This is a genomic window from Ochrobactrum sp. AP1BH01-1 (genome assembly GCF_018066705.1).
Lineage (GTDB): Bacteria > Pseudomonadota > Alphaproteobacteria > Rhizobiales > Rhizobiaceae > Brucella.
The window spans coordinates 571,693-802,378 of sequence record NZ_JAGPOU010000001.1 but is presented as its reverse complement, the minus strand read 5'-3'; the positions used below and the strand labels follow the sequence as shown (position 1 = coordinate 802,378).

Genomic DNA, 230,686 nt, shown 5'->3' with positions numbered 1-230,686 from the left:
GGATGCGGTTTTCCACGCGGCGCCCGCTGGGGTCGGAGCGCGGCACGCGGAAAGCGGTGGTGCGGTTGTCATAGCCCCATTTGACATTGACCGGCGCGGAGGCATCCGGCGTGAGGCGGCGGTAGGAATTCACGTAGGGCGCGAACATGACGAGCGCATTCGGCACATGGCGCTGCATGCCGCCGATGAAATTGCGGAAAGCCTCGCTTTCGCTGCCATCCTCATTGGTGAAGATGTTGCGCCCGGTCTTCTTGTCCACGATGGACTGGTGGATATGCATTGCCGATCCGGGCTGGCCCTGGATGGGCTTGGCCATGAAGGTGGCGTACATGTCGTGTTTCAGCGCCGCCTCGCGGATCGTGCGCTTGAACATGAACACCTGATCGGCGAGTTCCACCGGGTCGCCGTGGCGCAGGTTGATTTCAAGCTGACCGGCGCCTTCCTCGTGGATCAGCGTGTCGATCTCCAGCCCCTGGCCTTCGGAGAAATGATAGATGTCGTCGATCAGTTCGTCGAATTCGTTGACGCCCGCGATCGAATAGCCCTGACCGCCGCCAATGGCACGGCCCGAACGGCCGACGGGCGGCGTCAGCGGGTAATCGGGATCGGGGTTCTTGCGCACCAGATAGAACTCGATTTCCGGCGCCACGACCGGCTTCAATCCGCGCTTGTTATAGGCGGCAACCACGTTGCGCAGCACGTTGCGCGGGGTAAATTCCACCGCACGCCCGTCCTGATAGACGAGATCGCAGATAACCTGCGCCGTCGGGTCGGATTCCCACGGCACAGCCGAAAGGGTCGAGAGATCCGGCATCAGCTTCAGGTCGCCGTCATCTTCCGGATAGTGGAATCCGTAGCCGTCTTCCGGGTAATCCCCGGAAATCGTCGTCATGAAGACGGCAGAGGGCAATGCCAGCGAGGTATTGGAGGTGAATTTCTTCGACGGCATCATCTTGCCGCGGGCGACCCCCGCCTGATCGGGGGTGATGCATTCGATGTCTTCGATGTCGCGCCAGGCAAGCCATTCGGTCGCCTGCTTCCAGTTCTTCACACCGCGAAGAGATTTGACATAGGCAGGCGTACGGCGACGCGGCGCGCGCGTAGCCTTCTTTTCCGTCGTATCAGCAGACATCCATCACCAGAAAATGATTTCGATATCGGCATGATAGCCGTGACCGGCCTTAATGACAAATGGGTTGGCCAAGCTTTTGTGTGCGCCATCGCAGAAAGCGCACACAAAAGAAAAACCGCGTATCAGAGGCCGAAATGGCCCTTGAGAGCAGGCACATTTGCCACCAGCTGGTCGATCAGTTGCGGGTCATGATCGCGCACATAATTGATGACCTGTCCGCCTGCCTCGGTGATCTGGTCGCTGGAGAGGCCGCTGGAGCGAAGCGTGGCGGCGGCCTTCAGAAGCGCGCTCATCTTTTCGCCCGCAACATTATCCATCAGGCCCGACAGTGCACCCATGATGCCGCCGGCGCTGTTGGCAAGCACGTCATGGGCGCTGGCGTGTTGCTGCGCATCCGGCAGGAGCGCGAAAATCTTGTTGCCGATTTCCGGCGCGCTGTGCTGCAGCACGGAAAACACCGAACCTGCAAGTTTCTCGGCAAGTTGCGGATCGATGTTGATTTGCGCCGCGATACTGTCGATGAGAGATTGAATTGACATGGATGCGTCTCGTGTTTCTTGCCCCCGCAGGGGCCGCTTACAGATGCCCCCGGAAAGAATGCGGTCCTTCCGGGGCCATAGGGCAGGATCATGATGGAGGTGCCTGCGTCAATGCACAAAGCGCGGCTTTGTCAGGATTGAATGAATTTTCTGTCAAGAATCGCAGTTAAGGCGAAGAGAGGCGTGATTGCCCAGAGAAGCTCGCGTCCGGACAAAAAAACCCCGACTGGCGGGGCCAGCCGGGGAGGTCAGTTGAGGAAATCCGACCATAAAGCGAGTGGTATTTCAAGTCCGTTTCATCGAATTTTGCCGACAATTGCGCGTTTGGACATTCTGTCGCTGCCAAAAGCAATGTGCGTTAACATGGCGGCGACGGCGGTTGTCAGGATCGTCATCATTTTTCGTGGGTGACGATGACGGGGATGAGCAAGTCTCCCCAGTTGCCGTCGCCGCCATGATGCCGGGCCGAGCGGACCAGTTCCACGGAAACGCCTGCCTCGACCGCCTTCATGACGGTGTAGTTGAGGCGATGCAGATCGTTGGCGAGCATACGGATAACGGTCTGCTGATCCGTGGTCATGCTTGAAGATTGTTCTTCTGCTCTTTCCTTGACGCGTGCTGGCGAATTCATGGAACTGTTCCTCCTGTTTGATAACTGACTGCTATTCAGCAGCCGGTCTGAACTGCGCTGTTTCGGTTGATTCCTTCATGGCGGTGGTCGAAGACTGGCCACCGGTGATTGCGAGCGATACGGCATCGAAATAGCCGGTGCCGACTTCGCGCTGGTGCTTGGTCGCGGTGTAGCCATTGGCTTCGGCTGCAAATTCCGCCTGTTGCAGCTCGGAATAGGCCGCCATCTGCCGGTCCTTGTAACCGCGCGCCAGTTCGAACATGCCGAAGTTGAGCTGGTGGAAACCGGCCAGCGTGATGAACTGGAACTTGTAGCCCATCGCGCCCAGCTCACGCTGGAACTTGGCAATCGTGGCGTCGTCGAGGTTCTTCTTCCAGTTGAACGACGGCGAGCAGTTATAGGCGAGCTTCTTGCCCGGATGCGCCTTGTGCACGGCTTCCGCGAAGCGGCGAGCCTGTTCGAGATCTGGCTTGGATGTTTCCATCCAGATCAGATCGCAGTAAGGCGCATAGGCAATCGCACGGGCGATGCATGGCTCGATGCCGTTCTTCACCTGATAGAAGCCTTCCGCCGTGCGGCCCGCGTCGTAATCGACGAAAGGCTGGTCGCGCTCGTCGATATCCGAGGTCAGAAGCTTGGCGGCTTCCGCATCCGTGCGGGCGATGACCAGCGTGGCCGTTCCCATCACGTCGGCCGCGAGGCGCGCCGCGTTGAGATTGCGGATGTGTGCCGCCGTCGGGATCAGGACCTTGCCGCCAAGATGGCCGCACTTCTTTTCCGAAGCGAGCTGGTCTTCATAATGCACACCCGCAGCACCCGCCTCGATGAAGGCCTTCATGATTTCGAAAGCGTTCAGCGGTCCGCCGAAGCCTGCTTCCGCATCGGCAACGATGGGGGCAAACCAGGTGTCGACCGAAAGCCCCTTGCCTTCGGCGGTTTCGATCTGGTCGGCGCGCTGCAAGGTCTTGTTGATGCGCTTGGCGAGTTCCGGAGCGGCATTTGCCGGATAAAGCGACTGGTCCGGATACATGGCCGATGCCGTATTTGCATCTGCTGCAACCTGCCAGCCGGAGAGGTAGATCGCCTTCAAACCGGCGCGAACCATCTGCATGGCCTGATTGCCGGACAGCGCGCCCAGCGCATTGACGAAATCTTCCTCGTGGATCAGCTTCCAGAGGCGGTTCGCTCCCATTTCAGCCAGCGAATACTTGATCTCCACCGAGCCGCGCAGCCTTTTTACATCTTCGGCCGTATGCGCACGCTGGATGCCGTCGAAGCGACCCTTTGGTGCCGAAGGAATAAGGCTGTAAAAATCTGTCATTTCGGTGTCTCCTCACACTTTGAACTGGTCGGGAAGAGCTAATTGCCTGTGCTCTTTCTGTGACCAGATTTACAATCGCGATTATTGGAGTGCCAGAGAAACCGGAGAAATGGGCATATAATTGAGGTAATGCTGTCGGAGTTGTGACTGGGTGGCGATGTAAATTTGTAAATCTTGTCAAAGACTGGTTTTGCAGCTATTTTGTCATGAATTGTAAAGTTTACGGGTACGGGGTCGGGAGGAGCAGGTGAGCGAACGCAAGATTTTTGCCGGGCCGCGCATCCGGCGCATTCGGAACGAACGCGGTTTGACCCAGACGGCGATGGCCGAGGCGCTGGGCATTTCGCCGTCCTATCTGAACCTGATAGAGCGCAACCAGCGGCCCCTGACGGTACAGCTGTTGTTGAGGCTTGCGAGCGTTTACAAGCTCGACCTCGATAGTCTGCAATCCGAAAGCGGTACGACGATCACCGGCCTGAAGGAAGTGTTTTCCGATCCGCTCCTGACTGGCGAATTGCCGGGCGATCAGGAACTGGTGGAGATCGGGGAGGCGGCCCCCAACGCTGCCGTCGGCATTATGAAACTTTACCGTGCCTATCGCGAGCAGCAGCAGCGCCTGTCCGATCTGTCGCAATTGCTCTCGCATGAGGGCAGCGGGGCGGAGCTATCCGCGACACGCCTGCCGCTGGATGAAGTGCGCGACGTGATGGCGCGGCGGTCCAATCATTATCCGCGCATCGAGGAGGAGGCGGAGAGCTTTTTCGCGTTATTGAAACCAGATGGCGACTTGTCCGCAGCCTTGAAGGATTGGCTGCGCCGTGAGCACGGCATCACCGTGCGCACACTGCCCGTCGCGACCATGCCGAACTGGCGCAGGCGCTATGACCGGCATTCGCAGCGCCTGTTCATTTCCGAACGGCTTTCACCGTTTGACCAGTTGCAGGAAATCGCCATGGAAGCGGCGCTGATCCGTATGCTGGTGGTGATCGGCGCGGAAACCGAAGGGCTGAAACTATCGTCTGGGGAAGCAAAGCGTATCGCGCGATTTGAACTGGCGCGCTATGCGGCGCAGGCGCTGATGATGCCTTACCGTCAGTTTCGCGATGCGGCGGTGCGGGCACGCTATGATGTTGATGTGTTGCGCACACGCTTCGGCGTTTCGTTTCAGCAGGCCGCGAACAGGCTCACCACCTTGCAGCGGCAAGGGGCGAGCGCATTGCCTTTCTTTGTGATGGAAATCGATCATGCGGGCAACCGGCTGCGTGTTGCAGGTGCCGAAGGCTTTCCGGTTCGTTTCGGCGGGCAATGTCCCAAGCTGCCGGTCTATGCGGCTTTCGCGCAAGCCGGGCAGGTGCTGGTCGAGCCGGTGGAACTGCCGGACGGTTCGACCTTTCTGACGGTCGCCCGCACGCTGGAAGGGCCGCAGGGCGCATTCAGCGAGCGTCCGCGCCGAACGGCGATCCTGCTCGGTTGCGCGCTGGAAGCAGGCGTCGAAACCGTTTATGGCGCATCGCTGTCGAAGGCCGGCAATACGGAGATCGGCTCTGCCTGCCGCCTGTGTGAAAGACAGGGCTGCATCACCCGCGCCGAGCCGCCGCTGACCCGCCCGCTCGGGCTGGACGAGATGGTGGCGGGGATATCGGCCTTCGACTTCCAGTAGGGGCGCGATATTTCGGTTTTTCTGGCCTGCACATGGCGTGGCTCATCGCCCCTCTGGGAGCCTCCGAGAAGCAATTTTTATGTTCGTCCTGTCACGACCCTGTTGACGAACGCAGCGCAATCTAAAAAAGTGCAATAAAGAAACAGTATATCCACCTTGAACCTGCACCGGAATTTATCGTGCAGATTGGAGCAAATGATGGGGATCAAATCCTTCCTTCTGGCAACGACCGTCGTGACGGGCTTTGTCGCGGCTGCCACGTTTTCCGCGAGTGCGCAGGAGCGGGTGGTCAATATCTATAACTGGTCGGATTATATCGACGACTCCATCCTCAAGGACTTCACCAAGGAAACCGGGATCAAGGTCGTCTACGACGTTTACGACTCCAACGAAATTTTGGAAACGAAGCTTCTGGCTGGCGGTAGCGGCTATGACCTCGTGGTGCCATCGGGCGAATTTCTTGGCCGTCAGATTCCCGCAGGCGTATTCCTGAAGCTCGACAAGGACAAGCTCCCGAACCTCAAGAACATGTGGGACGAGATTTCGACCCGCGCGGCAACCTACGATCCGGGCAACGAATATTCCGTGAACTACATGTGGGGCACGACCGGCATCGGCTACAACAAGGCCAAGATCAAGGAAGCGCTCGGCACTGACACAATCGATTCATGGGCCGTGCTTTTCGATCCGGAACAGTCGGCCAAGCTGAAGGATTGCGGCATCTATCTGCTTGATTCCGCCAGCGAAATGCTGCGCCCTGCGCTGAATTATCTGGGACTGGACCCGAATTCCCCGTCGCCGGATGATTTGCAGAAGGCGCAGGATCTTTACCTCAAGATCCGTCCGAATATCCGCAAGTTCCACTCGTCGGAATATATCAACGCGCTGGCCAATGGCGATATCTGCATGGCTGTTGGCTATTCCGGCGACATCTTCCAGGCACGTGACCGCGCTGAAAAGGCAAAGCAGGGCGTCGAGATCGGCTATTCCATCCCGAAGGAAGGCGCGCTGATGTGGTTCGACCAGATGGCGATCCCGGCAGACGCCAAGCATGTGCCGGAAGCGCTTGAATTCATGAACTACATGATGCGCCCGGAAGTGGCTGCCAAGGCTTCGAACTATGTGTTCTATGCCAATGGCAACAAGGCGTCGCAGGAGTTCATCGACAAGGAAATCCTCGACGATCCGGAAATCTATCCGACGGAAGAGGTGATGAAGAAGCTGTTCGTGCCGACGCCGTATGACACCAAGACCCAGCGCGTGGTGACGCGCGCCTGGACCAAGATCGTCACCGGTCAGTAATAACCGAACGGTATGCCTGGGGTGCGACCCGGCATGACATCGTAAAGAGCGGCCCACTGTGCAGACGGAGGGCCGCTCTGCGTCTTGTAACAGTGGGTTTTGCCCGCAGGATCAGGTTCCGGTTAAAGCATTTCCAGCAAAAGTGCGGAGCGGTTTTGCGTCGGGTAATGCGTAAGCCAAGGAAATAGAGCGGTTCCACGGTTCCGTTTAACTGGAACCGCTCTGGTTTATAGGGGAACGGAATGGAATCTTTTGGCAGTTTTCGCCGCAAGTTTGCGCCTTGGAACGATCCGGCAGCCAAGCCCTTCATTTCTTTTGAGAATGTGACGAAAATATTCGGCGACTTCACCGCCGTCGACGACCTGTCGCTCAATGTTTTCAATCGCGAGTTCTTCGCGCTGCTCGGCGCTTCGGGCTGTGGCAAGACCACGCTGATGCGGATGCTGGCAGGCTTTGAAGAGCCGACCTCCGGTCGCATAACGCTCGACGGTCAGGACATGCGCGGCATCCCGCCCTACAAGCGCCCGGTCAACATGATGTTCCAGTCCTATGCGCTGTTTCCGCATATGACGGTCGAAAACAATATCGCTTTTGGTCTCAAGCAGGACGGTATGGCGAAATCGGAAATCGATGCGCGCGTCGCCGAAATGCTCAAGCTCGTGAAGCTGGAGCAATATGGCAAGCGCAAGCCGCATCAACTCTCGGGCGGTCAGCGCCAGCGCGTGGCGCTTGCCCGCTCGGTTGCCAAGCGTCCCAAGGTGCTGCTGCTCGATGAACCGCTTGGCGCGCTCGACAAGAAGCTGCGCGAGGAAACGCAGTTCGAACTGATGGACTTGCAGGTCAAGCTCGGCATGACCTTCATGGTCGTCACCCACGATCAGGAAGAGGCCATGACCATGGCCGACCGGATCGCGGTGATGGACAAGGGCCGCATCAAGCAGGTGGCGACGCCTGCGGAGGTCTATGAAGCGCCGCGTTCCAAATTCGTGGCCGACTTCATCGGCAATGTGAACATCATTGAAGGCGAGGTGGTTAAGGCCGCCAATGGCGAAGCCGAGATCGCCACGGAAAAATTCGGCTTTCACATCCAGACTGAAACGCGGGAAGAACTCAATCCCGGCCAGAAGGTCTGGTATGCGGTGCGCCCCGAAAAGACGCGCATCACGCGCGAAAAGCCGGACGATGCTTCGGTGAACGCGGTTGATGGCGAACTTTGGGATATCGCCTATTTCGGCGACATGACGGTGTTCCATGTTCGGCTCGACAACGGCCGCACCATCAAGGCCGCCAGCCTCAATGCCGTGCGCAGAACCGAAAATCCGCTGACCTATGACGAGCGCGTCTGGGTTTCCTTCGATACCGATGCCGGTCTGGTGCTCACAGCGTGAGGATTGCCCCATGCAGAAGCTGATTGCTTCCATTGCCAGCCGTCTCGTCATCGCGGTGCCTTATCTCTGGCTGCTGGTATTCTTTCTCGTCCCGTTCTTCATCGTCTTCAAGATTTCGCTGTCGCAAGTCGCGATGTCGATCCCGCCTTATGTTCCCACCTTTGGCATCGCCGAGGGGCTTGCCGCGAACTGGGCGAAGATCAAACAGCTGTCGTTTGATAATTATCTCTGGCTGCTCGACGATCCGCTTTATTACAAGGCCTATCTGTCGAGCGTCCGCATCGCGGCGATTTCGACTTTCCTGACATTGCTGGTGGCCTATCCGATGGCCTATGGCATTGCGCGCGCGCCAACGACAATCCGCCCGACGCTTCTGATGATGGTGATCCTGCCGTTCTGGACATCGTTTCTGATCCGCGTCTATGCCTGGATAGGCATCCTGAAGCCGGAAGGACTGCTCAACCAGTTTCTGATGTGGCTCAACGTCATCGACAGTCCGCTCACCATCCTCAATACGGATACGGCGGTGTATATCGGTATCGTCTATTCCTATCTGCCTTTCATGGTGCTGCCGATCTATTCGTCGCTGGAAAAGATGGACTACTCGCTCATCGAAGCGGCACAGGACCTTGGCTGCACACCGTTTACCGCCTTCTGGAAAATCACTTTCCCGCTGTCGCTGGCGGGCGTGCTGGCTGGCTGCTTCCTCGTATTTATCCCTGCCATCGGCGAATTTGTGATCCCGGATGTGCTTGGCGGCTCGGAAACACTCATGATCGGCAAGACGATCTGGAACGAGTTTTTCTCCAACCGTGACTGGGCCGTGGCTTCCGCAGTAGCGGTTGTCCTTCTGGTCATCCTGATCATCCCGATCGTCATATTCCAGCAAGTTCAGGCACGTGCGCAGGAAAAGGGGAAATAGACCATGAATAGCAATTGGTCGCGTTTCAATATTGCGTCTGTCGTGCTCGGCTTTGCATTCCTGTATCTGCCGATCGTTATCCTTGTGATTTTCTCGTTTAATGAATCGCAATTGGTGACCGTCTGGGCCGGGTTTTCAACCAAATGGTACCGGGGGCTTCTGAATAATGAATCCCTGATGGCGGCAGCGTGGATAACGCTGCGCATCGCGTTTCTTTCAGCCACGGTGGCTACTGTGCTTGGCACGCTCGCCGCACTGGCGCTGACGCGCTATACCCGGTTTCGCGGGCGTATCCTGTTTTCAGGCATGGTTTACGCGCCGCTGGTCATGCCGGACGTCATCACCGGCCTTTCGCTTCTGCTGCTTTTCGTGGCGATGAATTTCGACCGCGGCTTCTGGACGATTGTTCTGGCCCATATCACTTTTGCCATGTGTTTCGTGGCGGTTGTCGTGCAGTCCCGCCTGGTGAGCTTTGACCGCTCGCTGGAGGAAGCGGCGATGGACCTCGGTGCACCGCCGGTCACGACTTTCATGAAGGTGACATTGCCGGTCATTTTGCCAGCCGTAGTGTCGGGCTGGATGCTGGCCTTCACCCTCTCGCTCGACGATCTGGTGATTGCAAGCTTCGCATCGGGTCCGAGTGCAAGCACATTGCCCATGAAGATCTACAGCCAGATGCGGCGTGGCGTAACGCCGGAGATCAATGCGATCTGTACGATCCTGATCGCGCTGGTCACCACAGGCGTCATTATCGCATCCATCGTCAACAAGCGCCGCGAAGTGCAGCGCCGCCGCGACGAACAGGCAGCATTCCGCCTGGGGTAGATCGGAATGTTTGCCTGCTGGCCGTCTGCGGTCAGTAGGCAAACCGCGCCGCGAGAAGTTTGCCCCGTGCCATGGTCGGCAACTCGACATAGCGATGCATCAGCGTAGCAATGCCCACGCTCAGGACAATATAGGCCGGTAGCAGCGCGATCAGGGCGATATGCTCGTAAAACAGGTGCACGAGCGCAAAAAGCACCGTCGCATGGACCAGATAGAGGCTGTAGGAAATACGGCCCAGAAATTGCGGCAGGGGCAGCAGCAGGAAGCGGCGCAGCGTATCGCTGGAAACCGCAAGCACGATGATCCACACAAGTCCCGTAATCGTGGCCCAGTCGGTGAGGTCTCCAAGCCAGCTTTTCAGCATGGGTGGTCCGGCGCCATAGGTGACGAGCACCAGAGCCACGATATTGATCGCGATCAGCATCCGGTTTGAGAGCTGCCGGTAGAAGCTTTGAATGGCCGGCAGGTTCTGCGCCATCAGGCTGCCCAGCAGGAAAAAGCTCGCAAAATGTACGGTTATCCACCAGCCGCCCGTATAGGGATCGGACCGAAGACCGTTTGCGAGAATGGAAAGCCCGAACGCGACGACAATCGCCGCTGTCGGCCGCAATGCGACGGTGAGGGCAAAGAGCAGCGGAAATATGATCGATATACGCATCTCGTAAACCAGGGACCAGAAAGCCGTATTCACTTCGCCGTTGGGATAAGCGCCGATGAACAGCAGATGCTGTGCGATCGTTTGCGACGTCACCGGCGTGGTCCATGTAAGATTGAACCAGTTGCTGAGCTGAGGGATAGGGCCGTTCAGAAACAGGGCGCCGGCAAGCGCCACTGAAAGCGCAACGAGATAGGGCAGGTAAATCCGGCAGGTGCGCCGGATAAGATAGGCCGGATAAGAGGGGGCGTGGTGCATGAAAGGCAGCGTGAGAACGAAGCCGCTCAACAGGAAAAAGAGCAGGACCGCTTCATGGGCAGCAAAGAAGAACCGAAGCGGGGATCGCAGCAGAATGAAAAAGTATGGCCCCATGGCGTCATAGGGCCAGATATTCACGAAATGCCGCATCAACACGACGGTCGCCGCCAGTCCGCGTAACGCATCGAGTTCGGGATAGCGTCCTGGCAGGGTGTGTATCGGCACGACCGGGGCCCCTTGCTCCTTTGAGGAAGCCAACTTTGCGGACCACGCGCCTTTCGGTCAATTCGGGCCTTTGGCTGGCGCCCATCGCCGAAAGGCGTAGGACGCTCCCGCCTTGCAGGGGACTGGACTACTGCCCGGTTCCCATTGAAGACGGCGAAATGAATGGTCGGTCCCACGAACCGCCGACGAAGAAATTGAGCGGCGGCTTGGCGGACGGGGCTTCGGCAGGCGGCTGGCCGTTCTGGCCATCGGTGCCGCCTTCCTGCTGCTGTTGCGGTTGCGGCTGGCTGTTCGGGAAGACGACTTCGCCGCTCAACGCCAGACTGCGATCAATGAAAGGCACGATGCCTGCCAGTGTCAGCGTCCCGTCGGACGTGTCTATGCGCGCATTTTCAAGTGTCGCCACGCCGTCGGAAAGATTGGCTTTCACATCGAGACGATTGAAGGCGAGGGCGACATTCTCCTTGCGTTCAAGCGCGAAAAAACGCTGGCTTTGCGCCTTGGAGAGAAAATCCTGCACGGCGAAGCCCTGCATCTGTCCATTGTTGAGCTGGATGGATACGTTGCCCTGCGCATTGGTCAGAAGACCGGACCAGCGATTGGCGGGGCCTTTCACGAACAGGGAAACATTGCCCTTGCCGCTCACGAAGGGCTTCTCGAAACCCAGTGCAGTGAAGAACTGCGTGCTGTCTATATCCGAAGCGTTGAAGCGCAACTCGCCGCTCGCACTTTTCAGGTCGCGTACGATCTGCACATTGGCCTGCATGATGCCGTTGAAGGCCTTTGCATCGCCAATATCGAATATGGCGCGGCCACCACGTATTTGCACGGCGGCGGCGACGCCCGTCATGTTGACAGGGCCTGCCGTGGCGCTCTGCGCGGAAAGACGAAGATCGACTTCCGCGCGATCAATGAAGCTCGTGTCGACCAGTTCCCGGTCGGGATTGTCGCGCTCGCTTGGCGAGCGCGCCCCGCTGTCGGGAAGCGGGATGAAGGCGGAAAACAGGCGGCGAAGGTCGAGTTTGTCAAAAGCCAGCGTCCCCGTCACCGCTGGTTGAGCCTGCTCCAGACCGATTTCGATCACGCCCTTGGCCGGGCTGTCGTTGGAAGTCATCTCCACGTCAGCAAATTTGAGCCGTTTCGGTGTCGCGGTGATGGTGGATTCCAGCGAAAATGCGCCGATCTCGGCACTGCCCGCGACGGGCGGAAGGCTGAGCCAGCGCACTGCGCCGCTGAGCGACGGCGTTTTTGCCGTCAGCGCGCCTTCGAAAAAGCGATCCTTGGAAATATTCGCCTTGCCCTGAAAGGTCAGGCTCAACGGATTAGCGGTCAAGCTTGCAGTTACGTCGGACGTGCCGCCTGCCAGAAGCGGCAGCGCTTGCGCAGCGGTCAGGCTGAACTGCGAATTCTCGTCACGCCATTTGGCGCTGCCCTTAAGCGTCGCCGCGCTGGATGTGCGCGGCCATTCCAACGTGGCGTTGACGTTGGTTATCTGCTCGTCATTGGTGATTTCCGGTTCGCTGCCCGGCCTGTTGAATGCAACCGTCCCGTCGCGAACCACGACGCGTCCAAAGGGCTGCGAGGCCTGTTGCGCGGCCAGTGCATTGTCGTTGGAACCGCTTTGCTGCAAAGCACGCTGTGCCCGGATCGCGGTGCCGAGCCGTCCGTTGGAATTGGCGATGGCATCGAGGAGTTGCGAGAAATTCGAAACCGGCCCGTCGAGGTTTACATGCGGCCGGACGATCTGCGTTTCCGAAAACGAGATATGTCCCATGATGGCATCAAGCGGCGAAAGCTCCACATCGATGCGGTCTGCGCTCATGAGCGGTTTCTGGCCCTGATCGGTGAGCTTGCTGAGCGTCACGCCGTTCAGGGATGCGCGCAGGACAGGGAATACTTTCAGGCGGGGAGCCTGCCTGAGTTCGACGCTATAGCCGGTCCAGGCGCTGATTTCCTGTGCAACGCGGATGCGGATGGCATCGGTGGAGACGATGAAGGGCACCACAGCCAGCAAGGTTGCTGCAGCCGCGGCGCAGAGAATGACGAGCGCAATTATGAGGCGCGTAAATCGGGGCCAGCGCATCAACCATCCAATCAGTGAAACAAGGCTATGGTGTAAACTAGAGTATTTTTCAGTCAAATGGAAAGATGGGATGCTGCATAAATGCGGCCAAAACAAAGGGATAGAACGCACTTCTGTTCATTTTTCCCGAGCGAAGCGGACGGGAAACGCCGAATGGTTAATCAATTGCTGAGCGGAAATTAACCCTGATTTTACAGAGACTACCAAGACGTAAACCCGAAACGAAGAATTTAAGGCATCATTAACCGGCTTCACGCGATAAGGGATGCAACACTGAGTGATGATCGAGCTGCCGTTTCCGGTGCTCCGTTGCGAATTGCTTTTGTGTCCTTTGTCTCTGAGATTGTGATGGCGCCGGTTTGTCCCGGCGCTTTTTTTTGCCCGCGCAAGGGCATCGGAATCCCGGAGAAGGTTCAGTCAGCCAGTACGCGGGTTGGCGGAAAGGCGATCTCGACCACCGTTCCATGTCCCGGAGTGGAATCGATGGCAAATTGCGCACGATTGGCTTCCACCATGGCTTTTGTCAGCGGCAGGCCCAGCCCGGTGCCTTCGCTGCGCCAGTCCTTGGCGCTTTCGGCCTTGCGGCGCTCAAGCGCGTTGACCTGCCGGAATGGCTTCAGTGCCTGTTCGACCTCGGATTTGGTCATGCCGATACCGGTATCGCGCACCCGCATCACGACATCGCCGCTCAATTCGTAGCTTGTCGAGACAATCACCTGCCCCCCCGGCGCGGTGAAGCGCACCGCGTTGGACAGAAGGTTCAGAGCGACCTGCTTGATCGACCGCGCATCGGCAACAATGTCGGGGAGGTTGGACTGGAAGCTGGAGCGGATGATGACGCGCTCGCGGTTGGCCTGCGGCTGCATCAGCGCGATGGCTTCAGCAATGGCATCGTTGAGCGAGACCGCCTCAAACTGCATGTCGAGGGCGCCGGCTTCGATCTTGGAGATATCAAGCAGGTCGTTGACCAACGCCAGCACGTGATTGCCGGAACGATTGATGTCGCGCAGATAGTCCCGATAACGGTCGTTGCCGATGGGGCCGAATTTCTCATCGGCCATCAGCTCGGAAAAGCCGATGATGGCGTTGAGCGGCGTACGGATTTCGTGGCTGATACGCGCCAGAAACTCGGTCTTCTGGCTTGAGGCGCGTTCGGCCTCCTTGCGCGCATTGGTCAGTTCTTCCTCGGTGCGCTTCCACTGCGTGATGTCGCGCAGCACGGCGCAGAAACCGCGCGTGTGCGGCAGTTTGCCGATGGTCATGAACAGCGGAATGAACCCGCCCTTGGCTTCGCGGCCAATGACTTCGCGCCCGTCATTGAGGACACTCAGAACCCCGTTGCCGGAAAGACCGTGCAGATAGTCCATCGCAGCGCGCTGGCTTTCAATGGCGAACAGCATCGAGAAGAACTTGCCTTCCGTCTCGTCGCGTTCATAGCCGAACAGGGCCGAGGCCGAATGGTTCATGGAACGGATGCGGCCTTCCGGGTCGATGAGGACAACGCCGTCCGTTGCCGTGTCGAGAATGGTCTTCAGTTCCTCGACGTGATCGGCAAGCGCCTGCTTCTCGTCGTCCGTATCCATCGCGACCGGCGCTTCTGCCGCGACGGTTTCAACCTTCGCCGGTGCTGCCGCGACGGGCATCAGGCTCAGCATGAGTGCGCGGCCCTCACGCCAGGAAATGGCGTTCAGGTGCGCATCGACCGGCTCTTCGCTGCCGTCCGCGCGGCGCAGCACCATGCCCTGCCGCGTCTCACCGTCGTCGCTTTCGCTGTTGAACAGCACGTCAACGCCACCCGCGCCGCGAATATCATCGAGCGATTCATAACCGGTCAGATCGAGCAGGGCCTGATTGACGTAATGAATAGTGTCGCCCGAATGGATGATGACCGGTACAGGCAGATTGGCCAGGAGGGCGGTTTCATCGCCAAGGGCGGGGCTGGAGGTAATAGGTGCCGCTTCTTCAACGGCGACCGGTTGCGGGCTGTCTGCGACAACCTCTTCCGATATTGCGCTCGCTTCGCTTGTCGTGCGTGAACTGGCGAGACCCTGCTTGCGCAGGCGGTCGGCGATTTCGCGAAAGGCGTTGCGTTCGGTTTTGGTCAGCCCGCCTTCGGGACGCTCTTCGCGCTCCCGTTCCTTCAGAATGCGCGCCTGATCCGCCGCCACTTTTTCCTGTGCGCAGGCGTTTAGCAGACTGATGACCTTGTCGGATTCGCGACGGCCAGGCGTCGGCGCAATATCGAGCGGCGGCTTGGGCAGCGTGGCGACAGGCCGGTCGTCGTTGGCAACTTCCTCGCTGAGCGCCAGCACATCGTCGTCTTCGACAGGCGCCGCCGTTTCAACGGTCTCGCTGACGGGCTTGCGCATCTGCGGAATGCCGCCCGCAAGCACCAGACCGATTTGTTCAGGGTCTTTTTCGGCATCTGCCGGGCGTACCACCCCAAAGCCGCGAAAGCCGGTAAACTCCCGGTCACGGGAATAGACGGGCAGGGCGGCAAGCTCCACCGGCACGCGAAGGTCCGTGCCTTCGACCGGCCACATCAACCGTTTTCCCGACCATGTATCGCGCTTGTCGAGGAGGGCCGCAATGCTGCCATCCGGATCGAAGCCAAAGACATTGGCGACGTCGGCAAAGCGGCGTCCGACGACATCGGCTGCATTCGGCCCGATCGTCGCGGCAAGATCGGGAGATACTTCGCTGAATGCGCCATCCGGTCCGACCTTCCAGATGAAGCGCGCGGGCGGCGCATCCTGATCGAACACAAAATCGCGGGGCTTCGGCTGATCGGCGGAAGCTTCTTCGAGCGTCCCGGTCGTTGCGTTCTCCGCAGGCTCGGGGAGCATCTCTTCCAGTATTTCCTCAGCCTCGCCCGGCAGAGCTGCGGGTGCTGCCTGTGCGGTCACGGGCGCATCGCCGACGATACAGAGAAGATGCATGGGAGGCGTGTCGGTCAACCGCGCGATCGCCCCCGGCACGGAGTGTTTCCCGGCGCGAATGCGGCGCTTGACGATACGGTCCGTCGCATCTGCGGCCTCGACAACGAGGTCTTCCAATGTCGCGGAAGAAATTTCAAGCGCGTTAAAATGCGGGCTTGCAGCAACTACCCTGCTGTCTGCGTCGATCAATGCAATATGCGTGCTGTCATCGCTGAGGCCGGAAATAATTGCTTCCGCTTCGGCGTTCTTGCCATCGGCAGTCAGCAGCAGCCCCGACACGCCGTCGGGTAGCGTGATATGCGAAACGCTGAAACGGGTAAGGTCGGATCGCAGTCCGCCGCCGAGGCGAATGGAAATGGTTCGGGTTTCACCGTCCGCATTGCTGGTCGATGAGGCAATCTGCCGACGGGTCGCGACAGGTAGATCGAGGCTGCGGCCGATCAGATCTTCCACGCGATCGAAGCCGAAAAGCTTCGCACCGGGGCCATTGACCCAAAGCACTGCCGACAGGTCGTGCGTCAGCACGAGCTGCGCATCGCCCTTTGCAAAGCCCTCGCGGATAGAATCCAGCGCGGCAATATCGATGAAGGGGTATGATCCTGACATACCAGTCCTTACCTGTTCTTTCGACCGCCCGCAGTGCTTGTTAACGCCCTGTTAATAAGCCTCTTGTGGGCGCGGGTCCACATTGCCATTGGGTATGGTCCGCATTTTCTGTTTCATTAGTTAATACGGGAAAGGCAATTTTACAGGCCCGGGCCAATATCCCGGTTGTGCACAGCCGGTCACCTATAATGGTTACCAGCCCGTGACCTTTATCAGCAGGATTTGATATAGAATCCCGCAATTGGGAATTTCTCAAAAAATAGAGTTATAATCACTTGCAATATGGATCGATTCTCCGTATGTGACCCCCTGTCGGCGACGCCAGAGCGTCACGCAGTCGGCACAAAGGTACGCGGTCGTAGCTCAGTTGGTTAGAGCGCAGGATTGTGGCTCCTGAGGTCGTTGGTTCAACTCCAACCGACCGTACCAATTTCACTTTCAGGCCATTACTATAAGATATTGAATTTACAGCGAGAAATGACAATCGCGCTGTAGGGCTATTGTTGCTTGCGGAAAATTTGGCTACATATGCGGACACAAACGGGAGCACTTATGGGTGCACAAATCTCCGGATTGCCTATGTGGAGCTGCTTATGGGGCGCAGAATTGACGATAGCAGTGCAGACCGCCATCTGACCAAAATCAGGGGCATTTACTATTACCGCCGTCGCGTTCCCGGAAACATAGGGACGCTCGATTCACGCTCTCCCATCATCAAACAGTCTCTGCAAACGACCGATCTGGTTGTTGCGCGCTCCAAACGAGATCTGCTGGAAAAGGCGGATGGTGAGCTGTGGGCCTCGCTCATCATGGGCGGCGACAAGGATGAAGCCAGAGCGAAATATGACGCTGCTGTTAAGCGCGTCGAGGCGCTCGGTTTCACCTTTCACACAGCAAAGGAAATCGCTTCCGAGCCGCTGGATAAGATCCTCAAGCGCATTGAAACCATCCTTGCGCCAAGTGCACCGGTTATGCAGGCTGCTGCTATTCTGGGAACCGTCGATGCGCCAAAGGTCACAATCAATCAGGCGTTCAAAATCTATCGCACTCAGATTGCAGCCGACCAGCTACGCGACAAGAGCGAGGCGCAGCGCCGCAAATGGGTGCAGCAGAAGCAGTCGGCGGTGAATTATTTTGTCGAGTTGAATGAAGATAAGCACATTGATGAGATAACTCGTGCTGATGCGTTGAAGGTCTATAATTTCTGGTTGAAGCGGATCGCCCCTGATAAGGGTGAAGCCACGCACACAGCGACGGCTGGCAACCGGATCCTGTCGGATCTGAAAATTATCTACGGTCGCTACTTCACGCACATAGGTGACAAAAACCGCGAAAACCCTTTCGCGGATCTCGGTTTTATCGAGAAGAAGAGATCCCGACCGCCGTTTAGTGCCACATGGATCAAAGATAGCATTCTCAAAAAGGGTGCCTTGGCTGGCCTGAATGATGAAGCGAGAGGCGTTGTTCTCGCTATGATAGAGACAGGCGCGCGCCCCAGCGAGATCTGCAACCTTCTTCCTGAGCATATCCACGCGAACGATAAGCTGCCTTACATAGAGGTAACAGCTATCGAAGATGGCGAGGGTAAGCGGGAAATCAAAACAGAATCATCCAAGCGAATTATTCCGCTCGTTGGTATCGCTGTTGAAGTGTTTAAAAAGCACGGTGGGGGATTTCCCCGTTACCGGCATAAAGAAACCCATATGTCGAACACACTGAACAAGTTCTTCAAAAACAACGGGCTGTTTCCAACCGACAAGCACAAGATCTATTCGTTTCGTCATGCGTTCGAAGATCGGATGAAAGAAGCTGGTCTGGATGCAGAACTGCGCCGGTCGTTGATGGGGCACACCATCGACCGGCCTAATTATGGGGAGGGCGGTTCTCTGGAGTGGCGACATACTGAGCTGCTGAAGATTGCCCTGCCGTTTGATGCTTCGATCATTTAAGTGTGTCATTTTCACACTCGATATAAAAAATGACACTTTTAATGACTATATGACTTGGCAGGTGTCGGGCAAAGCAATTACTCTTCATCTGTGATTGCGCTTTGACGTATGGCGTTGTATGGCACCGCCAATCGTAAAAAGGCGGATTCTCTTGTTCACAGTAAGAGAGTGTTAACTGCTTTGTGCGTTCACTAAAATCAGACGGGAGATAGAATATGGCTGTGCGTAAATCAGTTATTACACCGGCTCCTCAGAGACCGGAACTGGATAGACTCTTAGAGCATGCGCGTCAGCACGGTGTTACAGACGAACAGCTGATGGAGCAACGAGCTAGCTTTGCTTATGGCAATGCGCCAGTCGGATCCAGAATTACTAAAGAGTCGGCGCGGATTGCGTCTAAGAGTGTACGTCTCGTACACGCTTAAATAAGGCGCTTTATTGAAGCCTGCCCTCACGGGCAGGCTTTGGCATGTTCGGAGGGGCCATGTTAGTTACTGAAAACCAAAATCCCGACCTGTACGAAGCGTTGCTTGAGAAGAATCTGCTTCGCCAATATGATCTCCTAACAAATTTCATTGAAATAGGCATTGCGCAGGGTCCGCAGGCTTTCGATAAGTATATGCTTTGGGCGCTTAATCATGCTGCAGTGGCCGGTATTTCTCAGTTCGGCGGCAGATTCAGAGAAGAGCCAATATACGTTGGCAACCATATTCCTCCGCATTTTGACAATGTTCCTGAACTGATGGATAGGTTTGTTTCATTTATTCATGAGAACTGGCACAATCTTACACCTACACAGCTTGCTGGTTACGGATTGTGGCGCCTCAATTGGATTCATCCATTCATTGAAGGCAACGGACGTACTGCGCGAGCTGTTTGTTATTATCTTCTATGTGCGAGATCTGGGGTATTATTGCCGGGCAAAAAAATAGTGCCGGAACGTATTCGAGAGAATCGACAGCCATATTACGAGGCCCTACGCGAAACGGACCGCGTCTGGCATGCAGGCAACCTCGATCTCAATCCTATGGAAGCATATCTCGCTGATCTACTCCAAGCCCAGTTGAGCGAGCCGGATAATGGCAACGGCGCCACGCTAATTGGATAACATCGCTGCTTGTTTCGATCGTTTAGCGCGAGCGAAGATCTCCGCCATTTTGCTTTCCGTGGATGAAAGCGCCTCCAGCTCCCGCTCAAGGCGTTCATATATAGGGAGGCATTTCACGCCATCTGGCCCGAGCCGCACCATCCACCGAGCAAGCGCGTCCATGGCCCGTTCAATGCGCTCTCGCGTGATGGGTAACGATTGACCAGAAAACTCATCAGCCATAATCGGCCCCGTTTGGGTTGGGCGCTACCACAGCTGCTGCCATAGCGCGCCACAATCGACTAACGAGATCGTCATGTGTCTCGCTTTCCTCCCAAACAAGATCGAGCGCGGCTTTGACCATTTCTGGTGTTGCTTCGAAAGGAAGTGTCGTCGCGGGTGCGGGAATCGAAAGGCGAGTCGCCAGTCCGTTCTTCTCGCTCGTGGCGTTGAACTTGGCGGCAATTGCAACGTCCAGATCAATGCCGGCATCCATCGCGACAAGGTCTGTGCAGATGACAATATCTGCCAGTTCCTCGGCAAGATGCTCTTTCGTGTCGCGGGATCCTACAAGCCCGATGCGCTCACGTTCCAGCTTCTTGATGACGTTGCAGGCCTCACCGACTTCACCGGCAAGCTCAGTAGCGCGAAATGTCATCGACACACGTTCGCTGCCGGTATTCCATTCCTGATCGCGGGCGACGTTGGCGGCGCGCAATTCGGCCATGCTCATGCTGCTTCTCCAAATTGATGATTTCGCCATTGTCGCCGTGAGCTTCCAGAATGTGCGGAACGCGGCGCACCTCGGCCTCGGCTTCGGCACGGGTGTATTTTCCAGCACCCGATTTCGAGCTGGAGTAGCCGCTGTAGTTTGTGCGGTAATACGCGCCGTTCTTCCGCGACCAGATCAGGTAGATGGGCTGCCCATCGAACAGCATGTGATCAAGTGTCTCTGCCCGCCGATAGTTGCGATTGACGATGGCCTTTCGCAATTCAGCTTCCAAGCGTTCGCGTCGGGTGCGGCGCTGAACTTTAGAGCGCAGGTCAGCAGGTTGGCTGGCATAGAGATCGATAGAGGATTTGTTGCGCAGAGATCCGCCTGCGGTCACCCACCACATACTGTTGATGTTGAAATACGCTGCTCCGCGCAAATAGCGCCCGCAATCACCTCGAAACCAGACAGTCTGGCCTTGGTCGAGCAAGTGACCATCGGCGGATTTGCGGTTGTAGTCGCCGCTCCACGTAGGGCGTCCGAGTTCTTTGACTGTATGCCAGCTTTCCGCGTAGTCCTTCTGGATTCTCTCCATGGGGGAAAGACCAGTCTTGTCCCGGTAGGAAACCGAAACTGGGGCCAGATTTTCAAGCCAAGCTAGCAGGCGACGAAATTCCAGTCGCGTGCGCTGACGGTCGAGATACGGCATACGCTCCAACTTATCGAACTCGTAACGCGGGCCGTTTCTGTTCGTGCCGGGTGTCGCGGCCTCAGACCAAAATTCGAGTTCAATGCAGCGTCCGCAGATCTTGATTTCAGCGCGCAACTGACCTTTCGCGGCAATCCGATAGCTTTTGGAAATGCGCCGATGATGCTTGCAGACCTGCGGATCTGCCGTTACTCGCCATCCTCGTTTCTGAAAGCTTTTCAGGATCGGCTGAAAAACTTCCTCATTAAATGTCGGGTCCTGGGCGTTATCCTGCCAGATGCCAAAATGACTATCGTAGATGTTGATGTTGATCGGAGCGCGAGTCATTGCCGCTCTCCCGGCGCATCGTGTACGCGCTTTGTTGCCCAATCTGGTATTTTGGCGAGGGCAGACGGGCCGCGCATTGGCATGCAAACGCCAAAGAAGTCCGGCGTCTCGTCGATTTCCAGCAAGAGGCCGTCGCAGCGATTTTCATCATCGCCAAGTATCGTGACGTGAAAAAGTGTTCCTTTCTGCCTCTGCTCGGTGGTGCGACCGTGAATCCTTTCATACAGGCTCAACACAGAGGGGTTGATGCTGATCAACTCAACTTTTATGGGGCGCTGCTGTTCGAGCCGTGAAAGTGGCTTGCGCCAGTTCAGCCCGATTTCGCTTTCGACAAAGTAGTCGTGATCGAGGTCTCGAATCCCCTCCGGCATGGCCGTGCGTTGAAACAGTACCGGCTGAAATTCGTGATCCTGATCGGCCCAGTCAGGGTGCCGCATTTTGGTCATGACGAACATGCCGGAATCGTGAACCCATACTTCATCCGGTTGCGCCCAGGACGGCAGAGGAACATCGTATGAATTGTTACAGTACTTGAGATTTATGCCGCGATTGGGTTCGCAAGCCGGAAAGGCATCGCACGGAATGTTGATTGCTGCTGATGTTGAGCAGCTACCTTCTGGATCGCGGAATAACGCCATCCCGTGGCTATTGACGGCGATAATCATGCACCCGCCTACGGCGCAAGGTTCTACAATGAGCTTGCTCTTTCGGGTGTCCTCAAGTGTCCGGCCATAATGGACAAATGGCTCCAGCATCCAAAGGATGTCGGCTCGAAACCTTGCGATAAATGGCTTGTCTTTAAGCTGGGTCGTGCTGGTCATGGTGGCTAAATTCCCTCTCGCGGGCGATTTTGAACTGATGAATCAATCGGTTTGCCGCCAATCGCGGCATTGCCTCGCGCCTCTCCGGTACGGTTACTGTGGTGATGAGCGATGCGACCGCTGCCAGTAGGCCTTCCGTCAGGCCGTCCAAGGCGTCCTCGGCGGACACACCGGATGTGCGGATCTCGCGCCACTGGTTGAAGATCGTATCGAGAACGGCATCGCGGGTTTCGTCCGCTATGGCCTGCCGTTCTCCCTGATCTGACCAACGGGCCATAAAATTCGGTCGATCAGCCGAAAATTCGCGATGCCAGAATGGCTGCGCAGGCGACGCACGCAATCAGAGTAGACAGAACGATCATGTATTTCAGGTCGCTGTCATTGGTCTGGTATGCCGTGGGCAAGTGAAAGCCGCCTGTCTCGGTTTTAAACTCGTGATTATCCTGCATGGTTACGCATCCTTACCGGTGAGAATAGGCATCGGGTTCTCGCTCGGCTCGAAAAATCGGCACGACAACGCGCGATGCGGGATGGCTCGCTTTGCTTTGTTGAGGATGGGTTTGAGGCAGTAAGCGTCTTTCGGCTCGCCCGGAAATAACTTGTGCTTTTTGCCATTCCGCTTGGGGGGGGCAAACTTTTCGACATAGTTGCCGTGTTCATCTTTGATGAACTTTGTCTTTCCCCAGTGCTTGCACTGGCGGCAGGTCGTCCCTTCCGGTCCCGTTCCGGCGATATGCGCCTGTCCGAGATAAGTGTTTCGGATCGGGCAATCGAAATCCGCTGCCGTCATGTGCGGGCTGATATTGAAGTGCTCTGCCATGTCACAATCCTTTCCGTGTGGCGTTGGTCCTTACGGAAGCTGTTTCGAGCGCGACCAAGACCACTGTGCAGCCTCGCTGAGTTGCGCCCATGATGGTCGCGGGTCGCCGTTCTGATATTGGGGGCAGGCTGCGAGCGATGCTTCATAGGCCATCTGGCCGATCAGCGTAGGGTCGTTCCGGATAGCGGAATCTTTCGGGTAATCGTTCATGATGACGCCTCGTCGTTACCTGAACACGTCTCCACCACTACCCATCCAGGCGGCAGGATCGCCTCTTGCCAAAACGATCCATCTGACTGCAAATGAAACCGGACTTGGATTTCTGCAAAGGCGGGCTGTTGTTTATGGATGCCAAAGAACTGCGCGATCATGCGCAATGGGCTATAGCGCTTGTCGTGGCTGGGGTTGCGATGGGCGTTCCATCCATTGTCGCAAGCGATAAGAACGCCTTTTTGATTGCCCTTGGCATGATCCTGTATGGCGTAGGACAAATGCGGAATCGTCAGATACAGCAGTCGATCTACTCCGATGACTTTGGAAGGCCAGTCGGCACCATCACGGGCAACCCGCACAGGTTCACGATTGTCGGAACGACACTTAGCCTTGTCGGCATCGGCCTGTTTTGCTTCGGGCTTTACCGTCTCGTTTTTAGCTGAGCTGTTTTTTACCATGCCACCCTCCACGATCTGGAAGGACCGGCGCTACTTAGATGTAGCGTTCGATCCTGCGGATTGAGCGGCGGCGGGCGAGGGCGGTGGCGCGGGCGCCATAGCGCTCTACAACCTCACGGGTAAACCCGTGGCTTTCCAGCGTTTCAGGTGTGACGTTCTGGCCGGAAAAAGCCATTTCCCGCATCGCATCGGCAAGTTTGCCGATGATGTTCTGGGTGCAGCTAGGAGCTGCAGTGGTAATTGGTGCTGATTGATACTGGATCATGGTTTCCATCCTTTCGACGTCTGAGCTGGTTCAGATCGGATGGCAAAAATAAAGCACCGCTTTTAACAAAATGCAAGCAATACTTTAAAATTATAAAAGTGAGAATCGATTCGACAAGGCGGAAAAAAGAATCAATAGTGAGAACAAAATTAGAACAGGGTGGTTTGTGGAATGTCTTGTGTGCAGGAGCCAACCGTAGGATCTACGTCGGTAATTGAGATCGAGTGTGCAGATTGCGGGCGTATCAGATGGCGTAAGCCTCACGATTTGTATCGTGTTGGCATAGGTCCCAAAACGACGATTCGTCAGTTGGGACTAAAGTTATTTTGTGCTGGTTGCCGGGATGAAGGGTTGCCAGGGCGCAACATTAGCCTGAACCCAACGTACGTCAGTTCAACTGCTCGAATTTATGCAGAAGCTTATGCAATCAATAGCCGAGAAGCTCGCGCGTAGGTATCACGCGCCACATATTCTTGATGGCGTATGGATCGAAGATAAGTTCTTTTGCAGGGTTGTACTGCTTGCAGACAATTTCGGTTTTCGAGCGTTTCACTAGTCTTTTGATGTATGCTTTGCCGACGGTTTCGCCTTGCTCTGGAAACATTTCGATGACTACATCGTCTCCAGAAACGGCGTCACGTCCGCCGCAATATAGCAGTTCTCCGGGTTCATACCGGGGAACCATGCTGTCGCTAAGAACATGAAGTGCAAATACTTTTCTAAGGTGCGCGATCCCTGCTGGGCGACGTGCGTATCCAGAGACTTCTCCATTAAGAGTGAAGTCACCGTCGTCGCCGCCGACTGCAACGCCAAGGATCTCTACATCAAGTGGGCCGGTGTCAATGTGGCCAGCATCCGAGATTATTTCAGCATCCGAGACCGGCTGCGTCTCGGATAAGAATTTCACATCGCCTTTGCTAAGTGCGATGGGGTCAATCTCAAGATAGCTCGCCACGGCCTGCAAGTTTTCCATCGACATGACATTTGCGCCGCGTTCCCAGTTGCCCACGGCACCTGTGCTCACGCCCGCAGCCTGTGCGATGTCGCGCATGACAAGGCCGCGCTGCTTTCTAGCAGTCCGCAAAGCCGTTCCGATTTTCAGAGCGAGTTGTGTCTCATCCATATTGGGATGTGACTCAATGTGGATAATTTCGTCCATTTAAGAATTCCTTGCATTGCAATGAAAGCTATGCTTTAAAAATCAGCATGGCTGACAAAAACGAAATGCATCAGGCCCTAGAGGCCGCTAAAGAACGGGCAGAAGGTGCCAGCTCATTGGCACGTGCGCTTCGCATTACACCTCAAGCGGTAAACCAGTGGTTTGTCGTGCCGCCGGAGCGCGTATTGGAAGTAGAGCGCCTGACGGGTATCTCCCGTCACCTTTTACGCCCTGATGTTTTTGGTCCGCCTCTCGTATCGCCCGCATGTTCCTCTGCGGGCGATGCTGGAGCGTCCCTGCCGCCCTCGGACGCTCCAGCTTCTTTGTCGCAGGATAGAGCAGCGGTAGCTCAGTTGGTTCATACCCAACAGGTCGCGGGTTCGAATCCCGCTCCTGCAACCAGTTTCCAATCGCCCGACTTCTCCGGCTCGGGCGGTGAGGGGGGTGCAGCATTTCATACTTCTGCTGTGCTCCCCGATGTTTCGAAATCGCCTGATATCCTCCCATCGGGCGTAAATGTCGGGGCGCGCCGTAAGGACGACGCCGGACGCGCCCCGGCATCCTCTGTTCTGGGGAGTGCGGTGTAATGACTTCATCGGTCGTTTCCTCAGCCTGTGGGCCACCTGGTTAATCTGATTTCTCAGTCGTACCGGCTGGGCTGACCAACTTCATCGAATCCTTTGACGAACTTTTTTCCTTGAAATTTTCAGGGGTGTTTCCGTGCGCACAATTTCCGAGCAAGAACAGCGTTCCCTCAAGTCTGCTACCGATGGCGCATACATGCTGTCGGGCGGCATTTCCTGCATCGTGCCCTTTACCCGTGTCGGCGTGTCGACGCTTTCCAAGTACGCATCGTTTGGCGAAGAACATGCCGACAGCTTCATGCCGATTGATGTCGCGGTCGAGGTCGACCGGCGTGCGAAAACACCGACGATCATAAAGGCCGCAGCCGGATTGCTCGGATATGAACTTGTCCCGGCAACATCCGGGGCTATGAAAGCCCCCGACAATGTGCCCCTCACGGAAATGGATGCACACCGCGTCATGTCCGAGACGATGGACGTTTCGAAATCCATCGTTACGGCGCTGGAAGATGGACGCATTGACGCGGGTGAAAAGCGGGAAATCACCAAGGAAGTACGCGAGGCGATCCGAGCGCTGGAGGACGTATTGCTGCGTCTGGAGGCAGGAAAATGACCGCTGTTTCCTCACTCGTAGAGCAATGGTTGGCTGCAAATGGCGGGCCTCGTCGCTTCGAATCCGGTGCCAGATCCAGTTTTGATGCCACGCAATATGAACTGCTTGGGTTTGGCGTCGAGGTTCGGCGCAAGGGCAATCGCTTTGCCATCAAGCGGTTTGATGGACGCTGGCAGGTCACCGGCTGGGAAAAGCTGGCCGAGCTGCGCGACGATTTTCGCAAGATGCATGGCAGGGAGCCGCTTCGGCGGATCGGTCCATGACCGCTCGTTTCCAGCCGCGCGAGGTCGCGCTGATCGTTTGTGCCGCGTTGGTTGCTGAGTCACCAGTCGCGGCTTTTCTCATCTTCTTTCTGTTTCTTGCGGGGCGGTGACATGGACGCGCTATTACCTGAAATGATCCGGATAGCCGATATCGATACGGGCAAGCGCCTGCGCGATGTGGATCCGGCGAAGGTTGAGGCGTTGAAGCCCTCCTTCGCTGAGCTGGGTTTGCGGACGCCGATCACGGTCCGGGCAAACGACAGCAAACGCAAGGGCGCATCGCCTTACATTTTGTCGGCGGGTGCCCACCGGGTGGCTGCTGCGCTTGCCATAGGCTGGGAGGAAATCTCGGCATTTGTGCGAAAAGAAAGCGCGCTCGATGCCGAGCTTTGGGAGATCGACGAGAATCTTGCCCGTGCCGAACTGACGCCAGCTGATCGCGCCATGTTTGTTTTCCGGCGCAAGGAACTTTACCTCCTGAAATACCCGGAAACGGGACACGGTGGCGACCGCAAATCAAGCGGCCAAGTTGGCCACTTGGTCGACCGGTCGGAACGCAAGAGCTTTGTAGCCGCCACAGCAGAGCTGACGGGAAAGCCGGAACGAAGCATTCGACGTGATGCCGAGCGCGGCGAGAAGATCTGCAAGGCGGCGCTCGACAAGCTGCGGGGCACCCGGCTCGATAATGGAGTTACGCTGGATCGCCTCAAGGCTCTGCCGTCGGATGTTGCGCAAATTGCGTGGGTCGAGGGTGCGCTGGCGGAAGAAAAGCGCATCAAAGTCGAGAACAAGAGCATTCGCGCCCAGCAACAGAAGGTGCGCCACGCTGTCAGACTTACGGAAATGGCACTGACCGCCGAGCGCGGTAAGGCGACGGCACCGGCAAAGCTGGATCGGCTCTATCCGGTGTATTATGCAGATCCGGCATGGAAATTTCAGGTTCATTCGGAAGTGACAGGGCGCGAAAAGAGTGCCGAGAATCACTATCCGACGATGACCACCGACGAAATTGTCGCCCAGATGGTGGAGCTGATCGGTGGTAGTCATCCTGCTGTACTGTTCCTTTGGGCTACAAATCCGATGTTGCTGGATTCGCTTCGGGTTATGCAGGCTTGCGGCTTCACCTATGTGCATCACTGGGTTTGGGACAAGGTCGATATCGGCACCGGCTATTGGGGCAGGGACCGGCATGAACTACTGCTGATCGGACGGCGCGGCGAGGTCGCGTGTCCGTTGCCGGAAATGCTGCCGCCGACGGTCTATGTCGAAAAGAAGGGCGAACACTCCGCCAAGCCGGAGTATTTCGCCGAGCAGATCGAGAAATTTTATCCGGATCTCCCAAAGCTGGAATTGAACGCGCGCCGCAAGCGCCCCGGCTGGGATGTATGGGGATATGAAGTCGATGGGAGGGCTGAATAATGCCCGCTTATCGATCCTCTGCAGAGGGTGAAATTCGTGACGCTGTTGTGGCCTTTTTGCGCCAGCATCGACCAGACGCGCGCATCATCCACGAAATTAATGCCTCTTTTGGCGGAAACCGCATTGATGTGATGGCAGTAGACCGTGCTGAAATCATCGCGGTTGAAATCAAGTCGGCCAAAGACAAGCTTGATCGGCTCGATAGCCAGATGAACGCTATGCAGCGCGTCTCGCATCATGCGCTCGCCGTGTTGCACGAGAAATTCCTCGTTGAATATCCGACCAATATGCATGCAGCCCATTTCGAGCGGGACGGCGCATATTTTCGGTACGATTGGCCAGAACATTATAAACATGCCAGCAATATTTGGTGCTACCCGCAAAAATCGCGGGCTATGAACAGGGGCTATGACTGGCTTGATAAATGGAAAACCCCTCAGCAAGCGCATTTTGCTCCACTGCCTGACACCGCGCTTCAAATTCTCTGGCACGAGGAATTGCGCGATCTGTGCAATTTGTTGGCCATTCCGGTCGGAAAGCGCCCCACAAACGCGAGCATGATTAATGCCTTGCGATGGCTTGCCAATGGGAGAGATTTAACGCGCGGCATTTGCTGGACTTTGCGCGCTCGTGCTTGCATCGAAGCTGATCCAGCAATCATTGTACCGTTGGGCGAGGCAGCATGAGTGACACGATGCTACCCATTCTGCGCGCAATGCACGATGCTGGCACAGACGCCGAGCGCGCTGAGATCCTTTTGCTCTGCCCGATAGCCATCATGTTGAAATACAGATCGGTTCTGGAAAGTTCGTGTGAACGGCACGGCTTCTCGGCAGGGGCCGAATATCTCGCTTGTTTCTATGCTGCCATGCATCAGACGCGCCACAGGGGAAGCCTGAAAGGTGCAGCGCTCAAGCATGCCGAGGGGCAGTTGCTGCTCATCGCGGGTCAGGCGACGCCATGAGTGCAGAGGCTGTAGAACTCCGAAAAATTCGGGACCGGTTTAGAGCGCTTGATGGTGCCCGCTGGCAGCTTTGCTGTGTCGACAACAGGACGTTTGTCGAAGCTAAAACTCGTAATGGCGAGTTGATCGAAATTGCGGGTTTTCATCCCGTAGCAACGCCGGATGAAATCGATTTTCTGGTCAACGCGCCGGATATGGTCGGGTTTTTGCTGGGGCTTGTCGACCGCGCAATTGCGGCATCACGTAAGTCCGCGCCGATCCAGCAAAAGCAGCGTGTTTCGAAGGACTTCGCGGCGGAAGCTGCCATGAAATGCGATCAGGCTTCCTTCCGGATCTATCTGGAAGAACGGCACGGCGCTGAGGGGCCTCTGACGGCAGATGCTGCCGCAGATGCATTGCGCGCCGTCCTGCGGATCAAATCAAGAAAAGAACTGAATAGCGATGCCGCTGCAGCAGATCGGTGGGGCGATTTGCGCGCCGATTTTGAGGCGTGGCTGAGGGTGGGGTAATGACGACAAATTCTGGCACGATAAAACCGTTGCGCGTTCTCGTGGCTTGTGAGTTTTCCGGCACCGTACGCAATGCGTTCCTCGACGCGGGACATGATGCATGGTCGTGCGATCTTCTACCTGCTGAGGACAGGACAAACCGGCATATTGTCGGTGATGCGCGGGATCTGCTCCATGATGGCTGGGATCTGTTGATTGTTGCGCATCCTCCATGCACGCGGCTTTGCAATTCCGGCGTTCGCTGGCTGACGGTGCCCCCGCGTGGCAAGACGGTCGAGCAGATCTGGCGCGAGCTGGATGAGGCGGCAGAGCTGTTTTCAACGTTCTGGAACGCTCCCATTCACCGCGTTTGCGTCGAAAATCCTGTCATGCACAAGCATGCAAAATCGCGCATCACAAACTATGCGCCGCCTGCCCAAAGCGTCCATCCTTGGCAATTTGGCCATGGTGAGGTCAAGCGCACCTGCTTCTGGCTGCGTAACCTTCCGCCGTTGACAGCGACCGACATCGTCGAGGGCAGGGAGGCGCGCGTGCATCGTATGGCGCCAGGTCCTGACCGTTGGCGCGAGCGCAGCCGGTTTTTCACAGGCATTGCAGCCGCTATGGCTGACCAGTGGGGGCGTTTGCCTGCCGCTGAGTATCTGGAGGCAGCACAATGAGCATCGCTGTCATGTCGCGCCTGTTCAAGGCGCAACTTGGATCTCCCAGCCGCAAGATGCTCGCGATCCGTCTGGCAGATTTCGCGGACGATGACGGGCGCGGGATCTGGCCTACAGTTGGACGGCTTGCGCTTGAAACGGAGCTATCCGAGCGCACGGTGCAGCGTCTTCTGCGCGACTTCGTCGATGAAGGGTTGCTGATCGTCGTGGCCGAGGGCGGCGGGCGACCGGGGCAGGCCACGCGGTACGATTTCGATATGCGGGCATTGGACAATTTGCAGGCGGGAAAACCTGCTGTCGACGGGTGTCATGGTGTCACGGGTGTCACGGTGTCACCCGTGACAACGGAAGCACCGACGGGTGACATTGACGACGCCGACGGGTGTCACGGTGTCACCCAAACCGTAATAGAACCATTAGATAAACCATTAGGTGAGAGAGCGCGCGAGAATGAGGACGATGGAAGGGAAAGCCGGAAATCTGTCGAGCGTTCGTTCAAGCGTGGTTTCCATGGTTGGCCTACGGCGATTTCCGATAGCGAGCCTGAGGCTTTCCGCGTCTGGCTGTCTCTGACGCCAGAGGAACGTCAAGCCGCAGTCGACGAGGCTGCGCGCTACGTCGAGGCTGCAAAGGCGACGGGCCGGAAGCTGGTTTGCTCCTATGCGGTTTATCTTCGCGAAAGACGCTGGGAGAAGCTGCCAGCCAAGGCGACGGTAGAGCAGACCGGATCTGCGCAGGCAGCGCCTTTGGGCAAGATGTGGGGTGCAAGGGTCTATGAGCTTTTGCTGAACGGCCCCACCCGTGTTGTTGGCCTGACCCAGATCGAACGTGGCTTGGTGGAGAGTGGGCGCTATTCCGAGGAATATCTGCTGCACGACAAGCAGGCCAAGCAGGGCTTTCCAGCAGTGAATGAGCTTTTCGAGCGCGCAGCCGGTGGGCGCGGTGCGCTTGTTCCAGCTCGCCTGCAGGCGATTAAGGATTTGCTCGTGCAGGTTCGCGTTGGCGGCGACGAATGGAAGGCGTGGGCCGATTTTCACAGCCAGCAGGGTTGGCCATGGTTCCCGGATCCCGGAAACGCCGAGTGGGCATATTTCCCGGCTGGTGGGCCGGAGGGTTTGAACGGTTTCGAAATCGCACTGAGGGGATTGGGTGAAAATGATGGCAATTGACGCAAAGCAGATTGCAGATGCTATCACCAGACAGCCGACATTCGAGCAGGCTTGCGCTATCGACAAGGTGCTGGCTGAGCGTCGCAGGGTCGCTCGAATGAGGGCGGCGGCTGCGAATCGCGTGGGCGATGATTCTCCTTGGCTGGTGCTACAGGTGGTGTCAGGACGCGAACTTTCGGTGCGGGAAGCGCTCGAAAAAGAAAATATCGAAGTACTTGTCCCCATGAAAATGGGGCCGGTGCTTCGTCGACAGCATCGAGTCATTCCGGCCAAGCAGCAGCCCGTCATGAATGGTTACGTGCTTGTACGCTGTGCAGTTTTGAACGAATGCCTTGCCGGTCTGTTGAGTTTCGATCACGTCGTTTCGATCCTTGGTGGATATGAAGCGCCATTTCTGGTCAGTGCCGAAAAGGTATATCTTTTCAAAGCGAAAGCCGAAGATGGTAAATATGATTACGAGCATTTTCACCGGAAGTTTATCGGGGTGAAATGGGCACGTGTGGCCGACGGTCCTTTTGCCGGTTGCCGTGCAGAACTGGTTTCGGGTGGAACAAAAGGCAACGGTCTGGTTGTGATTGAGGTTTCGATTATGGGCAGGCCAGTGGCTATGACCGTGCCTATTGCAATTCTCGAACCTTTGTGAGCGTAATCTGCTCACGGGATGATCCGGTATGAATAGTGAACCTCGATACACGGTAAAACGTGGGGACTAGTTCCTGAGGTGGTCGCGCTCGGACCCCGCCCTGACCGCCAGAATGGCAGGCATCGATTCAGGGCCAGTGCGTAAGCTATGTCCAGACTTCACCGAACGATGAGCGCCGCAAGGCGCTCTTTTCGTTTGTACTAAGGATAAACGGTTTTGTTGAAAGGCCGCGCCAATGATCAGAACTATCGACAATCGACTGTTTGTCCTGATCGCAGTGCTGCTGGTGGCTTTCGCGCTGAGTGGATGCGCAAAGCATTTCTGCACGATGGATGACTATCTCAGCAGCAGTGCTTGCAAGTGACGTGGATTTGCTACCATGGCAACGATTACGGCCAAGTGGGCTGACGAACACCTCTCGTTATTCGGATCGAGGATAGCGGTTCTCAATTCGCGCTTTCCGACGGTGCTGCCACGTATCGTCAATCAGGTGGGCAACCGGGCAAAGACGCAGGTTATTCGAAATCTGACCAGGCAAACGGGACTGGCTCGCAAGACTATCGTCAAAGCGGTCGGGGATCCGGGCGTTGCTCGACCGGGCAAGCTTTCCTACGAAATGGTGACGCGAGGCGGCGATATTCGTCTGAAATATCTTTCGCCTCGCGAGTTACGCGCAGGCGTTTCCGCAAAGCCATTCGGGCAGCGGAAGTTGTTCGCGGGATCATTTCTGAAAGGCGGACGCTTTCCCGGTCGCGTCAACGTTCCAAAGTTTTACGGTCATGCTTTCCATAGGCTGAACAAGTCTGGAACCAAGATCACCTACACCCGGTCGGGCGTTTTCATCCCGATGGAAATGACCAAGGGTGCAACCAGATCGGCGTTTGAGAGAACAGCAGCACCTTTGCTGCAACAGCGTGTCGACGCTGCGCTCAAGAAGCTGGTGCCTTAGGAGATCGGACGAGTGAACGCTTCGACCGGTGAGCGGGTCGAGGGGGCGGGCGCACCCGACCGACCGACCCTGACCCCATCCCCCCTCCATTGGGTCCTTTTCCGGGCCTATCACCGGAGCGGGTGAGCGCGACTGCGGGATTTCGGTCTCTGCGAATTTTTACAGGGGGATTCCACCGCCCTTTGAATGGAATCGGAATCACATGGCCAAAGGGTATTCAGACGAGCTGCGCCAGCAGGTCATAGCCTTCATTGAGGAAGGCCATACCGTCCGGCAGGCAGCGGAAAAGTTCAGTGTCAGCCCCAGCTTTGCTGCCAAATCGCACAAGAAGCACGTCGATCAGGCCGCGCAGCCGCTTTTGCCGGAGCAAGAGCCGCTTGAGGATGACGAACAGCCTGAAAACGATGCCGAGATAACAGCGGCGGATCTCGCAGAGATCCTGGGCGTTTCGAAGCGGGCAATATCCGATTACGTCGAGCGTGGAATCATCGTGAAGACAGGTCGGAATCGCTTCGACCTGCGCAAGTCCGTCCAGCTCTATTGCGAGCACCTGCGCGGGATCGCGGCAGGTCGAGGCGGTGACAATGTTGATACGCTCGCAACAGAACGCGCGAGACTGGCGCGAGAGCAGGCAGACCAGGCAGCATTGCGCAATGCTGCAATGCGCAAGGAACTGGTCCCGATTGCCGAGGTTCGCAATGAATGGGTTTCGATAGCCCGACGGGTCCGAAACGTGATGATGGCGGTTCCATCCAGATGCCGCCAGATGCTGCCCCACCTAACCACTTTCGATGTCGACCTGATCGACGAGGAAATTCGCACGGCACTTACAGAGCTTGGTGAAAAGGACGATGACGACGGCTCTGGCGATCTTGCGGCGGGCGGTGTGGGAAGCCCTGACGCCGCCACCGAAACTGAAGCTCTCGGATTGGATTGAGCAGACAGTTTATCTCCCAGAGGGTGTGTCGTCCCTCACTGGTCGTGTCAGGCTCTGGCCACCGCAGCGCGAGATTGCAGACGCTATCGGCGACAGTGCGATTGAGCGTGTCACACTGGTGAAGCCGGTGCGCGTCGGCTTCACGACGCTTCTGACAAGCGCGATGGCCAGTTTCTGTTCGAACGATCCGTCGCCGATCCTTTCGCTCCTGCCGACTGAGGCCGACTGCCGCGACTATATGGTTTCGGATGTCGAGCCGATCTTTGATGCCTCGCCAGCGCTCAACGGATTGTTGACCGGCGATGTCGATGAAGGCGGCAGAAACACTCTGCTTTCCCGGCGCTTTCCAGGCGGCTTTCTGAAAGTCATTGCGGCAAAGGCACCGCGCAACTTGCGCCGCCATAATGTGCGCATCCTGTTTATCGATGAGGCAGACGGCATGTCGGCGACCAAGGAAGGGTCGCCGATCCTGCTCGCAGAGCGCCGCACCCTGTCGTTTGCGGATCGCAAGATCGTAATGGGGTCGACGCCGGTTTATGAGGAAACCAGCCATGTGCTGCAATCCTATGAACAGTCTGACAAGCGAATTTATGAGGTGCCTTGCCCTGAGTGCGGGCACTTCCACGAGATCCAGTGGTCCGACATTCAATGGCCGGAAGGTGAGCCGGAGAAAGCTTACTATGTCTGCCGGGAATGCGGCTCGGTTATCGATGAGCGCCATAAACCCGGCATGGTTGCGAATGGTCGCTGGCGGGCACTGAAACCGGAAGTAAAGGACCATGCAGGGTTTCGGATGAACGCCCTGATTTCCCTACTACCGAATGCGTCATGGGGGCGATTGGCGAAAGAGTTTGTCGGCGCGAAGAATGATCCGTCGAAGCTTCAAACGTTCATCAACACGATCCTCGCGCAAGGCTGGAAGGAAAACACCGACGAGCTGGATGATATCGAGCTTGCAAGCCGCGCCGAAGATTTCAGCCTGGTTGCGGAAACTCCAGACGATGACGATGCGACGGCCACGACCGGCATTCCTGTTCAGGTTCTCATCATCACCGCAGGCGTTGACGTGCAGGATGATCGGTTGGAAATCACCTTCATAGGTTGGGACAAAGAGGGGATTCCTTACGCCCTCGGACATGAGGTGATTTGGGGTCGATACGACGATCACGCGACCTGGTCTGAATTGGATGTTGCGCTCGGCACGCAATGGGATCATCCGCTCGGCGGCAAGATCAAGGTCGATGCCACCTGCATCGATAGCTCGGACGGCGAAACGATGGAAACTGTCTATCGTTATGCTTTCCCACGGTTCCGCAGGCGCGTGTTTGCGATCAAGGGTGTGGGCGGCAACCGGCCCTGGATTGAGAAATCCAAATCGACTGTAAAGGGTGGCAAGCTGTTCATCGTCGGTGTCGACGGCATCAAGAGCCACATTTTCGGTCGGCTGGCGCGTGCGAGTTCCATGCGTTTTTCGAAATCTCTGCCTGATGTCTGGTTTGAGCAGCTCGTGGGCGAGCAACTGGTAGTCAAATATTCGCGCGGACAAACGGTCCGGCAATTCGTTCCGGTGCCAGGGCGACGACACGAGGCTCTCGACTGCACGGTTTATGCCTTCGCCGCTCGCCAGATGGTGAATGCGAACTGGGCTCACCGCGAGGGTGAGTTGTCGACGCCGCCGGAAATCAAACCAGCTTCGAAGTTACCAGAAATTGCATCTTCGGATTGGCTTTAACCAGAATGCAACGGCTCGACGTATGGGCCACCTGTTTGGAGAACGACAATGTTCGGCAAATTATTGCGTGCTGCATACGACACGGCAACTCTACCGGTCGCAGTTGCTGCTGATTTCGCGACGATGGGCGGCGCTCTCACTGATCGAGATGAGCCATACACAGTCGAGAAAGCAAAGCGGATCGTCGATGACGTGCTGACCGCTGGCGATGATCTTGCGGAGTGATAGGCGCGATGGCTTCGATAGACGACCAGATCGCAGCGCTTGAGGAAGCAATTCTTGCCGGCGCAAAAAAAGTCATATTCCACTCAGGCGGCACCCGCCGTGAGGTGGAATATCATTCCTTGAAAGACATGCGGGAAGCGCTTGCGGATCTTCGGGCCCGTAAATCACGCGGCCCTCGCACTATTCTGGCGGCGTTAGACTAATGGGCATTGGGAACATTCTTGATAAGGCCATCGGCTACGTGTCGCCGGAGGCGGGGCTGCGTCGTGTCCGTCACCGCGCTGCAATGGAAATTGTCCAGCGCAGCTATTCCGGTGCGGAAACCAATCGCCTGAAATCAGGCCGTCGCGCAAAGTCGACATCGGCAGATGCCGAGATCGCTCGCGCCGGTCGCAAGCTTCGCGACCGTATGCGGGATCTGGTCCGCAACAATCCCTATGCGGCGAAAGCTGTCTCCGAGCTGGTCAGCCATGCCATCGGCGACGGCATTATCCCGCGCTCGAAGAACAAGGAAGCAATCAAACTGTTCCAGGAATGGAGCAAGGTTTGCGATGCTGATGGCGATCTCGACTTCAACGGCATCGTTGCCCTGACGGTTCGAGAGATGTTTGAAAGCGGTGACGGTATTGTACGTCGCCGCCGCCGCAGGTTGGAAGATGGATTGCCGGTTCCGCTGCAGCTGCAGGTGATTGAATCGGATCTGCTCGATAGTACCAAGGAAGGGGTGTTATCTGGCGGCGGCAAGGCAATTCAGGGGATCGAGTTCGATGCGATAGGCCGCAAGCGCGCCTATTGGATGTTCGGGTCTCACCCCGGAAACAGCTTTTTTGACCCGCAATCGACCATCGTTTCGAAGCCCGTTCCGGCAGCTGATATTGCGCATGTCTTCGAAAAACAGCGCACGCAAGTCAGGGGCGTTCCATGGGGGACGCCAGCAATGGACGATACATTCGACCTTGCCGAGTATGAGCAGTCAGAGCTTGTCAGAAAGCGCCTCGAGTCCTGCATTGTCGGAGTAATGACCGGCGGTGACATTGACGACACGATAGGGTTGCCGCTGACCGGCAAGGATGGCGAAGCCACAACACCGGGCATTTACAACGTGCACGGGCAGCGTGTCGAAAAGTTCACGCCGGGAATGTTCTACAATGCGGTCGGCGGTCGAGATATGAAATTCTCTCAGCCTGCCGTAACCGACAGCTACGATCCTTATAAAGTTTCGATGCTGCATACGATCTCAGCTGGTTGGCGCGTTCCCTATGCCCTGATGACGGGTCGCCTCGACAAGGTCAATTACTCGTCGAGCAAGATCGGTCTGGAAGGCTTTCGGCGCATGATCTCAATGCTGCAATGGCAGGTCATCATACCGATGCTGTTGCAGCCGATGTGGGACTGGTTCTGTGAAGCTGCCTATCTCGCCGGGAAGATCAGTACTCCGACAGTGGCGGTTGAATGGTCGCCGCCGCGTTTCTACTCGGCGGACCCGCTGAAAGATGTGAACGCCAGGATCAAGGAAGTTCGCGCCGGTTTCCGCTCACTCTCATCGGCAATCGCCGAGACCGGTGAAAACACTGATGACGTTCTGGACGAAATCCAGTCGGACAATGCCAAGCTCGACAAGCGCGGTATTATCCTTGACAGCGACCCGCGCCGCATATCGCAGGCCGGTCAGGTTCAACAACCTGTTGATACCGACGATCCTCCTGAGAAGGACGAAAACGATGACGAAACTTAACCTGCGCAAGATGCCGGACAGTCTGCCGATGCAGATGCAGGAGGTCCGGTTGCTTCCTTCCGGTGTCGATGCTGAAACGCGCACGCTGGATCTGGTATGGACTACCGGCGCACCGGTTCGCCGTCGCCGTTATGTCGGTTGGGATACGGTTCCTTTCGATGAGATTCTGCTTGTCAGCGACAAGGCAATCGACCTGTCGCGGATGAATGCAGGTGCGCCGGTTCTGGATAGTCATTCTGTCTGGTCGACCTTTTCGCAGGTCGCGGTTGTCGAACGGGCGTGGGTTGATGGCGGTGAAGGTAAAGCGAAGATCCGGTTCCCAAAAGCCGGGATCGACGAGCGCGCCGACCGCATGTTCGGCTTGGTCTCCGATGGCATTATCAAGAACGTGTCTGTCGGCTATTCCATTGACAAGATCCGTATTGAGGAAGCCCAGAAAAAGGGCGATGTCGAAAAGGTGTTCGTCGAGCGTTGGACGCCGAATGAAATTTCGTTCGTGACGGTTCCGGCAGATCCCGGCGCTCAGGTTCGCAATCACGCAGATACGTTCCCGCTCATGATCGACCGAAAATCGGTCTCGACGTTTGCGGCCTCAGCGCGAATGAGAATGGCCGAAGCCGTCCGCCGCCTCGCCTAATCCAGCAATCATCAAATTCCAGTTTGCCGCCTGCAATTCTCCGGGGTTGCAGGGCGACGGCGCTTGTTTTGCCCGGTACATAGAAGGAAACGCACACCATGAAAAAGGGTGCTTACATTTTCGCGACCGTCGCCGCATTTTTCTGCGTCGGTCTGGCTATGGCGTTGTTCGCCGCAGATCCATCGCATGCAGCATCCCTCGATTATCGTGCTTTCGTACAGCCTGACGGAATGCACCTGATCGGTGCCAACGTTGCCTTGCTGGGCCTGCGTTCGAAGCTGAAAGAAATTACTGGCCGTGCGGAAGCTACTCGCGCCCGTATTACCGATGATCTCGATGAAGATGCGGTTCGGGCAATCGAGCAGGAACATGCGGACATCTTGGCTGAAGCCGATCAGGTCCGAGCTGAACTTACCCGGATGGAAAACGAACAGCGCAACGCGCCGACTGTTGATCCGTCCGTTCGAGCCGCAGTCGACGAGGCGGTGAGTGCCGAGCGTGAGAGATCCAGCACTATTGAGGATCTGGCTACGCGTTCCGGTTTTCCGGATCTCGGTCGAGAGCATGTTCGCTCCGGTACGCCGGTCGAGCAGTTCCGCAGCCTGCTTCTCGATCACATGGTCTCGAATGAGCGCCAGAGCCCGACTGACAGCCGTGTGCGTGTCGATGTGGTTCACGATGAGGCGGTCACTCGTCGCTCAGCCCAGATCGAGGCGCTGGCATACGGCCTTGGTGCACCGACGCCGCAGGCTGGTCCGTCCGCTGCCGCTCGCCAATATATGGGCATGGGCCTCGTCGATCTGGCTGCAGAGAGTGTCAACTATCGCGGTCGTCGCATGATGAATGCCCGCGACATCGACGATGTGTTTACGCGCGCGTCGCATTCGACCTCGGATTTCCCGGCGATATTCGAAGGTGCCGTCAACCGGACGCTCGAACAGCGCTATGCGCTTGCCCAGCCGACATTCAAGCGATTCGCACGCAAGCGAAATTTCCGTGATTTCCGTCCCGATACCACCGTCAAGGTCGGTGATTTCCCGCTTCTGAAAAAGGTGCTGGAAAACGGCGAGATCAAATACGGCTCGTTCGGTGAAGGCAAGGAACAAGTGCAGGCGTATAGCTATGCCATCGCGCTCAATATCAGCCGCCAGATGTTGATCAACGACGATCTGGGTGCGATCTCCGAGCTTCTGACCAGTTATGGTGCGTCGGTGGCGCTGTTCGAGGAAGTCACTTTCTATGCGGGTGCCTTCAATGGAAACCTTGCTGACGGAAAGCCGGTCTTCCATGCAGAGCATAAGAACCTTGCCACCACGGCTGCTGCCATCACCGTCGACAGTGTCGGACTTGGTCGCACGGCCATGGGTAAGCAGGAAAGCAAGGATGGAAATCCGTTGCTGTCCAACTCGCCGCGCATCATGCTTGTCGGGCCGGATAAGCTGACCGAAGCTGAAAAGCTTCTGACCTCGATCACGCCTGCGACAGTTGCGAATGTCAACATTTTCTCTGGCAGGCTTGAGCTGATCGAAAGCACCCAGATCAAGGGTAATGCCTGGCATCTGTTCTCTGACCCGGCAGCAGGCTCGAACTATCGCTGGGGCTATCTGGAAGGCTACGAGGCACCGCGCGTGCGCATGGATGAGCCGTTCGGGCGTCAAGGTTTCAGCATGTCGGTTGAACATGACTTCGGCTGTGGCGCGACCGACTATCGCTTTGGCTACAAGAACGCCGGGGCCTGATCAACTGCTGGCGGGTCGATTGACCCGCCATCCTTTCCGTTCTGATCCTTCATAAGGAAAAACTCCCATGAAAAACTATATTCAGCCCGGTGACAGCGTCACCGTTCCGGCTCCAGCTGACGTGAAGTCTGGCGACCTGGTTGTTGTCGGCGATCTGTTCGGCGTTGCCCAGTTCTCTGCCAAAGCTGGCGAAGATGTGGAAATCGCTACCAAGGGCGTCTTCGCCTTGCCGAAGGTTTCCGCGCAAGCGTGGGCCGTTGGTGCCAAGGTCTATTACGTTGCCGCTGACAAGAATATCTCGACGGCAGCATCCGGCAATACCTTCATCGGTCACGCCACCGAAGCGGCAGCAAACTCGTCCGAGTTCGGCGCGGTGCGTCTTTCGGTGTAAGCGACATGGCGAACTGGCGAAAACTGGAAGCTATGGTCGATCAAAAGATGACGCGTAGCTACGGCGAGTCGGTTCGCCTGTCCTTCCTGAAAGGGCAGGTCGCCGATCCTGACCGACAGATGATCGAGATCAATGCTCTCCTGCATGTCGGCGGTGACGACTCGCGCGCTCCCGGTCCTACCGGGACTTATCGATCTCGCCTATCGCTTGGCGAGGCGGAACTGTTTCTGGATCGTTCATCGTATTTCGGTCCTGATCCGAAAGTTGGCGACAAGGTCCGCGCGAATGATCGGGCGGGAAAACCCTGGTTTGAAGTCGCCGCAGTATCGGATCGATATAGCAATCTCATCGTCGTGAAACTGGGGCAGATCTGATGTCAATAGGTCGAATTGCACTGCGTATCGCGACAATTGGGGCGCTTAACGGTGCGACCTCGGTCGGTTCCAATGTTCTCGACAGTGAAATTGGTTCGATTGACGTCGGCGCGGACGGAAGCCTCCGCACCGATCAGGAGAAGCCCTTTATATCGGTCTATACCGACGGATCGAAGGCGGAAGATCTGAGCGGCGCGCGACGGCTCTGGCAGAACGGACTTACTGAACTTTTGATTGAAACCGGCGTCGCAGCGTCGATGGTCGAAACCAATCAGGAAACAGGTGAAAGCACGATCATTCCGGGAATACCCGCAACTGACTCAGCCTTCGAATTGTTTCTCGATGTTGTCGATAGGCAATCAATCGCCGCATTGATGGATCCCGAGAATCCATGGGCCGAGATTTGGCGCACACTTGTTCGCGATGTCGTGAAAGTCGAGCGCAGGCGAACAGCTGATGCCGAAACTGGCACCCGTATGGCAGCGCATCAGCAAAGCATCACCTGTGATTTGTTGCCGGATCCGGTTTTCGGCGAGCCGATTGCAGCGACCTCTGTATGGCAGAAACTGCTCGATCAGATGGAAGCGGTCCAGCATCCGTATTTGCAGAAACTGCAAGAACTGATGGGCCTGACCGTCACCCAGCTGAATTCCATCGATCAGCGCCGACGGTTCGGTTTCACGCTGGATGAGGCGAGGGCGCTTTGCGATGTGCCGCCGCTGGCAGCGGAAGCGACCGAACCTGACATTACGCGGGTCGATTTCGAGAAAATCTGATGGCTGACAATCTCCCTGATATTCTGGTCGAGCTGCACCGTCGACTGTTCGAGGTCGAGCGCCGTCTGGCCAATCATCGTCGAACCGGCGTGATTGATGAGATCGACCATGGGAAGGGTGTTGCCCGCGTTAAAATCGAGGGCGGCGAGCAACCGTTCCGAACCGGCTGGATCCCGTGGAAGGAAATCGCAGCGGGCGGGATATCGACCCATATCCCGCCAACGGTCGGACAGCAGGTTGATGTCATGTCGGAAAGCGGTGACCTGACTGACGCCGTCATCGATTTCTCGACGCACTCGAATGCAAATCCGCGCCCGCACGACGGGCCGGACGCGGTGATCGTCAAGGGCGGTGTCCGCTTTTTCATCAGCGACGACACTGTCACGATTGATGCGGCGAATATCACTTTTACAGCCTCCAACGGAAACCTTGCCTGATGCCACTGATCGTTCGTCTCGGTGATACCTCCAGTCATGGCGGCACCGTAATTTCGTCAGCCGACAAGTGGATCTGCGAGGGAAAGCTCATCGCCAGAAAAGGCGATTTGCATTCCTGCCCCATTCCCGGTCACGGCGTCACGCCGATTGTATCGGGATCATCAAAATTCATTTGCGAAGGCGATCCCGTGGCGCGAACCGGCGACACAACCGGTTGCGGCGCAAGTCTCATTTCTGGCGCGACCAAGTGGTCGTGCGACTGACCAAAGGAGAAAAGGCGATGAAAGTCATCGTGAAGGAAAGCGGCTTTTACGGCGGCACCTATTACATAGCCAAAGCTGCCGAGCAGGAAATGCCGGATGCCGTCGCCAAACAATTTATGGCTCCCTACGGTCATCAGCTGGAAAAGCCGTCTGAACGGCAAAAGGCTGTGCGCCCGGTCAAGGAATAGGCCATGTCGTCGCTCGGCTTTTCGAATGTGGACGGTTCACTGCTGGCGGGCTTTGACCATGTTCGGCAGTCGATTGAGGTTATCCTGACAACGCCGGTTGGATCTCGCGTGATGCGTCGGGACTTCGGTTCCGAGCTGATGGGCCTGATCGATAGACCGATGAATGACCGCGTCATTCTCGGCATCTATTCAGCCTGCGCCATGGCGATTGCGAAATGGGAGCCACGCTTTGCGGTAACCGGCATAAACATTGGCGATCTGAACGAACAGGGCGTCATCGAACTCCAGATACGCGGTGTCTATTACCCGAACGGTCACAAGGGTGATTTTTCAGTGACCGAAGGTGAGGCCTCCATGAACATCACAATAGCAAGGACTATGTCATGAGCCGCTTTGTTGCGCCGAACCTGGCTGACCTTGGCGATGTTCCAAGTGTCGTCGCAGTGGATTTCGAGGAAATCAAAAGCTCACGCGACGAATACCTGATTGCCGCGCTGGAGCGGTTCGGCGTTTCTTACGATGTTGAGAAGCTGGAAACCGATCCCATGGTGATCGCTTTTTCGGAAGGCGGTGGCTATCAGGAAATGAAGTTTCGCCAGCGGGTCAATGAAGCTATCCGCGCCTTGTCTCTGGCAACCGCCATCGGCGGCGACCTTGACCATATCGCAGCGACCTATGCCGGTATCTCGCGTCTTGTCTACGACAATGCTGAGGATGATCAGCCGGAAAATTCGCAATGGGATCCGGTTCTGGGGAAGTGGGTCGAACTGGATGATATATTCCGCGCCCGCATCCTGCTCGCCTTTGAAGCGTTTTCGACCGCAGGGCCGGAAGGTGCATATGCCTTTCATGCTCTGGAGCTGGATGGAAAGCGGGATATCGCCGATGTCGCGGTCTATTCCGAGGAAGATGCTGCGACCTATACGAATGGACTTCATGCAGATGCCTATTCAATGGGGCTGATCCCGAACCCGTTTGCCGGTCGGGCTACCGGCGATCCGGTGCTGGCACCTGAAATTCTCGTCGTAATTCTTCCGACGGTTACCTACGGCCCTACAGATCAAACGTTGTTGAACCGGGCGTTCGAGGCGGTGACGCCGAAGGACGTTCGGCCAATTGGTGACAATGTCCGCATTGAGCCTGCGACGGTTACGGCCTACGATATCGAGGTTACGCTTTATTATGCTCCCGGTGTCGACGTGTCGGCGATGGCGGCGGAAGCGAAAAAGCGACTGACTGCATATGCCGCGTCTCGCCGTCGTATCGGTTTGGCCGTGCAGCGCGAGGTTATCGGCGGTCGTGCAGCGGTCGACGACAACGTCACTGTTGAGGTGGTTTCGCCTGTGGCTGATATCGAGCCGGGTTCGAAAGGTGTCGGACAAGTCGGCACAATCACGGTCAATACGGTTCAAACGCAAGGATCGTGGCAATGACGCCAGGTGAAGCAATTGACGCCGTTGCAGATCTCGCACGTTCCATTCTTCCTGCGCGTTCTTCGTCACTCACTGTCGCATTGCTCGCTGCTGAACTGGCGCGAATTGCGACGGTTGATCCCACCGTCATTGCGACGATCTGGAATCCTGCCACGTGCCCGAAGGTTCTGTTGCCATATCTGGCCATGGGGGTGTCGGTTGATGTCTGGTCGGCTGATTGGCCTGAGGCGCAACAGCGCCGGGTCATTGCGGCTTCACCTATGGTGCATCGTCTCAAGGGTACGCGTGGTGCGGTTGAGCGGGCGCTGGCAGCGTTTGAGTTGGAAACCCGCATTGTCGAGTGGTGGGAGGATAGTTCAAGGCGCGGGACGTTCCGGGTCGAGATCCTTTATCGCAATGGTAGTCCGGTTTTTGACCTGGAAGCGCAGGCAGCGGCAATTGCATCGGTTGATGCTGCCAAGCCGAAATCGCGTGTGTTTGGAACACGTGCAGTCATTCAGGCTCGTGGCACGATCTACATCGGTGCATTTCCCCGAACTAATCTGACCGCAATTGCCCATCCGTTCGCGTTCGACCCGCCCGTATTAAGGGCATCCAGTTATATTGCCGGTGCACCTTGCGCCTTCATATCGGCAACTGCTCATTACAAGGTTTAAGACTATGGCTCAAAACACGTTCGCTTTGATGACGAACCTTGGTCGCGCGAAGGAAGCGGCGGCGCTTGCCAACGGTACTTCCGTTGTCATTACCCACATCGCAATTGGTGACGGCACAACCGTTCCGTCGGGCGGCGAAACTGCGCTTTACCATGAAGTTGCACGCAAGGCGATTTCGGGACATGGCACTGTGGTGGGTGCATCGAATGTGGCGTACTTCGATATTTTTCTGGAGGCTGCGGAAGGTCCTTACACAATTCGGGAAGCGGGCCTGATTGATCAGGATGGCGATCTAATTGCCATCGCTCGCTACGATCCTCCAATCAGTAAACCAATCCCGTCGAGCGGGCAGACGGTCGAGGGTACTATTCGTCTGGAGGTGGCATTCTCGAATATTTCTGCAATCACTATTGTTGTCGACCCTGCATTCAAGGTGGCGATGCAACGTTTAAACCGGTTGCCTTGGCTTCCGGTCATTGCGATGACGCAGCCTACCCCCCCAGCTACTCCCGCTATCGGGGATGTTTATCTGGTGCCAGACGGTGCCACAGGTGCATGGGCGGGACAGGCGGGGAAAATAGCGGAATATACTGCAGCGGGCTGGGGGCTAGCAAGCCCCGCAGATGGTCATGGTATCAGTCTACCAGACGGTCGAATTTTCGAGCGTATTGCCGGGACTTATATTGAAAAAGTTGCAATCGACGCGCAGTCAGGCAAATGGAATTCGGCCCCTGCTAGCGGAACTGCAAATGCCCTCACTGCGGTGTTAGCGCCCGCTATCTCATCCTATAAGAACGGTCTGCTGGCGCGCCTTGCAATTCAGGTAACGAACACTGGGCCTGCAACCCTTGATGCTGGAGCGGGTGCAAAGCCCATCGTCCGGTTTGGTGGTTCACCGCTGAAAAAGGGTGACTTGCCTGCGGGCAGTGTTGCCGATTTCATTTTCAATGCAGCATCCAATGCGTGGCAATTGGTGACTATTCCCAGCGCAATCGGCGGTGTCGCCGCCTATGCGACCGCAGGCACCTACACGTTCGTTGTCCCAGCGGGCGTTTATAATATCAAAAGAGTGCGCGTGTGGGGTGCTGGCGGCGGCGGTGGTGGCTGCTCGTCCACGACACAAACCGGGGCTGGCGGCGGTGGTGGCAGCGGCGCTTACGGTGAAAAGATCGATATTCCAGTCACTCCGGGTGCGAGCATAATTGTTACTGTTGGTGCCGGTGGCGCACCTGGACCGGCAGGTAATACCGGAGGGAACGGCGGCACTTCGTCATTCGGTACATATCTGGCCGTCTTGGGCGGTGGCGGCGCGGGAGGAAGCTATGGCGGAATGGGTCCGTTTGGAGCAGGTGCAAATACCCCAACGAATGCCGATGTTGGCATAGCGGGGAATAACGGCACAGAAGGTGTTCAGGCGGGGGGCACATATTTTGCGGGTGTCGGCGCGGGCGCGCCTTTGGGCAGCGGAGGGACATCACAACGAATTTTGACCACGGGAAGGCCCGGACTGTTCCCCGGCGGTGGCGGCGGCGGCGCTGCTGGCTCGACTGCGATTGGCGGTGAAGGTGCGCCTGGCTTTATCATTGTGGAGTATTGAAATGCCAAATTTCGCAAGAATTGAAAATGGTGTTGTCGCGGAAATAATCGAGCCGGTTGAAGGGATTGATCTTGACCGGCGCTTTCCGCCCGACTTTGTTGCCGCACTGGTTCAATGCGACGATGATGTGCAATGTGGATGGGTTTATGGCGAAGGCGATTTCCTAATGCCACAACCTACCCCGGAAGACTTGTCATCCTTAAAGAGCGCATTGAAACAGGGGGTCGACGCGTGGGCTGAAACAGAGCGCCTGAAATACATCACGCCCGGTGAAGGTCAGGCGATGACCTATCAGCAGAAGGTTGTCGAAGCACGGGCGTTCAAAATTGCGAGCAGCCCAAAAGCTGCCGACTATCCGGTGCTGTCGTCAGAAGTGGGGATTACTGCAGAAACGCTTTCCGAGGTAGCCGATGTTGTCCTTGCTGCCTTTTCACTTTGGCAGCAGATTGGTGCTGCAATTGAAGCCGTGCGCCTCGGTGCCAAACGCGATATTGACGCCGCCGCTAATGAAGCGGCTGCGCGAGCCATTGTTGATGCGATTGAGTGGCCGCAACCGGCGCTCTGATTTTTCCTGAAAACCTGACCCGCTGAGGTCTTAATCCAAGGAGTGCCGCTATGGCATCTGTGTCCTTTCACCACGGCACGCGTGTATTCGAAAGTGCCGAAACCCCGCTTCTGGTACGCATGGCGCGCACTGCCGTCATCGGGCTTATTGGCACTGCGCCGAATGCGGACGTACTTGCGTTCCCGCTGAATAAGCCGGTGCAGATCCTGCGCCCGCAGGATGCAGCAACTCTCGGCGATGCCGGTACGCTGAAAAACGCTATCGACAGCATTTTCGACCAGGTCGGCTGTCCGATCATCGTGGTTCGGGTTGAGGAAGGCGAAACGACCGCCGAAACCTGGTCGAACCTGATCGGCGACCAGACTGCCTTTACCGGCGTCCATGCATTCCGGCGCGCATCGTCGGACGGTCTCTATAAGCCTAAGTTGCTTATTGCGCCCGGCTTCACCCAGACCTCGCCAGCCGACGGCATTGCCTCGATCAATGTGACCGCAGGCGGCACCGGCTACGATGCTGACACGACAACTGTTGCGGTTACGGGCACTGGATCGGGTGCAGTCGCAGAAGCTGTTGTTGCCGAAGGCGCGATCACTGCGATTATCGTCCGCAAGGCTGGCTACGGCTATACCGGAACACCGGGGGTTACGATCACTGGCAAGGCTGGATCCAAGGACGCAACCGCAACCGCCAATATCGGTTCTGTTATGAACCCGGTTGTTGCCGAACTGATGGGTGTGGCGGAAAAGCTGAAAGCCGTTGCTTATGTCGACGGGCCGGACACGACCGATCAGGCTGCAGTGCAGTATCGTGGGCTGATCAATTCGGGGCGGATCGCGATCTGCGATCCGAAAGTCTTGAAATACGACACGGAACTTGATGCCAATGTTCCGGCTCCATCCTCGCCGATCTTCGCCGCCAAGCAGGCGAAAATGGACCTGGAGCAAGGCTTCTGGTGGTCCGGTTCGAATGTCGGTATCTCCGGCATTGTCGGCGTCAACCGTCCTATCGAATATGGCGACCAGTCGAACTACCTCAATGAAAACCGGGTCAATACTATCGTCAATATCGATAATACCGGCTTCCGGCTCTGGGGTGTCTGGACATGCGCGGCAGAACTTCTCTGGCAATTCATTTCTGTGCGGCGCACTGCTGACGCGATCAATGAAGCGCTGGAAAAGGCATATCTCGAATTTGTCGACAAGCCGTTCTCCCGCGCCAATCTGAAATTCATGGTCGAGGGCGGGCGCGCTTTCCTCCGACAGATGGAAGCCGAAGGCGCAATCCTGCCTGGTCATGATTGTTGGTTGCTGGACACGAACACTGACAACGATATGGCGCAAGGCATCATCAAGCTTGGTGTGAAGTTCGAACCGCCTGCACCGATGGTTGATATCCGTATTACGGCATATCGCAATATCGCCAGCTATACGCTGCTGCTCAATCAGGTTGCGCAGGAAATCACTTCCGGATCGGCTGGCTAACGGCCAGCCCATCCCGCTCCAATTCTCCCACTTCAACGTCATTAAGGGGTTAGGCTCATGTCTGACATGCCGCGTTATATCCTGCGGAACTGCACCATTTTTGCAGACCGCGTTTCGAAGATCGGGCAGGCAAGCGAGATCACGCTGCCAGTGCCGACGGAAAAGGTCGAGGAACTGCGCAACGCCGGTATGGTGCTGCCGATTGATATCCCGATGGGTTATGAAAAACTGGAGGCAAGTTTCAAGCTCTCCGGCTTTGATCCTCAGGTTATCACGTTGTTCGGCCTGGAAGTCGGTTCCGAGCGCGAGTTCATGGTGACCGGTGCGCTCGTGCACGAGGATGGCAGCGTCGTCAACGCAACTGCCTATATTCGCGGTCGCCTCATTAAGAACGATCATGGTGCCTGGAAGCCGGGTGACATGGCCGAAAACGATTTCTCGATCACGCTTCGCTACTACAAGCTGGAAGTCGAAGGGGCGACCCTGATCGAAATGACGCCGTTTGATGTGTCCATCGGAGGCACGTCGCGCACGCAATCCATCCGCAGCGCGCTGCTGGCATAATCAGCGTAGTTTCAAGGACACGACAACATGACCGATAAAAACACAGTCTTGCTTTCCAAGTCTTATAAGCTTGGTGGCACGAATACCAACCAGATTGAGTTTCGCGAGCCTAAGCTGGCAGACCTAATCGCCGTCGAAAACGTGGCCAAAGGCGGAGGCAACAATCAGGTTATGGCGCTGATGATTGCCCAGCTATCCGGATCCACCTATCCGGAGGTGGCCGAATTCAGCGTGACCGACTACGAGCGTTGCACAAAGGTGGTGTCGCCTTTTTTGCGGCAGGGCACCTCGGATGGCGACGCCTGACAATCTGGCTTAGCCAGAACCTTTACACCCCGATATCGACGTTTCTGGAAATGACGCCGCAGGAAGTCTTGTTGTGGCGTGATGAGGCCGTCGATCTGATGAAAGCAAAGAGATAATAATGGCTGTTCTGAGTTCAAAGCTGGTTGTTTCACTTGTCGATCAGATCACCGGTCCCGCTCGCGGTGTTGCTGCTGCGCTCGACGGTCTCAACCGTCGTGCCAGCAGAACCACGTCCGCGATCATGGGGGCGGGCGGCGGCTTTTCCGTCGGGGCGTTGGCTCGTAATCTCGTCGCCATCGGGGCCGGTTATGTCGGTGTTCGTGAAGGTATCGGCGGAACGGTCGGCGCAGCTATGAAATTCGAGGAAGCTTTCGCCGATGTCCGCAAGGTCGTCGACGGCACACCTGCGCAATTGTCCGTCGTTCGATCCGAGATCCTCGGACTATCGAAGGAACTCCCGGTAACTGCCGATGGGCTTGCCTCGATCTATGCTGCTGCCGGTCAGTCTGGTGTCGCCTTGCAGGAACTGACAAAGTTCTCTGAAATGGCGGCAAAAGTCAGTGTTGCATGGGACACGTCGCAGGGGGAAACCGGTGATGCGCTAGCAAAGATCAAGACCCAGCTTGGCTTTAACGTCGACCAGATCGGTTTACACGCTGACGCCATCAATCACCTCGCAAACAATACCGCCTCGGCTGCTCGCGACCTCGTGGAGTTTGACAAGCGCGTTGCTGCGACCGGCAAGATGTTTGGCTTCTCCGATACCCAGACGCTCGCTTTCGGTGCCTCAATGATTTCGGCGGGTGCTGAGGCGGAAGTTGCGGCAACTTCGTTCCGCAATATGGGGCGAGCGCTGACGAAAGGCGAGCAGGCTACAAAGTCGCAGCGTTTGGCATTTGCAAAGCTTGGCCTCGATTCCGTAAAGGTATCGAAGAACATGCAGAAAGATGCGCTCAAGACCACGTTGAACGTGATCGAGCGGATCCAGCAGCTTCCGAAAGATCAGCATATCAGCATCGCTTCTGCCTTGTTCGGCGATGAGGCGCGGGCGCTCATGCCGATCATTGCCGATACGAAAGAGCTGCGCCGCGAGCTTGCGATGATCGGCACTGAGTCGAACTACAGCGGATCTGCGTTTCAGGAATACATGGTTCGCGCCGAAACGACTGCGAACGCTTTGCAGCTGCTTGGGAACAAGATCAAGGCTTATGGCATTGGCGTTGGTGACAGCTGGTTGCCTACGATCAAGGATATGAGCCTTGGTATCGGCGATGTACTGGACACGCTGGATAAGCGTGTGGGCGTCATCGACAAGATCGAAATGGCCGTCAAGGGTCTGATGAGCGGTTTCGGTTATGGGGGCGAGGGCGGAACGCGCCAGCTGATCAACGATCTCGGTGACCTCCTGTTCGGCAAGGCATTTGAGGGCGACGGCACACAGGTCGATCAGCGCATGATTGATCTGGCCAGGCTTTCGAATAATTTCCGCAAGATCGGGCTCGATCTTAAAGCCTTCGCAAAGGATATCAGTGAGGGCAATATTCTGGGTGCTGCCGGTAATATTTCGGAAGCTCTCAGCAAGATGTCTGGCTCTGCTACCGTTATAAGCGCACTCGGCATTGCTGCCACGGGCGCAGCCATGCTGACCATGGGGCGAGGCATCACACGACTTGCGTTCTCTCCATTTGGCCGGATTGGGTTGGCCGCTGCTACCGCAATCACACTGATTGATGCTGTAAAAGGTGCAAACAGCATTGGCGAGTTTGCAGATAACCTGACGAAGTTGTCGCTTGTGGATTGGGTGACAATTGGCGCAGGCCTTTTGGCCGTTGCAGGGCCATTGCTCGAATTGAGGAACTTGATTGCAGGAACAGCTGCTGCAGGTGCGGCTTCTACTGTCGCTGGCGGTGGAACTGCAGCAGCGGGTGGAGCGAGTGCGGGATGGCTTAGCCGTATTTTGGGATCTGGCGGCGGGACGGGTGGTATGGTCGCTCGCGGCGGCTTATGGGGGCTTGTCGCCTACGGGGTCTATAAGGGCTTGGAAGCAAAGGGACCGTCGGATCCGCGATACATTGACCCGGAGTTTTTTGTAGAGAAATCGAATGAACAAAAGGTCAAAGCTGGATCTGGTGTCGGACAGATAGTGCCCGCAGCGCCGTTGCCTAATCAGCCTGCGCAAACTGCGCCACAGCCTTTTAGCCTCGGAGCTATTTGGGATGCTCTGACAGCACCGTCGCCGACTGCCGGTATTGGCAAAGGTCCGACGGACGTTTCCATTGTCGACACTCCATCTGTATCGATCTCAAATCCGGTCCAGACAATGCCGAGCGGAACGCAAGATGTGCGGGTTACCAATCCGCAACCTCCGCAAATCAACAATTATATCACTCTCAATGCCCAGACTGGAGCCACCGCAGCCGAGCTGCGCGGCGAAATGGAGCGATTGCTGGTGGGTAAGATTACGTCAGCTTCGAACGGTGCGTTTTCGGATGGGGGAATGTAATGGCAATTCCAATGTGTCTAGGGCCGTTTATGTTTCATTCCTTACGTTTTGGCTACAAAGGGTTGAGGCGTGATCTATCGACCCGATGGGCTGATGTTAGCACTGTCGGCGGTTTGAACCGCCTGCAGTGGACTGGCGGCGATGATGATCGCACGACAATTGAAGGAGTGTTGTTCCCCCATGAGTTCGGCGGATTGGCTGCGCTTGAAGGCCTTCGCGGGGCGGCTGTTGCCGGAACTGTATTGCCGCTTATTACACTAGCCGGGAATGTCTACGGTATGCATGTGATCGAAGGTATTAGTGAAGATCAATCGTATCATACTGCGCTAGGACAGCCGCGAATGGATGTTTTTCGCATCCAGCTTAAGCGCTACAGCGGTGGCAGCTTCTCGCCGATTTCAGTTATTCAGTCACTATTCGGGTGATGCCATGGGCCGTATTTACACAACCATACAAGGGGAAATGGTCGACGCCATCTGCCGGAAAATTTATGGCGACGAAAGTGGCTATGTCGAGCAGGTGTTCGAAGCGAACCCCGGTCTGGCTACACTCCCTCATCGATTGCCGATGGGAACGAAAATTCACCTGCCAGAATTGAGTAAGGCAGACGATAGACAGACGGTCGTTTCGCTCTGGGATTAATCAGCCGGCATCAACCTGAAACATGGTTTTGTAGAATGATGTCCAACTTCTGTCGACCTTGCCTTTGCAGGTGAATTTGTCGCCCTTATGGAGCTTTTTCACGATATCGCTCCATTGACTCGACATGCCGCAGCGCACCAACACATTGCGACCCAGATCGAGGTCGACCCAGTAGCCGGATAGCATGCCTTCTTCCACTTCGGTAACCGCGCCCGTTAATTCATAAATCTGGCCTGACATATTCTTGTCCCACCAAGCTTGCTGTTCGAGTTCTGTCTTGTTTCTATTGATGCCAGACAGAATTTCGGCGGCGGTAATGCTGTGGGCTTGTGGCTCCAGTTTTGTTTCTCGCTTTGGTTCCTCTTGGGTAGCCTGTGAGTTGTAAGTAGCTGGTGTGGCTGCCATAATTGCAGCATCAACGGCAAGTTCATCCGGGTTTCTCTGGCAGAACCGATACATGCTAACGAAGGCGGTCGTTTGATCTGCACTTGTGGCGCGTGAAAACCTCATGCCCTTGTTTGCCAGAAAGGCACCCATCGCCAACATTGTGACTTGGTTCAACCCGTGATTGGTCGCGCTCATCAATTCACCGCCGTGCAGGTAGGCGGCTTCGGTGTCTCGAATGTAATCTGCGCAAGTAAACTTTTCCTCGGCTAGAGCGGATGTCGCGCAAAGTGCGGCGGCTCCAGCGTAACAAAATCTCAGAAACTTCATGTCCCCTCCGGCTCAACAGGCTGGATGCTCCCCAATAGGCTAATTGTATGAAGACTCCAGCCTTTGAAATAAAAGTCAACGGCAAAGCCGTCGCGTCCATTGTGAATGAACGGCTTATATCGCTGACTGTCACTGACAAAGAGGGTGTCGGCTCGGACTCGGTTGATGTCGACCTGAATGATGGCAACCCGTTCGCCGCCATCCCGAAGAAGGGTGACAAGATCGAGGTGTCGCTTGGCTATGCAGAGACCGGCATACTCCCTTTCGGGGCGTTCACTGTAGATGACCCAGAGATCCGCTGCCTTCCTTACGGCATGAACATTCGCGGGCGAGGGGCGAATATCCGCGACAAATTCAAGCAAAGCCGCTCCCGCCACTGGGATGAAAAGACTGTTGCTGAGATCCTTCAGCAGATCGCCTCCGAAAACGGTTTACAGCCCGTCATCGACGATGAAGTCGCTTCGCACAAGTACGACTGGTTCGGACAGCAGGATGAGAGCGACATGCATGTCTGCGAGCGTCTGGCACGCATTCACGGTGCTTTGTTCTCGGTCAAGGATGGCAAGCTGATATTTGCGAAGCGTGGTAGCGGGAAGTCTGCGAGCGGAAAGGATTTGACGCCTATCATTGTAGGGCCATTCGAGATTGTGCAGGGCACATGTCGCATCAACTTCGCCTATCGCAAGAAAGTCAAAACAGTGCGCGCAAAGGTTCGCGACCGCGCCAAGGCTGAGACGGTCGAGGTCGAGGAAGACAGCGATGAGGAAGGCACTGCCGATTTTACGGTGAAGGAAAATTTCAGCACGGAAGCCGAAGCGAAAAAAGCTGCGAAGTCCAAGGCCGAAAGCCTCAAGGCGGAAACTGTCAAAACCTTTGTCACAGTGTTTGGCGATCCGACCATTCGGGCAGGCGCGCCGTTTTCCTACCAGAATGTGCGGCCGGAAATTGACGGCATAGAATTCATTATCGAGACAGCAACCCACCGCATCAGCAAGTCGGGATATATGACCGATATCGAAGCGAAGCTAAAGCCGGTCGCCAGCAAGGCATCCAAGGATAAGAAAAAGTCGACTGCTGCCAGCACGTCGAAAACAAACGAGAACAGTCCTAAAACGCCTACGGTGCCGGATCCTAAACCGCAAGCGCCCGCAATCTCGACGACGGGCGGGTCACCTATGGGCATGGGTATAGGTCGCGCCTAGCGCGCTCGAATTTCCAACGGGGCAATCATGAAATACATCATCCGGAATTATCCGGTCGTCTTCATCAAGTGGGCGATCTACGGGATCTTGCTGCTTATTGCCAAGCTGGTGGCGATCCTGATCGCACCGATATTGGCGCTCTGGTCAGTGTTGGCGGGGATTTCGGTTCTGCCATATCCATTCTCGCTTTTTCACACACATGATGACGACCTGGACGGCGGGCAACATCAGCTAGGTTGGCCGCAAGCCAAGGGCTTCAAATTGTGGTGGCAGCGAACGCGATGGATTATGCGAAACCCGGCCTACGGATTTGCTGCCAATGTTTTCGGTTTCAGGTTCGAAGGCGTTACCACTGTTTATCAGATCGATAGCGGCGGCTTTGACTGGTCGAAACCCGGCACATTCTATGAGGGTGTGTATCGAGACGCGAATGGCCGATTGTTTTTCTCGTATCGCGCCCGCTTCAATATCTTCGGCAGGATCTGTGGTTGCTGGATCGGCTGGAGCTATGTCGCCTACGACAATATCAGCCTGCAGCTGAAGATTTCCCTCATATCCATCGTCAAATAGAGGCTGTCATGCAGCTTGTGCCCGATTGGCGGCACGTCTTGCGAAAGGCGTGGTCTGTCCGCCTGATCCTGCTTGCCGGTGTTCTAACCGGCATTGAAGCCGTGTTGCCGCTCCTTGGTGACACTTTTCCCATCCCCTCCGGCGTGTTCGCGTTGCTGACCTTTGTTGTGGTGGTCGCAGCCTTTGTGATGCGCCTTGTTTCTCAGAAGGTATTTCGAAATGGCGAGTAAACGCGCAAAGGCTGCTCTGGCGTCTGGGTTGGGGCTCGTCGCTTTGACGGCGACTTATCTGACCGCACCGTGGGAAGGCATGGAAAACCATGCCTATTATGACAAGCTCGGCAGGGTCTGGACTGTGTGCCTGGGTGAAACCAAAGGCGTGCAGAAAGGCGACTATTACACCGACAAGCAGTGCCGCGAAAAGCTTATCACCCGACTGGAGAATGATTTCCGGCAACCGCTTCGCAAGTGCATCCGCACTTTCGATCAGGCACCCATCAGCGTGCAGGCATCTATGCTGGATCTCTCCTATAATATCGGGACTGGTGCGGCCTGCAAATCAACTGCCGCCCGCCGCATGAGTGAACGGCAATGGCGTGCAGCTTGCAACGCGATGACTGCATTCAACCGCGCCGGGGGCAAGGTCGTGGATGGTCTGAAAAAGCGCCGCGAACTGGGTGACGCTCAGCGCATCGGTGAGATGGAACTCTGTCTGGCAGGTCTGTGATGTTCGGCCTGCTGGACTATATCAAGATCGGCGCTGGCTGCGCCGTCGGGATCGTGCTGACTGCGATCTATTTTAACGGCGTGCCGGTTCTCAAAGATATTCCCTATGTCGGCGTTGTTTTCGAGGGGCAGGCAAAGAAAGGCCTCGTTCCCGAATTTCAGGCGGCGGCGCTGCGGGCGGAAATCGACCAGATGCGACGGCAGGGCAAAGCCAACGCGCTTGTGATTGAAGCCTACCAGGTGCAGTTGCGGAACGCTCGCGCAGCTGAGGCCGCACAGATCGAAAAATCTGAACAGGAGATAGCGGATTATGAGAAACAGCTGGCGGTGGCGGGCCGTGCCTGTCTGCTTGATTTCGATGATTTGCAGTTCCTGCGCCAGTGATCGACTGTTGCAAGAGGCTGCTGAACAGCAGGGCAAGGCGCAGGCGCGCATTGTCCCAGCTGAATATCCCGATGATTGTCGCAAGAAAGAGTCGCATGCGCCGTTGATCGAGGGGGCGGAAGTCCGCTCCACCTTAAAGAGGGAGCGAGCGGCGCTGGACAGGCAGAATGCGCGAACGGATCGATGTGCTGAATTCTATGACAGCTGGGCAAGGGGGCTACGGTGAGGGAAGGTGCGATGCGGTTACCAAGCAAAGGAAAGTTTGAGTGGAACTTCAACACGCTGCTGCAGCTCGGGCAGATCGCCGTCCTCATCCTCGGCGGCGTGACGATTTGGGTCAACAGATCTCGCGATATTGAGGATCTCACTAAGTGGAAGCTCTCGCACGAGGCTTATCATAAAGAGCGCTTAGCCGAAGTGCGCGAGGATAAGGGGAAAAACGATCAGCGGTTCCAAACCATAGAGGCCGATATTCGCAAGCTTTCCAGTAATCAGGAAAGCATGAGCTATCAGATTGCTTCAAACTCTCAGGCGATCAAAAGCGCAGCTGATAATTCGAAGGAAATACAGGAAACACTGACGACAGTGCGCGGGGATGTCCGTGTCGTGATGGAGATCTTGCAACGCCTGGAGGCGGGGCAGCGTCGCCCCTGATAATATTACCAATACGAAGTAAGCCCGCCCGTCGATGACGCGGCGGGCTTTTTGCTTTGGAGGTGTTATGCCAGCCCTCCGGCAAAGCCGCTCATTTCCTGCAGCGGCTGCCGTCTCAACAGCTCGGGGGGACGGAAGTGTTCTCTGAATTTTCGCGCTCTCTCTCGTTCTTCTTTGCGATCATGAAGCCCATGCCGATAGGCACAACCTCACCTCGAACGATAGTCCGACCGGTCAGGTCCAGAGCAGTTGAGCAAGGCTGACCGAATTGTACAGAGGGCGAGTGCGGCGCAGGAAAGGGCCGGATGGAATATGTTGAACCGGCGTCTTCTACCGGAATCAACGGGACCTGAAACTGTTCATTTCCGTAAGTTAGTATCAGATATGCGTAGGGCACATCAGTCACTTTAGGTTTTCTTCGTAAAATCATAGCTGCGATCAAGTTGTTAGGTCGTGGGCCAGGCGAAAACGTATAAATAATGGGGTATGTCCCGGTGAAGGAACGAGTGTGGTCGGTGTCACGGATCCAAGCGAATAGGTGCTTGAATTTGTCTACCTCCTCGTCCGGGATCAAAGTCAAACCTATCTTCACAAACGCCTTCAAGACAGCCACTGGTGTGTAAGGATCACGCTTGAGTTTGAATGTGACGCGCTTGTTAAGTTCGTCAATTTCAAAGATTGGATCATCTTCATATGATTCGACTTGGAACTCGCCATTCGTGCATTCGATACGCCATCCAGGGGCATCACCGCCTTTTTTAAGCGTGGGCACTCCACTCTTGCCACGAATGCGGGCCATGGTTCGCATCGGCTTAGTCCAATTGCCTAAATCGTTTTCAATTCCGTTGCCAAATAACTCATTGCATGCATCGCACTCGTAATAGCTGGTGAGTCCTTTATTACCGAGGGATTCCGGTATTGCGTGTGCAATCTTCTTGAATGTAACGTTCGGTGTCGTAAGGCCACAGAACCTACAAATCTGATTGGTTTTTTCGCCAAGATCCACCCGGTTGCCGGGGCGCATTATCCATTGTTCAAGGATTTCATACTTATCCTCGTAGAAATTCAAAACTTGATCAAGCGCTGCCATGCCCACCCTCTAAAAAACCGCCGAGCCGAGTTGCATACTTACTACCCAAGTTGAACAGTTTTCAACTGGCGAAGAGCATTGGCAGTGCGCCGTATTATATGGGACGTGCGAATGAAAAAATATAATGTTTATAACACATGCTTTTCTGTCCCACTTTTTTGCAAGCCATTGAAAAGACCGGAAATCCGAAGAACCTCCGGGACTCCGATGTTTCCTTTAAAAGTCATGGAATGGATCGTATTGTTGTTGCGTTCTTTTCCGAGCGACCTGAACTCTTTTCATCGTTTCTTGAAGTATATCGAATGCGATCAGTTTGGCTTCGTCGGGTGTCTTGGAGTCGATACTGGAAAAAACATTTCGATCGAATGGATGAGATACTACCGATCGCCACACTGTTCCCTTTGAAAAAACTGTTATTCTGGCTCCATCCTTCTTGAGTATATAATTGCCTTTCTGGTTCATTTTCCAGCCCGAAAGCTTAGGGAAATTGGTTCGCCGCCTTGCACGGTCTTTCATGGTCTTGTCTCGACCTTTGGCGGCTGAGAGGTCGCCTTCCATGTGGCCGGCACATATTTCACCGCAGACCAAGTTTCTGGGATAGTCGGGATGGGTCATGTAGTGGCCGTAACGGATTTCCATCGACTCGCACATTTCACAAACTGTACTCGGTTCGCCGAAATCTTCCGTCTCTATGCAGGTCCATCCTCTATGGGGAACTCCTGCTACTGACCACTTTCCTCGTCTTCCCTTTGGTCCATCACCCATCTTTGTAGCCTCCCTAGCCTGCGCCAGCCTGCCGGTTCATTCATGAACCGTCAAGCCAACTACTTTCTAATTGAGATTCAACAAGCGGATTAGATATTGCCCTTGAAGTCATCGGACGGCGGTAGTCTATTATCGTTGCTGTTAACACTACATGGGTGGGAAAATGTCCGATATAAAATTAACGCCGATAGAGCGGCTTATGCTCCTGAATCAATTCAGAATTCTGAACAGGTTAGAGCCAGATGAGGGGTGGGCTGAAACCATTTCCGTTCTCGAAGGTGGCTTTTCAAATGAGTATGGCGGAATATTCGACTATCTGGGGAATGAATTGCCTGCTGACGAGGGCGATTTTGTTCTGAATGTTCTGACAATGTATGAAGCCATGCAGCGTGCGGTGCCCGATGCTCCGGCGGATGGTCATGATCCTTACAGGTTTCCGGGTTTTGATGGCAATAACGAGGGTGCTTACTTAGCCTACTATCGGCACGTGATCGAGATACAGAGACGATGGGATTATCTTAGGCGGGGCCGCGATCTAAACAGTCATTTTCCAACCCTTGAGCGTTATCGCCGAATGCTTCGCCGTTACCTCGAAATGGATGTTCGTATAGATGCGATGACACCGGATCAGGCCCGTGAACTAATCGAATTGTAAGGTATATTAACGGGTTCTCGTTCGATGGGCTCCGGCCAGATACATAGCCGTGTTTAATGAAGATGCAAGGCCTCGTATGAACCTCATACGAGGCTATTTTATTGCGCGAAACCGTTAGGGCATAGGTGCACTTAAAGGCGCACAAATGAGTACACATAACGGCGCACAAAAATATAACGAACCCCAGAGTTCCGGCATTATAGGAGGTGTAATGTGCCAAGTGGTTCCAACCGACCGTACCATTGATTTTAAGCCACCAACTAAATTACCTGGATAAAACAGCGCGTGAGAGAGATGGCCGGCGCCTGTTCGACCTTTTGCCGTTTGGCGCTACACAATATGGGGCAAGGCATACCGGGGCGCCCGTTGGGCTGTTGAAAATTATTCAACCATATTAGGTGTTTATCTGGAGTTTCATTGGAACGTAAGCCAAGATAAAAGGCCCCCGCGCTTTGAGGCGCAGGGGCAATCGAGGCTGTAAATGATCGGAGGTAATCCGGGTATGAGGGGCTTCCTATGGAGACCGATCACTCAACAATAAGACACCTTCCTGATCGGCAAAACAATTGCAACAAGTGGACAGGGAAAAGTTGGGAGCTCGATGAGGCTTACCAATCTCAATCCTTAGACCGATCCGGGTAAGGTTCCTTGGGCACCTTTATGTCCGGATTACCGGGCGCATTCGATTGTTCATGGGTTGGCTTCTCCTGGTGGTCCCTGGGCTCATCCTGAGTGGGGTCCACGGCTTCCTTTTCCCTCACCAGATCTGGATCGGACCACGGATTTTTCTTTTGCACCATTTTTCTTTCTCCGGTTCAACGAATTCCATAGCACCTTCAAAGGGTTGATGACGGTGCCGCCAAAACGCCTTTAACTGCTTTCAGCTTCGCCTTGGCTGGGTTCCTTCATTCATCCCTTTTTGCTGTTCCAGAAATTGCCGCTGTCCCTCACGAGCCTGATCAAGATGCTGCAGGACAACAGGCAAAATCTCGCGAGCATAGTCTTGCAGTTCGACATACTCGCCCGAACCTATTTCCCACGAAAGAAGCTGAACCATTTTCTGGTGATCTGTAATCTGGCTTTGCCAATATGCAGCTTCGTTATCGACAGGCGGTAGCGCAGGCGGGACTGCGGCGGGAGGCAGTTTGACAGCATCGGCGAGCGCTTTCAGTTTGTCAGCCATCGGACCATGGTCATTCTGGATCCGTTTCAAAAAGGCTTTCAAGGTGTCGCTATCGGCATATGTTTCGGCCTTTTCGGCCAAAGAAAGTTCAGTCGAGTTTCCCGCAAGTGCCAATTGAAGGAAGAGCTTGTCGGTATTGTTGGTCTGGGAAGGGGCGGGCAGTCCGCTTTGGTTGATATTGGTATCCGGCGACACGAAGCCTGGATTGGGAGCTTGCGCAGAAGCAAGGCTTGCCGTCCCGAGTAGCAATGCAAGCGAGATACGGGCCAACATTGTCGTTCTCCTAAAGCGTTCGAAGATAGGCGACGAGCGCCTCTTTTTCGTCTGTCGCCAGTTTGGTTCCCAGGACGAGGTTGAAAAACTCAACTGTGTCGTCGAGCGTCAACAAACGTCCGTCGTGCAGGTACGGTGGAGAGTCCTTGATGCCCCGGAGTGTGAAAGTCTTGATCGGCCCGTCCGGCAGAGTGACCATTCCGTTGTACGATTTTCCCGGCGTGTAAAACCGCTCGAGCTTCAGATCGTGCATGTTGTTGTCGAGGAACGAAGTTTGCGGCATATGACATTCGGCGCAGCGGCCCTTGCCCAAAAACACTTGCTCTCCCTTCAGTTCCAACGGGCTTGCTTTTTCAGGGTCGAGTTTGCCGAAAGTATCCAGTTTCGGCGCAGGAGGAAAGTCGATGATGTTCTGCATTTGCGCCATCATCGCTACTTGATTGGGCCTGTCCGGGAGATGAACACCCTTGCGTGTCGCACTGACATGATCGCCGTTGAAATAAGCCGTTCGCTGTTCGAACTCGGTAAAATCCTCGATCGAGCGCAACGACCGTTTTGAACCATGTATCTGTTGATTGAACATGCCGCGCAGACTTGTCGTATCGAGCCTGAAACGACTAGCCTGAGGGCGCACATCCGGGGTTTGATGAAAGGCCCCATTGGTATGAAAGTTCGTATGACAGTCGAGGCAGGCCACGCCCATGCTGGGGTCGGCTACCTTGCGGTCTTCCGTTTGATTGAATTCCTCCTGCGGGAAGGGCGTCAGCAAAAGCCGAAGGCCCTCCATTTGCACCGGTGTGACAATCCCGTTCATATATTCATAGAAATTTTTGATCGTCAGGACGTCGCCACGCGAGACATCGCCGAGTTCAGGATGAGTGGTCAAGAAAATTGGCGGGGGAAATTCTGGCGTCAGATGATCGGGAAGATCGAATTCGACATCGAACCGCTTCAAATCCCGCTTTTCGTCCTGCTGGATGACGTCGATCTGCAGCTGAGGAAAAACCTGTCCGCCCGCGGCCTGTTTTACGTGGGGGAGCGGCAGAAAACCTTCGGGCAGCAGTCCCTTTGACTTGATTTCCTCCGGTTTCATCTGACCGAGCTTTTCCCAGCTCATTCCTTCGGGAAGCTTTACGCGCACGCCTTCCTGAACGGCTTTTCGTTCACCTGACATCATCGTATCGGCTGAAGGCTGATCGCGGAGATCATACCGCCGTTCAAGCAGCTCTTTCTGCTGCTCCATGACGGTAGGTTTTTGCTTTTGATCTTGTTCTCTCACCGCCGAAAAAGGCTGAACGGGCAGGGGGCGGTAGGTGAGATCTGGAGGAAGTGGGTCGGCCTGCGCCAGACTGCCAGGCAAAAGAATGACGATTGTTTTAACGAGGTGTCGAAAACTACTTCCCAGCATGACAGCTCTCCCTCTGCGCACCGCAACTCAACTGCATTGAAGGCAGATTGTTCCCGCTCAAAGGCATGTTTTCACCGAACGGGTGCGCGCGCGTTAAGCTCAATCTTTCGGCCCGGCGTCAGGTAATCCGGGCTTGAAGACGCGCTGGTTCGGCGATCTGGCTAATCGCGCAAACCAATGGACGGCAAAGTCCTGCAAGGCGCTTCATTATAGTTGGAACCAATTTTCCATCCTTCCATTAGGTCTATAGCGGCGATTTTGCCGCTGTAACCAACAGGAGGATTTGATCCATGAAACAGGTCAACCCGACTGAGGCAAGGCAAGGGCGCGAAGGCAAGCCGGTTCTCATGGTACTGCTGGTGAGTATCGTGGCAGCACTCGCGGTATGGGTGCTCGTTGAGATCTACGGCGCCGTCATTTCTCCCGATGAGAACACGCCAAACGGCGAAAATTCCCTGCCGCCCGCCACGACTGAAACAGTTCCTCCGGCTTCGGCGAAGTGAGCCGCCAGCGAACTTTCATAGCGGAACCAAACCCCACCATGCCCGTTATCGGGCATGGAACAATTCTGGGCTGAATTCACGCACGACAATGTAATCAGTTCGCCGGTGGTTCTTGCGCGGATGCTGCTGGCAACGGTGCTTGGGTCCATCATCGGTCTGGAGCGCGAATGGCGCAGGCGACCGGCCGGGCTTAAGACGCATATGCTGGTCTGCCTCGCATCCGCCACCTTTACCATCGTCTCGTTGGAACTGGTCAATGTCCCGGTATTCAATGATCAGAATATCCGGATGGACCCTTCGCGGCTCGTGGAGGCGATCACCAGCGGCGTCGCCTTTCTGGCAGCTGGTTTCATCATTTTCGCGCGTGGAAAAATAACGGGTATCACGACCGGCGCGGGCATGTGGCTCGCTGCATCGGTTGGTCTCGCCAGCGGTCTCGGCCTCTGGCATATCGCGATCATGGCGACGTTCATCGCCGTCGCCGTTCTGATCGTGGTGGGAAAGATGGAAAACTCCGTCGGCCCGGACAACAGTAAACTCCACCGCAAAATCGGGGACAAACCCTCTTGAGCGGTTGCCGGGCCGTCTGGCACGCTCAACGACAGATCAGGCTTCGGCAAGTGCCTCAGCAATGCTGTCCTTCAAGGCAAGCCTTTGCTTGCGCAGGTTGGTTTCCTCTTCCTGGCTTACCGGCTCTATCTTGGTTTCGGCCCTATGGATGCGGTCATTGATGGAATCATATTCTTCCAGAATTTGGGCAAAACGGGCGTTTTTTGCCTTCAGGGCATGAATGGCGTCGAGCTGACCGGGAAACTCTTCACCGAGTGTATGGGGGGTATTCGACATTCTAAGGCTCCTTCCTTTGGCTGAAATGAGCTTGGCAAGCCAGCGGGCAAACAGCATTGATTGCAATCAAGATGAACGAAACCGAATATGCCGCGATTGCATGGCTGGCATGCAAATGCCGATCTTCTAAGTCGGCAGAGCGATCCCCATTTCATGGGCACGGACCAACGAGAGCGTCCGTGATGGAGAGAAAAATGTTTACCCGCTTCAATAATCGTTTCGGTCGTGCATTCGCGCAATTCGGTAGCGCCGTTCGTGCTTCTGCTGCTGTGCGCGCTGGTCAGAAGCCTACTGCCCAGGACCTTGAGACGCTTGGCATCGACGTTGACCAGTTCCGTCGTATTCAGGGTTGAGCAATCAAGTAAGCGTATGTGTATCTGAGTAAAAAAGCCCCGGATTTCCGGGGCTTTTGTTTTTAGTCTTCGTCTGTCGCCATCTGGCTCAGCAATTCGCCTTTGCCGCGCTGGCGCATGATCATGGGGACAACGACTGCGGCAATTGCCAGTGCGATCAGCACAATCGATACCCAGGAATGGACCAGAGTCATCGGGTTTCCCTGGCTGATCTGCAAAGCCTGACGCAGGCTTTTTTCAGCCATCGGTCCGAGGATGAGACCAACGACGACCGGCGCGATGGGGTAGGAAAAGCGCCGCAGCACATAGCCCAGCACACCGAATGCCAGAAGCAGGCCAAGTTCGAATGAGACCGGCAGGCCGAATAGCATCGAGGTGGAGGCATTCGCACCGATGGTTCCAAGCGTGGCGAAAACCAGAATGCCCGCATAAAGCCAGTGGCGCGGGATGGTAAGCATCTTCACCCACAGGCCGATCAGCGGCAGGTTCAGGATCAGCAGCATCAGATTGGCGACGAGAAGGCTCGCCACCAGACCCCATACCAGCGTGGCATTGGTCACGAACAGGAGCGGGCCGGGCTGCAGGCCGAACTGCTGGAAACCGGCAAGCATGATAGCCGCTGTCGCTGTGGTTGGCAGGCCGAGCGTCAGAAGCGGGACGAGCGTACCTGCGGCCGAGGCATTGTTAGCCGCCTCCGGTCCCGCAACGCCTTCGATGGCGCCTTTGCCGAATTCCTCGGGATGTTTCGAGAACTGCCGTTCCGCCGAATAAGAAAGGAAGCTCGACACATCCGCGCCGCCTGCCGGCATCGCTCCGATCGGAAAGCCGATGGCGGTGCCACGCAGCCATGGCATCCAGGAGCGTTTCCAGTCGTTCTTCGTCATCCAGACGGAACCCTTGACGGCGATGACTTCATCTTCGGGCCGGAGTTTTTTCGATACGACAGCCAGCGTTTCCCCAATGGCAAACAGCGCGACCGCCAGTGTCGTGACATTGATGCCGTCGAGCAGGTTTGGTGTCCCCATGACGAGACGTGCCTGACCCGTCAACTGGTCGATACCGATCAGTCCGAGCGCGAGGCCGATGAACAGGGATGTCAGGCCGCGTAGAGTGGAATCGCCAAATGCGGCAGAGACCGTCATGAAGGCCAAAAGCATCAGCGCGAAATATTCGGACGGTCCGAAGGACAGGGCAAATTTCACGACCCAAGGCGCCACGAAGGCAAGAGCCAGAGTGGCGATCAGGCCCGCAATGAACGAGCCGATAGCAGCCGTGGCCAGTGCTGGCCCGCCGCGCCCGGCGCGGGCCATCTTGTTGCCCTCCAATGCGGTGACGATGGAGGCGCTTTCTCCCGGCGTATTAAGCAGGATGGATGTGGTCGAGCCGCCATACATGCCGCCGTAATAGATGCCCGCAAACATGATGAGGGAGCCGGAGGGATCGAGCTTGTAGGTGACCGGCAGAAGGAGCGCGACGGTGAGTGCCGGGCCAATGCCAGGCAGCACGCCAACGGCTGTGCCGAGCGTGACGCCGATAAGCGCATAAAGGAGGTTTGATGGCTCCAGCGCCACCAGCAGTCCGTTGGCGAGAAGTGCGACAGTATCCATGATATACCCTCGCCGTTAGACGAAACGTTCAAGCCAGCCAGACGGCAGTGACAGCTGCAGGCCGCGCGCAAAGATGAACCAGATCACAAAGGCGAAGATGATGCCGACGGGAATGCTGATCCAGAATTTGCGATAGCCGAAGCCGCGTGCTGTTGCCGCAAAGAGCAGGCCCGTGGACAGGGAAAAGCCAACGGTCTTCATCGTCAGCATCTGGATGGCCAGACCGCCGACGATCCATGCCATCGGGGCGACTTCCTGATGCTCACGCTCGGGAAAATCACCGCGAAGCGCCTCGAACATGGTCCAGATGGCAAGGCCGAATAATCCGGCTGCGACGACATAGGGAACGGTTTTCGGGCCGACCGGCGAGTAGCTCGTCACGTCGTTGCCATAGGTTGTCGACCAGGCAATGGCGATGGCGACAGCTGCAAGAACGAGAGCGATGACGAGCGCGGCGAAATCTGGCGCCGCCCCTTCCGGGCGGCGCTCTTCCTGCGGTTCTGATCCTGTCATTTGACGAGGCCGATTTCCTTGAGGATGGTTTCAGTCGCAGCAACGTCCTTGGCAAGCTGCTCCTTGAACGCCGGACCGGCGAGATAGGTATCTGCCCAACCCTTGTCCTTGAGAGCCTTCTGCCAGGATTCCGACTTCACCAACTTCTCGATATCGGCATTGATGGCGGCTTCCTGTTCGGCAGTGATGCCGGGAGCCGCGCCGACCATGCGCCAGTTCTGGATCGAAACGTCCACGCCGCCTTCCTTGAAGGTGGGGGCGTCGATGCCTTCCACGCGCTCGTCGCTCGAAATGCCGATGATGCGCAGCGTGCCGGCCTTGATCTGGGGTTCAAATTCGCCATAGCCGGAAATGCCGACAGTCACCTGATTGCCGAGAATGGCCGCAAGGGCTTCGCCGCCGCCGGAGAAGGCAATGTAATTGACCTTGGTCGGATCGACGCCTGCCGCCTTGGCAAAAAGGCCTGCGGTGATGTGATCGGTGCCGCCAGCGGAGCCGCCGCCCCAGGAAACGGAGCCTGGATCAGCTTTCAGCTTTGCTGCAAGGTCGCCAAGGTTCTGAATGTCGGAAGAAGCCGGAACGACGATGGCTTCATACTCGCCGGTAAGGCGTGCAATCGGCGTGATCTCATCAAGCGTAACTGGCGATTTGTTGGTCAGGATCGCGCCGACCATGACATAGCCGCCGACGATGAGCTGGCTCGGATCGCCCTTGTTCTGGTTCACGAACTGCGCGAGACCGATGGTGCCGCCTGCACCCGGAACGTTGATGACCTGTACACTGCCGGAAATCTTTTCGTCCTGAAGCACGCTCTGCATCGTGCGCGCCGTCTGGTCCCAGCCGCCGCCTGGAGCCGCGGGTGCAAGCACCTTGTAGTCTTCTGCCGAAGCAGAGCCTGCCATAGCCAACGCCGCTACCGACGTCAGGGCCAGAATAAATCTACGCATATGTCCTCCCAACGGAATGTATTGCCGCCCTGCGGCGGCCCTCCCCAAGTCCCGCTCCTCTAGCGGGAGTTGTCTACATGGATATTGCCAAAAACAAATTCAATAGGCCAGCATATGCGACAATAGTTTGGCCGCAATTTAGGTGACGCGATTTCGAATCGCCTGAATTTCCAAGCCGAAACAGCGCCCCAGATGCGCTTGACTGCGGCGATGCGGCGACGTAATAGTATAACGACGGTTCCCCGACCGAGAGCGAAGGGGATTAATAGGGAACACGGTGAGGACGACCCGAAAAGGGGCCAAGACCGTGGCTGCCCCCGCAACTGTAAGCGGATTGCCGTTCATCCTCGTGACGTTCAAAGCGTCATGCCACTGCGCCGAAGAAGCGCGGGAAGGCAGATGGACAGCAGATATTCGCGAGCCAGGAGACCTGCCGTCTAGTGTTGTCCATTGTCACGGGCGGGGATGCCCGGAGCAGGAGCCGGTTATGACAGTTTTTCGCGTCGCAGGACGCTTTCTCCCATCGTCATCGCATGATTTCGACATGCCCCCGGATATGCCTGTCCGTCTTTCGTGCCGGATTTTGTCCGTCGCCTGACAGGGCTCGTTTCTCTTATCATTTTCGGGGATTCCTATGAAGATTTTCGGCAAAATGCCGTTTCGTGCCTCCTTCTGCGCGCTCGTATTCCTTGCAGGCGGTCCGGCTGCACAGGCAGCGGAAACGCAATATCCGCTGACATTGAAGAATTGCGGTCGCGAGGTGACGTTCAAGCGCGCACCCGCCCGCGCGGTTGCTGTCGGCCAGAGCAGCGCAGAAATTCTCTACAGCCTTGGATTGGGTGACAAGGTCGTCGGCACAGCGGTGTGGTTCGGTCCCGTTCTCAAAGGATTTGAAGACGTGAACGCCAAGGTAAAGCGGCTTGCTGACAACGATCCGAGCTTTGAAAGCATTCTGGCCGAAAAGCCGGATATCGTGACGGCGGATTTCCAGTGGCATGTCGGCCCGACGGGTATTGTGGCGAAGCCGGAACAGTTCGAGGAGCTTGGCATTCCGGCCTACACGTCGCCCTCCGATTGCGTCGGCAAGGACAATTCCGGCGGTGGCGATGGCGTTCGCACTGCGGCGTTTACAATGGACATTGTCTATCGGGAAATCACTGAACTGGCTGAAATCTTCAATGTGCAGGACCGTGGCGAAAAGCTTGTCGCTGACCTGAAAGCCCGCGAGATCGCGGCCCGAGAGAAAATTGCATCCAGGGACGAAAATCTTTCCGCCGTCGTCTGGTTCTCCAGTGCACAGGTCGACGCCGATCCTTATGTGGCGGGCAAGTTCGGTGCGCCAGCCTATATTCTTTCGGCCCTCGGCATCAAGAATGTCATCGACAGCGAAGAAGAATGGCCGACGGTCGGCTGGGAAACGATTGCGAAGTCGAACCCGTCGATGATCGTTGCCGCAAAGCTGGATCGCCGCCGTTATCCGGCTGACGACATTGCCGTCAAGCACCAGTTTCTTGACAATGATGCTGTCACGAAGCTGATGCCTGCGGTGAAGGACAGGCATGTCTTCGACATGGATGCACAGTCGATGAGCACTTCGCTTCGCGTAGTCGAAGGCATCGAAACGCTTGCCGCCGATATTGCCGCCTCGGACCTGAACAAGTGACGGTGCGGGTAGCGATAACAGGCTTCCGCCAGAAGAGAAAAACACGCTCCGGCGCGCTTTTCCTGACCCTTTCGCTTGCCCTGCTTCTTCTCGCCCTTTGGCTTGGGGCCGCGATAGGTGAAACGGCGATACCGCTCGACGTGGTGGCGAAGACTGTAGCCAACCGGATTTGGAACGCCGGATACCCGCTCGAACCCATTGATGAGGGGATCGTGTGGAGCTATCGCCTGAGCCGCGCCGTCATTGCCGCATGTTGCGGCGCGTCGCTGGCAATATCCGGCGTTATCCTGCAGTCGCTGCTGCGCAATTCGCTGGCCGATCCGTATATTCTGGGCATTTCCGCAGGTGCTTCGACGGGGGCTGTCGGTGTGGCCATTCTCGGCATCGGCGCTGGCGTGCTGACGCTTTCGCTGGGCGCGTTCATCGGCGCCATCGTCGCTTTCTGCCTTGTGTCACTGCTGGCGCTGAGGGCAGGGCGAGGCAGCAGCGCGATCATCCTTGCCGGTATTGCCGGTTCGCAGCTTTTCAATGCGCTGACGTCATTCATCGTCACCAAGGCTGCAAATGCGGAACAGGCCCGCGGTATCATGTTCTGGCTCCTGGGCAACCTTTCCGGCGTGCGCTGGCCCGACGCGGCGCTTGCGCTGCCAGCGTGCCTCGTCGGTCTTGTCGTTTGCCTGTGGCATGCGCGCGCCCTCGACGCTTTTACCTTCGGAACGGAATCCGCTGCTTCGCTCGGCATACCGGTGCGTCGCGTCTATGCCGTGCTGATTGGTGTCAGCGCCATGATGACGGCTGTGATGGTTTCCATCGTGGGCTCCGTCGGTTTCATCGGGCTTGTCATTCCCCACGCAGCGCGAATGGTGGTCGGGGTGCGTCACGGCAGGCTGCTGCCTGCGGCGGCCCTGATTGGTGCAATCTTCATGATCGTCGCCGATATCCTGTCGCGCATCATCATTCCGGGGCAGGTCCTGCCGATCGGCGTCATCACGGCTTTGTTTGGCGCGCCCGCCTTTGCCCTGCTGCTCGGACAACGAAGGGCTGCATCATGATTCTTTCAGCACGCAATGTCGGCTGGTCAGCCGGCAATGTAGAGATTTTGCGCGATGTTTCGCTGGACGTAGCTGAAGGTGAGTTTCTTGGCATTATCGGCCCGAACGGTTCGGGAAAGACCAGCTTTCTGTCGCTGCTGTCCGGCGTTCGTCGCTGCCGCGTCGGTGAAGTGACCCTTTGCGGCGCGCCTATCGGCCGGTTCAGCCGCCGCGAGATCGCCCGTCTGCTGGCGCTTGTCGAGCAGCAAGCGGGCACGACGGAACGCATCACGGCGCGTCAGGCGGTGGAGTTGGGACGGACGCCTTATCTCGGCGCCCTGTCGCCATGGTCGGCGGAAGACGATGCAATCGTTGATCAGGCATTGGTCAATGTCGATATGGCGCATCTGGCTGACCGCTATTGGCACACGCTCTCCGGCGGGGAACGGCAGCGCCTGCATATAGCGCGCGCACTGGCGCAGGAGCCGCAGATATTGCTTCTGGATGAGCCAACCAATCATCTCGATATCGGGCACCAGATCGGACTGCTTGATCTCGTCAGCCGCCAGAAGCTCACGGTCGTGGCAGCTTTGCACGATCTGAACCACGCGGCGATGTTCTGCGATCGTATCGCGGTGATGGATAAGGGAAATCTCGTTGCTCTCGGCACGCCACGCGAGGTGTTGCGGGCAGAGCGTATCGCCGAAGTTTTTGGCGTGGAAGTCGACGTAGAATATCAAGGCACCAATAGCTGTCACATTCGCTATTGCGCGCCGGGCGATCGCTCTCTGGAACTCAGACATTCGGCGTGACCGGCTCGAATATTGATCGCCGCCGGGCATTAATTGGCTGATTTTGATCGCGAGGAAACATGGTAATAAATAGGATTGTGAAATAGAACCTACTAATATAGTTTGTAGTAAAATACACATAACATTATGATAACTTGCATGTTTTGTTCAATTTAATCACAGTAAATTGACCGGGTTTGTTGACAAACTGTTTCCATCCCGTTGACGATAAGGTATAAGGCCCCAGCGCATCAGGACATGTGCTCATTCGTAAGGCTTGCCTTCTTTGGGTGCATGGCAGAAGGACAGAAGAGATCATTCTTTGATTTGTTCCGTCATTCACGGTCCTGATATGCGGGTCGTTCCGGTGCTGGGCCGGAAAGGTCCGTTTTGAATCAAGGAACATTATTGGCACGGCCTCATTAGTCAGGCGTGCGGCGAATGCAGTTTTTTCAATGAAATATTCTATTTATACTGAGCGGCGGCTTTCCGTTTCGGAAAGCCGCCGTTGTTTCATCACGGATATTGAGCGCCTGTTACGGTGAGATAGACTGCATAAAGCGATTTCGTGGCGGCGATGAAAAGCCGGTTGCGGCGTGGCCCGCCGAAGGTCACATTGGCGACTGTCTGCGGCGTCCTGATCTTGCCCAGAAGCGTTCCCTCCGGCGAGAAGCAATGCACGCCGTCGCCTGCGCTGGTCCACAGATTGCCGGCTGTATCGAGGCGGAAACCATCCGGTAAGCCAATATCTATAGTGCAGAATACAGAGCCACCCGTCAGGCGCTTGCCGCCATCCGCAACGTCGAAGACGCGGATGTGGCGCGGCGCGTTCTCGTCGTGGCTGTAAGCACTGTCGGCGACATAGAGCTTCGTTTCGTCCGGAGAGAAGGCGAGGCCGTTCGGCTGGTGGAAATCGGTGATGACGGCGTCGATTTCGCCGGTCTTTGGGTCCAGGCGATAGACATTGCGCGTCGGCTGTTCCGGATCGGCCTTGTAGCCTTCATAATCCGCGAGAATGCCGTATGTCGGATCGGTGAACCACACCGTTCCGTCCGAGCGCACGATCACATCATTGGGTGCATTCAGCTTTTTGCCCTGATAGCTGTCGGCCAGCACAGTGATGCTGCCATCCGGCTCCGTGCGCGTGACGCGGCGACCGCCATGCTCGCAAGTGACGAGCCGCCCTTCACGGTCGCGGTTGTTGCCGTTGGAGAAATTGGAAGGCTGACGGAAGACAGAGACGCCGCCTTCAATTTCGCTTCCCGGCACCCAGCGCAGAATGCGCTGGTTCGGGATGTCGCTCCACAAAAGGCAATTCAGGTCGTTGAACCAGACCGGGCCTTCGGCCCAGCGGCAACCGTTATAAAGTTCATCCAGATCGGCGCTCGGCACGATCATCTGCTTGAAACGTTCGTCGTGGATTTCGTAGATCGAAACAGTCTGAGACAAGGAAAATCACTCCAGAAAAACTATCGCTCTGCCCTTCGGCCACTGGCGAGGACGATCACCGCAATGATGGTGAGTCCTGTCAGCACGAGACGGACACCGGCACCGAAGCCGTAGGTGTTAAGCATTGAAACGATGAGGAACATGAAGAGGGCAGCGCCCCATATGCCGGGGATATTGGAATCACCGCCCGCAACCGCCGTGCCGCCGATGATGACGACCGCAATCGACATCAGCAGATATTCCGCGCCCATGTTGAGTGCCGCGCCGCCCGAGAAACAGGCGAGCAGGAAGCCGCAGAGCGAGGCCAGCACCGCGCAGAGCAGATAGGTGACGAAGCGTGTGCCATCGACCGGAACGCCTGCCATGCGGGCTGCAAAGGGATTTTGACCGATTGCCGAAATCCAGCGTCCATAGATGCTCTTTTTCAAAAGTACCCAGCCGATGGCCGACAGGATCAGCGCCACGATGGCGACATTGGGAATGCCGAGCGTGGAGGCGGTGGTGAATTGTGCGAGGCTTTCCGGCGGCTTCACGCGCAGTCCGCGATTGCTCCAGATGGCGGTGGACTGGATCAGGAAGCTCATCGACAGGGTGGCGATGATGGGCGGAATGCGCAGAAGCTTGATCAGTGTGTAATTGCAGATGCCGATGGCAAGGCCGATCAGTATGGCGACGGCAAGCCCTGCCAGCACCATGCCATCCTGCGTATCCATGAGCTTGAGCGCCAGCGTGGCTGCAAGCGTCATGTTGGCCGGGACCGACAGGTCGATATTGCCGGGGCCGAGCGTGATGACGAACATCTGCCCCAGCCCGACGATCACCGAGAAGGATGCGAAGGTGAAGGCTGCATGGGAAAGTCCGTGCGCGCCTGCGCCGCCGGTGAAGAGGATGGTGATGATCCACACCGCAGCGGTCGCGATAAACGACCATATCCACGGGCGGCTGGTGAGAATGGCGAGGCCGTTCATTGCTTTTTCTCCCCCTTTTCGAGGCGGTTGAGGAAGAGGCGCAATGCCAGCACCATGATGAGAATGCCGCCCTGCGCGCCGATCTGCCAGTCCGGCGAAATGCGCATGAAGGAGAGGAATGATCCCGCAAGGGTCAGCGTCAGCGCACCAATCACCGCGCCGATCGGCGAAACGCGCCCGCCAACGAACTCACCGCCGCCCAGAATGACGCCCGCGATGGAAAGGAGCGTATAACGTAACGCGATATTGGCATCCGCCGAAGTGGTGAGGCCGACCAGGGCAATTCCCGCCAGCACGGCGAAGAAGGCGGCCAGCGCATAGGTCGCGGCGCGGATGGCGGTGACTGACCAGCCAGCGCGCTCGATGGAGCGGGTATTGCCGCCCGCACCGCGCATCAGAACGCCGAAGGTCGAGCGCATGACGATGAAATGCGTGACGACGGCAATTACGATGCTGGCGACAATGGCCATCGGCATGAAGGGCGGCTTGGCCGTCATGAGGGAGCGCGCCCAGTCCGGCGCCTGTCCGCCGGGCGAGGGCAGGAGAAGCACGGCTAAACCGCCCCAGACGAAGCTCATGCCGAGCGTGACGACGATGGAAGGCAAATTGCGCAAATGGATGATCGCGCCCAGCGCCGCATAAGCGGCGATTGCGGCTGCGAGGATCAGCACACCGATGAGGGGAGCCGTGTTGAGCCAGGTCGCCGCGACGCAGACGACAAAGCTCACAAAGGTTCCCATCGAAAGATCGAGATCGTTGACGGCCATGATGAGCATCTGGGCGATGGTTGCCAGAGCGATAGGCACAGCCAGGTTGAACAGCAGGTTCAATCCCGTATAGCTCATGGCGCGCGGCTGCATGTAGAAGACGGCAGCAAGGAGCAAAATCAGCGAGAATACCGGCGTCAGCAGGCGGATGGAGGAAGAGGAAAGGCGCATTATTCGTGTCCTCCCTCAAAGGATGCTGCAAGCACGTTCTTTTCCGTAATGTCTTCGCCAGTCAGTTCCGCGACGATAGCGCCGTCGCGGAAAACATAGACGCGGTCACAAAGTTCGATTTCGTCCATTTCGGTGGAGTACCAGACGAAGGTGCGTCCGTTTTCCGCCTCGTGGCGCAGGATTTCATAGACTTCCTGCTTGGTACCCACATCGACGCCGCGCATCGGGTCGTCCATCAAAATGACGTTGGCGCTGGTCGCCAATGCGCGGGCGAAAAGCACCTTCTGCTGGTTGCCGCCCGAAAGCGACAGGATGCGATTGCCCATATCCGGCGTGCGAATCTGGATGCGGTCTTTCCACTGGCTGCCGAGCGTGTCTTCGCGCTTCTGGTCAACGAGCTTTGCCGACGACAGCCGATCCAGCGAGCCGATGGTGAGATTGTGCAGAATGCTCCACAGCGGGAAAGTGCCGTTGAGGCTGCGGTCGCCGGCCACAAAAGCGATTTCGCAGTTGCGGGCAGGGACCCAGTTCGGTCGCCGCGCATAGTAAAGGTCGAGCAGCATCCTGGTCTGCCCGTGTCCGGCCAGTCCGGCGAGGCCGATGACTTCGCCCTTGAATGCCTGAAACGGCTTGATGTCGCTGGCGCGCTTGGCAAAGGACAGAACGGGCGTACCGCTCGCATCGGTCTTTGCAACGCGGCGCGCTGCCTTTTCGCGCTCGACGCTGCCCATGGCTTCAACGAGGCTGCGATTGGTGAAATCTTTGGCTGCACGATTGGCGACGACCTTGCCGTCCTTCATCACGACGATGCGGTCGGAGGTGGAGAGAATTTCGCCCAGCATATGCGAAATGAGAATGACGGAACCGCCCGCGCCGACGAAACGGCGCACATAGGCCATCAGCTGCGCGGCAATGCCTGCGTCGAGCGAGGAGGTCGGTTCGTCCAGAATGACAAGCTTCGGCGCGGTGCCGGGCGCGGTGAAATTGATGGCGATTTCCACCATCTGCCGCTCGGCAATCGACAGTTCGTCGATGGTCGCGCTGCTTTCGATCTTGTGGCCGGGAAAAATCTCATCAAGCTTCGTGGAAATCAGTTCGACGGCCTTGCCGCGCCAGTTCGCGCCTTCGAGGTCGCGCTGCATGATGCGGACATTTTCCGCAATGGTGAGGTTTGGAAACAGTGACAATTCCTGAAACACACAGCGCACGCCGTGCTTGCGCGCTGTTACCACGCCATGTCCCGGTTCGCCGTGATAGGAAATGCTGCCTTCATGCGGGGAAAGCCCGCCATTGATGACATTGACGATGGTGGATTTGCCTGCGCCATTATGGCCGACCAGCCCCACACATTCACCTTCGCGGATCACGAGTTCAGCGCCGTCCAGTGCTTTTACCGCACCGAACTGCACGCGAATATCGCGCGCGGCGACGACCTCCTGTTTCTCTGCTGTTTCTGTCATGCACTCAACTAACGATTGGACATTTTCCGGCGACGCGGCAAAGGCACTGCTGTCGGAAAGGCGTCAAGGTAAAGGGACGAAGAAGGGGCGAGGATGAACCCGCCCCTCATATTTTGGGCTGATCCGCTTATTTCGCAGCGTCGATGACCTTCTGCGCGTCTTCCAGCGAATATTCTACATTGGCGACGCCACCCTTCTGGGTGTTGGCGAGGTCCTTGTCGAGCGATTCCTGGCTGACGCTGAGGAAAGGAACCACGAGGTCCTTCTTCACGTCCTTGCCGTCGAGAATCTGCTGTGCGACCCAGAAAGCCAGCGTGGAAACGCCCGGTGCAATCGAAACCGACATGGTTTCGTAGCCGTTGGCGTCTTTCTGTTGCTTCCACCACTGCAGTTCGTCTTCACGGTTGCCCATGATGATGATCGGCGTTTCGCGTTTGGCGGCAGCGAAGGCCTGCGCAGCGCCATAGCCGTCGCCGCCCTGTGTTACGACCGCATCGACTTTCGGCAGGCTTGGGAGAATGCCAGCGACGGCACGCTGTGCGACGTCTGCGGCCCAGTCGCCATTGACGGAACCGACGATCTTGAATTTCGGATGCTTCTTTACGCCTTCTTCGATGCCGGCATGGATATTGTCATCGACGGAAACACCGGCAAGGCCACGAATTTCGAGCAGGTTGCCGCCATCCGGGAAACGCTTGGCAAGGTAGTCGATCTGACCTTCGCCCATTGCCTTGAAATCGACCGCGATGCGCCATGCGCAAGGCTCGGTCACTATGCCGTCAAAGGAAACGACGGTGATGCCCGCGTCGCAGGCTTCCTTGATTGCGCCATTCAACGCGGTCGGAGAGGCCGCATTGATAACGATGGCGTCATAGCCTTGCAGGATCATGTTCTGGATCTGCGCGGCCTGCTCCGTCGCCTGATTTTCGGCGGTCGTGAACGGGTCGGCGGCTGCCACCACGCCAGCCTTCACGGCTTCCTTGGTGATCTTGTCCCAGCTTTCCAGCATGGCCTGGCGCCACGAGTTGCCAGCGTAGTTGTTGGAGAATGCAATCTTCTTCGACGATGTGTCGGCCAATGCGCTGCCCGTGGCTAAAATGCCAGCAAGTGCTGCGGATGCGAAAAGGATTTTTGCTAGTTTCATTCTGTCCTCCCGGTTGCCAGTATACGACCCGCAGCGCCCCGGCGCTCCGGATCGTCTGAAATGATTATGGCGCGAGCCTCCCGCACCGCCGCTCCTCAACGGCACCAACCGCAATCGACTTGATTTCCACTCTTGTCTTGCGGGCAATTTTCTGGTGAAGCGAGGATGAAAGAAGAGGAGCCTTCTGTGAAGGCCGAATGAAGCAACTGACTTGCGGGTTCCCGCAGCAAAATTGCGGGAACCCGCAAGACGCGCCGAGGACGTTACGGCGTATTATAGCTTATGAGCAATCTGCGTTCCGGAGGAGAGACGCTTGCTTGAACTCGCGCCCCAAAGGTTGCTTGATCACTATCTGAATATTTCCAGATTGCTGGCGGGACAACTCGACTTTGATTCCATCATCCGGGCGGTGGCGGCAGAGATCACGCATATCGTGCCCTATGACCATCTGGATGTGTGCATCAAGACACTCGATGGCAAGTTCCATATCGCCTACGAAAGCGGCATATCAACGGCCTGGAGCCGTAATCCGCCCGCACCGCTTTCCGGCAGCCCCATTCGAACAGTGCTTTCCGGTGAAGCCGATCATCTTCTGACTGACGATGCGCGCACCGACCCGCGGTTTCATTTCACGGGGGCTTTTTCCAGCCCCATTATCGAGCACGATCTGAGGGGGCGCCTGCATGTGCCGCTGAAAGCGCAGGGCGATATCATCGGTGCGCTCAGCTGTTCCAGTCTTACCCCCGCCTGCTATACGATGCGGGATGTGGAAAATGCCCAGTCGATTGCCGATCTGCTTACGCCGTATTTCTTCGCAATCCGTGCGGCGGAGCAGGCCAAGCGGTCCGCCATTGTGGAAGCGGAAGCGCGGGCGCGCGAGGAGGGCTTGCGTTTCGGGGCGCTGAAACTGACAGAAGCGCTGGAAATCGAGCGGCACCGCATCGGCATGGACCTGCACGATCAGACGCTGGCCGATCTGACACGGCTTGCGCGCCATGTGGAGAGGCTCACCCATACGCCGGACCTCTCGGGCGAGCAGCTTGAACCGCTGTTTCGCGGGCTCCAGCATTGCATGCACGACCTCCGGCAAATCATTGAAGAGGCGAAGCCTTCGATCCTCCAGCTTTTCGGTTTCGTGCAGGCGACGGAAAACCATCTGGGCCGTTCGGTGCGCGACAGCGGGGCAACCATCGAATGGACGCTCGACGATCACAGCGATGGCATGGCTGACCGACTGGAGGAAACCGTTGCGACCTCGCTCTTTCGCATCGTGCAGGAGGCGATCAACAATACGATCCGCCATGCGCATGCGAGCCGGCTGCGCGTTACGTTCCGCAACAAGGGCGGTCGCCTGCACGTGGAAGTCGCAGACAACGGCATCGGCATGGATCGCCAGATGCAGCGTCCCGATGTCGGGCACGGGATCGACAATATGCGCACGCGGGCGCGGTTGATTTCTGCCAATTTCGCTATCAGGAAAAACGGGGAGGGCGGCGGCACCAGCGTCACCATTCACCTGCCCGCTGAAATGTGCCGGGAGAGCGGAGGATAAAATGCATGTCCTGATCGTGGAAGATGATCCGTTGCATCGCGCCTATCTTGGCGAGGCCGTGCGGGCGGCGCTGCCGGAATGCAGTGACGTGCTGGAGGCCGACAACGGGTCGGCTGGCGAAAAGCTGGCGCGCCAGCACAGGGCAGCGCACATCGTCATGGATTTGCAGATGAACGGGCGCAATGGCATTGAGGCGGCGCGCACCATCTGGAAGGAAAATCCGGAAACGCGCATCCTGTTCTGGTCGAATTACGCCGACGAAGCCTACGTGCGGGGCGTGTCGCGCATCGTGCCAGAAGGGGCGGCTTACGGCTATGTGCTGAAATCTGCATCCGACGACAAGCTGCGGCTGGCATTGCGCAGCATCTTCGTCGAGGCGCAATGCGTTATCGACCGTGAGGTGCGCGGGCTGCAGCAGAAGAGCCTCGGCCATGCCAGCGGCTTCAGCGAAAGCGAATATGAAATTCTTATCGATATCGCGCTGGGTCTGACAGACCGCGTCATCGCACGCCGCCGCAATCTGTCGCTCAGAAGCGTCCAGAACAGATTGCAGCAACTCTATGAAAAACTTGGCGTTTACCAGGAAAAGGGTGAGCCTGAGGAGGGCCGCTTCAATCTCCGGGCGCGTGCCGTCACGGTCGCGCTCCTGCGCAAGCTTTTAAACTACAGCGCGCTGGAACGTGCCGAAGTCGAGTTGAACGAATGGCTTGCAGCATCGGCCCGAAAATCGGATTCGATTTTCGGGAAGCACGACGCGCAGGCTCAATAGGTTGGCGCGTCATTTGCACGTCCGAAGGGACGCCGCACTCTAACCGACAGCCGCCTTCAAACGGCTCTGTGCGAGATTGAGGCCAAGCTCAGTTGCGCGAGCGATGACCGGCGCGAAGCGCCGCTGCTTCTTTTCCTCATGGTTGGAAGCAATGTCTGCAATGCGGTGCTTGAGGAAAGGATTGAGAAACCGTTCCCGTACAGAATCCACATAAGCCGACGCTTGTTCACCAAGGCCGTCCGCAGCAAATACCGGCAGCACTTCCTCACGCCAGACCGCTTCCAGTTCACTCCGGATTGTCTCGTCCTGCATGGCTTCCAGCACGATTTCATCCTTCGGGCGCCCGCCCTTGAGCCATTGTTCGGCGATGAACGTATGGCCAAGGTTGAGCAGATAGAGCTTCAGGCGCTCGTAGCGCGCCAGATCGTCGGTAACGACGATGTCTTCATGTTCGCAAGGGAGCCTCAGCCCATCGGCATTCTCGATTGCCCAGAGCGCATAGGGTTCGGCCACGGCGCCGATGGGGTCGAGGGGTTCTGAAACGATGCGGTCGACAAGGCTGTTGGCGAAGATGCAGCGCATTTCGAGCCATTGGACAAAACTGTCCGGCAGTTTCCAGTCGTGGGCGAGTTCGATCAGGATCGAGCGCAGCTTGTCGCCATTGCGAGAGATCAGCTCGCAGGGAAATACCGACAATGACGCATCCGGATTGCGCTGCCAGCGATGATGCAGGAGCACCAGAAGCTTGGCCGGAAAGCTTTTCGGCAAAGCTTCCGGGTGGGCAAGAAGCGAGCTGTCATCACTCGAATCTAGCTCATAACCCTTGTCGCCGGTGTTGGAAAGGATCACATCAACGCTCGCGCCGAGGTCGAGAATCGCGGCCCAGTCATGATGCGCCGAATAGGCGGCGGTGACACCCTTTGCCTGATATTCCTTTTCGGACGGTTTGCCGTCGATCAGACCACGGATCATGACGGGATAGCTGCGGCTTTCGTTCAAAGCCGCTATGCGTTGGCTGCTCTGCGGGTTTGAAGTCGTCTGCACAACGCCAATCGTTCCGATCGCTTTGCCTTCAGAAAGTGCCTCTGAAACAAAGAAATCGGCATGAGCCAACAGAAATCGGCTGGTGCCAAACTGCAGAATCGCTGGCTTTTCGTGCATGACCTTCTCCCATAAATCAGTAGTTTTAACTAAGCGATGCACAGCAAATTGGTCAAGCCAGTAGGAATCTTTATTGGCAGATTGGTTCGGTCGTGCTTGTTGAAATGCGCGATTTGCCGCAATTCATCGCGTTTCTGTGCATATTGCGCTTCGTTTCGCTTGGAAATATGGTAAGGCCAATTCGAGGAGAGGTGAATTGGGAGCACCATGAGCGACTTTACGGCAGCCGCGGAACCGCGCAGGCTTTACCAGCAGATTGCAGACCGGGTGAGGAATCTCATTCAGGATGGCCAGTTTCCCGCTGGCAGCAGGCTGCCGGCTGAGCGCGAGCTGGCGCAGCAGCTCGGCGTGTCGCGCCCCTCGCTGCGCGAGGCGCTGATTGCGCTCGAAATCGCCGGCAATGTCGAGATCCGTATGGGGTCCGGCATCTATGTCACGCCGGAGTCGGAAAAGCGTTTGCTTTCGCACGGAGCTTCCATCGGCGAAAGTCCCCTTGAAATCATGCAGGCGCGCGAGATGGTCGAGGGCAGCGTGGTCGTTACGGCCTGCGCGCGCATGACGCCTGAAAGCCTGGCCGAATTGCGCGCGACGATTGACGCCATGAAGGTGAATGTCGACGCCGGGCGCAAGGCGATTGAACTCGACAGGCAGTTTCATCTGCTCGTTGCCGAGCAATCCGGCAACTCGGTACTGGTGCGCATTGTGCGCGACCTTTTCGACGAGCGGCACAGCCCGCTGACGTCGCATATCAGAACACGCTTCGAGGATAACGATACATGGGCTCTGGCTTTGGCCGAGCATGAAGCCATCTATGCGGCGCTGGAAGCGAGGGATCCGCTTCAGGCGCAGGCAGCCATGCGAACGCATCTGGACCGATCCAAGCAGCGTTGGATGGATAATGAACCCAGCGAGTGATCAGCCGGGGCGATTTGGGAGTGAGGTCAGACATATGAATGATTCCGTTGCTACAGCGGTGGCGCCTGTAATTCTGCTGCATCCTTCGGATGATGTTGCGGTGGCGCGCGTTTCGGTTCGCGCGGGCGATTCCATCGGCCTTGATGGGATCAAGGCTCGGGAACTGATCGGACGTGGGCACAAGGTTGCAGTTCGCGATATTCCGGAAGGCAGGGAAGTCCTGAAATACGGGCAGGTGATCGGCGTTGCGACGAAGGACATTGCGCAGGGCGAGCATGTGCATCTGCAGAACCTTGCCATGCTGCCCTCCGAACACGAGCACCAGTTCTCGATCGATATTGAAGAACGCGGCATGCTGCCAGAGGCGGAGCGTCGCCATTTCATGGGCTTTGACCGCGGCGCGGGCGGCGTCGGCACGCGCAATTTCATCGGCGTGATTTCGTCGGTCAATTGCTCGGCTACGGTGTCGCGCTACATTGCCGATTATTTCAATCGCATGGGCGGCCTTGACGGTTTCGACAATGTCGATGGCGTCGTCGCGCTGACGCATGGCAGCGGTTGCGCGCTCAACACCAAGTCGGAAGGCTATCGCCTTTTGACCCGCACCATTCAGGGCTATGCCAAGCATCCGAATTTCGGGGGCATATTGCTGATCGGGCTTGGCTGCGAAACCAACCAGATTGCGCCGATCCTCGAACATTACCGCATGGAAGAAGGCTCGCGCCTGCGCACCATGACGATCCAGCAGCATGGCGGCACGCGCAAGACCATCGATCATGCGATTGCCGAGATCAAGGAAATGCTGCCGCTGGTCAATTCGGCAGTGCGCACCAAACAGCCCTTGTCGAAGCTGAAAGTGGCGCTGGAATGCGGCGGCTCGGACGGCTATTCCGGCATCTCGGCCAATCCGGCATTGGGCTATGCGTCTGACCTTATCGTGCGCAACGGCGGTACGACCGTTCTGTCGGAAACGCCGGAAATCTATGGCGCGGAACATCTTCTGACGCGCCGCGCCGTAACGCCTGCGGTCGCCGAAAAACTGTTGCAGCGCATCGACTGGTGGCGCGACTACACGGCGCGCAATGGCGACGAACTCAACAACAACCCGTCGCATGGCAATAAGCTTGGCGGGCTCACCACCATTCTGGAAAAGTCGCTCGGCGCGGTTGCCAAGGGCGGTTCCATGCCGCTCAAGGCCGTCTATGAATTTGCTGAAACCGTGACCGAACCGGGCTTCGTTTTCATGGATACACCGGGCTACGATCCCGTCGCTGTGACGGGACAGGTGGCAGGTGGCTGCAATGTGATCTGCTTCACCACGGGGCGCGGTTCGGTCTCCGGCTTCAAGCCTTCGCCCTGCATCAAGATCGCCACGAATTCCGAAATGTACGAGCACATGAAGGAAGACATGGACATAAATTGCGGCGGCATCGTCACCGGCGATGAGACCATCGAACAGTCCGGTACGCGCATCTTTGAACATATCATCGCCGTCGCTTCCGGCGAGAAGACGTTGAGCGAAGTCTACGACTATGGCGACAACGAATTCGTGCCGTGGCAGGTCGGTGCCGTAACCTGATCCATTTGTTTCGCAGCCCCTTATTCAATGACGACTGACAGGAATAATTCGATGGTCAAAGCTCTGCGTATCGAGAGCGAAAACGTCACACGTTTTGCAGAAATCGACGAAGCGCCATTGCTGGCGGGGCATGTCCGCGTGCGCGTGCGCCATGTGGGGCTGTGCGGCAGCGACCTGAACACCTTCAAGGGGCTTAACCCTCTGGTTCAGCTGCCGCGCATTCCGGGCCACGAGATCGGTGGAGAAATCATCGAAGTCGGCGATGGTGTCGACGCTGCCTACGCTAAGGGTAAGCGAGTGATCGTGCTGCCCTATACGAATTGCGGTGAGTGCTCATCATGCCGCAAGGGGCGGCTCAATGCGTGCCGTTATAACAAGACGCTTGGCGTGCAGCAGAATGGCGGTCTGGCTGACCAGATCGTGCTGCCTTCCGAAAAGCTGATCCTCAACGATACGCTGGAGCCACGTCATCTGGCGCTGGTCGAGCCGCTTTCGGTCGGCTTTCACGCCGTCGAGCGCGGGCGGGTCCAGGCAGGTGATACGGTCGCGGTTCTCGGTTGTGGCATGATCGGCATGGGCGTGCTGCTCGGTGCCGTCGCGCGCGGCGCCAAGGTCATCGCCATCGATCCAAGTGCCGAAAAGCGTGAACTGGCGCTGCAGTTCGGCGCAACGCACGCACTGCCGGGTGGCGACGATGTTGTCGCGAAGGTGCAGGTGTTGACCAACGATGACGGGGTGGATGTTGCTTTTGAAGCGGTCGGCCTGCCGATCACATTCACGCAGGCTGTCGATCTGGCAGGCTTTGCGGGCAGGGTGGTTTATGTCGGCTATTCCAAGGCGCCCGTGACCTATCAGACCCAGTTCTTCAACCTGAAGGAACTCGACATCATGGGATCGCGCAATGCGACACTTGCAGATTTCGAGGCCGTCATAACGCATCTGGAGAAGCTTGGCGCGGATGCCGACAAGCTGATCTCCAAGGTATTTCCGTTCGATGAAGCTGAAGCGGCGCTTCCCTATTGGGACGGCGACCGAAATGTTTTGAAGATCATCATCGAGCGCAACTGAAATCGAAGCAAATGCTGTGCGCCGGCACGACCGATGCAGAGCGCTAGTGGAGGAAACCGGCCACAAGGCCATTGTTTAATGACCCCATACGGGAGGAAAACATGAAGAAACTCGTTACCGGCATGATCGCCGCCAGCATGTTGCTGGCCGGAAGCATGGCTGCATATGCTGCCAATGTGTCGATCAAGGTTGCCTACGAAAACAATCCCGGCGAGCCTTTCGATGAAGTAATGCATTACTGGAAAGATGACCTTGCCAAGCGCAGCAATGGCGAGATCACGCTCGAACTTTATCCAAGCTCGCAGCTTGGCTCCAAAAAAGATGTGACCGAACAGGCCATGATGGGCCTCAACGTCGTGACTATTTCCGACGTTGGCTTCCTGGCCGAATACGACCCGGACCTCGGCGTGCTCTACGGCCCGTTCCTGACCGACGATCCGGCACAGCTTTTCAAGGTCTATGACGGTCCCTGGTTCAAGGAGAAGAGCGAAGAGCTGAAGAAGAAGGGCATTCATATCGTAATGCCGAACTATCTTTACGGCATTCGCCAGATCATTTCCAAGAAGCCGATCCGCACGCCGGAAGACCTGAAGGGCATGAAGATCCGCGTGCCGAACAACGTCATGCAGATCAAGACCTTCGAGGCCATGGGCGCAACGCCTACCCCGATGCCGCTGGGCGAAACCTTCCCGGCGCTGGCGCAGGGCGTGATCGATGGCGTTGAGAACCCGATTTCGGTTCTTTACGGCCAGAAATTCCAGGAAGAAGCCAAGTATCTGAGCAAGGTCGGCTATCTGACCAATGTGGCGCTCATCGTCGGCGGCGAAGCCTTCTTCTCCACGCTGCCGGAAGATCAGCTCAAGATGATCCATGAGTCCGCCTATGATGCAGGCCTCTACAGCCAGAAGCTGACGATCGAAAAAGACAATGAAATGATCGAAAAGATGAAGGAAGCCGGTGTCGAGATCATCGACGTCGACCGCGCTCCTTTCAAGGCCCTTGCTGAAAAGGTCTACACCCAGTTCCCGGAATGGTCGCCTGGTCTTTATGACAAGATCAAAGCCGAACTGAACTGATCCATCCTTATTCGGATATTGCCATGCCGCGGCTTTGCCGCGGCGTGGTTTGCTCATGGAATTCAATCCGATGAAACTGTTTGAAAAACTGATCGAATGGTTGGCTGCGGTGCCGCTGTTCATCCTGCTTGCGATGTTCAACATCGCCGTTGTCATGCGCTACTGGATGCACCAGCCATTGCAATGGACCGAGGAAATGGCTGGTCTGTTGATGATCTGGATCGTGATGCTCGGCAGTGTCGCCGCAGAACGCAGCAACCAGCATCTTGCCATCCCGATGCTCGTGGACCTGCTGCCGGAAAAGCTGCGCGAGGTCATCAACGCTATCGTTTCAATCCTGTCGGGACTGTTTCTGCTCTACGTGTCCTATGCCGGTTACAAGCTTTCGGTTGCGGCGCAGTTCAAAGTAACTGACGTGCTGCGAGTCTCCTATTACTGGATCGATATCGCTGTGCCCGTCGGCTTCGTCATTATCGCTCTTTATATGTTTGCAGGCGCATTCAAATCCTTGCGCGCCGCTTTTGCGGGAGGCAAGGCATGAACCTGACGACCATCGTTCTCATCATGCTGGCGCTGATCGCGCTCAATATGCGCCTTTACGTGGCCATTCTGATTGCGGTCTTCACCTATTTCACCTTCTTCAACCAGATGCCGATAGCGATTGCCGTTCAGCGCTTCATCAGCCCTGCTCAGAATACGTCGCTGCTCGCCATTCCGTTCTTCATCATGCTTGGCACGGTGATGTCGCATACCGGCATTGCCGAGCGGCTGATCAAGGTCGCGGAAATCCTGGTGGGCCGCATGCGCGGCGGCATGGCGCTCACCAACATCATGGTTTCCACCCTGATGGGCGGCGTCAGCGCTTCCAATCTGGCCGACAGCGCCATGCTCACCCGCATGATGGTGCCGGAAATGGTCAAGCGCGGCTATGACAAGGCATTTTCCTGCGCGGTCACGGCTGCAGGCTCGCTGATTACGCCGATCATTCCTCCGGGTATCGCGCTCATCATCTATGGTCTGATCGCTGACGTTTCCATCGGCAAGATGTTCATGGCGGGTGTGCTGCCGGGCATTCTCGGCGCTGTTATCCTGATGATTGCGGCCTATGTCACATCGGTGAAGCGCGGCTATAAACCAAGCCGTGAAAAGCGGATGAGCGGAGCCGAGGTTGCATCGACGCTTGCTTCGGCATGGCCTGCGGTGCTGCTGCTGTTCGCGATCATCGGCGGCATCCGCATGAACATCTTCACGCCGACGGAAGCCGGTGCGGTTGCGGTTACGCTGGTTTTGATTATCGGCTTCGTGATCTATCGCGAAATGCGTATCTCGCATGTGGTGGATTCGCTGATCGAAACGGCGAAATCAACCGCATCCGTCATGCTCGTCATCATGGCGTCGTCAGCGCTCGCGTGGGTGTTTTCGCTTGAACAGGCCGGCCAGTCGCTGATGCAGCTTATCTCGTCTTTCACCAGCAATCCTTATGCGTTCCTGCTGGCAGTCAACGTGATCCTGCTGATCCTCGGCGCTTTGATCGAAGGTACGGCCCTGATGATCGTTCTGGTGCCGCTCCTGATGCCGACGGTGAAGGCGCTGGGCATTGACCCGGTGCATTTCGGTATCATCGTGATCATCAACCTGTCGATTGGCACACTGACACCACCGGTTGGTACGGTCATGTTGATGGTCTGCAACATCGCGAAGGTGAGGGTTGGAGATTTCACCCGCCAGGCCTTCAGCATGTATATGGCGCTGTTTATCCTGCTGGCGCTGGTTACTTACGTGCCGATCATATCGACCTATCTGGCTCATTAAACGGGGCGATGTCTGAATGGAAAAGCGCGGGAAACTCCCGCGCTTTTTTCATTTGTTCACCACGGGTTTTCGACACGCGGCCAGATCGCGCGGCTGAGCTTGCGGTAATTGGTGGTGCGTGGATTGCTCGGATAGGAACTGGGTGCCGCGACATAGATAATTTCGGCAGCGATCGGCACGAAGCCCGCATGGAAATGATTGGTGGATTTGACCACCAATATATCCTTCTTCATCGGGTCGATGCCCATATTCGAGAAGATGTCCGGCTCGAATGTCTGCGTCCGGTTGGTGTTGAGAATGATGTCGATCCCGGTACCTTCAATCCGCACAACCGCCGAAGGTCCAAGCGTCACGCGGCTTGGCCCGAAACTCTGCCAGCCTTCTGCCAGGACTTTCAGGACCGTCACACGCGCATCGATAGGTTCGCCGCCAAGCGGTCCGGATTTTCCGCCGAAACGCAGATCGATCATCGCGCCTTCGCCAGCCGCATGGCAGAATGTCACAGCGATGGGGTCCCAGATGGTGGCGATGCCGATATTGTCGACGCCGCGTTCGATCAGGCGGCGAAGGATATAGGTTCCGTCGCCTGCAACGCCGCCCCCGGGATTGTCCCACACATCGGCGATTACTGCCGGTTTCGAGGGGGTGGCCGTATGGGTAACCAGCGCCCGGTCGATGCCCTGATCGGTGTCGAACATGGTCATCAGCGTCTGCTCGCGCATGGAAATCAGCTCGCGTCCCAGTTTTTCCGCAAGGGCGGTGCCCTTGTCCGGGTCATTATCGGTGACGACGAGAATACGGGTCCCCATTTCCGGCACATCGGCGGCCATGAAGCCATGAATAACTGAAATCGACAGAATGCCATCCTTGCCCTGCATCGCCTTGATACGGTCGATGAAGGAACGCATCGGCTCCTTGCTTGTCGGATATACGCCGATCATTCGGCAGTCGAAAGTCGAGATCACCGGCTTGATGCGGCCTTTCAGGGCATCCAGCGCAAGATCGACCACATGCTCACCGCGTTCGTAGAAATCCGTATGAGGAAATTCGAGGAACGACGCGAAAATATTGAGGTTTTCGACCCGCTTCGGCGTCAGATGGCTATGCGGATCGAACTCACTTGCGATTAGAATATCCGGCCCGACAATGGCACGCACGCGCTCCAGAAGATCGCCCTCGCAATCGTCATAACCCTGTGCGACCATGGCGCCGTGCAGGCCGAGAACAACTGCATCGACAGGCATTGCCGCCTTGAGCTGATCAAGGATTTCGTCACGCAATTCCTCGAATGCCTGACGCTGCAACAAGCCGCCAGGTTCTGCCCAGGTGGCTGTGCCTTCGATGACTGTCAATCCTTCCGCCGCCGCGCGCTTGCGCAATGCCACAATGGGAGAAGAGCAAAGCGTCGGTGTTTCCGGATGCTTGCCGGGTGCTGCGTAGAAAGCCATTTCGAACGAAGCCCGGTCGGTTGGAACCGGCGAAAACGTGTTGGTTTCTGTCGCAAGGGATGCGGTGAAAATGCGCATGGAAATGGCCTGCGGGAGTGGGGATTACTTTAGCGGTGCGTAGGCGATGGCTTCGACTTCGATCTTTATGTCGATCATCAGGCGGGATTCGACCGTGGTGCGTGCCGGAGGTTCTTTCGGAAAATAGGTGGCATAGACTGCATTCCTGCGCCCGAAATCCCGTGCATCTTCCAGCCAGATGGTGGTCTTGACCACGTCCTCCATGGTCGCGCCTGCAAGCGCGAGTGCGGCCTTGACGTTTTCAAGCACCTGTTTCGTCTGCGCTTCGATGCCGCCTTCAACGATCTGGCCGTCTGCTCCAACAGGCACCTGACCGGAAACATAGACAGTGTCGCCTGCGCGGACGGCGGGGGAAAGAGGCACATGCGATGCGCCGAAGACCTGTTTTCGGGACATGATTTTCTCCGGTTATTTGACGGCTCCAAGAGCAAGTCCCTTGATGAGATAGCGCTGGAGCCAGATGAAGAGGATTGCGACCGGCAGCGTGGCGAGGAAGGTTGCCGCCATGACATAGTGCCATTCGACGGTGTAGCGTCCCGCCACCAGCGAGAAGACCTGAATGGGCAGGGTATAGCTTTCCTGCCTGCGCAGCATGGTCAACGCCACGACGAATTCGTTCCATGCGTTGATGAAGGTGAAAATGGCGGTCACGGCGATGGCAGGCAGGCAAAGCGGCAGGAACACTTTTATCAGTGTCTTGCCGCGGCCAGCCCCTTCCATCCACGAGGCTTCTTCAAGATCACGGGGTATCGTGTCGAAATAGCTTTGCAGCATCCAGACGGTGAAGGCGATATTGAAGGCCATATAGACCGCACCGACGGCAGACACGCTTTCAATCAAACCATAGGCGGCGAGCAGCCGGAAAAGACCCAGCACCAGAACAATCGGCGAGATCATCTGGGAGACGAGCAGGAATTGCCGGAATGCGCCATGGCCTGCAAAGCGAAAGCGTGACATGGCATAGGCGGCAGGAATGGACACGATGATTGCGCCAACGGAAGCAATGACCGAAACGTAAAGCGAGTTCAGAAGCGCTTGCCCGAATTTGGTCTGGACCCACATTTCCGAAAAATTCTGCCAGTGGAAGCTGCTCGGCCACCACGTTGGAGACAGGACTTCCTGCGGCGGTTTGACGGCCGTGAGGAACATCACCGAAAAGGGAAACAGCGTCAGTACGATAAGTGGTGACAGAACTGCCCAGGCGACGATCGTGCGCTTCAGCTTTGAACCCGTCATGCGCGTTCTCCCCGCATGGCGAGGCGAATATAGATCGCCGTGAAGACGAGGAGTATCGCCAGCATGATGAGCGACACCGCCGAGGCCTCGCCGAGCTTGCCCAGCCGGAAAGCGAGCTTGTAGAGATGTGTCACCAGAATGTCGGTGGAGTTGGCCGGTCCGCCCTGCGTCATGACCCAGATGATCGGGAATGAATTGAAGACGTAGATGGTATTCAGCACGATGGCGATGTTCACGAAGGGCTTGAGGAGCGGAAAGGTGATTTCCCGGAACTGCTGCCACAGGCTGGCGCCTTCAAGGGACGAGGCTTCGTAGAGATCCTCCGGGATGGAGGATAGTCCGCCGAGAAAGATCGTCGTGGTGAACGGCACGGTGACCAGAATGCCGACCAGAACCTGCATCGGAAAGGCCGTTGCCGCACTCGCCAGCCATTGAATATTACTGTCGATGAGGCCGAGATTGCGCAGTGCGGAATTGAGCATTCCGCTTTCGCCATTGAGCGCCCAGCGCCAGACGATGGCTGTCATGGTGAGTGAAACGGCCCAAGGCAGCATGACGATGACGCGGGCCACTGACCGGCCATAGAAATCCATGTTGAGAATGATTGCGACCGGAATGGAAACGATCAGCGCTCCGCCAACCACGGCGACGGTCCATACTGCGGTGCGCCAGAGTGCGTTTAGGAAGTCGGGCGTTGCGAAAAGCGCAGTGAAGTTTGCGCCGTCGTTGAAATCACGCAGCTGCCCGAAGCGGTTGACGTCGTGGCTGGCAATTTCAACCAGGTGCACCACGGGCCAGAAGATCACCACCGCAGCCAGAAGGAGGCTCGGCAGGATCAGAAGATAGGGCAGGGTGCGGCTTTGCATCGGCAAACAATGTCCTGGGGAAGAAAAGAGCCCGGCAGAGCGGGGGCACTGCCGGGCAGGCGGGGAGCTTACTTCTGAAGGATCGCATCCGCCTTGGCTGCGGCATCCTTCAGCACGGCATCGGGTTCGCCCTTGCCGAGATAGATGCTCTGCATGGCGTTGGAGGTGATGTCGGCAATTTCTTCCCAGCCCGGAATGATGGGCGCAAAACGGGCATCCGGCAGAAGTGCGGTGAAAGCGGCAAGATCGGCATTATTGACGTAATAATCCATCTTCGCCTCTTCCTTGTTGACCGGCAGGAAGCCTTCACCTTGTGTGAATTTGGCGCGCCATTCTGTCTGGAACAGGAAGTCGAGCACCTTCCAGGCTTCCTCCTTGTTTTTGGAATTCTGGAACATGATGACGGAATCGGTCACGCCGTAGGTTCCGCGCGCGCCTGTCGGTCCGGCAGGAATGGCCGCAACACCGTATTTGAGGTTCGGCGCTTCCTCCTTGATCTGGTTGGAAAGGAAAGGCGCGGTAATCATCATGCCGACCTTGCCCTGCTTGAACAGGTTCTGCACATCCTCGCGCGCATAGGAAGTGACGCCGGGCTGGGTCAGGCCGTCATCGATCAGCGACTTGTAAAGTTTGGCGGCTTCAAGCGCGCCGGGTGTGCTGAGGCCCGACGTGCCGTCATTGTTGAGGATTTCGGTCCCATAGGACCACATGGCATAGTAATAATAAACGTCGGTCTCGATTTCCTTGCCTTGCAGGCCGAAACCGTAATTCTCTCCGCCGAGCGCCTTGATCTTGGTGGCTGCTGCTTTCAGTTCGTCCCAGGTCGCGGGCGGGTTTTCGACGCCTGCCTTTGTGAGCAGATCCTTGTTGTAATACATGGCGCGGGCAGAGGCCGCGATCGGCAAGCCATAGGTCTTGCCCTCAAGGACGGATGGCGACAGGAAAGTCTCGATGAACCGGCCCTTGAACTCGTCATTCATGTAACCGTCGAGCGGTTCTGCGATGCCCTGCTGCACGAAATCAATCAGCCAGCGTGTGCCGATGATCGAAAGGTCTGCATTGGTGCCTGCTGAAATGTCGGTGGTCAGCTTCTGCAGGAGCACGTCCCACGGCACGACTTCAAAATTGAGCGTGATGCCGGGATTGGCGGCTTCAAATGCCTTTTTGACCTCTTCGAAATAAGGACCGGTCTTGGAGCTGTATTCCGCGACGGTCATGCGCACTTCGCCTGCATTTGCAACCGACGACAGCGCCAGAATGCTCAATCCGGCCAGAAGGCCGGCCTTCCATTTGTAGATAGACATTTTCCCGTTCCCTTGTTTTGCCCCGCATTGGTGCGGTGACAATCTATTTTTGTTATTTTCTTACATTATCGGCATTATTGGTAGTTTCAAGCGAAAAGTTTTGTTGCAAACTTACATTTTGACTCTTACGCTGACGGGAATAAAAATGCAGAAACTGCCGCATAAAAGGGGAATAGCGTGGAGCAAGCAGGCGAATTTGCCGGAAGATCGGTGCTGGTTACCGGGGCAGGTGGCGGTGTGGGAAGCGCGCTGGTCAAACTGTTTTCCGAACGCGGCGCCCACGTGATCGGTTGCGATGCGACGCTCGAGGCAATGGCAGGTGACGGCTTCCATGCGCGTCACGCCTTCGATTTGCTCGATCACGGCGGGCTGGAGCCGGCTGCAAGACGGATCATAGCGGAATCGGGCCTGCCGGATATTGTCATCAACAATGCGGGCTGGACCCGCGCCGAGACCTTCGCCGGGCTGGATCAGGGCAATATTGACGCTGAGATCGACCTCAACCTGACTGCGGTTGCGGGATTCTCCAATGTCATGGCGCAGGCCATGGCAGCGCGGGGACACGGTGTTTTTGTCTTCATCTCGTCGGTCAACGGTCTCTCGCATTTCGGAAACCCCGCCTATGCAGCGGCAAAGGCAGGGATCAATGCTTTTGCGCGCGCGATTGCGGTTGAGTTTGGAAGAAGGGGTGTGCGCGCCAATGTCGTCTGTCCGGGGTCGATACGAACGCCGGCATGGGATCATCGTATCGCGCAGGATGCGAGTGTACTGGATCGCCTGCAGCGCTTCTATCCTCTGGGGCGTATCGTTGACACCCGAGAAGTGGCGGAAACGGTAGCATTTCTGGCTTCCGACCGCGCATCGGGGATTACCGGCGCGATCCTCCCGGTCGATGCGGGGCTGACAGCAGGCTGCCGTCCTTTCATCGAAGATATTCTCGGAGGAAACTGACCGATGAAAGAAGTTTCGCTGCGCGGCATCACCAAAACCTTCGGGCAATTGACCGTCCTCGACCAGGTTAACCTCGATATTCAAAGCGGGGAATTCCTTGTGCTGGTAGGTCCTTCGGGCTGCGGAAAATCCACGCTTCTGCGGATGGTGGCTGGCCTTGAACCTATTTCCGGCGGCGATCTCCTGATCGGTGGGGAACGGGCCAACGAGTTGCCGCCGCAAAAGCGCAATATCGCGATGGTGTTTCAATCCTATGCGCTGTTTCCGCATATGACGGCGCGTGAAAACATTGGCTTTGGGCCGCGCATTCGCGGCGAGAGATCGGAAGAAACAGCCGCGAAGGTGGACAAGGCCGCTTCCATCCTCAACCTCCATTCCTATCTCGATCGCTATCCACGCCAGCTTTCGGGCGGGCAGCGCCAGCGCGTCGCCATGGGGCGCGCCATTGTCCGCGAACCGGCGGTGTTTCTGTTCGACGAGCCACTTTCCAATCTCGACGCGCAATTGCGCGTACAGATGCGCACCGAGATCAAGGCGCTCCATCAGCGCCTGAAAACAACCGTGATCTACGTCACCCATGACCAGATCGAGGCCATGACGATGGCTGACCGGATCGTTGTCATGAACCAGGGCAAGATTCAGCAGATCGGCGCGCCGTTGGATCTTTATGATGGCCCGGCCAACAAGTTCGTCGCGAGCTTTATCGGCTCACCGTCCATGAGCTTCATTCCGGGAACAGTGTCGGGAGGCATATTCCGTACCGGGGAGGGCGAAGAAATCGCCGTTGCTACGGGATCGTCTGATAACCGACAGGCGGAAGCTGGCATTCGGCCTGAAAATTTTACGGTCGCGCGGGATGGCAAGGGGCTGAGGCTTACCGTGGAAGTTATTGAGCCGACGGGACCAGAAACGCATATTTATGGACGGATTGCAGGGCAGCCCATACGAGCTGTGTTTCGCGAGCGCATACATCTTGCGCCCGGCGAGCAAGTGCCTGTAACTGCAAAGAGCGAACACATACACCTTTTCGACAAGGATAGCGGTCTGCCGCTTTGAACTTCCCATGAGCAAGGTTGCCGACATTATCACGCGGCTGCACGTCGTGGCGCAGGACGGGTCGAAATCCGACCGGCGGCTGGCTGCGCTCGTGCTGGCTGATCCCGATTACGCTTCCAAGGCGGCTATCTCGGAAATTGCGGCCAGAGCCGGAGTCAGTGAGCCCACTGTGACGCGTTTTTGCCGAGCGCTCGGCTGCGATGGTGTTCGCGATTTCAAGTTTTTTCTGGCGCAGGCCCTCGCCATCGGCGGTCAGTATCTGACCGCTGAAATTCCCGCCCGCGATGTGCGTGAAAGCCGTATCGCGGCCGCTGTGACCGATGCGGCGGTTGCCGCCATCCAGCGCGCAAGCGACGGGCTCGATATGGGCGTGCTGATGAAAGTGGCCGAACGGCTTGCCGCTGGTGGACCTGTCCTTTGCTTTGGCTCTGGCGGTATCTCGTCCATGCTGGCAACAGAAATGCAGAACCGCTTGTTCCGCCTAGGCATTTCAGTCAGCGCGCAGGTGGATGGGCAGTTGCAGCGCATGTATGCCGCCGTCACCACGCATGAGACCACGGTAATCGCTTTTTCCGTTTCCGGCTTTGCGCGTTCTGTGGTGGAGGCCGTGCTGGTTGCGCGGCAATATGGGGCGCAGACGGTGGCGATCACGCCTGCCGGTTCCGATCTCGCCAAGGCGGCGGACGTGCTCATTCCCTATCACGCCAATGAAGACGGCAATATCTACAAGCCGACCTCGTCGCGCTTCGCGCTGCTCGCAATTCTGGACATGATCGCCACGGCCACGGCGGAGGCGCGCGGGCCGAAGGTGCTGGAAAGCCTGCGTCGCATCAAGCATAGCCTCAATACACTGACCATAGATGATCCGCGCCTGCCGCTGGGAGATTGATTCATGACCGGACCGAAAACCATTCACGACGTGGATACGCCTGCGATCCTCATCGACATTGATCGCGTGAAAGCGAATATTGCCGAGGCGCAGGCCCACGCGGATGCGACAGGAGTGAAACTGCGGCCGCATATCAAGACGCACAAGCTGCCGCTCTTTGCCAAAATGCAGGTGGAAGCAGGCGCAGCGGGCATCACCTGCCAGAAGCTCGGCGAGGCGGAAGTCATGGCTGATGCCGGGCTGACGGATATTTTCCTGCCCTACAATATTCTTGGGCGGGAAAAGCTCGACCGCCTGCACGCGCTGCATCAGCGCATCACACTGTCGGTTACGGTCGATAACCCAACCTCCCTCGCAGGTCTGGCGTCGCGCTTCACTGATGAAAAACATCCGCTGAAAGTGCTGGTCGAATGCGATACCGGGATGGGACGTTGTGGTGTACAGACACCTGCCGAAGCATTGGAGCTGGCGCGAGTTATCGATCAGAGTGCGGGGCTGCGTTTTGGCGGTCTAATGACCTACCCCGCAGCGGGTAAGCCGGATGAGGCTGAACAATGGCTTTATTCGGCCCGCGAACTGCTTGCTGCAAACGGCCTCCAATGCGAAACCATTTCGAGCGGCGGCACGCCCGATATGTGGCGCAAGCCCAGTGACAGTGTCGTCACCGAATATCGTCCCGGCACCTATATCTATTTCGACCGTTATCAGGTCGAGAAGGGGGCTGCGACAGTGAATGACTGCGCTTTTACGGTGCTTTCAACAGTCGTCAGCCATCCGACCTCCGGACGGGCCATCATCGATGCCGGGTCCAAGGCGCTGTCCAGCGATACACTTGGGCTGAGCGACTTTGGTGAAGTGATGGGACGCCCCGACGCCCGTGTGATCGGTTTGAGTGAGGAGCACGGCAAGCTGACCGGCGATGTCGCTGACCTGAAGGTTGGCGAGCGCGTGCGGATCATTCCTGATCACGTATGCGTCGTTTCCAATCTCTTTGACGAGGTCCATATTGTTTCGGGCGAGGATGTCGTCGATATCCTGCCGGTCGCCGCACGTGGAAAGTTAAGATAATCAGGAGGATAGCATGAAGGCTGCGGCCAATCCCTTTGCAGGCGACAAGGACCGCGAGCAGATTTGGGAAATGCTCGTGCGGCGCGATATCGAAGCTTTCGTATCGCAGGACTGGTCCCTGGTGGCCGATGATTTCGATGAGATGCGCTTCCTCGGCATACATGCACATAATGACCGTGATCCCGACAAATGGGATGCAGGATTTCCCACGCTCGCAAGTTATCGCGATGAATGGCTGCGGCAGGCGGCGGAAAGTGCGGCGGTCGAATATGCCGAATCTCTGGCCGAAGGCATCTTCCGCGCGACCAATCTGAGCGTGATCGATATTACCGGCGACGTCGCTGTCGCACGGAAAAAATTCGATGGAACGATTGCAAGAAAGGACGGCTCCGTCGACCGCCTCAACTGGCAGACGCTGTATTTCTGCCGTCGCGAAGGTGCGCGCTGGAAGATCACCGGCTTTGTTGGATATATGGCTTATCGCTGAAATATCGGTCCTATCCGACCTGTCTCACACGGCGCGGATTGCTCGATCTGCGCCGTTTTTATGTATAGACTAGATAGCCAGGGTTCGCAGTATAATCCCACTTTTTTTCTGCAATTATAGTCGTTTTTATGCTGAATAATACTAATTCGCATGATGTCGCAGCTGATTGCATATTTGTCGCAGGCCGTTCCGGTAATTGATTGGAACAGGACTACTATTGCTTTCAAGCTGGTCGATTGCCTCCTGCTTTGAGCAGCGTCGAGCAGTCCTCAAAATTCGTCGTGCGACCCTTCAAAAAAACATTCAAGGGGACGGTTGCCGGACGGATCATTCAGATGAATTCACGGCTGTGGGTGGACATGTCGGGAAATGACCTATATAGAATCAGGAAATCTATCGATAATCATTCCGTGCGTGCCGTTCGCGGAGCGCAGATTCCTTGCGAGCAAGTTGCATTGGAATGAAGTTCTATCATTAATAAAAAGGAGATTAAGTCCGCCAGCACAGCGGGGTTAAACTTAATGCATGGTATTTTATACAAGGAAGAAAGTATGAAGTCGCCGGCTGAGACTAAAATAAGCTTGAAAGGCGTTTTTAAGGTCTTCGGCGATGATCCGGAGCGTGCAATGCAAGAGTTGCGCGCAGGTAAATCAAAAACCCAGATACACAGCGAACTCGGCGCAACAATCGGCGTCGACAATGCGACCTTCGATATCTATGAAGGTGAAGTATTCGTTATTATGGGGCTCTCCGGTTCGGGCAAATCCACGCTTCTGCGTCTGCTCAATCGCCTGATCGAACCGACCGCCGGTTCCATCGAAGTGGATGGCCGCGATATCGTCAAAATGACCAAGCGCGAGTTGATCGATCTTCGCCGTCGCGACATGAGCATGGTGTTTCAATCCTTCGCGCTCCTGCCCAATCGTTCGGTTCTGAACAACGCTTCGTTCGGTCTTGAAGTGGCCGGAATGGGCGAGGCGGAGCGGCACCAGAAAGCACTGAAGGCGCTGGCTGCCGTTGGGCTGGAGCCATATGCTCACAGCATGCCGGACCAACTTTCCGGTGGCATGAAACAGCGTGTCGGACTGGCACGTGCGCTGGCGAGCGAGCCCACCATTCTTCTGATGGACGAGGCTTTTTCTGCGCTTGATCCGCTGATCCGCACCGAAATGCAGGACGAGTTGAAGCGGCTTCAGGCTGAACACAGCCGGACGATCATTTTCGTCAGCCATGATCTGGACGAAGCCATGCGCATCGGCGACCGTATCTGCATCATGCAGCACGGCAAGGTTGTGCAGGTGGGGACGCCGAACGAAATCGTTTCCGCGCCTGCCAACGATTACGTCCGTTCCTTCTTTCGCAATGTCGATGTGTCCCGCGTTTTCAAGGCCGCGGACGTGGCGCGCGAGGACGAACTGATCGTCTTCGAACCTGAACAGCTGGCTACAGCGCTTGAACGGTTCGACGCAAGCGGGAAGGCATTCGGTGTTCTGATCGACGCCGACCGCACCTATCGGGGTATGGTCAGCCGTGATGCGCTGGCGAAGGGTGCTGCAGTGCAAGGGACCGAGAGACTTGATAGTGTTTCTGCCATCGAGGCGGAAGCGCCGCTCTCCGGTTTGTTGACCAAGGTGGCGGAAAGCCCCTGGCCGGTTCCGGTCACTGACAGCCAGAACCGCTACGTCGGTGCCATCAGTAAATCGGCATTGCTCGAAACGCTTGGCCGCGCGGGTTGAGACCTGCACGCCAACGGACTTTTGCCTGAAACGGGCAGAATGGGTCCAATCCAGAAGAAATACGGAAATGGACGGTAAAACATGGATTTGAATTTCAGTGTCGGCGGATGGGCGGATGTTGTGGTCAACTACATTCTCGACCACTTTACGCCCGCGCTCGATATGATCGCAGCCACTATCGGTTTTGTTACCGACAGTATCCAGAATGCTCTTCTTGCTGTGCCGCCGATCGGCGGGGTTGCAATTCTGACATTGCTATCGCTGTGGCGCGTGGGGTGGAAATTTGCGATTTTCACGGCTCTTGCGCTGGGCCTCATCATCCACATGGATTTGTGGACTGGTACGATGGAAAGCCTTTCTCTCGTGCTGGCATCGACGGTTATTGCTGTCGTAATTGGCATCCCTCTTGGTATCGCGATGGCCCGCAGTGACACGATTGCTTCGATCGTGCGCCCGGTCCTCGACCTCATGCAAACGATGCCCGCTTTCGTCTATCTCATTCCGGCAGCAATGTTTTTCGGCCTTGGTGCCGTGCCAGGGACAATTGCGACGGTGATCTTCGCCATGCCGCCGGTCGTGCGTCTTACCAATCTCGGTATCCGGCAGGTGCATTCGGAGTTCGTTGAAGCGGGACTTGCCTTCGGCTGTACGTCGCGGCAGTTGCTATTCAAGGTGCAGCTTCCGAATGCCATGCCCTCGATCATGGCCGGCATCAACCAGACGATCATGCTGTCGCTGTCCATGGTGGTCATTGCATCCATGATCGGCGCAGGCGGTCTTGGCAATACGGTTTTGACCGGCATTCAGCGCCTCAACGTGGGCCTCGGTTTTGAAGGCGGCCTTGCTGTGGTCATTCTGGCGGTCATTCTCGACCGCATTACCCAGAGCTTCGGCAAGGGGGGCACCGGATTTTTCAAAAGGCTCGCATCGCTAAGGAAGGCGGCGGACACCCAGTCCGCCTCGTCCTTTCGCAAGCAGGAAGCATGACGCAAGCAAAAATAACCAAGAATAACAATGGGAACTGATACCAATCGAAAAGGAGAAGCTATGTTAGGCAAACTAACCAAATTCGGTCTGGCGGCAGTTGTGGCGGGAACGATGACCATGGGCGCAGCATTCGCGCAGGACAGCAAGCCGGTTAAAATCGGCTGGGCCCCATGGTCGGATGCTGAATTCGTCACAAAACTTGCCAAGAAGCTGATCGAAGACAATCTCGGCCAGAAGGTCGAGCTGGTTCAGACAGACGTGGCCCCACTCTATCAGGGCGTGAGCCGTGGCGATATTGATGCCATGATGATGGCCTGGCTGCCGGAAACCCACGCTGATTACTACAAGCGCATTGAAGGCAAGGTCGAAAACCTCGGCCCGCTCTATGAAGGTGCGAAGCTTGGCTGGATTGTTCCGGCGTACATTCCGGAAAGCGAAATCAGTTCCATTGAGGACCTGAAGAAGCCGGAAGTTCGTGAGAAGCTGAAGGGCGAGATTCAGGGTATTGATCCGGGTGCCGGCCTTACCCGTCTGTCGCAGGAAGCGATCAAGAAGTACGGGTTGGACTACAAACTCAATATTTCGAGTGAAGCAGCCATGCTCACCACCGTCGACCGCGCCACGCGTTCGGATGGCTGGTTCGTGGCGACTTCGTGGAGCCCACACTGGATGTTCGGCAAGTACAAGCTGCGTTATATCGCCGATCCTGAAGGTGCGCTTGGCGGCGCGGAACATATCGATGCCGTTGCGCGCAAGGGCTTCAAGGAAGAGAATCCGAAAGTTGCGTCGCTGCTCACGAAAATGAGCCTTCCGATCAGCGAGCTTGAAGCTGCAATGTTCGATGCACAGGAAACGTCCTATGAAAAGGCCGTCGACAAATATATCGCGGATCATCCGGATCGCATCAAGGAATGGCTGGCTGAATAATTGGTACCAGCATAAAGCCCCGGGCAACCGGGGCTTTTCTTATTCTACCCTCTACGGGCAATCAGGATGCCTGAGATCACGATGATGCCGCCGAGAGCCTGCAGCAGGCCGATGGGTTCTGACAAGATTGTCCAGGCGAGAAACGCCGCGACAACGGGTTGCAGAAGCAAGGTCAGCGACGAGAACGATGCGGGAAGATAGGCCAGGGCATAGGCGATCATGCTCTGGCCGGCTGCGTGGGTTACCCATGCAAGCCCGGCGAGGATAAGCCAGCCATAAAACGTCGCCGGTAGTATCTGGCCTTCCATGAAATAGGCGATTGGCAATGAAAACACGGCGGCAATAGCGCTGCTCCACAACATGATGCGCATCGTGGAGAAGCGGCTTCTCAAGCGGCCCACTGAAAGTATGTAACCGGCATAAAAGACCGCGGCCAGAAGCGCCATCGCGTCGCCGGAGGACCGGGATTGGAGAAGCTCGCCCGGTCCGCCTTTCAGCACCACGACGCCGATGATCGCGACGGCAAGTCCGACCACGAAGGAATTGCTCACGCGCGACTTGAAAAGCAGCCATGCACCGATTGTCACGAAAATAGGGGCCATATTGGCAAGCAGGGTTGCATTGGCGACGGATGTCATGTGCAGCGATAGGTGCCACGCACCCAGATCGAAAGCGATGAACAGTCCGGGCAGGGCGAGGCGCAGACAATCGGATAGGGTGAGTGGCGCGGCATCCTTCTCGTCACGCCGTTCGCGGTTATCCATGAACAGAAGTGGTAAAACGGCAAGCGCGAGACGCCAGAAGCCGGTTGCGAGCGGGCCCACCTCGGAAAGCCGGACAAAAATCGGCGAACTGCCAATAGCGATGCCACCAATGATCAGGGCGGTCATCGCCAGACGTTGCGCATTCGTGGGAGTGGGGCTTGCGGCGGCGCTATGCGACATTTTCAAACTCGAAGTTATGCCGACATGCGGCTTCCATTCGCGCAATGCGGTCAGTTAAAGAGCGCCCTTCGGCTTCGGACGGAACCGGTCATGGAGAAAATCAGCGCATTTCTTCCAATAACGTGTTCTGACTGTTATTTTGCGGATCGCAGAAAGGCAAGAACTCAGAAAATTTGCCCGCGACATTGATATGACGCGGGCTTGCTTAGTCCTGTTTTGGAGAGGCGTCCAGCGCTTGCGCCGGAATGAAACTTAAAAATTCATCACATTTCGGTTCCGCGTGACGCAACGTGAATGAAAAAAGCGCCCTTGTGGGCGCTCTTCCAATTATCCGCGATAATAAGGCGAATAGCACTGTTTGCGCGGCCCATTATAGGGCTGGAATGTGTTATCCGAGGAGCGATAGGACCTATAGCGGTTATAGCACCACTGCACATGTGCGCTAGATAGTCTTGGCGCGCGATAAACAGGGCGGGGCTGGTTTATTGCACCGCCAATGATGGCGCCAGCGCCGAATGCCGCCAGGGGATACCACCATCCATCGCTGTGGCGACGATAACCGTGGCGATAATGCCGATAGCCGCGATGGCCGTGCCAGTATCCGGGTCGGTTAGGCCGATGGCCACGATAATGACGCGGCGGACGGCGATGATCGCGGACCTGTTCTACATTGTGATTGATGACGGGGCGCTCCAGATTCATAGGAGCGGCCATTGTAGGTGCAACCGATGTTGCTCCGAAAATCACGGCCAATGCCCCGACACAAGTCTGTTTAAAGATATTCACGTGCAACCCTCCGTATTAGACGACGAGGGTAAACGATTGAAATATAGAATTGTTCCCAATTTCTATAAAAGACATTCAGGAAATGAAGAGGAGCGGGCTCCTCCCCAAGAACCCGCTCCCCCAATGCATCGCCCCCCGCCATAGGTGGTGCGATGCTTACCTCTTGTGGCTTTTTGCCAAGCCTAAATTTAGCGTTTCAGACTTTACCCTCGAGTGCGGCATTTAGCAACTTCAACGCGCGTTCTTTTGTCAGTTCAATCGGGTTGCCACCGGCAGTTGGATCTACGATTGCCATTTCGGCAATCAGTTCTTTGCGGGCGTCGTCCATGTCGAGCCCCTTGATGAATTGGGACAGCGTGTTGGGTACACCGAGGTCGCTGCGCAGTTTCATAATGGCCGCCAGGAAGCCATCGAACCCGCCCTTGATACCGAGATAATCGGCGAGCCTTTCGATACGCGTTTCGATGGCGGACCGGTTCTGAAGCAGTATGTAAGGCATGAAAACCGCATTGGTCATGCCGTGATGTGTATCGTAGAGAGCCCCGATCGGATGGGAGAGGGAGTGGATTGCGCCCAGACCTTTCTGGAAGGCCGTTGCACCCATGGCCGCAGCTGCCATCATGTTGGCACGGGCTTCGATATTGTGCCCATCGGCGTAAGCCTTTGGAAGGTTTTCGAAAACCAGCCGAATACCTTCCACCGCTATGCCATCGGCCATCGGATGGAACCCCGGCGCGCAATAAGCTTCAAGGCAGTGCGCCAGCGCATCCATGCCTGTACCGGCAGTGATGAAGGGCGGCATTCCGGTGGAAAGTTCTGGATCGGCGATGACCGTGACGGGCAGCGTCTTGGGATGAAAAATGACTTTCTTGGTATGTGTCGCCTCATTGGTCAGAACGCCCGCGCGGCCAACCTCGGAGCCGGTTCCCGCCGTGGTCGGCACGGCGATGATCGGTGCGATGGCGGCGCTATCAGCCCGGGTCCACCAGTCGCCGATATCCTCGAAATCCCAAACCGGACGGCTCTGCCCGGCCTGAAAGGCAATCAGCTTGCCGAGATCGAGCGCCGAGCCGCCGCCGAAGGCGATGACACCATCATGGCCGCCATCCTTGAACACTTTCACGCCCGCATAAAGGTTGCTTTCGACTGGATTGGGCTTCACATCGGAAAAGACCGCATGTTTGACGCTTCCTTCGTTCAGGATCGTCAGCGTGGAAGCGACCACAGGAAGCTTTGCCAAGCCGGGATCGGTCACGAAGAGCGGATTCTGGATACCAGCCGCTTTGAGAACGGCTGGCAGTTCCTTGATACGGCCCGGTCCGAACAGGACCGTGGTAGGGAAATTCCATTTGGCGGTCAAACTAGTCATGTCGATTGCTTTCCAGAATTGCAGCGCGGGATCAGATTGTTTCACGCAGGTGGAAGGATTTCGGCCGCGTAAGATTGCCATAGCCGATGGGAGAAAGGGCAGCGCCCTTGCCGGTATCCTTGACGCCGGTCCAGACAAGCGCCGGATCGAGATAATCGCACCGGTTCATGAACACGGTGCCCGTTTCAATGCGGTCGCCAAGTGCCGCGGCATGATCTGTATCGGTGGCCCAGAGCGAGGCGGTGAGGCCATAGATACTATCATTCATCAGCGCCAGCGCCTCCTCATCGTTGCGCACCTTCATGATGCCGACGATGGGGCCGAAACTTTCCTCACGCATGACACTCATCTGATGATCGACATTGGTGAGCACTTCCGGCGCGATATATGGCGAACCGGCGACATCCTGCCCGACCTGCATGTTTACATGTGCTTTCGCGCCTTTGCGCAGGGCTTCGGCCTTCTGCTCGCGGATCAGGTCAGCGAAACGTGCCTGCGCCATCGGCCCGAGCGTGGTGGAGCTGTCCAGCGGATTGCCGACGACATATTGTTTCGTCAGGTCAATGAAACTGTCCACAAAACGATCATAAACGGCTTCGTGAACGTAGATGCGTTCAATGCCGCAGCAGCACTGGCCGGAGTTGAAGAAGGCCCCATCCACAAGATTGCCGACGGCATGATCCAGATTGGCATCGGGCAGAACATAGGCAGGATCCTTCCCGCCAAGCTCGAGCCCCAATGTCATGAAGGTGCCTGCCGCAGCCCTCTCGATAGCGCGGCCGCCGCCAACCGAACCGGTGAAATTCACGTGATCAATCGTGCCGGATGAAAGCAGTTTTTCCATTGAGGCGTGATCGAGGACGACATTCTGGAACACGCCCTTGGGCAATCCAGCTTTTTCGAACGCTTTTGCAAAGCGTTCACCGGCTAGAAGGGTCTGTGTTGCATGTTTCAGGATGACGCTGTTACCCGCCATCAGCGCGGGAATGATCGTGTTGACAGCGGTAAGATAGGGATAGTTCCACGGCGCGATCACCATGACCACCCCAAGCGGAACATGCTTCACATACCGGCGGAAACCGTCTTTCTGAGCCGGAACATAGGGTCTCAGCGCTTCTTCGGCGATGTCGATCATATATTGGCCGCGCTCCTGAACACCGCCATTTTCGCCGCCGTAACGGGTTGGTCGTCCCATCTGCCATGCGATTTCGGGCACGATTTCGTCCTGCATGGCGGCAAGGGCGTCAAGTGCGGCACGGCAATAACGCGCGCGTTCGGCGATGCTCAATTGAGCCCAGTCAACCTGCGCATCCCGGGCGGAGGTCACGACCGAAGCGATTGCAGTTCCATTCAGAAAAGGACGCTCGGCATAAACAGAGCCGTCTATCGGAGAGATGATCTTGGCCGTGCCGCTCATCTGTATTTTCCTTTGAAGTCTGGCTTTATGTCAGGGTCAGTAGCGCTCGAAACCGCGATGCAGTTCCCAATCGGTTACGCGCCGGTCATATTCGATCTGTTCCCAATGCGCTGTGTGGACATAGTGGTTGACTACCGCTTCTCCGAACGCTTCCTTCAGGAAGTCTGAGGTCTTGAGAGCTTGCGCGGCTTCCCGCAGCGTATAAGGAATTTCCTTCAGCTTCACGGCGCTATAAGCATCTCCGACGAATGGTTCCTCCAGTTCAAGCTGTTCATCTATCCCTCTTAGCCCGGCGGCGATCAGTGCCGCGAAGGCGAGGTAGGGATTGAGGTCCGCGCCACCGATACGGCATTCAATGCGGATGCCTTTCGTGCCTTCGCCGCAAAGACGGAAGCCCGCAGTGCGGTTGTCCGGGCTCCACATGATCTTCGTGGGTGCAAAGGTGCCAGCCTGAAAACGCTTGTAGGAGTTGATGTAAGGGGCCAGGAAATAGGTGTAGTCGGCGGCATATTTTAGCTGTCCGGCCACCCATGAACGCATCAGCGGCGTCATTGTGTACGGGGCTTTCGGGTCGAAGAACAATGGCTCCTTGCCATCGGCGCTCCAGATGGAGTTGTGCACGTGGCTGGAGCTTCCGGCCTTGCTGTAGTCATACTTCGCCATGAAAGTGATGCACTTGCCGTGCGCCTCGGCGATTTCCTTCATGGCGTTCTTCATGATGACGTGGCGGTCTGCCATTTCGAGAGCTTCAGCATAGCGCACATTCAGCTCTTCCTGCCCTGGCCCCCATTCGCCCTTTGAATTCTCAACCGGAATGCCCGCCGCCGCCAGCTGGTTGCGCATAGCGCGCAGGACCGGTTCTTCCTTGGTGGTGAGATGAATGACATAATCCTGCACATAGGGCGATGCCGTTTCCATGTCCTGCCAGCGCTTGGAGCGGGCGGTCTTGTAGGTCTCGTCGAAGAGATAGAATTCGAGCTCGGACGCGAAATACGCGCGATAGCCGCGCTCATCGAGGCGGGCGATCTGCTTCTTCAGGATTGCGCGCGGCGAATGCGCCAGATTCTGGTGATCGTGATGTTCGAGTACATCACACAGCACAAGGGCCGTCTTTTCCAGCCACGGAGCGAGGCGCAGAGTGGAGAGGTCCGGCTTGATGACAAAATCGCCATAGCCCTTGTCCCAGGCGGCGGCTTCATAGCCCGGCACTGGCTCCATATCGATATCATCAGCGAGAAGATAATTGCAGCCGTGGGTTTCCTCATAACCGGACTCCACGAAAAACTGACCGTAAAATCGTTTGCCGATCAAACGTCCCTGCATGTCCACGAAACAGGCGAGAACCGTGTCGATTTCGCCTTCCGCTACCGCCTTCTTCAATGCATCAAGTGTTAATTGTCCGGCCATTTAATGCTTTGCTCCACAGGATGAAGTGAGAGGCGCCGCGCGAATGCACGGCGCCATCCTTGTCAGGCATATGTCAGGCATAACGATATGGTGCGCCGGCATCGCGCATGGTCTTCTGGTATTTCTTGAGGATTTCGACGACTTTGGCGGTTCGCTCGCTCTTGGCGGCGATTTCGTCCCAGAACTGCATGGCCGCATCTTCCACCTGTTTCCATTCAGCTTCAGGGATGCTGGTGAGTTCCAGCTTGCCGCCTGTCGTGCGGTAATGGGCTTCGCCCCACCAGTACCAATGCTGGCGATAGTAATGCGAACTATCCATTGCCAGCCTGAACAACTGCTTGAGGTGATCCGGCACGGCCTCCCACTTTTCCGTGTTGGCGAAATAGGAGCCAGCCCATGCGCCGCTGATATTATTGGTGAGGTAGTATTTGTTGATATCGGCCCAACCGACCGTATAAACCTCGGTCGCGCCGGACCAGCACACGCCGTCCAGTTCGCCGGTCTGGATCGCCACCTCAATGTCTTCCCACGGCAAAGTTACTGGAACGACGCCGAATTTGGTGAGGAAACGACCGCCGGTAGGGAAGGTGAAGACACGCAGTCCCTGCAGATCCTGCAGACTGCGGATCGGCTTGGTTGTGGCGAAGTTGCACGGATCCCACGATCCGGCACTGAGCCAGGTGACACCCGGAATTTCCTTATAGGCCTCTTCCCAGATTTCGTTGAGACCGTACCAGTTGAAGAGCGCCGGCACATCGAGACTATAGCGCGACGCAAACGGGAAATATGCCCCGAAGACCGCTATATCCACCGGCGACGCCATGGAGTCGTCGTCGCTTTGTGCCGCGTCGATGGTGCCGGACTGCACGGCGCGGAAAAGCTCGCCCTGGGGCACAAGCTGATCGGCAGTATATAGTTCGATGACCATCTCGCCATTGGCGGCCTTGTTGAAAGCATCGATTGACGGCTTGATGACGTGCTCGGCAAGGGCCGGACCTGCATAGGTCTGGAGCCGCCATTTGATCGGACTCTGCGCCCTCACATGGGGCGTTGCAAGTGTGCTGGCGCCAAGTGCGCCTACGGTCGTCAGCCCGGCCTTCTTGAGAAAATCGCGTTTGTTTAGCTTGGTATTCTCGCTCATGCCCATTCTCCCACTCTGTTTGAGTTCACCCTTTATTTGTACCGGCCCGGCCGTTCCCGGCTCTTGTCGCCGGCTTATGCGCAGTCAACCATAGGTTCCATCATCGCCCCGTGTACCAATTGGGCAACCACATCGCGATCTCGGGAAAGATCATCAGTATGATGATGGTCAGCACCATGAGAAAGAAGAAAGGTACGATGGAACGATAGATGTCGATCATCGTGATGTCTTTCGGCGCAAGCGCCCGCATCATGAAGAGATTATACCCGAAGGGCGGTGTTATATAGGCGATCTGGCAGGTGATGGTGTAGAGCACACCGAACCAGATGGCGTTGAAGCCGAGGCTCTTCACCAGCGGAATATATAATGGTGCGACGATGACCAGCATGGCGGTGTCATCCAGGAACATCCCGAGCACGATGAACGAAAGCAGCATCAATATGAGGATCGTCCACGGCGACAGATCGAAGGTGCCGAGCAAGATGTTCTCAATCGCCTTGACAGCTCCAAGGCCGTCATAGACAGAAGAAAAGCACAGCGCTGCCAGAATGATCCAGAGGAACATGCAGGTAACGGTGAGACTGTTGCGCGTCGAAGTTTCCCATACGTTTTTCGACAGTCGCCCGGTTAAGAGAGCCGCCAGGGTGGCAAGCAGCGCGCCGACGGCCGAGCTTTCCACAAGGCTCGTGACACCGGTCAGAAATAATCCCATCATCACACCGAACACCACAAGCGGGAGGATGCCTGCGCGCAGGGCGACAAGACGGTCACGCCATGTGATGCTGTCCAGCTCCTCTTGCGGCAGCGTGGGACCGAGTTCTGGCTGGATGCGGCAACGAATATAGATATAGATCGCGAAGAGCGCGGCCATGAGAAGGCCGGGGCCGATGCCGGCGAGCCAGAGCTGCAATACTGGCTGGCGGGCGATCATGGCGTAGAGAACCAGTACCACGCTGGGCGGAATAAGGATGCCGAGCGAACTGCCCGCCTGAATGACCCCTGTCACCATGATTTTATTGTAGCGCCGTTTCAGGAGTTCGGGCAGGGCAACTGTTGCGCCGATGGCCATGCCTGCAACGCTTAGCCCGTTCATGCACGAAATGATGACCATCAGGCCGATGGTGCCAAGCGCCAGACCGCCGCGAATGCCGCCGAACCAGACATGGAACATCCGGTAGAGATTGCTGGCAATGCCGGATTCCGACAGCATGTAGCCCATGAAGACGAAGAAAGGCACGGTGATGAGCGGATACCAGTTCAGTACCGCGAAGGTGGCATTGTAGGGCATCTCGAAGGAGCCTTTGCCCCACAGAAGGAGAGCCGCAATCGAGCCGACAAAACCGATGACGCCAAAGACGCGCTGCCCTGTCATGAGCAGCACCATCATGGTGGCGAACATGAAGAGGGTGATAAGTTCCGAACTCATATGTGGTGCCCTTCCTCAATTGCCGGTCCTGCAATCGTGTTGATCGGTTTCCCGCGGAACGACGCCCAGTCCTTGAGGAAATTCGAGACGCATTGCAGCAGCAGGAGAAAGATGCCTACGGTCATGACAAGTTTGATCGGCCAGAGGAGCGGTGCCCAGGCCGTGTAGTTTTTCTGGCCATAGGAGATGGCGTAACCGGTCGAGGAAATGCCTCCCGCAACCATCACGCCGAGATAGAAGATGATGAACAGGATCGTGATCATATCCGTGATCATCTTCCGGCGCGGGGGAAGACGGTCGAAGAACAGATCCATGCGCACATGCGCGCCCTGCTGCATGGCATAGGCGCCACCGAGCAGATAATAGGCCGAGAGCAGAAACTGGGACATCTCAAGCACCCAGTTCACCGGAACGCCAAGGACGACGCGCGAAAAGGTCGAATAAAGCAGACAGGCGCCAAGCGCGAAGAACAGATACATCGCGAAGCGGCCGATATAATAATTCAATGCATCAACATATTTGACGAACAGTCTGATCGGCTTCGGCATTTCCGGCTCCTTCAGGCTTTCTTTTCCGTGTGGGCGAGTGTTTGCGCGACATGCTTCAATATGCCTGCAAGCCTTTCCGCCCACGCGGTTTGCGTCCGGGAACTGGCTATTTCGTCGTTGCGAATCTCCACCATTGCGCATGGCGCGTTTCGCGGGCGGGCGTGCCGTTCCAGCGTGTAATAGACCCGATCAGCCGGGGAATAGGGTTCGTTGACGCCGACATTGAGACTTGTGTCCTCCCGCAATCCGGCGATGAGGGGCTTTGCGATCCGGTCGTCCTCGTCATGGATGATGCCGATCTGCCAAGGCCGGGATACGCCACGATAAACGGGCGTGAAAGAATGAACTGTCACAATCCACGAAGGCTGGCCGCGCTTGGCTCGAGCCGCGATCGTTTGTTCGATACAGCCGTGGAACGGGCGGTGTGAAAGATCGATACGGGCTGTGCGCTCTGCTGCCGCGAGCCCATGATTTCCCGGGACGATGGTTGTCTCACTGAGTTCGGGAATGAGATCGGGCGCATCGAGCGGGCGGTTGCAGTCGATCAAGAGCCGCGAAAGACGGCTTTCGATGAGAGATGCGTCGAGCGATGATGCGAGATGCCTGGCAACTTCGACCGCGCCCGGGTCCCAGGCGATATGCGCCTTCAACGCCTCTGCGCCAAGGCCCAGTTCACCAAAACGTTCCGGAACGAAATTGGATGCATGCTCACAAACAAGCAGATAGGGACTCGCCCCATCCGTGTTGAAGACAGAAACAGGCTCGCACGAAACCGTGCGATATTCTCGCTCGTCCGTCATTCCGTTTGTTCCCCGCGCTGTAACTTATGTTACGTTTTTTCAGTTTATGCGCTATTGCGGATTATTTGATACGTCCTATGATTATTTGTCAAACACAATTTCGCCGAATTCAAAAAGAGCCAATGAATGGAAAAATCAGCGTCGGTGAACGCAAGCGTTGCGGAACTGATCAACGAGCGGATCGATACGATGCCAGCGGGCGAGCGAAGCGCCGCGCAGACACTGATCGCCAATTACCCGATCCTGGGACTGAAAACCGTAGCGGAATTTTCCGCGCTGGCCGGTGTGAGCTCCCCGACGATCCTTCGCTTTGTAAACAGGCTCGGATTTCAGAACTACCCCGATTTTCAGGCGCGGTTACAGGATGAACTCGCCGCCCAATTGCAGTCGCCGCACCATCGCAATGAACAGGCGGGGATCAGGACGGACACCGCCTATCCGGCGGTCGAGCATACGCTGGAGAATATCCGCGAGAGTTTCCGGCATCTGGGCGAGAAGCAGTTAAGGCAGGCTGTGTCAGCCTTGAGCGGCGCTAAGGGAAATATCTACCTGATTGGCGGACGTTTCACCGATCCCATCGCGCAATACATGGCCGCACACATGACGGTCATTCGCCCGCACGTCTTTCATCTTGGCGGGCAGGAGAGCGGCTGGCGTGACCGCCTTCTCGATATGGGCAAGCGTGACGTTCTGGTGGTCTTTGATATTCGCCGTTATCAGGACAGTCTTTTGCAACTTGCCGAAAAGGCGCGGTCGCGGGGTGTTGAGGTTGTTCTCGTTACCGACCAGTGGCTGTCGCCGATTGCGCGCGTGGCCCGGCACGTTCTGGCGGGGCGAACAGCCGTGCCGTCGGCCTGGGATTCGTCGGCTGCAATCTTTGTGCTTGCAGAAACGGTCATTCGCGAAATGACCAGAATGCTTGAAAAGGATAGTGCCGCCCGTATCGCTGAACTTGAAGGGTTACGCTGACGAAGCTCTCTCAACAGATGTTTTATTCCAGCCCGCAGGCCCGCAGAAACAGCGCCGAAACTTCCTTCTCGATCCGTTCGAGATCAAGCGGCTCGTCTTTGTCGAGTTCCATCATGCTGCGAACCTGCGCTTCAAAGTCGGCATAGTGCTGGGTGACAGCCCATATATGCATCTGAAACAGCAGCGGATCGACAGGCTTGATGCGACCGTCGTCCACCCATGACTGGATAAGCTTCACTGCATTGTGGGTCGCAGAGACGTGTTTTTTCCAATGGCGGCTCAGATATGGCGCACCATTGGCGATTTCAGTGGTGAAAAGCCGTGAAGCCTTGGGATTCTTCTGGCTATATTCGAGCTTGGCGCGGATATATTGCCGGATCACCTTCGCCGGATCGTTTTCGGTATTGGCACCGAGGAAAATTTCTTCCCACTCGTCAAGGATATACACGATGATATCCTCGTAGAGTTCTTCCTTGCTGGAGATATAGTAGTGCAGTTGCGGCTTGGTGAGGCCGGCACGATGTGCAATGCCCTGCGTGGACGCCCCCGCAAGGCCTTTCTCCGCAAACTCGTCGATCGCGGCAGCTCGGATTGCGCCGAGAATACGCCGCCTGCGTCCGAGAACCTTGTCTCGTCCGGTCAGTTCGGCGTCTTCATTCTCGTCGCTATTGTTCATCCATATCTGCCGCGATTAGGAGGGACTTATTGGCCCCACTTCTTCTTGATGTCGAGGCCCGCGCCCTTGTTTACGAAGGCATCGGTTGCAACCTTGCTCATGTCGAGTTCGTCGCCGCTGACGATTCCTGCCTTGCGGGCGAGTTCGTAAAACGCCTTGACGCGATCCATCGAAATGGCACCGATCCCCTTTTCAAGCGTGTCGCCGCTGTCGATGAGCTGAAGGCCCTTGATCCGCTCCAGTTCCGCATCGAGCGTTTCCTTGCTCATGTCCGGATTGTCTTTCAGGATCAAATCATAGGCCTTGCTGCGGTCGCCATAGAGGAAATTGGTCCAGCCTTCGATCGAAGCGCTGACGAAGCGCTGCACCAGATCGGGGTTCTTCTCGATCAGGTCCTGGCGGGTTTCTATCGTGTTGCCGTAAGTGCTGTAGCCATAATCGGCAAGCAGATAAGTCGTGACCTTTGCCCCTTCCTTTTCGGCGTAAATCGGTTCGGCGGTCGCATAAGCCTGCTGCACGACTTTCTTGTCGTTGAGGAACTGGGCGAGGCTGTAATTATAGGGACGGAGCTGCTCATCCTTGAAGCCGAACTCCTTCACCAGCCACGGCCAGAACGAAAACTGCGCATCCTTGCCCATCAGCACGGTCGACGCATTGGCAAGGTCCTTGAAATCCTTGTACTGACCTTCATGCACCATCAGTGCCTGCGGGTCTTTCTGGTAGAAAGCAGCAACAACCGTTGTCGGGACGCCGTTGGCGACGTTGTTGAACGACAAAAGCAGGTTTCCCGTCAGCAGGAAGTCAAGACGGCCTGCGGCAAGCATCGGGCGGTTGTTGACCTGTGGTCCTCCCATATCAATTTGCACATCAAGTCCGTATTTTTCATAGGTGCCATCGGCTACCGCTTGATAGAACCCGCCGTGACCGGCCTGCGCCAGCCAGTTGGTTCCGAGCGTCACCTTATCGAGCGCATAGGCCATCTGGGCGGAAAGCCCCATGGAAAGCGCGGCCAGCGCCGCAACCAGTGTCTTTTTCATATTGGTTCCCCTTGTTTTAAGCAGTCAAAGCCATGTCGGCGGTCCAGCCGCGTGTTTTTCCCGGATTGAGAAGGCCGTATGGATCGGCCAGTTTCTTGAATTCGATCTGAACGCTGTCGATCTCCTTCATGCCGCCATCCTCAATGGTGTAGGCATGAGGATCGTAGATGTCGCAGCCATCAAGCTGCTCCAGTTCCTTGATCAGACGGTACATCTCGTCACGACCTTCAAAGCGCACCAGCGGAAGCGCGAAAATCTGCACTTCGCCTTCAAGCCTGGCCATTTCGTGATGCATGTACTGCGTCTCACCGTAGCGCTCGATCTGGCGTGTCACCACATTCACGTCGAAAGGACGCGGATAGGCGACCTGAAGATAGGTCCAGCCTTCCTCGGCTTTCAGCGCCTGCAAGGTTGTGTGGTTCCAGCCACATTCATAAGCAGGCTGCAATCCGTTCTTGTGCAGTTCGTCCAGTGTCATGGCGAAGGAAACCCTGCCGCCGAATTCGGCCGCGAGCGCTTCGAAGCGGGCCATTTCCTCCGGTGCGATCATGGCGAAAACCGCATCCTTGTCGGACGGGAAGAGATCACCGAACTTGGTATAGAAGCGTGCAAAACGCCGGTCTACCGTGGTCAGCAGATAGCAGTCGAGATTGTCTTCCAATGCCTTGAGGCAGAAGTTGAGCGTTGCCTCGTAACTGTCGAACAAGGCAGCGGTATGTATCCAGTCGGTCGATTTGGTGAGACCGATTTCCAGTTCCAGAATGATGCCGTTGGTGCCATAGGCATGCTGGACTTTATGAATGTCGCGCCCGGTCAATTCGATGACCTTCGGTTCCGGCTCGACAGTGAGAACCTTTACGGAATAGACATTCCCGTCGTCGCGCAGCATGCCGTGCCGCAGCGACCCGATGCCGCCGGAGCCGCCAGAGAAAAAGCCGCCAATCGTGGCGATGCGGCGTGTGGACGGATACATCAGCAATTCCTGTCCGGTCTCGCGCACGGCATCGTCAAGGCGCGAAATGCGAGCGCCACCTTCAACGCGAACCTTGCCGGGTTCGATTGCGATGATGCGGTCGATCTTAGTCATGTCCAGAATGATGCCGCCTTCAAGCGGAACGCACTGGCCGTAATTGCCGGTGCCGCCACCGCGAACGGTGATAGGGATGCGCAGTTTCGCGGCGGCAGCAGCCACGCGGCGCACTTCGTCCTGATCTTTCGGAATGACGACAAGATCACCAACATAATGGCCGATATCCTCGGTCAGAATGGGGCTATACCAGAAATAATCCCGAGAGCGCAGTTCGACCTGCTTTGGATCATCATAAATGCGTATGCCATCGATTTCCGCGCGGAATGCGGCCCAGTCATAGATGCGCTGTGGAGCGGCAGAATTCATGTGGAACTCCCGATGATTTGGCCTGTTGAGTTGGGTTGTGCGATGCCATTGCGCCAGACGACGCGACGTGCCTGCGGGTGGCTGATAAGATCGTTCAGGTCTTCGGCATCGTGCCAGATAAAGCTGGCCGAGCCGCCCACCTGTGGGGTTTGGATGCGCTCGCCGGCGATAAGCCGGGCGGGCAGGGTGGTTATACTGTCGAGCCATTCATCCGGCTCAAGGTGGCAGGCTGGGGCTGCGAGACGAAGTATGGCGAGCGGATCGTAATCGCCAAAAGGATAGAAAGCGTCCCGGACATTGTCGGAACCGAGCATGACATCCATGCCTGCCCGGCGCGCTTCTTTCAGCGGTGCAACACCGCGCAGACGCGGGGATTTTCCTCCAAGCCTGTCCTGAAGATAGAGATTTGTCGTGGGTAGCGAAACGAGTGCCGTGCCTGCATCTGCAGCGGCATGAAGGGTGCGCTGGAGTTCATCGGGCCCACGCAGTGACAGGGAGCAGGCGTGGCCGCATAATACCCGGCCACCCATGCCATACCGTCTGGTTGCCGATATGATCAGCGAAAAGCCGTCCGCTTCCACATCCAGACCCTCATCGACATGGAAGTCGAGATTGAGATCATGCTGCACGGCAAGGCGGAACATCTCTTCGATTTTGTCTTCAAGATCGGCATTGCGATAGAAGAACGCGCCAAAGACGCCACCGTCTTTTGCAACGCGGGTCGCGATTTGTGAGCCGGCATCAAGCACCAGATCGCCATGGACGAGTGCCGCCAGCTGAAGATCGATCCGGCCTTTCCACTCTTCGCGCAACTCATTCAGAACAGGCCATGCTGCGGGTACTTCCGGGGTCGTCCAGTCGACGTGGCTGCGCATCGCCCCGACGCCTTGTTCGAACGCAGCTTTTAGGCCTTTACTAGCGCGGGCGCGAATATCCGCCTCGCTCCAGTTCTTCCGATCGGTGTTCATCAGGTCAATTGCGTCGAACAGGCAATCCACTCTGGCGCTGCCATTTTCTGCGATGCGCTGGATCGTGAAGGTTTTGTCGAGATGAACATGGACGTCTGCGAAAAGCGGGGTGATAAGTCCGCCACCCGCTGACTGCGACGGCACGAGCGAGGCGATGCGATCACCTTTGATCTCGATGTCGTGGCGTCCGGAAAGTCCGGCTATGGTGACGCCGGTCAGCATTTTAGCGCTCACGGCGTATTTCGCTTTCGTGCCAGCGCCCGAGGACGAGACGCGACAGCCAGCTTGTCACCAGAAAGATTACGATGCCGAGTAGTGATACAAGGAAGAGGGCCGCAAACATGCGCGGAATTTCATTGCGGAAGCTCGATTCCAGAATGCGCGAGGCAAGGCCTGTGCTCTGGCCCGCCGTGCCGGCAACAAACTCAGCGACAACCGCGCCGATCAGCGAGAGGCCCCCGGCGATTTTCAGGGCGGCCATGAAATAAGGCAATGCGCTTGGCGCCAGCAGATAGCGCAGGCGCTGCCATGGCGAAGCGCGATAGAGCCTGAACAGATCGCGCAGGTTATGATCGGCGCTGCGCAAACCGATCACCGTATTGGACAGGATCGGGAAGAACGCCACTATCCATGCGCAGATCAACAGAGCGGAAAACGTATCACGCACATATATGAGGATCAGCGGCGCGATAGCGATTACCGGCGTTACCTGAAGGATAACGGCGAAAGGAAAGAATGCCATTTCGATGGGGCGAGACAGGGCGAAAATCATGCCGAGCAGAATGCCGCCGATAATTGCGCAGCCGAGCGAGATCAAGGTCAGCTTGATCGTAAACCACATGGATGCCATTAGCGAAGGCCCGTCCTTTACGAGCGTTTGTGCAACCAACGAAGGTGCGGGGATCAGGTAATGCGGCACCTGATAATAACGGACGAGACCTTCCCATATGCCAAGGGCAATCATGATTGCCAGCGTTGGCATGACAATGCGCAAGGTGCGCTCGCGCCGGGCGCGACGATTCTGTTCTACATTCAGGACAGGCAGTTCGGCTTGTGTCGGATTCATCGTCCCGTCCTCAATGATCGATATCTTCGGAGGAAAGTGTCGCGGTTAGCGCGTCGGATACCTTGGCGCAATATTTTGCGTAGGCGTCGGTCGTGCGGTAGTTTTCGGCGCGCGGGTAAGGTCCGATGATCGGTATGTCGGCCACCACGCGGCCCGGTCTGGCGGCCATCACCACCACGCGGTTGGACAGATAAACCGACTCATAAACGCTGTGGGTGACAAAAATCACCGTCAGGCCGTGGTCCTGCCAAAGACGCAGCACGTCGTTGTTGAGCTTGAAGCGCGTCATTTCGTCCAGCGCTGCAAAGGGTTCGTCCATCAGGAGAAGACGCGGACGCGTAACCAGCGCGCGAGCGATGGAAACGCGCATTTTCATCCCTCCGGACAGCTCCCGCGGAAATGCCTTAGCAAAGCGCGACAGGCCAACCTGTGCCAAAGCTTCTTCGACGCGCGGGGTTGCTTCCTTGCGGGCAATGCCGGACAGACGCAGAGGCAAATAAACATTGTCGAAAACGCTGGCCCACGGCATCAGGGTCGGCTCCTGAAATACGAAACCGATGTCTTGCGCCCCGATAGGACCCTTGCCGGGAGCATGGCCGTTGACGCGGATTTCACCGGCGGAAATTGATTCCAGGCCGGCAATCATGCGCAACGCCGTGCTCTTGCCGCAGCCCGAGGGCCCGAGAAAGCTGACAAACTGGCCTTGGTCGATCTTGAGCGACATGTCGCTCACGGCCATTACACCAGTGCCGTATTGCTTATAGACGCCGTCTATTTCGATCAGGGAGGATGGAGCTTGCGAGTTGGGGGCCACGCTCATAATCCTTACCAGGCTGTTTTATTGTCGAGCCAGGAAAGCGGCGCTCGTTCAATTTCCGCAAGAACCTCAACCAGTCGCTCGGCAGCAAAATCGATGGTCGCCCGCCCCTTCTGGGCTGTTGCGAGCGTCGCATCGCCAGCGGCGCCATAAGGATTGATATCCTGGATCTGCCAAGCGGGCTTGGCGCCTCCGCCCAGCGAAAGATGCTTGAAGTCACTCGCAAAAGTTTCCGTAAGCGTGCGGAAATCCCGTGCTTTCGACATGTCCACGAGATCGGGATGCATCTCCAGCATCACCGAGGTTTCCATGTCACCGGCATGGATGCCGTGCTTCAGGTCGTGATCGCTGTACACGCCTTCCGGCATTCCAAGGCCGAACCAGTTAATGCTTGCCACCATCATGTTGTGACGGATGCGAAGCTCTCGCGCCACAATATCCATGACACTGATCTGGCCGCCATGGCTGTTGAGCAGCGCCAGCTTGCGGACACCGCTTGCTGCCACGCAAGCGCCGATCTCGCACCACATGCGAATGATGGTCTCTGCTGAGAACGTCAATGTGCCAGGATAAAGGCTGTGCTCATTGCTCTTGCCGATGGCTTGCGTCGGCAGGAAAAGCGCGTGGCTTGTTTCTGGAAGGCGGGCGATTGTTTCCTTCACCATGCCATCGACAATGGCGGCATCGACCGCCAAGGGCAGGTGAGGGCCGTGCTGTTCAATTGCGCCGACGGGCAGAACCGCCACGAGCTTCTCACGATCGAGGCGGGAGAATGCCTCGCTCGTATAATCGGACCAATATCGTTTCAATACTGCAACTCCTACACGCTCGGGCCAAGGGCGTTAGAGCGCATCCCGAAAAGTGTGAAACGGTTTTCGGAACAAGATGCGCGTCAAACCAGATTTGAGAGCATCCTACTAAACAATCTGACCGATCGGTCAAACTAAATGTTTAAAATATGCATATTGCGTGCAATTAAGGTGTGAATCCGTGGCTGTTCAGTCACGCAGCGGGACGCGAAGCGTTATGCTAAGCGGAAATTTCCGGAGGTCCTATGGACGACAGATGCATTATAATTGGGGCTGGTCATGCCGGCTCACAGGCCGCTATCAGTCTTCGGCAGGAAGGCTATGCGGGAGAAATCGTTCTCATCAACGACGAAACCGATATTCCCTATCATAAGCCACCACTATCCAAGTCCTATCTGAAAGCGCCGCAAGGCGGCGGTCTGGTTCTGCGTCCGGAAGCGGCCTATCGCGACAACAATATCGAGATGCTGTTTGGCCATCGTGTTGACGCCGTATCAATTGCGGACAAGACAGTCACGCTCGATGACGGGCGCGTCCTGAACTGGTCTGATCTGATCTTCGCGACCGGCGCGCGCGCCCGCATTCCCAATTTGTCAGGTGTCGAGTTTGAGGGTGTTTTCACGCTGCGCCGGATGGAAGATGCACGCCGCATCGCGGCAGCAATGCCAGATGTTGAGAATGTGGTTATTATCGGCGGCGGCTTCATTGGCCTCGAAATGGCGCATAGCGCTATCGCGCTTGGCAAAAAGACGGTCCTGATCGAAGCTGCGCCTCGCGTGCTGGGCCGTTCGGTTGCGACGCAGATCTCTGCCCATGTGGAAGCGCGCAGCCGGGCGGCGAGTATTACACTTCTGACTGGTCTCGGCGTAGCCGCCATCGATGGAGCAGATGGCCGCGTGACGGGTGTGAAAGCGGCGGATGGAACCATATTCCCGGCTGATATGGTTGTGATCGGCACGGGCGCAGTGCCAAATGTGGATCTCGCAATTACGGCTGGGCTCGCAATCGATAATGGCATTGTCGTAGATGAGAACCTGCGCACGTCCGCCAGTCACGTTTACGCTATCGGCGATTGCGTGAGCTACGATCATTTTCATGCCGGTCGCCGGGTACGGCTTGAATCGGTGCAAAACGCGACAGATCAGGCAAAGCATGTCGCGCGTACCATTGTCGGGCGCGAGGCGCCGTTTCGGGAGATTGCCTGGTTCTGGTCCGATCAGGGTGATATGAAGCTGCAGACAGCCGGGCTTTCCTTCGATGCCGACCGGCACATTCTTTCGGGAAATCCGGAAGAAAATGCATTCTCCGTTTTCCATTTTGCGGGCGCCAAGCTGGTGGCGGTCGATTCCGTCAATCGTCCGGCGGACCATATGATCGCGCGCCGCTTGCTGGCTGCCGGGATCAATCCCACGGAAACCGATATTGCAGCTGGTGCGGCCCGCCTAAAGGAACTGCTGATCAGCGCCCCCAAATCATAAGGATTGTTCGATGAGCACTTTGAAATATCTGCTACCCGCTGACATGGCAGCGCCCTTTGCCGCATACAGCCATGGGGTGAAGGTAAAAGCCGGTGCTGAAATGATTTACTGCTCCGGTCAGCTTGGCATTGCGCCTGATGCAAGCGTGCCGGATGAGGCAGGCGCGCAGGCAGAACTCTGCTTTGAGAATATTCGCCGCATTCTGCGCGATGGAGGCATGGACCTTTCGGATGTGGTCCGTATCAACGCCTACGTCACGGATCGAGCCTATATGCGCCCCTATATGGATGTCCGCGACAGGCTGTTCCCACAGCCAGCGCCAGCGTCGACGCTGATGATCGTTTCCGGTTTCACGCGAGAGGAGTTCAAGGTCGAGATAGAGGTAGTTGCGGCCAGATAGCCCTGGCGACGAGCCGTCAAAGCGCCGCAGCAATGCATATCGCCTTTGCCTGAAAGGAGTGGTAGGGTTGTCCGACATCCTCCAGTCCCTCAGGCCCATTCATGTCCAAAATTCAGCCTTCGGCTTCATCGCCGGGAACTTCGCCACGTTCGTCCGTACGATTGGCGGAACTAGCGCTTGCCATCGGCGGCTTCGGTATAGGCACTGGCGAATTCGCCATTATGGCGCTGTTGCCCGATATCGCCCGCGACCTTGACGTGACCATTCCGCAAGGTGGACATCTCATCAGTTCTTATGCGCTCGGTGTTCTGATCGGCGCCCCGGTACTGGCAGTGATTGGCGCAAGGCTCGACCGTCGCAAGCTTCTATTCCTCCTCATGGGGCTGTTTGCCTTCGGCAATCTCGCAAGTGCATTCATGCAGGACTATGCCGGTCTTTACATGATGCGGTTCGTCGCCGGCTTTCCGCATGGGGCCTATTTTGGAGTAGCGTCGCTGGTCGCCGCCTCATTGGCGGAGCTTGGCAAGCGTGCGCAGGCTGTAGGGCGGGTGATGATGGGGCTTACCGTTGCCACATTGTGCGGGACCCCGCTTGCGACTTCTCTCGGTCAGATTGCCGGATGGCGCGCAATGTTTGCCTCTGTTGGCCTGATTGCAATTCTGACCATGGTGCTCGTTGCAATCTATGTTCCGAAGCAGCCGGCAGCCGAGGGGGCGTCACCTTTGCGCGAACTGGGAGCCCTCCGTCGCAAACAGGTCTGGCTGACGCTTGGGATTGGTGCAATCGGCACGGGTGGCCTGTTTTCCGTCTTTACCTATGTTGCGGCGACAGTCACTGAGGTTTCGCAAGTCGACGTGAAGTGGATGCCTTTCGTGTTCGCCATGTTCGGCCTAGGCATGGTGCTTGGCAATATAGTGGGTTCCCGCCTGACGGATCGTTCGGTCATGGGAACAGTGGGGCTGGTGCTACTCTATGATATGGCAGTCATGCTGGTATTCCCCGTCCTCATGCAGCATCCGGCGACGGCATTTCTGAACGTGCTTCTGGTCGGCGGCGGTTTTGCGCTCGTTCCCGCATTGCAAACGCGTCTGATGGACGTGGCGGCAGATGCGCAAACCCTGGCCGCAGCCCTCAATCATTCCGCGCTCAATCTTGCCAATGCGCTCGGCGCATGGCTCGGAGGCCTCGCGGTCGCATGGGGGTATGGCTGGACCTCGACGGGAACAGTCGGCGCGTTGCTCGCATTGTCGGGTCTGTTCGTTTTCGCAGTCTCGGTTGCGTTCGACAGACGCGGCGCGGCAAGACTTGCCTCGCAAGAGGGCTAGGTACGGTCCATAAACGAAAACACCCGTCGCGGGAGGAGCGACGGGTGTTTATGGGGAAGACCGGACTTGGGAGGAGGATATCCGGTCTTGAATCACCGAGGGAATGGGAGGAGGAGAAAACACCCCGGTGATATTCTGGAAACGGTGGGACCGCACAATTATGGGGATTCGCGGTCCTTGAAGAAGGCCGATGCCTTCCGGTGCGCTGTCAGCGAGCAGCGGCCTTGCGTGCTACGAACGGGATTTCCGAAGGCAGGATGCCGAGGTCGTTCAGTTCGCGTGGGCTCAGGCGGCTCAGTTCGTTTACGGTGTTACGGTAACGGCGCCAGTTGTTGTACGAGCGGATCAGGTTCATTTCTCTCACCTAGTAAAATCTTATCTCTTTGTTGCAGACAGCATATATGCTCGAAGCATTTCGAATTGGAGAGACAGATTTGCATAGCTGCAATGCGTTAAAGCTTGTCAGTTGCACGCCTTTTGCGCGGCACGGTCATCATGCGATCACAATCTCGTGCCCTCTTGGGGAAATCGGCTGGATTCAGGCTGCTTCGGCGGCTAACCAGTTAAAATTTCTTTAAAAATTTGCCAGCGCGAAAACTCCTCCCAAGAATTGTGGTGGGCTGAGACGCTTGCAAGGAATTTGCTGTCAGTAAACGAGCGGTCTCGCCGGTGTCGCGATCAGCATGTATAATAGAGTATAAGTTCGAACTCGCTTGGCTTGTGGTCTTGTCGCAAAAGTCCGGGAAATCGTCGGTTAGAGACAACAATTCCACATGACTTACGCGCTGGATTGGGTTAAGGGAGTTTCGTCGGGTGTCGGGACGCCATATCATGTGACGTTCTTGCACTGTCTGTCTGCGGGAGAGCGCCGATTGGCCGCCGAAGGGGAAATCGCCCGAAATCTCTCAGGTACAAGGAACCGCAGACGGGTAAGACAACTCTGGAAAGTCGGGGGAAACCCTGCGCCGAAGGTGTAAGTATGGCTTTGGCCATGCGAGTCTCTCAGGCTTGAGACAGAGGGGCACGAAGCAACCGCATTTTGCGGAGGCACACGTGCGACTCTGGAGTTGTTATGGGCGATACCGCACATTTGAATACCCTGCCTTTGCAGGACTTGCATGAACAGGCTGGCGCGCGCTTTGGCGGCTTTGCTGGCTGGAACATGCCGATCACCTATCCGCTGGGCGTCATGAAGGAACATCTTCATACGCGTGAACATGCGGGCCTTTTCGACATTTCCCACATGAAGCTGGTCGAGGTGTCGGGCGGCGATGCTGCGGCACTTCTGGCGGAAACCTGCCCGCTCGACCCGACGGTGCTGAAGGCCGGCCAGTCGAAATACACTTTCTTCCTCAATGATAAGGGTGGCATTCTCGACGATCTCATCGTGACGCGCCTTGGCGAAGACCGCTTCATGGTTGTCGCCAATGCGGGCAATGCCGATGCCGACATCGAGCATCTGAACGAAGCCGCTTCCGGCAAGCAGGTCACGGTCAATCCGCTCGACCGCGTGTTTCTCGCCATTCAAGGTCCGGAAGCCGAAAGCGTTATCGTCGATGCCGGTCTGGCCGGTGCTGCCGATCTCGCCTTCATGAGCGGCTTCGAGCCCAAGCAGGGCTGGTTCATGACCCGCTCCGGTTATACCGGCGAAGACGGCTTTGAAATCGGCCTGCCTACCGATGAGGCGCGTGCGCTGGCGACCAAGCTTCTCGCCGACGAGCGCGTTGCGTGGATCGGCCTTGCCGCCCGCGATTCCTTACGTCTTGAAGCCGGGCTTTGCCTGCACGGTCAGGACATTACGCCGGAAACCGATCCGGTCTCCGCTGGTCTCACCTGGGCGATCACCAAGCCTGTGCGCGAAAAGGCTGCATTCAACGGGGGAAAGGCCGTGCTGGACGCAATTGCCAAGGGTGCTACCGCAAAGCGCGTCGGCCTCAAGCCGGAAGGCCGTCAGCCGGTCCGCGGCGGCGCTGACCTTTTTGATGAATCCGGTCGTCAGATCGGCACCGTCACATCAGGCGGTTTCGGTCCTTCCGCCGGCTTCCCTGTCGCCATGGGCTACGTCGAGGCCAGCCTCGCCACCCCCGGCACACGTGTTTTCGCTGACGTTCGCGGCAACAAGGTTCCCGTTGACGTTTCGGCGCTTCCCTTCACACCGCATCGCTATCGCAAAGGATAATTTCCATGGCCAAAATCCTGTTCACCGAAGATCACGAGTGGATCAGTGTCGAAAACGGCGTCGCCACTGTCGGCATTACGATCCACGCACAGGAACAACTGGGCGACCTCGTTTTCGTCGAGCTGCCGGAAGTCGGCCGCACCGCCTCCAAGGGCGAAGGCATCGTGGTTGTGGAATCGGTCAAGGCCGCTTCCGACGTTTATGCGCCGGTTGACGGCGAAGTGGTGGAAGTCAACGAAGCCGTATCGTCCGATCCGGCTCTGATCAATCAGGCTGCTGAAGGCGATGGCTGGCTGTTCAAGCTGAAGCTCTCGGATGAAGGCCAGCTTTCCGGTCTCCTCGACAAGGCCGGTTACGACGCACTGGTAGGATAAAGCGATGACCCAACAGGTTCTTCCCTTTGTTGCCCGTCATATCGGGCCGAGAGTTGAAGACGAGCGCGCCATGCTGGCCGCGCTCGGCCTTCCTTCCATGGAAACCCTCATCACGCAGGCTGTTCCGGCGTCCATTCGCCTCAACCGTGCGCTCGATCTGCCAGCGCCGTTGAGCGAACATGCGGCACTGGCCGAGCTGAATGAAATCATGGGCCGCAATGTGGTGAAGAAGAGCTTCATCGGTGCGGGCTATCATGGCGTGCACACGCCTCCGGTGATCCAGCGCAACCTGTTTGAAAATCCGGCCTGGTACACGGCCTATACGCCCTACCAGTCGGAAATCAGCCAGGGTCGTTTGGAACTGCTGTTCCACTTCCAGACGCTGGTTGCCGAACTGACCGGCCTGCCGGTTGCCTGCGCCTCCCTGCTCGATGAAGCAACCGCCGTTGCGGAAGCTGTCGGCGTTGCCTGCCGCCATCACCGCGACAAGCGCAGCCGCGTGCTTCTGGCGGGCGATCTGCATCCGCAGACGGTCGATGTCGTCAACACGCGCGCCGAACCGCTCGGCTGGCTGGTCGAGAGCGGCAGCACTGTCGATGACAACACCGCTGCGGTGATTGTGCCGTGGCCGGATACCAAGGGCGTTTATGGCGACTTCTCCGGCGTTATCGCCGATGCAAAGGCCAAGGGCGCGCTGGTTATCGCCGTTGCCGATCCGCTGGCGCTGACGATCATGGAAGCCCCTGCGAAGTGGGGCGCCGACATGGCTGTCGGTTCCATGCAGCGTTATGGCGTGCCGATGGGTTTTGGCGGCCCGCACGCGGCATATCTTGCCGTGTCCGAGCCGCTCACTCGCATCATTCCGGGCCGCATCGTCGGCCAGTCGGTCGATGCGCATGGCCGCGCCGCCTATCGTCTGGCGCTCCAGACCCGCGAACAGCACATCCGCCGCGACAAGGCAACCTCGAACATCTGTACCGCACAGGCGCTGCTCGCCAATATGGCTGCATCCTATGCCATCTGGCACGGTCCGGCCGGCTTGCAGGCGATTGCAACACGCATTGCCGGTCTTGCTGCCCGCTTCGCCGCTGGCCTCAAGGCCGCTGGCGTTGAGATCGCCGGTGACAGCCTGTTCGATACGGTTGCGGTCAAGGTGGCTGGCAAGGCAGCAAAGATTGCTGACGAAGCCGATAAGGGCGGTCGTCTGCTGCGCATCATCGATGCTGACACGGTTGGCGTGACTTTCGATGAAACCTCGACCGAAGACGATCTGGCGGCACTCGCCGTTCTGTTCGGCGCGAAGGCGGTTGAAGGCGATAAGGCTCTCGTTCCGGGCAAGGGGCATGATAAAGTTCGGGGTGAAGGCTTCCTGACGCAGGAAGTGTTCCATTCGCACCGTTCGGAAACCGAGATGATGCGCTTCCTGCGTCGTCTGGCCGACAAGGATCTGGCGCTTGATCGCGCAATGATCCCGCTTGGTTCCTGCACGATGAAGCTCAATGCGGCAGCCGAAATGATGCCGGTGAGCTGGAACACGGTTGCCAATCTGCATCCGTTCGCGCCTGCGGCCCAGACCGAAGGTTATGCGAAGATGACGGCTGACGTCGAAGCATGGCTTTGCGAAGTCACCGGCTTTGCAGGTGTTTCGCTGCAGCCAAATGCAGGCAGCCAGGGCGAATATGCTGGTCTCTTGGCTATCCGCCACTATCACCAGTCGCGTGGCGAGGGCCACCGCAACATCTGCCTGATCCCGTCGTCTGCACATGGCACCAATCCAGCCAGCGCCTCGATGGCAGGCATGAGCGTTGTCGTGGTCAATTGCCGCCCGGATGGCGATATAGATATCGACGATCTCAAGGCCAAGGCCGAGAAGCACCGCGATAATCTCGCCGCCTTCATGATCACCTATCCGTCGACCTATGGCGTGTTCGAAGAAGGCATCAAGGCTTTCTGCGAAATCGTCCACGCCAATGGCGGTCAGGTCTATTTCGACGGTGCAAACCTCAATGCACTCGTCGGCCTTGCGCGCCCGTGCGATATCGGCGCCGATGTTTGCCACATGAACCTGCACAAGACCTTCTGCATTCCGCATGGCGGCGGCGGTCCGGGCGTCGGCCCGATCGGCGTTGCAAAGCATCTGGTGCCTTATCTGCCGGGCCATGTCGATCTCGGTTCCAAGCATGCCGTCTCGGCGGCTCCCTTCGGCAGCGCGTCCATTCTAGTCATTACGTGGATGTATATCCGCATGATGGGCAGTGCGGGCCTGAAGAAGGCGACCGAAGCCGCAATCCTCAACGCCAACTATATCGCGCATCGTTTGAAGGACGCTTATCCGATCCTTTACACGGGCGCGCATGATCGCGTGGCGCATGAGTGCATCGTGGATACGCGCGTTCTGAAGGATAGCGCGGGCGTGACCGTGGAAGACGTGGCCAAGCGCCTCATCGACTATGGGTTCCATGCACCCACCATGTCGTGGCCGGTTGCCGGTACGCTGATGATCGAGCCGACGGAATCCGAGCCGAAGTCGGAAATCGATCGCCTTTGCGATGCGATGATCGCCATCGCGGGCGAGGCGAAGAAGATTGCCGATGGGGTCTGGCCGCAGGATGATAATCCGCTCGCCAATGCGCCGCACACGGCTGGCGATACGCTGGCCAGCGAATGGACGCATCCTTACTCCCGTGAGGAAGCGGTTTTCCCGGCGATCGCCCTTGGCGGCGAATTCGACGTGACGGCAAAATACTGGCCGCCGGTCAGCCGCGTGGACAATGTCGGTGGCGACAGAAATCTTATCTGCTCGTGCCCGCCGGTTGCAGCCTACGGATGAGTTGAAGGCATATTTGTCGATAGAGGGCGCCGCGGAAACGCGGCGCTTTTTGTGTGGCGAATAAACATCGACCCTTGATTAACCAGACTTCAGTTAATTGCGCGATGAGACTGTCGTATCGTGCCAGCCACGTTTTCAATGAAACAAACGACAACCAGAATGCAGATAAAAAAAGAGCCGGACTGGGAAGTCCGGCTAAGTTATGAAGGTGCCTTATAGGCAAACCTCCAGAGGGGAACACTTACCGCGCGCAATGGGAGGAGGCACAGCGGTAAGTGACTGTGATATGTATCAGCTTGCTCCAATCTTCAACCCCTGAAACAAGAAATTTTTGACCATTTCGGAAAATTCTGAAACTTTTCCGATTTTGACCGTGTCTAACTGCTTATTGGTCAAAATTTATGTTCCTTGAAGGCGGGGTCGTGCTCTAAATCGAAACAATCTTCCGTTGCAGTACGATCACCTGCGACTCAAAGTCGGTTTCTGAAGTCTGTCGCGTTCGTCTTTGATACGGCGTGGTCTCATCACTCTGTTTCTTGATGCGAGTTACACGGGCACACCAGCTATCCGCGATTGCAAGAGATACGCTTTGGAGGCGGTTACCCGATCTTAGTTCTGACAGGTTTGCTTGGGCGGTTGAATCCAGATCGCGGCGCAGGGTTCAGCGTCAGTGGTTTTTCAAGGACTTATGCATTCATCGCCGGATTAATAGATTATCATCCATCGCTCGCGCATATAAGTTTCTGAAATGATTAGAACAATTCTAAAACATTCCTGCGTTGGTCAACTTCATTTAGCTTGCAGCGCTGGCGGGGCGGATATAAAAGATGACCAAATGACGAAGGCTTCGTGCCGGGCTTAAAGAGAAGCGACCAAGGGGCAGGCCGATTTCTCTGTCTTTTGGATAGTCGGAATGCTTGTACCTTTTCTAATCATGTTCCGCGAAGGCGTGGAAGCTGCGCTTATCGTCGGCATTATAGCCAGTTACCTTCATCAGACCGGACGAAGTGCCTGGATGCCTGTGGTCTGGATCGGCATTCTGCTGGCTCTGGCCATGTCGCTCACCGTTGGTGCGATCCTGCAGCTTCTCAGTGCAGAGTTCCCTCAGAAGGCACAGGAGCTTTTTGAAGCCACTATTGGCCTGATTGCGGTTTTCGTGTTGACCTCAATGGTGTTCTGGATGCGCAAAGCTGCGCGCTCTATCAAGGCGGAATTGCATCACTCCATCGACGCGGCATTTCAGACCCCCACGCATAAGGGCTTCGGTCTTATTCTTATGGTTTTCTTCGCAGTGGCGCGGGAAGGACTTGAATCCGTCTTCTTTTTGTTGGCTGCTTTCCAGCAGAGCGAGGGGCCTGCTGCGCCGCTTGGCGCGCTGCTTGGTGTGTTGCTCGCGGCCGCAGTTGGATACGGTATCTTTAAGGGCGGCTTGAAGTTGAACCTTCGTCGCTTCTTTCGCTGGACCGGTGTTTTCATTCTGATCATCGCGGCGGGCATTCTGGCCAATTCTGTCATGGCGCTGCATGAGGCTGGTATCTGGAACCATTTCCAGACAGTCGTTTTCGATGCGAGCGACATTCTCCCGCTCGACAGCACGCTTGGTTCGGTTCTGGCTGGTGTTTTCGGATACATCGCGACACCGACTGTCAGCGAAGTGGTCGCCTATGTGGCTTTCCTCGTTCCGGCACTCATTCTGTTTCTTATGCCGGCAAGCGCATCAGCGGCGGCAGGTCAGATCAAGACAAGCGCACAATAAAAGAGATTTTTATGACGAACCCGAAGCCTACAGAACCGATGTCGCGCAATCTGGTCCGCATAGGACTGGCCTTCGCTGTACTGTTGTTGCTCGCTGCTGGCGCAGCGTTTTATTATGCATCCCGTGTATCGGATAAAGCACGTCACGCTGATGTCGGTGACAAAATACAAGTGGCGATTAATGCAAAAAGCTGTGAGCCCAACGAATTGACCGTCCCGGCTGGCCGTTCAATATTCGAAATCGTCAACAATTCGGATCGCACCGTCGAGTGGGAAATCCTTGATGGGGTTATGGTGCTGGAAGAGCGCGAAAATATTGCGCCGGGCTTCAAGCAGACGATCACGGCCAAGCTGGCGCCAGGTGAATACCAGATTACCTGCGGGCTTCTGTCCAACCCTCGCGGCAAGCTGACCGTAACTGCGACCGCTGCAAGCGAGGCGGAAAAGGGCAAACTGCCACTTACAGCTTTCATCGGTGCATTGGCCGAGTATCAGATCTATCTGACCACTGAGGTTGCAGGATTCCAGAAAGCTGTTGCGGCGCTTTCCGCGGCAATAGCAAGCGGGAATCTGGAAGCCGCTCAAACCGCCTATGCTCCGGCGCGCGCAGCCTATGCACGCATCGCACCCGTCTCGGAAGCTTTTTCTGATCTCGATACAGCGATCAATGCTCGTGCCGATTATTTTGAGAAGCGTGAGCAGGACGCAAGCTTCGGTGGTTTGCACCGCATCGAATATGGTCTGTTCGAACAGAAGTCTGTCGACGGACTGGAGCCTGTCGCGGGCAAGCTTGAGCAGGATGCCACAGCACTGAAAGAACGCCTTCGCGGACTGCGTATTTCCCCGGACCGCATGATGGCCGGGGCTGCTTCCGCACTGAATCGTTTTGCTTCGACTGCGTCGGATGCCGGTGAAGACCGCTATGCACATACCGACCTGCAAGCTTTATCCGGCCTTCTCGAAGGCTCCCGGAAGACTGTCGATGTTATGCGTCCCATTGTCGAGAAAGCTGAACAGAAGGCATTCGAAGACCTCGATACGGATGCAACCTCAATCAAGGCACTGCTTGATGCGCGTGCAGAAGGCAATGGTTACAAGGCATATGACGCTCTGTCGTCTGATGAGAAGGCGAAAATAAAGGAAGGCGTGACCGCACTCGCCGCACAATTTACGAAACTCCGCGATCAGCTTGGAGTAAATTGATGATCAAGAAATTTTTAAAAGCCGATAAGATTGTCACTGAAGAGCCCGTTTCCGCTGGCCGACGCGCATTGTTGCTTGGCGCCGGAGCCACCGGTGTCGCGGGCGCCGTCGCAGGTGTTCTCGCGCCTCAGTCTGCACAAGCACTTTCCTCCGAAAATGTGACCAATGCGCCGGAAAGTGAGAAGCTTCACGAAAGCCAGCCTTTTTACGGAAAGCACCAGCCCGGCATCGTCACGCCGCGTCCCGCCGCCGGTCTCGTCGCCTCTTTCGATGTGCTGGCACGCGACCGTGCCGAACTCGAGCGGATGTTCAGGCTGCTCACCGAGAGAGCAGAATTTTTGATGAAGGGCGGGACTCCACCGGAACTCGATGCGAAATTTCCGCCGTCGGATTCCGGCATTCTCGGTCCGGTCGTCACACCCGACAATCTCACCATTACGGTTGCGCTTGGCTCTTCATTGTTCGATGACCGTTTCGGCTTGAAGCCATTGAAGCCGAAACTTCTGCAACGCATGACAGCTTTCCCCAACGATGCTCTGCAAAAGGACATCTGCCACGGGGACATTGTAATTCAGTTCTGCTCGAATACGCCGGACACGAACATTCATGCGCTGCGCGACATCATGAAGAACATGCCCGATCTTTTGATGGTGCGCTGGAAGCAGGAAGGAACGGTTCCGGTGCAGCCCCCGCATTCGCCAAAGGCGAAAGAAAGCGCGCGGAATTTCCTGGGTTTTCGCGACGGTTCAGCCAATCCGGATTCCTCCGACGAAGCATTGATGAACCGCGTCGTTTGGGTGGGGGAGAAAAATGCGGAGCCGGATTGGGCGACCAACGGCAGCTACATGGCCGTGCGCATCATTCGCAATTTCGTCGAGCGTTGGGACCGTACGCCGCTACAGGAACAGGAAGCCATTTTCGGACGTCGCAAGGATAGCGGAGCGCCATTCGACGGAAAAATCGAGACCGACGTCCCCAATTACGCGAAGGACGCCGACGGCAAAATCACGCCGCTCGACTCACATATCCGTTTGGCAAATCCGCGCGATGCAAATGCCGAGCAGCATCTCATTCTGCGCCGTCCGTTCAACTATTCCAACGGCGTCAGCAAATCAGGCCAGCTTGATATGGGGTTGCTCTTCATCGCCTATCAGGCCGATCTGGAGAAGGGTTTCATCACGGTTCAGAACCGGCTCAACGGCGAGCCGCTGGAAGAATATCTGAAGCCGATTGGTGGCGGGTATTTCTTCGCGCTGCCGGGTGTTCAGGATCACAAGGACTACTACGCACGCGCACTTTTGGAGGCCAGCGGCCCACAAAATGCCCGCGGGTGAGGAATCTATCATAACATTTTGAGTTTACGCGCATTTTTCGGAGTGCGCCCCACGTGGAGAGGCAAAATATGAGATACCATCTGCCATTGCTTGCATCGGCGTGTGCCGTTGCCCTTACGCTCAGCTTCGGCGCAGCGAAGGCCGAAGTTTCACCGCTGGACCTCGTTCAGCCGATCGCTGACTACAAGGTCTACGTGCAGGAAAACCTCGATATTCTGGTAAAAGACACCAAGGCTTTCACCGATGCGGTCAAGGCAGGCGATCTGGAGAAGGCCAAGGAGCTTTATCCCTCTACCCGCGTTTCTTACGAAAAGATCGAACCGATTGCCGAACTCTTCGCCGATCTTGACGCATCCATCGACAGCCGCGCAGATGATCATGAAAATGGCGAAAAGTCGGAAGATTTCACAGGGTTCCACCGTATCGAATACGGCGTGTTCGCTCAGAATTCGACCGAGGGGCTTGGGCCGATTGCCGACAAGCTGTATGCAGATGTACTGGAACTCCAGAAGCGCGTGAAAGACCTCACTGTGCCGCCGGAAAAGGTGGTTGGTGGCGCTGCTGCTTTGCTTGAAGAAGTGGCCGCAACCAAGATTTCTGGCGAGGAAGATCGTTACAGCCACACCGACCTTTGGGACTTTAAGGCCAACGTCGACGGCGCACAGAAGATCGTCGAGCTCTTCAAGCCTTTGCTGGAAAAGGAAAATCCGGACCTGGTGAAGAAGGTGGAAGCCAACTTCAAGACGGTCGACGACATCCTTGCCAAGTATAAGAAGGGCGACGGTTACGAGGCCTACGACAAGCTGTCGGAAGATGATCGCAAGGCGCTCGCCGGGCCGGTAACGACGCTCGCCGAAGATCTCTCCACCCTGCGCGGCACGCTCGGTCTGAATTGAGAAACGAAAATTGAAATGGCGGGGCAACCCGCCATTTTCATGCGCTCATGCGGAGTTTGATTTCTGCATTCAGCAGGATGCGCTGGGTTTCAGGCAGTTCCAGCCGGTCATCTGTCGTTTCCCCCAGCGTCCGGAACAAGAGTTCGATCGCCAGACGTCCAATCTCGTTATAATCCTGCGCGACGGTTGTGAGCGGGGGACACGTATATTCTGAGAGGGGGTTGTTATCGTGACCCGCGACACGAACATCACAATCCTTGAGCCTGCCAATTTTGAGACCGGCCTGCCAAAGTGCGCCGGTTACGCCAAAGGCGATGCGGTCGTTTGAACAAAGAACAGTGCTCGTTGGCAGCCGTCCCTTTTCACGCAGAATTCGCGCAGTTTGGTCGAAGGCATAACGTTCGAAATCCCAGCTGCGGCTTTGTTCAAGATCGATGATGCGCGGCTCATAACCGAGCTTTTCCATTGCCAGACGATAGGCTTCCTGTCGCGTGATTGCATTGTTGTTGACCATTGGCATGGAAAAATAACATGGCTCACTGCCCGAGCGGCACAGGTAATCGACAATCAGGTGAAAGGATTTGAGATTGTCTGTCCCGACAAAAGGTGACGCACTGTCAAGCGGAGAGTCGACATAGACAATCGGAACGTCTTCTGCGAGACGCGCCAGCGTTGAATGTTGCGATGCTTCGCCGAGTGGCGCAATAATGGCGCCGGCGACATTGAGAGAGCGCAGGGTTTCGATGGCCTGCTTCTCAAGTTCGGGCTTGCCATCCGAAGATAGAACAATTGCCAGATAGCCGCGTTGTTCCGCGAGCGATTGCAACCGTTTCGTCATCGCCATGTAGAAATGGTCAAGCTGGTTGGGAATAATTATACCCAAAATTGTCGTGCGACGCCGATTGAGGTTCACTGCGAAAAGATTTGGTCGAAAGCCGGATTGCCTGATCGCCGCTTCTATCAGTTCCCGTGTCTTGGGCCGGACGGACGACGGATCACTGAAATATTTCGACACCGTCGGACGCGAAAGCCCCACGAATTCGGAGAAATCTTCCATGGTGCGTATGGTCTTGCGCACGTCTCTATGTCCTGTTCGTCAGTCGTCGTAGGCTTGCCGGATGCGGCAAGACTATTTTTCGCGAAGTGGCCATGTAAATCGGAACGTGCTGATTTCTCAGGCCAGTCTCTGGTCCTGATCGCTGCTTCGTCAATAATTTCAGGACGTTCCTCCAACTCCCTTCGCCTTCATTTTCCATCAGGCGGTGTCCGGTCAAACTGTCAAAGGCGGGGCAAAACGTCAAGCAGACAAATGTGTTTGCCTAAAATGGTGCCAGGACTATCCATATGTGCTAAAACAGAAATTCGTGAATTTGTCAGGTGGAAATGTCCGTGTTTTCAGCCCTCGGTACTGTTCACATAGCGGTCGTTTCTCCTCGCAACGCAAAATTGAAAACCGTGCTTGACAAGCCACGGAACGTCGCGCCATAAATTTTACATATGTAAGAATTTTGCTATGCATTCGTAAAGGAGGAGACGAAATGCGGACCAAATCTTATGTTGCAGGGCTTATTGCGTCTGCTGCAGGTGTCGCAATTATGGCTGGATCTGCGTGGGCGGAGGAACTCACGGTGGCTACAGTCAATAATGGTGACATGATCATCATGCAGAAACTGTCGCCGGAGTGGGAGAAAGCGACCGGCAACAAAATTAACTGGGTAGTGCTCGAGGAAAACGTGCTGCGTCAGCGCGTCACGACCGATATTGCTACCAAGAGCGGCCAGTTCGATATCCTGACCATCGGTGGCTACGAAACGCCGATCTGGGGCAAGGCCGGATGGCTTCTGTCTGTTGACGATCTTGGCGATGATTACGGTTATGACGATCTCATCAAGCCGGTTCGCGCCGGTCTGACCGTAGATGGCAAGCTCTACGCCGTTCCGTTCTATGCGGAAAGTTCGTTTACGCTTTATCGCAAGGATCTGTTCGATGCGGCGGGCCTCAAGATGCCCGAGGCGCCAACCTATGCGGAAATCAAGGATTTCGCGACCAAGCTCACAGACAAGTCCAAGGAACAATATGGGCTCTGCCTACGCGGAAAGCCGGGCTGGGGCGAGAACATGGCCTACCTCGGCACGCTTGTGAACACATTTGGCGGCCGTTGGTTCGATGAAAACTGGAAACCGCAAATCAATTCGCCGGAGTGGAAGACGGCCATCAATTTCTACGTCGATCTGATGAAGGAAGCAGGCCCTCCCGGAATTACCTCGAACGGTTTCAATGAAAATCAGGCGCTTTTCTCGACCGGCCATTGCGCCATGTGGATCGATGCCACTTCCGCGGCTGGTCGAATTTATGATCCGAAGCAAAGCCAGGTTGCGGACAAGGTTGCCTTTACCAAGACGCCGGTAGAGGTAACGCCGAACGGGTCCTCATGGGCGTGGTCCTGGAACCTCGCAATCCCGGCCTCGAGCAAGAAGGCGGAAGCCGCAAAATCATTCCTGAAATGGGCGACGTCGAAAGAGTATGTCGAGCTTGTAGGTAAGTCTGAAGGCTGGGTTGCCGTTCCTCCGGGTACGCGCCAGTCCACCTATGCCAATGAAGAATACAAGAAGGCAGCTCCCTTCGCAGATACGGTGCTGAAAGCCATCGAATCCGCCGATCCGACAAAGCCGACCAAGGACCCGGTTCCTTATACCGGTATCCAGTTTGTAGCCATTCCTGAATTCCAGGCAATCGGCACACTGGTCGGTCAGGCGATTTCCTCGGCTGTCGCCGGTCAGCAGAGTGTGGACGCGGCGCTCGACGGTGCGCAGCGTCAGGTCGAGCAGATCATGACCCAAGCGGGTTACATCAAGTAGCTGCATAGAGCGGTTTTAACGCAAGTCGTTGGAACCGCTCTGACTAATTGCTTTGCGCATTTCCGAACGCAAAATCGTTCACACTCTTGCTGGAAATGCTCTAGCGGCCTGTCGTCTTCGGTAGGAGGATGACGGCAGGCCTGACTTTCGTAGACGTTCGCGCTGGCGAATCCGAAACGGGAAGGGGAGGACAGGTCTGAATGCCAGCAAACCCTGCATCGGCCACAGGCACAAGAGCACGCTTTGCCGCGAAGTCGCGTCGCAATGTCCGCACGGGACCGCTGCTCGCTCCCGCAGTCATTCTGCTTTTGCTATGGATGATAGTTCCCCTGGCGATGACCTTGTGGTTTTCGTTTCAGTATTACAATCTCATCAATCCATTTATTACCGGTTTTGCCGGCTTCTCGAATTATTCATTCCTCTTGTCCGATCCCACCTTATGGTCGGCAATCGCCAAGACGCTCATCCTTGTCGTGTCTGTTCTGGTAATATCAGTTGTCCTCGGCGTGCTCTTCGCGGTCATCTTCGATCAGGATTTCTGGGGTAAGAACATAGCGCGACTTCTGGTCATTGCGCCGTTCTTCGTCATGCCTACCGTGTCGGCATTGATCTGGAAGAACCTTTTGATGCATCCGGTGAATGGGCTGTTTGCATTCATTTCACGCAGTTTCGGATTGCCAGTCATCGACTGGTTCTCACAGTTCCCGATGGCTTCCGTCATCATAATCGTGTCGTGGCAATGGGTCCCGTTTGCAACGCTGATCCTTATGACGGCGATGCAGTCTCTTGACCGGGAGCAGATGGAGGCTGCGCGACTTGACGGCGCCAAGGGACCGGTCATGTTCTTTTACATCGTGTTGCCGCACCTGCTGCGCCCGATTTCGGTCGTCATCATGATCCAGACGATTTTCCTTCTGTCAGTCTTTGCGGAAATTCTCGTTACCACTTCGGGCGGGCCGGGTATCGCTACGACGACGCTTACCTATTTCATCTATCTGAAAGCGCTGCTCCAGTGGGATATCGGCGGCGCTTCCGCAGCTGGCGTTATCGCCATCATCCTGGCCAATATCGTTGCCGCGTTCCTGATCCGGACCGTTGCACGAAATCTGGATAGTTAGGAGGGCCGACCCGATGGCTGCAAAACGCAGGATCAACAAGGCAGCGGTCTCGGCCGGTATCATTGGCTGGATCGTAGCGCTGTTGATGTTCTTCCCGATCCTCTGGATGCTGCTTGCAGCATTCAAGACGGAAATCGACGCCGTGGCGCCACCAAAGCTATTTTTCGAGCCGACGCTGGAGAATTTCGTCGCGGTCAATCAGCGCGCCGATTATTTCCGCTATGCCATGAACAGCATCGTCGAAAGTCTGGGCGCGACCATTCTTTCGCTCATTATCGCGGTGCCAGCGGCTTATGCTGCAGCATTTTTTCCCGGCAAGCGCACCAAAGACCTTCTCTTGTGGATGCTTTCTACAAAGATGCTACCTGCGGTGGGCGTGCTGGTGCCGATCTATCTTCTGGCGCGTGATAGCGGGCTTCTCGATACGCGGACGGGCCTCATCATCATTTTCACCTTATCCAATCTGCCGATTGTGGTCTGGATGCTCTATTCCTTTTTCAAGGAAGTACCGGGAGAAATCCTTGAAGCAAGCCGCATGGACGGCGCGAAAGTCGGCCAGCAGATACGCTATCTACTTCTACCGCTCAGCCTTCCCGGCATCGCATCGACGGCGCTGCTTTCCATCATTCTGTGCTGGAACGAAGCGTTCTGGAGCCTGAACCTGACCGCTTCCCAGGCGGGGCCGCTCACCGCGTTCATAGCGTCCTTCTCGTCACCGGAAGGGCTCTTTTGGGCAAAGCTCTCGGCGGCTTCCACGCTCGCCATCGCGCCGATACTTGTCTTCGGATGGGTCACGCAGCGCCAGCTGGTGCGCGGTCTCACCTTTGGCGCCGTGAAATAAAGGGAAAGAAATGGCTACACTTTCACTGAAAAACGCCACCAAGTCCTTCGGTAATATTGACGTCATCAAAGGTGTCGATCTGGACATTGCCGACCGCGAATTTGTGGTTTTCGTCGGGCCGTCCGGCTCGGGCAAATCAACGCTTCTGCGCATGATTGCCGGGCTTGAGGAAATTACCGGCGGTGACCTCACCATTGACGGCGAGCGTATCAACGATACACCGCCGGATGAACGTGGTCTTGCCATGGTTTTTCAGACCTATGCGCTCTATCCGCATATGAATGTGCGCGACAATATGGGTTTTGCGCTGAAACTCGCCGGCGTCGCCAAGGCCGAACGTGACCGCAAGGTCGAGGAAGTCGCAAAAACGTTGCAACTTGATCAATTACTCGATCGCAAGCCGAAGCAGCTTTCAGGCGGGCAGCGCCAGCGCGTTGCGATCGGGCGCGCAATGGTGCGCGAACCGAAGATTTTCCTGTTCGACGAACCGCTTTCCAATCTCGATGCTGCTCTACGTGTGCAAATGCGTATCGAATTGGCGCGTCTGCACGACCGGCTCAATGCGACAATGATTTATGTCACGCACGATCAGGTGGAAGCGATGACGCTTGCGCACAAGATCGTGGTTCTCCGCGATGGCAAGGTGGAGCAGGTGGGGTCGCCGCTGGAGCTTTACCACCATCCGGTCAATCGCTTTGTAGCCGGCTTTATCGGTTCCCCGACCATGAATTTCATCGAAGTCAAAGCAAGCGCCGTCGATGCCGATGGGGTGACAGTCCAGCTCGCCAATGGATGTTCCGTCAAAACGCCGGTCGAGGGTGCAGGCGTAACCGTCGGTGCGCCGCTGGTTCTTGGCGTCCGTCCGGAACATCTTCATCCGGTCGCTGATGGCATCCTGGATGGCGAAATCATGGTCGTCGAGCGTCTTGGCGGTGAGACCTATCTGTATGTGCAAAATGAAAGCGCAACCGGACTTATTGTTGCGGAGGCGGGCGGTGGCAGCGCAGCACGTGCGCATGAAGCGGCCAAACTAGGTTTTGACCCGACGGACGCCCATCTGTTCACACCCGACGGCAAGGCTTTGGAGCGCTTTGAGCGGCACCCATTATTGCTGACTGAAAAGAAAACGCACCTGTGAGTGCAGGCTGTATTATCCCGGAGTATCCCCATGAGACTGAAAGACAAGGTGGCCCTTATCACTGGCGCTGCGCGCGGTATCGGACTTGGCTTTGCTGAAGCCTATGCGCGCGAGGGCGCGAAGGTTATCATTGCCGATATTAATATCGAGCGAGCAGACGAGGCCGCGCGCGGCATCGGTCCATCGGTCAAGGCGGTAAAACTTGACGTGACCGATCTCAGCCAGATTGACAAGGTTGTTGGGGAGATCGACGCGGAATATGGCGGCATTGATATTCTGGTCAATAATGCCGCGATCTTCGACATGGCCCCTATCAACGAACTGACCGAAGACAGCTATGAGCGTGTGTTGGGCATCAACCTGAAGGGGCCGCTCTTCATGATGAAGGCGGTTTCAAATGTGATGATCAAGCGCGGACGCGGCGGTAAGATCATCAACATGGCGAGCCAGGCGGGGCGCCGCGGCGAGGCGCTGGTGACACTCTATTGCGCATCGAAGGCGGCCATCATTTCGGCTACGCAGTCGGCAGCTCTCGCGCTCGTCAAGCATGGCATTAATGTCAATGCTATTGCACCGGGCGTTGTTGACGGCGAACATTGGGACGTGGTGGACGCGCACTTTGCGAAATGGGAAGGATTGAAGCCGGGCGAGAAAAAAGCGGCTGTGGCAAAGTCGGTGCCGATCGGTCGCTTCGCCACGCCGGCGGATATTACCGGCATGGCAGTGTTCCTTGCCTCATCCGACAGCGACTACATCCTGGCTCAGACTTTCGGCGTTGACGGCGGCAACTGGATGGCTTGAGGCAAGGCTGGGATATTGCAATGAAAGCGATCTATTTTACCGGCCATGGCGAAGCAGGTATGGCCGATCTGCCGGAACCGGCATTGCAGCCGGGGTGCGCCCTGATCGACGTCAAGGCTTCGGGTCTTTGTCACACCGATATCGATGTTTTGCATGGCCGCTATGGGTCGAGTGCGTTTCCGCTGGTGCCGGGGCATGAATACACGGGCACTGTCGTGGCGGTGGCCGAAGACGTGACCAACGTGAAGGTTGGCGACCGCGTTGCGGTCGATCCGAATATTCCTTGCGGTCATTGCCGCGCCTGTCTCAAGGGCCTGACCAATCTCTGCTCCGATCTGAAAGCCTATGGCGTCACTCATAATGGCGGCTTCGCGGGCATGAGCCTCGTCAATGCAAGCCATCTCCATTCCATCGGCGATCTGCCTTATGACGTGGCAGCCCTTGCTGAACCGCTTGCTTGCGTGCTGAACGGACTTGGCGCAGCGGGCTTGACGACTGGCCCGTGCGGGACCGAAAATGCGCTGGTATTCGGGGCAGGACCCATCGGCCTGTTGCTGGCCCTGTCGCTGAAAGCGCAAGGTGTGTCCAAGGTCGCGGTCGCCGATATCAACGAACACCGGCTGGCCTTCGTCGAAAACCTCGGCCTTGAGCCGATTATGTCCGGTTCGCAAGCGCTGGACAAGCGCCAGCGTAGCTTCGACTTTGTCGCCGACGCTACCGGCATAGCCAAGGTGGTGGAAAGCATGGTCGGCTTCACCGCCAATGGTGGAACTGTTCTGGTGTTCGGCGTCTGCGCGCCTGACGCACGTATTTCGGTTGCGCCGTTCGAGATTTTCCGCCGCCAGATCCGGATTGCGGGTTCGCATTCCTTGAACCGGAACATTCCGCAGGCATTGGACATATTGAAACAGGACTTCTCAAACGGCGGCTTGATGGCGCGGCTTGTTTCCCACCGGCTCCCATTGGAGGAAATGCTGCCGTACTTCACCAAGCACGGTGGCGATCCAGCTACGATGAAAGTTCAGTTCGTACCCGATTGATTTAAGGAAATCGCCATGACCAAGCTCTCGCGCGCAACGCTCCAGAACTTCGACAAGGTGCATAAACCCGGCTACGATCCTTCGGGTTTGAAACCGGGCATCGTGCATTTTGGTGTCGGAAACTTTCACCGTGCCCATCAAGCTGTTTATCTGGATGATCTGTTTGGAACAGGTGAAGGGCACGATTGGGCGCTGGTCGGGGCCGGAGTGCGCGGCAGCGACGATGCCATGCGCGATACGCTCATGGCGCAAGACTGGCTTACCACAGTTGTCGAACAAGAAGCTGATTATGCGGGGGCAAGGATTACCGCTTCCATGGTCGATTATGTAACCCTATCGACAGAGGAGGGGCGAAATGCTTTGATGGTCTACCTTACATCACCTGATACTCGCATCGTTTCCATGACGATCACCGAAGGTGGTTATTACATCGATCCGGCAAGTCAGACCTTTGATCCTGCCCACCCCGATATTGTGGCGGATGCCGCCCGTCCAGATCAACCGAACACCGTCTTCGGTCTGATTGTGCAGGCGCTAAAATTGCGTAAGGCGGCTGGTGCGCAGCCTTTCACCGTGATGTCGTGTGATAACATTCCGGGCAATGGGCATGTGACCGAAGATGCTGTCGTCGGTCTCGCGAAACTGGACGATCCCGTCTTTGCCGATTGGATTTCAGCCCATGTTGCTTTTCCAAATTCCATGGTGGACCGCATTACGCCGGCCACCGGCGCGCGTGAACGCGAGCTTGCAGCGAAGGAGTTCGGGATCGAAGATGGCTGGCCAGTCTTCTGTGAAGGTTTCAAGCAATGGGTGGTGGAAGACAATTTTCCTGCTGGGCGTCCTGCGCTGGAGAAGGTTGGCGTCACGTTTACCGATCAGGTCGCCGCTTATGAATTGATGAAGATCCGTATTCTGAACGGCGGCCACGCGGCTATCGCCTATCCGGGCGGTTTGCTCGACATACATTTCGTGCATGAGGCCATGGAGCACCCGTTGATCCGGCGCTATCTGGAAAAGCTCACCACGGAAGAGATCATCCCTGAAGTGCCGCCGGTGCCTGATACCGATCTGGAGGCCTATCGGCTTCTCATTGACAAGCGCTTCGCCAATCCAAGTATCGGCGATACCATCCGCCGCCTGTGTCTGGACGGCTCCAACCGTCAGCCGAAATTTATTCTGCCAACCGCTTCTGACCGGGTGGCCAAAGGGAAGTCTGTGACAGGGCTGGCGCTCGTTTCCGCCTTCTGGTGCCGCTATTGCTATGGTACGACGGACAGCGGTGCTATTATCGAGCCTAACGATCCGTCATGGGATCGCCTGACCCGGCAGGCGGCTCTTGCGAAAAGCAATCCCTCTGCATGGCTTGCGATGGAAGATATCTTTGGCTCGCTTGCCTCGAACCCTGCCTATGTCACGGCATTTTCATCTGCGCTTCTGCGCATCTGGCAGGATGGAACTGTAAATACGCTGGAGCGCTATTTGGCAGGCGAGCCGCTATAGTCAAATTACAATGCGCCGGGATAGACCCTGACCGGTCGGTTGTCCTTGACCGACTCCATTACCACAAACGTAGATGTGCTTGCCACATTGGGCAAGCTCGAAATCTTTTCGCCCAGCACCTCGCGGTAACGCCGGATGTTGGGCGTTCTAACTTTCAGCAGATAGTCGAAAGAGCTTGCGATCATATGGCATTCTTCAACTTCGCGTATTTTGCGTACGGCGGTGTTGAACGCTTCAAGCGCGGCTTCGCGTGTGTCGGATAGTTTGACCGTCGTGAAGGCAATATGATCAAGACCGAGCTTCTCAGGATCAATGGCCGCACGAAAGCCGACGATATAGCCTTCGTCGACCAGTCGTTTCAGCCGTGCCTGGCACGGTGTCTTGGAAAGACCCACTTTTTTGGAGAGTTCCGTGACGGGAATGCGTCCGTCTTCGCTCAATACTTCCAGAATACGCCGATCGAACTGATCCAAATCGTCTACAGAATCTATCTTTCGCATCCTTGTTGCCTTCTTCAGGTCCAATAATAAGATCGGTAATCCTTCATATGAGGCAAATGAAGGCAGAATGCAATTTGGACAAATGATAGTGTGCGCCCACATAAAGCAGAGCTAAACTGGGCGAAGACGCTCGGGGCTGTTTTCATTTGCGAGCATTGGACCATGACCGATAAAATTCCCGCTCCCGCCAATCCGGTTTTTCAGAATTTTGCGCCGCCGATCCGCGAGCAAAGCGTGCTGAGGCAGGCGATTACTGCCGCTTATCGCCGCCCTGAAGCCGAATGCGTTTCCGCATTGGTCGCACAGGCTACCTTGCCGGCAGAAACGGCGCAGCAGGTCCGGGCCACCGCCCGCAAGCTGATCGAAGCGCTGCGCGCCAAGCACAAAGGCACCGGCGTCGAAGGCCTGGTACATGAATATTCGCTGTCGAGCCAGGAAGGCGTGGCACTTATGTGCCTCGCGGAAGCCTTGCTGCGTATTCCTGACATGGCGACGCGTGATGCGTTGATCCGCGACAAGATTTCGAACGGCGACTGGAAGTCTCATATTGGCGGTGGTCGTTCGCTATTCGTCAATGCTGCGACATGGGGACTTGTGGTCACCGGCAAGCTGACGAATACGGTCAATGATCGCGGCCTTTCGGCTGCGCTGACGCGCTTGATCGCCCGTTGCGGTGAACCTGTCATTCGTCGCGGCGTAGACATGGCGATGCGCATGATGGGCGAACAGTTCGTCACTGGCGAAACCATCGAAGAAGCATTGAAGCGCGCCAAGCCGCTAGAAGAGCGCGGCTTCCGTTACTCCTACGATATGCTGGGTGAAGCCGCGACGACTGCGGCCGACGCCGAGCGCTATTACAAGGATTACGAGACCGCAATCCACGCCATTGGCCGTGCTTCTGCCGGTCGCGGCATCTACGACGGCCCCGGTATTTCCATCAAGCTTTCGGCGCTGCATCCGCGTTATGTGCGCTCGCAGAGCGAGCGTGTCATGGGTGAATTGCTGCCCAAGGTGAAAGCGCTTGCGGCCATCGCCAAGTCTTACAATATCGGCCTCAACATCGACGCCGAAGAAGCCGACCGCCTGGAACTGTCGCTCGATCTTTTGCAGAGCCTGATCGAAGATCCGGATCTGGCCGATTGGGAAGGTATCGGTTTCGTAGTGCAGGCTTATGGCAAGCGCTGTCCGTTCGTACTCGACTTCATCATCGATCTGGCTCGCCAGAACAAGCGCCGCGTCATGGTGCGCCTGGTGAAAGGCGCCTATTGGGACGCCGAAATCAAGCGCGCGCAGGTGGACGGTCTGGAAGACTTCCCGGTTTATACCCGCAAGGTTCATACTGACGTTTCCTACATCGCCTGCGCCCGTAAATTGCTTGCTGCAACCGATGCCGTCTTCCCGCAATTTGCGACGCACAATGCGCAGACGCTTGCTACGATCTATCATCTGGCCGGCCCGGACTTCAAAACCGGCAAGTTCGAGTTCCAGTGCCTGCACGGCATGGGCGAACCGCTCTATGACGAGGTTGTGGGCGCTGCGAAACTTGGTCGCCCGGCTCGCATATATGCGCCGGTCGGCACACACGAAACGCTTCTGGCGTACCTTGTTCGTCGTCTTCTCGAAAACGGCGCGAACTCATCCTTCGTCAACCGCATTGGCGATGAAACTGTTTCCGTTGATGAGCTGATTGCCGATCCCGTGGATGTTGTTCGCTCGATGGCTGTCGTCGGCGCTCGCCACGATCAGATTTCCCTGCCGGAAAATCTTTATGGCGCTCGCAGGAATTCTGACGGTCTCGATTTGTCGAATGAGGTCACGCTCGCCGAACTCAGCAAAATTCTGAAGGACAGCGCCGACCGTGCATGGACATCGGAACCGCAGGTTGCTGGCGCAAAGGTCAAGGGTACCAGCCGCTCGGTCCTCAATCCCGGTGACAGGAGCGATATTGTGGGCACGGTGACAGAGATCGCCGAAGCAGACGTAGCCAAGGCCATGAAGGCTGCACAGAAGGCAACGGCAAGCTGGTCCGCAGTTTCGCCAGTCGAACGTGCCACTTGTCTTGAACGCGCAGCGGACATCATGCAGCGCGACATGCCGGTTCTGCTCGGTCTCATCATGCGCGAAGCCGGCAAATCCATGCCAAACGCAATTGCAGAAGTACGCGAAGCCATCGACTTCCTGCGCTATTATGCAGAGCAGACCCGTCGTACGCTTGGGGTGGGCCACAAGGCGCTCGGACCCATCGTTTGCATCAGCCCGTGGAATTTCCCTCTGGCAATCTTCACAGGCCAGATTGCGGCAGCGCTTGTAGCGGGCAATCCGGTGCTGGCGAAGCCCGCGGAAGAAACCCCGCTGATTGCAGCACAGGGCGTTCGTATCCTGCATGAAGCTGGCGTTCCAGCCGATGCGTTGCAGCTGCTGCCGGGGGATGGCCGCATTGGGGCAGCGCTGGTTGCGGCCGCAGAAACATGCGGCGTGATGTTTACCGGCTCTACCGAAGTGGCTCGCCTCATTCAGGCTCAGCTTGCCTCGCGTCTGTTGCCTAACGGCAAACCAATCCCGCTGATCGCCGAAACTGGCGGCCAGAACGCAATGATCGTGGATTCGTCTGCGCTTGCCGAGCAGGTCGTTTTCGACGTAATCGCATCGGCGTTCGACAGCGCCGGTCAGCGTTGTTCGGCGCTGCGCGTTCTCTGTCTTCAGGAAGATGTGGCAGACCGTATCTTGACCATGCTCAAGGGCGCGCTGAAGGAGCTTTCCATTGGTCGCACCGACAGGCTGAAGGTTGATATTGGCCCGGTCATTACCGAGGAAGCCAAGAATGTCATCGAAAAGCACATTCAGGGAATGCGCGATCTCGGTCGCAAGGTCGAGCAGCTTCCGCTCGGTCCTGAAACACAGAATGGAACTTTCGTTGCGCCGACAATAATCGAAATTAATTCGCTTCTCGATCTGAAGCGGGAAGTCTTTGGCCCGGTTCTACATGTCGTGCGTTATAAGCGCGATGACATGGAACGTCTGATCGATGATATCAACGCCACCGGTTATGGACTTACTTTCGGTCTGCATACCCGTCTTGACGAAACCATCGCCAATATTGCGGATCGTATCCGTGTCGGCAATGTCTACATCAATCGCAACGTTATCGGTGCTATTGTCGGCGTGCAGCCTTTCGGCGGGCGTGGCTTGTCCGGAACCGGCCCCAAGGCCGGAGGGCCGCTCTATCTTGGCCGTCTCCTAGAGACAGCGCCGATCCCACCGCGTCATAGTTCTGTTCACACCGATCCGGCGCTCAAGGATTTCGCCAAATGGCTTGGCCAGCGCGGCATGAACGATCTCGCGCAGGCGGCACGCGACATCGGAAGCGCTTCGGCGCTTGGTCTTGATCTCGAATTACCGGGCCCGGTGGGTGAACGTAATCTTTATGCGCTGCATCCGCGTGGAAATATTCTGCTGGTTCCACAGACGGAAACTGGTCTTTATCGCCAGATGACCGCCGCCCTCGCCACAGGCAATACTGTCTATATTGACGAGACTTCCGGCTTGCGGAATGTTCTGAAAGATATTCCGGCTTCTGTGGCAGCGCGTACGATCTGGACAAGTAACTGGGAATCCGATGCTCCCTTTGCGGGTGCGCTGGTTGAAGGGGACGCTGAGCACATCGTCGAAATAAACAAGAAGATTGCGACACTGCCTGGACCGCTGGTTTTGACGCAGGCAGCTTCTACGGCCGAATTGTCAAACAACCCGGATGCTTATTGCCTCAACTGGCTTCTGGAAGAGGTTTCGACGTCGATCAACACCACGGCAGCGGGCGGGAACGCGAGCCTGATGGCCATAGGCTGATCGCGTCTCTGTACGGCGTGCAATTTAAAAAGGCGGCTTTGGCCGCCTTTTTCTTTGGTCGGGAATAGCTTGCATGGCTGTGCAGGGATTATCAGAAACAGAACGATTGAATTATTTTTTATTATTTCAGAATAAAATTTACAAAGGCATTGACAGGTTTTCATAAAAGGCAAAGACTGTGCACACGCTTGCAAAGGCGTCGGCGTGGAGGCGCCGCAAAAGGGAGGACAACAATGCGTTCGGCATTTCTGGTTGCGGCGCTGGCCGCGGGCGTATCTTCATTTGCTTTTTCTGCGCAGGCTTCAGGCAATCTCAATCTTATTTGTTCGGCAGATGTGGTCATTTGTGAGCAGATGAAGAACATGTTCGAGAAGGACACCGGCATCAAGGTCAACATGGTGCGGCTTTCTTCCGGTGAAACCTATGCCAAGATACGGGCCGAAGCGCGCAATCCCAAGACAGATATCTGGTGGGCTGGTACGGGCGATCCGCATCTGCAGGCAGCTTCCGAAGGGTTGACGCTTGAATATAAGTCGCCAATGCTCGACCAACTGAACGATTGGGCTAAGAAGCAGGCTGAAAGCTCCGGCTTCCGTACCGTTGGCGTTTATGCCGGTGCGCTCGGTTGGGGGTACAACACCGATATTTTGGCCAAGAAAAATCTGAAAGATCCGAAATGCTGGGCCGATCTGCTTGACCCCTCCTATAAGGGCGAAATTCAGATGGCCAATCCGAACTCTTCTGGCACGGCTTATACGGCGCTGGCTACGCTGGTGCAGATCATGGGCGAAGACAAAGCCTATGATTACCTGAAGAAGCTCAATGAGAACGTATCGCAGTACACCAAGTCCGGATCGGCTCCGGTCAAGTCGGCGGCGCGAGGCGAAACCGGCATCGGCATCGTCTTCATGCACGATGCGGTGTCGATGACGGCAGAAGGCTTCCCCATCAAATCGGTCGCACCGTGTGAAGGCACAGGCTACGAAATTGGCTCTATGTCCATCATCAAGGGCGCCAAGAATCTCGAGAATGCCAAGAAGTGGTACGACTGGGCGCTCACCGCCGAAGTGCAGTCGCATATGAAGGATGCGAAGTCCTTCCAGCTACCGTCAAACAAGTCGGCGGAGGTTCCAAAGGAATCACCGCGCTTCGAGGACATCAAGCTCATCGATTATGACTTCAAGACCTATGGCGAACCGGCCAAGCGCAAGGAATTGCTAGAGCGCTGGGATAAGGAAATCGGCGCGCACGCCAACTGAATTTTCATTGGGTTGAAATCCGTGCGCCGCTCTTGTGGGGCGGCGCACCGGTTCCGAATGGCAGAGCAAGCTAGCGGCAGTCCTGAAATATGCTGGAGCTGGAGCCTGTAGTCATTCCTTGGAAATCCCCGATCTGGAGGGACGCGGACATCCATGAAACAGCATCATCGCAGACTGGATATCGTTCTCGCCGTTGCGCTTGCGGCATTTGTCCTATTGCCGTGGTATCGCATAGAAGATGGCTTTCTGAGCCTTGGCTGGTTGAACGGAATGTTTGGCGATGGTGCAACGGCACCCGGCCTTTGGCAGATGGTATTCTTCGGGCGCCCATGGCTTGGCGTTATCGCTGTGTTCATGCTGCTTTGTGCCGGCGCCCGTTTTCTATTGCCTGGTGAGCGTCGTAATGAAGTTCTGATCTGGACAAGCGCCCTCGGCGTAGGTTTCTTGGCGCTGCAAGGACTAGCTATTGGCTTTTCCGGCTGGAACTGGATCATCAGCGAAAATCTGTTCGGCGCGCTCGCCGACGGTCAGCCGGCCTTTGGCGCTGGCGCGATCCTTACTGGCTTCTGCTTTCTGCTGATTTTCTCGTTTGGCCTCGCGGAACGTGGTGTGATGAAGGGGGACGCTTTCGTCGTCTCTTCCATCACCCTGCTTGTCGCGCTGGTGGCTGTATTTGTCTTCTATCCTGTCATCAGCATGTTTGCTGGGTCGGTGCAGGATTTCGATGGCTCGTTCAAGCCTGAAGGGTTCATTGGCAATATTCAGGATTCCTCGATCTGGAGCCTGGCCTGTCTTGTCGGGGAAGGACGGTGTGGCGTTGCATGGCGCACATTGTGGCTGGCGCTGATGACGGCGACGGGGTCCACAGTGCTGGGCCTCGCCTTTGCACTGGTCACTACCCGCACCGCTTTCCCTTTCAAGAAAGGTCTTCGGCTTCTCACCATATTGCCTATCATTACGCCGCCCTTCGTAGTCGGTTTGGCGTTGACGCTGCTTTTCGGTCGCGCAGGCGTGGTAACTGAACAGATTTCCAATATATTCGGCGTTGAACCGGGACGGTGGCTCTATGGTCTCACCGGCATATGGATCGCACAGGTCCTCTCATTCACACCGATTTCTTTCCTCGTGCTTATCGGCGTTGTCGAAGGCGTGTCACCGTCGATGGAAGAGGCATCGCAAACCTTGCGTGCTAATCGCTGGCGCACGTTCCGCAGGGTTTCGTTGCCGCTGATGGCGCCGGGGCTCGCCAATGCATTTCTCATCGCTTTCATAGAAAGCATGGCGGATTTCGGCAATCCGATGGTGCTCGGAGGCAGCAATGGCGTGCTTTCGACAGAAATCTTCTTTGCTGTGGTGGGCGCGCAGAACGATCCGTCTCGTGCGGCAGTTCTCGCCATCGTGTTGCTCTGCTTTACATTGACCGCGTTTCTCATCCAGCGTGTCTGGCTTTCAGGCAAGAATTTCGCGACGGTGACCGGCAAGGGCGATTCCGGCATGCATGCCGGGTTGCCACGGGGGTTGAAGATCGGCGTTTATATCATTGTTATTCCGTGGATGATTTTCACTGTCGTTGTTTACGCGATGATCCTTATCGGCGGCTTCGTCCGGCAATGGGGACTCGACAATACATTGACTGTCGAGCACTACGCACGTGCCTTTTCGATTAATTGGACCGAGAACGGCGTTGCATGGACCGGCGTGGCTTGGAATTCGTTCTGGACGACGATGGAAATCTCGCTGATTTCAGCACCGCTGACTGCAGCTGTTGGCTTGCTGACGGCCTATCTGATCGTTCGCCAGCGTTTCGTCGGACGGAACATCTTCGAATTCGCCCTGATGTTGAGCTTCGCCATTCCCGGAACGGTTATCGGCGTCAGCTACATCATGGCTTTCAATCTGCCTCCGCTTGAAATGACCGGCACAGCGCTGATCCTGATTGCATGTTTCGTATTCCGCAATATGCCTGTCGGCGTTCGCGGCGGTATCGCAGCCATGAGCCAGCTCGACAAGAGCCTCGATGAAGCCTCCCTGACGCTCCGGGCAAACAGCTTCCGCACCATCCGCAAGGTCATTCTGCCGCTGCTGCGTCCAGCGATTACGGCAGCATTGGTTTATTCCTTCGTGCGTGCCATCACCTCCATCAGCGCGGTCATCTTCCTTGTCTCAGCGCAGTACAATATGGCGACATCCTACATTGTCGGCCTGGTCGAAAACGGTGAATTCGGTGTGGCCATTGCGTATTCATCAATGCTGATCGTGGTCATGATCGTCGTGATCACAGGTTTCCAGCTTCTCGTGGGTGAACGCAAGCTGAGACGCGAAAACCGTGTCGCTGCTGTCACTACCATCAAAACCGTTCGTCAGGAGAAAGCCGCATGACTGCGATCCGTCCCGGCTCCGTTACATTTGAGAACGTCACCAAGAAATTCGGGAACTTTACCGCATTGCCCGACCTGTCTTTGACCGTCGAACCGGGAACTCTGGTTACGCTGCTCGGACCGTCCGGTTGCGGCAAGACGACGACATTGCGATTGCTGGCCGGGCTCGAACATCCCACGTCAGGCCGTATTCTGATCGGTGGCAAGGACGTGACCAATCTGCCAGCCAATGAGCGTGACGTATCGATGGTCTTCCAGTCCTATGCGCTGTTTCCGCACATGAGTTCGCTCGACAATGTAGCCTACGGCCTGGAATCCTCAGGTTTCAAGAAGGCCGAAGCGCGCGAACGTGCGGAAGAGGGGCTGAAGCTCGTCGGTCTTGCAGGAATGGGGTATCGCCTTCCGGCAGAGCTGTCGGGTGGCCAGCAACAGCGTGTTGCGGTGGCCCGTGCTCTGGTGCTGGAACCGCAAGTTCTGCTTCTGGATGAACCGCTTTCGAACCTCGACGCCCGCCTGCGCCGCCGTGTGCGCACCGAAATTCGGGAGCTTCAGCAGCGGCTCGGTTTTACTGCCGTCTATGTCACACATGATCAGGACGAGGCGCTGGCCGTCTCCGACACAATCATTGTCATGAAGGAGGGCAATATCGCACAGAAAGGAAGCCCGCGTGACCTTTATGAAACGCCAGCCTCCGCCTTCATCGCGGATTTCATGGGAGAGGCGAATGTTGTTCCATGTGAGGTGATGACAGCGGATGGCACCGAGGCCGTCATTCGTGTGGGCAGCCTGACCCACCGGGTAGCAGCACGCAATGCCCGACCGGGTCCGGCGCAGCTTGCTATCCGTCCCAATGCAGTGACCTTGCATCCAAAGGCAGGTGGTGGCTTCCCCGGGCGGGTCGCACACTCGGCGTATCTCGGCGATCATATCGAATATGAAATCGAGACCGAACACGGCAAGCTCTTCATTGTCGATCCGGCGGTTGAAGAGGCTCTGCCGCCACAAACCGATATCTCTATCGAGTTCAAAACGCGCGGGCTTGCTATCATCAATCAATAGGCGCAGAAACGTCGCGCCTTTCTTTATCTCTCATCGGAAAATCATCATGACGTCCCATCCCCGACAGGAATTAGAAGCGCGGCTGGCGCTTGCCGAAAAGATCGCGCGCGAGGCGGGCGCTAAGGCTCTCGACTATTTCAAGCGGCGCGAAACACTGGTTATCGAAACCAAGCGCGACCCGCAGGATGTGGTATCGATTGCTGACAGGAACGTCGAAAAGCTCATTCGCACCCGTGTGTCGGAAATCTTTCCGCAAGATGGCTTTCTGGGGGAGGAATACGGGCTGAATGACGGCATTTCGGGCTACACCTGGGTCGTGGATCCTATCGACGGCACCAGTCCTTTCGTCAACGGCATGCCAAACTGGTGCGTTTCCATTGCCGTTCTTAAAGACGGAGAGCCTGTCATTGGCGTAATCCAGGCTCCTTGCTTTGACGAGCTTTATGCCTCTGCCAAAGGTCTCGGCGCGACGCTTGACGGCAAGAAACTGGTTCTGGACCCGAGCCGCACAATCCGTAACTCGGTGACGGGTATCGGTGCCAATAACTATGTGACGCCACAACTCGTGGCGAAAATCGTGGAAGACCTGCTTGAGGCTGGTGGCACGTTCATTCGCAACGGCTCAGGTGCTCTGATGATAGCCTATGTCGCGGCCGGCAGGCTGGTTGGCTATTACGAGCCGTATATGCATGCCTGGGATTGCATGGCTGGGTTTTGCCTCGTGCGTGAGGCAGGCGGTTATGCACATCCTTTCCCTGTTGACGGAGACAATCTCACCAAAGGCAACAAGGTTTTCGTAGCAGCGCCCGGTGCGATCGATGATCTCAAGAAGGTTGCCGGTCTCTGACTGATAGTCCCGACGTTTCGGGGGTTATTCCCAGCCATACTCTGAATAGGGTTCATTGTCGGCGACGCAGAGAAGCGCCTGCCGTACATAGGGAATGGTATTTTCTGGAAGACTGTCCAGATTTCTCCATTGCAGGTCGGCATGCTTGTCCGGCTCGCATATGGTAGGCGTGCCGGTCCATTCTTCTGCGCGGAAGAAATGACCAAGCCATTGGTTGCCAGCCGTCAGACTATGCAACGTGTGGACCGGTTTCAGGGCCTCGGGGGCTATGACAACGCCGGTCTCTTCAAAGGCTTCCCGGGTGGCTGCGCTGCGGATCGTTTCGCCTGAATCCAGCCCTCCTGCGGGAATACTGAAGCAACCGTCCATCCAGCCGGTCGCTTTCCGCTGCAACATGCAAATCTCCGGTCCACGTGCCAGAATGACAAAAACTGCGGACGAAAGCTGAAACCGCACACGCTCGTTCAATAGGCTCTCCCCAAAACAAATCAGCAAGTCTTCTGTTGACCTGCCGATAGCTTACACGAGTCGATCTCGCTGCGAAGACGGGCGAGAGCTACATTAGGGATTGTCGCGTTTGAAAATCCAGTCGTGATCGGGGTGGTTCTTGAACCGCCATTTGCGCAGGGGACCGGCCATCACGTTGAGATAATACATCTCATAGCCATAGGGCGCGCCACAAGGATGGTGGCCTTTCGGCACAAGTACGACATCTCCATCCGCAACAGCCATGGTTTCATCGAGGTTTCCATCTTCTGTGAAAACACGCTGGAAGCCAAAACCCTGCGCCGGATTGAGGCGGTGATAATAGGTCTCTTCCAGATAAGTCATATCGGGAAAATTGTCTTCGTCGTGTCTATGGGGCGGATAGGATGACCAGTTTCCCTGTGGCGTGAAGACCTCGGTGACAAGAAGGCTGTCGGCAACGTCACGGCCTTCCATCGCTATGTTATGGATAAAGCGGGTATTGGCGCCTTTTCCGCGTTGTTCCAACGTCAGACTTTCCGGCCCAAGCTTCTGCGCCTTGCGGCCCGGCTTGCCAGGCGCGGTACAAATGGCGAGCACGCAATCGGTGGTAGCTGTGGCACTCCAATCGCTTTCAACTGGAACATAGAGGCAATGTGGTGGCAGCTTCTCGAACACACTCATGCGTTCGCCCATTTCGTCGAAATCCTCGCGAGAGGCGGAAATCTTCGCTTTGCCTTCCACAAGGACGAGGATCACTTCGGTCGATCCAGTCTTTTCCGAAACGCTCTCACCGGCTTTGAGACGATAGAGTCCGAATCCGACATAGCCCCATTGGGCACTTTCAGGGGTGATGTCGTGGACCTTTCCATGCGTGCCCTTGGGCTTGCGCAACAAATTGGCCATGTCTCAGTCTCCTGTGTCGAGTCCTGCTTCACGTGCGAATGATTTCAGTGATTTCAATCCGAGTGACTGATACTGGTACGGATTGCGAACTTCCGGGTCCTGTTCGGCCTCGATCACCAGCCAGCCCTGATAGGCTTTGTCAGCCGCGACTTTCAGCACAGGCGTGAAGTCGACGCCGCCCTCTGCATCGCCGGGAACAGTGAATACACCGCGACGAACTCCCTCCAGAAAAGACAGGCTCTGGTCCCGTACCTCGGTAGCTACCGCCGGACGAACGTTCTTGGCGTGGATATGACCGACGCGGTCCATATGCTTTTTGGCAACCCGTTCCGGATCACCACCGCCGAACAGGCAATGACCGGTATCGAGAAGAAGCTTCGTGTGCGGCCCGGTATGCTGCATCAGAAGATCAATCTCGTCTTCACTCTGCACTACCGTTCCCATGTGATGATGGTAGACAAGCGCGATACCTTGGGCCGCGGCAAATTCTGCCAGTGCTTCGACGCCCGTCCCAAATTCTTCCCAGCGCGCTTCTTCCAGCACCGGACGCTCGGATAGCGGCTTGTCGTTGTCACCATGAATGGCGTTCGAGGTTTCGCAAACGATGATGACCTTCGACCCCATCGCCTTCAGAAGATCGAGCGCAGGCTGCATGGCCTTCTTTTCTTCTTCGACGGAATTCACTAACAGATTGAGTGAATGCCAGCCCGATACGTAGCGAAGCTTGCGGGGCTCGAGTATGGCTTTAAGAGCGGCGGCTTCCTGCGGAAACTTATGACCTTTCTCGATCCCGTCGAAGCCGATTTCGGCGGTTTCATTGAGGCATTGATCCAGCGTGATGTGCGCGCCGAGGGTGCGATCATCGTCGTTCGACCAGGCAATTGGATTGGTGCCATAGAGGATCATCGGTCAGTTTCTTTCTTTGAGCTTGGCTTCATAATCTTTCCGGGCAGCCCGCACCTGTTCGCGCTCGGACACTTCCGGCACGGCAACATCCCACCACCATCCACCGGTTTCAGGCGTCGGGTAGGGGTCGGTGTCGATAATGACGACTGTCGTGCGCGTACTGTTGCTGGCTTCGGCAAGGGCATGTTCCAGCTCGCGGATCGATCCTACTTTCTTCGTATCCGCGCCCATCGCTCCGGCGTGGGCAGCGAAATCGATCTTCGACGGATTAATATGGGCGGCATGGTCAAGCAGGTTGTTGAACTCGGCGCCGCCGGACGCCATCTGAAGCCGGTTGATGCAGCCGAAACCGCGATTGTCGGTAACGACGACCGTAATCTTCTGTCCCATCATGACGGCGGTGGCGAGTTCGGAATTGGCCATCATGTAGGAGCCGTCGCCAACCATCACGATGACGTCGCGGTCCGGTTCGGCCATCTTGATGCCAAGGCCGCCAGCAATTTCATAACCCATGCAGGAGAAGCCATACTCCATATGATAGGACATGGGGCGACCGGCTTTCCAGAGTTGGTGCAACTCTCCGGGCATCGTTCCGGCCGCACACATGACGACGGTGTTTTCCCGTGCCTGACGTTGCACAGCCCCAATCACCTGCATATCGGTCGGCAAGGTGTTGCTATCGCTGGGGGCGGCTGTGAAACGGTCTGCCGCCGCAAACCATTTCTCTTTCAATGTGGTATCCACGGGTTGGCGCTTATAGCTGCCAATCGCGTTTGATAGAGCTTCAAGACCAACCTTTGCATCCGCAATCAACGGCAGCGAACCGTGCTTTGAGCCATCATAGGGTTGGACGTTGAGCGAGAGCAGCTTGCGTCCCCGATGCTTGAACAGCGCCCATGATCCAGTCGTGAAATCCTGAAAGCGCGTGCCAACGCCGATTACGAGATCAGCTTCTGCTGCGATTGCATTAGCGCTGTCCGCCCCGGTGACGCCCACAGGGCCGAAGTTGAGTGGATGATTCCATGGCAGGGCCGATTTGCCAGCCTGTGTTTCAATGACCGGAACGCCGTGCGTTTCCGCAAAACTGCGCAACGCTTCGTGCGCGCCGGAGTAATGTACTCCACCGCCGGCCACAATGACGGGTTTGAGCGCGGCCTTGATTGCTCCTGCTGCAGCATTCAGTTCATTCTCATCAGGCGGCGGGCGGCGCCAGTACCAGACTTTTTGTTCAAAGAACTCTTCCGGCCAGTCATACGCCTCCGTCTGCACATCCTGGCAAAAGGCAAGCGTCACCGGTCCGCAATCAGCCGGATCAGTCATGGTGCGGAAGGCACGAGGCAGCGCAGTGAGAAGTTGTTCCGGCCGGGTGATCCGGTCGAAATATCGGCTGACCGGACGAAAACAGTCGTTGACGCTCATGGTGCCGTCATTGAAGTCTTCAATCTGCTGCAAGACGGGATCAGGCCCCCGATTGGCAAAGACGTCGCCGGGAATAAGAAGAACCGGCAGGCGATTTACATGGGCAAGTGCTGCTGCCGTGACCATGTTCGTCGCCCCGGGGCCTATGGAGGAGGTGACGGCGCAAGCGCGTTTGCGGCCAAGCTGTTTGGTATAAGCAATGGCCGCATGGGCCATGGTCTGTTCATTGTGGCCGCGCCATGTGGGCAATTCCTCACGAATGCCGTAAAGCGCCTCGCCAAGCCCGGCCACATTACCGTGACCGAAAATGGCCCAGACGCCTGCGATAAAAGTCTCTCCTTCCGGCGTCAGCTGGTTTGCGAGATAGCGCACCAATGCCTGCGCGGCGGTCAATCGAATGGTTCTCATAGCTCCTCCAGCTTCCTCCCGGCAGAACGAACTCAATATTTGCGCACGCTGTCCCAAACGTTGCAAAGGCTGCGATAGCGTGCGGCCATGTCGGCGACTGCTTCTTCGTCGCTGATCGAACCATTCAGCCATTTGCGCGCTGCATCACCAAAGATCGTGCGCCCGACTGCGAAACCTTTGACGAGGTCGAACTCGGCAGCAATGGCGAGACTGGCTTCCAGTTCCTCGACGGGTGCATCCAGTCCCAGGACAACAATGCCGCGTGTGTGTGCATCGTTACGGGTAATCGCATCGCAAGCATTGGCCCAGGCTGCCTTGGTTTTCATGGGTTCAAGCTTCCACCAGTCGGGATAAACACCGATCTCATAGAACCGCTCAATCACATGAGCTGTCGTGTTGTCATCGACCGGCCCCGCTTTGGATGGAATGATTTCGAACAGGAATTCCAGTCGGTTACGCCGGGTAGCTGCGAAAAGACGTAAAACAGTTTCTTCCTGCTGCGCCTTGAACTCGGCCGGGTCATCCGGGTGATAGAAGCATAGCGATTTTACCACATTCTCGACAGGCCACTCCACAAGTCCGCCGCAGTCCGGTCCGAGTTCCGGCTCCAGTTTAAGTGGACGCGAACCGGGCCATTCAGTAGGACGTCCGATCCACAAGCCCGTACCCGCCGCCCGGTAAAGCGCATCGCGGCCAAGCCGCCCGTCGCACAATATTCCGTAACCCTTGGACCCGTTTGCGACCTGCAAGGCAGCATTCAAGCAAAGCTGTTTGAATTCCCCGATCTTTTCGGTTGAAACACCCGCTTCGGCTGCCATTTCTTCTAGTTGGATGCGGTGGTCGAATGCGAAGACACGCATATGCGGCCAGTTGCCATTGCGGTTGGTGGACCAGTGTATCTGCTCCAGGGCCGCATCCTTGCGCAAAGCCTTGTTGCGAATGCCAGTGCGGAAAAAATACTGAAGCTCTTCCCAACTTGGATAGGCTGGCGTGCATCCATGCCGCGAGACTGCAAAGGCGCCGCAGGCATTGGCGAATTTGAGGCTGGTAGGCCAGTCTTCGTCCTTCAGCCAGCCACGCAAAAGTCCGGACATAAACCCGTCGCCTGCGCCAAGCACATTGAAAACATCAATCGGAAAACCCTCGCCGCTCTGTCCCTCGTCGAGACTGTCAGGAATTGGGCCTTCGAAAATCACCGCTCCCATCGGACCGCGTTTGCAGACCAGTGCGGCACTCGTCACATCGCGCACGGCTTTCAGCGCCTGAAGCGTATCGGTCGAACCGCCTGCGATGTGGAACTCCTCTTCCGTTCCGACGATGAGATCAAACAGATGAAGTGTCGATTGCAGCTTGGCTGTGACGGCGGCGGATTCGATGAAACGGTTTTCACCATCGCCATGACCGGAAAGCCCCCATAGATTGGGGCGGTAGTCTATGTCGAGTGCTGTGCGGCTGCCGTTCCCTCGGGCAAGATGGAGTGCCTTAAGGACGGCTGCTTCGGTCTTCGGATGCGAAAGATGTGTGCCGGTGGCCAACACGCAGCTGGTTTCGGCGATGAAGGCCGGATCGATGTCGTCCTCGCATAAAGCCATGTCGGCACAATTCTCGCGATAGAAGATCAGCGGAAAATGTTGCTGGTCGCGAATGCCGAGGATGACCAGGGCGGTCAGGCGTTCCGGATCGGTAACGATACCGCGTGTGTCCACGCCTTCGCGTTCGAGTTCGCGCAGAAGGAAACGCCCCATGTGCTCATCGCCGACACGCGTGATCAATGCCGATTTGAGGCCGAGCCTTGCAGTTCCGGTTGCAATGTTGGTGGGGGAGCCGCCAACATATTTGTTGAAGGAGGCCATGTCTTCCAGAAGCCCGCCAACCTGCGCGCCATACAGGTCCACCGAAGATCGGCCAATTGTGATCAAGTCGAGCCGCTTCATCAGGTTCCTCCCTCTGCATTCTTATTGCTGCCATAGCCGCACGATTCAGTACGCATAGCAGGTATTCCATTTTCGATTAAAATGGATTTATTATTCCATTTCAACCGAAAAATGGAATGATGCATACAAAGGATCAGTCGCCTTGACGTAGTGTCCCCACCGCCACAGCCAGTGCTATAGCGAGGCAAAGCGTTGCGGAGAGCGAACGGAATGCGCCGAAATCCACTTCTGAAACCAGCAATGTCTGCTTGGCGGATTTACTCATTGGGCTGACAAATGTGTCTGTGATGCCAACGACGTCAATACCGCGCGCGGCGACGGCTTCGGCCATGGCGACGGTTTCGGGCGAGTAAGGGGAAAACGTAATTGCCAGAAGCACATCGCCTTCGCGAATAGCATGCAGGTTTTCCAGTTTGCCAACGGCGCTGTGCAACATGGCAGGAACGTGCATTTTTTCCAACGCGTAAGCCAGATAGCTTGCAACTGGAAAAGCGCGACGGATTCCAACGATGTGGATCGTGTGCGCGCTCGCCAAAAGCTGAACAGCCTTTTCGAGTGCTTGAGGATCAATGGTTTTGAGCAAGCCTTCGAGGGAGGTGCGTCCGGCCTCGGCAAACTCCGCAAGAAGCGCAGGGGCGCTGCCCGTTGCGGTTTCGCGCAGATGTTGCAATCTGGTCGAATAATCAGGCCAGCCGCCCGCATAGGAATCCCGAAACAGTTTCTGCATTTCCGAAAAGCCGGAGAAACCCATGATTTGGCAGAACCGCATGAAGGCGGAACTCTGTACGCCTGCGCCTTCAGCCATCTCGGCGACGGTCGACACGGCGATACGATCCTGGTTAGCCGCGACGAAATCAGCACACTGTTTGAGCCGCTTCGGCAAACGGTCGGATACCTCCAGCAACTTCGCTTCGAATTCCTTGATATTCGTCGGGACGCTGATTGATGACGGTGTAGGGGAATCCATCATTGGCCTTTCAATATGGTCTCTTGACAATCTTTATGTCACATTCTAGCAAAATGGAATAAATATTCCATATCGTATCTTCACTCGTTTGAAGATGGCCATTTTCTGGGAGGATGAGGCAATGGTGACACGTCTGGCATTGCTCGGCGCGGGGCGTATCGGCAAGGTTCATGCAGGCGCAATCGCTGCGGACAAGCGCGCCCGACTGGTCGCCGTCGCAGATGCCGATGAGGCCGCGGCAAGGGCAATTGCCGATCCAGCCGGTGCGGACATCCGAACCATCGGCGAAATCGAAAAGTCAGACGATATCGATGCTGTGCTGATATGCACGCCGACCAATACACATGCCGATCTTATCGAACGCTTTTCTCGCGCCGGCAAGGCTGTTTTTTGTGAGAAACCCATCGATCTTGATATTGCGCGTGTGCGAGGCTGTCTTAATGTTATTCGCGAAACCGGCGCAAAAGTGATGCTGGGCTTCAATCGCCGTTTCGATCCGCATTTTGCGGCAGTCCGAAAAGCCATTGAAGACGGACGGATCGGCAATGTTGAAATGGTGACGATCACGAGTCGCGATCCGGGCGCGCCACCCGCCGAATATATCAAAGTATCCGGGGGCATTTTTCGCGACATGACGATCCACGATTTCGATATGGCGCGTTTTCTCCTTGGCGAGGAAATTGAGAGCGTATCGGCGTCGGCCTCGGTTCTTGTCGATCCCAAAATCGGAGAACTCGGCGATTATGATAGCGCGAGCGTCATCCTGACCACCGCTTCCGGGCGACAGTGCATCATTTCCAATTCGCGCCGCGCTACCTATGGCTACGACCAACGTATTGAAGTCCACGGATCGCTCGGCGCTGTTTCGGCGGAAAACCAGCGTCCTGTATCAATAGAGGTCGCTTCTAAAGACGGCTATAACCGGCCGCCATTGCACGATTTTTTCATGACCCGCTACACTGCCGCCTACGCCGCAGAAATCGCCTCGTTTATCGATGCGCTCGACACAGGAAAAGCGCCGTATCCTTCAGCAGAAGATGGATTGCAGGCTCTGGCCCTCGCCGAGGCTGCTCTTCGTTCGGTCAGGGAAGGGCGCATTGTCAAAGTTGCGGAAGTCCTGGGGTAAGGCGGCAATTTCGTTTGCCTTTTGCCGCAATCGCTTGCGATATGCGGGACATGGCCTACAAGATCGATGATTTGCCGTTCGAAGAGTTTTTTGTGCCCGTGAGCAATGCTACCGCGGCTCTGGTTCGGCTCGACGAGCGGCTTTCGCGCTCACCCATTCGCGAAGGCATGATCGAACGGATGCATATGCATGATGCAGTCGCTTCGATGTGGCTTGAAGGCGAACTGGTGCATCTGGAAGACTTGGTCTTGCATGATGCTTTGATGGACAGCCGGATGCCGAGTCATGCCCTGACCGTTGCGCACGCCGTTTTGCGTATGCGTCGGCTGATTGCTGGAAAATCTGCTGATTGGGCTCTTGGGCCCGCTGGTATCCATCAGTTGCTTGGTCGCTCGATTGAGGTCGCATCTTCGGAAATCGAACCTCGCGGGACGTCGGATGAGGAGTTCGATCCGCTGCTCAATGACATCGACAACCTTCTTGCCCGGACCGGTGCCCTTCTGGAAGGTATGGTGCCCGGCAAGTCCACACCGGAAATGACAGCGCGCGATACGTTGCTTTACGACGATGACTGGGATGAGGAGGCGCGTTTGCAGGAATGGCGCGATTGTCTTGCCAACACCAGACATTTGCCGCCTCTTATGCGTGCAGCATTGATCCATGATGCCTGGTTCTCGCTGGAAGTTGTGCAGCGATCGACATGGATAGGGAGATTGCTGACAGCCGCATTCCTGCGCCAGAGCGGTCTCGCAAAAGGGCATCTGCCGACAGTCAGTCTCGGCCTTCGCGCGAAACGACCGGATGAACGTCGCTCCTCCAATCGTCTGATCCGTCTCAAGACGTTTTTTGAAAGTATTGAAGAGGCCGCTGACCTGACCATGAAGGAGCATGACCGGTTGCTTCTGGCGCGTGAACAGATGCAGCGAAAGCTCAAGGGGCGCAGGTCCAATTCGCGACTGCCTGAACTGATGGAAATGGTGCTGCGCAGTCCTGTTATTTCCAGCCAGATGGTGGAAAGGGAACTGCGGGTTACGCAACAGGGGGCGCTGAAACTTATCTCGGAACTCAATCTGAGAGAGATCACCGGACGCGGGCGGTTTCGTGCCTGGGGGGTTCTCTAGAGCGGCTTCACGCATTTGCAGCGCAGATGGTCCGCGAAGAGCTCAAACTCGTTACGGCGTGCAGCATTGGAGCGCCAAACAAGAACTAGAGACCGGTAGTTGTTCTTGCCGTCGTAAGGAACGATGCTCAGTTCGGTTCCTCGCGTCACACCCGCTTTGACCGCTACCTCCGGCAAGAGAGTGACGCCCATTCCAAAATCGACAAGCTGCACGAGGGTCGTGATCGATGTAGCATGAACATCGCCGCTTGCTTGCGCTGGCGTGGACCCAATGGCGGCCATGACATGTTCACGAAGACAATGCCCTGTTTCGAGCAGGAGAAATGGCTGGTCCTGCAAATCGTCGGCATCGACCCGGTCGCGATTGGCCAATGCATGGTCACGCCGAACCGCCAGATAGAAGATATCCTGACCAAGCTCTGATACTTCGAATTCATCGAGATCGTAGGGATGGGCAACAAGCGCCACATCGAGCGAACCTGAACGCAAGCTGTCGAGCAGGGAGCGCGTGAGGCCTTCACGAATGGTAAGCTGCAGTTCGGGAAAAGCTTTGGAAGTCGCAGGCAGAACTTTAGGCAGCAGAAAAGGCGCTATCGATGGAATTACCCCCATCCGCAATCTGGTCGTCAGCGGACGTTCCGCCTGCCGCGCATGTTCAGGTAGTTCTTCGATGAGCGCTACGATAGTGCGGGCTCGCTCCAGAAAATCTTCACCAGCAGGCAAAAGCTGCATTCGTCTGCCTGAGCGATCAATCAGTGTTACGCCAAGTTCTGTTTCAAGCGCCTGAATGGCCGCGCTCAATGTCGATTGTGTTACGCCTACAACCTCGGCTGCTCGTGAGAAGGAACCCGCTTTTACGAGAGCCATAAAGTAATGGAGTTGACGGACACTGATGTTGAGCATCAATCTGAGGCTTTTCTCATCGTTAAAATCGATAGAATTGATCGATATAATCGCTTTGACCGATTAGGCAAGAAGCCCTATATACGAGTCGCAGGACGAAAAATTCTGAAAATTCAGAAATTTCGCATAACAACCGAAATTACAGGCAGGTATAAAATGCTCGGTATCGGCGACAAGCTCCCCTCTTTCAAGGTCACCGGCGTCAAGCCCGGCTTCAACCATCACGAAGAAAACGGCGTTTCGGCGTTTGAAGAAATTACCGAAGCAAGCTTCGCAGGCAAGTGGAAGGTCATCTTCTTCTACCCGAAGGATTTCACCTTCGTTTGCCCGACAGAAATCGCCGAGTTTGCGCGTCTTGCATCGGATTTCGAAGATCGCGACGCGGTCGTTCTGGGCGGTTCGACTGACAATGAGTTCGTAAAGCTTGCATGGCGTCGCGATCATAAGGACCTGGACAAGCTGCCGATCTGGTCGTTTGCCGACACCAACGGCTCGCTGGTTGATGGCCTGGGCGTTCGTTCGCCGGATGGCGTGGCCTACCGCTATACCTTCGTTGTCGATCCAGACAACACAATCCAGCACGTTTACGCAACCAACCTCAACGTTGGCCGTGCTCCGAAGGATACGCTGCGTGTTCTCGATGCGCTGCAGACCGATGAACTCTGCCCGTGCAACCGCGAAGTCGGTGGCGAGACGCTCAAGGCTGCTTGATAGACCCTGTTTGGGTTCAGAAAGGCGGGTCAAGGCCCGCCTTTCTTTTATCGAATATTGAATGACCGATAAGAGGGTTTCATGTCCATCGATGAACTGAAGTCAAAGATCCCGGATTTCGCCAAGGACGTCCGTCTCAATCTTTCGTCCATGGCAGGCGACGAAACACTGTCGCCACAGCAGAAATACGGCCTGTTCGTTGCGTGCGGCATTGCCTCTCGCAACGCCGATGTACGGAAGGCACTTGTTGCTGAAGCAGCTGACAAGGTCGACGCATCCGTTGTTCAAGCTGCAAAGTCGGCCGCATCGATCATGGGGATGAACAACGTCTATTACCGCTTCGTGCATCTTGCGACCAACAAGGACTATCGCACCATGCCGGCAAAGCTGCGCATGAATGTGATCGGCAATCCGGGCGTTGATAAGGTTGATTTCGAGCTCTGGTCTCTGGCGGTATCCGCCATCAACGGCTGCGGCATGTGCATCGATGCGCATGAGGAAGTTCTACGCAAGGCCAATGTTAAGTCGGAAGCGATCCAGACGGCCGTTCGTTTTGCATCGATCATCCAGTCGGTGGCTATCGCACTGGAAGCCGCTGATACCGAATAAGGGCTTATGTCCCTCTGAAAGAAAAGGCCCGCGCGGATTGCTCCGCGCGGGCCTTTTGCTTCGTAAACCTGTTATTCGTCTCGCTTGAACGAAATAAAGGCAAAGCCGATGAGTGAGACCACAGCAGCGGCAACCATGTAATAGCCGACATAGTCGAAGCTATAGTGCGTTGCGAGCCACGTCGCTATGTAGGGGGCAACCGAAGCGCCAAGAATGCCTGCCAGATTGAACGTCAACGATGCGCCGGTGTAGCGGACCGAAGTCGGGAACGGTTCGGCAAGCGCCGCGCCGATTGGGCCGTAGGTAAGTCCCATCAAGCCAAAACCGATGATAAGGAATGCGAGAACCCCGGCAGTGCCAGCCATGAACAAAGGTGCCATGATGAAACCGTAGATGCCGATCAGCACAGTGACGATGATCATGACAGGGCGCATACCGAAACGGTCGGACAGCAGCGCGGCCACAGGGATCATAAGGCCGAAAAAGACCACACCGATCATCTGAAGAATAAGGAATTCCTCGCGGCTATAGCCAAGGGCGCGCGTGCCCCAACCTAGCGAGAAGACCGTCATGAGATAGAACAGGACGAAGGTCGCGACCGCGCCGATGGTACCGAGGACAAGGCTCATCTTGTGCTTCTTGAACAATGTTGCGACAGGCACTTCGACGCGTTCGGCTTTGTCGATTGCCTTCTGAAATTCCGGCGTTTCGGCAATCTTCAGGCGGATGAACAGGCCTACGCCGACCAGAAGGGCGCTGGCGATGAATGGAATACGCCAGCCGAACGCAAAAAACTGTTCTTCAGTCAGAGCCTCAGCAAGAACGAGGAATATCCCCGTTGCAAGAATGAAGCCAACCGGAGCGCCGAGCTGCGGGAACATGCCATACCATGTCCGTTTGCCTTCCGGTGCATTTTCAGTTGCAAGCAATACCGCACCGCCCCATTCGCCACCGAGACCAAGTCCCTGACCAAGGCGGCAGAGAGCCAGCAGGAGAGCTGCCCAGACGCCGATCGAGTCATAGGTTGGCAGGAAACCGATGGCGACCGTGGAAATACCCATTGTCATGAGCGCTGCAACCAGCGTCGCCTTGCGACCGACCTTATCTCCGAAGTGGCCGAACAGTGCTCCGCCGATGGGGCGGGCAAAGAATGCAATCGCAAAGGTCGCTAAAGACTGAAGAAGCGCGGAATTGCCGTCGCTTGCCGGGAAGAACAGATGCGGGAACACGATCACCGCGGCGGTTGCGTAAATATAGAAGTCAAAGAATTCGATCGTTGTGCCGATCATGCTCGCGGCCAGAACACGGCGCGCGGAATTTTTCTGCGGAGAAACCGCTACAGCGACAGTCATTGTATCAGATCCAATATTTGCGGGCCGTCTAATTTTGGGGAGGAGCCCGAGATATGGCTTCTTTAAAACTGGGGAGTATAGAATCGCAAGCGGAAAACAGCTTTTGAGCAATTTTATGATTTCGAAAAGGCTGTTTTGGAAAGAAAAGCGAAAGTGGGTAAAATTCCCGTTAGCGCTTCGTCAGGTCTTTTAATTGCCGTAACGGGCGATTAGATTTCTCGTGTCGTCCATTTGGAAACAAGATGTATCGAGCAAAGTACGATATCGGCTTGAGGAATACAGCGCGGGGCCATGCGGTCTTGCGCTTGCCTTCCCTTGTGCTCGCGACATTGCTTTCGCTCCTGTTTCTCGTTTCTGCTCAACTCTGTTACGCGATGGCGCACGATGCGCTTGCAGCGCAGATGGTTCCTGATTGCCACGTGAACACGCCGCATCAGATGGATGACATATCGGTGGGGACGAACAGGGGCCAAACTGCACCGATGGATCACGGAGCCAAAGCGCCCAATGCCTGTGTCATGATGACATGCGGCTGTGTTGTTCAGCTTGGCACGGATTTGCGCGCCAATGTTCCCGCACAGGAATTTGGTTTGCCACCGCTCGTCGCGGCGCTGAACGGCGAATCTCCCCACAGAGATTTGCGACCGCCCATATCGCTTCAGGCTTGATCTTGGAAATCGCCGCCGAAGTCGGCGGCTATCATGATTATTGTCTGGAGACTTACCATGACTGGAATTACACGTCGCCGCTTGCTGGCTCTCGCGGCCGGCGCGGCCTTTGTCACGGCCATCCGCCCATTTGACAGCTTTGCTCAAGACGCCCATGAGCATATGGGCAACGGCGCAGCGTCCTCCTCGCCAGCTCCTGCTGGGCGACCTTTGCCTTTGCCTCCTCTGGTTGAACCGGATGCATCGGGTGTTGTCAAACTCAAGGTGCAGACAGGACGCCACAGTTTTGAAGACGGAAGCGAAGCAGAATCCGCGGGCGTCAACGGCACCTATCTTGGCCCGCTCGTGCGCTTGAAGAATGGGGAAACGGTCACCCTTTCCGTAGAAAACGGCATGGATGAAGAGACCACGCTTCATTGGCACGGGCTTTTCGTTCCATCCGTGCTCGACGGCGGACCTCATAATGTGATCGCGCCGGGTGCGGAATGGAAACCGAAAATCACGGTTAATCAGCCCGCCTCTTTCAACTGGTTCCATCCGCATCTGCATGGAAACACCGCCCGTCAGGCGCATCTAGGCATCGCAGGTCTCATGGTCGTGACTGACGGCAAGGATGCTGTACGCGGCCTGCCTGAAGACTACGGTATAGATGATTTTCCGCTGGTGTTTCAGGATCGCCGGGTTATTGAGGGTAGCAACGTATACCAGCCCGATATCATGGATTTGATGCATGGTTTCCGTGGCGACAGACTTATCGTGAACGGCACGGTTTCACCGGAAGCGCGCGTCCCTGCTTCTGTCGTCCGTCTGCGTATCCTCAATGGTGCCAATGCGCGAAATTTTCATATCCGCCTTAGCAATAACCAGCCTTTGCTCGTCATTGCGTCGGATGGCGGCTTCATTGAAAAGCCTGAACCAGTGGAAAGGCTGTCCATCAGTCCTGGTGAGCGCTACGAGGTTCTGGTGGATTTTTCCAAAGTCGACGCGGTCGACTTACTAACCTATGGCAATGACAGCGGTGGCGGCGATCTTCATTTGATGCGGTTTGTGGTGGACAATGCATTGCAAGCGAAAATCAGGGCCTTTCCAGATCGTCTCGATGGTCCTGGCGCGCCAGATGAAAAGCTCTCCGTACGCCGCCGTTCATTCTTTTTCGACGAGCGGATGGCGGAAAATATGAAGCTGATGATGACTGAACCGTCAGCCGATCCTCATGCCGGACATAACATGGGTAACATGGACATGAGCGCGACGCAGTCGGGCGCTATGGATCATGATATGCATGGAGCCAGAAGTTCCTCGGACGCCGGGCCAGCGCTTCAAGCCTTATCGTCGGGGGTGAAAATGGCGATTGCGGGCAAACCCTTTGATATGGATCGCATTGATGTCGAGGTCAGGCTGGGTTCCTGGGAAATATGGGAGCTTACAACGAAGGAGATGCCGCATCCATTCCATATCCATGGAGCATCGTTTCGCATTCTTTCCATGAACGGCAAAGCGCCACCCGCGCATCAGTCGGGATGGAAGGATACCGCTTTGATTGATGGCAAGGCCGAGATACTGGTTCATTTCGACCGCGAAGCGATAAAAAGCCATCCATTCATGTTTCATTGCCATGTGTTGGAACACGAAGATGTGGGCATGATGGCTCAGTTCATAACGATCTGATCCGCGCCGCGCCGCGTGGCAGACGATTGTCACGCGGTTCCCTCCGACACTTTTATTTCGAACAATTTCGAGCGGCGCGCGTTGTCCTCCCACCACGAATGATCGCGATCAGGAGGAAACCATGCAGCCGTTATTGATTGCTTCAGCAATGATGCTTCTGACAGTTCCAGCTATTGCAGCGGATATGAGCGTCAAACTCTACGAAGCCCTGCCAACTGGCCAAGGGAAGGAAATCGGTACAGTCACGATCTCGCAAACTGGTCACGGATTGCAATTCAAACCCAATTTGCGCGGTCTTCCTGCAGGTGAGCACGGCTTCCATGTTCACGAAAAAGGAAGCTGTGCACCTGCGGAACAGGATGGAAAAACAGTTCCTGCGCAAGCGGCCGGTGGACATTATGACCCTTCCCATACCAAGCACCACATGGGACCGGAAGGCGAGGGACATCTTGGCGACTTGCCTCTGCTTAAGGCGGACGCCCAAGGTAATGTAACTCAGAGCGTGACAGCACCCCGTCTCAAATCGCTTGATGAAATCAAAGGCAGAGCTTTGATGGTTCATGTAGGCGGTGACAATTATTCCGACGAGCCCAAACCGCTTGGAGGCGGCGGAGCCCGATTTGCCTGTGGGGTGATCGAATAATCAGCCCCAGTTCTCGATGCGTATTTTCGAGCCATCGGAAAAACGGGATATGTGAAACGCCGAAGGATCAACGACCGGCGTTTCACCAGTAACCATATCGGCCACCAGCTTTCCCGCGCCCGGGCCGATGCCGAAACCATGTCCTGAAAAGCCTGTTGCTACGATTAATCCTTCCACGCCCGGAAGTGGGGAGATGACCGGAATGACATCCGGCATCGTGTCGATGAGCCCTGCCCATTCCTGCGCTATTATCGCTGGGGCGAAAGAGGGGATTGCTTGCTTGAGCTTTGTCAGCACCTGAGCGTTGGCAGCCCTGTGCGGAGCAGGGTCGAGCGTTCGAATTTTCTCGAAAATAGAGATTTGATCTGCCGGACGAAGCTTCCATTGGAAAGCTTCTTCGAAGAAGCGTTTGCCGAACCGGAAGCGTAATGACCGCCATTCGGTCGAAAGCGACGGTATGAAATCGCGGAAGAACCGGAAACTGTCGGGCACGATATCGGCAATGGACCCGCCAAGGCTAGCGACGGTATAGCCGCCATCAAGCCTTTTGCGCAGGGCAAAATCGGAAAATGCTATCGCTGGTTCCACACCGGTGTCGATAGGAGCGGTACGGAAGACGGAGGAACGAACTTTCAACTGCGGCAGGTGGGCATTGAAGGCAGAAACGATAAGTCTTGACCAGGCTCCGCCCGCAACGACCACTGCCTCGCAGCGAAGGCGACCTTTTTCGGTAAGGACAGCGGTAACGCGCCCATTGGCGGTCTCAATGCCACGCACAGCGCAGTTCTGTAAAATGACGGCCCCGCTCTCCTGCGCTTTTGCGGCAAATGCCGGTACCGCCTTTTGCGGTTCCGCACGTCCATCCAGCGGTGTAATCATGCCGCCTAAGAGCCGGCGATTGACGCCGGGTACCAGTGCCGAGACCTGCTCGGCATTGAGAAGTTCTGTTTCAATGCCCTGTTCGCGGGCCAGCTTGATCCACTCAGCGTAAAGAGCCATCTGCTCTTCTTTTTCCGCTGTGTAGGCAATTCCGGTCACGCGGAAGCCGGTTTCGCGTCCGGTACGTTCATTCATGCCTTCCCATAGCCGCATGCTTTCGACAATCAGCGGCATTTCGCGGCTGTCGCGACCCGTACGGCGACACCAGCCCCAATTGCGGCTCGATTGCTCGCCTGCGATCTCGCCCTTTTCAAGGAGAGTGACGGGAATGCCGCGCTCGGCCAGAAAAAGGGCTGTCGAAACACCGATAACACCGCCCCCGATGATTGCGATCTTAGTTTCTTGCGGCAAGCTCTCGGCTGTCGCCACCTTATCCGTGACCGGCCCCATTTCGGTATTCTCCTGCAATGCGATTGGGTGATTTGGGCATATGGAAGCATCGTGAACATGGCTCGCTTTTCGTTTACGATCAACAGGATAAGCCGGTATGGAAATACTTAGTTACGATATTCCTGAGATAATCCGTCCTGTTTTGGTAGCTTTCTGAGGAATGTGCCTCTATATCCGCCTGAACTGCAATCAGGATACGCGATCTTGCTTATGGACGCAGCACGCAACCCGCACGATGAAGGGCAGGTTTCCGGTCATTCCGGTCTAGCACTGACCCTGTCCGGTATTACCCGTCAGTTTGGCGCAGTGCGTGCGCTCAACGGTGTTTCTCTTGATGTTCAGGCTGGCGAGATAATCTGTCTGGTTGGTCATTCAGGCTGCGGAAAGACGTCCCTGTTGCGCATTATCGCGGGCATCGATGTTCCAGACAGTGGAACACTGGCCATGGGCGGCAAGATGTTTGTCGGCCCATCGGTTTTTGTCGAGCCGGAAAAACGGAACGTTGGTGTGGTCTTTCAGGATTATGCCTTGTTTCCGCATTTAACGGTCAAGGAAAATATCCTGTTCGGTTTGCGAAGGGTATCCCGCGCTGAAGCGAACGCGCGGGCAAGAGAACTTCTCGAGTTGGTGTCGCTCTCGCACATGGCGGGACGCTATCCGCATATGCTGTCAGGGGGCGAGCAGCAACGTGTTGCCCTTATTCGTGCCCTTGCTCCGAACCCACATCTTCTGCTGATGGACGAGCCTTTTTCGAATCTTGATAGAGGACTGCGCGCGCGGGTTCGCCATGAGACGGTGGCTTTGTTGAGGGAACTTGGCACTACGGCGATCATCGTAACGCACGAAGCTGAAGAAGCGCTATCTACGGGGGATCGCGTTGTGCTGATGCGTTCCGGGGGAATAGTGCAGAACGGCACGGCCCGCGAACTTCACGACCGGCCCGTGAACCGTTATGCGGCAGATTTTTTCTGTGATTTCAACGCCATACTGGGAAAAGTCGAAGGTGATAAGTTAGTTACTTCTCTTGGAGAGATTCCCACGGCAGAACGGTTTGCACCAGGCACTGAAGCGTTTGCTTACTTACGTCCGCGCGATTTTACGATCCTCCTCGACGGAGAGACTGTTGAAGATTCATTGCGGGGGTATATTGAATCGCGGACGTTTCTCGGCGAAATCGAAGAACTGGTCGTGAGGGTGCCGGGCACAACTTCGCGCCTGCGCGTGCGCACGACACTGCGGCTTCCAACCTCTGCGACCGATATTGTTCTGCGTCCGGATTGGGATAAAGCGCTGATTTTCCCCAAGTGAATGAAAAATATACCATCAAAGTCCTCGGGGGCAATTGACCGTCAGCGCGCCTCACCTTATAACTTGATTAGTTCGCTCATATTTCAAAATGAAACAGGTCCATCTGGAGGTAAAATGTCCAAATTTGCGCGTTCTGGTCTTGCTCTCGCCGCAGTAACGCTTTTTGCGGGGACTGCCCACGCAGATGAAGTGAACATTTACACGACACGCGAACCGGGTCTCATTCAGCCACTGCTCGATGCCTTCAAATCTTCCACGGGCATTACCGTCAACACGGTGTTTCTGAAAGACGGTCTGGCGGAGCGTGTAGCTTCCGAAGGAGCCAATTCGCCAGCCGATATTCTGATGACGGTCGATGCCGGTAATCTGGTTGATCTCGTCGACAAGGGTCTCACCCAGCCTGTCGATTCCAAGGTGCTGAAAGAAGCCGTTCCGGAACAGCTTCGTGACGCAAAGGACAACTGGTTCGCACTGTCCATGCGCGCTCGCATCGTCTATGCCGCGAAGGACCTTGAGCTCGACAAGATCAACTACGAAGACCTGTCCGATCCGAAGTGGAAGGGCAAAATCTGCATCCGGGCTGGCCAGCATCCTTACAATACAGCTCTCTTCGCGGACTATATCGCGCATTATGGTCCGGAAAAGACCGAAGAATGGCTCAAGGGTCTCAAGGATAACCTCGCACGTAAAGCCGCTGGTGGAGATCGCGATGGAGCCAAGGATATCGTCGGCGGTATTTGTGATATTGCAGTCGCGAATTCCTATTATGTCGGTCTGATGCGTTCTGGTAAGGGCGGCGACGAGCAGAAGGCATGGGGCGAGGGCATCAAGGTTCTGTTGCCTACGTTCAAGGATGGCGGAACGCAGGTCAACATCAGTGGCGCAGCCGTTGCCAAGAATGCGCCCAATAAGGACGCAGCAGTCAAGCTCCTCGAATATCTGGTATCTGATGAGGCCCAGCAACTCTACGCCAAGGCCAATTTCGAATATCCGGTCAAACAGGGCGCGCCGCTCGACCCCATCGTGGAATCATTCGGTGAACTGAAGATCGACAGTGTTCCGCTGTCTGAAATCGTCAGCCATCGCAAGCAGGCAAGCGAACTGGTCGACAAAGTCGGCTTCGACAACTAAAAGTCAGCAAATTAAGAAAATTAACGCCGGTACATAATGTGCCGGCGTTGCACTATAGAGAAACCGATGCAAGTCCTTGCAGCCATGCGGAAACGAATTTTGCAACCTGCAAGGGCAGGGAGCAGCTGGCTATGGCTCTCGGTCTTCGTCGCAGTTCTGGTTTTGCTGCCTGTTCTGGCCCTTGCATTGGAAGCCTTTCAGGGCTCGGCTGGCCTATGGGCGCACCTGTTTGCTACCAGCTTGCCATCTGCTCTTCTCGAAACTGTAATCTTGCTCACGGGGGTCGGCATCATCGCCGCTGTTCTTGGAACATCGACGGCGTGGCTGGTGACGGCTTATGATTTTCGTGGGCGGGGCATGCTGGAGTGGGCGCTTTTGCTGCCACTGGCCGTGCCGACCTACATTATCGCCTATGCCTACCTTGATATTCTGCATCCCATCGGTCCGGTGCAAGGCGCGGTTCGCTTCGTTCTTGGCTACGACAGCCCGCGTCAATTCCGCTTGCCGGATATCCGTTCGATGGCAGGGTGCATCATTCTGCTGGGCTTCGTCCTCTATCCCTATGTCTATATTCCTACGCGGGCAATGTTTCTCACGCAGTCTGCCAGCCTCATCGAAGCGGCGCGAACTCTGGGGGCAAGCCGCAAAGGCATTTTCTGGCGGGTCGCATTGCCGCTTGCCCGGCCCGCTGTAGCAGTTGGCGTAAGCTTGGCACTAATGGAAACGCTGAATGATGTGGGCGCCGCCGAGTTTCTGGGCGTACGCACATTGACCGTCTCCATCTACACTACCTGGATAACGCGCTCGGACTTGCCGGGGGCCGCCCAATTGGCGCTCGCTCTCCTGTTTCTGGTGGTGGCCATTGTTTCAGTCGAGCGCTGGGGACGTCGCAAGCAGCGCTTTGCTTCCAACATTCGCCATTCGCGGGGCTTCGAGCCCTCGAAAGTCAGTAGGGGGCAAGGCGTCTCATTGTTCTGCCTGTGTTCGCTGCCCGTCATCATAGGATTTATTCTGCCAGCAATCTATCTGGTCGTGGAAGCCATCAAGCGCGCCCGTTTCGCGGGGGTGTCGCCGCGACTGGTCGGTGAAGCTTTCAATACCGTCGGTCTCGCTTCAGTAGCAACGGTCCTGGTGCTGATTTGCGGATTGCTTGTTGCATATGCTGTCCGAATTTTTCCGGGTGCAGTTTCACGCTGGTCCTATCGCATTTCGACAATGGGATATGCGGCACCGGGCACCGTGATCGCCCTCGGCATCCTCGCGGTTGCGGGCAGCTTCGATCATTTCGTCAATCAGTTCACCTCTCATTTCTTCGGATACTCGGCGGGACTGGTGCTAATCGGCACAGGCGCGGCGGTTATCTACGCTTATGTCGTTCGATTCCTCGCTATTTCGGCGGGGGGAATAGATTCGGGATTGGAGCGCATTCCCACGTCGCTGGATCATGCGTCCCGTACGCTGGGGCGTGGGGCCACCCAGACGTTCTATGCGGTTCATTTGCCGTTATCCAAAACAGCCATCGTGGCGGCAGGTTTACTCGTATTCGTCGACTGTGTGAAAGAACTGCCAGCGACACTTTTGTTGCGGCCCCTAAACGTTGAAACGTTTGCGACGCATCTTTATGGCGAAGCGGCACGCGGCACGTATGAAGAAGCGTCGCTTGCGGCCCTCGCCATTGTGGTGGTCGGAATTTTACCCGTGATATTGCTGGCGCGTGTCGGGAAGCGCTTTGGCAAACGTATTTAATGTTGTTCTTCCAAAAATAGCGGAAGCAGGGTGATATATTCACCAATTCAGAATTGCTTAAATAGTTATCACTATTTTTATTCGGGGCAACAAGCACAGTTTGGCCATGATCTGACTTGTTTTCATAAACTGCACCACCATTGGCGGGCGCGGCAGGGGGCGGCATGTTCAAAGTCCTGGAATGCGTGACAGTACAGCACGATCAGCCTTTTGTGGTTCTGGCTGCATCGATTTCATTTGCGAGCATGTTTGCATTTTTTCTGTTGTTGGCTCGCGCGCGTGAATGCACCGAGAGCCGCCGCGACAACTGGCTTGCAATCAGTGCGTTTGCCGGTGGACTGGGCGTATGGGCAACCCACTTTGTTGCCATGCTCGCTTATAATGGTACCGTCGCGATCGAGTTTGATTTTACGGCTACGGCACTGTCGGCAGCGACTGCCGTTCTCGGCTTTTGGTTGAGCCTCCGCCTTCTTAAAGGGGCGGCGTTCAAATACGCTCTGATTGCTGCCATTTCAGCCACGCTATCGATAGCCGCAATGCATTTCACAGGGATGAATGCAATCAAAGCGGCAGCCAACATTCGCTATGATCTTCCGCCCATCCTTGGGGGGAGCGCAATATCGGTTCTGCTTCTGCTGGCCGCTTTCTGGTTTGTAACGAATGCTTCCGGCTGGCGACGGATTCTCCTTCCGACCGTGGGAGGAATACTGGCTGTCTGCACGCTCCATTTCACAGCTGTTGCATCGACTGAACTGGTTCCAAATCCTACCCTTCCTGCCGCGGATCCGCTTGGAGTGGGGCGTCTGTGGCTGGTTGTTGCTGTCGCGGCGGTGGTATGTAGCGTAACGATGACGACAATTGCAGCCGTATTTATTGACCGTTACATGACGGATCTAAAGGGTTTTGCGAACGCTACATTGGACGGGCTCGCTGTCATTCGGGATGGCGGAATAGTGGAGATGAACGCCCGGTTTTCCGAACTCATGCGGAGAAGTGAAAAGTCGCTTGTGGGTGTGAAGCCGGATACTTTGTTACTGGCAGCGGATGGACTTCCGGTCTGCGCTAACCGTCTGGAAGCCATTGAGGCGGCTCCGAGGTTTCCCAATGATGAGCGCATCTTTGAACTTGCGGTTCATACGATTGAATATCAGGGACGGCCTTGCGAGGTGCTCGCTGTGCGTGATCTTACTGAAAAGCGCACGGTTCAGCGCCAGATTGAGCATATGGCACGGCATGATGCGCTTACCGATCTGCCCAACCGCATGTTTTTTGAGGAAAGGCTTGCGAACGCCGTTGCGCGCCCCGCCCGCGAACCATTCGCCGTGCTGGCGCTCGATCTGGACCGATTCAAGGCTGTGAACGACATTTTCGGCCACGCCGAAGGCGACCGGGTACTGAAAACAGTCTCCAGCATCCTGAAGCGCTCCATAAATGGTATCGATACGGCCGCGCGTATTGGCGGTGATGAGTTCATCATTCTGCAGGTGGGCGTGCCCCAGCCGAGAGGCGCCCGCAAGCTCAGCGAGAAGATTCTGGAAACCTTCCGCTCGGAACTGAATACAGTACTCGACCCAACTGCTGTGGGAGTCAGCATAGGCGTTGCCATATATCCGAATGACGGCAAGGATGCAGAAGCCATCCGGCATGCGGCAGATATCGCGCTTTATCGGGCGAAGACGGAAGGGCGCGGAGTGGTTTCGTTCTATTCTCCGGAAATGGACCGAGAGATAAGAGAGCGGCGCCAGATGGAAGCAGATTTGCGTCATGCGATGGTTCGGGGCCAGATCGGTATTGCCTACCAACCCTTATTCGCGACAGCTGATGGAAGTTGCACGGGTTATGAGGCACTTGTTCGGTGGAACCATCCGGCACGCGGGCAGATACCGCCGGAAGTCTTCATTCCTATCGCCGAGGAAACGGGAACAATCGTGGCGCTGGGCGAGTGGGTTCTGCGCGAGGCCTGTCGTACGGCTGCCGAATGGGACAGCCACCTTACCATCGCGGTAAACCTGTCGCCCGTACAGTTCCGTCTGATCAGCCTGCCGGATACGGTCCGTTCGATTATCGCAGAAACCGGCCTTGATCCAACAAGGCTGGAATTAGAGGTAACCGAATCCGCTTTGATGAAGGATCGATTGACGACACTTGAGCTGCTGCGTCGCCTGAAGAAATTGGGCATCCGTATCGTTATGGACGATTTCGGAACCGGCTATTCATCGCTCAGCAATCTCCAAAGTTTTCCTTTCGACAAGATCAAGATTGACCGCAGCTTCATCACCAGCATGGAAACGGATGTCAGCGCCAGAGCGATTGTAAGAGCCATAGTCGGGTTGGGCCGCAGCCTTGATCTGCCGGTCGTGGCTGAGGGTATCGAAACCTTTGACCAGCATCGCATGGTGATCGAAGAGGGCTGCGAGCAAGTTCAAGGCTTTCTATTCGGCCGACCCGCTGCTGCGCCCGCTTCTGTGGACCCATCTTCGCTTCAACCGGGAAAAGCGGTGGCGGACAAGTAAAAGTCGGCGAATAGAGCGCGCACTTGTGAATTATTGCGGGTCCCGGCGTTCCGAGGCCATCTTTGCTGTGCCGAATTGTTACAAACCCTTATCTCCTGCGATTGCGAAGGAAATATTCCGGCTAATTGGCAGATGAGCGGAACCACAAATTTTCCAGCTGCTGGAAGGGGTTGCACGGTGTCGGGCGCATCATGCCACCCAGAATAGGGCAATGTTTTCAACACGATATTTCGCGTGAACGCAATAATAAGTGAATTTATCCGAGAGAGCTTTCCGTGCTTGTAACACGTTGCGGCCACAAAGCGAAAGCTGAATGGAACGAACAGTAATAGTAATTCTGATCGCAAGAAATTCCCTAATGGGTTTCTTCGGCAGGAATCCTGGTTAAGTGGATGATGGAAACGATGCTTACTTCGCAACAATGGCTTCCGGTCGAGTTGCTCAATATCGGTCTGGCCGCAGCCCTTTTCTTCGCCTGCCTTGTTCATTCGCTGTGGAAAGCTGTCTTCGACGAGCTCAACCCGGTATTCTGGCGCCGCACGGCGGCTCTGCTCTGGGCTGGTATCCTGATTGTGGCACTGAGCGGCGGAATCGAAAGCTTCAACTGGCCGCAGGCCATCGGCTGGCTTCTGGTTCTTGGTGGTGTTGCCGCAACGGTCACCCGTACCGGCATGAGCTATTATCGCCAGTATTGTGCGCACACATCGCGCGCCGTCCATTCGGGTCGTGCACGGCTTTCGGGACGGTGATAGCCATGTTTGCAAAGACTGTAGAAATGCCCTTGCGGCTTCACCGCCCACATAGCCTGCGCTCGTTCTTTATCCGCGCTTTTGCTGCTGTACGATCCCGTAGATATTCGTAGAACGCGCACCGGATCGGCAGTAGCCAAGCACGGGACCTTTGGCTTCATCCAGTGCTGCTGCCATTGCATCCACATCTTCCTGCGTCAACTGACCGCCGACGACTGGAATATAGTAGGTAGCAAGTCCGGCTTTCTGGGCGACGCGTGCGATTTCGCTGAATTCGGGCTGATCAGGGCCTCCCTCGCCATCTGGCCGGTTGCAGATAATCGTACGAAATCCCTCTGCTGCAATGTCGCGCACATCGTCAGGTTCGATCTGCCCTGAAACCGAATAATTGTCGTCTATCTGCCGAATATCCATGTTTTCCTCGCTTGCCGCCCAACTTGCGACGGCTTTTTCGGTGGCAACTTACATTAAAGTTGTTTTCATGCCACATGAAACTGCTGGAGTTGGGATGCGATGTTGGGAGAGCGGTTCAGATGACGATTCATAGAGCGAGCCGGAGTACTGCACGGATCGCGCATCGTGTGTCGGGATTCCACGAGGGTACGCGCGCGGTGCCTGAGGAGGTTCCTGTGGCGGTGAGCTATAACGGCTCGACCCAGGCCGTGATGATGGCTACCCCTGACAATCTTGAAGACTTCGCGATAGGCTTCACTCTCACCGAAAATATTGTGGATGATATTTCCGAGATAGAAGCGGTTGAGGTCGTTGCCTTTGAGAATGGCATCGATGTGCAGGTCCGGCTATCGGAGCGCCCGGAGCAGAGGCTTGCCGCACGACGCAGATTCATGGCTGGCCCGGTCGGGTGCGGCCTGTGTGGGATAGACTCAATTGATCATGCGTTGCGACCGCTTCAGGCATTGCAACAAGGCGGTCGAAAATTTTCTCCCTTCGATATTTCGATGGCTGTCGCCTCTCTTACGGACGAGCAACAGTTGAACTCTCAGACCCATGCAGTTCATGCAGCGGGTTTCTATGTTCCGGACAAAGGGCTTATTGCGATTCGTGAGGATGTCGGGCGCCACAATGCATTGGATAAACTTGTTGGCGCGGTCTCACTCAACGGTTGTGCACCGCAAGACGGTATCGTTGTGATTACCAGTCGCGTTTCTGTCGAGATGGTACAGAAAGCAGTTATGTTTGGCGCGCCGGTGTTGGCTGCCATCTCTGCGCCAACGGCTTTGGCCATTCGAACGGCAGATGAAGCGAACCTTACGCTCGTTGCATTGGTGCGCGGTGATGACTTCGACGTTTATGCGCACTGCGAGCGCATCATCGGAGAAGGACCGGCCTTTTCTTAAAGGCCGGTCGGCACTCGTTAAGCAAGCGCGGCAATACGGCTACGCTCACTCACAAGCTGCAAAGCAGCATTGGCTGCTTCCACGCCCTTGATCTTGAAGTGAGCATGGAAGAAATCATGATGCTCCTTGCTTTCATGGAAATGATGAGGCGTCAGGACGACGCTGAGCACTGGAACCTCTGTCTCCAGTCCAACCTGCATCATGCCGTTAATGACGGCGGTTGCCACGAAATCGTGCCGGTAAATACCACCATCAACCACGAAAGCCGCGCCGACGATAGCGGCGTACTTTCCGGTCTTGGCCAAGGTTTTGGCATGGAGGGGGATTTCGTAAGCACCAGGAACGTCGAAAATTTCGACTTCCACATTAGCTCCGGCTTTGGCAGACAATTCTGCAATAAAGCTCTTGCGGGCCTCATCGACAATATCAGCGTGCCAACGAGCTTGAATGAATGCAATTTTAAATGAAGTCTTGTTCGGATAGCTCTGGTTCATAGGTTCCTCACGAAACTAGAATCAGGGCGCACAAAAGAACGCATGGACGGTGCCTGAGTGACACGATCCTGACGCTCAATCGCTCTCTTCCATCCGGACTTTAACCGTCGGCTCCGGCATCTCACCGGATCTGCTGACCCTGAACAATAACCGAGCAGTCATGTGTTCAGGCGCTCGCGGGCTCGAAACTGTCGCTTCATACCGCCGGTGGGGAGTTTCACCCCGCCCCGAGAACAAGCCCGCACACCATTGTGCGAGCGGCACGAAATTATGAGCTCCTTGCGGCCTTGTCCAGTCCGGCGGGAGAAATTTGTGCTGGAGTTATTTTCAACCGGAAGCAGGGGAGATGATGGCATTTGCGAGCGGTGGCATACGACGGCGTGGTAAATCTGGCAATACATTGATTTATAAAGGATTTTTCAAGGTGCGGCCTCTACCTGTGGTTTAATCGATTGAATTCCTCCCTTTTATCTTTAGGAGGATATTGACAGCCTGATAGGGTTTGAGCCTATCCTGTGCCTCACAGCTTGTCTTGGGATCATTTCTCATTCATAAAAGACAACGTTGTCAATTGGGATAAAGCGACGTAAGAGTGGGATGGAGGATTTCAATTAAAACGTCGCGAGGCGGCTGGGGCGCAGGTGAAAGCGAAAGCTTTCGACGCGTATTGCGGCAGTGAATAGGACGAGCCGGATGTGCGAAGCAGCCGGTTTCAAATCTGTGCCGAGGAGGCGCGGATGGAATGACGAGATGGATTGCCGCGCAGAAGCGAGAGCTTGGGCGGATATCCGATAGTCTGTTTCGATTGTTTCTACGGGAGGTAGATATGCATAAATTTTTGAAGCTCGCTGCGATGGGTACGGCCGCCTGCGCTTTGCTCGCCGGAATGGCGCCTTTTGCCAACGCGCAGGATAAGCAGAACGTGGAAGTTCTGCATTGGTGGACTGCGGGCGGTGAAGCAGCCGCGCTCGACGTTCTTAAGAAAGATCTTGAAAAGAAGGGCATCAGCTGGACCGACATGCCGGTTGCCGGTGGTGGTGGTACGGAAGCCATGACGGTCTTGCGCGCGCGCGTCACGGCAGGCAATGCGCCGACGGCAGTGCAGATGCTCGGATTCGATATTCGCGACTGGGCGGAGCAGGGTGCTCTTGGCAATCTTGATGAGATCGCCAACAAGGAGGGATGGGAAAAGGTTATCCCGGCTCCTTTGCAGGAATTTGCGAAGTATGATGGCCACTGGATTGCGGCTCCCGTCAACGTCCACTCCACCAACTGGATGTGGATCAACAAGGCCGCGCTCGACAAGGCTGGCGGCAAGGAACCTACCAACTGGGACGAACTGATCGCGCTGCTTGATAAGTTCAAGGAACAGGGGATCACACCGGTCGCTCACGGTGGCCAGCCCTGGCAGGACGCAACTATTTTTGATGCTGTCGTGCTTTCCTTTGGTACGGATTTCTACAAGAAGGCTTTCGTCGACCTTGATCCCGAAACGCTCGGCAGCGATACGATGAAGCAGGCGTTCGACCGTATGACGAAGCTGCGGTCCTATGTTGACGACAACTTCTCTGGTCGCGACTGGAATCTCGCATCAGCTATGGTTATTGAAGGCAAAGCCGGTCTTCAGTTTATGGGTGACTGGGCAAAGGGTGAATTCATCAAGGCCGGCAAGAAGCCGGGCGAAGATTTCGTCTGCATGCGTTATCCTGGTACGCAGGGCGCAATCACCTTCAATTCCGATATGTTTGCCATGTTCAAAGTCTCGGAAGACAAGGTTCCGGCACAGCTTGAAATGGCGTCCGCGATTGAGAGCCCGACGTTCCAGTCGGCCTTCAACGTGGTGAAGGGCTCTGCCCCGGCCCGTACGGATGTACCTGACACTGACTTCGACGCTTGCGGTAAGAAAGCTATCGCTGACGAAAAGGAAGCGAGCGAAAAGGCCACGATGCTGGGTTCTATGGCGCACGGCTACGCCAACCCGGCTGCGGTCAAGAACGCCATCTATGACGTCGTGACGCGTCAGTTCAACGGTCAGCTTTCTTCGGAAGACGCTGTTAAGGAACTCGTATCCGCGGTCGAAGCTGCGAAATAACGGCAAAGAGGCGCCCGGGAAAATTCCCGGACGCCTTTTATCTCTGGTGCTCCGTATATTGGCCGTACATTTGGAAACGCGGCAGCAACGACCAGAAATCAAAACAGTAATTGCATGATGAAGGTCTGCATGTTTCCATCGGAAACTGCGGCAGACTGAGCTTATCGGGTGCATTCTATTGCGCATAATGCAGGCGCGCTGGAATGCCGATTAAACAGATGTCCGGAAGGTTTGCCGCATAATTGGCGTTTGGCCGGGCGACGTGAACAGGGTGACGCAAATATGCAGCGTAACAGCCGATTACAGGAACTGGTGCCAAAGCTGGTTCTGGGGCCGAGCTTTTTGATAGTGCTCGTGTTCGTTTATGGCTTCATAATCTATACCGGCGTCCTTTCGCTAACCAATAGCCGGATGCTACCCTCATATGGCTTCGTCGGCCTAGCGAATTACAGCAAGCTGTGGGCTTTGCCCCATTGGTGGCGGGCGATCACTAATCTTGCAATCTTTGCGTCGCTCTACATCATCATCTGTTCGGTGATCGGACTGTTTTTAGCGATCCTTCTTGACCAGAAGATTCGAGGCGAAGGCATTCTCCGCCCGATCTATCTTTACCCGATGGCATTGTCTTTCATCGTGACAGGGACGGCATGGAAGTGGTTTCTCGACCCGGGTATTGGGCTGGAAAACACAATGCATCTGTGGGGTTGGGAGAGTTTCTCGTTCAATTGGATCAAGAGTAACACGATGGCAATCTACTGTCTGGTGATTGCCGCCGTATGGCAATCATCCGGATTTGTGATGGCGATGTTTCTCGCGGGACTGCGCGGCGTCGATAACGAGATTATCAAGGCGGCTCAGATCGATGGCGCGTCAACGGCGACGATCTATCGCCGCATCATCATTCCGTTGATGCGCCCGGTGTTTCTGTCCGCTTTCGTAGTCCTCGCTCATCTTGCGATCAAGGCATACGATCTTGTTATCGCGCTGACGGGCGGTGGACCCGGGCAGGCCACCGAATTGCCAGCTACTTTCATGTATTCCTACACCTTCACGCGGAACCAGATGGGTATCGGCGCGTCGTCCGCTATTATCATGTTGGTTATGATCTTCTCGATCATCATCCCTTATCTTTACTCGGAAATTCGCGGAGGGTCGCGGTCATGAGCGCCCAGTCGCAAGACAATGCCATCAGCAGCGGAAAGCTGACACGTGCGCTGATCTATACCGCGCTGCTGCTTTTTGCTTTCTACTATTTGCTGCCGCTTTATGTGATGCTGGTCAATTCGCTCAAACCTCTGGATGAAATCCGCCAAGGAGGCATGTTGAATCTGCCGCAACAATGGACCATCGAGCCATGGCTGTCCGCTTGGTCGACCGCCCAGATCGGTGTGCAGCCCACGGGCCTGAAGCCATTCTTCATCAATTCGATCCTGATGGTTGTTCCAGCGGTTGCGATCTCAACCATCGTTGGTGCATTGAACGGCTACGTGCTGACCAAATGGCAATTCCGCGGGTCTAATATCTTTTTCGGTTTACTGCTGTTGTCGTGCTTCATTCCGTTCCAGATTGTGCTCATTCCGATGGCGCGCGTTCTTGGCTTTCTGGGAATTGCCGGCACGATCTGGGGACTGATCCTCGTCCATGTGGTTTACGGAATCGGGTTCACGACGCTTTATTTCCGCAATTACTATGAGGCTTTCCCGACAGAACTGGTTCGTGCTGCCCAGATTGACGGGGCAAGCTTTTTCCAGATATTCTGGCGTATTTTGCTGCCCTCGTCTGGCCCCATCATCGTTGTGTCCGTGATCTGGCAGTTCACCAATATCTGGAACGATTTTCTGTTCGGTGCTTCGTTCTCAGGGGCCAATTCGACGCCGATGACGGTTGCGCTCAATAATCTGGTTTCCTCCTCTACTGGCGTCAAGGAGTACAATGTCCATTTCGCAGGAGCCATCCTGGCGGCTCTGCCCACACTAGTAGTCTACATTGTTTCCGGCCGCTATTTCGTACGTGGCCTGATGTCCGGTGCCGTTAAGGGATAAGTTGCAAATGTCTTTTCTGAAAATATCGGACCTCTACAAGTCCTACGGCAATGTTTCGGTTTTGAAGGATATCAATATCGAGATCGATGAAGGCGGTTTTCTCGTTCTCGTTGGCCCGTCTGGCTGTGGTAAGTCGACGCTTCTGAATACGATTGCTGGACTTGAGCCGATCACTTCCGGTGACATCTCGATCAACGGCAAGTCTATTGCGGGCCTGCATCCGTCACAGCGCGATATTGCAATGGTCTTTCAGTCCTATGCGCTTTATCCGAATATGACTGTTGCAGGCAACATCGCTTTCGGCATGGAAATTCGGAAGGTTCCGAAGGCCGAACGCGATAAGGCTATCCAGGAAGTTGCCGATATATTGCAGATAGGCCATCTGCTTGATCGCAAGCCTAGCCAACTTTCTGGTGGTCAACGTCAGCGCGTGGCCATGGGGCGTGCTTTGGTGCGCAACCCTCAGGTGTTTCTCTTCGATGAACCGCTTTCCAATCTTGATGCCAAACTGCGTGTTGATATGCGCACCGAGATCAAACGATTGCACAGCCGGATGAAGACCACGATCGTGTATGTGACACACGACCAGATCGAAGCAATGACTCTCGCTACCAAGATCGCTGTTCTGAAAGATGGAATCTTGCAGCAGTTCGGAACGCCCGCCGAGATATATAACAACCCTTCCAATATGTTCGTTGCCGATTTTATGGGCTCGCCAGCAATGAATTTGCTAACGGCGGGGGTCGTGAAGAATGGTCCGGGTTATGCTATTAATCTCAAACGCGGTGAGAGCGAGCCTCTCACGCTGCCTTTGAAGACAGCGCCGCAGGGGCTTGGTGCATACGAGGGCAAGGATATAGTCTTCGGTATCCGCCCTGAAGCACTTACCGATCCAGATGGAGCGGACCGCAATGCCGACGCAATCGTAGAGGGCGACTGCCTCATTGATGTTGTCGAACCGGCGGGCTCAGATACGTTCGCGGTCACGCGTCTGGGCGGCAAGCATGTCGTGGCGCGACTACGCGCAGATGCCCGCATCACGGCTGGGCAGTCGGCCCGGCTGGCCTTCAATCTAGACAAGTCGGTTTTCTTTGATCCGAACAGTCAGGGCCGAATTCTCTGACCCGTAGCGAACAGCGCAGTATCGGGATTGCACATTGAAACTGCTGGAAATGAAAAGAGCGCTTCCAATGAATGGAAACGCTCTTTTTCATGTGTGCCTGGAGGGCAAAAACTTGCTTGGGGCGCGTTTAACGCAGGAAATCAAGTCCCAGAAGACCGATTGCAAGCGCGGTGTTGAGCGAAATGATCATCATTCCATAGATGATAGCGGTTCTTGTAATATCGTTCATTTCCTACCTCCTTGAACCGGAGCGGCCCCCCCACCCGGTTCGAAGCTTCGTGAAACTGTAACGAAATGTAACAAGCTGTTACGGGAAGCGCAACCCTGTTTTACACAAATGTGAACGGCTGAAATTTCGCGTGAGGCCTAAGGTGCTGCGATGCTAAGGACCATAATCTGCTTAAAGCCAGCGATAAATTACTGATTTTATCGCATATTCACTGCATTGTGACGCCGTTCCTTCTAGCAATAATTAGTTGGGCGCTACATAGAATTGCCGACCTTTTAGTGCCCGTATATTCGGAATATCACCGTGAATCGCATCATTCCCCTCGTATTGGCTATAGCCTTGTTCATGGAACAGATGGATTCGAACGTCATCTCGACGTCGCTTCCTGCTATCGCTGCTGATATCGGCACAAGCCCGATTGCGCTCAAACTGGCGCTGACGGCTTATCTTGTTGCGCTTGCGGTTTTTATTCCGGTCAGCGGCTGGATGGCGGATCGTTTTGGAGCCAAGAATGTGTTTCGGGCGGCAATAGCGGTATTCGTGGTCGGGTCAGTTGCTTGCGCCGCATCGAATTCACTCACAGCTTTCGTCATCGCACGGTTTTTACAGGGCATGGGCGGCGCGATGATGACACCCGTTGGCCGTCTCGTACTTATCCGTTCGACTCCGCGCAGTGAACTCGTTTCAGCCATGGCCTGGCTGACTATACCTGCGATGGTCGGGCCACTTGTGGGCCCGCCGGTTGGCGGTTTCATCACGACATTCCTGACTTGGCATTGGATTTTCTTGATCAACGTGCCGATCGGTTTTGTTGGCATCTGGTTTGCCAGCCGGTTCCTTCCAGATACCGATGAGCGCATCGTAAAGCGTCTTGATTGGACGGGTTTTGTTCTCTCGGGCATGGCAATGTCGGGGGTAGTTTTTGGACTGTCGGTGGTAAGCCTTCCAGCCTTGCCGCCGGCAGTTGGATTTACCACCCTTGCAATCGGTATTGTCTGTACGGTTCTTTATCTGCGGCATGCGAAGAGGGCGGACGATCCGCTGCTGAATCTGAAGCTTTTTGATAATCAGGTGTTCCGCGCAGCGGTTATTGGTGGCAGCATTTTCCGGTTCGGGATTGGTGCCATCCCATTTTTGTTGCCGTTGATGTTTCAGCTTGGTTTCGGTCTCACCCCTTTTCAGTCCGGTATGATGACTTTCGTTTCGGCGATTGGCGCTATCAGCATGAAATTCGGTGCAAAACGCATCTTTGCCCGCGTCGGTTTTCGGCGCGCCCTCATGGCAGGTTCTTTGATCTCGGCATGCTTCATTGCTGTTAATGGGCTGTTTACGCCGACGACGCCTTACTGGATCATCATTGGTTTTCTGTTGGTAGGAGGCTTTGCGCGCTCATTGTTCTTCACCGGTGTAAACGCGCTGGCCTTTGCGGAAATACCCGACGAAAAGACCAGTCAGGCTACGCCCATCACTGCCGTTGCGCAGCAGGTTTCCATTGCCATTGGTGTCGCATTGGCAGGCGGCATTCTGGAGATCAGCACATCGCTTCGTGGAGCCCATCTCGAACTGGCGGATTTCCACATTGGCTTCTATGTGGTCGCCGCTGTTTCGGCTTTGGCTTTTTTCTGGTTTGCCCGGCTCGCACCGGATGCGGGTAAGGAACTGGGTGCGCCGACCGTCATGAAACAACGCGGCAAAGAGCGCGCAGCCCTAGAAACTGCGGGCACCTCCACGGGAAAATAAGCCTTAGCCCTTAAAATCGCGCGCGAGCAGATAAAGTTCGACGGATTCGGCGCGAGATGCAGGCGGCTTCACGTGGTGAACGGAACGGAATTTTTGCTTGAGCAGTGCCAGGAGTTCGTTTTCCGTGCCGCCCTGAAAAGTCTTGGTGAGAAAATGTCCACCCGGCTTTAGAACCGAGATGGCAAAATCGGCAGCGACTTCGCAAAGATGCACCGTACGCAGGTGATCGGTACGGCGGTGACCGGTGGTCGGAGCAGCCATGTCGGAAATAACGAGATCGGGTTTGTCTCCCAGAGCTTCCATCAGCTTTTGAGGTGCTTCGTCGTCCAGAAAATCCATTTCCAGCAGAACGACGCCGGGAAGGGGATCCACATGCAGATAGTCGATACCGACGACGTGCGGGTTCTCGTCGGTTGAACCGACAATCTTCGCCGCAATCTGCGACCAGCCACCCGGTGCTGCACCGAGATCTATGATCTTCTGTCCCTTTTTTAGAAGATCATAACGATCGTTAATTTCAATAAGCTTGTAGGCCGCGCGTGAACGATATCCGTCCTGCTTCGATTTATGCACGTAAGGATCGTTCAGGTGGCGTTCCAGCCAACGCCGCGACGATTCCTTGATCGTGCCTGCCTTTTTCTTCACGCGCACCTGCAGATTGCTGGAGCCTGCGCCTCCGCGCCCCCCAGTTTTCACGCCGCTTTTGTTACCGCCCGTCTTGCTCATTATCAGTGCCTGTTTCTAGCGCCTGTCACGCGATTATGTCGCCATGCGCCATCGCGAGACATCAGTTCGGTCAAAATGCCTTCACGCAGACCACGATCGGCAACAAGTAATTTTTCGCTGGGCCACACTTTGCGTATCGCATCCAGAATAGCGCAGCCTGCCAATACCAGATCGGCGCGATCTGCGCCAATGCAAGGGTTGGCCACCCGTGCTTCAAAATCCCACGACAATAGGCGGTTGGTCATCAGCGTCACGTCTTCTGCGTCCATCCACATGCCGTCCACCCGACGACGATCATAGCGTTCAAGACCGAGATGAATTCCTGCCAGCGTGGTCACGGTCCCGGATGTGCCCAGCAGATGGAAGCGCGGACTGGTTGTCAGGCTTCCAAGGCACTGCCGCTCCGCAAATTGTGCAAGCAGACCGGTCACATGAGTAACCATGGAATCGAAGCTTTCCTGCGTGACATTTCGCCCGCCGAAACGCTCCGCCAGCGTCACGACGCCGACCGGAAGGGATGTCCAGGCCATGATATGTTCCGCCAGGCGCGGAGACCGTCGACGGGAAACATCGATCAGCGCAATTTCAGAAGAGCCGCCGCCAATATCGAACAGCACGACGGCATCGGTCTCGCGAGTAACCAGCGTGCCGCAGCCCGAAACAGCAAGCCGGGCTTCAGTTTGCCGGTCCACAATCTCCAGTTCAAGTCCGGTCTCCACGCGGACTCGTTCCAGAAACTGCTCGCCATTCGAGGCCGAACGGCAGGCTTCGGTCGCAATCAGTCTGGACCGCCTGATTTTCTTGCCCGCCAGCTTGTCACGGCAAATCTTCAGCGCGTCAACAGCGCGATCCATTGCATTATCACTGAGCCGGCCAGTGGCGCTCAAGCCCTCTCCAAGCCGCACGATCCGTGAAAACGCATCCACAACGCGGAACTGCCCCGGTCTTGTCGGCGACGCTACCAGCAACCGGCAATTGTTGGTGCCGAGATCCAAAGCAGCGTAAAGCGGAGCATCACTCTTGTCGTGCTGCACACCGTTGCTGGCCCTGAGGGTCGGGCCGTTGGTGCCTTTACGCTTGTTTTGAACCTGGGCATGCAGATTCTCTGCACGCACGGCATTGTGCGGAGTCTTTGCCGCCGCTTCAACTGCCGGAGGTGTTTGCGCATCTGGTTGCCGCGATTGCTTCCTCTTTCGTGCACGACGGCGGCGATTCGAAAGTTTACCGGGAGATCGCTGCTGATTGTTGCTGGCTTCCGCGGCGACCGGCTTTTGCGAAGAAACTTCAGGACTCGTTACGGATTTGCCGCGCCGACGTCGACGCGCACGTTTCCGTTGGCTCTGCGAACTCGAGCCTTCGGTGTCGTCCTGCGGTTTTGAGCGTCCTGGATCAGATGCATTGCGGGCATTACCGATCTCTGCAACGGCTTTTTTGCGCGGTCTGCGCTTGCCGCTATCGGACGGATTCCGGGCCTGCAAACTGCCCGATTGTCCGCCGGACGCCCCTTGATGCACCGTTTCGGCGGTGCGCTCGTCGGGGTTCTTCAAGGTTCTTATCCTTATGGCGCCGCGCGAACCTGTGAGGACGCAAGCAAGGCGCTTCAATTTCTACGTTATGCATAATGTAACAGTGGTTTTCTGTTTTACCAAGGGGCAGGCTGTCGGGAGCCGCCGGAAAATTTTGAATACACGTACGATTTTTAAACCGACGGCGCGCACGAGGGCTTTCGCTGGTGGCGAAAGCCCTTAGGGGATTTGACTTGTTTGCGGCTTAAATGTCGTAGGTATGGGCTGCGTTGATCGTCGCGACGAATTGCTTTGTGCGCTCGCGTGCAGGGCGGGTGAAAATTTCGTGTGCGGTGCCGGTCTCGACGATATTACCGGACTCGAGAAAGACGACATTTTTCGCGATCTTCGACGCAAGCCGTAGATCATGAGTAGCGATCACCATGGTCGTGCCCTCCCTGGCGAGCTTGCTCAGAACGTCAACGACTTCTGATGCAAGCTCAGGATCGAGTGCCGAGGTAGGCTCGTCGCATAGCAGCACACGCGGCGACGGTGCCAGCGCACGCGCAATGGCGATGCGCTGCTGTTGTCCGCCAGACAGCGTTGAAGGCCATGCATCCGCTTTATGCGCCATGCCCACCTTGGTGAGCAGTTCCATCGCGCGTTCCTTCGCCTTGTCCTCTGGCCATTTCAAAACCGTGAGCAGGCCTTCCATGACATTCTGGATCGCTGTCTGGTGTGGAAAGAGCTGGAAATTCTGAAAAACCATGCCCGTCTGGCGGCGGATTGATTGGATGGCCTGCCAGCTAGGCTTCCGGTCTGGTTCGAAACTGAGAGACTGGCCACCCAGAACCAGAGTCCCCGATGTCGGAATCTCGAGCAGATTGATGCAGCGCAGCAGCGTACTCTTGCCGCCACCGGACGGACCCACCAGCGCTGTTACCGTGCCTTCCGCAATTGTAACGTTGATATCATTGAGAATAACGGCGTCGTCAAAGCGCTTTACGATGTGTTGCAGTTCGATCATGCGTTTGTCTCCAGCGTGCCGCCATAGCGTCCGAAGCGCCGTTCCAGCCGCACCTGCAGGGAAGAGAGAACGGAACTCATCACCAGATAGATCAGGGCCGCTTCAATATAGAGGATGAGAGGTTCATAGGTAGTGGCGACGATGCGCTGAGCAGATTGGAAAAGCTCCGGCACGGTGATCGCAGCGGCGAGCGAAGTATCCTTCACGAGGGAAATGAATGAATTGGACAGCGGCGGTACTGCCGTTCGGGTCGCCTGTGGCAGAATGGTGCGTGCGAGAGCCTGACGCCAACTCATGCCGATAGAATAGGCGGCTTCCCATTGTCCTTTCGGAACGGCTGAGATCACAGCCCGAATGATCTCCGAACTATAGGCGCCGACACTAAGCGTGAAGCCGATTACCGCTGCTGGAAAAGCGTCTAGATAAATGCCTGCGCTGGGCAGGCCGTAAAAGATCACGAACAACTGCACGAGCAGCGGTGTGCCGCGAAATATCCAGACGTAGAAGCGGGCGATAGACGAAAGCCAGAGCGGCGCGAACAACCGAACAAGCGCTGTCAGGAGTCCCAATGTCAGGCCGAAGGCAAAGGATAGGAGGGTGAGGGGAATGGTGAAGACCAAACCAGCCCACAGAAGAGTGGGCAGGGACTCCGCCATCAGTTGAAGCCAATCGGGCACGTTTTCGGCTCCTCATCGGTACCTGGAAGTCAGACTGAAATGAAGCTGCGCTCACTTAATCTTATACAGTCTGGCGTTCGTGTCTTTGGAATAATTTTTCGCGATCACAATAAAGCGAAGCCGGAAGTAGCTTCCGGCTTCGCTTCATGAATCGGGCCGACACTTATTTAGAAACATCCTGGCCGAAATATTTCTGCGAAATCTTGTCGTAAGTACCGTCGGCCTTGATTTCATCGAGTGCTTTGTTGATGGCGGCTACGAGATCGTCGTCGCCCTTACGGACAATGATCCCAGATGCGTCTGCATTTTCCTTCTCGGCAACAACCTTTACCGGAGCCTTAGGCTGGTGCTTCTTGAAGTCGAGGAAGGAAAGGCTGTCATTGAGCGTCGCATCGGCGCGGCCCGTCAAAACAAGCTGGATCGACTGGTCGAAACCATCGGTGGCGACGAGTTCGGCGCCAGCTTCCTTCGCAAGTTTGCCGTAATTGCTGGTCAGCGACTGGGCGGATTTCTTGCCCTTGAGGTCGGCAAAATCCTTGATCGTGTCGTTCTTGTCGTTGACGATCAGAACGACCTTCGAAACGATATAGGGATTGGAGAAGTTGAACTTCTTCTGGCGTTCTTCGGTAATGCCGACCTGATTGATGACGGCGTCATAACGCTTGGCATCGAGGCCAGCGATGAGACCGTCCCATTTGCCTTCAACGAATTCCGGTTTTACGCCGAGTTTTGCGGCAACCGCTTCGCCGATTTCTACGTCAAAGCCAACAAGCTTGTTGTCCTTGTCGTGATAGGTAAACGGCGCATAGGTGCCTTCAGTCCCAATTTTCAAAACGCCAGCCGACTTGATGGCGTCGAGATTTTCTCCAGCCATCGCGCCGGTGAAGAGAACTGCCTGAATGATGCCTGCGGTAGCGAGAATCTGAGCGAATTTCATTGTGGTATCCGTGATCTGGTTGATTGCCTATTGATCGCAGAAATTTAATTCTAATGATGCGTCCAAACCGGGTCGCAATGCCCCTCAATTGAGAGTTTATTTCTAAGTTTTGAGGCTTGTATGGAATTGTATTCCATGCGTGGCATTTGTCCAGATCGGAAGCGGATAAAGTTTCCGTTTGCGGCTGAAATGCAGGCTCGTGAGGATGAATCCGAAAACGAGAATGCCGCCCTTGGGGGCGGCGAAATCTCATCAAACAGCTTTTGTTATTCTGGTGCGCCATACCCCCCGCCGGTCGGCGTAATGACGGTGAAGGCTTCACCAGCCTCGAGCACTGTCTGGTCACAATTGCCAAGCACTTCCACTGAACCGTTCTTGCGGCGCACCTCGTTGCGGCCTGTCTGACCCGCTTCACCGCCTTCAAGGCCGAAGGGCGCTACACGACGGTGACCGGAAAGAATGGCGAATTCCAGTGTCTTCAATGCGCGGATTGTGCGCTTGGTACCATCGCCAGCGTTCCATTTTCCCTTGCCTCCCGATTTTTCCCGAATGTGGAAATCTTCCAGCAAAACGGGGAAACGGGTTTCCAGAATTTCCGGGTCGGTGAGGCGAGAGTTAGTCATGTGTGTATGCACCGCATCTGCACCGTTGAAACCGGGACCGGCAGGCGCGCCGGAACAGATGGTTTCGTAATACTGATATTCGTCATTGCCGAAGGTCAGATTGTTCATGGTGCCTTGCGCCGCTGCCATCGCCTTGGTCGCGCCGAACAGGCAGTTGGTGACAGCCTGACTGACTTCGACATTGCCTGCCACGACCGCCGCCGGATATTGCGGCGAGAGCATCGAGCCTTCCGGCACGATTATCCTGATCGGCCGCAGGCAGCCCGCATTCATCGGAATGTCGCCCTCCACCAGCACGCGGAAGACATAGAGCACAGCCGCCCGGGTGACGGGTTCCGGCGCGTTGAAATTGTCGGACCGCTGCGCCGACGTGCCGGTGAAATCGACGGTCGCTTCGCGCTTTTCCTTGTTGATAGTGACGCGCACTTCGATCTGGCACCTCTGATCCATCTCATAGATGAAATGGCCATCGGGCAGCTTGTCCAGCACCCGCCGTACGCTTTCGGCGGCATTGTCCTGAACATGGCCCATATAGGCTTTCACGACATCCTCGCCGAAAAGGCCGATCATCTTTTTCAGCTCGGCCACGCCCTTTTCGTTGGCGGCGATCTGCGCCTTCAGGTCGTTGACGTTCTGCGTCAGGTTGCGGACGGGGTAGGTCGCGCCGGTTAGCAGAGCGGCGAGCGCCTCCTCGCGGAATGTACCTCGGTCCACGAGCTTGAAATTGTCGATATAGACACCTTCCTGCTCGATATTGACCGCAAGCGGCGACATGGAGCCCGGGGCAATGCCGCCAATATCCGCATGGTGACCACGGCTTGCAACCCAGAAGCGGATTTCACGATTCTCGTCATCGAAAACCGGCGTGCAGACGGTGAGGTCGGGCAGGTGGGTGCCGCCATTATAAGGCGCGTTGATAAGGAACACATCGCCCGGCTTGATGTCACTGTTCTCGCGGATTGCTGTGGCGACCGATGCATCCATGGAGCCAAGATGCACCGGCATATGCGGCGCGTTGGCGACGAGATTGCCTGCGGCGTCGAAAACCGCGCAGGAAAAGTCGAGACGCTCCTTGATATTCACCGAATAGGCGGTGTTCTGGAGTGTGACGCCCATTTGCTCGGCAATGGACATGAAGAGGTTGTTGAAAATCTCCAGCATGACCGGATCGGCTTGGGTGCCGATGACCGTGCGCGCGGGCAGCGCCTTGATGCGCGTCAGCACCACGTGGTCATGCGCAGTCAGGCGGGCCTGCCAGCCATCTTCGATAACGATGGTCTGGTTTTTCTCGATGATGATCGCCGGGCCGGTGACTGTCTGGCCGCGCTGCATCTGTTCGCGCAAGACAACGCCCGCATCGTGCAACTCGCCCTGCGAGAAAAAGCGGGTCCGCTTGGCGGTTTCAGCTTCCAGATCGCTGTCGAGCGATTGGGCGCTTTCGGTTTCGCCCGCGCCACCACCAACGGCCTCGACTTCCACGGTATCGATAACCAGAGCCTTGTTTTCCGCAATGAAACCGAAGCGGCGCTTATGGGCTGCCTCAAACTCAGCGCGAAGACGGTCGGCATTGTCCGCCGCCGGGAAGGTGGCCTCAACGGACAGAACGGTGTCGGTGCCCGCATAGCGGATGTGGGCGCGCAGATGGCGGTGTACGGCTGCGGCCTCAATGCCTTGAGCCAGAAGTTCAGCTGCGCATTCCTGCGCCAGTTCTTCGCCCAGTTCTTTCAGGGCCTTCGGCGCTGCCGGATCGAGCGCAACGCCAAGTGCCTTTTGGCGGGTGGCGCGAATATCGGCGAGACCCATGCCATAGGCGGAAAGCAGGCCGGACATCGGATGGAGAAGAATACTCTTCATGCCAAGCGCATCGGCCACGAGGCAGGCATGCTGGCCGCCAGCGCCGCCAAAGCAATTGAGCGCATAGCGCGTCACGTCATAGCCGCGCTGAACGGAAATCTTCTTGATGGCCTCCACCATATTGGCAACCGCAATGCGGATGAAGCCATCGGCAACGGCTTCCGGTGAACGGCCATCGCCAATTTTGTCTGCGAGCGCGGTGAAGAGTTCACTCACCCGTTCCACATCAAGCGGCTGGTTCTGCTCGGGGCCGAAGATTGCCGGGAAGAATTCCGGCAACAGCTTGCCCAGCATGACATTGGCGTCGGTGACGGCGAGCGGTCCGCCGTTGCGATAGCAGGCCGGGCCGGGATTGGCGCCCGCCGAATCCGGGCCGACGCGGAAACGTCCGGCGTCATAATGCAGGATCGAGCCGCCGCCTGCGGCAACGGTGTGGATCAGCATCATGGGCGCGCGAACGCGAACGCCAGCCACTTCTGTTTCGAAGGCGCGTTCATATTCGCCGTCGAAATGCGCAACATCCGTGGAGGTGCCGCCCATGTCGAAGCCGATGACTTTCGGGAAGCCCGCCGTTTCGCCGGTGCGGGCGAGGCCGACGACGCCGCCAGCCGGGCCGGACAGGATTGCGTCCTTACCCTGAAACAGATCGGCTGCGGTAAGGCCGCCCGACGACATCATGAACATGACGCGCGCGCCGGTGCGCTCGACGTCCAGCTCATTGGAGACCTGCGCAACATAACGGCGAAGAACTGGCGACAGATAGGCATCGACGACCGTGGTGTCGCCACGACCGACCAGCTTGATCAGCGGCGAAACTTCGTGGCTGACGGAGACCTGTTCAAAGTCGAGGCCACGCGCAATGCGAGCGATTTCAGCCTCATGCGCGGGAAACTTATAAGCATGCATGAGCGCGATGGCGACGGATTTGTAGCCCTGTTCCTTTAGCGCAACCAGTGCGGCTTCGGCCTCGGAGGGATTAAGAGCTGTTTCGACCGTGCCATCGGCCTGAACGCGCTCGTTCAGTTCCACGACCTTTTCATAAAGCGCTTCCGGCTTGATGATCTCGGTCACGAAGATGTTCTTGCGTTCCTGATAGCCGATACGCAGCGCGTCGCGAAAACCCTTGGTGGTGACAAGGGCCAGGCGCTCGCCCTTACGCTCCAGAAGCGCATTGGTGGCGACCGTCGTGCCCATGCGCACTTCCCCGATGACACCGGCTGGAATCGGTTCGCCGGTCGCGAGACCCAGATGCAGACGAATGCCGTGAACGGCGGCATCCTTATAGGCAGACGGGTTTTCGGAGAGAACTTTGCGTGCATGGAGCTGGCCCTGCGGATCCCGCCCGATGACGTCTGTAAACGTACCGCCGCGGTCGATCCAGAAGTCCCATACTCCGCGTCCCGTTCCGCTCATCGCTGGCTCCCTCACACAAAATTCCAGATGCATTGAGTTGTGTATTCTGAAATTGATAGTCACATTTTATTGACAAAATGTCGATAAGATGATGACATAAAATTCACATAAAAGCGGGAGCGTCAAAATGGGTAAAGATAAGGCTTTTGAGGAAGAGCCTAAGACCGGAGACGAGATGCAGGAAGCTGGCTTCGATGAAGTTACGCTGCCACAGCATTTGCGCCCGGTTGCCTCAATAGGCCCCATCGTTTCCTCCGCTCACCTAGCCGAAGGCGGTTCGCCCGGAATGTCCGAGGTTGAATATGGCCTTATTCTTGCGTCGCACGCGTTTTCGCGCTGGATGGTTCGCTGCATGGCTGCGGCGGGATTGCCGGGCCTTTCGCCCATCGAAGTGCTGATTCTTCATTCGATCCGCCATCGTGATCGCGAGAAGAAGCTTGCCGATATCTGCCTCGTTCTCGACATTGAAGACACGCATATTGCCACCTACGCCATCCGCAAGCTTGAAAATGCCGGTCTGCTGACAACCGGCAAGGCGGCAAAGGAAAAAACGGTGAAGATCACCGCCAAGGGCGCGGATGCCTGCGCGCGCTATGCACAGATTCGCGAACGCCTTCTGGTCGATTCCACCGCCAATGCGCGCCCTTCGGAAGAAACGCTTTCTGAAGTGGCCGCGCTTTTGCGCTTCATGTCCGGCGCATTCAATCAGGCCACGCGGTCTGCCATCACACTTTAAGAGGGTTGAAAGTTTGAGCGGAACCGAGTTGAGCGCACCAGTTTCAAAACCTCTGCTGACCGTCGATGGCCTCAGTGTCGAATTTGGCGCGAGCCGTGTCGTTGACGATCTGAGTTTCTCGGTGCATCCCGGTCGCACGCTGGCCGTGGTGGGGGAATCCGGTTCGGGCAAGTCTATCACTTCGCTTTCCATCATGCGGCTTGCCGATATGAGTGGTGCAAAATTCCCGTCTGGCCGCATTCTGTTCGGCGAACGCGATCTGCTGAAGGCTGATCAAAAGACGATGCGAAGCATCCGCGGCAAGGAGATCGCCATGATCTTCCAGGAGCCGATGACGTCGCTCAATCCGGTTTTCACCATCGGCAACCAGATATCAGAAGTGCTGATGCTGCATGAAGGCATGACCCAACAGGCAGCACTTGCCGAGGGGAAACGTCTTCTCGAAATGGTGCGGCTTCCGGATGCGGAAGGGCTTTTGAAGCGTTATCCGCACCAGCTTTCCGGCGGGATGCGCCAGCGCGTGATGATCGCCATGGCGCTTGCCTGCCGCCCCAAGCTGCTGATCGCAGATGAGCCGACGACCGCGCTTGATGTGACCATCCAGGCGCAGATACTGCACATTATCAGAGATTTGCAGCAAGAGCTTGAAATGGCCGTGATTTTCATCACGCACGATATGGGCGTGGTGGCGGAGATGGCCGACGATGTCGTGGTCATGTGGAAGGGCAAGAAGGTCGAGGAAGGCCCGGTCGGGCAGATTTTTTCGAAGCCCGAGCATGCCTACACCAAGACGCTACTGTCGGCTGTCCCGAAGCTTGGCAGTATGACGGGCGAAGCCTTCCCCAAGCGGATGCCAGTCATGACCATGCGTGACGGTGTGCCAGTGGTGACGGGTGAGGAGCGCATTCAGGATACCGCGCGTTATGGCGACGAGCCGTTGCTTTCCGTGGACGATCTTTATGTGCGCTTTCCGATCAGGAAAAATCTGTTCGGCAAGGTCACACATGTCTGCAACGCGGTGTCGAAGGTTGCCTTCGATATTTATCCGGGCGAAACGCTGGCATTGGTCGGGGAATCCGGTTCAGGGAAATCGACCATTGGGCGCACCATCCAGCAATTGCAGACGCCGCTTTCCGGCGATATTCGCTTCAACGGCAAGGCCTATTCGGCCATGAGCGCCGCCGAGCGCTATGCCATGCGCCGCGAAGTGCAGTATATTTTCCAGGACCCGTTTGCATCGCTCGATCCGCGCAAGACGGTCGGCTTTTCCATTGCAGAACCGATCCGCACGCACGGCCTTCTCGACAATGACAAGGCGATCAATGCGCGTGTGGCGGAATTGCTGGAGCGGGTTGGTCTCGGCCCGGAACATGCGAAGCGCTATCCGCACGAATTTTCCGGCGGCCAGCGCCAGCGCGTCTGCATAGCGCGTGCTCTTGCCTCCAAGCCGAAGCTGATTATCGCCGATGAAGCCCTGTCAGCGCTCGATGTTTCCATTCAGGCGCAGGTCATCAACCTGTTTATGGACCTACAGAAAGAGGAGGATCTGGCTTATCTCTTCATCAGCCACGACATGGCGGTGGTCGAGAAGATGAGCCATCGCGTTGCCGTTCTTTATCTCGGTCAGATCATGGAACTGGGCTCGCGGCAGCAGGTTTTCGAAACGCCATCGCATGACTACACGAAGCGGCTTCTCTCGGCGGTGCCGATTGCCGATCCGTCGGCGCGCACCAACCGGCCTGTACTGGAAGGTGAAATTCCAAGCACCACGCGCCGGATCGACGACAAGCCGCCGATCTATCGTCATCGTGAGGTCGCAGCCGGGCATTTCGTAGCCGAAACCGCCTGACGCACAAATTTCAACAGAAACCCAAAGGGGAAAAACAATGATAAGGAAGACACTTAAAGCCGTTCTCATGGCTTCCGCTCTTTCGGCGGCAGTGTTTGCATCTGCTCCGGCTTTTGCTGCCGGAAAGCTGACCATTTCGTCGCCACAGGACCCAGGCAGCTGGGATCCGATCGACACTTTCCTCGTCAACTGGGCTTCTGTTGCCACCAATATTTTCGACGGTCTCGTCTATCGCGGACCGGACCTCAAGATCGTTCCGGCGCTCGCGACCTCGTGGGAAGAGCTGGACGAAGGCAAGCGCATTCGCTTCCATCTGCGTGAGAACGTCAAGTTCCAAAACGGCGAACCATTCAATGCAGAAGCCGTGAAATTCACCTTTGATCGCCTGCTCGGTGACGAGGGCGCGAAAGGTCCGCAGCGTTCGAACTATATCGCCATCCAGAAGGTGGAAGTCATCGACGACAAGACCGTCGATTTCCATCTGAAGGCACCGGACCCGGTTTTGATCACCAAGCTTGCCGGTTATGGCGGCATGATCGTTCCGCCGAAATATATTCAGGAAAAGGGCGACGATTATTTCAACATGCACCCGGTCGGCACCGGACCGTTCAAATTCGTGTCCTATGAGCCGAAGGTCAACATAAAGCTTGAGGCTTTTGCCGACCACTGGGGCGGCGCGCCAAAGCTTTCCGAACTCGAATATCGCTTCATCACCGAGCCTTCGACCGCCGTTGCCGAACTTCAGGCCGGGCGCGTCGATCTGGTCATTCCGCCAACTATTCCGATTGGCATGATCCCGACCATTCAGGGCGATCCGAAGCTGGAGCTTGTTACCGCTTCGGGGCCGACGGTTTATGCCCTGCGCTTCAACACGGCTGACGGTATCACCAAGGATGAGCGCGTGCGCAAGGCGCTGATCATGGCGGTTGACCGCGATGCGATCATCCAGTCCATTCTGGCCGGGCAGGCGGAAGCGATTGCAAGTTTCCAGGGGGCGCTGTCCTTCGGTTTCGACCCGAACATGAAGCCACTGCCTTACGATCCGGAAGGCGCGAAGAAGTTGCTCGAAGAAGCGGGCGTTCAGCCCGGCGCAACGGTGCAGATCGACGTGCGCGGTCAGGATGCAAGCTTCAATGAAGTGGCGCAGGCTATTGCAAGCTTCCTGCAAATGGTCGGCGTCAACGCCACCATCAAGCCTTACGACACCAATGTTCTGCTGAACGACATCATCCCACAGGGCAAGACCGGCGCGATGTTCCAGCAGTCATGGGGTGGCTGGACCTTCGACTACGATAACACCGCTTATTCCATGTATCACTCAGGTGAAAAGTGGAACCCTTACGACAAGGACGAAAAGCTCGATAAGATGCTGGAAGCGCAGCGTTCGGTTCTTGATCGCGGCGAGCGCGAGAAGCTCTTGCAGGAAATCGCGCATTACGCCGCCGACCGTGCGCTGGAAATGCCGCTCTACAATCTCAAGGCTATCTTCGGCGTCAACAAGCGCGTGAAGAACTTCGTGCCGGTTCCCGATAGCCGTCTGCGTCTGACGGATGTGACTGTCGAGTAAGCAAGAATGACAATAGGGCAAGCCGGTCAAACCCGGCTTGCCGCAGCATTTCGGAGGCGCGCTGGTGGCCGGATTTCTGATCAAACGAATTTTGCAGGCGTTGTTCGTGCTTGTCGCGATGACGCTGCTTGTCGCTTTCGCGGTCCGCCTGACAGGCGATCCGGCATTGATGCTGACGCAAGGCGCGGGCAGCATCACCGAAGCCGATCTGGCGCGCATCCGTGAAGGTCTCGGTCTCAACCAGCCGTTCTTCGTTCAATACTGGCAGTTCCTCAAAGGACTGTTCACAATGGATCTGGGGCGCAGTTTTCTCGGTGGAACGCCGGTTTCCACGCTCGTTGCTGGCGCTCTGCCCGCCACGCTGATGCTGGCCTTTGCCTCGCTGTTCGTTTCCATCGTGATTTCCGTGCCGCTTGGCATCAAGGCTGCCGTGTCGCGCGGAAAATGGGCCGACCAGCTCATTCGTATCTGCTCGCTTGTGGGCCTATCGTTCCCGAATTTCTGGCTGGCGACCATGCTGGTGCTGCTGTTCGGCATCTCGCTGCAATGGCTGCCGCCAAGCGGCATGAGTGGCATTGCGAGCTTCATCATGCCAGCACTCACCATGGGCATCATCCTGACTGCAACGAATGTCCGTCTTGTACGCACGGCGATGCTGGAAACATTGCAATCGCAATATATCATGGTGGCGCGCGCCAAGGGGCTGAGTGAGAACAAGGTTCTCTACAAGCATGCGCTGCGCAATTGCGCCATTCCGCTGATCACCTATCTCGGCCTACAGTTTGGTGGACTCCTCGGCGGCATTGTCGTGGTAGAACGTGTGTTCAACTGGCCGGGCATGGGTACGCTCGCCTTCGACGCGGTGGCCGGGCGCGATTATCCTGTCTTGCAGGCAACCATCGCGATCCTTTCCATGCTGATCATCGGCGTCAATCTTCTCGTGGACATAGCCTATGGCCTTGTCGATCCGCGTATCCGCACGGAGTAGGACTCATGGCAACCAAGACCTCATCCGTTCTGTTTTCGCGTTTTGCGAGCCTCGAATTCATCGTCGGCGTCGTGTTGACCGGCTGCATTTGTCTGGCGGTGATTTTCTCCGGCTATCTGTTTCCGGGCGGTGCCAACAAGATTGATCTTCTGGCGCGCCTGACGCCGCCTTTCGTCAATCCGGCCCATGTTTTCGGCACCGATCCGCTGGGGCGCGACGTGCTGGCGCGTGTTGTCACCGGCGGCAAGATTTCGCTGTTTGTCGGTTTCGTTTCGGTGATCGGCTCTGTAGTCATCGGCACCATCATGGGCCTCGTTGCCGGCTATTACCGCGGCTTTTGGGACATGGCGCTGATGCGCTTTGTCGATGTGCAGCTTGCCATGCCGTTCATTCTGCTTGCCATCACCGTGATGGCCATTCTGGGCGGCGGGCTGTTCAACACCATCATCCTGCTGATCGTCTCTCAGTGCGTACAATACGCGCGACTGGTGCGCGGCTCGGTGCTGTCGCTACGCGAGCGCGAGTTTATCCTGTCGGCCCGCGCGATTGGCGTGAAGGACTGGCGCATCATCTTCCAGCATCTGCTGCCGAACCTGCTCGGTCCGGTGATCGTGCTGATGACGCTCAATGTGGCCAATAATATTTTGCTGGAATCGAGCCTTACCTTCCTCGGTCTCGGTGTTGATCCGACCATTCCAAGCTGGGGCGGCATGCTCGCCGATGGGCGCACCTATCTCCAGACCGCATGGTGGGTGAGCATTTTCCCTGGGCTCGCCATTCTCTTCACCGTGCTTGGCCTCAATCTTCTTGGCGACTGGCTGCGCGACAGCCTTGACCCAACCGGTAGGACTTCCCGATGAGCGTGCTTTTTGAGAAAACCTATCCGCGTACCGTTCATGCGCTTGTCGATCAATTTCTGAAACCGGAAATGCGCGGCGCGAAGGTGGAAGCTTGGCTGTTCGATGACCAGCCGAGCCGCTTCGCCGCGGAAACGAAGCTGCGCGAGGCAGGCGTCGAAGCACGGCTGCGTTCGGCTTATAAGCCATTGCTGCATTTCTTTCTGGAAGAAGTGGACGGCTCGGCGCTGAAATCGGCGGCGATCCGTTATCCGCGTCATGACGCCTGCGTACAGAACCGTTTCCTGCTCGAAACTTATCCCTTGTCGGCGCTGCTGCCGGAGGTGGAAGTGACTTTTGCAGCTTCGGGCAAAGACGATTTTCATTATGAAATCGATCTGGTCGTTGCTGATGGCCATAGCAAGAGCCACCGCGTTTTCGCCCCGAACCGCGTGCATGTGGAATTCATCGGCGAAACGCTGGTGTCTCCGACCGGCTGGCTATCCGTCACGCAGGACGGCAAGACTGAAAGCGCGCGCTATGAAACATCCTATGAGAAGCTGTTTCATGACACGGTCTTGACCATCGCAGCCCATGACTGGAAGCGTGGCGAACCCTATTTCGATGAACTGAACATCGCAGTCAGCCTGCCGATCACCGACCGTCGTCTGCCTTATGATGAGGAAAGGCTGAGCCTCACCGAAGCCATGCACGAGGACGTTTATTTCTCGCTGCTCGAAGTCTTCCAAAAAAAGTCCGGTCGCCCGGTCGGCGATCGTGGATTGCAGCCGGGCCAGATCGTACCGGAAGTCCGCTTTCGCGATGCCGAGCCGTCGGTCAAAGTGGAGACACGCCCGCTTTCAACCGATGATGCACTAACGGCAGAACAGGTTCTGGAGACGGCGCAAGCGCCGCTTTCCGCCGATCAGATCCGCCGTGAAATCACCCGTCTGGGCGGTGAGCCGTTCGAGGCGAAGACCCGTTCAGGCAGAACGGTGCGCGCGACTTATCGCAAGGGCAGCGATGCCGCTATGATGATCAGCGCCGGTCAGCATGCCAATGAAACGACGGGTGTCGTCGGGGCGTTACGGGCTGCCCACCGGCTTGCAGCGCGCGAAGGCGTGCATTTCACGATCTCCCCACAGGAAAACCCGGACGGTTACGAGATACACAAGCGGCTTTGCGCATTGCAGCCGCATCACATGCATCATGCCGCACGCTATACGGCGCTCGGTGACGATCTGGAATATCGCAGCGGCGAGGGGCTTTATGAAAAGGCGATTCGTGTCGAGGCGGAAAAGCGGACGGGCGCGAAACTGCACGTCAACCTGCATGGCTATCCGTCGCATGAATGGACGCGTCCGCTATCCGGCTATGTGCCGCGTTCCTTCGCCATGTGGACGCTGCCCAAGGGTTTTTTCCTGATCATCCGCCATCATGCCTCATGGGAGAGGCAAGCAGAGGAACTGATCGACCGCGTGACCAGGCATCTGGCCGCCATTGACGGGCTGGTCGCCTACAACAACGCCCAGATCAGGCTTTTCGAGCAACATGCCGGCGAAACGGGTTTCCGCATCATCAACGGGTTTCCGTGCCTCGTCGGCGTTGATGACCGACATACCGTGCCGCTGACGCTCATTACAGAATATCCGGACGAAACGATCTATGGTGATGCGTTCGTTAGGGGGCATACCGCGCAAATGGAAACCGTGCTGGCGTCTTATGATGCCTTGCAAGCACTGTTTCCCTCGGATGCGGTTGCTTAAAGATAATAGACGCCGATGCGCTTGCTGCCGATGATTTCGACGGCAATCTCCATCTCGTAAATGTCTTTGAGGATTTCCGGATGAATGAGTTCGTCCGGGCTTCCCTGATGGGCTACCTTGCCGTGGCGCATGGCGACTATATGGTCGGAATAACACGACGCGAAATTGATGTCGTGAAGGACCAGAACGACAGTTTTTCCAAGTTCGTCGGCAGCCCGGCGCAGCAGCTTCATCATTGAAGCGGAATGCTTCATATCAAGATTGTTGAGCGGTTCATCCAGCAGTACATAATCCGTGTCCTGGCAGAGAACCATTGCTACAAAGGCACGCTGGCGCTGTCCGCCGGAAAGCTCATCCAGAAAGCGTTCGCTCAAATCGTCAAGGCCGAGATAACGGATGGCCTGTTCGACGTGTTTGCGATCCTCGTTCGTTGGACGGCCTTTGGAATAGGGATAACGGCCGAAAGTTACGAGATCACGCACGGTCAGGCGGGAGTTGATGGCGTTCTCCTGCCGCAGGATCGACAGGCGTTTGGCTAGCACCTCACCCGATGTCGTCGAAACATCCAGCCCATCTACGGTCACCCGGCCTTTGTCCATTGGCAGGAGGCGACTTACCATCGAGAGCAGCGTGGATTTTCCCGCACCATTCGGGCCAATGATTGAGGTTATGCCGCGAGCCGGCAATCTCAGGGTCACATCATCGACCACGAGCGTGCCGTTGTAGGATTTGCTGACTTGGCTGATTTCTATCAACGTGCGTGTCCCCTGACGAGAAGGATGATGAAGACAAGGCCGCCCAGAAACTCGATGATGATGCTGAGTGCGGAATTGAACGAGAAGACACGTTCAAGAATGGTCTGTCCGCTGACGACGCAGAAGACTGCAAGCAAGGCGGCTACCGGCAAGATGAAACGGTGCTTTGCCGAACCGGTAATCATGTAGGCCAGATTGGCCACCAGCAGACCGAAGAAGGTAATGGGCCCCACCAGTGCGGTGGAAACGGAAACCAGCACCGTGACCATGAACAGGACCTTGCGCACAACACGCCGATGATCAACGCCCAGATTGATTGCAGGGTCGCGTCCGAGAGACAGGACATCGAAGACGTGGATAAAGCGCAGACCGTAGAGTGAAACTGCAACGACGATGACAGTCGACATAATCAGAATGTCGCTGTTGATAGTATTGAAGCTGGCGAAAAACCGGTCTTGCAGAATAGCGAAAAGGTTTGGATCAAGCATCCGCTGCATGAGGTTGGAAATGCTGCGGAAAAACACACCGCAGACAATACCGACGAGCATAACGAGATGCAGGCTGCGCGTTGCACCGGAGAAGAGCCAGTAATAGAGCGTCCCGGCGAAAACCACCATGATAGAGGTTTCTGCAAGAAAACGGATGTTTGGGCCGATCCATTCGATTTGAACCGCGCCGAAGAAGAAGACCACCACGGTTTGGATCAGTATGTAGAGTGCATCGAAGCCCATGATCGAAGGGGTCAGGATACGATTGTTCGTGACGGTTTGGAACAATACCGTTGAAACCGCGATCGAGTATGCGACCAGTACCATGGCGGCAAGCTTGGTGCCGCGGAAGGACAGGATGAAAGTCCAGCTTCCCTTTGCTCCGATTGTCATGAATGCCGCCACTGCAAGCAGCGTAAGCACGCAGAGCAGCGAGAGGATCAGGGCAGGGCGTTTAAGCAAGGCGTGAACCTCGCCGCAACAAAAGATAGAGAAAAATGACGCTTCCAACGACACCCATCATCGTGCCGATAGGGATTTCGTAAGGGAAGCGGACCAGCCGTCCAGCGATGTCGCAGGCAAGAACAAGCCCGGCGCCGAGCACCGCCACCCATGGCACAGCACGCCGCATATTGTCACCAATGAACATGCTGACAACATTGGGAACGATCAGCCCCAGGAAAGGTATCATGCCAACGGTCACAACGACCGATGCGCTGACCATGGAAACAATGATAAGGCCGAGTGCCACCACGCGGCGGTAATTGAGGCCGAGATTGGTGGTGAAATCCTCGCCTAGTCCCGCGACTGTGAAACGGTCGGCGGCGATATAAGCGATTATGGTCAGGGCGAATGCAAACCACAGCAACTCGTAGCGTCCACGAAGGACACCGGAAAAATCGCCGGTCGTCCAGGAGTTGAGCGATTGCAGGAGATCGAAGCGGTAGGCGATGAAAGTCGTAATCGCGTTGACCACGCCCCCAAGCATGATGCCAACCAAAGGCACGACAAGAACGGAACGCAGGGGAATTGTACGGAGAATACGAAGAAAGAGGGCCGTTCCGGCAAGTGCTGTGACGGATGCAACCAGCATTTTGCCGATAACCGGTGTTTCGGGTGCAAACAGTATGACCAAGAGGATGCCAAGGCTGGCGGATTCCACCGTGCCGGCTGTTGACGGTTCAACGAAACGGTTCCGCATCAGCATTTGCATGATCATGCCCGAAACGGCCATGGACATGCCCGCGAGAATGATTGCCATAGTACGCGGGATACGGCTGATCAGCAGAACTTCGGTGGCCCGGTCCGTGCTTCCTGTGCCGAAGAGTGTAGCCAGGGATACATCGCTGACGCCGATAAACAGGCTGATGACAGCCAGTACTGCAACAACGATTATGGCCGCTGCTAGTCCCTTCACACTCATTTCCTGTTCTTTTGCCTGGTCACAATTTCGGGTCACCGACTGGTGACCCGATCGGAATGGGTTCGGAAAGTGGTTACTTTGACTTGTCGAAAGCCTGGGAAAGCTGATCGACCGTGCCATGAAGCGCACCAAGGCCGCCGCCGACGAGATACCAGTTCTGAGCGTTCAGATAGACAACTTGATCCTTCTTCCAGGCATTGGTCTGGCGGACGAGTTCATTGTCGAGAACCTGTTTGGCCGAATTACCCTCACGGCCAATGGCGGCATCACGGTCGATGACGAACAGCCAGTCTGGATTGGTTTCAAGGATGAATTCCGAGCTGGCAGGTTGTCCATGATTACCGATGGAAAGGTCTGGTGCTGCAGGCTTGACGCCGAAGCTGTCGTGGAGGACACCGAAACGCGAACCAGGACCATAGGCGCTGATTTTGCCGCCGGAAGTGAGGATAAGAAGCCCAGCGCCCTTATTGGCGGCCTTTTCCTTCAGGGCAGCAAGCGCAGCATCAAGCTTCTCGACTTCCGCCTTCGCTTCTGCTTCCTTACCGAAAATCTGGCCGAGCTTTTCGACATTGGCTTCAGTGTCGGCGATGAAGTTTTTAGCGTTGGTCGTCAGATCGATGGTTGGTGCGATCTTTGAGAGTTCACCGTACTTTGCGGCTGAACGACCTCCCACGATGATGAGATCGGGTTCCGCTGCGTTAACGGCCTCATAATCGGGCTCGAACAATGTGCCGATCTTTACGTATTCATCGCCCTGATATTTCTTCATATATTCAGGAAACGATATGCCGCTGGGAACGCCGGTCACATTGACGCCGAGGCGATCAAGATTATCGAGGGTTCCAAGATCGAAAACTACTACCTTTGCCGGTGAGGCTGGAACCGCTGTTTCACCCTGGGCATGCTTGACGGTCAGATTTTCAGCATTTGCAGTTGTGGCAACGCCCAGCGCCACGATGGCGGCACCACACAAGCGGGTAACCTGTTGAGCGATGTTCAGCATGGTGTTCGATCCTTTCATCAATCCTGTGCTTTATAGTCAAGTATCTTCTCCGTCAAAGACCGAGAGATAAAATTCAGTTATTTTTGTCGAGGGGAACTTGCCCGAGCAGGATGAAATTGAGGCTGTCTTCAACCGTTAGCGGAATCATCGAACCATGGCTCTCACCATCAAAACGACGAAAGGCTGCATCCATTTGCGGCAGTCTGGAAAGCTCTTTGAAGATATCTGAGCCAGAAGGTCCGCCGCGCAGTTTCTTCAGCCGATCTTCATCCTTCTTCGTTTGACCAGACCGAGAACCGCGTTTGCCGGAGGTTTCAATAAGCAAACGGATGGGGCGACGGGCACCCTTGAAGCTCGTGATGAACTGATCTTTATTTTTCAGAATTGAGCGATTATTCCACCAGATTGACGGGTCTGCCGCGCTATAGCTCTGGAAGGAGTCCGTGTGGTTGAACAGGGCGTATAGTGTGAACAATCCGCCGAGAGAGTGTCCGAACAAAGCCTGCCGGTCTTTGTCGATGTTGAAACGCTTTTCGATCTCAGGTTTCACCTGATTGTCGATGAAGTCGAAGAAAGCGTCTCGTCCTCCTGTCTTCGGCACATTGAAGTGAACCGGGATCAGATCATCGGGTGTGGGAGGGGTGAGGTCGAAATATCTCAGCCGGACAATTTCTTCCTGATTGTCGGTGGGGTAGCCGATGCCGACAAATACAGCTTTCAATGCCGGGTTTTCCGCCATGCGGCTCGCTGCAATCGGCAACATGCGATTGCCGTCAATCATGTATATAACCGGGTAACCGCCTTCGGGTGCCGCACCTTTGGGAGCAGCAGTGAATATACGATAGGCAACGCCATTGGCCTCCATGTCAAACGACGAAGTGACAGGCTCGGCAGCTTGCACGGTGGAGGCGGTAAGTATCCCTGTCATTATCAGGCACACCCATTTTATGATAATCGTCATTACGCTCATAGGAGCATCCCTTCAGTGGAAGGCGCCAGCCGTTGGGGCGGGCGTCTTGGCTTGCAATCCTAGAAGCGGGAGGTCATTCCGACCCAGAGACGACGTCCATCGACGACTGAATTGAAGTCATCCACGTCCACCTTCTTGTCGAAGATGTTGTAAGCGGCAGCGTTCAAAGTGACGTTCTCGCTGAAGTCATAAGACCCGCCGATATCGAAGGTCGCATAGGGCTTGTATTTACGGGCGACCACCTTGCCGTTTCTGTAAACCGGTTCGCCGGCTGTTCCGATACGCGCGCCAGCATTGGTTTCTTCGCCGTGGTAGTTGCCGGCGGCCCATGCACTCAAGCCTTCAACCGGCGTGATCCAGTCCGCACGCAGGCTCGCCATGTGCTTCGGCGTGCGTGCCAGGGGCAATCCCTTGTAATCTCCCGTCTGCTGTTCGGAATCGGTGTAGGTATAGTTACCGCGTAAGGTGATCGTGTCGGTTGCTTCCCAGTTGAAGGTGAGTTCCACACCCTGCATGACGGCTTCATCGATGTTGAAGCTGTACCAGAGACGGTAGTTGGGATCTTCGCTCCAGCGAACAGGATTACCGTTCGCATCCGTGATCAATGCATTGCTGATCTTGTCCTTGAAGTCCGTGTAGAAATACGTCGCGCTCAGACGAAGACCAGACTGATTGTCCCAGAGAACACTTGCTTCATAGCTCGTGCTCTTTTCAGGCTGCAGGTCTGGATCACCGATGATCACGCCGCAGGTACCGTTCGGACCGTATGAGCATCCCGCACCGCCCGTCGTATAAGCATATCCTGGAGCGATGGTGCGCAGTTCAGGTGCACGGAAGCCGGTGGAGACGCCGCCTTTGAACGTCAACTGTTCGGTTGCGTGCCAGACGGCATAGCCGCGCGGACTGAAATGCGATCCATAAATCTCATGGTCGTCCATGCGCAGGCCGCCTGTCAGCGCAAAGTCCGGCGTGATCCACCATTCGTCTTCCGCAAAGAGCGCCCACTGGCGAACGCTGAACTCTTCGTCCAAACCGGTGCGGCGTCCTGGATTCTGATCGGTGAGCACCGATTGCATGAATTGTCCACCGGTTACCAGTGTATGATTTCCGTAGAATTCAAACGGCGTTGTAAACTTGCCATCGAGCACCGAATTGCGGATGTGCGGAGAACGCAGATTTTCGACATAGCTCTTGGTCTTGTTGTCCCAGTTGAAATTGGTACGTTCGGCCCATTCCTGCTGGAACGAGAATTCCGACGTTGTCGGGCCCCAACGGCCGGTATGGCTGATAGACCAATGATCGCGATCATTGTAATTGTAGGAATCCGAACCTGACGCTGCCGTATTGCCGACAGTGGAGTCGCGGCGAAGGCGCGTCTTGCCCAGTTCGAGCATGATGTCATGATCTTCACTCGGCGTGATCGTGACACGCCCGGTGATGTCGATATCTTTCTGTTCAGGTGTGCCGCTGACGATATTGTCTTCTTGCCGCTTGAGGCCGCGCCCCCAGACCTGAACGCCCACAAGATTGGGAACCAGTGGGCCGGTCATATAATAGGAACCCTGCAACGAATTTCCGAATTTGGAGTGTTGCTGAACCGTGCCGTCGACGGAGAAAGAGCCACTCCACGTGTCCGACACTTTTTTCGTGATCACGTTGATAACGCCGCCCATGGCGTCCGATCCGTAGAGCGAAGACATCGGGCCGCGAATGACTTCGATCCGTTCGATGGCATTTGCAGGCGGCAGGAAGCTTTGTTCGAAGCCAGAGTTGCCATTGGTGCGGGCATCCCGGGTACTCTGTCGCTTGCCGTCGACCAGAAGCAGCGTGTAGGAGCCCGGAAGACCGCGAATGAAAATATCCTTTTCGGCGGCGGGGCCGGTCACAGCCACCCCTTGCACATCTTTCAAGGCGTCCGTCAGATCGCGATAGGCACCCTTTTCCAACTCTTCGCCGGGAACCACAGTGATACTTGCTGGAGCGTCGGTGATGTTCTGTTCGAACCCCGTCGCCGTGACAACGATCTGATTGAGCTTGACGGCTCCGTCGGCACCCGTCTCAATGGCTGCGTCCGCTGCGTTTTTCTTGGTGCCTGACTCGGAAGTTGCTTCTTCTGTGGCCTTGGTAGCGGTTTGCGCGTTCGCAACCGTTTCGCTCAAAAGCAGCGCTGTGGAAAGACAGGTGCCAGCAAGGATCGCCCGGTACACCAGCGATTTGCCAGCCATACGCCTGTTTTGTGTACCGTCGGCCCACAATCCCCGAAACAAGCTCGTCATTTTCGTCACCGTTTAAAGTTGAGTTTTATAGTCTCCTTATGTATGGCGATAAGGTGACGTCAATCATCATGTTTTATAAGCATTCTAAATTTCAAAAACCGCAAATGAACGGGCACCAAGGCGATGTCGGGCAAACAGGCGAAAATGCAGCAGCAAACGAAGAAAGGCGAGAACGAAAGCCTTCGCTTGGGGCAATTACGTCTGCTGATCGCTCTTGATGCACTTCTTGTGGAGGGTAGTGTCGGCGGCGCTGCGAAGCAGATGGGGTTGAGCATCGCGGCCATGAGCCGTCTGCTCAGCCAGATTCGTGAGAAGTTCAACGATCCTATTCTGGTCCGTTCGGGACGTAACATGGTGGCAACGCCGAAAGCCGAAACGTTGCGTGCGCGTCTGCGGCGCCTTGCGAACGAAGCTGAAACGCTATTGAGTTTGGATCTTGCTGACGTGCCGAACTCCAATTGCAGCGGACATCACGGCTGGAACCGAAGCGCCATTGTAGCGCCGCCACCGCTCGGTATTCGTAAGGTCGTTGAGCTTGAAAACCACCCGACGCCCGAACAGCTTGCGGCACAGTTCGCGGATATCCAGGGCGAAAATGATCCGGTCAGGAGACTTGCGAAATATATCGCAGTGGTCGGGCGAAAAGCGGGTCACACGCGTCCGCTGGAAATGTCCGAAGCGGAAGATGCATTCACGACGATTTTCACAGGGAATGCCGATCCGATGCAGATCAGCGCCCTACTTAGGCTCATTCACTATCGCGGAGAAACTGCCCCGGAACTGGCGGGCATGGCGCGGGCAGCGAGGCGAATTTATTCGATCGACGCGGGATTGAATATACCTGCACTGGATTGGCCGGCCTACCTATCGCCGAATTCCACGCAATCGCCGTGGTTTATGCTATCGGCATTGCTGGTCGCTCGAGCTGGTTATCCGGTTGTCCTGCACGGAAACTGCGGTACCGGTGAGATATCGGGCAAGCTTGAGATCGCTGCAGAAGCTATCAATCTCCCGATAGCGACATCGCACTCTCTGGCCAAAGATGCATTGAGAGCACACCGCATCTGCTTCATGCCGATGGTAGGCTTCGCCCCCCAGATACATGCTCTGATGGCGCTTTATCCTTTGTTCGAATCGCGTTCGTCGATGAACAGCGTCGTTCATCTGCTTAACCCGATGAACCTCAAGGCGTCGTTCCTTGGGGTTACGCAACCTACATATCGCAAATTGCATCGAGACGCAGGTGCGCTTCTTGGCTGGTCTTCGATCTCAGTTGTTTCGACCAGCCGCGATGTTGCGGAGCTGGTTCCGCACAGAGCCCATACCATCCACAGGCTTGTGGACGGTCGTGAAACGGACCTGTTGCTTCCCACCCTCTCCAGGGAAAGTGGAGGCAAGCATTCGAACTTCAGTTCATTTGAATACTGGTATGGCGTCTGGTCCGGTGCGGCCGTGGACAAACGAGCAGAAAATACAATCGTCGCCACGGCCGCAATGGGGATGATGACGGCAGCATCTGCGGACGATGAAAGCTATGCGCTGTTCTTTGGCAAAGCTGAAGAACTCTGGCGCAATCGACACAGCCGAACGGCGGCGTGATTCAAAATCAGCTGCAACTGGGGAATTTGAATCTGTTTCATGTTCCGCAAAATTTGAAAAAGCTTTCCCTGCGGCTGTCCGGGGTGGCACGTCCATGCTTTGTCTACTAATTTTATAGGCTTTATCTTTCTCCCCATAAGTTCGATTGCGAAAGGGGAGCGCCGATGGTTAGTCCGATATTCGGTGAGGCGGGAACGTCGATTTTCGAGGCGATGTCGCGGCTTTCCGTTGAGCGCGGAGCCATTAATCTCGGGCAGGGTTTCCCGGAAGGCTTTGAGCCAACAGAACTCCTTGACGCTGCTGCGCTCGCTCTTCGGGAAACTTCACAACAATACCCACCCATGATGGGCTTGCCGGTTCTCCGTCAGGCGATTGCAGAAAACACCAGACGGTTTCTGGATCTCGACGTTGACTGGGAAAAGGAAGTTCTGGTCACGTCCGGCGCAACGGAAGCGTTAGCCGATACGTTTCTCGCGCATTTGAATACTGGCGACGAAGTTATTCTGTTTGAGCCGGCTTATGATGCCTATGCAACGTTAGTTCGCCGCGCAGGAGGAAAAGTGGTTCCGGTGCGGCTGAGACCACCTCTTTGGGAACTACCGCGTAAGGAGTTGGCAAAAGCCATCTCTCCACGGACGAGGCTGATTGTCATCAACACGCCGATGAATCCCATAGGCAAAATATTCGATCTCGACGAACTAGAATTGCTTGCCGATCTCGCCATCAAACATGATCTTCTGATCGTTTCGGATGAGGTTTACGAGCATCTCATCTTCGATGAAAGGCCGTTTCATTCCCTATGGGGCGTTGAAAAAATACGTGACCGTGTTGTGCGTATTGGTTCGGCCGGAAAGAGCTTTTCCGTAACGGGTTGGAAGGTCGGTTATGTGACCGCTTCCGAGAAGCTTCTGGGGCCAATTGCGCGCGCGCATCAGTATGTCACCTTCACCACACCACCGGCTCTGCAATCGGCAGTCGCGGTTGGGTTAAATTTGCCGGACAATTACTTCATCGGTCTTCGCGCGGCGCTGGCGTCGCGAAGAGACTTTCTGGTCGAAGGGCTGAAATCTGCCGGGTTTGAAGTCGCCGACGTGCCAGCCACATATTTTGCTGTGGCGGACATACGGGGACTTGATAGCGGAGACGACGATCTCGATTTCTGCCGACGCTTGACGCTCGAAGCAGGTGTGACCCCTGTGCCAATCTCATCCTTTTACGACGCGCGCGATGTGCGCAGCCATGTCCGTTTCTGTTTCGCCAAACGCGAAGAGACGTTGGGGGAGGCCGTTTCGCGGCTAGCGCACTGGAACAACGAACGTAAGTGGCGCGCCGCATGAGCGCGCCTGGAAAACAATCACAGGGAAACTAATATGCATTCAGTTACATTCTTGCGCGGGGCTATTTCCGCAGCACTCTTTTCCGTTCTCATCGCGTCACCTGCATTTGCGGAAAAAATCCGTTTTGGCGTGACTTCCGGCCCCCATGCTGAAATCGCCGAAGCACTGGCCCCCGTTGCCAAGGCAAAGGGATTGGAAATAGAGATTGTGGAGTTCTCCGACGGCGCACTGATCGACCCGGCAACGAATGATGGCGATCTCGACGCCAATGGTTTCCAGCATACGCCTTATTTCGATCAGCAGAACAAGGATCGAGGTCTCAATCTTGTTGCTGTCGGTGGTCGTACGGTGCTGCTGCCGATGGCCGGGTATTCACACAAGTATAAATCACTTGGCGAACTGCCGGAGGGAGCGCAGATTTCGATCCCCAATGATCCCAGCAATGCGGGCCGCGCCCTGAAACTTCTCGAGGCGGGGGGCGTTCTCAAGCTCACACCGGGGCTGACTTTCAACGCAACCGAACTCGATATTGTTGATAATCCGAAGAAGGTCAAAATCATTCCGATGGAAACGGCGCAGCTTCCGCGATCGTTGGAAGACGTAGATTTTTCCGTCATCACTTCGCATTTCGCGCTGAGTGCCGGACTGGTGCCGAGCCGTGATGCGATCCTGATCGAAGATCAACTCTCCGACTATTTCTGCCTGCTTGCCGTCGCGGAAAAGAACAAGGACGCACCTTGGGTCAAGACTCTGGTCGAATCCTATAAATCTCCGGACGTCAAAGCGTTCATCGAGAAGAAATTCGGCGGCAACATCATAGCGGGTTGGTGAGATGAACGTGCTTGCACGCACCGAAAGTGTGTTGAATGCGACACCGGCCGTTATGAGGCCGGAACCGTCGATCATCGATATACGTTCGTTGACAAAGACCTACGACGAGAAGGCTGGTCCGGTCATCCACAATGTCTCGCTTCAGATTCAAAGAGGGACCATTCACGGTATCATTGGTCGTTCCGGCGCAGGGAAAAGTACGCTGGTCCGTTGCCTGAACGGGCTGGTGCATCCAAGCGATGGGAAAGTCTTTGTCTCGGGGCGTGAGATCACAACGCTTAAGCAAAAAGAACTCCGGCAGGTGAGGCGTGAAGTGTCGATGATATTTCAGCACTTTAGCCTCCTTTCCTCACGAACTGCTTTTGGCAATATAGCTCTACCGTTGGAACTTGCCGGTGTTGATCGGAGAGCTATAAAATCTCGCGTGAACGATCTGCTTGAGCTCGTGGGGCTCAAGGAAAAGGCCAATGCTTATCCGTCGGAACTGTCGGGCGGTCAGAAACAACGTGTGGGCATAGCACGGGCATTGGCTCTGGAGCCCAGTGTCTTGTTGTCGGATGAAGCTACATCAGCGCTTGATCCCGAAACCACGGAACAAATTCTTTCTCTGTTGAAAGATATTAACAGGCGCCTGGGCCTGACGATTGTGCTTATCACGCATGAAATGGAGGTGGTGCGCGAGATCGCTGACTATGTGACGGTTCTCGATGGCGGTAAGATCGTTGAAAGTGGCCCCACTTTCGATGTTTTCGCTTTTCCGCAATCCCCTACCGCCCGGTCGTTTCTGGCAAGCATCGTTGCTCATGATCTACCGGCGGAAGTGTCTCAGCGGCTGCTGCCAGAACCTGTTGCCGGGTCGAATCCCGTTCTGCGTATCATATTCTCGGGTGAAGCCGCCCATGCGCCTGTCGTTGCGACGCTTGTGCAGCGTTTCGGGATAAATCCGAACATACTGCACGGGCGTATAGACTATATCTGCGGCAAACCTCTGGGCATCATGACGCTTGTCGCGGAGGGCGGTCAGGCCGATCTTGCCGCGATCCGAAGCTATCTTTCTTCCCTCAATCTTCATGGAGAGGTTATCGGTCATGTTGTCCGATCTGATGCCGCCGGCGCTCGTCGGACTCTTGCTTGAATCGCTGAGGCAGACGGCCATTATGGTGGCTGCATCTGCTATTCTGTCCACTTTGATCGGCCTGCCGCTCGGCATTGCCCTGATTGTGACCAGCCCCGGCCAGTTTCTCGAAAGGCCAGCTTTCAATCGCATTGCGGGCACTGTCGTCAATCTCGTTCGATCCACACCGTTCATAATCCTGATGGTGGCGATCATTCCCCTGACGCGCCTGATTGCCGGAACCACGGTTGGCACCTACGCGGCTATCGTTCCTCTCACAGTGGCAATCACGCCCCTCTACGCGCGACTAGCGGAAACGGCGATGCGTGAAGTGGACCAAAGTTTGATCGAGGCTGCGGAAAGCATGGGTGCGACGCCCATGCAGATCATCTTCAAGGTGCTGCTGCCCGAGGCACTGCCTGGTATCATTGCGGGGCAAACGGTTACTCTTGTCAGCCTTGTCGGATACTCGGCGATGGCAGGAACAGTTGGCGGGGGCGGGCTGGGCGACCTCGGAATTCGGTTCGGATATCAACGCTTCATGCCGGAGGTGATGATTGCCGTTGTCATCATTCTGGTTGCAATCGTGCAATCCATTCAGATCGCGGGCGACCACGCCGCTCGTTTTGTCAATCACCGTGTCGCTCGCAGCCGTCGCGCGCGCTAAGAATTTTTCAGGAGGTTCCAATGACCATACACACCACGCCCATCAACCTGCCTTTGCTCGATCTGTCCCGCTTCAATGGAAGCATCGAAGAGCGTGGTAATTTCATCGAGGAATTACGCCACACGCTTCATGATCATGGCTTTTTCTATCTTACCGGGCACGGGGTCGATCCCAAACTTGTCAAAGACGTGGTTGCGACGGCGAAGAAGTTCTTCGCACTTCCTGCGGAAGAAAAGCTGAAGATCGAAATGGTGAAGTCGCCCCATTTTCGCGGTTACAATCGGGCTGGTTTTGAACGCACGCGCGGCCAGCAGGATTGGCGTGAACAGCTTGATATCAATACGGAATCGGAGCCCGCTATAATAGGTCCGGACAGTCCGGCATGGAAGCGTCTAATCGGTCCGAACCAATGGCCGGAAGCGTTGCCTGAACTCAAACCATTGCTGCTCGCCTACCAGTCCGAGGTGACCCGCGTTGGCATCGATATTCTGAAAGCCATCGCTGCTGCCTTGGGGCAGCCGGAAGATTTTTTCGCCCAGATTTATGAACCGCATCCGTCTCAACTCTTGAAGATCATTCGTTATCCGGGCCGCGATGTGGCGGAAAGCGAACAAGGCGTAGGCGCCCATAAGGATGGCGGTTTCGTTACCGTTCTCCTGCAGGATGTCGTTCCCGGTTTGCGCGTTCAGCGCGAAGACGGCGCGTGGATCGATGCGCCTCCCGTGCCTGGTACCTTCGTCATTAATACCGGGGAGTTGCTTGAACTTGCCACGAATGGATTCGTGCGGGCGGATGTACACGGCGTCGTCGCGCCTCCAGCGGGCGTGGAGCGCTTCTCTGTCGCTTTTTTCCTTGGCGCTCGATATGATGCGACCATTCCGGTTATCGATTTACCAGAGGAGTTGAAAACCAAGGAACGCGGCGTAACTGTAGATGCGCTCAATCCGATTTTCCGTGAGGTAGGTGCAAATAACCTCAAAAGTCGCCTCCGGTCGCATCCTGATGTCGCACGCGTCCATCACGCGGATTTGCTGACACCCGAACAATTGGCAGAACGCACACCAGGGTCGGCATATTGACCGATTGACGGTCGTTTTCAGGGCGTCTTGTGAACCGAGACGCCCCATTATCCCATCCCTTAACGGCCAATGGTGCTAGTTCGTCAGTCGCCAAGGAATGGGTCGGGGGTATGTGGTTAATCCGATTTTCGAGATCGTAATGCTCTAATGTGCGATGCTGTCTATCATTTGCGTGTTTGCGGGCATTTTGAAGCTGGGATCTTTGACAGGGCAGAGGCGACCCATATCAATTTGGCAAGCAATGAGTGCCGATTTGACCTGCAAATATGGCTCGCCTTTGCAAAAATTTCGGCAGAATGACCGTAAGCTTGTCATTTTGAACAATTTGCCCCCTATAAATTTAACAAATCCACGGCTTGATCGGTCAAAGCATCAATGGAAATCTCTCCTCCGCTTATAAAAGCGTGACTTAGGGAGGGGATCGCTGAAATGCCTGTAATGCCCGAATTGTGTGCCGATACCATAGTTTATAACGGTACGATCTGGTGTGGATACGAAGAGGGCACGGTCGAAGCCCTGGCGATCTGGCAAGGCAAGGTGCTTGCGACAGGTACGACGGACCAAATATGGTCTTTGAAGGGCGACAATACCCGTTTGATTGACCTGAAAGGCCGCTTCGCGACGCCGGGATTAAATGACGCCCATCTGCATCTTATTTCGGTCGGGCTTACACTCAAGTGGATCGATGCGACACCGCAGGCGGCACCGACATTGCAAAGCCTGCTGGACGCCATTCGCGAGAAAGCTGCTTCTGCGCCTCCCGGAACATGGATCAAAGCACGCGGCTATGACCAGACCAAGCTCGATGTCGGTCGCCATCCCCATAAGTCGGAGCTTGACGCGGTCGCTCCAAACAATCCGGTCATGCTTGTACGTGCTTGTGGCCACGTATCGATCTTCAATTCGAAGGCATTTGAACTGGCGGGTATCGATGAAAACTCGCCGGTACCGGAAGGTGGGTTGATCGAGCAGAAAAATGGCGTGCTGACCGGAATGGTCGCGGAAAATGCTCAGGGAGTCGTTCGCAAAGCAATCCCCAAGTCTACGACGGAAGAGATGATCGAAGCCATTGAAGCTGCCGGCGATCTGCTTCTTTCCTATGGTATTACCAGCGTCATGGATGCGGCTGTAGGTCAGGTTGCGGGCTTTGATGAAATTCGAGCCTATAACCTCGCCAAACTGAATAAGCGTTTGCCGGTGCGCACCTGGCTCGTACTGCTTGGCGACCCGGGCCCCTCTATCGTCGAGGAATGCTATAAAGCAGGGCTTGTTTCCGGCGTCGGTGACGACATGCTGACAGTCGGCGCCGTCAAGATTTTCCTGGACGGCTCGGCAGGGGGCCGAACTGCATGGATGAGCAAGCCCTACCTCGGTGACGACAATAATATCGGCGTCCAGATATTGCCGGACGCGGATTTGGAAGCGCTGGTGTTGGATGTCCATAAAAAGGGCTATCAGCTCGCATGCCATGCAATTGGCGATGCAGCAATCGGCCAGCTGATCACGGCCTATGAAAAGGCGCTCGCTGCTTATCCTGATCCCGATCGCCGCCATCGTATCGAGCATTGTGGCTTTTCCACGCCAGCGCAGCACGAGCGGATGAAGAAGGTTGGCATTTATCCGTGCCCGCAGCAGGTCTTTATCTACGATTTCGGCGATGCCTACATTTCCGTCCTTGGCGAGGAACGCGCCCTTTCAAGCTACCCGCTGAAAACCTGGAAAGACCTCGGTTTCAAGCCGGCGACCGGCAGCGATTCACCGGTTTGTCACCCGAATCCTTACCCGAACATCTATTCGATGCTGACCCGCAAAACGGGCAAGGGAACGGTGATGGATGCCCGCGAGTGCGTAACCATCGAAGAGGCTCTTCAGGTTTACACGGAGTTTGGAGCATTCTCTCAGAAGTTGGAGAATGTGAAGGGCAAGCTTGTACCTGGGCAGGTTGCCGATATTGCAGTTTTCTCGCGCAACATGCTCACGGCAAAGCCTGAAGAAATTCTCGACGACACGCACTGTGTTCTTACTCTGCTTGACGGGGAGGTCGTGTTCGAGCGGTCGTGACACAAATGCTTACGCGTTCGCAGGACTCAAAAGAATTGAAGCACAAACGCTTCGGGCCAATTTCGGGAAGCGAGGTTTCTGCGGAGCTGTCCGAATAATCGGTTCATCTGAATCGCAAGAATGACACTTATGAAGGGGAACAATATGAGAAAATTTGCATTGCTGGCGGCGTTGTCTGCGGCTCTGTTGGCCGGAACGGCGGCGTATGCTGCGGATGAGCCGCGTTCAGGAGGCGTTATCAATTTCGTCGCGCCTTACGGCGACAGCTTCTCGACGCTCGATATTCAGGCGTCGCCTGCCACGCAGGACGAATTCTACGCCAAAGCTATTCACCGGACGCTCTATGATTGGGATGCTGATCTAAACAAGCCGGTACTCGGTCTCGCAACCGACGTCACGGTGTCCGACGACAGGCTTGTTTACACCTACAAGCTTCGTCAGGATGCATTTTTCCACAATGGCAAGCCGTTGACGGCTGACGACATCATCTGGAGCTATACGCGGATAATGGATCCGAAAAAGGCGTTCCCACCGGCACGCTATATCGCGGAAATCAAAGGCGCTGAAGAATACACGCAAGGCAAGGCCAAGGAGATTTCCGGTCTGAAGAAGATCGACGACCATACGCTTGAAATTACGTTGAAGCAGCCAATCGATCCGGGCTTCCAGTTCATGCGTAACAACACCGCGATTTATCCTGCGGGCGAGGGCGACAGCGAGGAGTTCCAGCGTCACCCGATCGGTCTCGGACCCTATAAGTTTGCCGAATATGTTCCCGGCTCCCGCCTGACTGTAGAGAAGTGGGACAAGTACTACGAGAAGGGCAAGCCTTACGCCGACAAGATCAACATCATGATCATGGGTGATGCGGCCGCGCGCGACGTTGCATTCCGCAACAAGGAAATCGATGTCGCGGTGCTTGGCCCCGCGCAATACACTGCCTATCTAGCCGACCCGGAACTCGCGAAGAACATGGTCGAAGTGGCGGAAGTTTATACGCGCGCCGTCGGCTTCAATCCGGATTTCAAGCCGTTCCAGGACAAGCGCGTCCGTCAGGCAATCAACTACGCCATCGATAGCGATCTCATCATCAAGCGTCTGGTGAAGGACAAGGCGTATCGCGCGGTTGGCTGGCTTCCAAATTCATCGCCTGCCTTTGACAAGGACGCGAAGCCTTATCCATATGATCCTGAAAAAGCGAAAGCTTTGCTTGCCGAAGCCGGTTATCCCGACGGTTTCGAGTTCGAATTGACCGCAACGCAGAACGAAAGCTGGGGCTTGACTATCGTTCAGGCAATTATCCCGATGCTGGCAAAAGTCGGCATCAAGGTGAAGGCAAAGCCGGTTGAAGCGTCGGTGCTTGCGGATGTGGTTCCGGCCGGCAATTTCCAGGCCTATATGTGGTCACTCGAAAGCGGCCCGGATGCACTGACTGCGATGCAGTGTTTTTACTCCACAACTCCGCAATCCGCGTGTAACTATCAGAAATTCTCCAATGCGGAGTTTGACGAGATTGTCGATCAGGCCAAACTGGCGAAATCCGAAGAAGAGAAGAATGAGCTTCTGAAGAAGGCCAACAATCTGTTGCAGGAAGAAGCACCAGTCTGGTTCTTCAACTACAACAAGGCTGTGATGGCACATCAGCCATGGCTCCATGGCTTGCAGCCGAACTCGGCGGAGCTCGCAGTTCAGTCCTATGAAAAGTTGTGGGTAGACGACACGGTTCCCTCCGGTCGTTAATTCCGGCTGATCTGGATCGGCCCGCTCGTCACCGGGCGGGCCCCTGATCCCCTTTGCTCCAGCGTGATAAACGCTGATCCGAAAGGAGGACCGAGTGCTCTATTTTATTCTCCGGCGCGTCCTGCAGATGATACCGACGGTCGTCGCGGTGTCATTGTTGATTTTCGTCATTTTCAGCGTGGTCCCCGGCAGTATAGCTTCCGGCCTTATTGCCAATGGCAAGGGTATGAACGATCCGAAGATGGTCGAAAAGATCACCCAGGAATTCGGCCTCGACAAGCCTGTTCACGTGCGTTTCGGTAATTATCTGGTTCAATTGGCGCAGTTCGATCTCGGGACTTCCTATCGATCGAGGCAACCGGTGGTTTCGCTTATTCAGGAGCGCATGTGGCCCACGCTGAAGCTCGCTTTTGCTGCCATGGGTTTTGCTATTCTGATTGGCGTGCCGCTAGGATTTCTTGCTGCGCTGAAACCCGGAAGTGTTCTCGACAGCATGACCATGATAGGAGCGGTTTCGGGCCTTTCTTTGCCGCAATTCTGGTTGGGCTTGCTCGCCATGTATCTCTTTGCACTGACACTTGGATGGTTACCGAGCTTCGGCTATGGCGATGGCGGCATCAGAAACATCATCCTTCCGGCGCTGACTCTGGGTGTCGCTCCCCTGGCATTGTTGGCCCGAACAACGCGTGCAGCCGTGCTTGAAGTGATGGGTGCCGATTTCATTCGCACGGCGCGTTCCAAAGGCATGAACAGCTTTCGGCTTGTGAAATGGCATGTCATGCGTAACGCGCTGGTGCTGATTATCACAACCATCGGCTTGCAGTTCGGATCGATGATGGGACACGCCGTGGTGGTGGAGAAACTGTTCTCCTGGCCGGGTCTCGGTTCCTTGTTAATCGATAGCGTTTCGCTGCGCGATATTCCGGTCGTACAGGGGGCAATTCTCGTGATCGTATTATGGTTTCTGGTCATCAATACGATCGTTGACATTCTCTATGCGGTCATCGATCCGCGTATAAGCCACGAGTAGGCCCCATGAAGCTGCGTTTCAATCTCGTATTTGGTGGGTTCATATGCGTCGTTATCGTGGTAGCGGCTGTTCTCGCACCACTGCTGGCGCATTATAACCCCGTCCTCGATGCCGATTTGATGAATGCCGAGCTGCCACCCGACGCACAGTTCTGGTTTGGCACCGATGCGCAAGGCCGCGATGTCTATTCGCGCATTCTTTATGGCGCGCAGGTATCGCTGACTGTCGGTGTTGTCTCGCAGTGCATCAACACTGTCATTGGTCTCTGTTTTGGCATCTCCGCAGGCTATTTCGGCGGATGGTGGGACGATTTCGTCAACGGTCTCACCAATTTGATGCTGGCAATACCGTCCCTCATTTTTGCGTTGGCGATCATGGCTGTTCTTGGCCCTGGTCTGCCGAGCCTTCTGCTTGCACTTGGCCTTACAAACTGGTCCTGGACCTGCCGCATTGCGCGCAGCTCCACCCTTTCACTTAAGAAGCAGGGATATATTCGGGCAGCCAAGATGCTGGGTTATAGCGATGTGCGCATCATGATCACGCAAATTGTACCGAACATGATCGGACCGATCCTTGTTATCGGCACTCTTGGAATGGGCGATGCTATCCTCGCGGAAGCCGCACTTTCCTATCTTGGCCTCGGTATCAGCCCTCCCGATCCAAGCTGGGGTAACATGCTCACCGATGCACGTGAACTCATCGTGAATGCGCCTTGGGCCGCTGTATTTCCGGGCTTGGCCATCTTCCTCACGGTGCTTGGCCTTAATCTGTTCGGCGACGGTCTTCGTGACTGGCTCGACCCGCATATGAGGACGCGCAAGGTATGAGCGAAGAAGCACTTCTTGAAGTCGAAAACCTCCGGATCGATATTGTCTCCGGTTCGAGCAAGCATAATGTGGTCGAGGACGTATCGTTCAGAATCACCGCCGGTGAGACCTTTGGTCTGGTCGGCGAGTCCGGCTGCGGAAAGAGCATTACCGCGCTGTCCATGATTGGACTGCTGCGCAAGCCGCTGACGATTACCGGAGGCGCGATACGCTTCAAAGGGCAGGACCTGCGATCAATGTCGTCACGTGAAATGCGAAAGCTGCGCGGCAATCGTATAGCGATGATTTTTCAGGAGCCTATGACCGCACTCAATCCGCTGTCCCCTGTCGGGCGCCAGATTGCCGAGATGTTCGTACTGCATCAGGGCGCAACCTGGCACGAGGCAGAACGCAAGGCGGTTGAAGCGCTTGCCAGCGTACAGGTGCCTGCGCCGGAACAGCGCGTGAAGAACTACCCCCATCAGATGTCTGGCGGTATGCGCCAGCGTGTGATGATCGCCATCGCTCTTGCGTGCGATCCCGATCTGCTGATCGCAGACGAACCCACAACGGCGCTTGACGTCACTGTTCAGGCGGAAATTCTGCGCCTCATGCAGGAACTCTGTGCGGCGCGAGGAACGTCCGTACTCATGATCAGCCACGATCTGGGTGTCATCGCAAAAATGTGCCGCCGCGTGGGTGTCATGTATGCCGGGCATCTGGTGGAGGAGCGTGTAACGGCGGGCCTATTTCATCATCCGGCGCATCCTTATGCCCTTGGTCTTCTGGCGTCCCTGCCGCAGCTTGGTTCCCGCCAGAAGGAAGGCCAGTTACGGCTTCAGGAAATCGAAGGCGTCGTGCCATCCATTTCCGCTTTTCCAAAAGGGTGCCGATTTGAACCGCGTTGCACGCGTGCGACCGAGGTTTGCCGCGCGCAAAAGCCGGGCTGGACGCCGCTCGAGGATGCCGGTGTGGTGAGGTGTTTCCATCATGAATGATATGCATTCACCCGAACTGGCAGAACCTTTGGTTCGCATTGATGATATCTGCGTTTACTTCCCGGTGAGCGGCGGAATTTTCAGCCGGTCCAAGCAGCTACTGCGTGCCGTCAACAACCTCAGCCTGATGCTTAACAAAGGCGAGTGCCTTTCGATTGTGGGGGAGTCTGGTTGCGGTAAGTCCACACTTGCACTCTCCATAGTCGGTTTGCAGAAACCAACCAGTGGCCAGATTTATTTCGAAGGACGTCCGATCACCGGCAAGAACGAACCCTCGCGCCTGGAACGATCGAAGATGGCGCAGATGGTTTTTCAAGACCCATTCGCTTCGCTCAACCCTCGCCAGACGGTCTACACGTCGCTCGCGGCCCCTTTGCGTCTTCACGGTGTGAAATCGCGTAGCGAAGTCGAGGGTCGCATTGAAGAGATTCTACGCCTCGTCGGCCTAAAGCCCGAGCAGGCAAAGCGCTTTCCGCACGAATTCTCCGGCGGCCAGCGCCAGCGCATTGGGATCGCTCGCGCCTTGCTGCTCAATCCGAAGGTCATCGTGCTAGATGAGCCTGTTTCAGCCCTTGATGTCTCGATCCGGGCACAGATTATCAATCTGCTTTTGGAACTGAAAGAGCGGCTTGGCCTTTCCTATATCATGATCAGCCATGATCTGAGCGTCGTCGAGCATATGAGCGACCGCGTGGCGGTCATGTATTTCGGGCAGATTGTTGAAAGTGGTCCGTGGGATCGGATTTTCTCGAACCCAACCCATCCTTATACCCGACGGCTGATTTCGGCCATTCCCGATCCAATGACGGAATTGGCGGGAGGGCGGCTGATTAACGATACAAATCCGCCTCAAGCACCTGATGGCTATGCGTTTTATCCAGAAAGTTTCGGCACGCATGACGTCCATAAGATACCGCCTTCCACGCAATTCATAAATATTGGTGGGGAGCAACGCGTCCGCGTTATCAAGCAAGCTTGATCTGTAGTGCAAAACAAAAAAAGCGCCGCTAAGCGGCGCTTTTTTGTTTGGTAAGGTCATCCGCTGATCAGTTTCACTTCCATGAAATCTTCCAGACCCCACTTGCCGCCCTCGCGACCATTGCCCGATTGCTTGTAGCCGCCGAACGGGCTGCCCGGCGCACGTGACGTGCCATTAATCTGCACCATGCCGGCGCGCAACTTGCGAGCAACGCGTTTTGCCCGCTCCGGGCTGCCCGTCTGGATATAGGCTGCAAGTCCGTAAGGCGTGTCGTTGGCAATGGCGACCGCTTCTTCTTCCGTATCGAACGGGATCATGGCCAGCACCGGTCCGAAGATTTCTTCGCGGGCAATCGTCATGTCGTTGTTCACATCGGCAAAGACGGTCGGCTTGACAAAATCCCCTTCGGTAAATCCCTCAGGACGCCCCGTTCCGCCTGCCACCAGCCGCGCACCTTCGTCGATGCCTTTCTGGATCAGTTTCTGCACCTTTTCGAACTGGATCGAAGAGGAAAGCGGGCCGATATGATCCCCTTCTTCCGCCGGGTCACCAACCTTCGTGCCTTCTGCCACCTGCTTGGCGAGTTCGACCGCTTTGTCATAAACCGAGCGTTCGACCAGCATGCGGGTCGGCGCATTGCAGGACTGGCCGGTATTTTCGAAACAATGGGCAAGACTACGAGCAATGGTCTTTTCGAGGTCGGCATCGGCGAAAACAATGTTCGGCGACTTGCCGCCGAGTTCGAGCGAAACCCGCTTCACCGTTGCTGCGGCGGCTCGAGAAACCGCCGTGCCCGCGCGCGTCGAGCCGGTGAACGACATCATATCGACATCCGGATGCTGCGACAGGGCCTCGCCAACGACAGCACCTTCGCCATTGACGAGATTGAACACACCTTGCGGGAAGCCAGCCTCATCCACAAACTCGGCGAAGAGCATGGCCGACATGGGGGCAATCTCGGATGGCTTCAATATGACGGTGCAGCCGACAGCTAGCGCAGGGATAACTTTCAGCGCAATCTGATTCATCGGCCAGTTCCAGGGCGTAATGAGGCCACAAACGCCAATCGGTTCGCGCACTATGGTCTGGTTCGGATATTTGGAAGAAAGAAGCTCTTCGAACTCAAAATTCTCGAATGCAGCGATGAAGGCTTTGGTATGCGAAAGGCCTGCCGCAGCCTGCGATTCCCGGGCGAGCGTGATTGGAGCGCCCATTTCAAGCGAGATTGCTTTCGCCATCTCATCGAGACGGGCTTCGTAGATTTCCACGAGCCGCCGGATATAACCGATGCGCTCAGCAGCAGAAGTTTCGCTCCAGGACGGAAATGCCTTGCGTGCGGCTGCAACCGCCAGGTCGATATCCTTCGCGGACCCCGCAGAAATGACGGCATAAGGCTTCTCATTGGCGGGATTAATGACCTCAATCGACTTCGCTTCTACCGGAGCGCGCCATGCACCGTCGATATAGAAGTCTGTTTTCTGGATGAGGTTTTTCTGAAGCATCGTGCCGTCCTCCGTCGCGCTTGATGTTCCGGGTCGTTTCAAGCGGACCCGGTTTGTTTTTTGACACTAATACCCGGACATTGCAGCGTCAAAACAGAAGGCTGCATGGAAGCATCAATTTTTCTTATTCATTATCGTAAGCCTCAATCTCGACGCCCAAAGCGGCCAGTCCTTCCTCGAGATAATCTCCGAGAAGCGGTGTGCCGATAAGATACTTAGCTTCTCTGCCATTGTCGCGGTCGGCTGCGGTTGATAGGGCTTCGCCCCATTCGTCGGCGCTGAAATCGCCACGTCCTACCCACATCAGTGCCAGCAGTTCCTGCCGTTCATCTATATTCAGAGAACGGATAGCGGCAAAAAGTTCCTTGCGAGTGGGATTGGTCAGTGACGCATCGAGAATATCAACTTCGTTGTCATCGCTGGCGTTGGATCCGGAGTCTTCATCGGTAGCGGGAACCTGAACATCATATTCCCGAGCTTTGGCGATGATGAATTCCAAATTCTCGATATTATTGACCAACTCGACCACGTTCGCCTCCGTCACCTTGGCTGTTTGTCAAACAACGCGTTCGCGAAGTCTTGGTTCCGGTTGACTCACAGAGCTGGATCGGCTTCGCGCAGCCTGTAGCCGACGCCTGTTTCGGTTAGGATATAATGCGGCTGATCTGGCGATTTTTCAATCTTCTGCCGTAGCTGACGAACGTAAATGCGAAGATATTGCACGTCAGCCGCCGGTCCCCATACCTGGCTCAAAATGAAATGGTGCGTCAGCACTTTCCCCGCATGCTGCACGAGCAAGCGCAGGATATCATATTCCTTTGGCGACAGCTTAATTTCTTCGCCGTTCAGTTTTACAATGCGGCGGACGAGATCGACTGTCAGGCCGTCACTCTGGAAAAGCGGTTTTTGTCCCTGCTGTTGCAGCCGATGCCGCAAAGCGACCCGAAGACGAGCAGCAAGCTCCTTCATGCCGAAAGGTTTCGGGATGTAATCATCTGCGCCTTCTTCAAGGGCGCGAACGATCCCAGCTTCATCAGTGCGGCTCGAGAGTATGAGAATGGGCAAGGTTATGCCGTTCTGTCTCCAGCGTTGGAGCATAGTATGGCCGTCGGTATCGGGAAGGCCTAAATCGAGTAGCACTATGTCAGGCTTTTCCGTTGCAATATGTTCGTCAGCTTCGCTGCCATTTGCAGCCTCTACAACGTTATAGCCTTCGGTTGTCAGTCCGACCCGCAGCAGTCTGCGGATGGCTGGTTCGTCATCGACTACTAGAATCTTGAGCTTCGGATCGTTCATGAATTCTTGTCAACTTCATCAGCGGGAACGGGCAAGGTGACCGTAAATACAGCACCGGTACCTTCATGTTGGTTACCTGCCCGGATGGAGCCTCCCATCGCTTCGATGAAACCGCGGGCGATAGGAAGACCAAGCCCGGTACCGGCCTGCACATGGTCGCCTTTACGCACACGATAGAACGTATCGAACACATGCTCCAGATCGTCAGGAGGAATCCCTGGGCCGCGGTCTGATATTTCCAGCGTTATGCTGGACGGACCCACACGGGCTTTTACCGTGATGGGCGAATTCTTCGGTGCGTATTTGGCTGCATTGTCGAACAGATTGAATAAAGCCTGCTCAAACAGGACGGCGTCAAGCTGAACCATCGGCAGATCGTTCGGAACTGCAATATTGACCTGATGGCGGGAGAGTATCTTGGCTGCCCGGTTGAGTGCGGCGCCAACAAGATCGCCAAGGAAATGAAGCGATAGATTGGGCTTCATCGCACCCGCTTCGATCCGGGTCATATCAAGAAGGTTAGCGATGAAGCGGTTCAGGCGCTCAGATTGATCCACAACGGTTGCGACAAGCTCCGAGCGGTCGGCGTCCGGCAATGAGGCGGAATAGTCGCGCAGGGTCGTGCCTGCTCCAAGAATAGCCGCCAAGGGGGTCTTCAGATCATGCGAGATCGAGGTGAGTAAAGCCGAGCGCAGCTTGTCGGCCTCAACGGCCAGTTTTGCCCGCTCCACATCGCCGACAAGCTGAACGCGTTCGATGGCAATCGCTGCCTGATCAGCCAGAGCTTCGAAGAGACGCTGTTGCTCAGGCGTGAGGATCGGTCCGGTACGATCATTATCGAGGCCGATGACGCCAGCCGAAGTTCGTGCAGTTTTCAGGGGCAGGTAGAGCCGTTTTGCGCCCGGCAGCGTATTGGCGCCGCGACCTGCCGGCAAGTCGTGCTCCCAGGTCCAATACGCGGCAGCGATATCGGCATCATCGAGAGTGTCATCCGGCGGGTAGCCGCCTCTGACTGCAATGCCATTCCCTTCGGGAAGCAGGACTACGACCCGTACCTTGAGCATTGATGCGATCTGAAATGCTGTTGCCCAGAGCACATCATCAAGTGAGCCTGTCCCCGCCAGCTTCTTACTGAACAGATATAGATCTTCCGTCATGCGTGCGCGTTGTCGCGCCGCTGCGGCCTGACGTTGGACGCGGCTTGCCAGATTGCTGGCAATAACGCTCACAAACAGGAAGAAAACCAGCGCTACGACACTTTCGGGATCGGCGATCGAAAGCGTGTAGAGTGGTGAGAGAAAAAAGAAATTATAAGCGAATGCGCTGACCACGGATGCAAAAAGCGCAGGCCAGAGGCCGAGGGTGACTGCGACACCCAAAACGCCAACAACGAATACCAGTGCTATGCTGCGCACATCCAAAAACTGATCGAGCAACAGCCCGGCAACAAGCGCTATGCCGGTCATTGCCATGCCGATGAGATAGGGCGTTACATCGGGTGTTGTCTTGTGCTGGGCGGTGTTTATCTTGCGGCTGGCGCTCCCATTTTCGTGCTCGGCACCGGCCGTTATATGGATATCAATTGCACCGGACAGACGGACAAGCTCGCGTGCGATAGAGCCTTCAATCAACTCGCGCCAACGCGACTTTATGGACTTCCCGGCGACGATCTGAGTGAAGTTGTAGGCTGAAGCGTAGCGAACAATGTCTTCGGCTACCGACTGGCCCGGAATGGTGATTGTTTCCCCGCCAAGCTGTTCGGCAAGTCTCAACGCGGTTGCGAGTCTGTCCTTCGCGTCGTCGGCAAGCCCTGCCGAACGTGCGGTTTCGATATGGATCGCCGCCCATGGAGCGCGAAGACGGTCTGCAAGCCGGCGGGCATAGCGAACCAGCGATATACTGCGGGGACTGTCATCGACGGCGACCAATATGCGATCACCAGCTGCCCATGGCCCTTCAATGGCATGAGCCCGCATGTGGCTGAGCAATTGTTCGTCTACACGTTGGGCTGTGCGACGCAGCGCCAATTCGCGCAGCGCTGTCAGGTTCCCGGGCGAAAAATAATTGCGGATCGCCCGTTTCGCTGTCTTGGGAAGGTAGATCTTGCCTTCATTGAGACGTTTGATGAGATCTCCGGGTGTGAGATCAATCAGTTCGATATCGTCGGCACGGTCGATTATGCTGTCGGGCACAGTTTCACGCACACGAATACGGGTGATCTGCGCCACAACATCATTAAGGCTTTCGACATGCTGAATATTGAGCGTTGTGTAAACGTCGATACCGCGCGCCAGAATTTCTTCAACGTCCTGGTAACGCTTGGGGTGTCTGCTGCCGGGCGCATTTGTATGTGCCAGCTCGTCCACAAGAACCAGCTGCGGCTTGCGCGCCAGTACCGCATCAATATCCATTTCTTCAAGTTGATGACCGCGATAGACCATTTGCGCGCGAGGAATGATTTCAAGCCCTGCAGTCAGGGCCTCGGTCTCCGCTCGTCCGTGCGTTTCGACAACGCCGATGATAACATCTATTCCGTCAGCCTTGCGCGCGCGGCCCGACATCAGCATTTCATAGGTTTTACCGACGCCCGGCGCAGCCCCGAGAAATATCTTCAGGCGGCCACGCGTCTCGCGTTCCGCCTGTTCAAGCAGCGCATCCGGGGAGGGTCGATTATCACCGAAACGAAGCGGGTCCGATGCCAAACAAAGCTCCTGACAGGAAGGGGCGGCAAATCATGCCGCCAGTTATTCTACTTGCTGCGGGTCCTGTCCAGAACAAGGTTCAGCTTGAGAACATTGACCACCGGTTCACCGAGGAAGCCAAGTTCACGAGCCTCAATCTGTTGTTCGACAATTCCGCGTAATGCGGCTTCATCAATCCCGCGAGCCTTTGCAACGCGGGGCACCTGATAAAAAGCTGCCTCAGGCGAAATATGCGGATCAAGACCGCTTGCGGATGTTGTCACGAGATCGATTGGTGGAGGCGTAGCCCCTTCGTCTTGCGCCAGAGCATTGGCGTCGGCTTTAACCCGCTCAATCAGCTTGGGGTTGGTCGGGCCGAGATTGGAACCGCCAGAACTGGCCGCATCATAACCGTTTTGTCCTGCGGCAGACGGGCGACCGTGAAAATAGCGATCACCGGTAAAATTCTGACCGATCAATTCGGAGCCGATGACAGAGCCATCTTTTTCGATCAGGCTGCCACCAGCCTTGGCCGGAAAGATCGCCTGGGCGATACCCGTCATGCCGAGCGGGTAGAGCAAACCCGTTATGACCGTAAGCGATACGATCATGACAAGAGCTGGACGAAGTTGTTTGAGCATCATGCTTATCCTTATGCTAGGCCAAGGGCGGTAATCGCCATATCGATGGCCTTGATACCCACGAACGGCACGACGACGCCGCCCAGTCCGTAAATCAAAAGATTGCGCGAAAGGAGCGCCCCAGCGCCGACCGGCTTATAGGTGACGCCCTTCAACGAAAGCGGGATCAAGGCCACAATAATCAAGGCGTTGAAGATGATAGCTGACAGAATGGCGCTCTGTGGTGTAGCCAGCCCCATAATGTTGAGCGCGCCAAGCTGAGGATAGAAGGCCAGAAACATCGCAGGAATAATTGCAAAGTATTTTGCGATGTCGTTCGCGATGGAGAAGGTGGTCAGTGCTCCACGCGTCATCAGCAATTGCTTGCCGATTTCGACGATTTCGATAAGTTTGGTCGGATCGCTGTCAAGATCGACCATATTGCCCGCTTCACGTGCGGCAACCGTGCCGGTATTCATGGCCACGCCGACGTCGGCCTGAGCAAGAGCAGGGGCATCGTTGGTGCCGTCGCCGCACATCGCCACAAGTTTGCCCTTCGCCTGTTCCTCGCGGATCAGCGACAGCTTGTTTTCAGGCGTTGCCTGCGCAAGAAAGTCGTCCACACCCGCTTCAGCGGCGATGGCCGCCGCAGTCATCGGGTTGTCGCCGGTAATCATGACCGTGCGGATACCCATGCGGCGAAGTTCCGCGAAGCGTTCACGGATGCCGCCTTTGACAATGTCCTTCAGGTGCACGACGCCGAGAAGAGCGCCATCTTTGGCGACAGCAAGCGGGGTACCGCCCGCCTTTGCGATAGTGTCAGCGATGGATTGCAGTTCTGATAATATTCTTTGATCAACGCGGTTGCTGTGATCCACATAAGCAAGCACCGCATCAACCGCACCTTTGCGAATGACAGAACCTTCAACGTCCACTCCGCTCATGCGGCTTTGCGCTGTGAAAGGTACAAAATGGGCGTGAAGGCTCTGCATGTCGCGCCCACGCAGACCGTATCTTTCCTTGGCAAGAACGACGATAGAGCGGCCTTCCGGTGTTTCATCGGCAAGCGAAGCCAGCTGAGCCGCGTCGGCCAGAGCTTGTTCGGATACGCCGCTGACAGGTACGAAGGCAGTCGCCTGACGGTTGCCGAGCGTAATCGTGCCGGTCTTGTCGAGAAGAAGCGTGTCGACGTCACCTGCGGCCTCAACCGCACGGCCGGACATGGCGAGCACATTGAAGCGCACAAGCCGGTCCATGCCTGCGATGCCAATCGCGGAAAGCAAAGCGCCGATCGTGGTTGGGATCAGGGTGACGAAGAGTGCAACCAGCACAGTGACGGGAATATAGCCGCCTGCATAGGTTGCAAAGCTTGGGATCGTGACAACGGCCAGAACAAATATCAGCGTCATGCCCGCAAGCAGAATATTGAGCGCTATCTCGTTCGGCGTTTTCTGACGTTCGGCGCCTTCGACAAGGCTGATCATCTTGTCGATGAAGGTTGAACCTTGCGCGGCTGTGATGCGAACCTTGATCCAGTCGGACAGAACCTGTGTTCCACCGGTAACGGCAGAGCGGTCGCCGCCGGACTCGCGGATGACCGGTGCGGATTCCCCGGTGATGGCGGCTTCGTTGACGGACGCCACACCTTCGATGACTTCGCCGTCGGAGGGAATAATGTCATTGGATTCCACCAGAACGACGTCCCCGACTTTCAGGCTGGTCCCCGGTACATTTTTCCAGCTTTGGCTTTCCGGACTATCCAAAAGTTTCGCCTGCGTTTCTGTCTTTGTCCGGCGCAGGGAATCCGCCTGTGCCTTTCCGCGTCCTTCGGCGACGGCTTCGGCAAAATTGGCGAACAAAACCGTGAACCATAGCCAAAGGACGATCTGGAACGAAAAGCCGATATTGGGATTGCCTACAGCCACGTCTTTCAGCAGAAGCAACGTCGTGAGTAGTGAAACCGCGGCAACCACGAACATGACCGGATTGCGTGCAAGGCTTCTGGGATTGAGCTTGTGGAAAGCATCGCCAATGGCGGGTAGAAGGATGCGGGCATCGAGAATGCTCGCGGATTTGGACTGGCTCATAACAGAGGCTCCAGTAAAATTACGTTTCCGTTTGGAAAGCTCAGATCAATCCGGCAAGCTGAACCGCAAGAAGAAGGGCGGTCGTTGCCAGAAGGATCGAGAGAATGCAGCTTGAAGGTTTCAGCATCAGAACATCTGCCAGTTGATCATGGCGAGGTGCTCGGCAACAGGGCCAAGCGCAAGCGCTGGAAAGAAGATCAGACCACCAACTACAAGAATGACGCCGATCAGCAGGCCAACGAAAAGCGGTCCGGTCGTAGGGAAGGTGCCAGCCGATTGCGGAGCAGCTTTCTTGGCGACAAGCGAACCGGCGATTGCCATGGCAGGAACGATCACGAGAAATCGGCCCATCAACATGGCGAGACCGATGGTGATATTGTACCAGGGCGTATTGCCGGAGAGACCGCCAAAGGCTGAACCGTTGTTGGCCGTGCCTGATGTATAGGCATAGAGTATTTCCGAGAAACCATGCGGGCCGGGGTTGGCGATGGAGGCCAGACCTGTCGGAAGAACAGAAGCGATGGCGGTGAAGCCCAGGATTGACAGTGGAAGACAGAGAACGGCCAGCATCGCCATTTTTACTTCCTTGGCTTCGATCTTCTTGCCGAGATATTCCGGAGTGCGTCCAACCATCAGCCCGGCCACGAAAATGGCGATGACGACGAAGAGGACGATGCCGTAGAACCCGGCGCCGACACCGCCGATGATGATCTCTCCCAGCATCATATTGATCATGGGGATCATTCCACCGAGAGCCATCATGCTGTCGTGCATGGCGATCACTGCCCCGCATGATGCCGCGGTTGTAACGACCGCGAAGAGGGCGGACATGGCGATACCGAAACGTGTTTCCTTGCCCTCCATATTGCCGCCATCAATTCCGAGCGCATGGATAAGGGGATTGCCCGCGGCCTCCGCCCAGTAGCAGATTGCAACGCCCGCGATGAACAATATGCCCATCGCCGCGAAAATTGCCCAACCTTGCCGTTCATTGCCGACCATTCGTCCAAAGACATTGGTAAGGGAAGCGCCAATGGCGAAGATAGCAACCATCTGGATCAGGTTGGAGATGGCATCGGGGTTTTCGAAAGGATGCGCGGAATTGGCGTTGAAGAAGCCGCCGCCATTGGTGCCAAGCATCTTGATGGCGAGTTGTGAGGCAACTGGCCCCAGCGCTATCACCTGTCTCGCTCCTTCCAGCGTCGTAGCTTCGGCGTAAGCGCCGATCGTTTGCGGTACGCCAAGGCTGACGAAAGCCAGTGTAAGGAGAATGCACAAGGGCAGGAGGATGTAGAGCGTGCACCGGGTAAGGTCGACCCAGAAATTTCCAAGCGTCTTCAATGACTTGCGAGAGAGCGCTCGAATGAGCGCTATGGCGATGGCAATGCCGGTTGCTGCCGAGACGAAGTTCTGGACCGTCAGTCCCGCCATCTGCGTCAAATAAGACATGGTACTTTCGCCGCCATAGTTCTGCCAGTTGGTATTGGTGACAAAACTTGCGGTGGTATTAAAGGCGAGATCTGCCGGTACGTTGTCCATCCCCATTGGATTGAAGGGCAAGGAGCCCTGAAATCGCTGCAGTATGTAAAGCAGCAAAAATCCGGCCAGATTAAATAGCAAGAGGGAGACAGTGTAGGTCATCCAATGCTGTTCTTCTCGTTCGCTCGTGCCTGCGAGGCGGTAAAGCCCGCGCTCGGCTGGAACCAGGATGGGTGAAAGGAAAGTCCGTTCACCGCTGAAAACCCATGTCATGTAGCCGCCAAGCGGCTTGATGAGCAAAATGATGATCCCGCAGAAAACGAGGATCTGAATCCATCCATTGAGTGTCATGATTTTTTCCGAGGCCTGCTGCCGGTTACGCGGAATCGGTCGGAGACCGGCTTAGA

Annotated in this window: 216 protein-coding genes, 2 tRNA genes, 2 pseudogenes and 3 riboswitches (2 of these 223 running past the window's edge); of the genes and pseudogenes, 133 read left to right on the top strand and 87 right to left on the bottom strand. The window is 56.1% G+C overall.

All coding sequences use genetic code 11. The features are described 5' to 3' along the window. From J9800_RS03710 to aceA, 4 genes are all read right to left on the bottom strand, one after another. Positions 1-1,132, bottom strand: the 5' portion of a protein-coding gene (locus tag J9800_RS03710) for a glutamine synthetase family protein (protein ID WP_114214700.1). The gene continues 299 nt to the left of window position 1, outside the view; 1,132 of the gene's 1,431 nt are visible here — the first part of the coding sequence; it begins with the start codon at positions 1,130-1,132; its stop codon lies beyond the left edge, outside the window. Between the two features lie 122 nt (positions 1,133-1,254). Beyond that, entirely contained in the window at positions 1,255-1,671 is a 417-nt protein-coding gene (locus J9800_RS03705) for a DUF2267 domain-containing protein (RefSeq protein WP_114214701.1), read from the bottom strand. Between the two features lie 394 nt (positions 1,672-2,065). Beyond that, positions 2,066-2,302 (bottom strand): SMc00767 family acetate metabolism repressor, encoded by a 237-nt coding sequence (locus J9800_RS03700; RefSeq protein WP_006473055.1) that lies wholly within the window; start codon positions 2,300-2,302, stop codon positions 2,066-2,068. A 31-nt stretch (positions 2,303-2,333) separates the two neighbouring features. After that, positions 2,334-3,623 carry an isocitrate lyase gene (aceA, locus tag J9800_RS03695; protein ID WP_010659116.1) on the bottom strand — a complete coding sequence of 430 codons (1,290 nt, stop codon included), beginning with the start codon at positions 3,621-3,623 and terminating at the stop codon, positions 2,334-2,336. Between the two features lie 247 nt (positions 3,624-3,870). Here aceA and J9800_RS03690 point away from each other — a divergent pair, with 247 nt between their 5' ends. The 5 genes from J9800_RS03690 to J9800_RS03670 all read left to right on the top strand — a co-directional run bounded on the left by J9800_RS03690 (position 3,871) and on the right by J9800_RS03670 (position 9,720). Continuing rightward, on the top strand, positions 3,871-5,283 hold the full coding sequence (locus J9800_RS03690; RefSeq protein WP_112587166.1) for a helix-turn-helix domain-containing protein: 1,413 nt from the start codon (positions 3,871-3,873) through the stop codon (positions 5,281-5,283). A 198-nt stretch (positions 5,284-5,481) separates the two neighbouring features. Then, on the top strand, positions 5,482-6,585 hold the full coding sequence (locus J9800_RS03685) for a polyamine ABC transporter substrate-binding protein (protein ID WP_112587753.1): 1,104 nt from the start codon (positions 5,482-5,484) through the stop codon (positions 6,583-6,585). Positions 6,586-6,827: 242 nt separating this feature from the next. Next, positions 6,828-7,973, top strand: a complete 1,146-nt coding sequence (locus J9800_RS03680) for an ABC transporter ATP-binding protein (protein WP_112587168.1) — start codon at positions 6,828-6,830, stop codon at positions 7,971-7,973. 10 nt (positions 7,974-7,983) lie between these two features. Beyond that, positions 7,984-8,895 (top strand): ABC transporter permease subunit, encoded by a 912-nt coding sequence (locus J9800_RS03675; RefSeq protein WP_112587170.1) that lies wholly within the window; start codon positions 7,984-7,986, stop codon positions 8,893-8,895. Between the two features lie 3 nt (positions 8,896-8,898). Further along, on the top strand, positions 8,899-9,720 hold the full coding sequence (locus J9800_RS03670) for an ABC transporter permease (protein ID WP_112587172.1): 822 nt from the start codon (positions 8,899-8,901) through the stop codon (positions 9,718-9,720). A gap of 31 nt (positions 9,721-9,751) precedes the next feature. On the opposite strand, the gene J9800_RS03665 is transcribed toward J9800_RS03670, so the two are convergent. From J9800_RS03665 to pdhS, 3 genes are all read right to left on the bottom strand, one after another. Then, positions 9,752-10,858, bottom strand: a complete 1,107-nt coding sequence (locus J9800_RS03665) for an acyltransferase family protein (RefSeq protein ID WP_114214702.1) — start codon at positions 10,856-10,858, stop codon at positions 9,752-9,754. Positions 10,859-10,985: 127 nt separating this feature from the next. After that, a complete protein-coding gene (locus J9800_RS03660; RefSeq protein ID WP_114214703.1) occupies positions 10,986-12,941 on the bottom strand; it encodes an AsmA family protein in 1,956 nt (651 codons plus the stop codon). A 413-nt stretch (positions 12,942-13,354) separates the two neighbouring features. Beyond that, positions 13,355-16,486, bottom strand: a complete 3,132-nt coding sequence (gene pdhS, locus J9800_RS03655) for a cell-division control histidine kinase PdhS (protein WP_114214704.1) — start codon at positions 16,484-16,486, stop codon at positions 13,355-13,357. 352 nt (positions 16,487-16,838) lie between these two features. Between pdhS and J9800_RS03650 the strand changes: the two genes are divergently transcribed. The 3 genes from J9800_RS03650 (at position 16,839) to J9800_RS03640 (ending at position 19,543) form a co-directional block, all read left to right on the top strand. Continuing rightward, a tRNA-His gene (locus J9800_RS03650) sits at positions 16,839-16,915 on the top strand. A 164-nt stretch (positions 16,916-17,079) separates the two neighbouring features. Further along, positions 17,080-18,435 (top strand): DUF6538 domain-containing protein, encoded by a 1,356-nt coding sequence (locus tag J9800_RS03645; protein WP_210845530.1) that lies wholly within the window; start codon positions 17,080-17,082, stop codon positions 18,433-18,435. A gap of 484 nt (positions 18,436-18,919) precedes the next feature. Beyond that, the gene (locus J9800_RS03640; protein WP_210845527.1) at positions 18,920-19,543 is read left to right on the top strand and encodes a Fic family protein; all 624 of its coding nucleotides are present in this window, start codon (positions 18,920-18,922) and stop codon (positions 19,541-19,543) included. Positions 19,544-19,757: 214 nt separating this feature from the next. Here J9800_RS03640 and J9800_RS03635 read toward each other — a convergent pair whose 3' ends face one another. From J9800_RS03635 to J9800_RS03590, 10 genes are all read right to left on the bottom strand, one after another. Next, positions 19,758-20,255: a MazG-like family protein gene (locus tag J9800_RS03635; protein ID WP_210845525.1), complete on the bottom strand. Its 498-nt coding sequence runs from the start codon at positions 20,253-20,255 to the stop codon at positions 19,758-19,760. Beyond that, the gene (locus J9800_RS03630) at positions 20,161-21,270 is read right to left on the bottom strand and encodes a hypothetical protein (RefSeq protein WP_210845523.1); all 1,110 of its coding nucleotides are present in this window, start codon (positions 21,268-21,270) and stop codon (positions 20,161-20,163) included. Before J9800_RS03630 ends, J9800_RS03635 begins: the two co-directional genes overlap by 95 nt. Continuing rightward, on the bottom strand, positions 21,267-22,091 hold the full coding sequence (locus tag J9800_RS03625; protein ID WP_210845522.1) for a hypothetical protein: 825 nt from the start codon (positions 22,089-22,091) through the stop codon (positions 21,267-21,269). Before J9800_RS03625 ends, J9800_RS03630 begins: the two co-directional genes overlap by 4 nt. Continuing rightward, positions 22,069-22,368: a hypothetical protein gene (locus J9800_RS03620; protein WP_210845520.1), complete on the bottom strand. Its 300-nt coding sequence runs from the start codon at positions 22,366-22,368 to the stop codon at positions 22,069-22,071. Before J9800_RS03620 ends, J9800_RS03625 begins: the two co-directional genes overlap by 23 nt. A gap of 13 nt (positions 22,369-22,381) precedes the next feature. Next, the gene (locus tag J9800_RS03615; protein WP_210845518.1) at positions 22,382-22,540 is read right to left on the bottom strand and encodes a hypothetical protein; all 159 of its coding nucleotides are present in this window, start codon (positions 22,538-22,540) and stop codon (positions 22,382-22,384) included. 2 nt (positions 22,541-22,542) lie between these two features. Then, on the bottom strand, positions 22,543-22,911 hold the full coding sequence (locus tag J9800_RS03610; RefSeq protein ID WP_210845516.1) for a hypothetical protein: 369 nt from the start codon (positions 22,909-22,911) through the stop codon (positions 22,543-22,545). Between the two features lie 30 nt (positions 22,912-22,941). Continuing rightward, on the bottom strand, positions 22,942-23,121 hold the full coding sequence (locus J9800_RS03605; RefSeq protein WP_151607626.1) for a hypothetical protein: 180 nt from the start codon (positions 23,119-23,121) through the stop codon (positions 22,942-22,944). Then, positions 23,118-23,582, bottom strand: a complete 465-nt coding sequence (locus tag J9800_RS03600) for a hypothetical protein (RefSeq protein ID WP_210845514.1) — start codon at positions 23,580-23,582, stop codon at positions 23,118-23,120. Before J9800_RS03600 ends, J9800_RS03605 begins: the two co-directional genes overlap by 4 nt. 34 nt (positions 23,583-23,616) lie before the next feature. Beyond that, positions 23,617-23,847: a hypothetical protein gene (locus J9800_RS03595; RefSeq protein ID WP_210845512.1), complete on the bottom strand. Its 231-nt coding sequence runs from the start codon at positions 23,845-23,847 to the stop codon at positions 23,617-23,619. A gap of 427 nt (positions 23,848-24,274) precedes the next feature. Further along, entirely contained in the window at positions 24,275-24,970 is a 696-nt protein-coding gene (locus J9800_RS03590; protein ID WP_162750373.1) for an XRE family transcriptional regulator, read from the bottom strand. A gap of 83 nt (positions 24,971-25,053) precedes the next feature. Between J9800_RS03590 and J9800_RS03585 the strand changes: the two are divergent. The 37 genes and pseudogenes from J9800_RS03585 to J9800_RS03410 all read left to right on the top strand — a co-directional run. Continuing rightward, positions 25,054-25,197, top strand: a pseudogene (locus J9800_RS03585) (transcriptional regulator); the annotation flags it as partial. Positions 25,198-25,333: 136 nt separating this feature from the next. Continuing rightward, positions 25,334-25,408 (top strand) — tRNA-Met (locus J9800_RS03580). Between the two features lie 318 nt (positions 25,409-25,726). Then, complete coding sequence (locus J9800_RS03575; protein WP_210845511.1) at positions 25,727-26,203, top strand: phage regulatory CII family protein; 477 nt, start codon at positions 25,727-25,729, stop codon at positions 26,201-26,203. After that, entirely contained in the window at positions 26,200-26,466 is a 267-nt protein-coding gene (locus J9800_RS03570) for a hypothetical protein (RefSeq protein WP_210845509.1), read from the top strand. The genes J9800_RS03575 and J9800_RS03570 overlap by 4 nt, the downstream gene beginning before the upstream one ends. A gap of 111 nt (positions 26,467-26,577) precedes the next feature. Beyond that, positions 26,578-27,885, top strand: coding sequence for an MT-A70 family methyltransferase (locus J9800_RS03565; protein WP_210845507.1), 1,308 nt, complete (start codon positions 26,578-26,580; stop codon positions 27,883-27,885). Continuing rightward, the gene (locus tag J9800_RS03560; protein WP_210845505.1) at positions 27,885-28,571 is read left to right on the top strand and encodes an NERD domain-containing protein; all 687 of its coding nucleotides are present in this window, start codon (positions 27,885-27,887) and stop codon (positions 28,569-28,571) included. The genes J9800_RS03565 and J9800_RS03560 overlap by 1 nt, the downstream gene beginning before the upstream one ends. Beyond that, positions 28,568-28,849: a hypothetical protein gene (locus J9800_RS03555; protein ID WP_210845503.1), complete on the top strand. Its 282-nt coding sequence runs from the start codon at positions 28,568-28,570 to the stop codon at positions 28,847-28,849. Before J9800_RS03560 ends, J9800_RS03555 begins: the two co-directional genes overlap by 4 nt. Further along, positions 28,846-29,358, top strand: coding sequence for a hypothetical protein (locus J9800_RS03550; RefSeq protein ID WP_210845501.1), 513 nt, complete (start codon positions 28,846-28,848; stop codon positions 29,356-29,358). Before J9800_RS03555 ends, J9800_RS03550 begins: the two co-directional genes overlap by 4 nt. Beyond that, positions 29,358-30,017, top strand: coding sequence for a hypothetical protein (locus J9800_RS03545; protein ID WP_210845500.1), 660 nt, complete (start codon positions 29,358-29,360; stop codon positions 30,015-30,017). The genes J9800_RS03550 and J9800_RS03545 overlap by 1 nt, the downstream gene beginning before the upstream one ends. Beyond that, the gene (locus J9800_RS03540; RefSeq protein ID WP_113368273.1) at positions 30,014-31,186 is read left to right on the top strand and encodes a helix-turn-helix domain-containing protein; all 1,173 of its coding nucleotides are present in this window, start codon (positions 30,014-30,016) and stop codon (positions 31,184-31,186) included. Before J9800_RS03545 ends, J9800_RS03540 begins: the two co-directional genes overlap by 4 nt. Next, positions 31,173-31,829, top strand: coding sequence for a transcription termination/antitermination protein NusG (gene nusG, locus J9800_RS03535; RefSeq protein ID WP_210845498.1), 657 nt, complete (start codon positions 31,173-31,175; stop codon positions 31,827-31,829). The genes J9800_RS03540 and nusG overlap by 14 nt, the downstream gene beginning before the upstream one ends. 235 nt (positions 31,830-32,064) lie before the next feature. Next, complete coding sequence (locus J9800_RS22005) at positions 32,065-32,193, top strand: hypothetical protein (protein ID WP_286191478.1); 129 nt, start codon at positions 32,065-32,067, stop codon at positions 32,191-32,193. Positions 32,194-32,208: 15 nt separating this feature from the next. After that, positions 32,209-32,778, top strand: coding sequence for a hypothetical protein (locus J9800_RS03530; protein WP_210845496.1), 570 nt, complete (start codon positions 32,209-32,211; stop codon positions 32,776-32,778). 202 nt (positions 32,779-32,980) lie between these two features. Further along, positions 32,981-33,715, top strand: coding sequence for a terminase small subunit (locus tag J9800_RS03525; protein WP_210845493.1), 735 nt, complete (start codon positions 32,981-32,983; stop codon positions 33,713-33,715). Beyond that, positions 33,630-35,447 carry a phage terminase large subunit family protein gene (locus J9800_RS03520; RefSeq protein WP_210845491.1) on the top strand — a complete coding sequence of 606 codons (1,818 nt, stop codon included), beginning with the start codon at positions 33,630-33,632 and terminating at the stop codon, positions 35,445-35,447. Before J9800_RS03525 ends, J9800_RS03520 begins: the two co-directional genes overlap by 86 nt. A gap of 48 nt (positions 35,448-35,495) precedes the next feature. Continuing rightward, positions 35,496-35,672 carry a hypothetical protein gene (locus J9800_RS03515; protein WP_210845489.1) on the top strand — a complete coding sequence of 59 codons (177 nt, stop codon included), beginning with the start codon at positions 35,496-35,498 and terminating at the stop codon, positions 35,670-35,672. A gap of 8 nt (positions 35,673-35,680) precedes the next feature. After that, complete coding sequence (locus J9800_RS03510) at positions 35,681-35,875, top strand: phage head-tail joining protein (RefSeq protein WP_210845488.1); 195 nt, start codon at positions 35,681-35,683, stop codon at positions 35,873-35,875. Next, a complete protein-coding gene (locus J9800_RS03505; RefSeq protein ID WP_210845486.1) occupies positions 35,875-37,407 on the top strand; it encodes a phage portal protein in 1,533 nt (510 codons plus the stop codon). The genes J9800_RS03510 and J9800_RS03505 overlap by 1 nt, the downstream gene beginning before the upstream one ends. Next, positions 37,394-38,044, top strand: a complete 651-nt coding sequence (locus tag J9800_RS03500) for an HK97 family phage prohead protease (protein ID WP_210845484.1) — start codon at positions 37,394-37,396, stop codon at positions 38,042-38,044. The genes J9800_RS03505 and J9800_RS03500 overlap by 14 nt, the downstream gene beginning before the upstream one ends. 98 nt (positions 38,045-38,142) lie before the next feature. After that, complete coding sequence (locus tag J9800_RS03495) at positions 38,143-39,783, top strand: phage major capsid protein (protein ID WP_210845483.1); 1,641 nt, start codon at positions 38,143-38,145, stop codon at positions 39,781-39,783. Between the two features lie 67 nt (positions 39,784-39,850). Continuing rightward, a complete protein-coding gene (locus J9800_RS03490; RefSeq protein WP_210845480.1) occupies positions 39,851-40,174 on the top strand; it encodes a DUF2190 family protein in 324 nt (107 codons plus the stop codon). 5 nt (positions 40,175-40,179) lie between these two features. Next, complete coding sequence (locus J9800_RS03485; protein WP_114215491.1) at positions 40,180-40,548, top strand: hypothetical protein; 369 nt, start codon at positions 40,180-40,182, stop codon at positions 40,546-40,548. Beyond that, positions 40,548-41,324, top strand: a complete 777-nt coding sequence (locus tag J9800_RS03480; RefSeq protein WP_114215490.1) for a hypothetical protein — start codon at positions 40,548-40,550, stop codon at positions 41,322-41,324. Before J9800_RS03485 ends, J9800_RS03480 begins: the two co-directional genes overlap by 1 nt. Beyond that, positions 41,324-41,761: a phage baseplate assembly protein V gene (locus tag J9800_RS03475; protein WP_114215489.1), complete on the top strand. Its 438-nt coding sequence runs from the start codon at positions 41,324-41,326 to the stop codon at positions 41,759-41,761. Before J9800_RS03480 ends, J9800_RS03475 begins: the two co-directional genes overlap by 1 nt. Continuing rightward, positions 41,761-42,024: a PAAR domain-containing protein gene (locus J9800_RS03470; protein WP_151653055.1), complete on the top strand. Its 264-nt coding sequence runs from the start codon at positions 41,761-41,763 to the stop codon at positions 42,022-42,024. The genes J9800_RS03475 and J9800_RS03470 overlap by 1 nt, the downstream gene beginning before the upstream one ends. 17 nt (positions 42,025-42,041) lie before the next feature. Then, complete coding sequence (locus J9800_RS03465) at positions 42,042-42,212, top strand: hypothetical protein (protein WP_162707460.1); 171 nt, start codon at positions 42,042-42,044, stop codon at positions 42,210-42,212. A 3-nt stretch (positions 42,213-42,215) separates the two neighbouring features. After that, a complete protein-coding gene (locus J9800_RS03460) occupies positions 42,216-42,599 on the top strand; it encodes a GPW/gp25 family protein (protein ID WP_210845478.1) in 384 nt (127 codons plus the stop codon). Then, positions 42,596-43,645, top strand: coding sequence for a baseplate assembly protein (locus J9800_RS03455; RefSeq protein ID WP_114215487.1), 1,050 nt, complete (start codon positions 42,596-42,598; stop codon positions 43,643-43,645). Before J9800_RS03460 ends, J9800_RS03455 begins: the two co-directional genes overlap by 4 nt. Continuing rightward, a complete protein-coding gene (locus J9800_RS03450; RefSeq protein ID WP_210845477.1) occupies positions 43,642-44,301 on the top strand; it encodes a phage tail protein I in 660 nt (219 codons plus the stop codon). The genes J9800_RS03455 and J9800_RS03450 overlap by 4 nt, the downstream gene beginning before the upstream one ends. 4 nt (positions 44,302-44,305) lie before the next feature. Beyond that, entirely contained in the window at positions 44,306-45,898 is a 1,593-nt protein-coding gene (locus J9800_RS03445) for a phage tail-collar fiber domain-containing protein (RefSeq protein WP_114215485.1), read from the top strand. 1 nt (position 45,899) lies between these two features. Further along, positions 45,900-46,463: a hypothetical protein gene (locus J9800_RS03440; protein WP_114215484.1), complete on the top strand. Its 564-nt coding sequence runs from the start codon at positions 45,900-45,902 to the stop codon at positions 46,461-46,463. Positions 46,464-46,513: 50 nt separating this feature from the next. Next, positions 46,514-47,944 (top strand): phage tail sheath subtilisin-like domain-containing protein, encoded by a 1,431-nt coding sequence (locus tag J9800_RS03435; protein ID WP_114215483.1) that lies wholly within the window; start codon positions 46,514-46,516, stop codon positions 47,942-47,944. Between the two features lie 57 nt (positions 47,945-48,001). Further along, positions 48,002-48,508: a phage major tail tube protein gene (locus J9800_RS03430; RefSeq protein WP_210845475.1), complete on the top strand. Its 507-nt coding sequence runs from the start codon at positions 48,002-48,004 to the stop codon at positions 48,506-48,508. 27 nt (positions 48,509-48,535) lie between these two features. Then, on the top strand, positions 48,536-48,814 hold the full coding sequence (locus tag J9800_RS03425) for a phage tail assembly protein (protein ID WP_151609880.1): 279 nt from the start codon (positions 48,536-48,538) through the stop codon (positions 48,812-48,814). A gap of 118 nt (positions 48,815-48,932) precedes the next feature. Next, positions 48,933-51,317, top strand: a complete 2,385-nt coding sequence (locus J9800_RS03420) for a phage tail tape measure protein (RefSeq protein ID WP_210845473.1) — start codon at positions 48,933-48,935, stop codon at positions 51,315-51,317. Continuing rightward, the gene (locus J9800_RS03415) at positions 51,317-51,742 is read left to right on the top strand and encodes a phage tail protein (RefSeq protein ID WP_210845472.1); all 426 of its coding nucleotides are present in this window, start codon (positions 51,317-51,319) and stop codon (positions 51,740-51,742) included. Before J9800_RS03420 ends, J9800_RS03415 begins: the two co-directional genes overlap by 1 nt. 4 nt (positions 51,743-51,746) lie before the next feature. Beyond that, positions 51,747-51,959 (top strand): tail protein X, encoded by a 213-nt coding sequence (locus tag J9800_RS03410; RefSeq protein ID WP_210845470.1) that lies wholly within the window; start codon positions 51,747-51,749, stop codon positions 51,957-51,959. On the opposite strand, the gene J9800_RS03405 is transcribed toward J9800_RS03410, so the two are convergent. Continuing rightward, complete coding sequence (locus J9800_RS03405; RefSeq protein WP_210845468.1) at positions 51,960-52,673, bottom strand: hypothetical protein; 714 nt, start codon at positions 52,671-52,673, stop codon at positions 51,960-51,962. A gap of 47 nt (positions 52,674-52,720) precedes the next feature. On the opposite strand from J9800_RS03405, the gene J9800_RS03400 reads away from it, so the two are divergent. The 6 genes from J9800_RS03400 to J9800_RS03375 all read left to right on the top strand — a co-directional run bounded on the left by J9800_RS03400 (position 52,721) and on the right by J9800_RS03375 (position 56,208). Further along, complete coding sequence (locus J9800_RS03400) at positions 52,721-53,875, top strand: phage late control D family protein (RefSeq protein ID WP_210845466.1); 1,155 nt, start codon at positions 52,721-52,723, stop codon at positions 53,873-53,875. A 27-nt stretch (positions 53,876-53,902) separates the two neighbouring features. Next, positions 53,903-54,445 (top strand): DUF7338 family protein, encoded by a 543-nt coding sequence (locus J9800_RS03395; protein ID WP_210845464.1) that lies wholly within the window; start codon positions 53,903-53,905, stop codon positions 54,443-54,445. Positions 54,446-54,453: 8 nt separating this feature from the next. Continuing rightward, positions 54,454-54,675 (top strand): DUF7940 domain-containing protein, encoded by a 222-nt coding sequence (locus J9800_RS03390; protein ID WP_114215474.1) that lies wholly within the window; start codon positions 54,454-54,456, stop codon positions 54,673-54,675. Next, on the top strand, positions 54,665-55,171 hold the full coding sequence (locus tag J9800_RS03385) for a lysozyme (protein ID WP_210845462.1): 507 nt from the start codon (positions 54,665-54,667) through the stop codon (positions 55,169-55,171). The genes J9800_RS03390 and J9800_RS03385 overlap by 11 nt, the downstream gene beginning before the upstream one ends. Continuing rightward, entirely contained in the window at positions 55,171-55,554 is a 384-nt protein-coding gene (locus J9800_RS03380; RefSeq protein ID WP_210845460.1) for a hypothetical protein, read from the top strand. The genes J9800_RS03385 and J9800_RS03380 overlap by 1 nt, the downstream gene beginning before the upstream one ends. A gap of 237 nt (positions 55,555-55,791) precedes the next feature. After that, positions 55,792-56,208, top strand: coding sequence for a hypothetical protein (locus J9800_RS03375; RefSeq protein WP_112588069.1), 417 nt, complete (start codon positions 55,792-55,794; stop codon positions 56,206-56,208). A gap of 115 nt (positions 56,209-56,323) precedes the next feature. Here J9800_RS03375 and J9800_RS03370 read toward each other — a convergent pair whose 3' ends face one another. Together J9800_RS03370 and J9800_RS03365 are read right to left on the bottom strand one after the other, a co-directional pair. Continuing rightward, complete coding sequence (locus J9800_RS03370) at positions 56,324-57,298, bottom strand: HNH endonuclease (RefSeq protein WP_210845458.1); 975 nt, start codon at positions 57,296-57,298, stop codon at positions 56,324-56,326. Positions 57,299-57,514: 216 nt separating this feature from the next. Beyond that, positions 57,515-58,063 (bottom strand): hypothetical protein, encoded by a 549-nt coding sequence (locus J9800_RS03365; protein ID WP_210845456.1) that lies wholly within the window; start codon positions 58,061-58,063, stop codon positions 57,515-57,517. 163 nt (positions 58,064-58,226) lie between these two features. On the opposite strand from J9800_RS03365, the gene J9800_RS03360 reads away from it, so the two are divergent. Then, on the top strand, positions 58,227-58,718 hold the full coding sequence (locus J9800_RS03360) for a YfbU family protein (RefSeq protein WP_210845454.1): 492 nt from the start codon (positions 58,227-58,229) through the stop codon (positions 58,716-58,718). Positions 58,719-59,598: 880 nt separating this feature from the next. Here J9800_RS03360 and J9800_RS03355 read toward each other — a convergent pair. Both J9800_RS03355 and J9800_RS03350 read right to left on the bottom strand, forming a co-directional pair. Next, entirely contained in the window at positions 59,599-60,096 is a 498-nt protein-coding gene (locus tag J9800_RS03355) for a DUF4142 domain-containing protein (RefSeq protein ID WP_210845452.1), read from the bottom strand. Positions 60,097-60,184: 88 nt separating this feature from the next. Beyond that, positions 60,185-61,582, bottom strand: a complete 1,398-nt coding sequence (locus J9800_RS03350; protein WP_286167418.1) for a cytochrome B6 — start codon at positions 61,580-61,582, stop codon at positions 60,185-60,187. Positions 61,583-61,872: 290 nt separating this feature from the next. Here J9800_RS03350 and J9800_RS03345 point away from each other — a divergent pair, with 290 nt between their 5' ends. Next, a complete protein-coding gene (locus J9800_RS03345) occupies positions 61,873-62,085 on the top strand; it encodes a hypothetical protein (protein ID WP_114214707.1) in 213 nt (70 codons plus the stop codon). A gap of 54 nt (positions 62,086-62,139) precedes the next feature. Continuing rightward, the gene (locus J9800_RS03340; RefSeq protein WP_114214708.1) at positions 62,140-62,655 is read left to right on the top strand and encodes an MgtC/SapB family protein; all 516 of its coding nucleotides are present in this window, start codon (positions 62,140-62,142) and stop codon (positions 62,653-62,655) included. Between the two features lie 36 nt (positions 62,656-62,691). Here J9800_RS03340 and J9800_RS03335 read toward each other — a convergent pair whose 3' ends face one another. Next, positions 62,692-62,931: an HP1242/YdcH family protein gene (locus J9800_RS03335; protein ID WP_112587755.1), complete on the bottom strand. Its 240-nt coding sequence runs from the start codon at positions 62,929-62,931 to the stop codon at positions 62,692-62,694. A gap of 194 nt (positions 62,932-63,125) precedes the next feature. Between J9800_RS03335 and J9800_RS03330 the strand changes: the two genes are divergently transcribed. After that, complete coding sequence (locus tag J9800_RS03330) at positions 63,126-63,284, top strand: hypothetical protein (RefSeq protein WP_100229493.1); 159 nt, start codon at positions 63,126-63,128, stop codon at positions 63,282-63,284. Between the two features lie 62 nt (positions 63,285-63,346). Here the strand turns inward: J9800_RS03330 and J9800_RS03325 are convergent, their stop codons facing one another. Genes J9800_RS03325 through J9800_RS03315 form a run of 3 tightly spaced genes read right to left on the bottom strand, consistent with a single transcriptional unit; the run spans position 63,347 to position 66,351 of the window. Beyond that, positions 63,347-64,891 carry a tripartite tricarboxylate transporter permease gene (locus J9800_RS03325; protein ID WP_112587190.1) on the bottom strand — a complete coding sequence of 515 codons (1,545 nt, stop codon included), beginning with the start codon at positions 64,889-64,891 and terminating at the stop codon, positions 63,347-63,349. Between the two features lie 15 nt (positions 64,892-64,906). Then, entirely contained in the window at positions 64,907-65,404 is a 498-nt protein-coding gene (locus J9800_RS03320; RefSeq protein ID WP_114214709.1) for a tripartite tricarboxylate transporter TctB family protein, read from the bottom strand. Further along, on the bottom strand, positions 65,401-66,351 hold the full coding sequence (locus tag J9800_RS03315) for a Bug family tripartite tricarboxylate transporter substrate binding protein (protein WP_114214710.1): 951 nt from the start codon (positions 66,349-66,351) through the stop codon (positions 65,401-65,403). Before J9800_RS03315 ends, J9800_RS03320 begins: the two co-directional genes overlap by 4 nt. 218 nt (positions 66,352-66,569) lie before the next feature. Beyond that, positions 66,570-66,803, top strand: a riboswitch (cobalamin riboswitch). 182 nt (positions 66,804-66,985) lie between these two features. Between J9800_RS03315 and J9800_RS03310 the strand changes: the two genes are divergently transcribed. From J9800_RS03310 to J9800_RS03300, 3 genes are read left to right on the top strand one after another with little or no spacing between them, the layout of a single operon-like run. After that, positions 66,986-68,014: an ABC transporter substrate-binding protein gene (locus J9800_RS03310; RefSeq protein ID WP_114214711.1), complete on the top strand. Its 1,029-nt coding sequence runs from the start codon at positions 66,986-66,988 to the stop codon at positions 68,012-68,014. Beyond that, the gene (locus tag J9800_RS03305) at positions 68,011-69,066 is read left to right on the top strand and encodes a FecCD family ABC transporter permease (protein WP_502696697.1); all 1,056 of its coding nucleotides are present in this window, start codon (positions 68,011-68,013) and stop codon (positions 69,064-69,066) included. Before J9800_RS03310 ends, J9800_RS03305 begins: the two co-directional genes overlap by 4 nt. Further along, entirely contained in the window at positions 69,063-69,857 is a 795-nt protein-coding gene (locus J9800_RS03300) for an ABC transporter ATP-binding protein (RefSeq protein ID WP_114214712.1), read from the top strand. The genes J9800_RS03305 and J9800_RS03300 overlap by 4 nt, the downstream gene beginning before the upstream one ends. Before the next feature lie 495 nt (positions 69,858-70,352). Here the strand turns inward: J9800_RS03300 and J9800_RS03295 are convergent, their stop codons facing one another. The 5 genes from J9800_RS03295 to J9800_RS03275 all read right to left on the bottom strand — a co-directional run bounded on the left by J9800_RS03295 (position 70,353) and on the right by J9800_RS03275 (position 75,795). Continuing rightward, the gene (locus tag J9800_RS03295; protein ID WP_114215048.1) at positions 70,353-71,234 is read right to left on the bottom strand and encodes an SMP-30/gluconolactonase/LRE family protein; all 882 of its coding nucleotides are present in this window, start codon (positions 71,232-71,234) and stop codon (positions 70,353-70,355) included. 71 nt (positions 71,235-71,305) lie between these two features. Further along, positions 71,306-72,253, bottom strand: coding sequence for an ABC transporter permease (locus J9800_RS03290; RefSeq protein ID WP_114214713.1), 948 nt, complete (start codon positions 72,251-72,253; stop codon positions 71,306-71,308). Then, complete coding sequence (locus tag J9800_RS03285) at positions 72,250-73,191, bottom strand: ABC transporter permease (RefSeq protein WP_114214714.1); 942 nt, start codon at positions 73,189-73,191, stop codon at positions 72,250-72,252. Before J9800_RS03285 ends, J9800_RS03290 begins: the two co-directional genes overlap by 4 nt. Further along, positions 73,191-74,651, bottom strand: a complete 1,461-nt coding sequence (locus tag J9800_RS03280) for a sugar ABC transporter ATP-binding protein (RefSeq protein WP_114214715.1) — start codon at positions 74,649-74,651, stop codon at positions 73,191-73,193. The genes J9800_RS03285 and J9800_RS03280 overlap by 1 nt, the downstream gene beginning before the upstream one ends. Before the next feature lie 127 nt (positions 74,652-74,778). Beyond that, positions 74,779-75,795 (bottom strand): ABC transporter substrate-binding protein, encoded by a 1,017-nt coding sequence (locus tag J9800_RS03275; protein ID WP_114214716.1) that lies wholly within the window; start codon positions 75,793-75,795, stop codon positions 74,779-74,781. 313 nt (positions 75,796-76,108) lie between these two features. Here J9800_RS03275 and J9800_RS03270 point away from each other — a divergent pair, with 313 nt between their 5' ends. Both J9800_RS03270 and J9800_RS03265 read left to right on the top strand, forming a co-directional pair. Next, complete coding sequence (locus J9800_RS03270) at positions 76,109-77,347, top strand: GAF domain-containing sensor histidine kinase (RefSeq protein WP_114214717.1); 1,239 nt, start codon at positions 76,109-76,111, stop codon at positions 77,345-77,347. A gap of 1 nt (position 77,348) precedes the next feature. Continuing rightward, complete coding sequence (locus J9800_RS03265) at positions 77,349-78,116, top strand: response regulator transcription factor (protein ID WP_112587210.1); 768 nt, start codon at positions 77,349-77,351, stop codon at positions 78,114-78,116. 39 nt (positions 78,117-78,155) lie between these two features. Here J9800_RS03265 and J9800_RS03260 read toward each other — a convergent pair whose 3' ends face one another. Then, positions 78,156-79,277: a mannitol dehydrogenase family protein gene (locus J9800_RS03260; RefSeq protein ID WP_114214718.1), complete on the bottom strand. Its 1,122-nt coding sequence runs from the start codon at positions 79,275-79,277 to the stop codon at positions 78,156-78,158. Positions 79,278-79,484: 207 nt separating this feature from the next. On the opposite strand from J9800_RS03260, the gene J9800_RS03255 reads away from it, so the two are divergent. The 6 genes from J9800_RS03255 to J9800_RS03230 all read left to right on the top strand — a co-directional run bounded on the left by J9800_RS03255 (position 79,485) and on the right by J9800_RS03230 (position 85,727). Next, a complete protein-coding gene (locus J9800_RS03255) occupies positions 79,485-80,192 on the top strand; it encodes a FadR/GntR family transcriptional regulator (protein ID WP_114214719.1) in 708 nt (235 codons plus the stop codon). Between the two features lie 34 nt (positions 80,193-80,226). Next, positions 80,227-81,771 carry a UxaA family hydrolase gene (locus tag J9800_RS03250; protein WP_114214720.1) on the top strand — a complete coding sequence of 515 codons (1,545 nt, stop codon included), beginning with the start codon at positions 80,227-80,229 and terminating at the stop codon, positions 81,769-81,771. 51 nt (positions 81,772-81,822) lie between these two features. After that, on the top strand, positions 81,823-82,839 hold the full coding sequence (locus J9800_RS03245) for a zinc-binding alcohol dehydrogenase family protein (RefSeq protein WP_114214721.1): 1,017 nt from the start codon (positions 81,823-81,825) through the stop codon (positions 82,837-82,839). Between the two features lie 101 nt (positions 82,840-82,940). Further along, positions 82,941-83,915: a C4-dicarboxylate TRAP transporter substrate-binding protein gene (locus J9800_RS03240; RefSeq protein WP_012093254.1), complete on the top strand. Its 975-nt coding sequence runs from the start codon at positions 82,941-82,943 to the stop codon at positions 83,913-83,915. Between the two features lie 70 nt (positions 83,916-83,985). Beyond that, a complete protein-coding gene (locus tag J9800_RS03235) occupies positions 83,986-84,456 on the top strand; it encodes a TRAP transporter small permease (RefSeq protein ID WP_286167421.1) in 471 nt (156 codons plus the stop codon). Beyond that, positions 84,453-85,727 carry a TRAP transporter large permease gene (locus J9800_RS03230; RefSeq protein ID WP_112587224.1) on the top strand — a complete coding sequence of 425 codons (1,275 nt, stop codon included), beginning with the start codon at positions 84,453-84,455 and terminating at the stop codon, positions 85,725-85,727. The genes J9800_RS03235 and J9800_RS03230 overlap by 4 nt, the downstream gene beginning before the upstream one ends. Positions 85,728-85,783: 56 nt before the next feature. Here J9800_RS03230 and J9800_RS03225 read toward each other — a convergent pair whose 3' ends face one another. The 5 genes from J9800_RS03225 to J9800_RS03205 all read right to left on the bottom strand — a co-directional run bounded on the left by J9800_RS03225 (position 85,784) and on the right by J9800_RS03205 (position 90,659). Beyond that, positions 85,784-87,253, bottom strand: coding sequence for a M81 family metallopeptidase (locus J9800_RS03225; RefSeq protein ID WP_114214723.1), 1,470 nt, complete (start codon positions 87,251-87,253; stop codon positions 85,784-85,786). A gap of 24 nt (positions 87,254-87,277) precedes the next feature. Beyond that, positions 87,278-87,649: a RidA family protein gene (locus tag J9800_RS03220; protein ID WP_114214724.1), complete on the bottom strand. Its 372-nt coding sequence runs from the start codon at positions 87,647-87,649 to the stop codon at positions 87,278-87,280. Positions 87,650-87,661: 12 nt separating this feature from the next. Then, on the bottom strand, positions 87,662-88,489 hold the full coding sequence (locus tag J9800_RS03215) for a carbohydrate ABC transporter permease (RefSeq protein WP_114214725.1): 828 nt from the start codon (positions 88,487-88,489) through the stop codon (positions 87,662-87,664). Further along, on the bottom strand, positions 88,486-89,355 hold the full coding sequence (locus J9800_RS03210) for a carbohydrate ABC transporter permease (RefSeq protein ID WP_112587233.1): 870 nt from the start codon (positions 89,353-89,355) through the stop codon (positions 88,486-88,488). Before J9800_RS03210 ends, J9800_RS03215 begins: the two co-directional genes overlap by 4 nt. A gap of 68 nt (positions 89,356-89,423) precedes the next feature. Next, positions 89,424-90,659: an ABC transporter substrate-binding protein gene (locus tag J9800_RS03205; RefSeq protein ID WP_114214726.1), complete on the bottom strand. Its 1,236-nt coding sequence runs from the start codon at positions 90,657-90,659 to the stop codon at positions 89,424-89,426. 177 nt (positions 90,660-90,836) lie between these two features. On the opposite strand from J9800_RS03205, the gene J9800_RS03200 reads away from it, so the two are divergent. The 8 genes from J9800_RS03200 (at position 90,837) to J9800_RS03165 (ending at position 98,760) form a co-directional block, all read left to right on the top strand. Further along, positions 90,837-91,610: an SDR family oxidoreductase gene (locus tag J9800_RS03200; RefSeq protein ID WP_114214727.1), complete on the top strand. Its 774-nt coding sequence runs from the start codon at positions 90,837-90,839 to the stop codon at positions 91,608-91,610. Positions 91,611-91,613: 3 nt separating this feature from the next. Continuing rightward, the gene (locus J9800_RS03195; protein ID WP_114214728.1) at positions 91,614-92,666 is read left to right on the top strand and encodes an ABC transporter ATP-binding protein; all 1,053 of its coding nucleotides are present in this window, start codon (positions 91,614-91,616) and stop codon (positions 92,664-92,666) included. A gap of 7 nt (positions 92,667-92,673) precedes the next feature. Continuing rightward, the gene (locus tag J9800_RS03190) at positions 92,674-93,555 is read left to right on the top strand and encodes a MurR/RpiR family transcriptional regulator (RefSeq protein ID WP_114214729.1); all 882 of its coding nucleotides are present in this window, start codon (positions 92,674-92,676) and stop codon (positions 93,553-93,555) included. A gap of 3 nt (positions 93,556-93,558) precedes the next feature. Then, a complete protein-coding gene (locus tag J9800_RS03185; protein ID WP_114214730.1) occupies positions 93,559-94,623 on the top strand; it encodes a D-TA family PLP-dependent enzyme in 1,065 nt (354 codons plus the stop codon). Positions 94,624-94,636: 13 nt separating this feature from the next. Continuing rightward, complete coding sequence (locus J9800_RS03180; protein ID WP_114214731.1) at positions 94,637-95,110, top strand: hypothetical protein; 474 nt, start codon at positions 94,637-94,639, stop codon at positions 95,108-95,110. A 551-nt stretch (positions 95,111-95,661) separates the two neighbouring features. Further along, positions 95,662-96,846: a glycine betaine/L-proline ABC transporter ATP-binding protein ProV gene (gene proV, locus J9800_RS03175; RefSeq protein WP_114214732.1), complete on the top strand. Its 1,185-nt coding sequence runs from the start codon at positions 95,662-95,664 to the stop codon at positions 96,844-96,846. An 81-nt stretch (positions 96,847-96,927) separates the two neighbouring features. Beyond that, a complete protein-coding gene (locus J9800_RS03170) occupies positions 96,928-97,833 on the top strand; it encodes an ABC transporter permease (protein ID WP_114214733.1) in 906 nt (301 codons plus the stop codon). A gap of 60 nt (positions 97,834-97,893) precedes the next feature. Next, the gene (locus J9800_RS03165; RefSeq protein WP_114214734.1) at positions 97,894-98,760 is read left to right on the top strand and encodes a glycine betaine ABC transporter substrate-binding protein; all 867 of its coding nucleotides are present in this window, start codon (positions 97,894-97,896) and stop codon (positions 98,758-98,760) included. 44 nt (positions 98,761-98,804) lie between these two features. On the opposite strand, the gene J9800_RS03160 is transcribed toward J9800_RS03165, so the two are convergent. The 9 genes from J9800_RS03160 to J9800_RS03120 all read right to left on the bottom strand — a co-directional run bounded on the left by J9800_RS03160 (position 98,805) and on the right by J9800_RS03120 (position 108,598). Next, positions 98,805-99,704 (bottom strand): DMT family transporter, encoded by a 900-nt coding sequence (locus tag J9800_RS03160; protein ID WP_114214735.1) that lies wholly within the window; start codon positions 99,702-99,704, stop codon positions 98,805-98,807. A 327-nt stretch (positions 99,705-100,031) separates the two neighbouring features. Further along, the gene (locus J9800_RS03155; RefSeq protein WP_114214736.1) at positions 100,032-100,490 is read right to left on the bottom strand and encodes a BA14K family protein; all 459 of its coding nucleotides are present in this window, start codon (positions 100,488-100,490) and stop codon (positions 100,032-100,034) included. Between the two features lie 196 nt (positions 100,491-100,686). Then, on the bottom strand, positions 100,687-101,859 hold the full coding sequence (locus tag J9800_RS03150; protein WP_210845449.1) for an iron-containing alcohol dehydrogenase: 1,173 nt from the start codon (positions 101,857-101,859) through the stop codon (positions 100,687-100,689). Between the two features lie 31 nt (positions 101,860-101,890). Then, positions 101,891-103,276 (bottom strand): aldehyde dehydrogenase family protein, encoded by a 1,386-nt coding sequence (locus tag J9800_RS03145; protein WP_114214738.1) that lies wholly within the window; start codon positions 103,274-103,276, stop codon positions 101,891-101,893. Between the two features lie 36 nt (positions 103,277-103,312). Further along, positions 103,313-104,683, bottom strand: coding sequence for a glutamine synthetase family protein (locus J9800_RS03140; RefSeq protein WP_114214739.1), 1,371 nt, complete (start codon positions 104,681-104,683; stop codon positions 103,313-103,315). A gap of 73 nt (positions 104,684-104,756) precedes the next feature. Further along, a complete protein-coding gene (locus tag J9800_RS03135) occupies positions 104,757-105,824 on the bottom strand; it encodes a TRAP transporter substrate-binding protein (RefSeq protein ID WP_114214740.1) in 1,068 nt (355 codons plus the stop codon). A 100-nt stretch (positions 105,825-105,924) separates the two neighbouring features. After that, complete coding sequence (locus J9800_RS03130; protein WP_114214741.1) at positions 105,925-107,250, bottom strand: TRAP transporter large permease; 1,326 nt, start codon at positions 107,248-107,250, stop codon at positions 105,925-105,927. After that, on the bottom strand, positions 107,247-107,798 hold the full coding sequence (locus tag J9800_RS03125; protein ID WP_114214742.1) for a TRAP transporter small permease subunit: 552 nt from the start codon (positions 107,796-107,798) through the stop codon (positions 107,247-107,249). Before J9800_RS03125 ends, J9800_RS03130 begins: the two co-directional genes overlap by 4 nt. An 11-nt stretch (positions 107,799-107,809) precedes the next feature. Further along, positions 107,810-108,598, bottom strand: coding sequence for an N-formylglutamate amidohydrolase (locus J9800_RS03120; RefSeq protein ID WP_114214743.1), 789 nt, complete (start codon positions 108,596-108,598; stop codon positions 107,810-107,812). Between the two features lie 126 nt (positions 108,599-108,724). Between J9800_RS03120 and J9800_RS03115 the strand changes: the two genes are divergently transcribed. Beyond that, a complete protein-coding gene (locus tag J9800_RS03115) occupies positions 108,725-109,567 on the top strand; it encodes a MurR/RpiR family transcriptional regulator (protein ID WP_114214744.1) in 843 nt (280 codons plus the stop codon). A 22-nt stretch (positions 109,568-109,589) separates the two neighbouring features. Here J9800_RS03115 and J9800_RS03110 read toward each other — a convergent pair whose 3' ends face one another. Genes J9800_RS03110 through J9800_RS03080 form a run of 7 tightly spaced genes read right to left on the bottom strand, consistent with a single transcriptional unit; the run spans position 109,590 to position 116,336 of the window. Beyond that, positions 109,590-110,243: a TetR family transcriptional regulator C-terminal domain-containing protein gene (locus J9800_RS03110; protein ID WP_112587273.1), complete on the bottom strand. Its 654-nt coding sequence runs from the start codon at positions 110,241-110,243 to the stop codon at positions 109,590-109,592. A 26-nt stretch (positions 110,244-110,269) separates the two neighbouring features. After that, the gene (locus J9800_RS03105) at positions 110,270-111,280 is read right to left on the bottom strand and encodes an ABC transporter substrate-binding protein (protein WP_114214745.1); all 1,011 of its coding nucleotides are present in this window, start codon (positions 111,278-111,280) and stop codon (positions 110,270-110,272) included. A 16-nt stretch (positions 111,281-111,296) separates the two neighbouring features. Next, positions 111,297-112,676, bottom strand: coding sequence for an FAD-binding oxidoreductase (locus tag J9800_RS03100; protein ID WP_114214746.1), 1,380 nt, complete (start codon positions 112,674-112,676; stop codon positions 111,297-111,299). Further along, the gene (locus J9800_RS03095; protein WP_286167422.1) at positions 112,673-113,878 is read right to left on the bottom strand and encodes an amidohydrolase family protein; all 1,206 of its coding nucleotides are present in this window, start codon (positions 113,876-113,878) and stop codon (positions 112,673-112,675) included. Before J9800_RS03095 ends, J9800_RS03100 begins: the two co-directional genes overlap by 4 nt. Beyond that, the gene (locus J9800_RS03090) at positions 113,868-114,710 is read right to left on the bottom strand and encodes an ABC transporter permease (RefSeq protein WP_114214748.1); all 843 of its coding nucleotides are present in this window, start codon (positions 114,708-114,710) and stop codon (positions 113,868-113,870) included. Before J9800_RS03090 ends, J9800_RS03095 begins: the two co-directional genes overlap by 11 nt. 10 nt (positions 114,711-114,720) lie before the next feature. Further along, a complete protein-coding gene (locus J9800_RS03085; protein WP_114214749.1) occupies positions 114,721-115,530 on the bottom strand; it encodes an ABC transporter ATP-binding protein in 810 nt (269 codons plus the stop codon). A 5-nt stretch (positions 115,531-115,535) separates the two neighbouring features. Then, a complete protein-coding gene (locus J9800_RS03080; RefSeq protein WP_114214750.1) occupies positions 115,536-116,336 on the bottom strand; it encodes a creatininase family protein in 801 nt (266 codons plus the stop codon). 245 nt (positions 116,337-116,581) lie between these two features. On the opposite strand from J9800_RS03080, the gene J9800_RS03075 reads away from it, so the two are divergent. From J9800_RS03075 to J9800_RS03065, 3 genes are all read left to right on the top strand, one after another. Further along, on the top strand, positions 116,582-117,814 hold the full coding sequence (locus J9800_RS03075; protein WP_114214751.1) for an NAD(P)/FAD-dependent oxidoreductase: 1,233 nt from the start codon (positions 116,582-116,584) through the stop codon (positions 117,812-117,814). Positions 117,815-117,824: 10 nt separating this feature from the next. Beyond that, positions 117,825-118,214 (top strand): RidA family protein, encoded by a 390-nt coding sequence (locus J9800_RS03070; protein ID WP_114214752.1) that lies wholly within the window; start codon positions 117,825-117,827, stop codon positions 118,212-118,214. Positions 118,215-118,315: 101 nt separating this feature from the next. Next, positions 118,316-119,539, top strand: a complete 1,224-nt coding sequence (locus tag J9800_RS03065; protein ID WP_114214753.1) for an MFS transporter — start codon at positions 118,316-118,318, stop codon at positions 119,537-119,539. Between the two features lie 208 nt (positions 119,540-119,747). On the opposite strand, the gene J9800_RS03060 is transcribed toward J9800_RS03065, so the two are convergent. Then, positions 119,748-119,894 (bottom strand): DUF1127 domain-containing protein, encoded by a 147-nt coding sequence (locus J9800_RS03060; RefSeq protein WP_002965914.1) that lies wholly within the window; start codon positions 119,892-119,894, stop codon positions 119,748-119,750. A 493-nt stretch (positions 119,895-120,387) separates the two neighbouring features. After that, a riboswitch (glycine riboswitch) is annotated at positions 120,388-120,471 on the top strand. Between the two features lie 140 nt (positions 120,472-120,611). Between J9800_RS03060 and gcvT the strand changes: the two genes are divergently transcribed. From gcvT to efeO (J9800_RS03025), 7 genes are all read left to right on the top strand, one after another. Beyond that, entirely contained in the window at positions 120,612-121,718 is a 1,107-nt protein-coding gene (gene gcvT, locus J9800_RS03055; RefSeq protein WP_114214754.1) for a glycine cleavage system aminomethyltransferase GcvT, read from the top strand. Between the two features lie 5 nt (positions 121,719-121,723). Further along, on the top strand, positions 121,724-122,092 hold the full coding sequence (gcvH, locus tag J9800_RS03050; protein WP_078336790.1) for a glycine cleavage system protein GcvH: 369 nt from the start codon (positions 121,724-121,726) through the stop codon (positions 122,090-122,092). A gap of 4 nt (positions 122,093-122,096) precedes the next feature. Further along, complete coding sequence (gene gcvP / locus J9800_RS03045) at positions 122,097-124,922, top strand: aminomethyl-transferring glycine dehydrogenase (RefSeq protein WP_114214755.1); 2,826 nt, start codon at positions 122,097-122,099, stop codon at positions 124,920-124,922. A gap of 913 nt (positions 124,923-125,835) precedes the next feature. Then, positions 125,836-126,678, top strand: a complete 843-nt coding sequence (gene efeU / locus J9800_RS03040; RefSeq protein WP_112587295.1) for an iron uptake transporter permease EfeU — start codon at positions 125,836-125,838, stop codon at positions 126,676-126,678. A gap of 11 nt (positions 126,679-126,689) precedes the next feature. Further along, positions 126,690-127,880, top strand: a complete 1,191-nt coding sequence (efeO, locus tag J9800_RS03035) for an iron uptake system protein EfeO (RefSeq protein ID WP_114214756.1) — start codon at positions 126,690-126,692, stop codon at positions 127,878-127,880. Then, a complete protein-coding gene (efeB, locus tag J9800_RS03030; RefSeq protein WP_114214757.1) occupies positions 127,880-129,214 on the top strand; it encodes an iron uptake transporter deferrochelatase/peroxidase subunit in 1,335 nt (444 codons plus the stop codon). The genes efeO (J9800_RS03035) and efeB overlap by 1 nt, the downstream gene beginning before the upstream one ends. 68 nt (positions 129,215-129,282) lie before the next feature. Beyond that, a complete protein-coding gene (gene efeO, locus J9800_RS03025; RefSeq protein ID WP_112587301.1) occupies positions 129,283-130,110 on the top strand; it encodes an iron uptake system protein EfeO in 828 nt (275 codons plus the stop codon). Positions 130,111-130,147: 37 nt separating this feature from the next. Here the strand turns inward: efeO (J9800_RS03025) and J9800_RS03020 are convergent, their stop codons facing one another. Next, positions 130,148-131,167 carry a LacI family DNA-binding transcriptional regulator gene (locus J9800_RS03020; protein ID WP_114215049.1) on the bottom strand — a complete coding sequence of 340 codons (1,020 nt, stop codon included), beginning with the start codon at positions 131,165-131,167 and terminating at the stop codon, positions 130,148-130,150. A 481-nt stretch (positions 131,168-131,648) separates the two neighbouring features. Here J9800_RS03020 and J9800_RS03015 point away from each other — a divergent pair, with 481 nt between their 5' ends. From J9800_RS03015 to J9800_RS02985, 7 genes are all read left to right on the top strand, one after another. Then, positions 131,649-132,968, top strand: a complete 1,320-nt coding sequence (locus J9800_RS03015; protein ID WP_210845447.1) for an ABC transporter substrate-binding protein — start codon at positions 131,649-131,651, stop codon at positions 132,966-132,968. Positions 132,969-133,168: 200 nt separating this feature from the next. Beyond that, positions 133,169-134,086 (top strand): carbohydrate ABC transporter permease, encoded by a 918-nt coding sequence (locus tag J9800_RS03010; protein WP_112587304.1) that lies wholly within the window; start codon positions 133,169-133,171, stop codon positions 134,084-134,086. Between the two features lie 13 nt (positions 134,087-134,099). Continuing rightward, complete coding sequence (locus J9800_RS03005; RefSeq protein WP_112587306.1) at positions 134,100-134,927, top strand: carbohydrate ABC transporter permease; 828 nt, start codon at positions 134,100-134,102, stop codon at positions 134,925-134,927. 10 nt (positions 134,928-134,937) lie between these two features. Continuing rightward, positions 134,938-136,065: an ABC transporter ATP-binding protein gene (locus J9800_RS03000; protein ID WP_114214758.1), complete on the top strand. Its 1,128-nt coding sequence runs from the start codon at positions 134,938-134,940 to the stop codon at positions 136,063-136,065. A gap of 30 nt (positions 136,066-136,095) precedes the next feature. After that, on the top strand, positions 136,096-136,866 hold the full coding sequence (locus J9800_RS02995) for an L-iditol 2-dehydrogenase (RefSeq protein ID WP_114214759.1): 771 nt from the start codon (positions 136,096-136,098) through the stop codon (positions 136,864-136,866). A 20-nt stretch (positions 136,867-136,886) separates the two neighbouring features. Continuing rightward, on the top strand, positions 136,887-137,906 hold the full coding sequence (locus tag J9800_RS02990) for a zinc-dependent alcohol dehydrogenase family protein (protein WP_114214760.1): 1,020 nt from the start codon (positions 136,887-136,889) through the stop codon (positions 137,904-137,906). A 15-nt stretch (positions 137,907-137,921) separates the two neighbouring features. Continuing rightward, positions 137,922-139,406 (top strand): mannitol dehydrogenase family protein, encoded by a 1,485-nt coding sequence (locus tag J9800_RS02985; RefSeq protein WP_114214761.1) that lies wholly within the window; start codon positions 137,922-137,924, stop codon positions 139,404-139,406. A gap of 5 nt (positions 139,407-139,411) precedes the next feature. Here J9800_RS02985 and J9800_RS02980 read toward each other — a convergent pair whose 3' ends face one another. Beyond that, positions 139,412-139,906, bottom strand: a complete 495-nt coding sequence (locus tag J9800_RS02980) for an Lrp/AsnC family transcriptional regulator (protein WP_010659033.1) — start codon at positions 139,904-139,906, stop codon at positions 139,412-139,414. A gap of 162 nt (positions 139,907-140,068) precedes the next feature. On the opposite strand from J9800_RS02980, the gene putA reads away from it, so the two are divergent. From putA to J9800_RS02955, 5 genes are all read left to right on the top strand, one after another. After that, positions 140,069-143,752, top strand: a complete 3,684-nt coding sequence (putA, locus tag J9800_RS02975) for a trifunctional transcriptional regulator/proline dehydrogenase/L-glutamate gamma-semialdehyde dehydrogenase (RefSeq protein ID WP_210845439.1) — start codon at positions 140,069-140,071, stop codon at positions 143,750-143,752. Positions 143,753-143,985: 233 nt separating this feature from the next. After that, on the top strand, positions 143,986-145,011 hold the full coding sequence (locus J9800_RS02970) for an ABC transporter substrate-binding protein (protein WP_112587317.1): 1,026 nt from the start codon (positions 143,986-143,988) through the stop codon (positions 145,009-145,011). Positions 145,012-145,164: 153 nt separating this feature from the next. After that, positions 145,165-147,390 carry an ABC transporter permease gene (locus tag J9800_RS02965; protein WP_114214763.1) on the top strand — a complete coding sequence of 742 codons (2,226 nt, stop codon included), beginning with the start codon at positions 145,165-145,167 and terminating at the stop codon, positions 147,388-147,390. Continuing rightward, positions 147,387-148,448 carry an ABC transporter ATP-binding protein gene (locus J9800_RS02960; RefSeq protein ID WP_112587321.1) on the top strand — a complete coding sequence of 354 codons (1,062 nt, stop codon included), beginning with the start codon at positions 147,387-147,389 and terminating at the stop codon, positions 148,446-148,448. The genes J9800_RS02965 and J9800_RS02960 overlap by 4 nt, the downstream gene beginning before the upstream one ends. Positions 148,449-148,494: 46 nt before the next feature. After that, a complete protein-coding gene (locus J9800_RS02955; RefSeq protein ID WP_114214764.1) occupies positions 148,495-149,295 on the top strand; it encodes an inositol monophosphatase family protein in 801 nt (266 codons plus the stop codon). A gap of 24 nt (positions 149,296-149,319) precedes the next feature. Here J9800_RS02955 and J9800_RS02950 read toward each other — a convergent pair whose 3' ends face one another. The 6 genes from J9800_RS02950 to J9800_RS02925 form a co-directional block, all read right to left on the bottom strand. Further along, the gene (locus J9800_RS02950) at positions 149,320-149,751 is read right to left on the bottom strand and encodes an NUDIX hydrolase (protein ID WP_286167444.1); all 432 of its coding nucleotides are present in this window, start codon (positions 149,749-149,751) and stop codon (positions 149,320-149,322) included. Positions 149,752-149,856: 105 nt separating this feature from the next. Then, on the bottom strand, positions 149,857-150,666 hold the full coding sequence (gene iolB, locus J9800_RS02945; protein ID WP_114214766.1) for a 5-deoxy-glucuronate isomerase: 810 nt from the start codon (positions 150,664-150,666) through the stop codon (positions 149,857-149,859). 3 nt (positions 150,667-150,669) lie between these two features. Next, positions 150,670-151,572: a myo-inosose-2 dehydratase gene (gene iolE, locus J9800_RS02940; protein WP_114214767.1), complete on the bottom strand. Its 903-nt coding sequence runs from the start codon at positions 151,570-151,572 to the stop codon at positions 150,670-150,672. A 3-nt stretch (positions 151,573-151,575) separates the two neighbouring features. Continuing rightward, positions 151,576-153,399 (bottom strand): 3D-(3,5/4)-trihydroxycyclohexane-1,2-dione acylhydrolase (decyclizing), encoded by a 1,824-nt coding sequence (gene iolD, locus J9800_RS02935; protein WP_114214768.1) that lies wholly within the window; start codon positions 153,397-153,399, stop codon positions 151,576-151,578. Between the two features lie 32 nt (positions 153,400-153,431). Then, a complete protein-coding gene (locus tag J9800_RS02930) occupies positions 153,432-155,336 on the bottom strand; it encodes a bifunctional 5-dehydro-2-deoxygluconokinase/5-dehydro-2-deoxyphosphogluconate aldolase (protein ID WP_210845656.1) in 1,905 nt (634 codons plus the stop codon). 130 nt (positions 155,337-155,466) lie between these two features. Continuing rightward, positions 155,467-156,300 (bottom strand): MurR/RpiR family transcriptional regulator, encoded by an 834-nt coding sequence (locus tag J9800_RS02925; protein WP_112587765.1) that lies wholly within the window; start codon positions 156,298-156,300, stop codon positions 155,467-155,469. 121 nt (positions 156,301-156,421) lie between these two features. On the opposite strand from J9800_RS02925, the gene iolG reads away from it, so the two are divergent. Then, complete coding sequence (iolG, locus tag J9800_RS02920; RefSeq protein WP_114215051.1) at positions 156,422-157,426, top strand: inositol 2-dehydrogenase; 1,005 nt, start codon at positions 156,422-156,424, stop codon at positions 157,424-157,426. 50 nt (positions 157,427-157,476) lie between these two features. Continuing rightward, positions 157,477-158,547 (top strand): RHE_PE00001 family protein, encoded by a 1,071-nt coding sequence (locus J9800_RS02915; protein ID WP_114215052.1) that lies wholly within the window; start codon positions 157,477-157,479, stop codon positions 158,545-158,547. Here the strand turns inward: J9800_RS02915 and J9800_RS02910 are convergent. After that, entirely contained in the window at positions 158,544-159,449 is a 906-nt protein-coding gene (locus J9800_RS02910) for a hydrogen peroxide-inducible genes activator (protein ID WP_114214770.1), read from the bottom strand. The genes J9800_RS02915 and J9800_RS02910 overlap by 4 nt on opposite strands. A gap of 156 nt (positions 159,450-159,605) precedes the next feature. On the opposite strand from J9800_RS02910, the gene J9800_RS02905 reads away from it, so the two are divergent. Continuing rightward, positions 159,606-160,160: a peroxiredoxin gene (locus tag J9800_RS02905; protein WP_006469087.1), complete on the top strand. Its 555-nt coding sequence runs from the start codon at positions 159,606-159,608 to the stop codon at positions 160,158-160,160. 81 nt (positions 160,161-160,241) lie between these two features. Continuing rightward, positions 160,242-160,769 carry an alkylhydroperoxidase, AhpD family gene (gene ahpD, locus J9800_RS02900; protein WP_114214771.1) on the top strand — a complete coding sequence of 176 codons (528 nt, stop codon included), beginning with the start codon at positions 160,242-160,244 and terminating at the stop codon, positions 160,767-160,769. A 71-nt stretch (positions 160,770-160,840) separates the two neighbouring features. Here ahpD and J9800_RS02895 read toward each other — a convergent pair whose 3' ends face one another. Then, positions 160,841-162,121: an MFS transporter gene (locus tag J9800_RS02895; protein ID WP_114214772.1), complete on the bottom strand. Its 1,281-nt coding sequence runs from the start codon at positions 162,119-162,121 to the stop codon at positions 160,841-160,843. A 242-nt stretch (positions 162,122-162,363) separates the two neighbouring features. Here J9800_RS02895 and J9800_RS02890 point away from each other — a divergent pair, with 242 nt between their 5' ends. The 3 genes from J9800_RS02890 to sodC all read left to right on the top strand — a co-directional run bounded on the left by J9800_RS02890 (position 162,364) and on the right by sodC (position 165,100). Next, positions 162,364-162,789, top strand: a complete 426-nt coding sequence (locus J9800_RS02890) for a hypothetical protein (protein WP_114214773.1) — start codon at positions 162,364-162,366, stop codon at positions 162,787-162,789. Positions 162,790-162,846: 57 nt separating this feature from the next. Continuing rightward, positions 162,847-164,457, top strand: a complete 1,611-nt coding sequence (gene cueO, locus J9800_RS02885) for a multicopper oxidase CueO (RefSeq protein WP_114214774.1) — start codon at positions 162,847-162,849, stop codon at positions 164,455-164,457. Between the two features lie 121 nt (positions 164,458-164,578). Beyond that, entirely contained in the window at positions 164,579-165,100 is a 522-nt protein-coding gene (gene sodC / locus J9800_RS02880) for a superoxide dismutase family protein (RefSeq protein WP_114214775.1), read from the top strand. Here sodC and J9800_RS02875 read toward each other — a convergent pair whose 3' ends face one another. Beyond that, entirely contained in the window at positions 165,101-166,429 is a 1,329-nt protein-coding gene (locus tag J9800_RS02875; protein ID WP_114214776.1) for an NAD(P)/FAD-dependent oxidoreductase, read from the bottom strand. It lies immediately after the preceding gene. A 210-nt stretch (positions 166,430-166,639) separates the two neighbouring features. Between J9800_RS02875 and J9800_RS02870 the strand changes: the two genes are divergently transcribed. The 5 genes and pseudogenes from J9800_RS02870 (at position 166,640) to J9800_RS02850 (ending at position 173,876) form a co-directional block, all read left to right on the top strand. After that, a complete protein-coding gene (locus J9800_RS02870; RefSeq protein WP_114214777.1) occupies positions 166,640-167,737 on the top strand; it encodes an ABC transporter ATP-binding protein in 1,098 nt (365 codons plus the stop codon). Between the two features lie 114 nt (positions 167,738-167,851). Next, positions 167,852-168,868, top strand: a complete 1,017-nt coding sequence (locus J9800_RS02865; protein WP_114214778.1) for a Fe(3+) ABC transporter substrate-binding protein — start codon at positions 167,852-167,854, stop codon at positions 168,866-168,868. A gap of 66 nt (positions 168,869-168,934) precedes the next feature. Beyond that, entirely contained in the window at positions 168,935-170,614 is a 1,680-nt protein-coding gene (locus J9800_RS02860) for an ABC transporter permease (RefSeq protein WP_114214779.1), read from the top strand. A 164-nt stretch (positions 170,615-170,778) separates the two neighbouring features. Beyond that, positions 170,779-173,141: pseudogene (locus J9800_RS02855) on the top strand (putative bifunctional diguanylate cyclase/phosphodiesterase). A 390-nt stretch (positions 173,142-173,531) separates the two neighbouring features. Continuing rightward, complete coding sequence (locus J9800_RS02850; RefSeq protein WP_114215054.1) at positions 173,532-173,876, top strand: hypothetical protein; 345 nt, start codon at positions 173,532-173,534, stop codon at positions 173,874-173,876. 69 nt (positions 173,877-173,945) lie between these two features. Here the strand turns inward: J9800_RS02850 and J9800_RS02845 are convergent, their stop codons facing one another. Next, positions 173,946-174,290 (bottom strand): protein tyrosine phosphatase family protein, encoded by a 345-nt coding sequence (locus tag J9800_RS02845; RefSeq protein WP_114214781.1) that lies wholly within the window; start codon positions 174,288-174,290, stop codon positions 173,946-173,948. Between the two features lie 119 nt (positions 174,291-174,409). On the opposite strand from J9800_RS02845, the gene fdhD reads away from it, so the two are divergent. Further along, on the top strand, positions 174,410-175,234 hold the full coding sequence (gene fdhD, locus J9800_RS02840) for a formate dehydrogenase accessory sulfurtransferase FdhD (RefSeq protein WP_114215053.1): 825 nt from the start codon (positions 174,410-174,412) through the stop codon (positions 175,232-175,234). 17 nt (positions 175,235-175,251) lie between these two features. Here fdhD and J9800_RS02835 read toward each other — a convergent pair whose 3' ends face one another. Continuing rightward, the gene (locus tag J9800_RS02835; RefSeq protein ID WP_114214782.1) at positions 175,252-175,728 is read right to left on the bottom strand and encodes a 6,7-dimethyl-8-ribityllumazine synthase; all 477 of its coding nucleotides are present in this window, start codon (positions 175,726-175,728) and stop codon (positions 175,252-175,254) included. A gap of 77 nt (positions 175,729-175,805) precedes the next feature. Continuing rightward, positions 175,806-175,967: riboswitch (FMN riboswitch) on the bottom strand. Positions 175,968-176,554: 587 nt separating this feature from the next. On the opposite strand from J9800_RS02835, the gene J9800_RS02830 reads away from it, so the two are divergent. The 5 genes from J9800_RS02830 (at position 176,555) to J9800_RS02810 (ending at position 182,954) form a co-directional block, all read left to right on the top strand. Continuing rightward, entirely contained in the window at positions 176,555-177,820 is a 1,266-nt protein-coding gene (locus J9800_RS02830) for an ABC transporter substrate-binding protein (protein WP_114214783.1), read from the top strand. A 282-nt stretch (positions 177,821-178,102) separates the two neighbouring features. Next, entirely contained in the window at positions 178,103-178,984 is an 882-nt protein-coding gene (locus J9800_RS02825; protein WP_112587366.1) for a carbohydrate ABC transporter permease, read from the top strand. Further along, positions 178,981-179,862 (top strand): carbohydrate ABC transporter permease, encoded by an 882-nt coding sequence (locus J9800_RS02820; RefSeq protein ID WP_114214784.1) that lies wholly within the window; start codon positions 178,981-178,983, stop codon positions 179,860-179,862. The genes J9800_RS02825 and J9800_RS02820 overlap by 4 nt, the downstream gene beginning before the upstream one ends. Before the next feature lie 7 nt (positions 179,863-179,869). Continuing rightward, positions 179,870-180,985, top strand: coding sequence for an ABC transporter ATP-binding protein (locus J9800_RS02815; RefSeq protein WP_114214785.1), 1,116 nt, complete (start codon positions 179,870-179,872; stop codon positions 180,983-180,985). A gap of 532 nt (positions 180,986-181,517) precedes the next feature. After that, positions 181,518-182,954, top strand: coding sequence for a DHA2 family efflux MFS transporter permease subunit (locus J9800_RS02810; protein ID WP_114214786.1), 1,437 nt, complete (start codon positions 181,518-181,520; stop codon positions 182,952-182,954). A 3-nt stretch (positions 182,955-182,957) separates the two neighbouring features. Here J9800_RS02810 and J9800_RS02805 read toward each other — a convergent pair whose 3' ends face one another. The 6 genes from J9800_RS02805 to J9800_RS02780 form a co-directional block, all read right to left on the bottom strand. Further along, positions 182,958-183,680 (bottom strand): RlmE family RNA methyltransferase, encoded by a 723-nt coding sequence (locus tag J9800_RS02805; RefSeq protein ID WP_114214787.1) that lies wholly within the window; start codon positions 183,678-183,680, stop codon positions 182,958-182,960. Between the two features lie 2 nt (positions 183,681-183,682). Continuing rightward, the gene (locus J9800_RS02800; RefSeq protein ID WP_210845437.1) at positions 183,683-185,227 is read right to left on the bottom strand and encodes a Ppx/GppA phosphatase family protein; all 1,545 of its coding nucleotides are present in this window, start codon (positions 185,225-185,227) and stop codon (positions 183,683-183,685) included. A 223-nt stretch (positions 185,228-185,450) separates the two neighbouring features. Then, positions 185,451-186,212, bottom strand: a complete 762-nt coding sequence (locus J9800_RS02795; RefSeq protein ID WP_114214789.1) for an amino acid ABC transporter ATP-binding protein — start codon at positions 186,210-186,212, stop codon at positions 185,451-185,453. Beyond that, complete coding sequence (locus J9800_RS02790) at positions 186,209-186,889, bottom strand: ABC transporter permease subunit (RefSeq protein ID WP_112587380.1); 681 nt, start codon at positions 186,887-186,889, stop codon at positions 186,209-186,211. Before J9800_RS02790 ends, J9800_RS02795 begins: the two co-directional genes overlap by 4 nt. Before the next feature lie 163 nt (positions 186,890-187,052). Continuing rightward, positions 187,053-187,826: an amino acid ABC transporter substrate-binding protein gene (locus J9800_RS02785; RefSeq protein ID WP_114214790.1), complete on the bottom strand. Its 774-nt coding sequence runs from the start codon at positions 187,824-187,826 to the stop codon at positions 187,053-187,055. 266 nt (positions 187,827-188,092) lie between these two features. Beyond that, positions 188,093-191,716, bottom strand: coding sequence for a hydantoinase B/oxoprolinase family protein (locus J9800_RS02780; RefSeq protein ID WP_114214791.1), 3,624 nt, complete (start codon positions 191,714-191,716; stop codon positions 188,093-188,095). 127 nt (positions 191,717-191,843) lie between these two features. Here J9800_RS02780 and J9800_RS02775 point away from each other — a divergent pair, with 127 nt between their 5' ends. The 6 genes from J9800_RS02775 to J9800_RS02750 all read left to right on the top strand — a co-directional run bounded on the left by J9800_RS02775 (position 191,844) and on the right by J9800_RS02750 (position 199,458). Beyond that, positions 191,844-192,452 carry a winged helix DNA-binding protein gene (locus J9800_RS02775; protein WP_162707449.1) on the top strand — a complete coding sequence of 203 codons (609 nt, stop codon included), beginning with the start codon at positions 191,844-191,846 and terminating at the stop codon, positions 192,450-192,452. Between the two features lie 13 nt (positions 192,453-192,465). Continuing rightward, on the top strand, positions 192,466-194,301 hold the full coding sequence (locus J9800_RS02770; RefSeq protein WP_114214792.1) for an ABC transporter ATP-binding protein: 1,836 nt from the start codon (positions 192,466-192,468) through the stop codon (positions 194,299-194,301). 37 nt (positions 194,302-194,338) lie between these two features. After that, a complete protein-coding gene (locus J9800_RS02765; RefSeq protein WP_114214793.1) occupies positions 194,339-195,868 on the top strand; it encodes an ABC transporter substrate-binding protein in 1,530 nt (509 codons plus the stop codon). 64 nt (positions 195,869-195,932) lie between these two features. Next, positions 195,933-196,856, top strand: coding sequence for an ABC transporter permease (locus J9800_RS02760; RefSeq protein WP_071632246.1), 924 nt, complete (start codon positions 195,933-195,935; stop codon positions 196,854-196,856). A gap of 5 nt (positions 196,857-196,861) precedes the next feature. Beyond that, on the top strand, positions 196,862-197,716 hold the full coding sequence (locus J9800_RS02755) for an ABC transporter permease (RefSeq protein WP_114214794.1): 855 nt from the start codon (positions 196,862-196,864) through the stop codon (positions 197,714-197,716). Then, the gene (locus J9800_RS02750) at positions 197,713-199,458 is read left to right on the top strand and encodes a M14 family metallopeptidase (protein ID WP_114214795.1); all 1,746 of its coding nucleotides are present in this window, start codon (positions 197,713-197,715) and stop codon (positions 199,456-199,458) included. The genes J9800_RS02755 and J9800_RS02750 overlap by 4 nt, the downstream gene beginning before the upstream one ends. Here the strand turns inward: J9800_RS02750 and J9800_RS02745 are convergent. The 6 genes from J9800_RS02745 to J9800_RS02720 form a co-directional block, all read right to left on the bottom strand. After that, positions 199,455-200,213 (bottom strand): iron ABC transporter ATP-binding protein, encoded by a 759-nt coding sequence (locus tag J9800_RS02745; protein ID WP_112587394.1) that lies wholly within the window; start codon positions 200,211-200,213, stop codon positions 199,455-199,457. The genes J9800_RS02750 and J9800_RS02745 overlap by 4 nt on opposite strands. Further along, on the bottom strand, positions 200,210-201,163 hold the full coding sequence (locus tag J9800_RS02740; RefSeq protein ID WP_114214796.1) for an iron chelate uptake ABC transporter family permease subunit: 954 nt from the start codon (positions 201,161-201,163) through the stop codon (positions 200,210-200,212). Before J9800_RS02740 ends, J9800_RS02745 begins: the two co-directional genes overlap by 4 nt. Beyond that, positions 201,156-202,118, bottom strand: coding sequence for an ABC transporter permease (locus J9800_RS02735; protein WP_114214797.1), 963 nt, complete (start codon positions 202,116-202,118; stop codon positions 201,156-201,158). The genes J9800_RS02740 and J9800_RS02735 overlap by 8 nt, the downstream gene beginning before the upstream one ends. A gap of 79 nt (positions 202,119-202,197) precedes the next feature. Next, entirely contained in the window at positions 202,198-203,145 is a 948-nt protein-coding gene (locus tag J9800_RS02730) for a siderophore ABC transporter substrate-binding protein (RefSeq protein ID WP_114214798.1), read from the bottom strand. Between the two features lie 55 nt (positions 203,146-203,200). Further along, positions 203,201-204,097, bottom strand: a complete 897-nt coding sequence (locus tag J9800_RS02725) for an alpha/beta hydrolase (RefSeq protein WP_114214799.1) — start codon at positions 204,095-204,097, stop codon at positions 203,201-203,203. 59 nt (positions 204,098-204,156) lie between these two features. Beyond that, positions 204,157-206,373 (bottom strand): TonB-dependent receptor domain-containing protein, encoded by a 2,217-nt coding sequence (locus J9800_RS02720; RefSeq protein ID WP_502696698.1) that lies wholly within the window; start codon positions 206,371-206,373, stop codon positions 204,157-204,159. A 123-nt stretch (positions 206,374-206,496) separates the two neighbouring features. Here J9800_RS02720 and J9800_RS02715 point away from each other — a divergent pair, with 123 nt between their 5' ends. The 12 genes from J9800_RS02715 to J9800_RS02660 all read left to right on the top strand — a co-directional run bounded on the left by J9800_RS02715 (position 206,497) and on the right by J9800_RS02660 (position 220,614). Beyond that, positions 206,497-207,972, top strand: coding sequence for a glycosyl transferase family protein (locus J9800_RS02715; RefSeq protein WP_112587405.1), 1,476 nt, complete (start codon positions 206,497-206,499; stop codon positions 207,970-207,972). A gap of 164 nt (positions 207,973-208,136) precedes the next feature. Then, positions 208,137-209,309 carry an aminotransferase gene (locus tag J9800_RS02710; RefSeq protein ID WP_114214802.1) on the top strand — a complete coding sequence of 391 codons (1,173 nt, stop codon included), beginning with the start codon at positions 208,137-208,139 and terminating at the stop codon, positions 209,307-209,309. Between the two features lie 33 nt (positions 209,310-209,342). Further along, entirely contained in the window at positions 209,343-210,140 is a 798-nt protein-coding gene (locus tag J9800_RS02705; protein ID WP_114214803.1) for a MetQ/NlpA family ABC transporter substrate-binding protein, read from the top strand. Position 210,141: 1 nt separating this feature from the next. Further along, positions 210,142-211,275 carry a methionine ABC transporter ATP-binding protein gene (locus tag J9800_RS02700; protein WP_114214804.1) on the top strand — a complete coding sequence of 378 codons (1,134 nt, stop codon included), beginning with the start codon at positions 210,142-210,144 and terminating at the stop codon, positions 211,273-211,275. Beyond that, positions 211,229-211,921: a methionine ABC transporter permease gene (locus J9800_RS02695; protein WP_114214805.1), complete on the top strand. Its 693-nt coding sequence runs from the start codon at positions 211,229-211,231 to the stop codon at positions 211,919-211,921. Before J9800_RS02700 ends, J9800_RS02695 begins: the two co-directional genes overlap by 47 nt. Positions 211,922-211,941: 20 nt before the next feature. After that, the gene (locus tag J9800_RS02690) at positions 211,942-213,000 is read left to right on the top strand and encodes an isopenicillin N synthase family dioxygenase (RefSeq protein WP_114214806.1); all 1,059 of its coding nucleotides are present in this window, start codon (positions 211,942-211,944) and stop codon (positions 212,998-213,000) included. Between the two features lie 438 nt (positions 213,001-213,438). Next, positions 213,439-215,061 carry an amidohydrolase gene (locus tag J9800_RS02685; RefSeq protein WP_502696703.1) on the top strand — a complete coding sequence of 541 codons (1,623 nt, stop codon included), beginning with the start codon at positions 213,439-213,441 and terminating at the stop codon, positions 215,059-215,061. 144 nt (positions 215,062-215,205) lie between these two features. Then, the gene (locus J9800_RS02680) at positions 215,206-216,801 is read left to right on the top strand and encodes an ABC transporter substrate-binding protein (protein ID WP_114214808.1); all 1,596 of its coding nucleotides are present in this window, start codon (positions 215,206-215,208) and stop codon (positions 216,799-216,801) included. A 94-nt stretch (positions 216,802-216,895) separates the two neighbouring features. Continuing rightward, positions 216,896-217,831, top strand: a complete 936-nt coding sequence (locus J9800_RS02675) for an ABC transporter permease (RefSeq protein WP_210845435.1) — start codon at positions 216,896-216,898, stop codon at positions 217,829-217,831. A 5-nt stretch (positions 217,832-217,836) separates the two neighbouring features. Next, complete coding sequence (locus J9800_RS02670) at positions 217,837-218,658, top strand: ABC transporter permease (RefSeq protein ID WP_210845433.1); 822 nt, start codon at positions 217,837-217,839, stop codon at positions 218,656-218,658. Then, positions 218,655-219,635, top strand: coding sequence for an ABC transporter ATP-binding protein (locus J9800_RS02665; RefSeq protein WP_114214811.1), 981 nt, complete (start codon positions 218,655-218,657; stop codon positions 219,633-219,635). The genes J9800_RS02670 and J9800_RS02665 overlap by 4 nt, the downstream gene beginning before the upstream one ends. Further along, a complete protein-coding gene (locus J9800_RS02660; protein WP_114214812.1) occupies positions 219,628-220,614 on the top strand; it encodes an ABC transporter ATP-binding protein in 987 nt (328 codons plus the stop codon). The genes J9800_RS02665 and J9800_RS02660 overlap by 8 nt, the downstream gene beginning before the upstream one ends. A 56-nt stretch (positions 220,615-220,670) precedes the next feature. On the opposite strand, the gene J9800_RS02655 is transcribed toward J9800_RS02660, so the two are convergent. The 8 genes from J9800_RS02655 to kdpF all read right to left on the bottom strand — a co-directional run. Further along, complete coding sequence (locus J9800_RS02655) at positions 220,671-222,116, bottom strand: aldehyde dehydrogenase family protein (RefSeq protein ID WP_114214813.1); 1,446 nt, start codon at positions 222,114-222,116, stop codon at positions 220,671-220,673. Positions 222,117-222,240: 124 nt separating this feature from the next. Beyond that, positions 222,241-222,645, bottom strand: coding sequence for a DUF3775 domain-containing protein (locus J9800_RS02650; RefSeq protein WP_114214814.1), 405 nt, complete (start codon positions 222,643-222,645; stop codon positions 222,241-222,243). 65 nt (positions 222,646-222,710) lie between these two features. Beyond that, complete coding sequence (locus J9800_RS02645) at positions 222,711-223,412, bottom strand: response regulator transcription factor (RefSeq protein WP_114214816.1); 702 nt, start codon at positions 223,410-223,412, stop codon at positions 222,711-222,713. Continuing rightward, positions 223,409-226,114: a DUF4118 domain-containing protein gene (locus tag J9800_RS02640; RefSeq protein ID WP_210845431.1), complete on the bottom strand. Its 2,706-nt coding sequence runs from the start codon at positions 226,112-226,114 to the stop codon at positions 223,409-223,411. Before J9800_RS02640 ends, J9800_RS02645 begins: the two co-directional genes overlap by 4 nt. Before the next feature lie 47 nt (positions 226,115-226,161). Then, complete coding sequence (gene kdpC / locus J9800_RS02635; protein WP_114214819.1) at positions 226,162-226,734, bottom strand: potassium-transporting ATPase subunit KdpC; 573 nt, start codon at positions 226,732-226,734, stop codon at positions 226,162-226,164. An 11-nt stretch (positions 226,735-226,745) separates the two neighbouring features. Beyond that, positions 226,746-228,800, bottom strand: a complete 2,055-nt coding sequence (kdpB, locus tag J9800_RS02630; RefSeq protein ID WP_114214820.1) for a potassium-transporting ATPase subunit KdpB — start codon at positions 228,798-228,800, stop codon at positions 226,746-226,748. Between the two features lie 126 nt (positions 228,801-228,926). After that, a complete protein-coding gene (kdpA, locus tag J9800_RS02625) occupies positions 228,927-230,630 on the bottom strand; it encodes a potassium-transporting ATPase subunit KdpA (protein ID WP_114214821.1) in 1,704 nt (567 codons plus the stop codon). 51 nt (positions 230,631-230,681) lie between these two features. Beyond that, a protein-coding gene (gene kdpF / locus J9800_RS02620; RefSeq protein WP_112587439.1) for a K(+)-transporting ATPase subunit F crosses the window boundary here: on the bottom strand, positions 230,682-230,686 show its 3' end. Its footprint extends 85 nt past the window's final position; 5 of the gene's 90 nt are visible here — the last part of the coding sequence; the start codon falls outside the window, past its right edge; its stop codon occupies positions 230,682-230,684.

Excerpts from the sequence above, each read along its gene's own strand:
- J9800_RS03705 (WP_114214701.1), bottom strand. The coding sequence starts at position 1,671 with ATGTCAATTCAATCTCTCATCGACAGTATCGCGGCGCAAATCAACATC.
- J9800_RS03205 (WP_114214726.1), bottom strand. The coding sequence starts at position 90,659 with ATGTCTATCTACAAATGGAAGGCCGGCCTTCTGGCCGGATTGAGCATT.
- J9800_RS03675 (WP_112587170.1), top strand. The coding sequence starts at position 7,984 with ATGCAGAAGCTGATTGCTTCCATTGCCAGCCGTCTCGTCATCGCGGTG.
- J9800_RS03350 (WP_286167418.1), bottom strand. The coding sequence starts at position 61,582 with ATGCTGGGAAGTAGTTTTCGACACCTCGTTAAAACAATCGTCATTCTT.
- nusG (WP_210845498.1), top strand. The coding sequence starts at position 31,173 with ATGATGGCAATTGACGCAAAGCAGATTGCAGATGCTATCACCAGACAG.
- gcvP (WP_114214755.1), top strand. The coding sequence starts at position 122,097 with ATGACCCAACAGGTTCTTCCCTTTGTTGCCCGTCATATCGGGCCGAGA.
- J9800_RS03280 (WP_114214715.1), bottom strand. The coding sequence starts at position 74,651 with ATGACAGAAACAGCAGAGAAACAGGAGGTCGTCGCCGCGCGCGATATT.
- J9800_RS03220 (WP_114214724.1), bottom strand. The coding sequence starts at position 87,649 with ATGTCCCGAAAACAGGTCTTCGGCGCATCGCATGTGCCTCTTTCCCCC.
- J9800_RS02925 (WP_112587765.1), bottom strand. The coding sequence starts at position 156,300 with ATGGATTCCCCTACACCGTCATCAATCAGCGTCCCGACGAATATCAAG.
- iolG (WP_114215051.1), top strand. The coding sequence starts at position 156,422 with ATGGTGACACGTCTGGCATTGCTCGGCGCGGGGCGTATCGGCAAGGTT.
- J9800_RS03190 (WP_114214729.1), top strand. The coding sequence starts at position 92,674 with ATGAGCAAGGTTGCCGACATTATCACGCGGCTGCACGTCGTGGCGCAG.
- efeO (WP_114214756.1), top strand. The coding sequence starts at position 126,690 with ATGACGAACCCGAAGCCTACAGAACCGATGTCGCGCAATCTGGTCCGC.
- J9800_RS02850 (WP_114215054.1), top strand. The coding sequence starts at position 173,532 with ATGCTTACTTCGCAACAATGGCTTCCGGTCGAGTTGCTCAATATCGGT.
- J9800_RS03235 (WP_286167421.1), top strand. The coding sequence starts at position 83,986 with ATGAAACTGTTTGAAAAACTGATCGAATGGTTGGCTGCGGTGCCGCTG.
- J9800_RS03245 (WP_114214721.1), top strand. The coding sequence starts at position 81,823 with ATGGTCAAAGCTCTGCGTATCGAGAGCGAAAACGTCACACGTTTTGCA.
- J9800_RS02795 (WP_114214789.1), bottom strand. The coding sequence starts at position 186,212 with ATGATCGAACTGCAACACATCGTAAAGCGCTTTGACGACGCCGTTATT.
- J9800_RS02895 (WP_114214772.1), bottom strand. The coding sequence starts at position 162,121 with ATGACTGTCGCTGTAGCGGTTTCTCCGCAGAAAAATTCCGCGCGCCGT.
- J9800_RS03445 (WP_114215485.1), top strand. The coding sequence starts at position 44,306 with ATGGCTCAAAACACGTTCGCTTTGATGACGAACCTTGGTCGCGCGAAG.
- J9800_RS03475 (WP_114215489.1), top strand. The coding sequence starts at position 41,324 with ATGGCTGACAATCTCCCTGATATTCTGGTCGAGCTGCACCGTCGACTG.
- J9800_RS03640 (WP_210845527.1), top strand. The coding sequence starts at position 18,920 with ATGTTAGTTACTGAAAACCAAAATCCCGACCTGTACGAAGCGTTGCTT.
- J9800_RS03115 (WP_114214744.1), top strand. The coding sequence starts at position 108,725 with ATGGAAAAATCAGCGTCGGTGAACGCAAGCGTTGCGGAACTGATCAAC.
- J9800_RS22005 (WP_286191478.1), top strand. The coding sequence starts at position 32,065 with ATGATCAGAACTATCGACAATCGACTGTTTGTCCTGATCGCAGTGCTG.
- J9800_RS03380 (WP_210845460.1), top strand. The coding sequence starts at position 55,171 with ATGTTCGGCCTGCTGGACTATATCAAGATCGGCGCTGGCTGCGCCGTC.
- J9800_RS02670 (WP_210845433.1), top strand. The coding sequence starts at position 217,837 with ATGAAGCTGCGTTTCAATCTCGTATTTGGTGGGTTCATATGCGTCGTT.
- J9800_RS03010 (WP_112587304.1), top strand. The coding sequence starts at position 133,169 with ATGCCAGCAAACCCTGCATCGGCCACAGGCACAAGAGCACGCTTTGCC.
- J9800_RS02870 (WP_114214777.1), top strand. The coding sequence starts at position 166,640 with ATGGACGCAGCACGCAACCCGCACGATGAAGGGCAGGTTTCCGGTCAT.
- J9800_RS02815 (WP_114214785.1), top strand. The coding sequence starts at position 179,870 with ATGTCTTTTCTGAAAATATCGGACCTCTACAAGTCCTACGGCAATGTT.
- J9800_RS02780 (WP_114214791.1), bottom strand. The coding sequence starts at position 191,716 with ATGAGCGGAACGGGACGCGGAGTATGGGACTTCTGGATCGACCGCGGC.
- J9800_RS03240 (WP_012093254.1), top strand. The coding sequence starts at position 82,941 with ATGAAGAAACTCGTTACCGGCATGATCGCCGCCAGCATGTTGCTGGCC.
- J9800_RS03450 (WP_210845477.1), top strand. The coding sequence starts at position 43,642 with ATGACGCCAGGTGAAGCAATTGACGCCGTTGCAGATCTCGCACGTTCC.
- pdhS (WP_114214704.1), bottom strand. The coding sequence starts at position 16,486 with ATGTCAGGATCATACCCCTTCATCGATATTGCCGCGCTGGATTCTATC.
- kdpA (WP_114214821.1), bottom strand. The coding sequence starts at position 230,630 with ATGACACTCAATGGATGGATTCAGATCCTCGTTTTCTGCGGGATCATC.
- J9800_RS02805 (WP_114214787.1), bottom strand. The coding sequence starts at position 183,680 with ATGAGCAAGACGGGCGGTAACAAAAGCGGCGTGAAAACTGGGGGGCGC.
- efeB (WP_114214757.1), top strand. The coding sequence starts at position 127,880 with ATGATCAAGAAATTTTTAAAAGCCGATAAGATTGTCACTGAAGAGCCC.
- J9800_RS02995 (WP_114214759.1), top strand. The coding sequence starts at position 136,096 with ATGAGACTGAAAGACAAGGTGGCCCTTATCACTGGCGCTGCGCGCGGT.
- J9800_RS03495 (WP_210845483.1), top strand. The coding sequence starts at position 38,143 with ATGAAAAAGGGTGCTTACATTTTCGCGACCGTCGCCGCATTTTTCTGC.
- J9800_RS03005 (WP_112587306.1), top strand. The coding sequence starts at position 134,100 with ATGGCTGCAAAACGCAGGATCAACAAGGCAGCGGTCTCGGCCGGTATC.
- J9800_RS03215 (WP_114214725.1), bottom strand. The coding sequence starts at position 88,489 with ATGACGGGTTCAAAGCTGAAGCGCACGATCGTCGCCTGGGCAGTTCTG.
- J9800_RS03515 (WP_210845489.1), top strand. The coding sequence starts at position 35,496 with ATGTTCGGCAAATTATTGCGTGCTGCATACGACACGGCAACTCTACCG.
- J9800_RS03460 (WP_210845478.1), top strand. The coding sequence starts at position 42,216 with ATGTCGTCGCTCGGCTTTTCGAATGTGGACGGTTCACTGCTGGCGGGC.
- J9800_RS03275 (WP_114214716.1), bottom strand. The coding sequence starts at position 75,795 with ATGAAACTAGCAAAAATCCTTTTCGCATCCGCAGCACTTGCTGGCATT.
- J9800_RS03130 (WP_114214741.1), bottom strand. The coding sequence starts at position 107,250 with ATGAGTTCGGAACTTATCACCCTCTTCATGTTCGCCACCATGATGGTG.
- J9800_RS03630 (WP_210845523.1), bottom strand. The coding sequence starts at position 21,270 with ATGACTCGCGCTCCGATCAACATCAACATCTACGATAGTCATTTTGGC.
- J9800_RS02765 (WP_114214793.1), top strand. The coding sequence starts at position 194,339 with ATGATAAGGAAGACACTTAAAGCCGTTCTCATGGCTTCCGCTCTTTCG.
- J9800_RS03410 (WP_210845470.1), top strand. The coding sequence starts at position 51,747 with ATGGGCCGTATTTACACAACCATACAAGGGGAAATGGTCGACGCCATC.
- J9800_RS03160 (WP_114214735.1), bottom strand. The coding sequence starts at position 99,704 with ATGTCGCATAGCGCCGCCGCAAGCCCCACTCCCACGAATGCGCAACGT.
- J9800_RS03085 (WP_114214749.1), bottom strand. The coding sequence starts at position 115,530 with ATGAGCGTGGCCCCCAACTCGCAAGCTCCATCCTCCCTGATCGAAATA.
- J9800_RS02730 (WP_114214798.1), bottom strand. The coding sequence starts at position 203,145 with ATGAAAGGATCGAACACCATGCTGAACATCGCTCAACAGGTTACCCGC.
- J9800_RS02665 (WP_114214811.1), top strand. The coding sequence starts at position 218,655 with ATGAGCGAAGAAGCACTTCTTGAAGTCGAAAACCTCCGGATCGATATT.
- J9800_RS03120 (WP_114214743.1), bottom strand. The coding sequence starts at position 108,598 with ATGACGGACGAGCGAGAATATCGCACGGTTTCGTGCGAGCCTGTTTCT.
- J9800_RS03480 (WP_114215490.1), top strand. The coding sequence starts at position 40,548 with ATGTCAATAGGTCGAATTGCACTGCGTATCGCGACAATTGGGGCGCTT.
- J9800_RS03500 (WP_210845484.1), top strand. The coding sequence starts at position 37,394 with ATGACGAAACTTAACCTGCGCAAGATGCCGGACAGTCTGCCGATGCAG.
- J9800_RS02755 (WP_114214794.1), top strand. The coding sequence starts at position 196,862 with ATGGCAACCAAGACCTCATCCGTTCTGTTTTCGCGTTTTGCGAGCCTC.
- fdhD (WP_114215053.1), top strand. The coding sequence starts at position 174,410 with ATGACGATTCATAGAGCGAGCCGGAGTACTGCACGGATCGCGCATCGT.
- J9800_RS02860 (WP_114214779.1), top strand. The coding sequence starts at position 168,935 with ATGCAAGTCCTTGCAGCCATGCGGAAACGAATTTTGCAACCTGCAAGG.
- J9800_RS02915 (WP_114215052.1), top strand. The coding sequence starts at position 157,477 with ATGGCCTACAAGATCGATGATTTGCCGTTCGAAGAGTTTTTTGTGCCC.
- J9800_RS03385 (WP_210845462.1), top strand. The coding sequence starts at position 54,665 with ATGGCGAGTAAACGCGCAAAGGCTGCTCTGGCGTCTGGGTTGGGGCTC.
- J9800_RS02835 (WP_114214782.1), bottom strand. The coding sequence starts at position 175,728 with ATGAACCAGAGCTATCCGAACAAGACTTCATTTAAAATTGCATTCATT.
- J9800_RS03605 (WP_151607626.1), bottom strand. The coding sequence starts at position 23,121 with ATGAACGATTACCCGAAAGATTCCGCTATCCGGAACGACCCTACGCTG.
- J9800_RS02845 (WP_114214781.1), bottom strand. The coding sequence starts at position 174,290 with ATGGATATTCGGCAGATAGACGACAATTATTCGGTTTCAGGGCAGATC.
- putA (WP_210845439.1), top strand. The coding sequence starts at position 140,069 with ATGACCGATAAAATTCCCGCTCCCGCCAATCCGGTTTTTCAGAATTTT.
- J9800_RS03000 (WP_114214758.1), top strand. The coding sequence starts at position 134,938 with ATGGCTACACTTTCACTGAAAAACGCCACCAAGTCCTTCGGTAATATT.
- J9800_RS03485 (WP_114215491.1), top strand. The coding sequence starts at position 40,180 with ATGGCGAACTGGCGAAAACTGGAAGCTATGGTCGATCAAAAGATGACG.
- J9800_RS03525 (WP_210845493.1), top strand. The coding sequence starts at position 32,981 with ATGGCCAAAGGGTATTCAGACGAGCTGCGCCAGCAGGTCATAGCCTTC.
- J9800_RS03700 (WP_006473055.1), bottom strand. The coding sequence starts at position 2,302 with ATGAATTCGCCAGCACGCGTCAAGGAAAGAGCAGAAGAACAATCTTCA.
- J9800_RS03615 (WP_210845518.1), bottom strand. The coding sequence starts at position 22,540 with ATGCAGGATAATCACGAGTTTAAAACCGAGACAGGCGGCTTTCACTTG.
- sodC (WP_114214775.1), top strand. The coding sequence starts at position 164,579 with ATGCAGCCGTTATTGATTGCTTCAGCAATGATGCTTCTGACAGTTCCA.
- J9800_RS03395 (WP_210845464.1), top strand. The coding sequence starts at position 53,903 with ATGAAATACATCATCCGGAATTATCCGGTCGTCTTCATCAAGTGGGCG.
- J9800_RS03670 (WP_112587172.1), top strand. The coding sequence starts at position 8,899 with ATGAATAGCAATTGGTCGCGTTTCAATATTGCGTCTGTCGTGCTCGGC.
- J9800_RS03150 (WP_210845449.1), bottom strand. The coding sequence starts at position 101,859 with ATGACTAGTTTGACCGCCAAATGGAATTTCCCTACCACGGTCCTGTTC.
- J9800_RS03170 (WP_114214733.1), top strand. The coding sequence starts at position 96,928 with ATGGATTTGAATTTCAGTGTCGGCGGATGGGCGGATGTTGTGGTCAAC.
- J9800_RS03225 (WP_114214723.1), bottom strand. The coding sequence starts at position 87,253 with ATGCGCATTTTCACCGCATCCCTTGCGACAGAAACCAACACGTTTTCG.
- J9800_RS02645 (WP_114214816.1), bottom strand. The coding sequence starts at position 223,412 with ATGAACGATCCGAAGCTCAAGATTCTAGTAGTCGATGACGAACCAGCC.
- J9800_RS02725 (WP_114214799.1), bottom strand. The coding sequence starts at position 204,097 with ATGAGCGTAATGACGATTATCATAAAATGGGTGTGCCTGATAATGACA.
- J9800_RS03320 (WP_114214709.1), bottom strand. The coding sequence starts at position 65,404 with ATGACAGGATCAGAACCGCAGGAAGAGCGCCGCCCGGAAGGGGCGGCG.
- J9800_RS02985 (WP_114214761.1), top strand. The coding sequence starts at position 137,922 with ATGACCAAGCTCTCGCGCGCAACGCTCCAGAACTTCGACAAGGTGCAT.
- J9800_RS03110 (WP_112587273.1), bottom strand. The coding sequence starts at position 110,243 with ATGAACAATAGCGACGAGAATGAAGACGCCGAACTGACCGGACGAGAC.
- J9800_RS02685 (WP_502696703.1), top strand. The coding sequence starts at position 213,439 with ATGCCCGAATTGTGTGCCGATACCATAGTTTATAACGGTACGATCTGG.
- J9800_RS03440 (WP_114215484.1), top strand. The coding sequence starts at position 45,900 with ATGCCAAATTTCGCAAGAATTGAAAATGGTGTTGTCGCGGAAATAATC.
- iolD (WP_114214768.1), bottom strand. The coding sequence starts at position 153,399 with ATGAGAACCATTCGATTGACCGCCGCGCAGGCATTGGTGCGCTATCTC.
- J9800_RS03550 (WP_210845501.1), top strand. The coding sequence starts at position 28,846 with ATGAGTGCAGAGGCTGTAGAACTCCGAAAAATTCGGGACCGGTTTAGA.
- J9800_RS03285 (WP_114214714.1), bottom strand. The coding sequence starts at position 73,191 with ATGCGCCTTTCCTCTTCCTCCATCCGCCTGCTGACGCCGGTATTCTCG.
- J9800_RS03310 (WP_114214711.1), top strand. The coding sequence starts at position 66,986 with ATGAAGATTTTCGGCAAAATGCCGTTTCGTGCCTCCTTCTGCGCGCTC.
- J9800_RS03490 (WP_210845480.1), top strand. The coding sequence starts at position 39,851 with ATGAAAAACTATATTCAGCCCGGTGACAGCGTCACCGTTCCGGCTCCA.
- J9800_RS03610 (WP_210845516.1), bottom strand. The coding sequence starts at position 22,911 with ATGGCAGAGCACTTCAATATCAGCCCGCACATGACGGCAGCGGATTTC.
- J9800_RS02955 (WP_114214764.1), top strand. The coding sequence starts at position 148,495 with ATGACGTCCCATCCCCGACAGGAATTAGAAGCGCGGCTGGCGCTTGCC.
- J9800_RS03590 (WP_162750373.1), bottom strand. The coding sequence starts at position 24,970 with ATGGATGAGACACAACTCGCTCTGAAAATCGGAACGGCTTTGCGGACT.
- J9800_RS02905 (WP_006469087.1), top strand. The coding sequence starts at position 159,606 with ATGCTCGGTATCGGCGACAAGCTCCCCTCTTTCAAGGTCACCGGCGTC.
- J9800_RS02715 (WP_112587405.1), top strand. The coding sequence starts at position 206,497 with ATGTCGGGCAAACAGGCGAAAATGCAGCAGCAAACGAAGAAAGGCGAG.
- J9800_RS03620 (WP_210845520.1), bottom strand. The coding sequence starts at position 22,368 with ATGGCCCGTTGGTCAGATCAGGGAGAACGGCAGGCCATAGCGGACGAA.
- J9800_RS03570 (WP_210845509.1), top strand. The coding sequence starts at position 26,200 with ATGACCGCTGTTTCCTCACTCGTAGAGCAATGGTTGGCTGCAAATGGC.
- J9800_RS03600 (WP_210845514.1), bottom strand. The coding sequence starts at position 23,582 with ATGGTAAAAAACAGCTCAGCTAAAAACGAGACGGTAAAGCCCGAAGCA.
- J9800_RS03530 (WP_210845496.1), top strand. The coding sequence starts at position 32,209 with ATGGCAACGATTACGGCCAAGTGGGCTGACGAACACCTCTCGTTATTC.
- J9800_RS03185 (WP_114214730.1), top strand. The coding sequence starts at position 93,559 with ATGACCGGACCGAAAACCATTCACGACGTGGATACGCCTGCGATCCTC.
- J9800_RS03595 (WP_210845512.1), bottom strand. The coding sequence starts at position 23,847 with ATGATCCAGTATCAATCAGCACCAATTACCACTGCAGCTCCTAGCTGC.
- J9800_RS03455 (WP_114215487.1), top strand. The coding sequence starts at position 42,596 with ATGAGCCGCTTTGTTGCGCCGAACCTGGCTGACCTTGGCGATGTTCCA.
- J9800_RS03360 (WP_210845454.1), top strand. The coding sequence starts at position 58,227 with ATGTCCGATATAAAATTAACGCCGATAGAGCGGCTTATGCTCCTGAAT.
- J9800_RS03420 (WP_210845473.1), top strand. The coding sequence starts at position 48,933 with ATGGCTGTTCTGAGTTCAAAGCTGGTTGTTTCACTTGTCGATCAGATC.
- J9800_RS03180 (WP_114214731.1), top strand. The coding sequence starts at position 94,637 with ATGAAGGCTGCGGCCAATCCCTTTGCAGGCGACAAGGACCGCGAGCAG.
- J9800_RS03075 (WP_114214751.1), top strand. The coding sequence starts at position 116,582 with ATGGACGACAGATGCATTATAATTGGGGCTGGTCATGCCGGCTCACAG.
- J9800_RS03465 (WP_162707460.1), top strand. The coding sequence starts at position 42,042 with ATGAAAGTCATCGTGAAGGAAAGCGGCTTTTACGGCGGCACCTATTAC.
- J9800_RS03015 (WP_210845447.1), top strand. The coding sequence starts at position 131,649 with ATGCGGACCAAATCTTATGTTGCAGGGCTTATTGCGTCTGCTGCAGGT.
- J9800_RS03100 (WP_114214746.1), bottom strand. The coding sequence starts at position 112,676 with ATGAATTCTGCCGCTCCACAGCGCATCTATGACTGGGCCGCATTCCGC.
- J9800_RS03210 (WP_112587233.1), bottom strand. The coding sequence starts at position 89,355 with ATGCAAAGCCGCACCCTGCCCTATCTTCTGATCCTGCCGAGCCTCCTT.
- J9800_RS03505 (WP_210845486.1), top strand. The coding sequence starts at position 35,875 with ATGGGCATTGGGAACATTCTTGATAAGGCCATCGGCTACGTGTCGCCG.
- J9800_RS03345 (WP_114214707.1), top strand. The coding sequence starts at position 61,873 with ATGAAACAGGTCAACCCGACTGAGGCAAGGCAAGGGCGCGAAGGCAAG.
- J9800_RS02750 (WP_114214795.1), top strand. The coding sequence starts at position 197,713 with ATGAGCGTGCTTTTTGAGAAAACCTATCCGCGTACCGTTCATGCGCTT.
- J9800_RS02830 (WP_114214783.1), top strand. The coding sequence starts at position 176,555 with ATGCATAAATTTTTGAAGCTCGCTGCGATGGGTACGGCCGCCTGCGCT.
- J9800_RS03540 (WP_113368273.1), top strand. The coding sequence starts at position 30,014 with ATGAGCATCGCTGTCATGTCGCGCCTGTTCAAGGCGCAACTTGGATCT.
- J9800_RS03195 (WP_114214728.1), top strand. The coding sequence starts at position 91,614 with ATGAAAGAAGTTTCGCTGCGCGGCATCACCAAAACCTTCGGGCAATTG.
- J9800_RS03290 (WP_114214713.1), bottom strand. The coding sequence starts at position 72,253 with ATGAACGGCCTCGCCATTCTCACCAGCCGCCCGTGGATATGGTCGTTT.
- efeO (WP_112587301.1), top strand. The coding sequence starts at position 129,283 with ATGAGATACCATCTGCCATTGCTTGCATCGGCGTGTGCCGTTGCCCTT.
- J9800_RS03300 (WP_114214712.1), top strand. The coding sequence starts at position 69,063 with ATGATTCTTTCAGCACGCAATGTCGGCTGGTCAGCCGGCAATGTAGAG.
- J9800_RS03625 (WP_210845522.1), bottom strand. The coding sequence starts at position 22,091 with ATGACCAGCACGACCCAGCTTAAAGACAAGCCATTTATCGCAAGGTTT.
- J9800_RS03020 (WP_114215049.1), bottom strand. The coding sequence starts at position 131,167 with ATGGAAGATTTCTCCGAATTCGTGGGGCTTTCGCGTCCGACGGTGTCG.
- J9800_RS03165 (WP_114214734.1), top strand. The coding sequence starts at position 97,894 with ATGTTAGGCAAACTAACCAAATTCGGTCTGGCGGCAGTTGTGGCGGGA.
- J9800_RS03145 (WP_114214738.1), bottom strand. The coding sequence starts at position 103,276 with ATGAGCGGCACGGCCAAGATCATCTCTCCGATAGACGGCTCTGTTTAT.
- J9800_RS03230 (WP_112587224.1), top strand. The coding sequence starts at position 84,453 with ATGAACCTGACGACCATCGTTCTCATCATGCTGGCGCTGATCGCGCTC.
- J9800_RS03565 (WP_210845507.1), top strand. The coding sequence starts at position 26,578 with ATGGACGCGCTATTACCTGAAATGATCCGGATAGCCGATATCGATACG.
- J9800_RS03070 (WP_114214752.1), top strand. The coding sequence starts at position 117,825 with ATGAGCACTTTGAAATATCTGCTACCCGCTGACATGGCAGCGCCCTTT.
- J9800_RS03680 (WP_112587168.1), top strand. The coding sequence starts at position 6,828 with ATGGAATCTTTTGGCAGTTTTCGCCGCAAGTTTGCGCCTTGGAACGAT.
- gcvH (WP_078336790.1), top strand. The coding sequence starts at position 121,724 with ATGGCCAAAATCCTGTTCACCGAAGATCACGAGTGGATCAGTGTCGAA.
- J9800_RS02710 (WP_114214802.1), top strand. The coding sequence starts at position 208,137 with ATGGTTAGTCCGATATTCGGTGAGGCGGGAACGTCGATTTTCGAGGCG.
- J9800_RS02970 (WP_112587317.1), top strand. The coding sequence starts at position 143,986 with ATGCGTTCGGCATTTCTGGTTGCGGCGCTGGCCGCGGGCGTATCTTCA.
- J9800_RS02910 (WP_114214770.1), bottom strand. The coding sequence starts at position 159,449 with ATGCTCAACATCAGTGTCCGTCAACTCCATTACTTTATGGCTCTCGTA.
- J9800_RS03330 (WP_100229493.1), top strand. The coding sequence starts at position 63,126 with ATGTTTACCCGCTTCAATAATCGTTTCGGTCGTGCATTCGCGCAATTC.
- J9800_RS03060 (WP_002965914.1), bottom strand. The coding sequence starts at position 119,894 with ATGAACCTGATCCGCTCGTACAACAACTGGCGCCGTTACCGTAACACC.
- J9800_RS03400 (WP_210845466.1), top strand. The coding sequence starts at position 52,721 with ATGAAGACTCCAGCCTTTGAAATAAAAGTCAACGGCAAAGCCGTCGCG.
- J9800_RS02820 (WP_114214784.1), top strand. The coding sequence starts at position 178,981 with ATGAGCGCCCAGTCGCAAGACAATGCCATCAGCAGCGGAAAGCTGACA.
- J9800_RS02875 (WP_114214776.1), bottom strand. The coding sequence starts at position 166,429 with ATGGGGCCGGTCACGGATAAGGTGGCGACAGCCGAGAGCTTGCCGCAA.
- J9800_RS03415 (WP_210845472.1), top strand. The coding sequence starts at position 51,317 with ATGGCAATTCCAATGTGTCTAGGGCCGTTTATGTTTCATTCCTTACGT.
- J9800_RS02825 (WP_112587366.1), top strand. The coding sequence starts at position 178,103 with ATGCAGCGTAACAGCCGATTACAGGAACTGGTGCCAAAGCTGGTTCTG.
- J9800_RS03390 (WP_114215474.1), top strand. The coding sequence starts at position 54,454 with ATGCAGCTTGTGCCCGATTGGCGGCACGTCTTGCGAAAGGCGTGGTCT.
- J9800_RS03645 (WP_210845530.1), top strand. The coding sequence starts at position 17,080 with ATGGGGCGCAGAATTGACGATAGCAGTGCAGACCGCCATCTGACCAAA.
- J9800_RS02785 (WP_114214790.1), bottom strand. The coding sequence starts at position 187,826 with ATGAAATTCGCTCAGATTCTCGCTACCGCAGGCATCATTCAGGCAGTT.
- J9800_RS03375 (WP_112588069.1), top strand. The coding sequence starts at position 55,792 with ATGCGGTTACCAAGCAAAGGAAAGTTTGAGTGGAACTTCAACACGCTG.
- J9800_RS03520 (WP_210845491.1), top strand. The coding sequence starts at position 33,630 with ATGACGACGGCTCTGGCGATCTTGCGGCGGGCGGTGTGGGAAGCCCTG.
- efeU (WP_112587295.1), top strand. The coding sequence starts at position 125,836 with ATGCTTGTACCTTTTCTAATCATGTTCCGCGAAGGCGTGGAAGCTGCG.
- J9800_RS02980 (WP_010659033.1), bottom strand. The coding sequence starts at position 139,906 with ATGCGAAAGATAGATTCTGTAGACGATTTGGATCAGTTCGATCGGCGT.
- J9800_RS02720 (WP_502696698.1), bottom strand. The coding sequence starts at position 206,373 with ATGACGAGCTTGTTTCGGGGATTGTGGGCCGACGGTACACAAAACAGG.
- iolE (WP_114214767.1), bottom strand. The coding sequence starts at position 151,572 with ATGATCCTCTATGGCACCAATCCAATTGCCTGGTCGAACGACGATGAT.
- J9800_RS03435 (WP_114215483.1), top strand. The coding sequence starts at position 46,514 with ATGGCATCTGTGTCCTTTCACCACGGCACGCGTGTATTCGAAAGTGCC.
- J9800_RS03295 (WP_114215048.1), bottom strand. The coding sequence starts at position 71,234 with ATGATCGTGCCGAGCGCCGATCTGGATGAACTTTATAACGGTTGCCGC.
- J9800_RS02865 (WP_114214778.1), top strand. The coding sequence starts at position 167,852 with ATGTCCAAATTTGCGCGTTCTGGTCTTGCTCTCGCCGCAGTAACGCTT.
- J9800_RS03265 (WP_112587210.1), top strand. The coding sequence starts at position 77,349 with ATGCATGTCCTGATCGTGGAAGATGATCCGTTGCATCGCGCCTATCTT.
- J9800_RS03510 (WP_210845488.1), top strand. The coding sequence starts at position 35,681 with ATGGCTTCGATAGACGACCAGATCGCAGCGCTTGAGGAAGCAATTCTT.
- J9800_RS02660 (WP_114214812.1), top strand. The coding sequence starts at position 219,628 with ATGAATGATATGCATTCACCCGAACTGGCAGAACCTTTGGTTCGCATT.
- J9800_RS02990 (WP_114214760.1), top strand. The coding sequence starts at position 136,887 with ATGAAAGCGATCTATTTTACCGGCCATGGCGAAGCAGGTATGGCCGAT.
- aceA (WP_010659116.1), bottom strand. The coding sequence starts at position 3,623 with ATGACAGATTTTTACAGCCTTATTCCTTCGGCACCAAAGGGTCGCTTC.
- J9800_RS03685 (WP_112587753.1), top strand. The coding sequence starts at position 5,482 with ATGGGGATCAAATCCTTCCTTCTGGCAACGACCGTCGTGACGGGCTTT.
- J9800_RS03470 (WP_151653055.1), top strand. The coding sequence starts at position 41,761 with ATGCCACTGATCGTTCGTCTCGGTGATACCTCCAGTCATGGCGGCACC.
- J9800_RS03255 (WP_114214719.1), top strand. The coding sequence starts at position 79,485 with ATGAGCGACTTTACGGCAGCCGCGGAACCGCGCAGGCTTTACCAGCAG.
- J9800_RS03635 (WP_210845525.1), bottom strand. The coding sequence starts at position 20,255 with ATGAGCATGGCCGAATTGCGCGCCGCCAACGTCGCCCGCGATCAGGAA.
- J9800_RS02965 (WP_114214763.1), top strand. The coding sequence starts at position 145,165 with ATGAAACAGCATCATCGCAGACTGGATATCGTTCTCGCCGTTGCGCTT.
- J9800_RS03555 (WP_210845503.1), top strand. The coding sequence starts at position 28,568 with ATGAGTGACACGATGCTACCCATTCTGCGCGCAATGCACGATGCTGGC.
- J9800_RS03090 (WP_114214748.1), bottom strand. The coding sequence starts at position 114,710 with ATGAATCCGACACAAGCCGAACTGCCTGTCCTGAATGTAGAACAGAAT.
- J9800_RS03365 (WP_210845456.1), bottom strand. The coding sequence starts at position 58,063 with ATGGGTGATGGACCAAAGGGAAGACGAGGAAAGTGGTCAGTAGCAGGA.
- J9800_RS03065 (WP_114214753.1), top strand. The coding sequence starts at position 118,316 with ATGTCCAAAATTCAGCCTTCGGCTTCATCGCCGGGAACTTCGCCACGT.
- J9800_RS03250 (WP_114214720.1), top strand. The coding sequence starts at position 80,227 with ATGAATGATTCCGTTGCTACAGCGGTGGCGCCTGTAATTCTGCTGCAT.
- J9800_RS03325 (WP_112587190.1), bottom strand. The coding sequence starts at position 64,891 with ATGGATACTGTCGCACTTCTCGCCAACGGACTGCTGGTGGCGCTGGAG.
- J9800_RS03660 (WP_114214703.1), bottom strand. The coding sequence starts at position 12,941 with ATGCGCTGGCCCCGATTTACGCGCCTCATAATTGCGCTCGTCATTCTC.
- J9800_RS03370 (WP_210845458.1), bottom strand. The coding sequence starts at position 57,298 with ATGGCAGCGCTTGATCAAGTTTTGAATTTCTACGAGGATAAGTATGAA.
- J9800_RS03335 (WP_112587755.1), bottom strand. The coding sequence starts at position 62,931 with ATGTCGAATACCCCCCATACACTCGGTGAAGAGTTTCCCGGTCAGCTC.
- cueO (WP_114214774.1), top strand. The coding sequence starts at position 162,847 with ATGACTGGAATTACACGTCGCCGCTTGCTGGCTCTCGCGGCCGGCGCG.
- J9800_RS02775 (WP_162707449.1), top strand. The coding sequence starts at position 191,844 with ATGGGTAAAGATAAGGCTTTTGAGGAAGAGCCTAAGACCGGAGACGAG.
- proV (WP_114214732.1), top strand. The coding sequence starts at position 95,662 with ATGAAGTCGCCGGCTGAGACTAAAATAAGCTTGAAAGGCGTTTTTAAG.
- J9800_RS03560 (WP_210845505.1), top strand. The coding sequence starts at position 27,885 with ATGCCCGCTTATCGATCCTCTGCAGAGGGTGAAATTCGTGACGCTGTT.
- gcvT (WP_114214754.1), top strand. The coding sequence starts at position 120,612 with ATGGGCGATACCGCACATTTGAATACCCTGCCTTTGCAGGACTTGCAT.
- J9800_RS02890 (WP_114214773.1), top strand. The coding sequence starts at position 162,364 with ATGTATCGAGCAAAGTACGATATCGGCTTGAGGAATACAGCGCGGGGC.
- J9800_RS02680 (WP_114214808.1), top strand. The coding sequence starts at position 215,206 with ATGAGAAAATTTGCATTGCTGGCGGCGTTGTCTGCGGCTCTGTTGGCC.
- J9800_RS03260 (WP_114214718.1), bottom strand. The coding sequence starts at position 79,277 with ATGCACGAAAAGCCAGCGATTCTGCAGTTTGGCACCAGCCGATTTCTG.
- J9800_RS03545 (WP_210845500.1), top strand. The coding sequence starts at position 29,358 with ATGACGACAAATTCTGGCACGATAAAACCGTTGCGCGTTCTCGTGGCT.
- J9800_RS02690 (WP_114214806.1), top strand. The coding sequence starts at position 211,942 with ATGACCATACACACCACGCCCATCAACCTGCCTTTGCTCGATCTGTCC.
- iolB (WP_114214766.1), bottom strand. The coding sequence starts at position 150,666 with ATGGCCAATTTGTTGCGCAAGCCCAAGGGCACGCATGGAAAGGTCCAC.
- J9800_RS02705 (WP_114214803.1), top strand. The coding sequence starts at position 209,343 with ATGCATTCAGTTACATTCTTGCGCGGGGCTATTTCCGCAGCACTCTTT.
- J9800_RS02700 (WP_114214804.1), top strand. The coding sequence starts at position 210,142 with ATGAACGTGCTTGCACGCACCGAAAGTGTGTTGAATGCGACACCGGCC.
- kdpC (WP_114214819.1), bottom strand. The coding sequence starts at position 226,734 with ATGCTCAAACAACTTCGTCCAGCTCTTGTCATGATCGTATCGCTTACG.
- J9800_RS03140 (WP_114214739.1), bottom strand. The coding sequence starts at position 104,683 with ATGGCCGGACAATTAACACTTGATGCATTGAAGAAGGCGGTAGCGGAA.
- J9800_RS03430 (WP_210845475.1), top strand. The coding sequence starts at position 48,002 with ATGTCTGACATGCCGCGTTATATCCTGCGGAACTGCACCATTTTTGCA.
- J9800_RS03135 (WP_114214740.1), bottom strand. The coding sequence starts at position 105,824 with ATGAGCGAGAATACCAAGCTAAACAAACGCGATTTTCTCAAGAAGGCC.
- ahpD (WP_114214771.1), top strand. The coding sequence starts at position 160,242 with ATGTCCATCGATGAACTGAAGTCAAAGATCCCGGATTTCGCCAAGGAC.
- J9800_RS03125 (WP_114214742.1), bottom strand. The coding sequence starts at position 107,798 with ATGCCGAAGCCGATCAGACTGTTCGTCAAATATGTTGATGCATTGAAT.
- kdpB (WP_114214820.1), bottom strand. The coding sequence starts at position 228,800 with ATGAGCCAGTCCAAATCCGCGAGCATTCTCGATGCCCGCATCCTTCTA.
- J9800_RS02655 (WP_114214813.1), bottom strand. The coding sequence starts at position 222,116 with ATGCTTCAGAAAAACCTCATCCAGAAAACAGACTTCTATATCGACGGT.
- J9800_RS02960 (WP_112587321.1), top strand. The coding sequence starts at position 147,387 with ATGACTGCGATCCGTCCCGGCTCCGTTACATTTGAGAACGTCACCAAG.
- J9800_RS03340 (WP_114214708.1), top strand. The coding sequence starts at position 62,140 with ATGGAACAATTCTGGGCTGAATTCACGCACGACAATGTAATCAGTTCG.
- J9800_RS02695 (WP_114214805.1), top strand. The coding sequence starts at position 211,229 with ATGTTGTCCGATCTGATGCCGCCGGCGCTCGTCGGACTCTTGCTTGAA.
- J9800_RS03315 (WP_114214710.1), bottom strand. The coding sequence starts at position 66,351 with ATGCGTAGATTTATTCTGGCCCTGACGTCGGTAGCGGCGTTGGCTATG.
- J9800_RS03425 (WP_151609880.1), top strand. The coding sequence starts at position 48,536 with ATGACCGATAAAAACACAGTCTTGCTTTCCAAGTCTTATAAGCTTGGT.
- J9800_RS03405 (WP_210845468.1), bottom strand. The coding sequence starts at position 52,673 with ATGAAGTTTCTGAGATTTTGTTACGCTGGAGCCGCCGCACTTTGCGCG.
- J9800_RS03105 (WP_114214745.1), bottom strand. The coding sequence starts at position 111,280 with ATGAAAAAGACACTGGTTGCGGCGCTGGCCGCGCTTTCCATGGGGCTT.